The organism is Spongiibacter tropicus DSM 19543 (assembly GCF_000420325.1).
Taxonomy (GTDB): domain Bacteria; phylum Pseudomonadota; class Gammaproteobacteria; order Pseudomonadales; family Spongiibacteraceae; genus Spongiibacter; species Spongiibacter tropicus.
On sequence record NZ_ATUS01000002.1, the window covers coordinates 173,015 to 342,572 of the forward strand.

General features: G+C 56.8%; 162 protein-coding genes, 2 tRNA genes and 1 other RNA gene (1 of these 165 only partly in view). 69 read left to right on the top strand and 96 right to left on the bottom strand.

The genetic code is table 11. The annotated features are described in order from the left end of the window. The 3 genes in view from G411_RS0112435 to G411_RS0112445 are tightly spaced (each overlapping or abutting the next) and all read left to right on the top strand, a layout consistent with a single transcriptional unit that may run on beyond the window. Positions 1-762, top strand: the 3' portion of a protein-coding gene (locus G411_RS0112435; RefSeq protein WP_022959543.1) for an ABC transporter ATP-binding protein. Its footprint begins 39 nt before the window's first position; only the last 762 of its 801 coding nucleotides appear in the window; its start codon lies off the left edge, out of view; the stop codon is at positions 760-762. After that, positions 759-1,400, top strand: a complete 642-nt coding sequence (gene bluB, locus G411_RS0112440; protein WP_022959544.1) for a 5,6-dimethylbenzimidazole synthase — start codon at positions 759-761, stop codon at positions 1,398-1,400. Before G411_RS0112435 ends, bluB begins: the two co-directional genes overlap by 4 nt. Continuing rightward, entirely contained in the window at positions 1,393-2,853 is a 1,461-nt protein-coding gene (locus tag G411_RS0112445; protein ID WP_022959545.1) for a cobyric acid synthase, read from the top strand. The genes bluB and G411_RS0112445 overlap by 8 nt, the downstream gene beginning before the upstream one ends. Here the strand turns inward: G411_RS0112445 and G411_RS0112450 are convergent. Then, positions 2,850-4,913 carry a metallophosphoesterase gene (locus G411_RS0112450; RefSeq protein ID WP_022959546.1) on the bottom strand — a complete coding sequence of 688 codons (2,064 nt, stop codon included), beginning with the start codon at positions 4,911-4,913 and terminating at the stop codon, positions 2,850-2,852. The genes G411_RS0112445 and G411_RS0112450 overlap by 4 nt on opposite strands. A 21-nt stretch (positions 4,914-4,934) precedes the next feature. Next, positions 4,935-6,584 (bottom strand): alkaline phosphatase D family protein, encoded by a 1,650-nt coding sequence (locus G411_RS0112455; protein WP_022959547.1) that lies wholly within the window; start codon positions 6,582-6,584, stop codon positions 4,935-4,937. Between the two features lie 109 nt (positions 6,585-6,693). Here G411_RS0112455 and G411_RS0112460 point away from each other — a divergent pair, with 109 nt between their 5' ends. After that, complete coding sequence (locus G411_RS0112460) at positions 6,694-7,143, top strand: hypothetical protein (RefSeq protein ID WP_157581307.1); 450 nt, start codon at positions 6,694-6,696, stop codon at positions 7,141-7,143. 6 nt (positions 7,144-7,149) lie between these two features. Here the strand turns inward: G411_RS0112460 and cobC are convergent, their stop codons facing one another. The 3 genes from cobC to cobU are packed head-to-tail and all read right to left on the bottom strand — an operon-like array spanning position 7,150 to position 9,344. Continuing rightward, positions 7,150-7,758 (bottom strand): alpha-ribazole phosphatase, encoded by a 609-nt coding sequence (gene cobC / locus G411_RS0112465; RefSeq protein ID WP_022959549.1) that lies wholly within the window; start codon positions 7,756-7,758, stop codon positions 7,150-7,152. Next, the gene (cobT, locus tag G411_RS0112470) at positions 7,758-8,804 is read right to left on the bottom strand and encodes a nicotinate-nucleotide--dimethylbenzimidazole phosphoribosyltransferase (RefSeq protein ID WP_022959550.1); all 1,047 of its coding nucleotides are present in this window, start codon (positions 8,802-8,804) and stop codon (positions 7,758-7,760) included. Before cobT ends, cobC begins: the two co-directional genes overlap by 1 nt. Before the next feature lie 18 nt (positions 8,805-8,822). Beyond that, complete coding sequence (gene cobU / locus G411_RS0112475) at positions 8,823-9,344, bottom strand: bifunctional adenosylcobinamide kinase/adenosylcobinamide-phosphate guanylyltransferase (protein WP_022959551.1); 522 nt, start codon at positions 9,342-9,344, stop codon at positions 8,823-8,825. A gap of 125 nt (positions 9,345-9,469) precedes the next feature. Between cobU and G411_RS0112480 the strand changes: the two genes are divergently transcribed. Beyond that, the gene (locus G411_RS0112480) at positions 9,470-10,027 is read left to right on the top strand and encodes a cob(I)yrinic acid a,c-diamide adenosyltransferase (RefSeq protein WP_022959552.1); all 558 of its coding nucleotides are present in this window, start codon (positions 9,470-9,472) and stop codon (positions 10,025-10,027) included. Between the two features lie 7 nt (positions 10,028-10,034). Here G411_RS0112480 and G411_RS0112485 read toward each other — a convergent pair whose 3' ends face one another. The 4 genes from G411_RS0112485 to G411_RS0112500 form a co-directional block, all read right to left on the bottom strand. After that, complete coding sequence (locus tag G411_RS0112485; protein WP_022959553.1) at positions 10,035-10,916, bottom strand: ROK family protein; 882 nt, start codon at positions 10,914-10,916, stop codon at positions 10,035-10,037. Then, the gene (gene ampE, locus G411_RS0112490; RefSeq protein ID WP_022959554.1) at positions 10,916-11,761 is read right to left on the bottom strand and encodes a regulatory signaling modulator protein AmpE; all 846 of its coding nucleotides are present in this window, start codon (positions 11,759-11,761) and stop codon (positions 10,916-10,918) included. The genes G411_RS0112485 and ampE overlap by 1 nt, the downstream gene beginning before the upstream one ends. 31 nt (positions 11,762-11,792) lie before the next feature. Next, the gene (gene ampD / locus G411_RS0112495) at positions 11,793-12,344 is read right to left on the bottom strand and encodes a 1,6-anhydro-N-acetylmuramyl-L-alanine amidase AmpD (RefSeq protein ID WP_022959555.1); all 552 of its coding nucleotides are present in this window, start codon (positions 12,342-12,344) and stop codon (positions 11,793-11,795) included. 79 nt (positions 12,345-12,423) lie between these two features. Next, positions 12,424-14,673, bottom strand: a complete 2,250-nt coding sequence (locus G411_RS0112500) for a DUF1631 domain-containing protein (RefSeq protein ID WP_022959556.1) — start codon at positions 14,671-14,673, stop codon at positions 12,424-12,426. Between the two features lie 460 nt (positions 14,674-15,133). On the opposite strand from G411_RS0112500, the gene nadC reads away from it, so the two are divergent. Then, complete coding sequence (gene nadC, locus G411_RS0112505; RefSeq protein WP_022959557.1) at positions 15,134-15,976, top strand: carboxylating nicotinate-nucleotide diphosphorylase; 843 nt, start codon at positions 15,134-15,136, stop codon at positions 15,974-15,976. Between the two features lie 18 nt (positions 15,977-15,994). Here nadC and G411_RS0112510 read toward each other — a convergent pair whose 3' ends face one another. Together G411_RS0112510 and G411_RS22525 are read right to left on the bottom strand one after the other, a co-directional pair. Continuing rightward, positions 15,995-17,341 carry an O-antigen ligase family protein gene (locus G411_RS0112510; RefSeq protein WP_022959558.1) on the bottom strand — a complete coding sequence of 449 codons (1,347 nt, stop codon included), beginning with the start codon at positions 17,339-17,341 and terminating at the stop codon, positions 15,995-15,997. Between the two features lie 127 nt (positions 17,342-17,468). Further along, a complete protein-coding gene (locus G411_RS22525; protein WP_037509334.1) occupies positions 17,469-17,921 on the bottom strand; it encodes a pilin in 453 nt (150 codons plus the stop codon). A gap of 275 nt (positions 17,922-18,196) precedes the next feature. On the opposite strand from G411_RS22525, the gene pilB reads away from it, so the two are divergent. Genes pilB through G411_RS0112540 form a run of 5 tightly spaced genes read left to right on the top strand, consistent with a single transcriptional unit; the run spans position 18,197 to position 22,918 of the window. Then, entirely contained in the window at positions 18,197-19,912 is a 1,716-nt protein-coding gene (gene pilB / locus G411_RS0112520) for a type IV-A pilus assembly ATPase PilB (RefSeq protein WP_022959560.1), read from the top strand. Between the two features lie 18 nt (positions 19,913-19,930). Continuing rightward, positions 19,931-21,145, top strand: coding sequence for a type II secretion system F family protein (locus tag G411_RS0112525; RefSeq protein ID WP_022959561.1), 1,215 nt, complete (start codon positions 19,931-19,933; stop codon positions 21,143-21,145). A 48-nt stretch (positions 21,146-21,193) separates the two neighbouring features. Further along, positions 21,194-22,063 (top strand): prepilin peptidase, encoded by an 870-nt coding sequence (locus G411_RS0112530; RefSeq protein WP_028968407.1) that lies wholly within the window; start codon positions 21,194-21,196, stop codon positions 22,061-22,063. Between the two features lie 23 nt (positions 22,064-22,086). Then, positions 22,087-22,704, top strand: a complete 618-nt coding sequence (gene coaE, locus G411_RS0112535; RefSeq protein WP_022959563.1) for a dephospho-CoA kinase — start codon at positions 22,087-22,089, stop codon at positions 22,702-22,704. Beyond that, entirely contained in the window at positions 22,697-22,918 is a 222-nt protein-coding gene (locus G411_RS0112540; protein ID WP_022959564.1) for a DNA gyrase inhibitor YacG, read from the top strand. Before coaE ends, G411_RS0112540 begins: the two co-directional genes overlap by 8 nt. Here G411_RS0112540 and mutT read toward each other — a convergent pair whose 3' ends face one another. From mutT to rsmI, 21 genes are all read right to left on the bottom strand, one after another. Beyond that, positions 22,919-23,332 (bottom strand): 8-oxo-dGTP diphosphatase MutT, encoded by a 414-nt coding sequence (gene mutT / locus G411_RS0112545; protein WP_028968408.1) that lies wholly within the window; start codon positions 23,330-23,332, stop codon positions 22,919-22,921. Further along, positions 23,313-24,530 carry a bifunctional glutamate N-acetyltransferase/amino-acid acetyltransferase ArgJ gene (gene argJ, locus G411_RS0112550; protein WP_022959566.1) on the bottom strand — a complete coding sequence of 406 codons (1,218 nt, stop codon included), beginning with the start codon at positions 24,528-24,530 and terminating at the stop codon, positions 23,313-23,315. The genes mutT and argJ overlap by 20 nt, the downstream gene beginning before the upstream one ends. A gap of 20 nt (positions 24,531-24,550) precedes the next feature. Further along, positions 24,551-27,298, bottom strand: coding sequence for a preprotein translocase subunit SecA (gene secA / locus G411_RS0112555; protein ID WP_022959567.1), 2,748 nt, complete (start codon positions 27,296-27,298; stop codon positions 24,551-24,553). A gap of 256 nt (positions 27,299-27,554) precedes the next feature. Continuing rightward, positions 27,555-28,469: a UDP-3-O-acyl-N-acetylglucosamine deacetylase gene (gene lpxC / locus G411_RS0112560; protein ID WP_022959568.1), complete on the bottom strand. Its 915-nt coding sequence runs from the start codon at positions 28,467-28,469 to the stop codon at positions 27,555-27,557. Between the two features lie 100 nt (positions 28,470-28,569). After that, positions 28,570-29,727 carry a cell division protein FtsZ gene (gene ftsZ / locus G411_RS0112565; RefSeq protein WP_022959569.1) on the bottom strand — a complete coding sequence of 386 codons (1,158 nt, stop codon included), beginning with the start codon at positions 29,725-29,727 and terminating at the stop codon, positions 28,570-28,572. A 79-nt stretch (positions 29,728-29,806) separates the two neighbouring features. Further along, positions 29,807-31,036 carry a cell division protein FtsA gene (ftsA, locus tag G411_RS0112570; RefSeq protein ID WP_022959570.1) on the bottom strand — a complete coding sequence of 410 codons (1,230 nt, stop codon included), beginning with the start codon at positions 31,034-31,036 and terminating at the stop codon, positions 29,807-29,809. A 78-nt stretch (positions 31,037-31,114) separates the two neighbouring features. Beyond that, positions 31,115-31,894, bottom strand: a complete 780-nt coding sequence (locus tag G411_RS20360; RefSeq protein ID WP_022959571.1) for a cell division protein FtsQ/DivIB — start codon at positions 31,892-31,894, stop codon at positions 31,115-31,117. Next, the gene (locus tag G411_RS0112580) at positions 31,884-32,837 is read right to left on the bottom strand and encodes a D-alanine--D-alanine ligase (RefSeq protein ID WP_022959572.1); all 954 of its coding nucleotides are present in this window, start codon (positions 32,835-32,837) and stop codon (positions 31,884-31,886) included. Before G411_RS0112580 ends, G411_RS20360 begins: the two co-directional genes overlap by 11 nt. Continuing rightward, a complete protein-coding gene (gene murC / locus G411_RS0112585; RefSeq protein ID WP_022959573.1) occupies positions 32,838-34,265 on the bottom strand; it encodes a UDP-N-acetylmuramate--L-alanine ligase in 1,428 nt (475 codons plus the stop codon). Continuing rightward, a complete protein-coding gene (gene murG / locus G411_RS0112590) occupies positions 34,255-35,340 on the bottom strand; it encodes an undecaprenyldiphospho-muramoylpentapeptide beta-N-acetylglucosaminyltransferase (RefSeq protein ID WP_022959574.1) in 1,086 nt (361 codons plus the stop codon). Before murG ends, murC begins: the two co-directional genes overlap by 11 nt. After that, a complete protein-coding gene (gene ftsW / locus G411_RS20365) occupies positions 35,330-36,469 on the bottom strand; it encodes a putative lipid II flippase FtsW (RefSeq protein ID WP_022959575.1) in 1,140 nt (379 codons plus the stop codon). The genes murG and ftsW overlap by 11 nt, the downstream gene beginning before the upstream one ends. After that, on the bottom strand, positions 36,462-37,808 hold the full coding sequence (murD, locus tag G411_RS0112600; RefSeq protein WP_022959576.1) for a UDP-N-acetylmuramoyl-L-alanine--D-glutamate ligase: 1,347 nt from the start codon (positions 37,806-37,808) through the stop codon (positions 36,462-36,464). Before murD ends, ftsW begins: the two co-directional genes overlap by 8 nt. 17 nt (positions 37,809-37,825) lie before the next feature. Further along, on the bottom strand, positions 37,826-38,908 hold the full coding sequence (gene mraY, locus G411_RS0112605; protein ID WP_022959577.1) for a phospho-N-acetylmuramoyl-pentapeptide-transferase: 1,083 nt from the start codon (positions 38,906-38,908) through the stop codon (positions 37,826-37,828). Beyond that, positions 38,909-40,270, bottom strand: coding sequence for a UDP-N-acetylmuramoyl-tripeptide--D-alanyl-D-alanine ligase (locus tag G411_RS0112610; RefSeq protein ID WP_022959578.1), 1,362 nt, complete (start codon positions 40,268-40,270; stop codon positions 38,909-38,911). Beyond that, positions 40,267-41,754 (bottom strand): UDP-N-acetylmuramoyl-L-alanyl-D-glutamate--2,6-diaminopimelate ligase, encoded by a 1,488-nt coding sequence (locus G411_RS0112615; protein ID WP_022959579.1) that lies wholly within the window; start codon positions 41,752-41,754, stop codon positions 40,267-40,269. The genes G411_RS0112610 and G411_RS0112615 overlap by 4 nt, the downstream gene beginning before the upstream one ends. Beyond that, positions 41,751-43,472: a peptidoglycan D,D-transpeptidase FtsI family protein gene (locus tag G411_RS0112620; protein ID WP_022959580.1), complete on the bottom strand. Its 1,722-nt coding sequence runs from the start codon at positions 43,470-43,472 to the stop codon at positions 41,751-41,753. The genes G411_RS0112615 and G411_RS0112620 overlap by 4 nt, the downstream gene beginning before the upstream one ends. Then, positions 43,456-43,806, bottom strand: coding sequence for a cell division protein FtsL (gene ftsL, locus G411_RS0112625; protein ID WP_022959581.1), 351 nt, complete (start codon positions 43,804-43,806; stop codon positions 43,456-43,458). Before ftsL ends, G411_RS0112620 begins: the two co-directional genes overlap by 17 nt. Then, positions 43,799-44,737, bottom strand: coding sequence for a 16S rRNA (cytosine(1402)-N(4))-methyltransferase RsmH (gene rsmH, locus G411_RS0112630; RefSeq protein WP_022959582.1), 939 nt, complete (start codon positions 44,735-44,737; stop codon positions 43,799-43,801). The genes ftsL and rsmH overlap by 8 nt, the downstream gene beginning before the upstream one ends. An 8-nt stretch (positions 44,738-44,745) precedes the next feature. Beyond that, positions 44,746-45,189, bottom strand: a complete 444-nt coding sequence (mraZ, locus tag G411_RS0112635) for a division/cell wall cluster transcriptional repressor MraZ (protein ID WP_028968412.1) — start codon at positions 45,187-45,189, stop codon at positions 44,746-44,748. A gap of 292 nt (positions 45,190-45,481) precedes the next feature. Next, positions 45,482-45,829: RNase P RNA component class A (gene rnpB, locus G411_RS21545), an RNA gene on the bottom strand. Positions 45,830-45,874: 45 nt separating this feature from the next. After that, on the bottom strand, positions 45,875-46,720 hold the full coding sequence (rsmI, locus tag G411_RS0112645) for a 16S rRNA (cytidine(1402)-2'-O)-methyltransferase (protein WP_022959584.1): 846 nt from the start codon (positions 46,718-46,720) through the stop codon (positions 45,875-45,877). Positions 46,721-46,770: 50 nt separating this feature from the next. On the opposite strand from rsmI, the gene G411_RS20370 reads away from it, so the two are divergent. From G411_RS20370 to G411_RS0112665, 4 genes are read left to right on the top strand one after another with little or no spacing between them, the layout of a single operon-like run. Next, positions 46,771-48,690, top strand: coding sequence for a penicillin-binding protein activator (locus G411_RS20370; protein ID WP_022959585.1), 1,920 nt, complete (start codon positions 46,771-46,773; stop codon positions 48,688-48,690). Further along, positions 48,691-49,050 carry a YraN family protein gene (locus tag G411_RS0112655; protein ID WP_022959586.1) on the top strand — a complete coding sequence of 120 codons (360 nt, stop codon included), beginning with the start codon at positions 48,691-48,693 and terminating at the stop codon, positions 49,048-49,050. It begins immediately after the preceding gene. A gap of 13 nt (positions 49,051-49,063) precedes the next feature. Next, entirely contained in the window at positions 49,064-49,651 is a 588-nt protein-coding gene (locus tag G411_RS0112660) for a D-sedoheptulose-7-phosphate isomerase (RefSeq protein ID WP_022959587.1), read from the top strand. Positions 49,652-49,653: 2 nt separating this feature from the next. Next, positions 49,654-50,226, top strand: coding sequence for a BON domain-containing protein (locus G411_RS0112665; protein ID WP_022959588.1), 573 nt, complete (start codon positions 49,654-49,656; stop codon positions 50,224-50,226). 15 nt (positions 50,227-50,241) lie between these two features. Here the strand turns inward: G411_RS0112665 and G411_RS0112670 are convergent, their stop codons facing one another. From G411_RS0112670 to zapE, 7 genes are all read right to left on the bottom strand, one after another. Continuing rightward, entirely contained in the window at positions 50,242-50,652 is a 411-nt protein-coding gene (locus G411_RS0112670) for a ClpXP protease specificity-enhancing factor (protein ID WP_028968413.1), read from the bottom strand. Between the two features lie 24 nt (positions 50,653-50,676). After that, positions 50,677-51,321, bottom strand: coding sequence for a stringent starvation protein SspA (sspA, locus tag G411_RS0112675; RefSeq protein WP_022959590.1), 645 nt, complete (start codon positions 51,319-51,321; stop codon positions 50,677-50,679). A gap of 94 nt (positions 51,322-51,415) precedes the next feature. Then, positions 51,416-53,470: a ubiquinol-cytochrome c reductase gene (locus G411_RS0112680; protein ID WP_022959591.1), complete on the bottom strand. Its 2,055-nt coding sequence runs from the start codon at positions 53,468-53,470 to the stop codon at positions 51,416-51,418. After that, positions 53,470-54,066: a ubiquinol-cytochrome c reductase iron-sulfur subunit gene (petA, locus tag G411_RS0112685; protein ID WP_022959592.1), complete on the bottom strand. Its 597-nt coding sequence runs from the start codon at positions 54,064-54,066 to the stop codon at positions 53,470-53,472. The genes G411_RS0112680 and petA overlap by 1 nt, the downstream gene beginning before the upstream one ends. A 235-nt stretch (positions 54,067-54,301) precedes the next feature. Further along, entirely contained in the window at positions 54,302-54,694 is a 393-nt protein-coding gene (gene rpsI, locus G411_RS0112690; RefSeq protein ID WP_022959593.1) for a 30S ribosomal protein S9, read from the bottom strand. Between the two features lie 12 nt (positions 54,695-54,706). Continuing rightward, a complete protein-coding gene (gene rplM, locus G411_RS0112695; protein ID WP_022959594.1) occupies positions 54,707-55,135 on the bottom strand; it encodes a 50S ribosomal protein L13 in 429 nt (142 codons plus the stop codon). 116 nt (positions 55,136-55,251) lie between these two features. Further along, the gene (zapE, locus tag G411_RS0112700; protein WP_022959595.1) at positions 55,252-56,361 is read right to left on the bottom strand and encodes a cell division protein ZapE; all 1,110 of its coding nucleotides are present in this window, start codon (positions 56,359-56,361) and stop codon (positions 55,252-55,254) included. Positions 56,362-56,516: 155 nt separating this feature from the next. Here zapE and G411_RS20375 point away from each other — a divergent pair, with 155 nt between their 5' ends. Next, positions 56,517-56,981 (top strand): Z-ring associated ZapG family protein, encoded by a 465-nt coding sequence (locus G411_RS20375; protein WP_157581309.1) that lies wholly within the window; start codon positions 56,517-56,519, stop codon positions 56,979-56,981. A 12-nt stretch (positions 56,982-56,993) separates the two neighbouring features. Here G411_RS20375 and G411_RS0112710 read toward each other — a convergent pair whose 3' ends face one another. Further along, on the bottom strand, positions 56,994-57,752 hold the full coding sequence (locus tag G411_RS0112710; RefSeq protein ID WP_022959597.1) for a Nif3-like dinuclear metal center hexameric protein: 759 nt from the start codon (positions 57,750-57,752) through the stop codon (positions 56,994-56,996). Positions 57,753-57,878: 126 nt separating this feature from the next. Between G411_RS0112710 and G411_RS0112715 the strand changes: the two genes are divergently transcribed. Then, on the top strand, positions 57,879-58,934 hold the full coding sequence (locus G411_RS0112715; protein WP_028968414.1) for a trypsin-like peptidase domain-containing protein: 1,056 nt from the start codon (positions 57,879-57,881) through the stop codon (positions 58,932-58,934). A gap of 13 nt (positions 58,935-58,947) precedes the next feature. Here the strand turns inward: G411_RS0112715 and hisC are convergent, their stop codons facing one another. From hisC to G411_RS0112745, 6 genes are all read right to left on the bottom strand, one after another. Next, complete coding sequence (hisC, locus tag G411_RS0112720) at positions 58,948-60,012, bottom strand: histidinol-phosphate transaminase (protein ID WP_022959599.1); 1,065 nt, start codon at positions 60,010-60,012, stop codon at positions 58,948-58,950. Next, complete coding sequence (hisD, locus tag G411_RS0112725; RefSeq protein WP_022959600.1) at positions 60,005-61,327, bottom strand: histidinol dehydrogenase; 1,323 nt, start codon at positions 61,325-61,327, stop codon at positions 60,005-60,007. Before hisD ends, hisC begins: the two co-directional genes overlap by 8 nt. A gap of 1 nt (position 61,328) precedes the next feature. Continuing rightward, positions 61,329-61,976, bottom strand: coding sequence for an ATP phosphoribosyltransferase (gene hisG / locus G411_RS0112730; protein ID WP_022959601.1), 648 nt, complete (start codon positions 61,974-61,976; stop codon positions 61,329-61,331). Positions 61,977-62,032: 56 nt separating this feature from the next. Beyond that, on the bottom strand, positions 62,033-63,301 hold the full coding sequence (gene murA, locus G411_RS0112735; RefSeq protein WP_022959602.1) for a UDP-N-acetylglucosamine 1-carboxyvinyltransferase: 1,269 nt from the start codon (positions 63,299-63,301) through the stop codon (positions 62,033-62,035). Positions 63,302-63,331: 30 nt separating this feature from the next. Then, positions 63,332-63,562 carry a BolA family protein gene (locus tag G411_RS0112740; protein WP_022959603.1) on the bottom strand — a complete coding sequence of 77 codons (231 nt, stop codon included), beginning with the start codon at positions 63,560-63,562 and terminating at the stop codon, positions 63,332-63,334. 84 nt (positions 63,563-63,646) lie between these two features. Continuing rightward, positions 63,647-64,342, bottom strand: coding sequence for an MlaC/ttg2D family ABC transporter substrate-binding protein (locus G411_RS0112745; RefSeq protein WP_022959604.1), 696 nt, complete (start codon positions 64,340-64,342; stop codon positions 63,647-63,649). 209 nt (positions 64,343-64,551) lie between these two features. Between G411_RS0112745 and G411_RS0112750 the strand changes: the two genes are divergently transcribed. The 12 genes from G411_RS0112750 (at position 64,552) to yjgA (ending at position 73,536) form a co-directional block, all read left to right on the top strand. Further along, entirely contained in the window at positions 64,552-65,520 is a 969-nt protein-coding gene (locus tag G411_RS0112750) for a KpsF/GutQ family sugar-phosphate isomerase (protein WP_022959605.1), read from the top strand. 10 nt (positions 65,521-65,530) lie between these two features. After that, on the top strand, positions 65,531-66,052 hold the full coding sequence (locus tag G411_RS0112755; protein ID WP_022959606.1) for a KdsC family phosphatase: 522 nt from the start codon (positions 65,531-65,533) through the stop codon (positions 66,050-66,052). A 2-nt stretch (positions 66,053-66,054) separates the two neighbouring features. Next, positions 66,055-66,630 (top strand): LPS export ABC transporter periplasmic protein LptC, encoded by a 576-nt coding sequence (gene lptC / locus G411_RS21535; RefSeq protein ID WP_022959607.1) that lies wholly within the window; start codon positions 66,055-66,057, stop codon positions 66,628-66,630. Then, entirely contained in the window at positions 66,614-67,162 is a 549-nt protein-coding gene (gene lptA, locus G411_RS20385) for a lipopolysaccharide transport periplasmic protein LptA (protein WP_022959608.1), read from the top strand. The genes lptC and lptA overlap by 17 nt, the downstream gene beginning before the upstream one ends. Beyond that, positions 67,162-67,887: an LPS export ABC transporter ATP-binding protein gene (lptB, locus tag G411_RS0112770; RefSeq protein ID WP_022959609.1), complete on the top strand. Its 726-nt coding sequence runs from the start codon at positions 67,162-67,164 to the stop codon at positions 67,885-67,887. The genes lptA and lptB overlap by 1 nt, the downstream gene beginning before the upstream one ends. 132 nt (positions 67,888-68,019) lie before the next feature. Next, on the top strand, positions 68,020-69,501 hold the full coding sequence (locus G411_RS0112775; RefSeq protein ID WP_022959610.1) for an RNA polymerase factor sigma-54: 1,482 nt from the start codon (positions 68,020-68,022) through the stop codon (positions 69,499-69,501). Between the two features lie 76 nt (positions 69,502-69,577). Next, the gene (hpf, locus tag G411_RS0112780; RefSeq protein ID WP_022959611.1) at positions 69,578-69,865 is read left to right on the top strand and encodes a ribosome hibernation-promoting factor, HPF/YfiA family; all 288 of its coding nucleotides are present in this window, start codon (positions 69,578-69,580) and stop codon (positions 69,863-69,865) included. Positions 69,866-69,898: 33 nt separating this feature from the next. Next, the gene (ptsN, locus tag G411_RS0112785) at positions 69,899-70,354 is read left to right on the top strand and encodes a PTS IIA-like nitrogen regulatory protein PtsN (protein ID WP_022959612.1); all 456 of its coding nucleotides are present in this window, start codon (positions 69,899-69,901) and stop codon (positions 70,352-70,354) included. 5 nt (positions 70,355-70,359) lie between these two features. After that, the gene (gene rapZ, locus G411_RS0112790; protein ID WP_022959613.1) at positions 70,360-71,217 is read left to right on the top strand and encodes an RNase adapter RapZ; all 858 of its coding nucleotides are present in this window, start codon (positions 70,360-70,362) and stop codon (positions 71,215-71,217) included. 19 nt (positions 71,218-71,236) lie between these two features. Then, a complete protein-coding gene (locus G411_RS0112795) occupies positions 71,237-71,506 on the top strand; it encodes an HPr family phosphocarrier protein (protein ID WP_022959614.1) in 270 nt (89 codons plus the stop codon). A 119-nt stretch (positions 71,507-71,625) separates the two neighbouring features. Continuing rightward, the gene (gene mgtE, locus G411_RS0112800) at positions 71,626-72,984 is read left to right on the top strand and encodes a magnesium transporter (RefSeq protein WP_022959615.1); all 1,359 of its coding nucleotides are present in this window, start codon (positions 71,626-71,628) and stop codon (positions 72,982-72,984) included. A gap of 27 nt (positions 72,985-73,011) precedes the next feature. Continuing rightward, a complete protein-coding gene (gene yjgA / locus G411_RS20390; protein WP_022959616.1) occupies positions 73,012-73,536 on the top strand; it encodes a ribosome biogenesis factor YjgA in 525 nt (174 codons plus the stop codon). 1 nt (position 73,537) lies between these two features. Here the strand turns inward: yjgA and G411_RS0112810 are convergent, their stop codons facing one another. Genes G411_RS0112810 through G411_RS0112840 form a run of 7 tightly spaced genes read right to left on the bottom strand, consistent with a single transcriptional unit; the run spans position 73,538 to position 82,658 of the window. Then, the gene (locus tag G411_RS0112810) at positions 73,538-74,347 is read right to left on the bottom strand and encodes a carbon-nitrogen hydrolase family protein (RefSeq protein WP_022959617.1); all 810 of its coding nucleotides are present in this window, start codon (positions 74,345-74,347) and stop codon (positions 73,538-73,540) included. Positions 74,348-74,350: 3 nt separating this feature from the next. Then, the gene (locus G411_RS0112815) at positions 74,351-78,169 is read right to left on the bottom strand and encodes a YhdP family protein (protein WP_022959618.1); all 3,819 of its coding nucleotides are present in this window, start codon (positions 78,167-78,169) and stop codon (positions 74,351-74,353) included. A 50-nt stretch (positions 78,170-78,219) separates the two neighbouring features. After that, complete coding sequence (gene rng, locus G411_RS0112820; RefSeq protein WP_022959619.1) at positions 78,220-79,692, bottom strand: ribonuclease G; 1,473 nt, start codon at positions 79,690-79,692, stop codon at positions 78,220-78,222. A gap of 4 nt (positions 79,693-79,696) precedes the next feature. Continuing rightward, on the bottom strand, positions 79,697-80,260 hold the full coding sequence (locus G411_RS0112825) for a Maf family protein (RefSeq protein ID WP_022959620.1): 564 nt from the start codon (positions 80,258-80,260) through the stop codon (positions 79,697-79,699). A 4-nt stretch (positions 80,261-80,264) separates the two neighbouring features. Beyond that, positions 80,265-80,750 carry a rod shape-determining protein MreD gene (mreD, locus tag G411_RS0112830; protein WP_022959621.1) on the bottom strand — a complete coding sequence of 162 codons (486 nt, stop codon included), beginning with the start codon at positions 80,748-80,750 and terminating at the stop codon, positions 80,265-80,267. A gap of 3 nt (positions 80,751-80,753) precedes the next feature. Further along, complete coding sequence (gene mreC / locus G411_RS0112835; protein WP_084495511.1) at positions 80,754-81,587, bottom strand: rod shape-determining protein MreC; 834 nt, start codon at positions 81,585-81,587, stop codon at positions 80,754-80,756. Positions 81,588-81,620: 33 nt separating this feature from the next. Beyond that, complete coding sequence (locus G411_RS0112840) at positions 81,621-82,658, bottom strand: rod shape-determining protein (RefSeq protein WP_022959623.1); 1,038 nt, start codon at positions 82,656-82,658, stop codon at positions 81,621-81,623. 236 nt (positions 82,659-82,894) lie between these two features. On the opposite strand from G411_RS0112840, the gene gatC reads away from it, so the two are divergent. The 4 genes from gatC to G411_RS0112860 are packed head-to-tail and all read left to right on the top strand — an operon-like array spanning position 82,895 to position 86,469. After that, the gene (gene gatC / locus G411_RS0112845; protein WP_022959624.1) at positions 82,895-83,182 is read left to right on the top strand and encodes an Asp-tRNA(Asn)/Glu-tRNA(Gln) amidotransferase subunit GatC; all 288 of its coding nucleotides are present in this window, start codon (positions 82,895-82,897) and stop codon (positions 83,180-83,182) included. 44 nt (positions 83,183-83,226) lie between these two features. Next, the gene (gatA, locus tag G411_RS0112850) at positions 83,227-84,681 is read left to right on the top strand and encodes an Asp-tRNA(Asn)/Glu-tRNA(Gln) amidotransferase subunit GatA (protein ID WP_022959625.1); all 1,455 of its coding nucleotides are present in this window, start codon (positions 83,227-83,229) and stop codon (positions 84,679-84,681) included. Positions 84,682-84,692: 11 nt separating this feature from the next. Then, positions 84,693-86,156, top strand: coding sequence for an Asp-tRNA(Asn)/Glu-tRNA(Gln) amidotransferase subunit GatB (gatB, locus tag G411_RS0112855; RefSeq protein WP_022959626.1), 1,464 nt, complete (start codon positions 84,693-84,695; stop codon positions 86,154-86,156). 22 nt (positions 86,157-86,178) lie between these two features. Beyond that, complete coding sequence (locus G411_RS0112860; RefSeq protein WP_022959627.1) at positions 86,179-86,469, top strand: PA4642 family protein; 291 nt, start codon at positions 86,179-86,181, stop codon at positions 86,467-86,469. A 19-nt stretch (positions 86,470-86,488) separates the two neighbouring features. Here G411_RS0112860 and smrA read toward each other — a convergent pair whose 3' ends face one another. Next, entirely contained in the window at positions 86,489-87,076 is a 588-nt protein-coding gene (smrA, locus tag G411_RS0112865) for a DNA endonuclease SmrA (RefSeq protein WP_022959628.1), read from the bottom strand. 58 nt (positions 87,077-87,134) lie between these two features. Here smrA and G411_RS22570 point away from each other — a divergent pair, with 58 nt between their 5' ends. Then, on the top strand, positions 87,135-87,350 hold the full coding sequence (locus tag G411_RS22570; protein ID WP_084495514.1) for a cysteine-rich CWC family protein: 216 nt from the start codon (positions 87,135-87,137) through the stop codon (positions 87,348-87,350). Here the strand turns inward: G411_RS22570 and G411_RS0112870 are convergent. The 3 genes from G411_RS0112870 to G411_RS0112880 all read right to left on the bottom strand — a co-directional run bounded on the left by G411_RS0112870 (position 87,338) and on the right by G411_RS0112880 (position 88,844). Beyond that, positions 87,338-87,700 (bottom strand): hypothetical protein, encoded by a 363-nt coding sequence (locus G411_RS0112870; protein ID WP_022959629.1) that lies wholly within the window; start codon positions 87,698-87,700, stop codon positions 87,338-87,340. The two genes, G411_RS22570 and G411_RS0112870, sit on opposite strands and share 13 nt — an antisense overlap. Continuing rightward, positions 87,697-87,954 carry a hypothetical protein gene (locus G411_RS0112875; RefSeq protein ID WP_022959630.1) on the bottom strand — a complete coding sequence of 86 codons (258 nt, stop codon included), beginning with the start codon at positions 87,952-87,954 and terminating at the stop codon, positions 87,697-87,699. The genes G411_RS0112870 and G411_RS0112875 overlap by 4 nt, the downstream gene beginning before the upstream one ends. Before the next feature lie 131 nt (positions 87,955-88,085). Then, positions 88,086-88,844, bottom strand: a complete 759-nt coding sequence (locus G411_RS0112880; RefSeq protein WP_022959631.1) for a siderophore-interacting protein — start codon at positions 88,842-88,844, stop codon at positions 88,086-88,088. A 115-nt stretch (positions 88,845-88,959) separates the two neighbouring features. On the opposite strand from G411_RS0112880, the gene G411_RS0112885 reads away from it, so the two are divergent. Together G411_RS0112885 and cysZ are read left to right on the top strand one after the other, a co-directional pair. After that, positions 88,960-89,385: a MarR family winged helix-turn-helix transcriptional regulator gene (locus G411_RS0112885; RefSeq protein WP_022959632.1), complete on the top strand. Its 426-nt coding sequence runs from the start codon at positions 88,960-88,962 to the stop codon at positions 89,383-89,385. Between the two features lie 94 nt (positions 89,386-89,479). Continuing rightward, on the top strand, positions 89,480-90,214 hold the full coding sequence (cysZ, locus tag G411_RS0112890; protein WP_022959633.1) for a sulfate transporter CysZ: 735 nt from the start codon (positions 89,480-89,482) through the stop codon (positions 90,212-90,214). Positions 90,215-90,221: 7 nt separating this feature from the next. Here the strand turns inward: cysZ and rhlB are convergent, their stop codons facing one another. The 6 genes from rhlB to hemA all read right to left on the bottom strand — a co-directional run bounded on the left by rhlB (position 90,222) and on the right by hemA (position 96,497). Continuing rightward, positions 90,222-91,604, bottom strand: coding sequence for an ATP-dependent RNA helicase RhlB (gene rhlB, locus G411_RS0112895; RefSeq protein WP_028968418.1), 1,383 nt, complete (start codon positions 91,602-91,604; stop codon positions 90,222-90,224). Positions 91,605-91,649: 45 nt separating this feature from the next. Then, positions 91,650-92,384: an HvfX family Cu-binding RiPP maturation protein gene (locus G411_RS20395; RefSeq protein ID WP_022959635.1), complete on the bottom strand. Its 735-nt coding sequence runs from the start codon at positions 92,382-92,384 to the stop codon at positions 91,650-91,652. Positions 92,385-92,469: 85 nt separating this feature from the next. Next, positions 92,470-93,213, bottom strand: a complete 744-nt coding sequence (gene moeB, locus G411_RS0112905) for a molybdopterin-synthase adenylyltransferase MoeB (RefSeq protein WP_028968419.1) — start codon at positions 93,211-93,213, stop codon at positions 92,470-92,472. Positions 93,214-93,224: 11 nt separating this feature from the next. Next, positions 93,225-94,049 carry a peptide chain release factor N(5)-glutamine methyltransferase gene (gene prmC / locus G411_RS0112910; RefSeq protein WP_051151335.1) on the bottom strand — a complete coding sequence of 275 codons (825 nt, stop codon included), beginning with the start codon at positions 94,047-94,049 and terminating at the stop codon, positions 93,225-93,227. Between the two features lie 39 nt (positions 94,050-94,088). Next, the gene (prfA, locus tag G411_RS0112915) at positions 94,089-95,171 is read right to left on the bottom strand and encodes a peptide chain release factor 1 (protein ID WP_022959638.1); all 1,083 of its coding nucleotides are present in this window, start codon (positions 95,169-95,171) and stop codon (positions 94,089-94,091) included. 51 nt (positions 95,172-95,222) lie between these two features. Then, positions 95,223-96,497 carry a glutamyl-tRNA reductase gene (hemA, locus tag G411_RS0112920; protein WP_022959639.1) on the bottom strand — a complete coding sequence of 425 codons (1,275 nt, stop codon included), beginning with the start codon at positions 96,495-96,497 and terminating at the stop codon, positions 95,223-95,225. A gap of 218 nt (positions 96,498-96,715) precedes the next feature. Between hemA and G411_RS0112925 the strand changes: the two genes are divergently transcribed. The 15 genes from G411_RS0112925 to G411_RS0112995 all read left to right on the top strand — a co-directional run bounded on the left by G411_RS0112925 (position 96,716) and on the right by G411_RS0112995 (position 111,288). Next, positions 96,716-98,431, top strand: a complete 1,716-nt coding sequence (locus tag G411_RS0112925) for a tetratricopeptide repeat protein (protein ID WP_084495518.1) — start codon at positions 96,716-96,718, stop codon at positions 98,429-98,431. Beyond that, on the top strand, positions 98,424-98,996 hold the full coding sequence (gene lolB / locus G411_RS21540; RefSeq protein ID WP_022959641.1) for a lipoprotein insertase outer membrane protein LolB: 573 nt from the start codon (positions 98,424-98,426) through the stop codon (positions 98,994-98,996). Before G411_RS0112925 ends, lolB begins: the two co-directional genes overlap by 8 nt. Continuing rightward, positions 98,993-99,835 carry a 4-(cytidine 5'-diphospho)-2-C-methyl-D-erythritol kinase gene (gene ispE, locus G411_RS0112935; protein WP_022959642.1) on the top strand — a complete coding sequence of 281 codons (843 nt, stop codon included), beginning with the start codon at positions 98,993-98,995 and terminating at the stop codon, positions 99,833-99,835. The genes lolB and ispE overlap by 4 nt, the downstream gene beginning before the upstream one ends. An 8-nt stretch (positions 99,836-99,843) precedes the next feature. Continuing rightward, a tRNA-Gln gene (locus G411_RS0112940) sits at positions 99,844-99,918 on the top strand. 318 nt (positions 99,919-100,236) lie between these two features. Next, on the top strand, positions 100,237-101,172 hold the full coding sequence (locus G411_RS0112945; RefSeq protein ID WP_272994294.1) for a ribose-phosphate diphosphokinase: 936 nt from the start codon (positions 100,237-100,239) through the stop codon (positions 101,170-101,172). Positions 101,173-101,258: 86 nt separating this feature from the next. After that, positions 101,259-101,903, top strand: a complete 645-nt coding sequence (locus tag G411_RS0112950; protein WP_022959644.1) for a 50S ribosomal protein L25/general stress protein Ctc — start codon at positions 101,259-101,261, stop codon at positions 101,901-101,903. A gap of 23 nt (positions 101,904-101,926) precedes the next feature. Next, positions 101,927-102,514 carry an aminoacyl-tRNA hydrolase gene (gene pth / locus G411_RS0112955; protein WP_022959645.1) on the top strand — a complete coding sequence of 196 codons (588 nt, stop codon included), beginning with the start codon at positions 101,927-101,929 and terminating at the stop codon, positions 102,512-102,514. 4 nt (positions 102,515-102,518) lie between these two features. Beyond that, entirely contained in the window at positions 102,519-103,610 is a 1,092-nt protein-coding gene (ychF, locus tag G411_RS0112960; protein WP_022959646.1) for a redox-regulated ATPase YchF, read from the top strand. A 72-nt stretch (positions 103,611-103,682) separates the two neighbouring features. Then, positions 103,683-103,759: transfer RNA gene (locus G411_RS0112965), tRNA-Met, on the top strand. Between the two features lie 399 nt (positions 103,760-104,158). Next, positions 104,159-105,841: an Ig-like domain-containing protein gene (locus tag G411_RS20405; RefSeq protein ID WP_022959647.1), complete on the top strand. Its 1,683-nt coding sequence runs from the start codon at positions 104,159-104,161 to the stop codon at positions 105,839-105,841. Between the two features lie 78 nt (positions 105,842-105,919). Next, positions 105,920-106,501 (top strand): hypothetical protein, encoded by a 582-nt coding sequence (locus G411_RS0112975; RefSeq protein WP_022959648.1) that lies wholly within the window; start codon positions 105,920-105,922, stop codon positions 106,499-106,501. A gap of 63 nt (positions 106,502-106,564) precedes the next feature. Further along, the gene (gene cmoA, locus G411_RS0112980) at positions 106,565-107,287 is read left to right on the top strand and encodes a carboxy-S-adenosyl-L-methionine synthase CmoA (protein WP_022959649.1); all 723 of its coding nucleotides are present in this window, start codon (positions 106,565-106,567) and stop codon (positions 107,285-107,287) included. Beyond that, entirely contained in the window at positions 107,284-108,267 is a 984-nt protein-coding gene (gene cmoB, locus G411_RS0112985) for a tRNA 5-methoxyuridine(34)/uridine 5-oxyacetic acid(34) synthase CmoB (protein ID WP_022959650.1), read from the top strand. Before cmoA ends, cmoB begins: the two co-directional genes overlap by 4 nt. Before the next feature lie 185 nt (positions 108,268-108,452). Next, a complete protein-coding gene (locus G411_RS0112990; protein ID WP_169530690.1) occupies positions 108,453-109,904 on the top strand; it encodes a DUF1631 family protein in 1,452 nt (483 codons plus the stop codon). A gap of 106 nt (positions 109,905-110,010) precedes the next feature. After that, positions 110,011-111,288, top strand: coding sequence for an aspartate aminotransferase type Ic (locus G411_RS0112995; RefSeq protein WP_022959652.1), 1,278 nt, complete (start codon positions 110,011-110,013; stop codon positions 111,286-111,288). A gap of 96 nt (positions 111,289-111,384) precedes the next feature. On the opposite strand, the gene G411_RS0113000 is transcribed toward G411_RS0112995, so the two are convergent. Further along, positions 111,385-111,720, bottom strand: a complete 336-nt coding sequence (locus G411_RS0113000) for a DUF1820 family protein (protein WP_211218349.1) — start codon at positions 111,718-111,720, stop codon at positions 111,385-111,387. 163 nt (positions 111,721-111,883) lie between these two features. Between G411_RS0113000 and miaB the strand changes: the two genes are divergently transcribed. From miaB to holA, 9 genes are all read left to right on the top strand, one after another. Beyond that, positions 111,884-113,221, top strand: coding sequence for a tRNA (N6-isopentenyl adenosine(37)-C2)-methylthiotransferase MiaB (miaB, locus tag G411_RS0113005; protein ID WP_022959654.1), 1,338 nt, complete (start codon positions 111,884-111,886; stop codon positions 113,219-113,221). A 97-nt stretch (positions 113,222-113,318) separates the two neighbouring features. After that, positions 113,319-114,287 (top strand): PhoH family protein, encoded by a 969-nt coding sequence (locus G411_RS20410; protein WP_022959655.1) that lies wholly within the window; start codon positions 113,319-113,321, stop codon positions 114,285-114,287. Beyond that, complete coding sequence (gene ybeY / locus G411_RS0113015; protein ID WP_022959656.1) at positions 114,271-114,738, top strand: rRNA maturation RNase YbeY; 468 nt, start codon at positions 114,271-114,273, stop codon at positions 114,736-114,738. The genes G411_RS20410 and ybeY overlap by 17 nt, the downstream gene beginning before the upstream one ends. 40 nt (positions 114,739-114,778) lie before the next feature. Further along, entirely contained in the window at positions 114,779-115,630 is an 852-nt protein-coding gene (locus tag G411_RS0113020; protein WP_022959657.1) for a CorC family transporter, read from the top strand. 65 nt (positions 115,631-115,695) lie between these two features. Beyond that, entirely contained in the window at positions 115,696-117,297 is a 1,602-nt protein-coding gene (locus tag G411_RS20415) for an FMN-binding glutamate synthase family protein (protein ID WP_022959658.1), read from the top strand. Positions 117,298-117,394: 97 nt separating this feature from the next. Next, the gene (gene lnt / locus G411_RS0113030) at positions 117,395-118,861 is read left to right on the top strand and encodes an apolipoprotein N-acyltransferase (protein WP_022959659.1); all 1,467 of its coding nucleotides are present in this window, start codon (positions 117,395-117,397) and stop codon (positions 118,859-118,861) included. An 85-nt stretch (positions 118,862-118,946) separates the two neighbouring features. Further along, positions 118,947-121,397, top strand: a complete 2,451-nt coding sequence (gene leuS / locus G411_RS0113035) for a leucine--tRNA ligase (protein ID WP_028968425.1) — start codon at positions 118,947-118,949, stop codon at positions 121,395-121,397. Then, positions 121,387-121,923: an LPS-assembly lipoprotein LptE gene (locus tag G411_RS0113040; protein WP_022959661.1), complete on the top strand. Its 537-nt coding sequence runs from the start codon at positions 121,387-121,389 to the stop codon at positions 121,921-121,923. Before leuS ends, G411_RS0113040 begins: the two co-directional genes overlap by 11 nt. Further along, a complete protein-coding gene (gene holA, locus G411_RS0113045; RefSeq protein ID WP_022959662.1) occupies positions 121,907-122,923 on the top strand; it encodes a DNA polymerase III subunit delta in 1,017 nt (338 codons plus the stop codon). The genes G411_RS0113040 and holA overlap by 17 nt, the downstream gene beginning before the upstream one ends. A 97-nt stretch (positions 122,924-123,020) precedes the next feature. Here the strand turns inward: holA and G411_RS0113050 are convergent, their stop codons facing one another. Then, entirely contained in the window at positions 123,021-123,287 is a 267-nt protein-coding gene (locus G411_RS0113050) for a PepSY domain-containing protein (protein ID WP_022959663.1), read from the bottom strand. Positions 123,288-123,533: 246 nt separating this feature from the next. Then, positions 123,534-125,120, bottom strand: a complete 1,587-nt coding sequence (locus G411_RS0113055) for a hypothetical protein (protein WP_022959664.1) — start codon at positions 125,118-125,120, stop codon at positions 123,534-123,536. Positions 125,121-125,289: 169 nt separating this feature from the next. On the opposite strand from G411_RS0113055, the gene G411_RS0113060 reads away from it, so the two are divergent. Next, positions 125,290-127,008, top strand: coding sequence for an ATP-binding response regulator (locus G411_RS0113060; RefSeq protein WP_022959665.1), 1,719 nt, complete (start codon positions 125,290-125,292; stop codon positions 127,006-127,008). Between the two features lie 15 nt (positions 127,009-127,023). Here G411_RS0113060 and G411_RS0113065 read toward each other — a convergent pair whose 3' ends face one another. Further along, positions 127,024-127,635: a response regulator transcription factor gene (locus tag G411_RS0113065; RefSeq protein ID WP_022959666.1), complete on the bottom strand. Its 612-nt coding sequence runs from the start codon at positions 127,633-127,635 to the stop codon at positions 127,024-127,026. Positions 127,636-127,864: 229 nt separating this feature from the next. On the opposite strand from G411_RS0113065, the gene gdhA reads away from it, so the two are divergent. Beyond that, positions 127,865-129,214, top strand: coding sequence for an NADP-specific glutamate dehydrogenase (gene gdhA, locus G411_RS0113070; RefSeq protein WP_022959667.1), 1,350 nt, complete (start codon positions 127,865-127,867; stop codon positions 129,212-129,214). 60 nt (positions 129,215-129,274) lie between these two features. Here the strand turns inward: gdhA and G411_RS0113075 are convergent, their stop codons facing one another. Beyond that, positions 129,275-129,721 (bottom strand): hypothetical protein, encoded by a 447-nt coding sequence (locus tag G411_RS0113075; RefSeq protein ID WP_022959668.1) that lies wholly within the window; start codon positions 129,719-129,721, stop codon positions 129,275-129,277. Between the two features lie 232 nt (positions 129,722-129,953). Next, positions 129,954-130,865, bottom strand: coding sequence for a fatty acid desaturase family protein (locus G411_RS0113080; protein ID WP_022959669.1), 912 nt, complete (start codon positions 130,863-130,865; stop codon positions 129,954-129,956). Between the two features lie 361 nt (positions 130,866-131,226). On the opposite strand from G411_RS0113080, the gene G411_RS0113085 reads away from it, so the two are divergent. Together G411_RS0113085 and G411_RS0113090 are read left to right on the top strand one after the other, a co-directional pair. Continuing rightward, on the top strand, positions 131,227-132,273 hold the full coding sequence (locus G411_RS0113085; protein WP_022959670.1) for a helix-turn-helix transcriptional regulator: 1,047 nt from the start codon (positions 131,227-131,229) through the stop codon (positions 132,271-132,273). 137 nt (positions 132,274-132,410) lie between these two features. After that, entirely contained in the window at positions 132,411-134,063 is a 1,653-nt protein-coding gene (locus tag G411_RS0113090) for a GMC family oxidoreductase (protein WP_022959671.1), read from the top strand. On the opposite strand, the gene G411_RS0113095 is transcribed toward G411_RS0113090, so the two are convergent. The 3 genes from G411_RS0113095 to G411_RS0113105 form a co-directional block, all read right to left on the bottom strand. Further along, complete coding sequence (locus G411_RS0113095; RefSeq protein ID WP_022959672.1) at positions 134,022-134,348, bottom strand: DMT family transporter; 327 nt, start codon at positions 134,346-134,348, stop codon at positions 134,022-134,024. The genes G411_RS0113090 and G411_RS0113095 overlap by 42 nt on opposite strands. Positions 134,349-134,374: 26 nt before the next feature. Continuing rightward, a complete protein-coding gene (gene rnk, locus G411_RS0113100) occupies positions 134,375-134,788 on the bottom strand; it encodes a nucleoside diphosphate kinase regulator (RefSeq protein ID WP_022959673.1) in 414 nt (137 codons plus the stop codon). 130 nt (positions 134,789-134,918) lie between these two features. Further along, positions 134,919-136,076, bottom strand: coding sequence for a GGDEF domain-containing protein (locus tag G411_RS0113105; protein ID WP_022959674.1), 1,158 nt, complete (start codon positions 136,074-136,076; stop codon positions 134,919-134,921). 327 nt (positions 136,077-136,403) lie between these two features. Here G411_RS0113105 and katG point away from each other — a divergent pair, with 327 nt between their 5' ends. Then, positions 136,404-138,626, top strand: coding sequence for a catalase/peroxidase HPI (katG, locus tag G411_RS0113110; protein WP_022959675.1), 2,223 nt, complete (start codon positions 136,404-136,406; stop codon positions 138,624-138,626). A gap of 62 nt (positions 138,627-138,688) precedes the next feature. Here the strand turns inward: katG and G411_RS0113115 are convergent, their stop codons facing one another. The 5 genes from G411_RS0113115 to G411_RS20420 all read right to left on the bottom strand — a co-directional run bounded on the left by G411_RS0113115 (position 138,689) and on the right by G411_RS20420 (position 146,509). Next, on the bottom strand, positions 138,689-139,072 hold the full coding sequence (locus tag G411_RS0113115) for a VOC family protein (protein WP_022959676.1): 384 nt from the start codon (positions 139,070-139,072) through the stop codon (positions 138,689-138,691). A 125-nt stretch (positions 139,073-139,197) separates the two neighbouring features. Continuing rightward, on the bottom strand, positions 139,198-141,546 hold the full coding sequence (locus G411_RS0113120) for a DUF6351 family protein (protein ID WP_022959677.1): 2,349 nt from the start codon (positions 141,544-141,546) through the stop codon (positions 139,198-139,200). A 276-nt stretch (positions 141,547-141,822) separates the two neighbouring features. After that, positions 141,823-142,677 carry an alpha/beta fold hydrolase gene (locus tag G411_RS0113125; protein WP_022959678.1) on the bottom strand — a complete coding sequence of 285 codons (855 nt, stop codon included), beginning with the start codon at positions 142,675-142,677 and terminating at the stop codon, positions 141,823-141,825. A gap of 107 nt (positions 142,678-142,784) precedes the next feature. Next, positions 142,785-145,298 carry a TonB-dependent receptor gene (locus G411_RS0113130; RefSeq protein WP_022959679.1) on the bottom strand — a complete coding sequence of 838 codons (2,514 nt, stop codon included), beginning with the start codon at positions 145,296-145,298 and terminating at the stop codon, positions 142,785-142,787. Positions 145,299-145,447: 149 nt separating this feature from the next. Further along, positions 145,448-146,509, bottom strand: coding sequence for an AraC family transcriptional regulator (locus tag G411_RS20420; RefSeq protein WP_022959680.1), 1,062 nt, complete (start codon positions 146,507-146,509; stop codon positions 145,448-145,450). 95 nt (positions 146,510-146,604) lie between these two features. Between G411_RS20420 and G411_RS0113140 the strand changes: the two genes are divergently transcribed. Continuing rightward, on the top strand, positions 146,605-146,925 hold the full coding sequence (locus tag G411_RS0113140) for a 2Fe-2S iron-sulfur cluster-binding protein (RefSeq protein ID WP_022959681.1): 321 nt from the start codon (positions 146,605-146,607) through the stop codon (positions 146,923-146,925). 47 nt (positions 146,926-146,972) lie between these two features. Continuing rightward, positions 146,973-148,250: a cytochrome P450 gene (locus G411_RS20425; RefSeq protein ID WP_022959682.1), complete on the top strand. Its 1,278-nt coding sequence runs from the start codon at positions 146,973-146,975 to the stop codon at positions 148,248-148,250. A 129-nt stretch (positions 148,251-148,379) separates the two neighbouring features. Here G411_RS20425 and G411_RS0113150 read toward each other — a convergent pair whose 3' ends face one another. From G411_RS0113150 to G411_RS0113175, 6 genes are all read right to left on the bottom strand, one after another. Beyond that, entirely contained in the window at positions 148,380-149,219 is an 840-nt protein-coding gene (locus G411_RS0113150) for a DMT family transporter (RefSeq protein ID WP_245542386.1), read from the bottom strand. Positions 149,220-149,271: 52 nt separating this feature from the next. Beyond that, positions 149,272-149,589: a DMT family transporter gene (locus tag G411_RS0113155; RefSeq protein ID WP_022959684.1), complete on the bottom strand. Its 318-nt coding sequence runs from the start codon at positions 149,587-149,589 to the stop codon at positions 149,272-149,274. Positions 149,590-149,720: 131 nt separating this feature from the next. Next, positions 149,721-150,284 carry a GNAT family N-acetyltransferase gene (locus tag G411_RS0113160; RefSeq protein ID WP_028968429.1) on the bottom strand — a complete coding sequence of 188 codons (564 nt, stop codon included), beginning with the start codon at positions 150,282-150,284 and terminating at the stop codon, positions 149,721-149,723. Between the two features lie 12 nt (positions 150,285-150,296). Then, positions 150,297-150,665: a DUF3703 domain-containing protein gene (locus tag G411_RS0113165; protein ID WP_022959686.1), complete on the bottom strand. Its 369-nt coding sequence runs from the start codon at positions 150,663-150,665 to the stop codon at positions 150,297-150,299. Further along, positions 150,662-151,543, bottom strand: coding sequence for an alpha/beta hydrolase (locus tag G411_RS0113170; RefSeq protein WP_022959687.1), 882 nt, complete (start codon positions 151,541-151,543; stop codon positions 150,662-150,664). Before G411_RS0113170 ends, G411_RS0113165 begins: the two co-directional genes overlap by 4 nt. A gap of 82 nt (positions 151,544-151,625) precedes the next feature. Then, a complete protein-coding gene (locus G411_RS0113175) occupies positions 151,626-152,303 on the bottom strand; it encodes a DUF4336 domain-containing protein (RefSeq protein ID WP_022959688.1) in 678 nt (225 codons plus the stop codon). Positions 152,304-152,737: 434 nt separating this feature from the next. Here G411_RS0113175 and ggpS point away from each other — a divergent pair, with 434 nt between their 5' ends. Next, positions 152,738-155,014: a glucosylglycerol-phosphate synthase gene (gene ggpS, locus G411_RS0113185; RefSeq protein ID WP_022959690.1), complete on the top strand. Its 2,277-nt coding sequence runs from the start codon at positions 152,738-152,740 to the stop codon at positions 155,012-155,014. A gap of 90 nt (positions 155,015-155,104) precedes the next feature. Then, the gene (gene gtfA, locus G411_RS0113190) at positions 155,105-156,547 is read left to right on the top strand and encodes a sucrose phosphorylase (RefSeq protein WP_022959691.1); all 1,443 of its coding nucleotides are present in this window, start codon (positions 155,105-155,107) and stop codon (positions 156,545-156,547) included. A 25-nt stretch (positions 156,548-156,572) separates the two neighbouring features. On the opposite strand, the gene G411_RS0113195 is transcribed toward gtfA, so the two are convergent. The 13 genes from G411_RS0113195 to G411_RS0113260 form a co-directional block, all read right to left on the bottom strand. Next, on the bottom strand, positions 156,573-157,007 hold the full coding sequence (locus G411_RS0113195; RefSeq protein WP_022959692.1) for a DUF2214 family protein: 435 nt from the start codon (positions 157,005-157,007) through the stop codon (positions 156,573-156,575). 19 nt (positions 157,008-157,026) lie between these two features. Continuing rightward, positions 157,027-158,358: an APC family permease gene (locus tag G411_RS0113200; RefSeq protein ID WP_022959693.1), complete on the bottom strand. Its 1,332-nt coding sequence runs from the start codon at positions 158,356-158,358 to the stop codon at positions 157,027-157,029. 158 nt (positions 158,359-158,516) lie between these two features. Then, entirely contained in the window at positions 158,517-159,374 is an 858-nt protein-coding gene (locus G411_RS20430; protein ID WP_022959694.1) for an oxygenase MpaB family protein, read from the bottom strand. A gap of 261 nt (positions 159,375-159,635) precedes the next feature. Beyond that, a complete protein-coding gene (locus G411_RS20435) occupies positions 159,636-159,941 on the bottom strand; it encodes a carboxymuconolactone decarboxylase family protein (protein WP_211218343.1) in 306 nt (101 codons plus the stop codon). Between the two features lie 264 nt (positions 159,942-160,205). Further along, positions 160,206-161,477: a PepSY-associated TM helix domain-containing protein gene (locus G411_RS0113215; RefSeq protein WP_022959695.1), complete on the bottom strand. Its 1,272-nt coding sequence runs from the start codon at positions 161,475-161,477 to the stop codon at positions 160,206-160,208. 106 nt (positions 161,478-161,583) lie between these two features. Further along, complete coding sequence (locus G411_RS0113220; RefSeq protein ID WP_022959696.1) at positions 161,584-163,695, bottom strand: TonB-dependent siderophore receptor; 2,112 nt, start codon at positions 163,693-163,695, stop codon at positions 161,584-161,586. 329 nt (positions 163,696-164,024) lie between these two features. Continuing rightward, a complete protein-coding gene (locus G411_RS0113225; protein ID WP_022959697.1) occupies positions 164,025-164,651 on the bottom strand; it encodes an FMN-binding negative transcriptional regulator in 627 nt (208 codons plus the stop codon). Positions 164,652-165,097: 446 nt separating this feature from the next. Next, on the bottom strand, positions 165,098-165,448 hold the full coding sequence (locus G411_RS0113235) for a hypothetical protein (protein ID WP_022959699.1): 351 nt from the start codon (positions 165,446-165,448) through the stop codon (positions 165,098-165,100). 109 nt (positions 165,449-165,557) lie between these two features. Beyond that, on the bottom strand, positions 165,558-165,869 hold the full coding sequence (locus G411_RS0113240; protein ID WP_022959700.1) for a hypothetical protein: 312 nt from the start codon (positions 165,867-165,869) through the stop codon (positions 165,558-165,560). Between the two features lie 105 nt (positions 165,870-165,974). Then, on the bottom strand, positions 165,975-166,253 hold the full coding sequence (locus G411_RS20440) for a heavy metal-binding domain-containing protein (protein ID WP_037509349.1): 279 nt from the start codon (positions 166,251-166,253) through the stop codon (positions 165,975-165,977). Positions 166,254-166,451: 198 nt separating this feature from the next. Beyond that, positions 166,452-167,264, bottom strand: coding sequence for a hypothetical protein (locus G411_RS22150; protein WP_157581315.1), 813 nt, complete (start codon positions 167,262-167,264; stop codon positions 166,452-166,454). 126 nt (positions 167,265-167,390) lie between these two features. Beyond that, the gene (locus tag G411_RS0113255; protein WP_022959702.1) at positions 167,391-168,296 is read right to left on the bottom strand and encodes a hypothetical protein; all 906 of its coding nucleotides are present in this window, start codon (positions 168,294-168,296) and stop codon (positions 167,391-167,393) included. A 240-nt stretch (positions 168,297-168,536) separates the two neighbouring features. Then, positions 168,537-169,514, bottom strand: coding sequence for an IS1595 family transposase (locus G411_RS0113260; RefSeq protein WP_022959703.1), 978 nt, complete (start codon positions 169,512-169,514; stop codon positions 168,537-168,539). Positions 169,515-169,558: the final 44 nt, after the last annotated feature.

A 169,558-nucleotide genomic window follows, 5' to 3' on the forward strand; every position in this document is an offset into this window, starting at 1 on the left:
GTCATCGATGTTCCCGGACGCGACGATGCTTATCCTCTGGACCTGACGATACAGCAGGGCCAAATCTGGGGAATACTCGGCCCCAATGGCGCGGGTAAAACGACGCTGCTGCATACCTTGGCCGGACTGCGAAAGCCGCGAAGCGGCAACATTCTGCTGGCTGGAAAGTCCCTGGATCGCTGGCGACGCCGCCAGATCGCCCAGCAGTTGGCGGTGATTTTTCAGGAGCGCAGTGACAGCTTTCCCTCCACCGTGCTGGAATCGGCCATGATCGGTAGACACCCTTTTCTGAGCACCTGGGAGCTGGAATCCAGCGACGATCTGAGTATTGCCCGCGAGGCATTGAACAGAATGGAGCTGGGCAATATGGAGCAGCGTCTGGTCAGTACGCTGTCGGGCGGAGAAAAACAGCGGCTGGCTGTCGCAACTGCGCTCTGCCAACAGGCGCAGTTGTGGTTGGCAGACGAACCCGGCAACCACCTCGACTTGCATCATCAAGTCGCCGTGATGCAGCTGCTTCGCGAGCAGGCTGATAATGGCTGTGCCGTGGTACTTTGCCTGCACGACATCAACCTGGCCGCTCGCTATTGCAGTCACCTGCTGCTCCTTTATCCCGACGGCAGTGCCTGTTGGGGAGAGGCGTCTACCATGTTGAAAACCGAAGCGCTGGAGAGACTCTATCGCCAGCCTCTGCGAGTCATCGAAGACGGCGGCGAGCGGATTTTTCTGCCGCGTACCGAGCGACCAAATAAGCCATTATGAACAGCGAATTCAGCCCCGCCGATATCGACGCCATCTACCGCGTGATCGCCGCGCGTCGAGACATGCGTCATTTCGCGGGTGGCGACGTGGCGCCCGAGACGCTGCGGCGCCTGCTCGCCTCCGCTCACCAGGCCCCCAGCGTCGGCTTTATGCAGCCCTGGCGCTTTATCCGCATTCGCAGACCCGCGCTTCGCGATGCCTTGTACGAGGCCGTTCAACGGGAAATTACCGCTTCGGCCGAGGCGCTGGGAGACCGCAAACAAGAATTTCTGCGCCTGAAAGTCGAGGGCATTCGCGATTGCGCTGAACTGCTGGTGGTCGCACTTTGCGATCATCGAGAGCGGTATATTTTTGGTCGCCGCACGCTGCCGGAAATGGATTTGGCCTCCGCCGCCTGTGCCATCCAGAACCTGTGGCTGACCGCCCGGGCCGAAGGGCTGGGCATGGGCTGGGTTTCACTTTTCCAGCCCGAGGAAATCAAGCCGCTATTAAAAATGCCCGAGGACAGCCACCCAATTGCGCTGTTGTGCCTCGGACCCGTCCATGAATTCTACGACAAGCCCATGCTTGAGCAGGAAAACTGGGACAGCCGCCGTCCACTCGATAGCCTGATTATGGAGGACGGCTGGCATGACTGAGCGCAGCAAAACGCTGATGATACAGGGCACCACCTCCGACGCAGGCAAGAGTGTACTGGTGGCCGCCCTTTGTCGGGCAATGGCCCGGCGCGGCTTGGCCGTGGCACCGTTCAAGCCGCAAAATATGGCCCTGAACAGCGCAGTAACCCCTGATGGCAGGGAGATTGGCCGTGCTCAGGCGGTACAGGCCCGCGCCTGCGGGCTGCCTCCTCACAGCGATATGAACCCGGTTTTACTCAAGCCCAATAGCGATACCGGCGCGCAGGTCATCATTCATGGCAGGGCCCTTAGCAACATGGAGGCGGCGGATTACCACGCCTACAAACGCACAGCGCGGCAGGCGGTACTCGACTCCCACACGCGCCTCCAACAGCAGTACACACACATTGTGGTTGAGGGCGCGGGCAGCCCGGCGGAGATCAATCTTCGCGACAACGATATTGCCAATATGGGCTTTGCCGAAGCCGTCGACTGCCCGGTCATTCTGATTGCCGACATCGATCGCGGCGGTGTGTTTGCCCACCTCGTCGGCACCCTTGCTCTGTTGTCGGAAACGGAAAAAGCGCGGGTAAAGGGTTTCGTCATTAACCGCTTTCGGGGCGATATTGCCCTGCTGCAATCGGGTCTGGACTGGCTTGAAGATTACACCGGCAAGCCGGTGATTGGCGTTTTACCCTACCTGCACGATCTTCATCTGGAAGCCGAAGACGCCATCAATGCCGACCAGCAATTGAGCAAAGTCGCTCTGCGAATTGCGGTACCCGTGCTGCCTCGCACCAGCAATCACACCGATTTTGATGCGCTGCGGCTGCAACCGGATGTAGACCTGCAATTTGTGCGCAAGGGTCAGCCACTTCCCCCCTGCGACCTGATCATTCTTCCCGGCAGCAAGAGCGTGCGCGCTGACCTCCAGGCGCTGCACGACAATGGCTGGGCAGAACAACTCACCAGACACCTGCGCTACGGCGGTAAAGTACTGGGCATCTGCGGCGGCTTTCAAATGCTGGGTAAGCTCATCCACGACCCCTTGGGCATTGAGGGACCGTCCGGCAGCAGCGAGGGACTAGCTTGGCTGGATATGGAAACCACCCTCGCCGCCGAGAAAACCCTGCGTCAAGTCAGTGGTCATTGCCGACTAAACGGGCGCCAGGCCTCGCTGCGCGGCTACGAAATTCATGCGGGGATCAGTCAGGGCCGCGCACTGGAAACCCCGTTTGCAGAAGTAAATGAGCACTGCGACGGCGCAATTTCAGCAGATGGACACGTTCTGGGCAGCTATGTACACGGCTTGTTTGATGACGATGAGGCCCGCGCCTTGATTCTGCAATGGGCTGGCGCCTCAAGCCTGGAGGCCGTCGATTACAACGGCATTATCGAGGCCAACCTGGAGCGACTGGCAGATTGTGTTGAGCAGCATCTCGACATGGAGACGCTGCTCTCCCTGGGCAGTTAAAATTCAAAATCTGCCAGACTGGCCAGGCCGTCAAACAACGGGGTCAACAACAGCTCATCCAGCGCGCCGATCAGCGGTGCCAACAAGGCAAGCAAGGTGTTGTCGAGGACGAAGGTCACTTCGCGCACTACCACCAGCAGGACGCTGCTCAGGAACTTGGGACCCAGGCCAATAGCATTGGTCACCTCTGCCGGAGCGAACTGTTCAATGGGGATAATGCCGACGAGGATATTGTTCAGCAAATCTTCAACCAGTGAGACCAAAACCTGTCCCAGTTCGGCCGTGCTCGCATTGCCCACGGCATCCAGCGTTCGTCCCACGTCGAACAGCAGCTCAGACAACAGTGCAAAGCTACCGCCAACCACGGGCACAACACCTGTTTCTTCCTCTATTGCATCGACCAGCCCTTGAATATTCATGGCAAGCGCTTTAACAGGATCGGTCAAGCTGCGCAGATCGGCCGAGCCCTCCCCGGAGCCCTGATCATCGGCACTGGGAACACTGGCACGAAATTCGTCAAGAATACCGCCCAACTGATCAAACGGTGCCGGCAGGGATTCATTGCTGTCGACCACAGCCTGCAGTTGCTGCAATGAGTACAGCAACGCCTGCGAGGCCCGGGCCGAACCCGCCATCAGCAGATCGGGATTCTGCTCCTCAGCCGCCTTCTGCACGCCGGTAGACAGCGCATCCAGAACTTCGATCAGGCCGACACTGGATTGCGCCATGGCATTGATCAACGCCGCCATTGTGGGGTCATTAACGGCACCGGCCAGCTGCGTGAAGCCCTCGGCAAAGGTGCTTTGTACCTCGTCGAGATTACCCTCTTCGCCATACACATCGAATTCCGGGTTAGCCTGCAACGGGCTGGTGAAGGCATCGCTGCTGGCAATCCCTTCGGCAGGCTGCTGCAAGGTGCTGCGAATAAACGCGGGCTGCGGATCAGTCAACGAGCCGATACCCAACGCACCGTCGTCGGGGTCGACTTCATAGACCTCGCCATAAAACTGATCGCCCTTCACTTCCACCCACACAAAACCGTAGGAGTCGCCCTTTTCGTAAAAGACAGGATTACTGTTGCGCCCCTCCAGACTGCGAGTCTTACTCGCGGCACCGGATAGAATAAACTCGGTTTTACCGCAGTCCGGCTGACTCATCAGCCACTGGAGATCGTGATCATGCCCGGCGAACATGAAGTCGGCGCGATCACACATCGTTTCTTCCAAAAATGCCTTGTAGCGCTCACCGGCCAGCACCGGCAACAGGAAGCCCGGCACACCGTCGTAATTGCCGGCATTTCCGTGGCTGCCATTGGATACGTAGGGGTGGTGTGCAAAAACAAACTTCCATTTGGCCTGACTGGTCTCGATAGACGATTTCAGCCATTCAGCCTGCGCCAGGCCGAAGTTGTTGTAGGAATAGTTTTCGTCGCTGTCCGGGAAACCACCCGCCACCTGGCTGGAGTCGATGCCAAAGAATTCCACCAGCGGCTTGCCGTTATCCTGCTCACCCTCAGAGAAACGGTAGTAGCGATCAGGCATTTTCCAGCGCTGCGAAGCGCGAGGGGCGTCGGGGTGTTCTGCGTCCCGATAGTGATAATCCACCTGATACTCACCAGTGGCATTCCCGGCACCATCACCACCGAAAAACCCGGTGTTGTCGTGGTTGCCGAGGACAAAATAGAACGGCAGATCAACGGGCTCGAATGGCAGTTCAAATTTCTCTTCGAACTGGGGGTCCATTACGGACGTCACACCAGACTCATAGATATTGTCGCCAAGCCCCAATACCAGATCACAACCACGAGCCTCGCAAACCGCCGCCATGGCTTTACCCACTGCATAGGCGCCATTACTGGCGCTGCCGCTGTCGCCCATCAAAATAAAGCGAACGACATTGTTATCCGGCGGTGTTGAGCCACCATTATCCCCGCCGTTGTCACCGCCATTATCGACACTATCGCTGCCACTGCTGCCTGATGAAGAAGAACCTCCACAAGCTGACAGGCCTAGCAAGCTAGCGGCCAGTAACAGAGAGGTAAGAATCGGTTTTGCTGTCATTTGTCTCTCCCGGGGCAAAACTTAAACACGCGGCCGAGACACAGGCGTGTCTTCTACCAGACGACTGCTGCCGACCTGAACCGCAACGGTTTTGACCTTGTCCATTTCCACACCGGATTGCTCCGGATCATCAATACTCGCCGCGTAGTAATACTCCGCCTGGGCACGCTGCCGCGTGACATCGACGAGAATAAATCCCTTGTTGACCAGATCCGTATATTTCATATGCGGGTTAAGCAGGGGCAACACCGACGACACCAGTTGCGCGGCACCGTCGGGAAAACCCGGCGACGTAACACTGGGGGCCACGAATTCAACCGCTAGCGGATCATCCAGCACACCGCCGGTCAAAATGGCGCTGCTCTTGTATACCTCATTCGCCCAGCTGGTATGAATGTCACCGGTCAGGATCACGGTGTTTTGAATGCCCTGCTCTTCAATGAAATCGAGCAGCTCTTCACGCTCGCTGGGATAGCCATCCCACTGATCCATATTAATAGCAATCAGCGGACTGAATTCATTGGTGGGTACGCCAGGCAGCAGCCGCTGCAATTCGAGAATCTGCAACTGAGCGAACATGACCTGCTGCCCGATAAATTTCCAGATACCGGTGCCGGTGGCCAGTTCATTCTTTAACCAGGTTTTCTGGGGCTCACCCAGCAGATCACGCTGCTCAGCGCGCGCCGGGTCGACGGGGTTACTCAACTGCTGCTCACGTCCCTCAAGGCGGGTATCGAGCATGGTGAAATCGGCAAGGTCTCCAAAGTGGAACGCCCGGTAAATACTGTCCTGCGTGGCTGTGGGCGGCCGGATCGGCAACCATTCAAAGTAGGCTTTAATCGCCGCCGCCTTGCGTTCAAACCAATCGCCTTCACCTTCATTGTGGTTTTCCGCGCCATCGCGGTAGGAGTCGTTGGTCGATTCGTGGTCATCCCAAATCGTGACAAAGGAATGCATGGCGTGAACGGCCTGCAAATCTGTATCGCGGCGGTAGAGGGCGTAGCGACGACGGTAGTCATCCAGCGCGACAATTTCATGCGGCGGATCAAGCAGACGGTTCGGGTTATCGCCATAGCCATCCTGGGCGTACTCGTAAATGTAGTCACCGAGATGCAGCACGAAATCGAGGTCGCTGCGGTTGGCGATGATTCGATAGACAGAGAAATAGCCGTGGGGGTAGCTGCTGCAGGAACACACGGCAAAACGCAGACGGTCGGCATATTGGCCGCGCATCGGCAGTGTGCGGGCACGGCCCACTGGTGATTTGCTGTCGGCACCGCGGAAACGGTACCAGTAACGACGATCAGCCAATAAACTGGCGGCGTCGAACTTGATGGTGTAGTCACTCTCGGCTGTGGTTGTGAGGGTTTCTGAGAGCACCAGCGTCTCAAAATCCTCATCCTCCGCAATCTCACAAAGTACGGTCAACGCCGAACTGCCCGCTGGCGGCGTGGCCCGCGTCCACAAAATCACCCGGTCATCCAGCGGATCACCACTGGCGACCCCGTGCTCAAAGGAAATACCGCTACTCAGGGGCTGCCCCTGCCCACCGCCGTTGTCGGGATCAGGCGAACCGCCGCTGCTGCTATTGCTCCCACTTCCGCAGGCTGTCAGTATTGGGATGCTCAGGCTGGCGGTCGTAATGGCTTTCAGGAAAAGTCGGCGATCCATGGGTGTACTCGTGGTGATTGATCTTCGGTGCGGGACGTCGTGCAGCTCACACAACGCCAATAATTTACTACACAAAGATTACAATTCTATTTCTAACGAGTAATTAAAGATGCGATATATCACCAAGCCTTTCGCTTGCCGTGCAGCAATTATGCTTTGCCTCAGTGTATTCCTGACTGCCTGCAGCAAGCCGGTCGCCTTTACCGACTACACGGTTGAGAACCTGCTGAAGAAAAATCTCAGCGAGCTCACCGAGCCAAGACTTTTTGAGACAGAGAAGCTGGAGATTATCCAGAAAAGTGAAGAAGGCGACGCTGCCGAAGCGGAAGTCTACGTCACACTGGTGTTTCCCGAAGACTTCGACACCGTGATTTCCATGCGCAAGCTTCAGCCCTTCAACATGGAGTACAAACAGTACAAAAGCAGCTTCGGCAAATTTGCCGCCGGCGAGCGCCAGCGTCACCACGCCAAGTACCAGTTTGTGAGACGGGATGGAAAATGGCTGATCAGCGGCAGCCAGGCAATGTCACCACCGGAGATCATGCCGCCACAGCCATGATCGCCATCAGCCGTGAAAGTGCAGCTGCACCCAGGGCTCGCGCCCTTGCTGTCGGTAAACATGAAAGCGGCTAAAACCCGCATAGGGGACCGACAGGCGAGTCATCGCCCCCATCGGCATGCCCAGCCAGTGGCAGATCATCACGCGAATAACCGCGCCATGCACCACCAGTAATATCGACTCACCGGCATGGCGCTCGGCAATCTCGTCCAGCGCTCGACAAACCCGCTGACTGAAGTCCGCCATATTCTCGCCATTGGGGGGACTCGCCTCATCGGGCGACTCCCAGAAACGCCGCCACACTTCGGGGTCTCGCTGCTGCGCCTCACTGTGAGGCAGCCCCTCCCAATCACCGAAATGAATTTCTCTGAGCGCGTCTTCAATGGCCAGAGGAACACCCTTCTCCCCCGCCAGCGATTCTGCAAACCTCGCGCAGCGCTGCAGCGGGGAGGAAATAATCCGGTCCCAATGGGCATCCTCGACGGTGGCAACCTTGCCACTCATCTGCGCCCAACCTTCCTCGCTGAGCGCCACATCGGTACTGCCACGGAAAATTTCTCCGCCCTCACAGGCGCCATGACGAAGTAAATCTATACGACTGCGCTGTACGCTCATCAATCATTGCCGCGGCTGACGCCAGCCTGCTCAAAGCTGGCCATTTCATTCTGTAACAGACAGGCAGTCTGCATGACTGGCAGGGCCACCGCAGCCCCGCTGCCCTCACCCAGTCGAAGATCGAGCTCGAGCAGAGGCTCTGCATCCATTTTATTGAGCAGACGTTTATGACCAGGCTCAGCGGAACAGTGAGAGAAAAACAGCCAGGGGCGAATACTCGGGTTCACTTTCACGGCAGAGATGGCTGCGGCGGTACAGATATAACCATCGACCAGAACAGCAACGCCATTCTGTGCAGCGCGAATGTAAGCACCCACTAACGCGCAAATTTCAAAGCCGCCGATACGGCGCAGAGTTTCCACACCATCTTTCATATGCGGCAAATGGCGTGACATGGCGCGGGTGACGACGGCCGCTTTTTTCGCCATGCCCTGCTCGTTTATCCCGGTACCACGCCCTACCATGGCCGTAGCCGACAAGCGCGTATGAGCCACCGCGAGCGCCGCCGCAGACGTACTGTTGGCGATCCCCATCTCGCCCCCGAGGAAGATATTGATGTCGTCGGCGCCATCCAATGTATCGCGCCCGACATCAAACGCTTCCAGGCACTGCTCCCGAGTCATTGCTTCCGTCACACACATATTCTGCGTGCCGGCACCCACTCGACGATCGACCACATTGGGCAAGTCTTCGATTGCATAGACGGTGCCGACATTGACCACCGAAAACTGCGCCTTCAGTTGCTTGGCCAATACACTGATGGCGGCGCCACCGTTGGCAAAGTTGCGCACCATCTCCGCCGTTACCAGCTGAGGGTAGGCAGATACGCCTTCGGCTGCGACGCCGTGGTCACCGGCAAACACCGCAATGAGTGGCTTGTCGACGCGGGGCGTCAATGTTCCCTGCAACGCCGAGAGCTGCACCGCCACATCTTCAAGGCGGCCCAGCGATCCTTTTGGCTTGGTAAGATTGTCCTGACGCGCCTGCGCCTGCTCACGCAGCGCCTCATCCGGCTCGCGCGCCGGCTCCAGATACCACTCTGTCACAATTCATCCTTTTATTGATTAATGAGGCGCTTTCAGCACCTGCTCCAACCCGGCCGTTACTAGCACCACTCTCTCGGACACTGCCGCCAGCTCCTGATGAAGCCGCCCGGCCTCATCCACAAAACGGCGCGATAATGCCCCCATTGGCACGACACCTTGTCCCACTTCATTGCTGACCAGAATAAGCTGCCCCGGCGCCCGCTGTATGCCATATAAAAACTCGGCCCTGACCCGCTGCCACAGCGCATCGTCATCTTTCATCAGCCAGTTGCTCAACCACAGCGTGAGACAGTCCACCAGCACACAGGACTCGTCGCTGGCATGGGCCGCTATCGCATCGGCAAGTTGCTCGGGAGCCTCTATCGTTTTCCAGCCACCACCTTCGCGCTGCTGGCGATGATGGGCGATTCGCTCAGCCATTTCCGAATCACCGGCTGTTGCCGTCGCGATGTACACCAGCGTTTTACCACTGGCGACAGCCCTGGCCTCGGCAAGACGACTCTTACCGGAGCGCGCACCACCCAAATACAGTTCCAGCACCCTGACTCCTTATGATTTTATGCCGCCGGCTGCCCGCGCTGTGTAAGTCACGTATACTCCGCGAGAATCGTGGGGCGTCGCGTTTGACGCACTATTCTACAAGACAGCAGTAAGCAGAGGGAAATATGGGCCACCGCTTATCCAAGATTTACACCCGCACAGGCGACGACGGCACCACAGGGCTCGGCGACGGGTCGCGGATCGACAAAGATCATGCGTGCATGGAAGCCATTGGCACTGTCGACGAGCTGAACTCTCAAATCGGGGTGTTAATTACCGAGCTGGAATCTGGCGACAACAGCATCGGACTGTTGTCGCGCATCCAGCACGACCTGTTTGATCTCGGTGGAGAACTTTCCATACCCGGTTACACCTTGGTGAGTGCCGAGCGCATCGGCGAGCTGGAAGCCTCGCTAGACACCATGAACGACGACCTGCCGCCACTGAAGAATTTCATTCTGCCCGGCGGCAGCAAGGCCGCCGCGCATTGTCACCTCGCCCGCGCCATCTGTCGTCGAGCAGAGCGCGCTGTGGTAACCCTGAGCCGCGACAATGAGGTGAACGATACCACCCGCCAATATCTGAATCGGCTGTCAGACTTGCTGTTTGTGATGGCTCGGCTACTGGCAAGGCGCGGAGATGGAGAAGAGGTGCTTTGGCTGCCTGCGGATCAGCGCAAATAAGCCCGGATTACGGCCACAATCTCGCAGCGCCTCTCACGCCGCTGCTATCTCCAAAACGATTGGCTCGAAGCTGGGTGCGGCAGTGATCACTGAACACCCAGTGCATCCATAGCTCTGGCACCCGCTGATACAGGCAGGGGATATTCGATAGACCGCCACCGAGCACAATGACCTCGGGGTCGAAGATATTGATAACCTGCGCCAGCGCTCTGGCCAAGTCGTGACAGTAGTGCTCCAGCGAGCGACAAGAAACCCCGTCACCCCGCTCAGCGGCCGCTACCAGCTCAGGCACGGAAGTCAGCGTGCCGCCGAATTGCCGATAGGTTTGCAGCAGGCCCGCACCGCAAAGATGAGTTTCAATACAGTCGCGACGGCCGCAATAACACAAGCGCTGCTCGTCGGTTTCACTGAGGCGATTGTGCCCCCACTCCCCGGCAATCCCGTTGCCCCCTGAAAGCAATTGGCTGCGAAATACCAAACCGCCGCCAACGCCTGTCCCCAGGATGGCACCAAACACCGACTCAGCCCCTTCGGCCGCACCATCTGTTGCTTCTGACAATGCAAAGCAGTTGGCATCATTGGCAAGGCGCAGCTCACGCCCCAACACCTTTTCAAGATCCCGCTGCAGCGGCCGGCCGTTTAGGCAAAGGGTGTTACTGTTTCGCATCAGCCCCGTTTCCGCAGAGAGGCTGCCCGGCGTACCAATCCCTATATTCGCAGAAACAGCGAACGCCCGTTCCAGCTTACGTACCAGCTGCCCGATGGTCTCGAGAATGGCCTCGTAGGAATGACTTGGGGTCGGGACGCGCTCACGATGCAGTAAGTCACCTTGCGCATCCATCAGCACGGCTTCTATTTTGGTGCCGCCCAAGTCAATGCCAAGACGCATCAGAACAACTGCATCAGCGCCATGACAGCAATCCAGCAAAGCAGACTGCGCGAGAGCATTTGCTGAACGCATTGCAATTCTTTCGCCGCGTTCTGCGTAAACTGTCCGTCGTCAGTGTGAGCTGTGCATGGCAGCGACAGACAACCCAACGCATCCAGATAGTCCTCAGCGGGCAAGTCTGACATCAGGCTCTCCCGCCACTTTCTGAAACTGCCATCAAAATCCCCCACCAGCGCAAATGCGAAACCCAGCAGGCGCACTGGAATCCATTCGGCATAATAAAGCCACAGTTTCGCTTGATCCCTCTCTTCCTGATCGAAGCTGTCGTGACGACTGGCGATAAAAAGTAAACGGTACAACAAGGCGACCGCGGGACCGAGAGCGAAGAACCAGAATACCGCAGCAAACCAGCGCTCGAAGCCCTGATAGAAGACCGCCTTACGCACAGCGCTATGCAATTCTTCCGCATTTTCAGCGCCGCTGTCACAAAGCTCCGGGCTGAACTGCTGGGCATGAAGGTACGCGCCCTCCAGGTCCCCTCGCTGCCAACTGTTCAAATATAGACGCAGCCGGGTTTGGAAATCGCCACGCCCCAAGCTGTACAACAATATGAGCACCGACAGCAAAAAGAATGGCAGACCGAATAACAGGGGACCCAGCAGCCAGAGAATAACGGCGACAAGCAGCGCCGGCGCCGCCAGAAAAATCACCAAACGCAGGCGCACAGTTTGCACATAGCGAAGCACCCGCCTGAACTGCGCGATCCAGTCATCTTTCTGTACTACCACCCCACTGCCCCAGAACTGAACGGCAGCCCAGGCAATAAGAATCGCAAAAAACTCCATAGTGTTATCCGTGATCAAGGCGATTGTCTGCCTAAATTGATATCAGGCTCTTGTAATAAACCCAGTCAAACGCCGGACCGGGGTCCGTTTTTCGTCCTGGCGCGATGTCACTGTGCCCGGTGATGCGTTCCGGCACAAGCCCCGGAAACCGCCTCAACATCGCCTGGGTGACAGCGGCCAGCTCTCGATACTGTGCGTCAGTATACGGTCGAAAATCTTCTCCCTCCAACTCGATGCCGATGCTGAAATCATTACAGTTTTCTCGCCCATCAAAGCACGAAACGCCCGCATGCCACGCACGATCCAAAAGAGAAACAAACTGAAAACAGTCGCCATTACGATCAATAAACAGGTGGGCAGACACCTGAACTCCAGTCAATTCCTCCAGCTGCGGATGCGAGTAACAGTCAAGTTCGTTGCAGAAGAAAGCCTGGACACAACCGGTACCAAACTGGCCTGGTGGCAGACTGATATTGTGGATCACCAGCAAGCTGATATCGTTGCTGTCAGGGCGTGGGTTAAAGTTGTCGCTGGGACAGCGGCGTGCGTGAGAAAACCAGCCGAGATTATCGATAAGATACATGGGGAGTCCTGAATCGCTGGCTAGAGTGTATCAGGCCGACGAGAAACAGGGGAGCCTTGGCACAGGCGCGATATCCAGCTTAGCTTAGCGGCTTGTCGTCCATATCCCGAAGGTTACTGATCACCGACTCCAGGGCACGATCAAACATGCGGTCATCATCAATCATCAGCAAGTGGCCATCGCTCACCGCCTCCAGCAGGCTGTCGCGATTATACTCGGCGACCTTGATACCCGCGCGATTAACGAAGATGTACCGCCCAATACCATTGATGACCGCCGCCAGACGACAGCGGAGCATTTTGCCATCATCCTGACGCAAGTCGACCCAATTACCCACACGCAAGGAATCAAGCAAAGATGGGTCAACCGAGGCCGCAGCAGCCTGAGATTTTCCAGTAACGGCCTCGCCCGACACCGGCAGGGAATGCGGCATGGGCTCGTCCAGCTCCCGGGCCAGTGCCGCATCAAGGTCTTCTAAATCTACGTCATCTGCAGTCGACGGCGCGTTTTGCTGGGGCGCATCATCAGGTATCTTGGGTTTGCGATTTAGCTTCGCCATATGCAGGCGCTCAAGCTGCTCAAACCACTGGCCTGTTTCAAAGGCATTCAGCGAGACGCGGTTGAAGCCCAGTCGCAGTGTTTCTACCAGCACGGGTAGCGCGGTAATCAGCTCGTTGCGATGCCCGACATCGTCATTGGCGGCGACGCTCCACAACAGGCGATCAACGAACTCCACTTCGTCCTTGAAACGAGGACTTTCCGGTCCGGCCTGGACATAGCTGAGAAACAGAACCTTGGACCAGCCCTCTTTGAGAATACGCTCGACAGCGACGGGATAATTACCGCCAGCCAGTTTCTCGTCCAGCAGGCCGGCGATGTAGCCCCGGGCCGCCTGGGCCGTCGCACGACCGCCTTCCGCACTAACGGTGCGCTGCGCAACCAGCTCGGCCCGACGCTGCGCTTTTTCCTGGAACTTGCTGAACTCGCTCAGAACATCCACAAACACCTGAGTGTCTACACCGAAATCACCCAGCACCCGGAGGACGACGTCCTCAACCTTGCGGTACAGAGGGTCTTTTTCCGGAGCAGCGACCGGCGCCCAGCCGATGCTGGCACTCATGATCGCACTGAGCAACTTACGCGCAGGATGCTCCTCGCGGCTGAAAAAGCTCTTGTCCAGCATCGCCATCTTCAAAATGGGAATCTGAAGCTGTGCCATCAAGCCTTTAAGAGGGTCTGCCAGTCCATCACCTTCCAGCATGTACTGAAATAAGGTGCCCACGAGATGGATAGTGTCTCGATCACGCTCTACCGAAAGCGCCGAAGCGTCGCCCGGCGCGACACGACCGACCTGCTTGAGTCGGGACACCAGTTTCTGAGTCACCAGCTGATAGGCATCCCCGTCATCATTCGCCGCATCGCGGTTCTTCAAATGACTGAACTGCTCATTCTGAATGTCCTGCAAAGCCACCATTAGCGACGGCTTGGAAAGCGTCGCCGCCTCCTGAGTACTACCATTGCTGGTCAGCAAGGCTTCCAGCTCATCGATCAACTGGGTAACGCGTTCGTCAGTAGACGCTTTTTGGGCATTCTCAGATTTGACGCCGTCTACACGCTTATCGGCCGGTTTCGGCTTTTGGGTGAGCGCATCAAGAGACAGCCCCTGTGATTCCAGCACCGGAACCAATACTGCAAACAGTTCGTCAAAACGGGAAATGATCTGGGCATCAAACAGCTTGAAGAGAACCAGACGCGCCTTGAGATCAATATTCAGCTCACTGCATGCCTGCCCCAGTGCCTTGGCAATTTGCGCGGGCCCCAACGGCAGCTCTGTTGCCGTTACTGCGTCTCCGCCCAAGCTTTGCTGCCAGGCTGCCGAAAGTTGCCAAAGCTCCTTCAGATAGCGCCGCTCGGCCTTTTTGGCCATACCTTCGATGGCAACCAACTCTTCCAGCGCATCGGATTCGAGCAACTTGAGCTTGGCCACTCCCTGAGATTCGGCAGCAAACTGGCCGCCGGGAATCTGCGATTGGAAATTCTTTTTGAAAAGCTGGGAAAAATTCTGCTCGACTTGCTGCCGGTGAATGCGAATTTCCCGCATGGAGTCGAAATAGAGGTGCTGTTCTTTTGCACTGGAGGCCTCGTCGGCCAGCTCAAACAGGGTGTCGTCGACGTCATCCAGCAAACTGGTAAGACGCTCGGTGAGGAACAGGCTGCTTTTTTCCTGTAAAGCTGCGATCACCGGAGGCAACGGCCTTGCCGCCTCCTGCTGCCTCGCGCCTGCAAGTTTCGCGCGAATATCGACAATTTTCTCTGACTTATCAGCCATACTGACCCGCCACCGATTACCCTTCTATGCTGCATACGTGGCCCAAACTCACCGGGCGTGACTATTCTTTCCCTTTCTGAACGCTTCGTCATCACCCGCTCAGCGAGCCTGACAAAGGCTTCGGCCTCCCGCCTATACATCACACATTTATACCAGAGTGCAATTGCGCTTGTAAGTAGCGATTTTCCCATACATTCCCCTGAACGCTACACGCCTAGCACCGAACTTGCTAAACTCGCGCGCCTCAGTGCTTTCCCTGTGTGAGCGATTAGTGTCCATTTTACTCACTACGCGCATATGACAATCCAAAGGCCGACGCTGACGTTATAGCAGCCGGTCAGCGCGAACAGCCAGCGGGGGAAACTACTTAGGGCATATACGGGTTCTGTGCCGTTGTGCAATCGACATTAAAATAGTAGCGCTATACAAACAAGTATTATCGGAAAGGTGCCGCACCGCGATGGAATTTTCTGAACATTTGAGCAACGACCGCAAAGCCACAGTGCGCGCGGCACTGAACGAAGATATTGGCTCCGGAGATATCACCGCTATGCTCATCTCCGAAAAAGAGTACGCCAGCGCTAAAATCATCAGCAGGGAAAGCGCCATTGTCTGCGGACGTGACTGGGTTGACGAAGTTTTCCGCCAAGTTGATAACTCCGTCACAGTTCACTGGTTCGTCGCCGATGGACAGAAAGTCGCTCCGGATACCGTCCTCTTCGAACTGAGAGGCCCGGCACGCGCACTGCTCACTGGCGAGCGCAGCGCTCTCAACTTCCTGCAACTACTCTCCGGCACAGCAACGACCTGCCGCGAGTACGCCGATATTGTGGCGCACACCAAGGTCAAACTGCTGGACACACGAAAAACCATCCCGGGCCTGAGAACAGCCCAAAAATACGCGGTCACCTGCGGCGGCTGCCACAACCACCGAATCGGTCTCTACGACGCCTTCCTTATTAAGGAAAACCACATTGCGGCCTGCGGCGGGATCGACAAAGCGGTGCAGCGCGCCCGTGACATCGCTCCGGACAAACCGGTAGAAGTGGAAGTGGAAACGCTGGCGGAACTGGACACCGCACTGGCAGCCAACGCCGACATCATCATGCTGGATAACTTCTCGCTGTCGGATATGCGAAAAGGCGTGGAAGTGACGGACGGACAGGCAAAACTGGAAGCCTCGGGCAATGTCAGCAAAGAAACCTTGGCTGCGATTGCGGAAACCGGCGTGGACTACATCTCGATTGGCGCGCTGACAAAGCATGCGCGAGCGATTGACCTGTCAATGCGACTGGCGCGGTAGCTCTATTAAAAACGGGCATTAAGAAGCGTTTTCCCATGTACGCGGGAGATATCGGCTTTTCTCATGCCAAAAATTCAGTTCAAACTCCTCTCCCATAAGCCCTCTGTAATAGTCGTCAACTGTTGCAAGCCAATATGCGCAGGATAGTGCCACCAAAAAAGACATGCTTGAAATTAGTAATGATACGCGCCGATCACGACTAATCCCCGAATATCCAAGCAGCGGAACTTGGCTATATCTACCCAACAAAAGCCCTGTTAGGATAACACCTACTACCTGTCCCACAGGCATAGTAAAGACAGCGCTGTATTGAGCGTTCACAACAATAGCTACAAATGATGCTAGCAATACAGCACTGTAAACATCTCGACTCTTTTTTATTTTCTTCCCCAAGCTGACGACAAACGCAACCAACAAGGCGTAAAGGGAAACTGCCAATGGGAGCCCATACTCATAGGCAACTTGAAGGAAATGCTGATGCGGGTGAGCGGGAAGAGAAGGAGGAAGCCCTTCGCCTTTAGCGAAAGAATAAGCGCCATAACCAAGAAACGGCCTCTCGAAAATAGCATTTACTGTTGCAGACCAAATAGCTGTTCGGTTATCTACAAGCACATTCGCCCGCGCCGAAAGCCCTACCATATCCTTCTGTTCAAAAAACAGCCTATCGAACGCTTCGAAAAGAAGAAACCCCAAGAGGCCACCACCCAAAAGACAAATGAGGATTCGCCGAAACGCAGCAAACTCGATTAGAACATATAAAGCTGCCACACCCGCTAACATCGACAGCCAAATACCGCGCCCAGCGGTCACGATCACAACAAACACCAACGCACACAAAGCAAAGAAATATAAAGCTCGCCGCCAGCCACTCCCCTCTGCGACGGAAAATGCTAGCAATAAAACAATACCAACTTGAAAATGATTAACAAAACGAGCATGAGAGGCATAAGAGAACACTTCCTTCCAGCTAAAATCTACCCCCGAATTTTTAAATGCTACTGCACATACAAACACCAAAATCATCGAAAAAATACAACACAAAGAGATCCCCACCTCCCAAAATCTGCCTCCAACTGTAGCCCCCAACACATAAAAAACGGTCAGCAAAGGAAGCAACATTAGTAGGTAAGATATGTGTTTAATATATCCGTTCATCATAAAAAACCCTTTGAATAAAAGGGTAAAAAACAGAACGGCAAAAAAAAGAAATACCAGGCGATAACTTAGTTTGAGCAATAGAAAAAAAGCTGACAGACATGAAAATGCCATAACTGCCACTCTCTGCGCATCAATGCCCCCTAGCAAGGTAAAACCAAGAAAATAATGTGCAAAGAACGTGGCGAAAATGGCAGCGGCAAACAACACTGCCAAAGGCCTTCCATTTATTGCGTATACAAACCTCACCACACCACCCCTTTGACCGAGAATTCACACCAAAAAAAAACCAGCCCGTATTGGGCTGGTTTTTCAGCTTACAGCGTAGAAGCTGCTATCAGGTAGCCCGGCAGTTTTGCGGAACATATTTGTTAAGGGTGTTACTACTGATAACGCAATCCCACTGAACACCGGCATCCTCGTTGTACGTTGGAGTAAACGTCAGGGAGCCCGCATCCAAATCAGTAACATTGGTGTCTTTGATAGCAATAGTAATCACACCATTATTACCGACTGTAACAGACTCGACATAAGTGGAACTGATATCGGTGGCCGTAGCGCTGAGCCCAACTTTGACGTTGGTATTGCAATCAGCCGCATCGCCTGCAGCCGATATCAAGCACTCTGAAACCGAACTTTTAGCAGCCGCACCGAAGCCAATCGCTTCTGACATTTTAGCCCTAACGGTATAGTCCTGATACGCAGGCAGCGCCACCGCAGCCAAAATACCGATGATCGCTACCACGATCATCAGTTCGATAAGGGTAAAACCCTGTTGTGCTTTTTTCATGATCTTCTCCAATGAGTCATTTCAAAAGGCCTATGCCTATCGGGTTGCTTTCAAAGACTATGCCAACTCTACCCGCCAAGCTATTTCACTTGATAGTGAGCACCAAAGCACAAAACATCCGCCAACACTGACAAAATTGGTCAACCCCAAACTCTGCAACCGACAAATATCGTCACTCACGCTCCCATTCGCCGCTACGAGAATTACGGTGTTGCTTAGTCTGTGCCTCTGCCATAATGGTCAGCAAACAGACAACGGAATATGGCGAACCTTTGATGAACAGCTCCCCTCCCCTCACCGGCCTCGCTCGTCGCTTAGTTTTTGATGGCTTGCTTGAGGAAGAAGCTGTGCGCAAAGCTCAAGATTCTGCCAAGAAGGATAAAAGGAGCCTCGTCGCTCAGCTTGTCACAAGTAAATTGGCAGATGGTTTAACACTCGCGCAAATAGCTTCTGACGAATTTGGCATTCCTTTTCTTGATCTTCGTGCCTACAACTTGGACTTGGCTCCACGCAAAATTGTGGACAACAAGTTGATTCAAAGTCACAGAGCACTTCCACTATGGCAACGCGGTAAGCGCCTATTTGTGGGCATGTCGGACCCCACAAACCTCCATGCTCTAGACCAGATCAAGTTCCACACGAATCTGAGTACCGAACCGGTTATTGTCGAAGAAAGTGCGCTCAACCAGGCCATTGAGAAATATATGGCGTCTCAGGAGGAGTCGCTGACCGACAGTTTGGGCGATATGGATGACCTCGATCTGGACAACCTGGATGTTGAGGCCGTCGATGAGGATGCCGCTGCTAATGGGGATGCCAGCGGCGCCGATGAAGCCCCCGTTGTAAAGTTTGTAAACAAGGTACTGCTAGACGCGATTCGCGGTGGCGCGTCGGACATTCACTTTGAGCCCTATGAAAAAATGTACCGGGTTCGCTTTCGTACCGACGGGATTTTGCAGGAAATCGCCCGCCCGCCGGCATCACTCGGCTTCCGACTCGCGGCGCGCCTCAAAGTGATGTCGCAGATGGATATCTCAGAGAGACGCGTGCCACAGGATGGGCGGATCAAGATGAAGCTGTCCAAAACCCGTGCTATCGACTTTCGGGTTAACACGCTCCCCACCCTTTGGGGTGAAAAGGTCGTACTGCGGATACTGGATCCATCGTCTGCACAGATGGGCATCGATGCCTTGGGCTATGAACCCGAACAGAAAGAGATGTACCTCTCAGCGCTGAATCAACCACAAGGCATGATTCTGGTTACCGGCCCCACTGGCTCAGGTAAAACCGTGTCGCTGTATACCGGCCTGAATATCCTGAATACGCCCGAGCTGAACATTTCTACGGCGGAAGATCCGGTTGAAATTAACCTTGAGGGTATCAACCAGGTTCACGTGAACACCAAAGTGGGACTGGGTTTTGCCGAGGCCCTGCGTTCCTTTCTTCGCCAAGACCCCGACATCATCATGGTGGGGGAGATTCGAGACTTGGAAACGGCGGAAATCGGTATTAAAGCAGCGCAAACCGGTCATTTGGTACTGTCCACCCTGCACACCAACAGCGCCCCAGAAACGCTGACACGACTGCTGAACATGGGGGTTCCCGCATTCAACGTTGCGACCTCGGTCAGTCTGATCATCGCTCAGCGATTAGCCCGACGATTGTGTAAGGAATGCGCCGTACCCGCCGACATCCCCCACGAGACACTGCGTGAGGAAGGCTTTAGTGAGGAATTGCTGGAGTCAGCCTCTATTATGGAGGCCGTGGGTTGTGAACGTTGCAATAACGGTTACAAAGGCCGGGTGGGGATTTACGAAGTCGTTCGCATCACCCCGGATATTTCCCGTATTATCATGGAAAATGGCAACTCATTGCAGATCGCCGAACAGGCGCAAAAGGAAGGCTTTAACAACCTCCGCCAATCAGCATTGAAAAAGTGCGCCCAGGGCATCACCAGCTTGAGTGAAGTCAACCGCGTTACCAAAGACTAAGCGACAATAGAGATTACGATGGCCGCAAAAAATAAAGATGCCGTTTTTGTCTGGCAAGGCACCGACAAGCAAGGCCGCAAAACCCGTGGGGAGATGACCTCATCGACACCAGCACTGGTAAAGGCACAGCTTCGCAAGCAGGGTATTGCCGCCAAGTCCGTCAAGCGCAAACCCAAACCCCTGTTTTCGTCAAAGAAGGCAATCAAACCCGCCGACATCGCCATTTTCACTCGCCAGATGGCGACGATGCTGAAAGCTGGTGTACCGCTTGTCCAAAGTTTTGACATTGTCGCCGAAGGTGCGGGCAACCCGACGATGACCGAGCTGATCAATGACATTCGCAATGATGTCGCCGCGGGCGGCGGCTTCGCTGCAGCCTGCGCCAAGCATCCCAAGTACTTCGATAATCTGTTTTGCAGCTTGGTCGATTCCGGCGAGCAATCCGGTACGCTCGAGCTGATGCTGGACCGCGTGGCAACCTACAAGGAAAAAACAGAGGCCTTGAAAGCCAAGATAAAAAAGGCGCTGACTTACCCGATTGCCGTTATTGTAGTGGCCGTCGTAGTCACCGCGATCCTGCTGATAAAGGTCGTTCCCCAGTTTGCGGAAACCTTCCAAAGCTTTGGTTCAGACCTGCCTGCCTTTACTAAATTGGTCGTCAGTATGTCGGAGTGGATGCAGGCCAACTGGTTTATTTTATTCGGCGCCATCGGCTTGGCGGTAGCCGCTTTTGGTCAAGCGAGGCGACGCTCACAGGCCTTCTCTGACTGGGTCGACAAAATCTCACTGAAAATTCCGGCGATTGGCGACATTGTATACAACGCAGTAATAGCGCGTTTTTCACGCACACTCGCCACCACTTTCGGCGCCGGTGTGCCGCTGGTGGACGCGCTCAATTCCGTGGCAGGCGCGGCAGGCAATGCCGTTTACAACAAAGCCATCATCCAGATTCGCGATGACGTCACCACCGGCCAGACACTGTACTCCGCCATTCGCTTCACCAACCTTTTCCCCACCATGCTGTTGCAAATGGTGTCGATCGGCGAAGAATCGGGGTCTCTGGATGAGATGCTCGACAAGGTGGCTACGCACTATGAAGAAGCCGTCGACAATGCGGTGGATTCACTGACGTCGCTACTGGAGCCCTTCATCATGTCGATACTGGGTGTACTGGTAGGCGGCCTGATGATTGCAATGTACCTGCCCATCTTCATGCTGGGCTCCGCCATCTAACACTTCTGTGGCGGCATGACATTGCCGCCCGAGTTCGGAATCGAATCCATGTCAGCTCTTATGTATCTGGACAGTAATCCATGGCTCGCGTTATGCCTGCTCGGCATTTTCAGCCTGCTGTTGGGTAGTTTTTTCAATGTGGTAATTTATCGCCTGCCCAAGATGATGGAGGCACACTGGAAGCACGAGTGCCAGCTGATTCTCGAACAGGAACCAACATCTCCACCTGAAAGCTTTAATCTGGCCCTGCCGAACTCTCATTGCCCGCAATGCGGCGCAGCCGTCAAAGCCTGGCAAAATATCCCTGTTCTCAGCTATATCTTGCTGCGCGGCCGCTGCGCCTCCTGCCAAAACAAGATTGGACTCCGCTACCCCGCGGTTGAGCTGGCAACCGCCGCTCTTGCCGTGTTCACGGCACTTCAGTTCGGATTCACCTGGCAAGCATTGGCGGTCATCCTGTTTAGCTGGCTGCTACTGATTATGAGCATCATTGATATCGACCATCAGTTGTTGCCCGACAGCCTCACATTGCCGCTGTTATGGCTCGGTCTGGCCTACAACAGCCTCAGTGGCAGCGTTTTATTAATGGATGCCGTGTGGGGCGCCATTGCCGGCTACCTCTCACTGTGGTCTGTGTACTGGCTGTTTAAACTAATCACCGGCAAGGAAGGCATGGGATTCGGAGACTTCAAGCTACTCGCTGCCCTAGGCGCCTGGCTGGGTTGGCAGATGTTGCCGGTGATTATTCTACTGTCATCCGTCGTGGGCGCGGTATTGGGAATAACCTTGCTCAGCCTTCAGGGCAAAGGCCGTAACACCAGCATCCCCTTTGGCCCCTATCTGGCAGCAGCCGGCTGGATCGCCATGTTTTGGGGCCAGGATATCCTCGGCGCGTATATGGGCTTTGCAGGCCTGTAATCTCAAAGGAAACAGCAGTATTTATGAGCAAGGTCATTATCGGTCTGAGTGGTGGTATCGGCAGTGGTAAAACCGCGGTATCTGACCGTTTCGCGGAAAAGGGTATTGACGTCATTGACGCCGATGTCATCGCACGCGTTGTGGTCGAACCCGGCACCGAAGCACTGACAAAAATTCGAGAGCATTTTGGCGACGGCATCCTCGACAGTGATGGGCAGCTTCGCCGTGCCGAGCTACGCAAACGCATTTTCAGTAACCCCGACGAGAAACAATGGCTGGAAGCGCTGCTGCATCCGCTTATTGCCGAGGAAACGTTGCGACAGCTCGGCAATATTCAAAGTGCCTACGGCCTGTACGTCTCTCCCCTTCTCGTAGAGGGAGGTCAGAAGGCCCTGTGCGACCGATTACTCGTGGTCGATGTGCCGGAAGCGGTGCAGCTTGAACGAACCATGGCGCGTGATGACAATGAACGCGCACAGGTGGAGCGCATAATGGCCAGTCAGGCCAGCCGGGAACAGCGGCTGGCGGCCGCTGATGATATTCTGGACAACAGCCAAGCCATCGACACACTCGATGCTCGCGTTGAAGAACTTCACCGGAAATACTTACAGCTGGCGCAGGAGAAAGCCAATCGTGGCTAAGCTTACCCAATCAAACCGTCCGGCCGTAGCCTGCCCGAATTGCGGGACAGCTCAACAGTGGGACAGCCGTAACCCCTTTCGTCCTTTTTGCTCGGAACAATGCAAGAACCGCGACTTCATTGCCTGGTCGAATGAAGAACACAGCATTCCGGGACAAGCGGACTATGAAGATATTCTTAGCGGGGATCTAGAAATGGCCCCGGAACGGGAGTAATCAAGCGCCCTGAATGGCCTCTACAATAGCGTCGTTGGCTTTCGGGAATGCATAGTCATTCAGGTCCGCCACATCGATCCAACGCAGTGGCTGTCCTTCTTTGCCCGTGGGCACTCCCTGAAACTGACGCACCCAGCAGACTTCCAGCCGCACCGCCTTGTCGCCGTAATCATGTTCAATCGTCATCAGCGGCTCACAGCGTTCCGGGGCGACATCAATCCCCAGCTCCTCATGTAACTCACGAACTAAAGCCTGAGCGAGAGTTTCTCCCTCTTCAATCTTTCCACCGGGAAATTCCCACAGCCCGCCCTGATGGCGTTGCTCTGCGCGTCGGGCAATGAGTATGCGATGCTCGTCATCACACACCACGCCAACAGCGACTCTCACTAAGGCTTTAGCTTCGGTACTCGGCATTAATTTTGACGTAATCGTAGGAAAAATCGGTGGTCCACACGGTTTCAGCCACATCGCCCCGACCGAGATCAATGGCGATGACAATCTCTTCCTGCTTCATCACCGCCGCGCCCGCTTCCTCAGTATAGGACGCAGCCCGACCGCCTTTGTCGGCAATCAATACATCGCCCAGATGAACCTGTACGCCGCTGACATCCAGACCCTCAATGCCTGCGCGACCAATCGCGGCCAGAATGCGCCCCCAATTCGGGTCGCTGGCAAATAGCGCCGTCTTAACCAGCGGCGATTCAGCAACCGTATAGGCCACCTTCAATGCTTCTTCACTGGACTTGGCGCCGCAGACAGCCACTTCCACAAACTTGGTTGCCCCCTCGCCATCACGCACAATCGCCTGCGCCAAATCGAGAAAGACTTCGTTGATCAAATCCGTCATGGCAGCCAGCAATTCAGGCTCACGTTCTGATATCTCGACACCCGATGCACCGCTTGCCACCAGCATGCAGGCATCGTTGGTGGAGGTATCGCCATCAACGGTAATGCGATTAAAAGACTGCTCCGCCGCGTCGCTAACAAGGCGTTGCAGCAGAGTTTGCGCGATAACCGCATCGCAAGCCACATAGCCCAACATGGTCGCCATATTGGGTTTAATCATGCCCGCGCCTTTGGAGATACCGGTGACGGTAATGGTCTTACCCTGCCATTCGAACTGACGGGAGCATGCCTTGGGGCGGGTGTCGGTCGTCATGATACCGCTGGCTGCATCAGACCAATGCTCGGCAGACAAATCAGCCAGCGCTGCGGGCAGGGCCGCGATAATTTTATCGACGGGCAAGGGCTCGCCAATCACACCGGTAGAAAACGGCAACACCTGCTCAGTCGGACAGCCGGCCAAATCAGCTAGCGCCGAGCAGCACTGCTTGGCAGCCTCAAGCCCTGAAGGCCCGGTACCGGCATTGGCATTGCCGGTATTTACCAGCCAGTAGCGTGCACCGGACTGCTGAAGATGGGACTTGGCTATCGTCACCGGCGCAGCGCAGAACGCGTTCTTGGTAAACACGCCAGCAACCGTGCTGCCCTCGGCAAGCTCAAACACCACCACATCTTTGCGACCGGCTTTCTTGATTCCCGCACTGGCGATACCAATGCGCACGCCATCAACCGGGTGCAACACGCCAAAGTCACCAGACCCTACCGCCATGCTTTGCTACTCCTTGTGCCTTAACCCAGCTTACCGTGGCATTGCTTGTATTTTTTACCCGACCCACAAGGGCAAGGCTCATTGCGCCCCACTTTACGCCCTTCGCGCACAAAGGTTTCGGGGACAGCTTGTTCAGGTGCTTCGCCAACGTCCTCCTCAGGCTCTGCATTCATCGCAGACGCCTCAGCGTGCTGGAATTCCATCGCACGGCGCGCCTGCTCTTCGCGACGCTTACGCTCCAGTGCTTCCGCACTTTCATCCTGCTGCAACTGCAGGTGAGCCAGGAAACGGACAACCTCGTGCTTGAGGCTGTCGAGCATTTGTTGAAACAGCTCAAACGCCTCGCGCTTGTATTCTTGCTTAGGATTTTTCTGGGCAAATGCGCGCAAGTGAATGCCGTGGCGCAGGTGATCCATGGTAGCCAGATGCTCCTTCCACAACGTATCCAGCACCTGCAACATGATATGTCGCTCAATTTTGCGCATATCCGGGCCGACCTTCTCACACTTCGCCTCGTAACCCGCCGTTACCGCATCGAGAATGCGCTCACGAACGCCTTCCTCTTGCAGCTTTTTGTCTTCTTCCAGCCACTGGGCAATCGGCAGTTTGACTTCGAAGTCATTCTCCAGCCGACGCTCCAGTCCGTCGACATCCCACTGCTCAACCATGCTCTGCATGGGAATATATTCACTGACGACGTCATTAACCACATCGCTGCGAATCGCTGCCAACATCTCGCTGATGTCTTCCGACTCCAGCAGTTCATTACGCTGCTGATAAATAATCTGGCGCTGGTCATTTGCCACATCGTCGTATTCCAGCAACTGTTTGCGGATATCGAAGTTGCGGCCTTCGACTTTGCGCTGGGCTTTCTCGATGGCATTGGACACCATACGGTGCTCGATCGCTTCCCCTTTCTCCAGACCCAGCGCCTGCATAATGCTGCGCACGCGATCAGAGGCAAAGATCCGCATCAAATTATCTTCGAGTGACAGATAAAAACGCGACACACCCGGGTCGCCCTGACGGCCGGCACGACCGCGCAGCTGGTTGTCGATACGGCGGGATTCATGGCGCTCGGTGCCGATAATATGCAGGCCACCGGCCTGAATCACCTGTTCATGACGCTCTTTCCAGGCTTCGCGCAGCTCGTTAATCATCGCCTCTGACGGGTTGTCGAGCTTTTCCAGCTCGGCATCGACGCTGCCACCCAAGACAATATCGGTACCTCGACCGGCCATATTAGTGGCGATAGTCACTACGCCGGGGCGCCCCGCCTGGGCAATAATTTCGGCTTCTTGCTCGTGGTATTTGGCGTTTAGCACCTTGTGAGACATGCCCGCTTGCTTGAAGCGCTTGGACATTTCTTCAGAGGTTTCTATCGACGCCGTCCCCACCAGCACCGGCGCACCGGTTTCGACAATGGCTTTCACATCGTTGACGATGGCGTCGTATTTTTCTTCTTTGCTCAAATAGACCAGATCATTGTGGTCCCGACGAGCATTGGGTTTGTTGGTGGGAATCACCACTACGTCCAAACCGTAAATCTGGCGGAATTCAAAGGCTTCCGTATCAGCGGTACCCGTCATCCCGGCCAGTTTGTCAAACAGACGGAAGTAATTCTGGAAGGTGGTGGATGCCAGCGTCTGGCTTTCCGCCTGAATAGTTACTCCCTCCTTGGCTTCAATCGCCTGATGAAGACCTTCCGACAATCGACGGCCCGGCATCGTCCGGCCAGTATGCTCATCAATCAGCACAACCTGGTCGTTCTGAATAATGTATTCGATATTATTGTGGAACAGTACGTGAGCGCGCAGGGCCGAGTTCACGTGGTGCAGCAGGTTCAGATTGCTGGCGGAGTAAAGGCTGTCCCCTTCATCCAGCAAGCCCTCTTTAATCAGCAGCTCTTCCACTACTTGGTGACCGGCCTCCGTCAGCTCCACCTGCCGCATTTTTTCATCGACGCTGTAGTGGCCTTCTTCCGGCTCCGAACCGGCCACTTTCGGCTCATCCGTTTCAGGCACCGGTTCCAGCTTGGGAATAAACTTGTTGATTTGCCGGTACAGCGCCGAGCTGTCTTGGGCTGGACCGGAAATAATCAGTGGTGTGCGCGCTTCGTCGATCAGAATAGAGTCGACTTCGTCGATAATGGCGAAGTTCAGGCTACGCTGATAGCGATCTTCAATCGCAAAAGCCATATTGTCGCGCAGATAGTCGAAACCAAACTCATTGTTGGTGCCGTAGGTGATGTCGGATTGATAAGCAGCGCGCTTTTCATCACTGCCCTGCCCGGCACGAACAACACCGACGCTCAACCCCAGGAATTCATACAGCGGACGCATCCAGTTCGCATCACGCTGGGCCAGGTAGTCGTTAACCGTAACGACAAACACGCCTTTACCTTCAATGGCATTAAGGTAAACCGGCAATGTCGCAACCAGCGTTTTACCCTCACCGGTACGCATTTCGGCGATTTTGCCCTCATGCATACTGATACCACCGATCATCTGCACATCGAAGTGCCGCATACCCAGCACACGGCGTCCCGCTTCACGGGCGACAGCAAAGGCCTCCGGCAGTATCTGATCCAGCGTCTCACCAGCGGCCACCCGCTGACGGAACTCTTCAGTCTTACTTCGCAGCGCCGCATCATCCAGCGCGGTCAGGGATTCTTCTAAAGCGTTGATACGGGCCACGACCTTGCGCATGCGCTTGAGTTCTCGGTCGTTTTTGCTTCCAAATATCTTCTTGACTACTGCTGTGATCATGTTGAGCCGTTGGTTCTCAGAGGAATTTCAGGTCCTGCCTGACAGAGCGACAGCGCCGCGCGTCACGCTAAACTACGTCAATGAAGTTCAGATGACAAAATTTCAAGGGCATCTGGGTGGCACTGTCAGAACGATGTCGCAATGACATGGCCGGCAGGAGTCGCGCACGCTGCGCTACCGTGGGGCAATATCGCATACATGGAAAAAGATTGCTATTCCCACCCGGCGAGGTGCCGGATGGGAAAGAGGAGTGCCATCAAGCACTGGCAGCAGCGGCTGCCGCGTAGGTAATCGGCGCGTCGGCGGGATCTTCGAAGGTCACCCATTCCCAAGCGTCGGTTTCTTTGATGAGCTGTCTCAGCGACGCATTATTCAAGCCGTGGCCAGACTTGTGCGCCTTGAATTCACCAATCAGGCTGGTACCCAACAGATACAAATCGCCGATGGCGTCGAGCACCTTGTGCTTCACAAACTCATCTTCGTAGCGCAGACCGTCTTCGTTCAGAATCCGGTATTCGTCTACCACGATGGCATTGTCCACACTGCCGCCCTGAGCAAGGCCCTTGGAACGCAGGTACTCGATCTCATGCATAAAACCGAAGGTGCGGGCCCGGCTCACTTCCTTCACGAAGGAGGTGCTGGAAAAATCCAGCTCGGCGTGGCCGGTACGGTCGCGAAAAACCGGGTGATCAAAGTCGATGGTAAAAGAGACTTTAAAGCCGTCAAAAGGGAGGAAACTGGCAACTTTATCGCCATCTTTTACCGTAACCGGCCGCTTGATACGGATGAACTTCTTGGGTGCATCCTGCTCCTCTATGCCCGCTGATTGAATCAGGAACACGAAGGGGCCCGCACTGCCATCCATAATCGGCACTTCCGATGAGCTCAGCTCGACGTAGGCATTGTCAATGCCCAGCCCCGCCATCGCTGACAGCAAATGCTCAACCGTTGATACCCGGACATCGCCGTTCACCAGCGTGGTAGACAGGGTCGTATCACCGACATTTTCCGCGTGAGCGTGGATCTCAACGACCGGGTTCAAGTCCGTTCGTCTGAAGATCACCCCGGTATCCACCGGTGCGGGCTTCAGGGTAAGAAAGACTTTTTCTCCGGTGTGCAAACCAATACCGGTCGCCCGGATGGTATTGCGCAATGTTCGTTGTCTGATCATGGTTCACACTCTTACTAAAGACGCAAAACGCCGCCTAGCGCAGCACCCTGGCCGTAACCGACCGGGTGGCGCCAACTGCTACCGCTGCCGTACTTGCGTATCAGTCAGCTTGGCGGCGCAAAAACGCAGGAATATCCAGATATTCCATGTCTTTGTCTTCCACCACCGGCGAAGCGGGAACGGCTTCACGAGCGGCAGCTGCCTGCTGGTTACGCATAATTGTCGGCCGGTCCAGCTTGCGGTAGTCACTAGCGCGCTCAACGGGCTTGCTCTCGACCACTTTCAGCGGGGCTTCCTGCGCGATGCCGTCCAGACCAGTTGCCACGACAGTGACTCGCAGCTCGTCGCTCATATCCGGATCGATCACCGTACCAACCACCACGGTAGCGTCCTCAGACGCAAATTCCTTGATAGTATCCCCGACATCGCTGAACTCGCCTAGGGAGAGGTCCAATCCCGCGGTAATATTTACCAAAATGCCACGGGCACCCTCGAGGTTAACGTCTTCCAGCAGCGGGCTGCGAATCGCGGCCTCAGCGGCTTCACAGGCACGGTTCTCACCGCTGGCAATACCACTGCCCATCATCGCCATACCCATTTCAGACATCACGGTGCGCACATCGGCAAAGTCGACGTTGATCATACCCGGACGGATGATAAGGTCAGCAATGCCTTGCACCGCCCCCAACAATACGTCGTTGGCCGCCTTGAAAGCATCCAGCAGACTGGTGTTTTTACCCAGCACCGGCAGCAGCTTCTCGTTGGGAATCGTGATCAGCGAGTCAACGTGCTGACGCAGTTCCCGCATGCCCGCTTCAGCAACGGTCATCCGCTTCTTGCCTTCGAAGGGGAAGGGCTTGGTGACCACTGCCACGGTCAGAATACCCAGCTCACGCGCCACTTCTGCAACCACTGGCGCGCCGCCAGTACCAGTACCACCACCCATACCCGCGGTGATGAACACCATATCGGCACCTTCCAGTGCTTCCGCGATGCGATCGCGATCTTCAATAGCCGCCTGACGCCCCACCTCGGGGTTGGCACCTGCGCCCAGCCCTTTGGTGATGGCGGTGCCAAGCTGCAGAACAGTTTTTGACATCACATCCGTCAACGCCTGCGCGTCGGTGTTGGCGCAGATGAAATCCACACCATCAACATCGTTGGCAATCATGTGCTTAACGGCATTGCCGCCGCCACCACCGACACCCACCACTTTAATTACTGCGTTCTGAGGAACGTTATCTACGAGTTCAAACATGGTTTTTCTCCCTTTTGCATGATCAGCCGTGCTGCCAAACACGACCGGTTACTACTTCGTTAAAAACAGTGTTGTTGTGTTAAAAATTGTTCTGCACCCAGTTTTTCAACCGGGATACAAAACCGTCCTGACGAACGCGCCCGCGCCCGCCGGATTGTTCCTGATGCTTCAGTCCGTACTGCAGCAAACCCACGCTAGTGGCATAAATTGGATTGCGCACAATGTCGGTGAGGCCGCGAATACCCTGCGGAGACCCAATGCGCACAGGCATGTGGAATATCTCTTCCGCCAGCTCAACGACGCCCTCCATCTTTGAAGTACCGCCAGTCAGCACAATGCCCGCCGCACAGAGGTCTTCGTAGCCGCTGCGGCGCAATTCGGCCTGAACCAGCGTGAACAGCTCGTCATAGCGGGGCTCAACTACCTCTGCCAAGGCCTGACGGGACAGCTCACGCGGCGCGCGCTCACCCACGCTGGGCACTTTGATGGTTTCACCTTCACCCGCGAGCTGAGTCAGCGCACAGGCATATTTGATTTTAATTTCCTCGGCGTACTGGGTGGGCGTACGCAGCGCCATGGCGATGTCATTGGTCACCTGATCACCCGCGATGGGGATTACGCCAGTGTGGCGTATCGCCCCGTCGGTAAAGATGGCGATATCGCTGGTACCACCACCGATGTCCACCAAGCACACCCCCAGCTCCTTCTCATCGTCTGTCAGCACCGAGTAACTGGACGCCAACTGCTCGAGAATCACGTCCTCGACCTCGAGGCCGCAGCGACGGATACATTTCTCGATGTTTTGCACGGCATTCACCGCACAGGTCACCAGGTGCACTTTGGCTTCCAGGCGCACACCTGACATGCCCAATGGTTCCTTGATGCCTTCCTGTTCATCGATCACAAATTCCTGAGGCAGGATATGCAGCACTTTCTGATCGGCAGGAATCGCCACGGCCTGAGCCGCATCAATCACCCTGTCGAGATCCAACTGAAAGACTTCGCGGTCACGGATCGCCACGATACCGTGAGAGTTGAGGCTGCGAATGTGGTTACCGGCGATCCCCACATACACGCTGTGGATTTCGCAGCCAGCCATCAACTCCGCCTCTTCCACGGCCCGCTGAATGGACTGGACGGTGGACTCAATATTGACGACCACGCCTTTCTTCAGGCCACGAGAGGGATGCGAGCCAATACCCACAACCTCCAGCTTGCCCTCATCGTTGATCGCACCCACAATCGCCACCACTTTCGAGGTACCGATATCCAGTCCGACCACCATTCTTCCGGCATTTGCATTAGACATTGCTGCACTTCCCCCAAGCGATGCACGATGTGAGCACGAGGTGACGTCGACCTTCTTTTAGCAACTCAATGTGCATGGTTATCCCTTGTTCTGTTGTTCGGCCCAGGCAACGGCCAGACCATTTACATAGCGCATATCCACACGCGCGACTTTGGCGAAATCTGCCGCCAGAGACTGGCGGTATACCCACAGAAAACGCCGCAACTTCTCCAGCGGCTCCTGCCGCCCCAACACCAGCTCCACATCATTTTCGATGCGAGCGGTCCAACTACCCCGCGCACTCATTTCCAGCGTATTGAGCTGCAGATTTTCATCACCCAGCAGCTGGCTCATCAATCGGTACTGGCGCATCATCTCCAGCGCACTGCCCTCTGGACCGTCCAGCACCGGCAGATCACCGCGGTAAGCACGCCCTTCTTCCGGTTCGAAAATACGGCCGCGATGGTTTAACAAGCCACCACGCCCCCACACAGCAATTGGCGTTTCTTCAACGATGGTGATTTTCAGTTCACGCGGCCACAGCCGCTCCACCACCGCTCGGTATACCCACGGTTCCTGCTCCAACTCGGCCTGAATCGCAGGCAAATCCAAGCCCAGATACCCGACAGCCAAATGGCTGGTCACCCGTTCAACGAGTACCTCTCGATTCACGTGGTGCAGATCACCCGCAAAAACCACTCGCTCAACGGGAATACCGTCGAGACGCTCTCCCAGTTTTTCCACGCCGTAGACAAAACCCAACGCAGCCGACAGCAGCAACAGGCGATTAAAAATTCGCCCCCACTCCCGGCGACTTCCCATGCGGCGCTTTTCTTCGCCGCCACGGGAGCGCTTGAATCGGTTCTGCTTAGCCGCCATGGGCCGCCTCAGTGTCGTTCAGGCTGCTCTGTAAAATGCGCAGCACCAATTGATCAAAATTCAACCCCGACTGCTTGGCGGCCATCGGGACCAGGCTGTGATCGGTCATCCCCGGCACGGTATTGATCTCCAGTAAATAGAAACGGCCGCGCTCATCGCGCATCACGTCTACCCGTCCCCAGCCTCTGCAGCCGACCGCATCAAAGGCCTGCACCGCCAGCTTTCGCAAACCCTGCTCGTCGTCTTCGCTCAACCCCGCCGGGCAGTGATAGCGCGTAGTGTCAGACAGGTACTTGGCATTGAAATCGTAAAAAGCTGCATCGGTCTCCAGCCGGATCGCCGGTAAAGCCTGACCATCCAGTACCGCCACGGTGTACTCGCCACCCGTTATCCACTGTTCCGCAAACACCCGACCGTAGGGCTTCGCGGTATGCCACGCCGCTTCGAGCTCCGCCGCGCTATCGGCACGGGACATGCCAATGCTTGAGCCCTCGCAGGCCGGCTTCACAATCGCCTGCCCCAGCGTTTTACTGATGACCTTCCAGTCACTGTGCTCATCCAGCTCAACAAACTTTGGCGTACTCAGGCCGTGTCCTAACCAGAGCAGCTTGCAGCGCAACTTATCCATAGCCAGCGCAGAAGCCATCACGCCGCTGCCGGTGTACGACTTACCCAGACATTCCAGCGCGCCCTGAACTGTGCCGTCTTCACCACCGGGCCCATGCAAGGCCAGAAAGCAGTGACTGAACGGCGCAAGCTGCTGCATCCAGTCAGCATCGCGGGTATCGATTGCGGTGGCAGGGATACCCAAGCGAGCAAAGGCCTCCATCACCGCCGCTCCACTGCGCAACGAGACTTCACGCTCTGCCGAGCTGCCACCCAGCAGCACGGCGATTTGACCGCCAATGGCTTGCATCACTGTGTTAATGGCCGTGTCCGTCATCTAACTCGCCTGCGTCCAATCCTGCGTTGAAAATTGTTGCGCCAGTGCGCCGATATTCCCCGCCCCCTGAGTCAGCAGAACATCACCGGGGCGCAAATGGGGGCGCAGCTGCGCCAACGCCTGTTCAGGCCCATCGACGAACAGCGGCTCCAGCTTGCCCTGCAAGCGAATACTGCGGCAGAGGTTGCGACTGTCCGCTCCGGGGATCGGCGATTCGCCCGCTGAATACACATCCAGCAGAGCCAGTGCGTCCACACTGCCCAGCACTTTGACGAAATCCTCATAGAGATCGCGCGTGCGTGTGTAGCGATGCGGCTGATACAACATGAACAAGCGGCGATCCGGCCAGGCCTGACGCGCCGCCGCAATCGTCGCCGCCACTTCAGTGGGGTGGTGGCCGTAATCGTCTACCAGCATGAAACTGCCCTCTGCCAGCAACTGTTCGCCATAGCGCTGAAAGCGGCGACCGACGCCCTGAAAATTGGCGATACCGCGACAGATCGCCGTATCATCCAGGCCTTCATCACTGGCAACCGCCACTGCCGCCGTCGCATTAAGCACATTGTGAATACCGGGCTGACCGATAGTCAGCGCCAGCTCGCCGCCCTTGCGGCGGCTCACGCGGAAGTGGCTTTGCAGCCCGTCCTGCTCAACGCTGTGGATACGGAAATCCGCGTCTTCCGCGAAACCATAGGTCAGTGTTTGGCGGCCAATTTCCGGCAACAACTCCCGCACCACCGGGTCATCCACACACACCACGGCCACCCCGTAGAACGGCAGATTGTGGAGAAAATCGATAAAGGTCTGCTTTAAACGACTGAAGTCGCCACCATAGGTGTCCATGTGGTCAGCTTCGATATTCGTCACCACCGACACCATTGGCTGCAGATGCAGGAATGACGCGTCGCTCTCGTCCGCCTCTGCCACCAGATAACGGCTTTCGCCGAGCGCCGCATTGGTGCCCGCACTGTTTACCAGCCCACCAATAACAAATGTCGGATCCAGCCCCGCCTCGGCAAAAATCGAGGTAATCAGGCTGGTAGTGGTGGTTTTTCCATGCGTGCCCGCCACTGCAATGCCATGGCGATAGCGCATGAGTTCTGCCAGCATTTCGGCGCGCGGCACAATAGGAATGCGCTGCTCTCTTGCGCTCAGCACTTCCGGGTTGTCAGCCTTCACCGCACTGGATACCACCACCACATCGCACTGCTGGATGTTTTCGCCGCGATGGCCAAAACTCACGTTCGCCCCCAGGCGCTGAAGCCTGGCGGTGCTCAGTGAAGCCTTCAAGTCAGAACCCGACACCACATAACCCAGGTTCAACAGCACCTCGGCAATACCGCACATACCGGCACCACCGATGCCCACAAAATGGATGCGCTTCACTCTGCGCATTTCGGGAACAATGAACGGATGCTTAGTGACCATGGGCATACTCCATACAACAGTCGGCAGCCACATCAGCAGCATCGATTTTTGCCAGCGCCCGCGCCGCTTCCGCGCGCTCGCGCAATAGCTCCGGCTGCGTCGCGAGTTCGCGCAGGCGGTCTGCAAGGCGCTCCGGCGTGAGTTCACGCTGGTCAAGAATTTCGCCCGCACCGCCATCGACAAACCACTGCGCATTCGCGCGCTGGTGATCGTCAATCGCGTTCGGCAGTGGAATTAGAATTGCTGACAGTCCGGCCGCCGCAAGCTCGGCCACAGTCAGTGCACCGGCCCGGCATACCACCACATCGGCCCAGGCATAGGCCTCGGCCATGTCGTCGATAAACGCATCAGCGCGCACACTCAGCCCAGATTCGGCGTAGGCCTTGCGTACCGTGTCTTCGTGAGCACGGCCGGTTTGGTGCCACAATTGCAGCTGCGGCAGATCGGCAAGCAGCGCCCAGGTTTTCACCATGCATTCGTTAATTGCCAGCGCGCCCAGGCTGCCGCCCACCACCAACACCCGCAAACCGGACTCTCGCTCGGCAAAGCGCAACGACGGCGCAGGTAGTTCGGCAATATCCCGACGCACCGGGTTACCGATGTAGCGGCTTTTATCGCCGCCCAGCTCAATGGGATACCCGGTCAGGCAACGTTTAGCCAACTTAGCCAGCAAGCGATTGGTCGTGCCGGCCACCGCGTTCTGCTCATGAATGAGTACCGGAATACCCATCAGTTTTGCGGCCAATCCGCCCGGCCCCGAAGCGTAGCCACCCAGACCTATCACGCAGAAGGGTTTGAGACGACGTAGCAGCAACATACTGCTCAGAACCGCCAGTCCGGCCTTAGCCAGCGCCAGCAGTCGGAACAGGGGGTTTTTGCCGCGCACACCGGCCATTTTCAGACAGTGCAGCGGAATATCGGCGGCAGGCACCAGCCGGGCCTCAATCCCCTGCGCCGTGCCCAACCAATGCAGTTCAACACCGCGCTGACGCAGCGCCTCCGCCACCGACAAAGCGGGGAAGACGTGACCGCCTGTGCCACCCGCCATAATCAACACACAGGGCTTAGTGGCCATATTCCCCCCTGCATTCGCGCTCAATGCGGGCGACCAATGCCACCATCGCCATGCACACCATCAGGCTGCTGCCGCCGTAGCTGAGAAAGGGCAAGGTCAGCCCCTTTGTCGGCAACAATCCCGCATTAACGCCCATATTGATGAACGCCTGTGCACTGATCATCATCGATACGCCGTACGCCACAAAAGCATGAAAACGGCGACCGGTGAGTTCGGCGTGGCGGCCGATCCACATCATCCGCCCGACCAGACCGACGAACAGGCCAATGACTACAACCGTACCCATAAAGCCAAATTCTTCTGCCAGAATGGCAAACACAAAGTCGGTGTGCGCCTCAGGCAGGTAAAACAATTTCTGCACGCTGTTCCCTAAACCGACACCCGCCAATTCGCCGCGCCCGAAGGCAATCAACGATTGAGTAAGCTGGTAACCGGTATTGAATTGGTCGGCCCAAGGGTCGGTGAAAGCCGTTAAACGCTGCATCCGATAGGGCTCAAAAATCACCAGTGCCACGGCACTGGCCAAACAGCTGAGAATGACCAGCAGAAACTGCCCTAGTTTCACGCCGCCGAGAAAAATCATTACAAATGCCGTACCGGCAGTCACCACGGTCGCGCCAAAGTCCGGCTCAAGCATCAGCAATAGCGTGACCGCAAACAGCAGCGCCATGGGTTTGATAAAGCCCGAAAAACGCTCCTGCACCTCTTCACCGCGGCGTACCAGATAGCCCGCGAGATAAAAGATCACGAACAGCTTGACGAACTCGGAGGCCTGCAGGGTCAGCGGCCCCAAGGCCAGCCAGCGACGACTTCCGTTCACTTCGCGCCCCACGCCGGGCACCAACACCAGCGCCAGCAGCAGGAAGCCAATCAACAGCCACAGCCATCCCGTGCGCTCCCAGAACGCGACGGGGGTGAAATACATCACCAGGCTCAAACCGAAGGCCAACGTAAAATGCAGGCCATAGCGCTTGGCAAAGAAGAAGGCATCGTCGTAACGGCTGGCCGCGTGCTCAATCGACGCCGACGTCATCGCCACAAACCCTACTGCCAGCAGTGCCACCAGCAACCACTGAAGCTGGCGATCCATATCCTGCAAGTCCTGCCAGGCAGTGCGAAGGCTAAGCATGGCTCACCTCCCGCACGGCTTCACAGAACTGCTCACCGCGGTCACCATAGCTACGAAACATATCGAAGCTGGCACAGGCCGGAGACAGCAGCACCACATCGCCGGTTTCGGCCAACTTCCGGGCAGCCGCAACCGCAGCCGACATGCTGTCGGCGTTTACGGTCGGCACTTGATTGTTTATTGCCGAGGCGATCTGCGGCGCCGCTTCGCCAATCAGTACCGCAGCTCGCCCATGGCGACGAAGCGCTTCCGCCAGCGGTGCAAAGTCGCCGCCTTTTGCCAGGCCACCGGCGATCAGCACGACGCGACCTTGCTCAGCCAAGCCTTCAATCGCCGACACCGAGGCGCCCACATTTGTGCCCTTGGAGTCGTTGTAAAACCGCACGCCGTTTTGCTCATCGACAAATTCGCAGCGATGGGGCAAGCCGGGAAATTCGCGCAGGGTATCCAGCATCGCCGCCATCGGGAGATCGGCAGCTGCGCCAATTGCCAGCGCCGCGAGCGCATTGCTGAGGTTGTGGCGTCCGGTGATACGCAGCTCATCCGCTGACATCAACGGCTCGCGCGCCAACGCCAAATAGCGCTGACCCGGCTGTTCCAGCAGGCCGAAGCGGCGGAAATCCGAACGCCCCAGACTGAAGACCCACTTTTCGACGTCCTCAGGCACCAGCGGCTGCGTCAGGCTGTCATCAGCGTTGATCACCACTTTTTTACAGCCCTGAAAAATGCGGTGTTTGGCCTGATGGTAGGCCAGCATCGACCCGTGGTGGTCGAGGTGATCGGCGCTGACATTCAACACCGTCGCCACTTTCGCGCCCAACTGCTGACAGCGCTCCAACTGAAAAGATGACAGTTCCAGCACATACAGCTCGCAGTCGTCGCTGAGCAGATCCAGGGCGGGGGTGCCCAAATTGCCGCCCACGGCCACACGCAGACCAGCGCGATCTGCCATATCACCGACCAGGGTGGTCACGGTGCTTTTGCCGTTGGAACCGGTAATCGCCACGATAGGCGCCTTGGCCGCCTCGTGGAAGCAATCGATATCGCCGCTGATGCGCACACCGGCTTTAGCTGCCGCCGCAATGGCCGGCTCACTCAGAGGAATACCGGGGTTCACCAACAGCTCACTGGCGCCGGTAAATTGCTCGTCAGAAAAAGCGCCCAGTTGAAGCTCAACATCCGGATAGGCTTGACGAAAATCATCAAGGCCGGGCGGCTGTTCGCGACTGTCTGCCACAGCAAAGGGCAAACCACGCGACGACAGATAGCGGGCAACAGAAAGCCCGGTGGCTCCCAGTCCCACAATCACGCGCTTATTGTCCGATGCAATGAGGCTCACGTCCGTTCTCGTCTCGCTTAACGCAGTTTCAGTGTTGCCAGGCCAAACAGCACCAGCATCACCGTGATAATCCAGAAACGCACAATGACTCGCGGCTCCGGCCACCCCTTCAGCTCGAAGTGGTGGTGAATCGGCGCCATGCGGAAAATGCGTTTACCGGTTAATTTGAAGGACGCCACCTGCAGGATGACCGACACGGTTTCCAGCACGAAAATGCCGCCCATAATGAAAAATACGATCTCGTGGCGGGTGATCACGGCAATGGTGCCCAAGGTTGCCCCCAGCGCCAGCGCGCCGACATCGCCCATAAACACCTGCGCGGGGTAGGTGTTGAACCACAGAAAGCCGAGCCCAGCACCCGCCAGCGCGCCGCAGATCACAATCAGCTCCCCCGCCCCCGCTACATAGGGAATGTGCAGATACTCGGCAAATTTCACGTGACCGGTCAGGTAGGCAATCAGCCCCAGCGCTGACCCCACCAGTACGGTAGGCAGAATCGCCAGGCCATCGAGGCCATCGGTCAGGTTCACCGCGTTACTGGAGCCGACGATAACGAAGTAGCACAGCACCATAAACAGCGGGCCCATCTGCCAGCTCAGGTTCTTGAAGAACGGGAAGTAGAGCGTGGTATCCACCGGGCTGTCCGCATTGATATAAAGAAAGACCGCCGCACCGATGCCGGCCACGCTCTGCCAGAAGTATTTCCACTTCGCGGGCAAACCGCGGGGATTCCGCTCGATCACCTTTCGGTAATCATCTACCCAGCCCACAGCACCGAATACAAAGGTAACGATCAGCACGGTCCACACGAAGGGGTTACGCAGATCCGCCCACAGCAAGGTGCTGGTAAAAATCGCCACCAGAATCAAGGCACCGCCCATGGTCGGCGTGCCGGACTTGCTCAGGTGCGATTTAGGGCCGTCGTCACGAACGGCCTGGCCGATTTGATAGTAATTGAGGCGGCGAATCATGCCCGGCCCGACCAACAGCGAAATCGCGAGCGCCGTCAGCACACCGAGAATGCCCCGGAAACTGAGGTACTGGAACACAGCAAAACCGCTGATATGCTGGCTGAGATATTCCGATAGCAGTAACAGCATTCAGCCGTTCTCCCCTGATAAGGTTTGTTGCAGGGCCGTCACGACCTCTTCCATCGCGCTACTGCGCGAGCCTTTCACCAACACCGTATTCACGTTATCCAGCAGCGTCGGCAAATGACCGAGCAATGCTTGCTTGTCGGCAAATGCGCGGCCAGCATCGCCAAATTCTTCAGCCATCACGTCGGCAAACTCGCCAACAAAGGCACAGCTCGCCACGCCGGCATCGCGGGCATACGCGGCGACATCGCGATGCAGAGTCTCAGCATCCGGACCCAGCTCAGCCATCGCTCCGAGCACAAGCAAGGACTTGCCCGGTTTGGCTGCCAACACCTCAATCGCCGCCCGCACTGAGCCGGGGTTAGCGTTATAGCTGTCGTCAATCACGGTGATGCCGCCCCATCGCTGACTGAACAATCGACCCGCCGTGCTATTGACCCCACCCAGGCCTTCGGCAATTTGAGGCAGGCTTATACCGACTTCCAGCGCTGCCGCCGCCGCGGCCAAGGCGTTAGCGACCATGTGCCGGCCGCTGAGGGGCAACAGCACCTCAGTCTGCCCGGCCGCGCAATGCAGCGTGAATTGACTGCCCTCTGCGGTCGCGGAAATATCCGATGCATAAACGTCTGCGGACGACGAGATCAGGCTGAAGCTGGACTGACGGCAGTGCGAGGCCTGCGCCTGCCATTGCGAGTAATAACGATCATCGGCATTGATCACAGCGAGGCCAGACGGGGACAACGCTTCGAAAATTTCACCCTTGGTTTTAGCTACGCCGTCCAGCGAGCCAAAACCCTGTAAATGCGCCGCCTGGGCATTGGTCAGAATCGCGACATCGGGCTGTGCAAATTCGCAGAGGTAACGGATATCACCGGCTTTAGCCGCGCCCATCTCGATAACGGCAAACGCATGCTGCGGCGAAATATCCAGGAGCGTGAGCGGCACACCCAATTCGTTGTTGTGATTCCCCGACGTCGCCAGCACGGAGGCGTTGCAAGACAGAATCGCCGCCAGCATTTCCTTGGTACTGGTCTTACCACTGCTTCCAGTAAGCGCGATCAGCGGCCCGCGGAACGCACGGCGGTTATCTCTGGCAAGGTCCGCCAAAGCCCGCTGACTGTCATCCACAATCACACCCGGCAACTCCTTGCATTGCCGGTTAACCAGGGCTGCCGATGCACCGGATTCTGCGGCTTGCCGAAGGTAGTCATGACCGTCCACGCGCTCACCACGCAGCGCGACAAAGAGGCTGCCAGCACGGACCCGGCGACTATCAATGACCACCGAGCTGATCTCGGAGTTCTCACCATAATGTTTGCCGTGGGTCAGCGTCGCCACTGCATCAAGAGAAAGCGCACGCATCATGCTGACGCCCTCCTTGCCAGTGCACGCCGGGCAGTAGCGACATCACTGAAAGGACGCCGCTCGCCAGCGATTTCCTGACTGGACTCATGCCCTTTGCCAGCGATCAATACCACGTCGCCCGGCCGGGCTTCGGCAATGGCCATCAAAATGCTGCGCTCACGATCTACATCGCAATGCCGGGATACCGTTGCAGGCATGCCTTCGCAGATTTGCTCAATAATTGCTTCCGGAGACTCGCTGCGTGGATTATCACTGGTCACGTAGACGCGGTCAGCAGCCGATGCGGCACGCCCCATTTTGGGCCGCTTATCACTGTCGCGGTCACCGCCACAGCCAAATACGCAACTCAGGCGACCGCGCGTCAGCGGCCGCAGCGTCGCAATGGCTTTAGCCAGGGCATCTTCGGTATGGGCATAGTCCACCACAACCAGCACGTCATCATCACTGCGCTGGCATTGCATGCGGCCGGGCACCGGCTGCAAGCCCGGCAACAGGGCTTCAATTTCGCCAGGATCAACATCGCGTGCCAGCAATACCCCACAGGCCGCCGCAAGGTTGGCGAGGTTGAATTCTCCCAGCAACGGCGTCTCAATCTCTACATGGCCCCAGGGACTATGCAGTCGCGCACGGCTGCCGCGAATATCCTGCTCAAACGATTCCATATACAGGGTCGCTGACGGGTCGCGGAGGCTGTAATCAATACACTGCGATGCAGCACTTTTTTGCAGTAGCTGCCGACCGAAGTCATCGTCACGGTTAATCACCGCCAGCTCCAGCTCGGGCCACGTAAACAAACGCGCTTTCTCTGCCGCGTAGGCTTCCATGGTACCGTGGTAATCGAGGTGGTCCTGACTCAGGTTGGTGAATACGGCAGCGTCGAAATGCAGTGCTTCCACACGCTTCTGCGCCAAACCATGGGAAGACACCTCCATGGACGCCCAACGGGCCCCGGCCTGACACCACTCAGCCAACAGCGCCTGAATCGCGACTGCATCCGGCGTAGTATTGACCGCTGGCTCAAGGCTGCCAAAACGGCCGCTGCCCAAGGTACCAATGATGCCGCAAGGCTGGTTCATCGCTTCCAGTAACTGCGCCAACATCCAGCTACAGCTGGTTTTGCCGTTAGTACCCGTGATTCCTACCAGGCGCAGGCTGTGCGAAGGCTCTGCGTAATAACGCCCCGCAATGGCGCTCAATTGCTCACTCAGTCCCGTCACTTCCAACACAGGCAGAGACCAGCTCGAACCGTCACAGGGTGCATCGGCAATCACCGCCACGGCGCCCGATGCCACGGCGGTATTGATGTGCTCACGGCCATCCTGACGGTGCCCTTTAACGGCCAGAAATACATCACCCGGCTTGATTCGACGGCTGTCCAGACACAAGCCACTCAATGGCACCGCCGCGACTTCAGCACTCAAATTCGGCAGCAGGTCGCCGAGCGAACGATGGAGAGGGCTGTCATAGCGCTTGATCGCTGTCATGCCGCCGCATCTCCTTTTTTGTCCGCCTTCGCCACCGGCTCCACATCATCGGGCGCAATATTCATCAACCGGAGCGCATCGGCCACAACCTTGGAAAACACTGGCGCGGCCACGAGGCCACCAAAGTAGTCGCCTTTCGGCTCGTCGATAGCCACTACCGCAACAATGCGCGGGTCGCTGGCCGGCGCAACACCGGCAAACAGCGAGAAATAACGATCCTCGGCATAACCGCCTGCAATGGCCTTATGTGAGGTACCGGTTTTGCCCGCCACACGATAGGCATCCACTCTCGCACGCGTCGCCGTGCCGCCGGGGCCGGTAACGCTTTCAAGCATATCGACGATCTGGCGGGCAATTTTTGGCGAGATTAACTGTTTGCGCTCAGCACTGGTCTCGCGCTTCACGAGCGACACCGGCTGAAACACACCGTGATTGGCAAACACAGAATATGCCTGCGCCAACTGCAAACTGGTGACCGTTAGGCCGTAGCCAAATGCAAATGTGGCGCGCTCAATGGCACGCCAGTTAGGGTGATTCGGGAGCACGCCGGTGCTCTCTCCAGGGAAGCCGGAGCCGGTACTGCGCCCCAGCCCGAAACGCTGAAACACCCTCCACACTTCTTGCTCATCGAGAGAGAGCGCAATTTTTGTTGTGCCAACCTGACTGGACTTTTTAAGGATGTCAGCCACAGTCAACACCCCGTAGTTGCGGTGATCCTCCAGCAGTTTTGGCCCGACTTTGATGTAGCCGGGGTGAGTGTTGATCTCGGTATCCGGCTGGTAGCGACCACTTTCCAATGCCGCCACCATCGTCAGCGGCTTCATGGTCGAACCCGGCTCAAACATATCGGTCAGCGCGCGATTGCGCATGGCGCTGGGGCTGAGCTGGCTGCGATTATTGGGGTTGTAGGAAGGCTGATTCACCAGCGCCAGCACTTCGCCGCTGCGACTATCGAGAATCACCACCGATCCCGCCTTCGCACCGGTGCGCTTCAGCGCCGACTTCAACTCCTTATAGGCGAGGTATTGCAGACGCAGATCAATACTCAGCTGCAAGTCTTTGCCCGGACTGGCCTCACGGCCAGCATCAATCTCGCGAATGATATTGCCGTACAAATCCTTCAAAACACGCTTGCTGCCTGGCGTTCCGTTCAGCCATTCGTCATAGGCCAACTCAAGCCCTTCCTGGCCCCGATCGTCGATATCGGTAAATCCAAGCATGTGAGCAGCCACTTCACCCGCCGGATAAAAACGACGGTACTCCCGCTGCAGATAAACGCCGGGCACCTTCAACGCAAGAATGGTTTTAGCGTCCTGCGGTGACAGGTGGCGACGCAGATACATGAATTGACTGTCGGCATAGCGCTGAAGCCGGCCGGCGAGCTCACCGTGCGACATATTGAGCGCACGCGCCAGCTTCGCCCAACTGTCCTTGTTTTTACCCAGTTCCTGCGGGTTGGCCCAAATGGATGCCACCGGCGTACTCACTGCCAACGGCTCGCCGTTGCGGTCGGAGATCATGCCGCGGTGGGCAGGAATAATTTCGGTACGAATAGTGCGCGCATTCCCCTGCCCTTGCAGGAAACGGTAGCCACGATCGACATCCAGCACCTGCAATGTCAGGGCACGGGCGAGCAGCAGCGCTGCCAGTATTAGCAGCCCAGCAATGACAACACGGAATCGCCAAGGCGATACCGGCGCATTAACCTGCTTTGCCATAACCCCTTACCATATTGACCTCGCGCATATCCGGCGCTTGCATCTTTAGTTTGTCTTCGGCCAGGCTCTGCACCCGGTCGGGTGAGGCCCAGGTGCTCTGCTCTAACAGCAGCCGGCCCCACTCTTCATCCAACTGCATCGCCTCGCGACGCAGGTCTTGCAGCTCACTAAACAGCTTGCGCGACCGGTGCGAACTCTGAACCAGCGCAATGGCACTCACCAACACCATCACCAGCAACAGCGGCACCAATATGCCTCCCAATGGCGCCGGCACCTGCTCTTTACTGCGGCCGGCCACCTTGGCTTTTGAGCGCTTGGCTCGCCCATCAGCCACCTTCTGCTCCCAGCTTTTCAGCAACTCGCATCACCGCACTGCGCGCCCTCGGGTTTTCATCGATTTCCTGCTGACTCGGCTTAACCGCCTTACCGAGCAAACGCATCGAACGCCCCAGCTGTTCATCACTCACCGGCAAGTAGGATGGCACTCGCTCGCCCTGAGCCTGTTTGCGCATAAAGCGCTTTACCATGCGGTCTTCCAAGGAGTGAAAGCTAATCACTACGAGGCGCCCACCCGGGCGCAATACATCAACCACTTTGCCGAGAAAGGTCTCCAGGTCGCCCAGCTCGTTATTGATATAAATGCGAATCGCCTGGAAGGCCCGGGTAGCCGGATGCTTGTGCTTCTCCCAAGCGGGATTGGCCTCAGCCACAATTTTTGCCAACTGCAAGGTTCGGAGAATCGGCTGCTCTTGCCTTGCGTTGACAATCGCCCTGGAAATTCGCTTCGCAAAGCGCTCTTCACCATATTCTTTTAATACGCGGGCAATATCGGCCTCTTCAGCCACCGCCAGCCAGTCCGCCGCACTGAGCCCATTCTCGGTGTCCATGCGCATATCCAGCTCGCCATCGCGCAAGAAACTGAACCCGCGCTCAGCCTGATCCAACTGCGGCGACGACACGCCGAGGTCCAGCAACACACCATCAACCCCGTCACCCCAAGCCGCCTGCTCCACAAAGCGATCAAAATCGGCGAATGAGCCTCGCGCAATGGAAAAGCGGTCATCCTCCGCCGCAAGTGAATTTCCCGCCTCAATCGCCCTCGGGTCTTTGTCCACACCCAGCAACCGCCCCTGCGGCCCGAGCTGCTGAAGAATCAAGCGACTGTGCCCGCCACGACCAAAGGTCCCGTCAACATAGCGCCCTTGCTCATCGCCAATCAGGGCGGCAACGGCTTCATCCCGCAGTACCGTCAGATGCTTATCCAAAGCGCCCCCTACAGTGACAGTGACAGCACTTCATCCGGCATCGACACATCGTCGTCACCGGTTTCAAGCTCGTCGTACCAGCCCGCCTCGCTCCACAGCTCAAGTTTTTTACCCTGGCCGATCAACATCAGCTTCTTCTCAAGCCCTGCGTAGTCACGCAGCGTTTGTGGCAACAGCACCCGGCCATTGCCATCAAGCTCAAGCGGCGTGGCATAACCCAACAACAATCGCTGCATGCGGCGCGCCTTGCGATGGATATTGGGCAATGCCTCAATTTTCGGCTGTAGATCTGCCCATTGAGGCTCTGGATAGACCAGCAGGCAGCGCTCCTCAGTGTGCGCAGTAACAACCAGTCGCCCATCACAAATAGACGCAAGGGTATCCCGCACCTTGGCCGGAATGGCCATGCGCCCCTTTGCATCCATCGTGATTGCGTAGCTGCCTATAAACACGCTATGCCACCTAAAGTCCTGTTAATTCCACTCTTGCACCACTGAGACCCACAAATATCCACTTTTCTCCACTACGCGACACTATATGAACTGCTCAGTCACACTGTCAAGAAAGCGATGCAGGAAATAGCAGGGATTTTTCAGAAACTGGAGGGCATCGTGCAGCGAAATTCGCAGAAAAAGAAAATCACAAAGCATCAATAGCAAGGCAAAACAAAAGAATAGAACGACAACTTAAAGTAAAACCTTAAGTTTAGCGGAATCACTTAAACACGGAGGGAATAAAATGAGAAAAATGAGTCGGCCTATAAGCCGGGTTCTGTCGAGGACGACCATTCATCTGGGACCTGCGTCACCGCAGGCCTCAAGCAGCCTACCCGAATCCACTGCGGGTCACAGCATCGGATTCCTATTTGGCCTTGCTCCAAGCGGGGTTTACCATGCCGCAAGCTGTTACCAGTTGCGCGGTGCGCTCTTACCGCACCATTTCAACCTTACCGGCAGCAGAGCTGCTTAGGCGGTATATTTTCTGTTGCACTTTCCGTAGGCTCTCGCCCCCCAGGCGTTACCTGGCGCTTTACCCTATGGAGCCCGGACTTTCCTCCCTTCCTTGCGGAAAAGCGGTCGCCCAGCCGACTCACCTGTAAGAATAACCAGTGGTTGAACGAACCACAAGCCCCTCTCACTATTTTTTCAGCGGCACATCTAAACCGTACTGGTAAAGGCGATTCTTTTTAACACCCGTTAGCTTGGCCGCCAAACTCGCTGCCTGTTTTAGCGGCAGCTCTTCGCGCAATGTGTCGAAGATATATATGGCCTCCGCCGGTAATTCATCGTCGACCGCGCGGTACCCCGCGACCAGCAACACGCACTCTCCCCGTTGCTGATTGCGATCCGCCGCTATCCAATCTACAAGCTCCCCCGCAGGCAGACGGACCACCGTTTCATAGAGCTTGGTCAGTTCACGCGCCAATACAACCACGCGCTCTCCACCCATACATTCGGCGATATCGGCCACGCTATCGAGCAAACGGTGCGGCGCCTCATAGAAAATCATCGTTCGCGGCTCTCGCGCCAGTGTCAGCAGCTGCTTCTGGCGCGCCTGCACTTTCGACGGCAGGAAACCTTCGAAAACAAAACGATCCGAAGGCAAACCCGCTACCGACAGGGCCGCAATAACGGCGCTCGGCCCCGGAATCGGTGACACCCGAAAGCCTTCACTTAAGGCGGCATCGACCAAACGATAGCCGGGATCAGAAATCAATGGCGTGCCAGCATCGGAAATCAAAGCCACGCTGCCACCATCGCGCAACACCTGTAGCAGGCGCTGCGTATCTCTCTCTCCGCTATGATCATGGTAGGCACGCATGGGCGTCGTGATTTGGAAATGCGCCAATAGCGGGGCGCTGCGGCGAGTATCTTCAGCCGCAATCGTGTCTACTGTTTGTAGGACTTCCAGCCCTCGGGGTACCATATCGGCCAGATTCCCCAACGGCGTCGCTACAATGAACAATGTGGGGACAGGGTCCACCTGAAATCCCTCCGTGTATTCGGCCCGCGAAGACTAACAACGGCATAATGATGAAGACAAGATTTTTCGTACTCGCGCTGATCAGCGCATTGCTGGCCGCCTGCTCCTCCACGCCGGAGACACCCGCGCCTTCTGGTAGCGACACGCTGCACAGCTATGAGATTAATCGGCCCAGCCCGGCGGGCAAACCCGGCGACCGACGCGACTCCGGCTTTAATCCTGCAACAGCTGACTCGGGTGCCGTGGAGCAGTGGTTGATCGACGCGCAAACTGCCTCGCCCGAGGAGGCTGCCGAGCTGCAATTACGCGCGGCAGAGGTGTTGCTGCGTGATGGCGAAATAGGTCGAGCCGACGACATTGTCAGCGAACTGATCGCTCCGGAGCTGACCGCAAATCAAGCACTGCGTCTCGCGATCGTCCGTGCGCGCGTTCACCGCGCTCACGCTGAGTTCGCCGAAGCGCTTCAGCAATTGTCCGACCCACTGGTTGAACAGGCGATGCTGGAAGCACCACTGCGCCGCCAGCTGCAATTCAGTCAATTGCGCGCCTCTCTCTTCGCGATTGAGGGCGACCACCTCGCGGCTGTCAGAGAGTGGATTTTTATCGACCCGCTGTTGACTCGCTCCCAGCAGGAGCACAATCGAAAAGCGATCTGGCAATCGCTGATGCAGATTCCGACATCGACGCTGCTGGAAAATCTGACCAGCGCCAGCAACCGAGACTATCTGGGGTGGCTTGAGTTGGCATCCATTGCCAAGGACAACCAGGGTAATATCGAAGCCCAGATTCGCCAACGAGACGCCTGGCTCGCACGCTGGCCGGAACACCCGGCCAATCAAGGAAAGCTTCCCGGCGGTCTCGATCAACTCGACACGCTGATGGTCGAGCAACCCAAGAAGATTGCGCTGCTCTTACCCGTGACCGGGCGCTACGCGCCTTTTGGCAAAGCCATCCGTGACGGCTTTATTGCGGCCTATGAAGATGCCCGGCGCCGAAATGCCACTGTCCCTGAAATGCTGTTCTACGATAGCGAAACGTCCGACATCAACCAACTGATTCAGCAACTGAGCGGCGACGGCGCCGAAATGGTGATTGGCCCCCTGCGCAAAGAAAAGCTTAGCGAACTGATAAGCCGCCACCAGGCGATGATGCCACTGCCCACACTGGCGCTTAACCGCATAGATGGCGAGCAATTCCCGGGAGGCCTGTACCAGTTTGGCCTCAACCCCGAAGATGAAGCGCAGCAAGTTGCTGAAATTGCGCGCGGCAAGGGCCTGCAACGGGCGCTGATCATTACCCCCGAGGGCAGCTGGGGCAGCAATGTCGCGCATGCGTTTGCCGAGCGCTGGCAAAGTCTGGGCGGAGAAATTATTGCCAGCACCAGCTTTGATGCCAGCGCCAACAACTACTCCAAACAAATCAAGCGCGTTCTCCAAATAGACAAAAGTGAAAGCCGGCACCGGGAATTACAGCGCATAATCGGCATGCACCCGCACTTCGAACCGCACCGTCGCAGCGATGTAGACATGGTATTCCTCGTCGCCAGACCCAATGAGGGACGCGCCGTTAAGCCGCTCCTAGCCTATCACTATGCCGGCGACTTGCCCGTATACGCCACTTCTCATGTTTATCAGGGGAATACAGACCGATCGCGCGACCAAGATATTAACGGCATTCATTTTATCGATATCCCCTGGGTACTCAGCGAAGAGAATTCGATCCGCAAGCAAGTCAATGAAAATCTACCCAACAGCGGCACCTATCAGCGCATGTATGCCCTGGGCGTGGACAGCTTCCGGCTGCATATGCGCATTAATCAGCTGCAGAGCGACGGCCAAGTTTTCGGAGAAACCGGTGCACTCACACTGAATGAGCTGGGGCAGATCGAGCGCACCCTCAGCCTTGCAAAAATCCTCCGGGGCGTTGCCGTGATGGATGCCCCCAGCACACCGGCTCAGGCCGAAGACTGAGTGCTAGACCTTAGCAAAAAGAAGGGGGATGCCGCTGAACAGGCGGCCGCCCGCTTCCTTAAAAAGCAAGGGCTCACACTCATTGAGCACAACTACCGCTGCCGCTTTGGCGAAATAGACCTGATTGCTCGCGATGGCCCCATGCTCGTATTTGTTGAAGTTCGCTGTCGGCAAAGCAAGCGCTTCGGCAGTGCGGCCGAATCGGTAAACTGGCGCAAGCAACAGCGCCTGATTGCCGCCGCCTCTCACTATCTGGCTACCGTTCAGGGCGCCGAACTTCGCTGCCGTTTCGATGTCATTGAAGCATCGGCGTGTAATGGTGGCTTTGACATAAACTGGCTGCAGAACGCCTTTCAGTAACAGGATGCCATTCGTGGACCATACCGAGCAGGTTATTGACCTCTTTCACCGTCATATCGAAAGCTGCATGTACACCATGGAGTCATTGGGAGACGGTATTGCACTGGCTAGCCAGCACATCGTTAACGCCATGCTTCAGGAGCGTAAAATTATGTGCTGCGGTGAAGGCAGTAACGGTCTCATCGCACAGCACCTGGTGACAAACCTGTTAAACCAATATCAGCACGAGCGCCCTGCCCTGCCGGCGATGGCATTGACAGCAGATACCGCAAGCGCAACCGCTATTGCCGCCCAATCGGGATACAATGATATTTTCGCCAACCAAATTCGCGCACTGGGCCAGCAAGGTGACTGCCTGTTTATCTGCTATCAGGCAAGCAGCGCCAACACCCTGCGCTGTATTCAGGCCGCCCATGAGCGCGATATGCGAGTGATCAGCATGTGTGGCGCCCAAGGCGGCGATGCCAGAGCGTTGCTGCACAGCGATGATATTGAGCTGGCGTTCCCGGTAGAGGACCGCGCTCGCCTGACGGAAATGCAGCTTGTCGCCGTACACGCTATTTGCGAACTCATTGACAGCCAACTTTTTGGAACCCATTAACCATGTATGTACTGACCCGGCTTCTGACCTGTGTATCTCTTTGCATCGGCCTGTCTGCCTGCACACAAATCCTCAGCGCAACTCATGAAGGCCCGATAGAGGACGACCCCGGCAGCCGCAGCCTTGGCAGTTACATCGACGACCAAATCATTGAAACCAAGGTATCCGTCAACATCCGCAAAGCCAATGACGCTTTCTCCCAAGCCAGTATCGACGTCAACAGCCACAACGGCATTGTTCTGCTTACAGGCCAGGTACCCAACGAAGAACTCAAACGCGTAGCTGCCGCAGTCGCCGACCAGGTAAAGAAAGTACGCAAGGTTCACAACGAACTGGTGATCGGAGAGCCCATTCATCTGATGGCCCGCACCAGTGACAGCTGGCTGGCCACAAAGGTAAAAAGTCGCCTCTCTCTCAATGACGAGCTCGATGCATCACGCATCAAAGTCATCACCGAGAACGGCGCCGTCTACCTGATGGGATTAGTATCAAAGAATGAGTCCGACATAGCAGCAAAAGTCGCCAGCGAAACCACCGGGGTCCAAAAAGTCATACGCGTCTTTGAGTATTACTGAGGAGCGAACTATCGCTTACTTAACGACTTTCAGTGACGGCCTGCCAGACTTTGGCGTCTTCGAGCTAGGCGACGTGCTATCGTCATCTGGGCTTGATGGCGAAGGAGGAGGAACCGGGTCGTCGGAGTCGAACAGCATGCCCTGCCCGTTTTCCCTGGCATAGATTCCCAGTACTGCCGACGTTGGCACGCGGACATCTTGAGCGACGCCACCGAAACGACCGCGAAATCCCAGCTCATCGTTACCTACATCCAGTCCGACAACTGCCGTGGGGGAGATATTTAGAACAATCTGCCCGTCTTGAACAAATTGCTGGGGCACCTGCACACCCTCCTGCATCGCATTGACGAGGATATACGGCGTGCAGTCATTGTCGACAACCCATTCGTAGATGGCCCGGATCATGTAGGGCCGACTGGATGTCATACTTCCCAGCATCCGAGACGTCCCTCAGGCCGCGCTGCTTTCGCTGCGCATTTCCCGTTCTTTCTGGGTCAGGCTTTCCTGAAAAGAAGGACGCTCGAAGAGGCGTGCCATATAATCCAGTAATGGCTTTGACTGGCGAGTCTGCGGCATATCGATGCCCAGCTGCTCAAGACGCCAGAGAATCGGAGCCAAGCAGCAGTCCACCAGCGTAAACTCATCGTTCATAAAGAACGGCTTTTCAGCGAAAATCGGCGCAATGGTCAGCAGGCTGTCACGCAGATCTTTACGCGCTTTGTCCTGTGATTTCTGGGGGCCGTTCTGAATCTCATCAACGAGGCGGCACCAATCGCGCTCTATGCGGTAGATGAACTGGCGGCTTTCTCCACGGGCAACCGGGTAAACCGGCAGCAGCGGTGGATGAGGGAAGCGCTCATCGAGATATTCCATCATCACCTTTGACTCATAGAGCGCAAGGTCACGATCGACCAGTGTCGGCAGACTGTTGTAGGGGTTGAGCTCAGACACTTCCTCGGGAAGGTTGTCGGGATCCACGTCAATGATATCGACGGTCACGCCTTTTTCAGCCAGCACGATGCGCACGCGGTGGCTGTAGTGACTGGACGCATCCGAAAAGAAAGTCATAGTAGAACGCTTGGCGACAACGGCCATTGAACTCACCTCAAACTGTATACCGTAATGACAACAAACGGGCAGACTTCATCTGAAGCTGCCCGTCAGCAAAGACCCGCTTGTCGAGTCTGTTTTAGTGCACGTCTTTCCAGTACTCGCGGTTAAGCAGGTACGCGAAGACGAAAAACAGCGCAATAAAGGCCAACACATAAATACCAATGCGCTGACGCTTGGCTTGCACCGGCTCACCCATGTATTCCAGGAAGTTTACGAGGTCGTAGATCACCTTATCGTACTCTTCCGGGCTAAGGCGACCTTCGGTCGCGTAAGTGAAGCTACCGCAAGGGTTCAGGGCGTCGCCATTCTCGTCGAACAACACGTCCTCACCGGTCAGCGGATCGCGCAGTATACCACCATTTTCAGCGTGAACCGGACCGGGCGCGCACTCGGGCATACCCTGCAGCTCGGCCAATACATGTGGCATACCGACGTCTTTAAAGACCTTGTTATTCACACCGTAGGGACGAGACGGATCGGCGTAAAAGTGGCGCAGGTAGGTGTACAACCACTCGGGGTTACGCGCACGCGCCACCAACGTCAGGTCCGGCGGCGCAGCGCCGAACCACTTCTTCGCCTCATCCTTGGGCATGGAGTTGGTCATCAACGCCCCAATCTTCGCCGACTTGTCGAACTTAAGGTACTGCTCGAACAGGTCCTCAGGAATATTCAGATCGGTTGCAACACGCTGATACCGACCGTATTCCAGTGTATGGCAGCCCATACAATAGTTCATAAAGGTCTGCGCACCGCCCTGCAGAGAGGCTTGGTCAGTCACATCCGTTTCGATTGAATCGCAAGCCATAGTGCCGCAATCGTAAGCGGACTCAGCGCCGACCGCCTTCAGCGGAAGAATCGTCAGCAATGCCACAATCAGCAGCACACCCATGCTCTTCCAGAAGCCCATACCACCGTCTGTAACACGGGTCGGCTCTTGCTTGGTCGCTTCCCATTTAGTCCAGAAAGGCATCAGCAGGAAGAAGGCAAAGTACAATACGGAGCAGATACGTGCCAGCAGAGTACGACCTTCAGTCGGTGCTTTCACACCCAGCACACCCAAGATCAGGAAGGATGCGACAAAGATCACCAGTGCGATTTTGCTGATACGCCCTTTGTAGCGAATCGACTTCACGGGGCTGCGGTCCAGCCAAGGCAATAGGAACAGAATAGCGACTGACGCGCCGAAGGCGATGAAGCCCCACAGCTTATCCGGCACCGCACGCAATACCGAGTAGAACGGGGTGAAGTACCAAACCGGCGCGATATGATCGGGCGTTTTCAGGCCATTCGCCAGTTCGAAGTTCGCGTATTCCAAGAAGAAACCGCCCATCTCCGGCATGAAGAAGATGATGCTGCAGAATACAAACAGGAAGACCGCAATCGCCGTCAGATCGTGCACGGTGTAGTACGGATGGAACGCCACGCCGTCGAGCGGGATACCATTTTCGTCTTTGTTCTTCTTGATCTCAACGCCATCGGGGTTATTTGAACCCACTTCATGCAGTGCCAGAATGTGCAGCAGAACAAGCGCCAACAGGATGATTGGCAGCGCTACAACGTGCAGAGCAAAGAAGCGGTTCAAGGTAATACCGGAGATCAGGTAGTCACCGCGAATCCACTGAACAATATCTTCACCAACAACCGGGATTGCGCCAAACAACGAAATGATAACCTGCGCGCCCCAATATGACATCTGACCCCAAGGCAATACGTAGCCTACGAATGCTTCGGCCATCAGCGCGAGGAAGATAAACATCCCGAACACCCAAATCAGCTCACGCGGCTTTTTGTATGAGCCGTAAAGCAGGGCGCGGAACATGTGCAGGTACACCACCACAAAGAATGCGGAAGCACCGGTGGAATGCATATAGCGGATGATCCAGCCATATTCCACGTCGCGCATGATGTATTCAACAGAACGGAAAGCTTCTTCTGCGCTGGGGGTGTAGCTCATGGTCAGCCACACACCTGTCAGCAGCTGGTTAACCAGCACCACCAGTGACAGCACACCAAAGAAATACCAGAAATTAAAGTTCTTCGGCGCATAGTATTTACCCATGTGGGTGTCCCATGCGCGCATAATCGGCAGGCGGGCATCAACCCAATCGCGCAGACCAATCAACATCTTCATTACGCAGCCCCCTGATCAACACCAACAACAAGAACATTGTCACCTTCATAAGAGTACGGAGGTACGACAAGATTGGTTGACGCGGGAGAGCCGTTGTAAACGCGACCGGACAGGTCAAAACGCGACCCGTGACATGGGCAGAAGAAACCACCCACCCAAGCGTCACCACCCAAATCAGGCACACCCACTTCAGGGCGGTGCTTGGGCGCACAACCCAAATGGGTACAAAGGCCGACCAACACCAGAATCTCCGGGCGAATCGCTCGCGCAACCCCTTCGATGTACTCAGGCTGATCTGCACTGGCGGAGGTAGGGTCTTTCAGATGTGACTCAACGGTCGGCAGCTCGTCAATCTGCTTTTGCGTACGACGCAACACGTAAACGGGCTTGCCTCGCCACTCAACCACGACCATCTGGCCGGGCTCTAGCTTACTGATATCCGCTTTTACCGGTGCACCAGCCGCCTTGGCCTTCGCACTGGGATTCCAAGAACCGACGAAGGGTGTTGCCACCCCAACCACGCCGGCGGCACCAACCACAGAGGTCGCCGCTGTCAGAAAGCGCCGACGCCCGGTGTTTACGCCGTCATTACTCATGACGTTTCCCCCATAACATATGAATAATCAGACTGGATGGGCCCCGAGGAGGAACCCCAGCTAATCTCAAATGGGCCAAATAGTAATGGAACTTGACCCTTACTGCCAATAAATTCCAGGCAACTCCCTGCCTCTCCAGCAGGGCAAAACGGACAAAAAAAAACGCCCCACAGATTGCTGTTGGGCGTTTTCCGATAGCCGCCAGTAGCGTCCCCGGTCTGAAAGACCGTAACGGTTAACGCTTGGAGAACTGAGGTCTTCTACGCGCCTTGCGCAGACCAACTTTCTTACGCTCAACCTCACGGGCATCACGGGTTACGTAGCCAGCCTTACGCAGATCACCACGCAGTGCCTCGTCGTACTGCATCAGTGCGCGAGTGATACCGTGGCGAATCGCACCAGCCTGACCAAAGCTGCCGCCACCGTTGACGTTCACTTTGATATCAAACTTCTCAGCCATATCCACCAGCTCCAGAGGCTGACGAACAATCATGCGGGCTACTTCACGACCGAAGTATTGATCCAGCTCGCGATCATTAACGAGGATCTTGCCGCTGCCGGGCGTCAGAAAGACGCGGGCTGAAGAAGTTTTACGGCGACCAGTGCCGTAGTATTGAGTGGCTGACATAGTACGCTTCCGTTAGATATTCAGTTCGATGGGCTGCTGAGCGGTGTGCGGGTGCTCTGCGCCAGCATAAACTTTGAGTTTTTTGAACATGGCCCGACCCAGTGGGTTTTTGGGCAGCATGCCTTTTACAGCACTCTGGATAACACGCTCGGGCGCCTTGTCGATCAGCTTTTCAAAGCTCATTGACTTCAGGCCACCGGGGTAACCAGTGTGATGGTGATACATTTTGTCTGTTGTTTTCTTGCCAGTAACGCGAATCTTCTCCGCGTTTACAACAACAATGTAGTCGCCGGTATCGACATGAGGCGTGTACTCAGGCTTGTGCTTGCCGCGCAGGCGGTGCGCAATCTCACTGGCCAGACGACCCAATGTTTTGTCGGCGGCGTCAACCACGAACCAGTCGCGAGTGACATCGTTGGGTTTTGCACTAAAGGTTTTCATGAATCTCGCCTATGGGGACCGTACCGAACAAAGAGCGCGAATACTACATAAGCGCCAAACGATTTTCAAGCGAAAAACGCAGCTTTCTTGAATGGCGTTTTGGCGCCAACGTCACCCTACGGGCGGTGCTCTCGGGCCAGGTATTCCTGCGACTGCATTTCCAGCAGGCGGCTTTGGGTACGTTCAAATTCAAAGTCTAATCTGCCACCGGCATAAAGTGCCTCCAGTGGCGCGGCCGCAGACAATACCAGTTTTACATTGCGGTCGTAAAACTCATCGACCAAATTAATGAAGCGCCGGGCCTGATCATCGCGCCCCGCTCCCAGTACCGGCACATTACTAACCAGCACAGCATGGAAGATTTTGGCCAGCTCAATGTAGTCGTACTGGCTGCGCGGGCCGTCACAGAGCTCGTCGAACTCGAACCAGGCAACATCGTCGGCAATTTGACGCGCCAGGATATTGCGCCCCTCAATTTCCAGCAACTGGTCCGATAACGGAATCTCCGGCGCCAATCGATCAAAGCTTTCCTGAAGGCTGGCCTCAGCTTCCGCGCCGAGCGGCGAATGGTAGAGCTCAGCTTGCTCCAGTGCGCGAAGGCGGTAATCGACCCCTCCATCAACATTGATCACGTCGACATTCTGCTTGATTAACGCAATGGCTGGCAGGAAACGCGCGCGCTGCAGACCGTCCTTATACAGCTGGTCAGGCACAATATTCGACGTCGCCACGAGCACCACCCCGCGTTCAAACAGACGATCAAACAGACCAGCCAGAATCATCGCATCAGTAATATCGGAGACAAAGAACTCATCAAAACAGATGACCCGCGCCTCGTCAGCAATGCGATCGGCGACTGAAATCAGCGGATTTTTTTCTCCCGCCAGGCTTTTCAGCTCGCGATGCACCCGCTGCATGAAGCGATGAAAATGAGCCCGCAGCTTGTCTTCAAATGGCAAGGTGTCAAAGAACGTATCCATCAGGTAGGTTTTGCCGCGCCCGACACCTCCCCAGAAATACAGCCCCTTTGTCGGCGCCACTTCCGGAGATTTCACAAAACGCCCCAGCAACCCACGCAATCCTCCTGCCGACCGTTGCGGCGGGGGCGCAGCCACCAAATCCTCATAGAGCCTTTGCAGGCAATCAACGGCCTGGGCTTGAGCGGCATCATGGGCAAACGCAGGCGACTCCAGATCGCGACGATAGCGCTCAATAGGGGATGACATGGGCGGCTCCTTTGAGAAAACGCGGCAACTTTACCCAGCGATGTAGCAATTGGCAATTTTTCGCGCCCTGCTGCTGCCCCGCGCCGGATGCCCGAGTATACTAGAGAGAAACGCGACGGAAAGTCGCTGACAGGAGGACACGCGTGGAAGAAACAATGAGCACTTTGGTATTCGTAGGCATTGGCTGCCTGCTGGCAGGCGCTGCCATCGGCTATTTCCTGGCCAACAAAAAACCGGAACAACAGAGCCGCGCTGCACTAGAGAAGCAATTCACCGACATGCAGCAACAGCAGCAGGAATATCAGCAGCAGGTGAGCAGCCACTTTGACCGCACTGCAGAACTACTGAACGACTTGGCAGAAAGCTACCGCAGCGTTCACAACCATATTGCCGAAGGTGCCAGCTCTCTGCACAGCACGGGCATCAGTCCGCTACAGGCTATTCCAGAAGGCCGCCCCGTGCTGGAAGGCAACCCCAATTCGGGTAAGCCCTCTCAGCAACCACTGGACTACGCCCCCCGCCAGCCGGGCTCAAAGGGCGCACTTCACGAAGAATTTGGTCTGGAAAAAGGCCGCTCAGAGAAAGAGGAGCCCACTCCTCCGGTTCCTCCGCACGCCTAATAATCCAGACGCTTACGCTGGGTTGTCGATATCGATAAAGCGATGCTCGACGCCCAGCGCCCTAGACAGGGCCTCGCCAAGCGCCTGCACACCATAACGCTCTGTAGCGTGATGACCGGCAGCGAAGTAGTGCACGCCCTGCTCACGGGCACTGTGAATAGTGGGCTCTGACACCTCACCACTCAGATAAGCATCCACCCCCAGCGCGGCAGCTTTATCAATATACGATTGCGCTGCACCGGTGCACCATGCGATCCGCTTGATGGGCTGCTCCCCCACGCACTCCACCAAGGGCTCACGACCGAGCACATCGACCAGTCGCTGAGCAAGCTGCTCCGGTGCCAAAGCCTCCGAAAAATGCCCGACGCTTCCTACTGAACGCGGCCCTGCATCCATACCGCCATCAACGACAATTCCCAGACGCTTGGCAAGCTGCGCGTTATTGCCCAGCGCAGGATGCGCATCCAACGGCAGATGATAGGCAATAAGGCTAATGTCGTTTTCCAGCAACGCCGCGATTCGGCGGCGCTTCATACCGCGCAAGCAGGGGTCTTCGCCCCGCCAGAAAAAGCCGTGATGTACCAAGATCGCATCAGCTCTCTGCTCAATCGCGGCATCAATCAGCGCCTGACTGGCAGTGACCCCGGATACCAGACGCCGCACCTCACCCCGCCCCTCTACCTGCAAGCCATTGGGGCAATAATCCTGAAATGCTTCAGGCTCCATCAGGCGATTCGCCTCCGCCAGCAGTGCCTGTAATGTTACCGCCACAGCAACTCCTCTCTATTGCTCATTCGGATTTTTGGTCAGTCGTGATAGGCTATCACGCCCATCGCGGCACAGAATACCCGACTCACCTGCCGCCGCCCTCAGAGAATAAGAGACGACGACGTGAAACTGCACAACCTGACATCGTTTTTCTGGCCCAGCCTGTGCGGCCTGCTGCTGGGCCTATGCATTCTCGCCTACCAGTCACAACCTACATCCACAGAGCAGGATTTTTCGCTGGCCGTTGAGCAAGCCGCCCCCGCCGTTGTCAACATATACACCACCAAAGTGGTGCAGCAGCGCCACCCACTGGCCAACGACCCTCTCTTCAAGCACTTTTTCAACCGCAACGGTCGCGTTCGCCAGCACCTGGAACGCAGCCTGGGATCTGGCGTCATCGTCGATGAGCGCGGCTATTTGCTGACGAACTTCCACGTTATCAAGGGCGCTGATGAGATACTGGTCATGCTGCAGGATGGCCGCCAGGCGCTGGCCAGCGTTATTGGCAGCGACTCCGATACCGACCTCGCGGTACTTAAAGTGGATCTCGACCACCTGACAGCGATCAAACCCGGCAACCCCGAACAGGCACGCGTTGGCAATATCGTGCTGGCTATCGGCAACCCCTACGGCTTCGGGCAAACCGTTACGCAAGGCATTGTCAGCGCCACCGGTCGCTACGGCCTTGGGCTGAGCCAATTCGAGAACTTTATCCAAACCGATGCCGCTATCAACCCCGGCAACTCCGGCGGCGCACTTATCGACCGCAACGGGCGGTTGCTAGGAATCAATACCGCCATTTACACCCAGAGCGGCGGCTCTACAGGCATCGGACTGGCAATCCCCACTGACCTGGCGATGCGCACAATGGACGACCTGATTCGCTACGGTCACCCGGTACGCGGCTGGCTCGGCATTGAAGTTCAACCGCTGGGCACCGGCACCAACGGCGTCATCATTACCGGATTAGCCAACAATGGGCCGGCCGCCGAGGCAGGACTGCGCCTGGGAGACGTACTGACCGAAATCAACGGCGAGAAAGTGGGAGATGGTCACGCGGGGATGCGCCTGATTACCGATACCCGTCCGGGCGAAACCGTCACGCTGGGACTGCTTCGCGGAGAGCAGGCCTTTACCGTCAGTACGCAGGTCGCAATGCGACCAGAACAGCAAACCAACAGTTAGCCCAGGCCAGCCCTCATTTAGCGCCGAAGTGGCGATCAAAGGATGCCAGCAGGCGCTCATGCTGCTCGGCAGTGCCGACGGTAATCCGCAGATAGTTCTCGATACGCGACTGCCTGAAATGCCGGACAATCACGCCATCTTCCCGCAACGCGGCGGCCAAAGTTTCCGCGGCGAGATCGCGGTGACGACAGAACAGAAAGTTAGCCGCCGAAGGCAGCGACTCGAATCCCCGCTTGTTCAGGGCCACGCGCAGGCGATCTCTTTCGTCAATGACGGCCTGGCGGCACTGCTCAAAGTACGCCTGGTCTTTGAACGCGGCCTCTGCCCCTGCCAGCGCCAAACGGTCCAGCGGATAGGAGTTAAAACTGTTCTTCACCCTCTCCAGCGCCTCAATCAACTCGGGCGACCCCAGCGCCAGGCCAACACGCAAGCCCGCCAGCGAGCGGGACTTTGACAGTGTCTGCGTGACCAGCAGATTGGGGAACTGATCGATCAGCCCCACCGCCGATTCGCCACCAAAGTCGATATAGGCCTCATCAACCACGACCACCGTTTCAGTATTCACCTCCAACAGGCGGCGAATTTCATCCAGCGGCAGCAGGCGCCCTGTCGGCGCATTCGGGTTGGGGAAAATAATACCGCCATTGATACCGCGATAATCACTCACCGCAATGGCAAAGGAATCGTCCAGCGGAATTTGCTCGTAGGGAATGCCGTACAACTGGCAATACACCGGGTAGAAGCTGTAGGTAATATCAGGAAACAACAGCGGGTGGTTGTGCTGAAACAGCGCATGGAACACATGCGCCAGCACTTCGTCGGAACCATTGCCGACAAACACCTGCTGGGCCGTCAACCCGTAATACTCCGCTATGGTCTCTCGCAGGCTATCAGCATTGGGATCAGGATACAGGCGCAGCTCATCGCCCAGCACCTGCTTCATCGCCTCAAGTGCTTTTGGTGATGGCCCAAACGGGTTCTCGTTGGTATTCAGTTTGGTAAGGTTTTGCAGCTTGGGCTGCTCACCCGGCACATACGGCTCCAGCTTTTTAACGATGGGACTCCAGAACCTACTCATCCTCACCTCCAGCTTGCAAGCGGTATTCCGCGCTGACCGCATGCGCCGTCAGGGATTCACCACGGGCGAGCACCGAGGCGGTGCGCGCCAGCTTGGCCGCCCCCGCCGGGGAACAGTTGATGATCGACGAGCGCTTTTGAAAGTCGTATACCCCAAGCGGCGAGGAAAACCGCGCGGTGCCTGATGTTGGCAGTACGTGATTGGGACCGGCGCAGTAATCCCCCAGCGCCTCTGGCGTGTGGCGCCCCAGAAAAATCGCCCCGGCGTGACGGATCTCCGGCAAATACTGCTCCGGGTTATCCACCGACAACTCCAGATGCTCTGGCGCAATGCGGTTAATGAGTGCAATCGCCTCGGCCATATCGGCCACCTTAATCAGCGCACCACGCGCCGCCAGGGACTGCCTGATGATATCTTGCCGTTCCATCTGGGGCAGCAGGCGGGCAACGCTCTCCGCAACCTTGTCGAGGAATTCTGCATCGGGGCTAATAAGCAAAGACTGCGCATCTTCGTCATGCTCGGCCTGTGAGAACAGGTCCATCGCAATCCAGTCGGGATCGGTCTTTCCGTCACAAACCACCAGAATTTCGGACGGGCCGGCAATCATGTCGAGACCGACGCTGCCGAACACCTGGCGCTTGGCAGTAGCCACATAGATATTGCCGGGACCGACAATCTTATCGACACGAGGAATCGTTTCCGTGCCAAAGGCCAGCGCCGCGATAGCCTGAGCACCACCGACCGCAAACAAGCGATCCACCCCGGCAATGGCCGCCGCAGCCAGCACCATGTCGTTCACATAGCCGTTGGGCGTGGGCGACACAGCGATCAACTCGCCCACTCCGGCCACCTTGGCAGGAACAGCATTCATCAACACCGACGACGGATAGGTCGCCTTGCCGCCTGGCACGTACAGCCCCACGCGATCCATACCGCGAATCTGCTGACCCAATACCGTGCCGTCGTCTTCCTGGTATTGCCAGGACGCTTGCTGCTGGCGCTCGTGATAACGGCGGATACGATCAGCCGCCTCTTCTAACGCCTGCCGCTGAGCCGAATCAATACGTGTCAGCGCGACCTGCAGCTGCTCGGCGCTGAACTCCAGCTCACTGACATTACTGGCTTCTACTGCGTCAAAACGGCGCGTGTACTCAAGTACCGCCGCATCACCACGCTGACGAATATCGGCCAGCACGGCTGCGACAGTAGAGGCGACGGCCTCATCGGATACCGAATCCCAAGCCAGCAGCGCATCGAGGGTTTCACCAAAGTCGGCGTCACCGGCATTCAAGCGGCGCAACTGCAAATCACTCATCTCATGCCTCCACGGCGCGGGCCTCTACGGCCGCCGACAAGTCACCGATAATTTTTTGAATCGTCTGGTGTTTACGCTTCATTGCTGCCCGGTTGACCACCAGACGAGAACTGACGGGAGAGATCAGTTCACGGGGCTCCATGCCATTGGCCCGCAGCGTATTGCCGGTATCTACGATATCGACAATCAAATCCGCCAGATCCATCAACGGCGCCAATTCCATTGCGCCGTAGAGTTTGATCAGCTCAACCTGAATCCCCTGCTCGGCAAAATGGCGACGAGCTACATTCACAAACTTGGTGGCAACCCGCACGCGCCCAACAGGCAACGCCTCGCCAACGCGCCCCGCCGTCATCAACTTGCAGCGGGCAATATTCAGATCCAGAGGCTCATACATATCGTCTGCGCCGAGTTCCAGCAACATATCCTTACCGGCAATTCCGAGGTCAGCCGAGCCCAGCTTGACGTAGGTCGGCACATCGGTGCCGCGAATCACAATAAGCTGGATATGGGAATGGTTGGTGGCGAAGATCAACTTGCGGCTGCTGGAAATATCTTCCAGCGGCTCGATACCGGCCTCCGCCAGCAGGGGCAGAGTTTCCTTTAGGATGCGCCCCTTGGTAAGGGCGATGGTAATGGGCTGATCCACGCTACAACTCCTGAGCTAAACGGCCCGACCACAGCAAATCACTGCAGCCCGGCATATCACTTGCCGCTGATTCGACGGATATCAGCGCCCAGTGACAGAAACTTCTCTTCAATACATTCGTAACCACGGTCGATATGATAAATACGATCAATGACCGTTTCACCATCGGCAACCAACCCGGCAATCACCAGACTGGCCGACGCGCGGAGATCGCTGGCCATGACCGGAGCGGCCTTCAGGCGCTCGGCGCCGGTGATCAGCGCTGTGTTGCCATCTACGCGGATCTTGGCCCCCATCCGATTCATCTCATGGGTTTGCAGCAGACGGTTTTCAAAAATCGTCTCACTGACTTGAGCAACACCGTCAGCCACCGCATTCATAGCGGTAAACTGCGCCTGCATGTCGGTGGGAAAGCCGGGGTAAGGCATGGTTTTAAAACTGACTGATTTCGGGCGCTGACCTTTCATATCCAGCGTAATCCAGTCATCACCCTGTTCAATATCCGCGCCCGCCTCTTCCAGCTTGACCAACACCGCTTCAAGCGTATTCGGGTCGATATCGCGCAACTTGATCTTACCGCGCGTGGCCGCGGCAGCGACCAGATAAGTGCCCGCCTCAATGCGATCCGGCATCACCGAGTAATCGCAGCCGCCCAGTGATTCAACGCCTTCAACAACAATTGTCGCCGAACCATGACCACTGATCTTCGCCCCCATAGCAATCAGGCAATTGGCCAGATCCACTATCTCGGGTTCACGGGCAGCGTTTTCCAGTACCGTGCGTCCGTCAGCAAGACAGGCGGCCATCAGCAGATTCTCTGTGCCGCCAACCGTTACCATATCAAACAGGATATGCGCGCCTTTCAGGCGGCCACCGGGGCTTCTTGCCGTGATATAGCCCTCATCGACATCAATTTCCGCACCCATTGCCTCCAGCCCACGCAGATGCTGGTCGACCGGGCGGCTACCTATGGCGCAACCACCGGGGAAGGACACCCGCGCATGACCGAAGTGCGCCAGCAGAGGCCCCAGCACCAGAATCGATGCCCTCATGGTTTTCACCAGCTCATAGGGCGCGGTGGTTTCACGGGTTGTCGCCCCGTTAATTTCAACACACAGACGCTCATCCACCAGCAGCTCGGTGCCCATACTGCGCAGCAGCGCAATCATGGTGGTAATGTCGTGAAGGTGAGGCAGGTTGCTGATGCGAACGGGCTCGCTGGACAGCAATGTCGCCGCGAGAATAGGCAGCGCGGCATTCTTCGACCCCGACACCCGAATTTCTCCGCAGAGCGGACCACCGCCGCGGATTAGCAGTTTATCCATGGATACTCCTGCGCTATCGCGCCAGGCCGATTACTCGGCTTCAGCGGGGGTGAGCGCTTTGATATTGATCGCGTGAAGGGAGCCGTCCCGGATCAGGTCGTTGACGGCAGCATAGACAAGTTGCTGGCGGCGCACCGGGCGCAGCCCTGCAAACGCTTCACTGACAACTTGTACATCGACGTGATTGCCCTCGCCCTGCACATCAAAAGTACCGTCAGCAAAGTGCTCGCTCAATCGTGCCAGAATTTGTTCTGTCTGCATGCCTGCAAGTTTCCGTCATTCAAAAAACAGGCCGCGAATTGTACGCAATTGCGGCGCCCTTGGCGAGAAAAGGGCGCCGATTGATCACTTCTCGCCAGCGTCTCCAGCGGCTTGTTCCATCACTTCCTTGGGCGCTACCGTCCAGTTATCGATCACTTTCTCGATATCGCCATCGTAAGTTGCCACCGCCGTGCGGAACTGGTTCTGGTAAATGCGCCCCAGGTTCAGCCCCTCAATGATCACATTGCGCAGCTTCCAGTCGCCCTGTGCGTCACGGCGCAAGGTATAGATGACCTCGTAAGGCTTGGCGCGCTCACCGTAAATATGCTGACGCACCCCAACACTGCCCGACAGGTCCGCGTCTTCAGCCAGCGGCAGCACTTCAATCTTATTGCCATTGAAGCCCAGCAGGCCCTTCGCATAGGTATTGATCAGACCGTCTTTGAAGTTTTGGGTAAAACGCAGCACATGGTCGCGAAACTGAGCTTTGTCCTCTTCGCTGGTCAGGCTCTGATAGTAGGCGCGACTGCCGTACTTCCCCATCACACCGCGGGCAAAACTCTGAAAGTCGACCACCTGATCCATGATACGACGCACTTCGTTGTTGAAGCGGTCGGGATCCTGATCGACATAACCCCGAGCCTCCTCAATCACTTTCATTAGCTCCTGCGTGGTGTTTGCAACCACCTCATGGGGCCCCACTGCCGAGTCATCGGTTTTGGCAAGAGCCAAACCGGCGAACAGCGTCGCCGTCAGCATTACCAGAATTTTCTTCATCATTGTCTACTCTCCGTTTTCCGCACCCCAGCCACTGCCTGCCATCAGCCCGCAGTGGTGTATTACACAGTTTCTCCGACCGCAGTTTACGTAAATCACTCCCTGCGGGGAGACGCAGTAAACCTGTTAATTTGTCACATTGGAAATTATCATAACCAAAATGAGCGCCAGCTTAATGGCTCGCCCGGAACAATAAGGCCAAAACTCCCGCAATGACATCTTCATATATCGAGACTGCCAAGCGCGTCATCAGCATGGAACGCGACGCCGTAGACGCACTGCTTGCCCGCACCGATGACAGCTTTGATCGCGCTTGCGAGCTGTTACTCAACTGCCAGGGCAGAGTGGTCGTCACTGGCATGGGAAAATCCGGCCATATCGGCAGCAAACTCGCCGCAACGCTGGCCAGCACGGGAACACCAGCATTTTTTGTTCACCCCGGAGAAGCGAGCCACGGCGACATGGGCATGATACGCCCCGGCGATGTGGTCATCGCACTTTCCAACTCGGGCACCACTGCTGAGCTGGTTACCCTCATTCCTCTGTTGAAGCTCCTGGCGGTCCCGGTACTGGCCATGACCGGGCGTCCGCAATCAGAGCTGGCACAAGCCGCCGATGTCCACCTGGATGTCGGGGTGGCACAGGAGGCCTGTCCACTGAACCTGGCGCCGACTTCCAGCACCACCGTCACGCTGGTCATGGGCGACGCACTCGCCATTGCCCTGCTGGAGGCCCGCGGCTTCACTGCTGATGACTTTGCCTTCTCCCACCCCGGCGGCGCGCTGGGCAGAAGACTGCTGCTGAAAATCGACAGCATTATGCATACCGGCGACGAAATTCCCAAAGTGAATAGCGGTGCCGCCCTGAGCGAAGCGTTACTGGAAATGAGCAGCAAAGCGCTGGGCATGACAACCGTCCTGAACAGCGACGGCACGCTTGCTGGCATCTTTACCGACGGCGATCTGCGCCGCGCCATTGACCGCGGCATTGATATCCGCGACGCAAAAATTGACGACGTGATGACCCGCAACTGCCGCAGTATTCAGCCCGGCATGCTGGCCGCCGAAGCGCTGCGCATTATGGAAGACAATAAGATCACGGTGCTGGTCGCGCTGGATGACAAACAGCAGCCCATTGGCGTAATCCACACCCACGACCTGCTCAAGGCAGGCGTCGCGTAAAGGGAAAACCATGCAAAGCGTCATAGAAAAAGCTCGCAATATCCGCCTACTGGCCATGGATGTTGACGGCGTACTGACCGACGGCAGCCTGTTGTTTGGCAACAGTGGCGAGGAAATGAAAGCGTTCAGCATTCTCGACGGCCTCGGCATCAAGCTGCTCCGCGACGCTGGCATTCGCCCGGCGATCATCACCGGCCGCACCTCTGAGCTACTGCTGCGACGTGCCCGCGAGCTGAGCATCGAGCTGATCTATCAGGGGCGTGAAGATAAAGGCACGGCCCTCGAAGAACTGCGCAGCGATCTGGGCCTGCGCTACGAGGAAATCGCCTACGTCGGCGACGACCTGCCCGACCTCGCCGCCATCCGCGCCGCCGGCCTGGGCATCACCGTGGCCAATGGCCACCACTTCGTCGCCCGTCATGCTGACTGGCAAACCCGCGCGACTGGTGGCTCAGGGGCTGTCAGAGAAATCGCCGAACTGATTTTAATGGCTCAAGGCAAGTTAAATGACGCTCTGGAGCAATACTTGTAATCATGGCTTCGCGTAGCTTTCGCATCAATATCGCCTCGGTACTTTCGGTGCTGGCGGCCATCGCCGGTACCGTGATTTACCTGACGCAGTTCAGCGAAAGCGGCAAACTGAGCCTGATCGATAATTTTGACGCCATCCCGGATGTGGACTCCCACCTGCAGGGGATAGAGGGTCTGAAATACAGCGCTGACGGCAATATTGCCTACCGTTGGCAGGCGGAAAGCGCTGATCGAATGATATCCAGCGGCGATATTCGCCTTCAGCAACCCTTTTACGTTGGCGACATCGGCCAGCAACGCCCCTGGACTGCAAACGCCGCATCCGGCACGCTGTCGCAAAATGGCCAATCCCTTGAGTTGCGCCACGACGTGCTGGTAAAAGACCTGATTCGTGAAGCCGAGATCAGTACCCAACAATTGACTATTGACCTGGAACACAGCACCGTCGCGACAGCTCAGCCGCTCGACCTTAAACTGCCCAATGGCACAACGACTTCGGTGGGCATGCGCGCTGACCTCAAACAGGAACGCGTCGAGCTCCTTTCACAGGTAAAGGGACACTATGAACCTCAGCAGTAAACTCCAGCTACTGTGCCTGCTGGCCATGCCACTGACGGTCAGCGCATTACCCAACGACCGCAGCCAGCCGATCAACCTCAGCTCGGACAAGGCCACCTACGAGAACAACCAGGGCATTTATACCGGCAACGTGAACATGTCTCAGGGAAGCCTGAAAATCCGCGCAGACAAGCTGATTATTGTCGAGGACGACCGCAAGGTGCAGAAAGTCATCGCCCATGGCAGCCCGGCGTATTTTGAACAGCAGCCCCGGGCTGAAGAAGGGGTAGTCTCCGCGAGCGCCAGACTGATCGAATACAGCCTGAGCGATGAGGAAATTCTGCTGCAGAAAGACGCCACCATTCGCCATCAGGGTTCAAAAATCAGTGGTGACCGCATTGTGTACAGCGGGCGCAAGCAACTGGTGGTCGCCGATGGCGGCAGCCGAAGCCTCGATGGCCGCGTGCAGATGACACTGCAGCCCCAACAACCCGGCACGGAACCCCCCGAGACTGAACCGGCGCCAGAACCCGACACCGAGAGCACGCCCTGATGCCCGTACTAAAAGCCAGCCATCTCGCCAAAGCCTATAAAGGGCGAGAGGTGATCAAGGATGTGTCACTGAGCATCAACAGCGGCGAAATAGTCGGCCTGCTGGGCCCCAACGGCGCGGGCAAAACCACGTGTTTCTACATGATTGTCGGCATCGTCAACGCCGACAGGGGCCGCATAGAGCTGGATGGCAAAGATCTGACATCGCTGTCAATTCAAGGCCGAGCCCGCCACGGTGTTGGCTACCTGCCCCAGGAAGCGTCGATCTTTCGCAAACTCAGCGTCGCCGACAACATCATGGCGATTCTGGAAACCCGCAGCGACCTCAACCGTCGCCAGCGAAAAGAAAAGCTCGACGCCCTGCTGCAGGAGTTCCACATTACCCACATCCGTAAATCGCCCGGCATGGCGCTGTCCGGCGGCGAGCGCCGACGCGTCGAAATCGCTCGCGCGCTGGCGACAGAGCCGAGTTTTATTTTGCTCGACGAGCCCTTTGCCGGCGTCGACCCCATCTCGGTTAACGACATACAGCACATTATTCGACACCTTCAGGCCCGCGGAATCGGCGTGTTAATCACCGATCACAATGTACGAGAAACCCTCGATATCTGCGAAAAAGCCTACATCGTCGGCGAAGGTCGTATTGTTGCCGAAGGCAACGCCGAATCCGTACTCAACAACCAGGTCGTCAGGGATATTTATCTTGGCGATAAGTTCACGTTGTGATAGGAAAAATCGGCACAGCAATTGCTTTATACGCCTATTGCAGCCGCTCTCCGGCAGGACTACACTGACCTTAAAGTGCCGCCAATCAGGCACAAATGTCTTCAGAATTTGGTGTAGTAGAAACCGCTGCCTATGAAACAATCGCTCCAGCTTAAAGTCGGTCAGCAGCTGACCATGACCCCCCAGCTGCAACAGGCGATTCGTTTATTGCAACTGTCCACCCTCGACCTTCAACAGGAAATCCAGTCTGCTTTGGACTCCAATCCGCTTCTGGAACTGGAGGAAGAAAACGACACCCCCGAGCAAGACAGCAACAGTCAGTCAAAAAGCAGCGATACCAAAAACGACAGCAGCAGCAACGAAAGCGAGCCCACCGCCAGCGACGCAGACAGCGAATGGGCCGAGCGCAGCGAAATACCCGAGGACCTGCCGGTAGACAGCCAATGGGATGACGTTTACCAAAGCTCCGGCCCGGCGAGCAGCGCTCCCAGCGGCGATGACGATTACAGCAATGACTACCGCCACGGCAGCTCAGATTCCCTGCAAGACCACCTGCGCTGGCAGCTCAACCTGAGTCGCCTGTCTGAAATCGATCAGTTCATTGCCGATGCCATCATCGACGCCATCGACGAAAAAGGCCGCCTGACCGTCACGCCTGAAGAGTTGGTGGATGCCTTCGACAATGAAGACGTCGAAATCGAAGAAGTCCACGCCGTCCTTCACTTGATTCAGCAGTTTGACCCCCCTGGCGTCGGTGGCCGGGATTTACAGGAGTGTCTGCTTATTCAGTTGCGGCAGTTGCCCCGCGAGACGCTTTATCTGCAAGAGGCCATGCAGATTGTAGAGCAGCATATGGACCAGCTCGGCAACCGCGACTACAACCAGATTATGCGCCGCTGTCGCCTCAAGGAAGATCAGCTTCGGGATACACTGCTGCTGATCCAGTCCCTGAACCCCACGCCCGGCGATGCAATCAGTAGCGGCGATACCGAATACGTCGTCCCGGATGTCTTCGTCAGTAAAAAAGACGGCCGCTGGCTGGTGGAACTCAACCCGGATATTGCCCCGAAAATCCAAATCAACTCGCACTATGCGGCACTGGCCAAAAGCAGTACCAGCAGCGAAAAAGACTATATTCGCGACAACCTCCAGGAAGCGCGCTGGTTTATCAAAAGTCTGCAGAGCCGCAATGAAACCCTGATGAAAGTCGCCAGCAAAATCGTCGAGTATCAGCGAGGCTTTCTCGAATACGGCGACGAGGCGATGAAACCGTTGGTGTTGCATGACATTGCCGACGCCGTGGGCATGCACGAATCCACGATCTCGCGGGTCACCACCCAGAAGTACATGCATACACCGCGGGGCATTTACGAGCTGAAATACTTTTTCTCCAGCCACGTATCGACCGATACCGGCGGCGAGTGCTCATCGACCGCCATTCGCGCGCTGATCAAAAAGCTGATCGCCGCAGAAAATCCGCGAAAGCCACTCAGCGACAGCAAGATTACCGAACTGTTGGCCGAACAGGGTATCAAGGTCGCGCGGAGAACCATCGCCAAGTACCGAGAATCACTGGTCATTCCCCCCTCTAATGAGCGGAAGCGACTGGTATAGCTGGCTGCGTTAAATCGCGCAGCCCTGACCCTACGCCGGGAGGCGCAGGACGATCTGAGTGTAAAAGGAGCAAGATATGCAGATAACTGTCAGTGGTCACCACGTTGAAGTTACACCGGCACTGCGTGAATACGTCAATAACAAGCTTGCCAAACTGCAACGACATTTCGACAATATCACCAATACGGACGTTACGCTCTCAGTCGAGAAGCTGGTACAAAAAGCGGAAGCGACAGTGCATGTGGCAGGCGCGGACCTGTTTGCCACATGCGAATCGGAAGATATGTATGCTGCGATCGACAGCCTGACCGACAAGCTGGATCGCCAGTTGATCAAACACAAGGAAAAACACCTGGGCCGGTAAGCGCCGGGCCGGTTTTTCCGGATACCTAATAATATGAGCCTTAATGCGATACTGAGCCAAGGACGTACCCACTGGGGTACGTCCGTAGGCAGTAAAAAACGTCTTCTTGAACAGATCTCGATATTTGTCGCCGACGACAATAGCCAGTTCAACGCTGACGATCTGTTCAACGAACTCCTTGCCCGAGAGCGACTGGGTAGCACGGGTATCGGTCACGGGGTTGCGATTCCCCACTGCCGAAGCCAGCAGTGTACGGCGATTACCGGCATTCTGCTGAAGCTCGCCGAGCCCATCGATTTCGAGGCCATCGACGATCAACCCGTCGACCTGGTGTTCGCACTCATTGTTCCTGCGGAAGCCCACGACGAGCACATCAAAGTGCTGGCCAGTCTAGCCAATGTGTTTAACGACGACGGCTTTCGTCAACAGCTGCGCAACGCGGGCAGCGATGAAGCCCTGTACACTACTGCTGTAACCCGCGCGCCCTGATCGCCATGAAACTGATCATTATCAGTGGCCGCTCGGGATCAGGGAAAAGTACGGCACTTCATCAACTGGAGGACGAGGGCTTTTACGCCATCGACAATCTACCAGTTTCCCTGTTACCGGCGCTGGTACATGAGCTCTCGCAAAGCCAGCTCAAGGTCCATCAACAGGTCGCCGTTTGTATCGACGCCCGCAACTCTCCTGACGAACTCTCGCGCTTCAAGTCCCTTTGCGAGCAGGTTCGGGACCTCGCACAGTTGCGAATCATTTTTCTGGATGCCAGCGACGACAAGTTGATAAAACGCTTCAGCGAGACTCGCCGTCGCCACCCGTTGACCACAGCGAATCAACCGCTCAGCGATGCAATACGACAGGAAACCACGCTGCTCGAACCCGTAGTGATGGAAGCGTCATTAACCATCGACAGCAGCGATATGACAGTACATGAGCTGCGCGCCACAATCCGCGACAGGGTGCTGGGTGTCGATGCCAATCGTATGTCGCTGCAGTTGAAATCATTTGGCTTTAAACGCGGCCTGCCAATAGATGCCGATCAGGTCTACGATCTGCGCATGTTACCCAATCCTCACTGGGATGAGTCTCTGCGCGCCCTGAGTGGCCGCGACGAAGGTGTCAGAAACTTTCTCGACGGGCAGCCGATGGTCGAAACCATGTACCGGGACATTCTCAATTATCTGGAACACTGGCTGCCACATATCGAAAAAGGTAACCGCAGCTACTTCACCGTTGCCATTGGCTGCACAGGTGGCCAGCACCGCTCCGTGTATATGGTAGAGCGCCTTGCAGCAGCACTCAGAGCACAATGCCCTGATCTCCAGGTTCGCCATCGCGAACTCCAGCACTGAGCCCCGGCGGAGCGAACCCATGCAAGAAACCCGTATTACCATCATTAATAAACTCGGTCTTCACGCCCGAGCCGCCTCAAAATTTGTGTCGACCAGTGCCGCATTCAGTGCCGATGTCGCGGTGTGCAGTAACGACAAATGGGTCGATGGCAAGAGCATTATGTCCGTCATGATGCTGGCCGCCAGCAGAGGAACCGAAATTCAAATTCGCTGTGAGGGTGATGACGAAGAGCAAGCCCTGTCGGCACTCGTTGAGCTGATTAATGACTATTTCGGCGAAGGCGAGTAAGGCGTTTTAGTACATTTCCTGCAAAACCCGACGGTGACAATTGTTGCCCGCCCCAGATTCAAGGATAATTCGGGACAATTCCAGATCGCCGACGACGGCGGCACTACGCAGGGAGTGTTATGGCTCAACCCGGAGAAAAGCATTTAACCGCCAGCCGCCTCGAACTCCTGAACGAGGCGCTGGGCTCCGGTGCCTTCCTGCAAATCCGCCGCATGCTCAACGGCCTGCCACCGGTCGATGCTGCCCACCTGATCGAATCCACCCCGCAGAAAGTGCGGGGCGTACTCTGGCAACTGGTCGACAGCGAGAACGAGGGGGATATTCTCCAGCACCTCAGCGATGAAGTGCAAAGCCAGTTCCTTCGGCAAATGGACGCCGAGGAAGTCGCGGCCATCACTGAAGGCCTCGAAGCCGATGATATTGCCGATATTCTCCAGCAGCTTCCCGATCGTGTTATTCGCGAAGTGCTGGAATCCATGGACCACCAGGACCGCCTGCGCGTAGAACACATTCTGTCCTACGACGAGGACAGCGCCGGTGGTCTGATGAACACCGACACCATAACGGTGCGGCCCAATATTACTCTGGACGTTGCCCTGCGCTACCTGCGCCGTCACGAAGAGCTGCCGGAGATGACCGACAGCCTGATTGTGGTCAACCGCAACGACCAGTTCATCGGCATTTTGTCACTGCGAAAACTGTTGGTCTCCGATCCCAGCGTGACCGTTCGGGAAATCATGGACACCGAGGTCGAGCCAATTGTCGCCTCCATGCCCGCACGGGAAGTCGCCAATCTGTTCGAACGCCGGGACTGGGTCAGCGCCCCCGTCGTCGACGAAAACCATTACCTGCTGGGCCGAATCACCATCGATGACGTGGTCGATGTTATCCGAGAGGAGTCCGACCACTCGCTGATGAGTATGGCCGGTCTGGACGAGGATGAGGATACCTTCGCCTCGGTAATGAGCACGGCCCCCCGACGGGCCATCTGGCTGGGTATCAACCTGCTCACGGCCTTTATCGCCTCCGGTGTGATCAATCTGTTTGAAGGCACAATTGAAAAAGTCGTTGCCTTGGCCGTACTGATGCCCATTGTCGCCAGCATGGGTGGCGTCGCAGGCACCCAGACACTGACGGTCGTTATCCGCGGTATGGCACTGGGGCATATCAGCCGCAACAACAGTCGCTGGCTGATTAATCGTGAAGTTCTGGTGGGCTTGATCAATGGCCTGATATGGGCGGTAATCGTCGCGGTGGCAGCAAGTCTGTGGTTCAACGACCCCCTGATCGGCGCGATTATCGCCGCGGCCATGGTCATCAATCTGATTACCGCATCACTGGCCGGCGCCGTGTTGCCGCTGCTGATGAAAACCCTGAAAATTGATCCGGCGTTGGCAGGCGGGGTAGTACTAACCACCGTTACCGACGTCGTCGGCTTTATGTCCTTCCTTGGCCTAGCCACCTACTTTTACGCCTGACAGGCCCAAAACCTCAAGAGTATCACCGTGACTGATTTCGACGAGCAGATGATCCCCAGCAAAACCGCACGCAAGCGCGAAATGGATGCCCTGCAAGCGGTGGGAAAGCGTCTGGTTGAACTGGGCGATGCCGATCTGGCCCGTATCCCCATTAATGATGAAGATCTGACGGAGGCAATCGCCACCGCGAAGCGCATCAAGAGCCGCGAGGGCTTGCGGCGCCAGATGCAATATATCGGCAAGCTGATGCGCCAGGTAGACACCACCGCCATTGAGGCCGCTCTGCAGGAACTAGATTTGGGGCAGAAAGCACTGGCCCGCCGTTTCCACGAGCTGGAAGGCCTCCGAGACGATATGCTCAGCAGCGAGCTCCAAGCGGGCGTTGAACTGGCTATGCAGCGTTTTGCCGACGCTGATCGTCAGCGCCTGCGGCAGCTTCTGGTGCAGGCGGCAAAGGAACGCAGTAACAGTAAGCCCCCTGCGGCGGCGCGCAAACTGTTCCGTTATCTTCGCGAACTTCAGGAATTGGCGAACGAAGACGCCGCCAGCTAATTCAAAAGCGCCGGTGCTGCATCACCGGCATACGCTGCCTGAGCGCCTGCTGCTCCGCCAGATCAATATCAGCAAGCGCCACACCCTCGCCAAACCCCATCTCGCTCAGCACGGTTCCCCAACTATCGATAATGCAGGAACCCCCAGACGTCTGCCTGCGTCGACTGTGAATCCCCCCCTGATTGGCCGCTACCACCGCAATCTGGTTTTCGATTGCCCGGGCACGCAGCAGTGGCAGCCAGTGCGCCAGCCCGGTACGACGGGTAAACGCAGCGGGGACCAGCAACACATCCATCCCCGGGTCCATCATCTGCCGAAACAGTTCGGGGAAACGTAAGTCATAGCATACCGCCACGCCGATTCGGCCAAAGGGACTGTCGAAGACACAGGGCTGATCACCCGGCGCATAGCTGTCCGACTCCCGGTATTGCTGCTGCGCGTCACCGACATCGGCGTCAAAGAGATGAATTTTGTGATACTCGGCCCGGCATACACCGTCGGAGTCATACGCCAGCGAAGCGGCATAGCTGCGGCCATCGTCGGCAGGCAGTGGCAGAGTCCCGCCGAGCAACCAAAGTTTGAGGGACGCGGCCTGATCCGCAAGAAAATGACGCAACTGTGATGCTTGCTGCTCGTGCTGCGCCAATGCCTGAATAGACTCGGTAGGCGCCATCAACGCAAAATTTTCCGGCAACACTGCCAGCTCGGCACCCTGCTCGGCCGCCTGCTTCAGCAGCCTTGCAGCCGTTTCAAGATTCTCATCCAGCGACCGACCGGACACCATTTGAATCGCAGCAAAACGGTTCGTCATACGCTATTTACTCGCCTCTTTCACGCTCTTCGGACCAGACTCGGAAGCATCGAAGATTCTCTCAAAGGACAATTCCGGTTTTTGCACCGTCCCGCCAATGTCGTACACCGCGCTGGAAAAACTGTCGACCTGCTCTTCAAACACCTTGGTAACCACAAACGCCCCTGCAGCCGCCGGCAGCCCACCGACCAATGCGGCCACCCAGGGTAAATTGCTGCCGACCGGCAGCGTCGCCACCAGACGCATATCCAGTGCTTCATTCAGTAAATTGATGTTGCCACTCATCTGGAAGCGACTCGAGGGCCCGCTGACATCCATCGGTTCAGTCAGGTACAGACGCTGGTTCGCAAACCCCAGCTCGCCCTTCATCTCGTCGAAATGGATGCCCTTGCTGAACACATCCCTGAAATCGAACTTCAGGCGCCGCACAATATTTGCCATGTTGAATATACTCAGCGCCCGCAGAGTCCCGCTGGCGGCATCAGAGCTTTTAAGAAAACGCCCATTTTTCAGCAGGAACCGCAATCGTCCCTGACTTTCACTCATTTGCCAGGCATCGGGCGCACCCGGCCAGCTCAAATTGAGATCGAAGCTTCCGGAAGTTGTCTCAAGCGCTTTGTCATAATCCAGGCGTTTAAGCACCTCACCCAAATCGCGCACCGCAAATTTGCCACGTAATTGAGAGCGGTGCTCCCCGCTGTCGTCCACCCACCAGTGGAGCTGGCTTTCCCTCTTGGCATCCCCCAGATCCACACCGAGCAACTGGCCGCGCAGCGACATGAAGTGCGCACCGCGTGCGTCTGGGCGCAAATCGAAACCGACTCGCCCGTAATCTTTCCCACCCAGACTGAGCTGCTCGATATCCACATCCAATATCGGCAAGCTGCGCGGATCCACTGACGCCAGACCGCTTTCTCCAGCGACCTGTTCTGTCGACAGTGCGGGCAGCGCCAGACGCTCGAACATCAGCACATAGGGCTCAGCTTCCGTCATCGGCACTTCGATATTACCGGCAAGTTCGCGACTATCTACCCGCAATGTCCACACCGACTCATCGCTGCGTGCACTGATCACGGCATCGTGCAACATCTGTCCAAGGGCATCCAATTCGCCCACCTGCAGACGATCAACGATCACCGGTAAGGATTCCCCGCTACCCGTGTTGTGCTGCTTTTGATTCTGCAACTCCAGAAAGCGCGTTAGCGCAAGTTGCCACTGGTCCATCGCCGCAAAATCGAGGGTACCAGTCACACTGACGGTATTACCGCGCAGCTCCGCGCTTGCCCCCTTACCCAGCGCAATCGCCACCGCACTCTCGTCGCCGCGCTGCTGGTAATGCAGTTGAAACAGTTCACCCAGGGCAACGGTCAGCGGTGGCGCATCGGAACCCAGTCCCGCATTTACGCGAAGGGGCAACGGCTCGTTAGATGCTTTGTAGAGAGGCTGGGGCAAGCGCACCGAAATGCCTTGCATGTCAGAGCGAATTTCCACCCCGGACTGATCCCCTCCCGCCCTTAACACCATGTCAACACGTGTTCGCCCCTGCAGAAAACCCATGGCAGGCTGGTCAAGCCAACGCTGCACATCTGCGGCATCGATCATGCTGCTGGCATCAATGCGTACCTCGCTTTTTTCCTGACGGATACTTGCCTTCAGCGCTTCTCCGAACAGACGGCCGCGTAATGACGGGCTGCGCAGGCCTTTCTCGGTACTGTAATACAACGGCCCCGTTATCTGGCTCAGCGACAATTTGATATCCGGCAACCACAGCAGCGGAAGATTAATATCGGCCTCTACCTCCACCGCGGGCAGGGCACGACCTTCCAGCGGGAGCTGCACCGACACCTTCGCGCGGCTCTCGCCCTCACCCCGCCAGCCATCAATAACGTTTCCACTCAGTGCGCCAATCGGGCTGTCGCGAAACAGCGCCTGCACCTCGGCAAAGCTGGCCCGCGCTGAGGCACCGACATTCAGTTGAGGAATATCCCGTTCATTGGGGGCAATACTCACTGCAACATCACTCAGCGCAATACCGTTGATGGACATGCCATCACCGCTGCCCCACAACTGGCCATCATCGAGATAAACCGCAGCCCGCGCCGCATTCAACGCGGGCCAGTCAGTTTGGAATTGCAGGCCGAGTTCCGATACGTCCAGAGCCAGCTGTACCGTTCGCAAATCGTGCTCGTCCGAACGCAGCGACCCTCGATAGATAAATTCGGCACGGTCCGCAACGCCCGCTTTCAAGCTGCCATCCAGCCAGGCAAGCAGACCGTCGCTCAGTATATCCGGCGCATAGCGACGAGCCGCCGCCAACGAAAGCTGCGTCCCAGAAACCGCCAGGGTCATTGCCGGCCCCACTTCCGCCCCGGCTTCAAATGGTAGATCGAGACGCAGTAAGGCGCGGAGCGGAGACTCACCATCCTTGGCGACGATCGGGCCGCTGTGCAGCGCCAAGCGCTGATCGGCGATCTTCCACTGCAGCTCCGTTGAAAAATCGGTCAGTTGAAACGGAGCGGGATACAAATCCGGAAAAGACAGTTCCAGCGCATCGCTATCGATCAGCAGTCGACCGCGATCACGTGTCACTTCCAAGTAGCCGCTAAGCCCTGTAACCCCCGGTGCACCGTGCCAAGGGGAAAGACGTAATCCGTGCAACTCGCTGCGCAAGGCGAATTCCGGCTGCTCACCACTCTTGAGATCGACACTGACCCGCTCAAGCTTGCCGCCGGGCTGCAAGGTGTTGAGCAGCTCGGTTAACGAATCCGATAAGGCTCCGCTGTCACGCAGCAGCTCAGCACCGCTGTCCAGGGCCAGCGATGGCAGCGAAAACTGCCAGGTGCTGACGTCGGGGTGTGACATCAAGAGCCCGTCCAGCGACAGCTCCTGCTCTCGCCAATCGGCCGCAAAACGTCTAAATCCCGCCCGCCAGAATCCATTCTGGTGACGACCATTGAAAACCATCTGAACATTCTGGAAGCTCTCATCTGAGCCCCAGAGACTGCCTATCGCCAGATTATCCGCCGACAGTTCGCCGGTGATGCCCATCCGTCGCCCGGCCTCCCACTCCAGCCAGAGCTGCCCATCAACCTTGCTGTGGATGAGCGCCTGATCATTGAAAAGTGGCGCCAGAGCGGAAAAGCGACTGCTGTCCAATGCAATGTAGGCGGTGGCGGAAAAACGGCGGTCACGAGGATCACCCAGCGCTTCGGCCAGCAACTGAATCTCGCCACTATCGTCCGCGCGGAGATTGGCATAGCTGCGGCGGAACTCACCGTCGCTCAGCCAGGAAAAATCCTCACTCTGTATGCGGCTCTGCGAGCCATCCGAGAAATGAAGATACAGATCGAGGTGTTGCATACTGGCGCGACGCACCGCGAGGATTAAATCCAGCAGCGAATCAAAACTGCCCCCGCCCCCGGAAGTGCTGATGCCGGGCAAGTACCAGCGGCCGCCGTCATCTTGACGCAAGTGCAGGGTGAGCGACCCCAGTTTTAACTGCTTGAGACGGGGCGCCGCACCCAGCAAGCTGCCGATCGGATCCAATACCACTCGCGCCTGATCAATGATGATGGCGCCGTTGCCAATATCCAGCTGCGAGACGTTCAGTACCGGTGACAGCCCCGACCAACTTCCCTCCAGCTTTTCTGCGGCCAAGGGAATTCCTGTTAAGCCCTCAAGCTGGACAAAAATATCGCTTTGATAACGGCTGACCAGCCCGATGTACTGCCGCCCAAGGCTGGCGTACAGCGCCAGCAATACCAGTAACAGCAGAGCCACACTCCACAGCACGGCATAGGCGCGACGGATCAGCCCCTGCACGGTTCAGTCAGCCCCACCGCAGTCCAGGGCGGATTGCGACGCAGGCCCCGTCAAAGCAAGATGACATCAAACTGCTCCTGGGTGTACATGGCCTCCACCTGAAATTGGATACTGGCGCCGATAAACTCTTCCAGATCGGCAACACTGGCGGACTCTTCATCCAGCAGACGGTCAACCACCTCTTGAGAAGCCAGCACCAGCAGGCTCTTGCTCTCGTAGGCGCGGGCCTCGCGCAGAATTTCGCGGAACACCTCATAGCAAACGGTTTCCGGCGACTTCAGCGAACCGCGACCGTGGCAGAAACGGCAGGGCTCACATAGTACGTGTTCCAGACTCTCCCGGGTGCGCTTGCGCGTCATCTCGACCAAACCCAGCTCCGATACGCCGGTAATGCTGGTCTTGGCGTAATCCTTCTCCATCGCCCGTTCCAGCGCCCGCAGTACCTGACGACGATGCTCGGGGTCTTTCATATCGATGAAGTCGATAATGATGATGCCGCCAAGATTGCGCAGCCGCAGTTGTCGCGCCAGCGCGGCAGCTGCTTCGAGATTGGTTTTGAAGATGGTTTCTTCGAGGTTGCGGTGCCCGACAAAAGCGCCGGTATTAATATCGATGGTGGTCATCGCCTCGGTCTGATCAATGATCAGGTAGCCACCCGACTTAAGCTCCACCTTGCGACCCAAGGCCCGCTGAATCTCGTCCTCTACACTGTAAAGATCGAAAATGGGCCGCTCGCCAGGATAGTACTCCAGCTTGGCGCGCAGCTCCGGCAGGAAATCCTTGGCAAATTCATCGACGCGCTGAAAACTTTCGCGAGAGTCGATGCGCACTTTTTCCAGCCCCGGCCGCACCAGGTCTCGCATGGTACGCATAAACAGCGGCAGATCTTCGTAGATGATCGATGGCGCGGGGTCACGCTTCATCCGGCGCTGGACCGCCTGCCACAGCCGCTGCAGGAAATCGACGTCGGCGCGCAGCTCATCCTCACCGGCCCCTTCCGCCGCCGTGCGGAGAATATAGCCGTCGGGAGGCAGACTGCCGTCTTCCGTGCCTTCCCGAAGAATGGTTTCCATCAGTTCGCGCAGCCGCTGCCTCTCATCCTCGTCATCAATGCGGTGAGAAACCCCGAGGTGCCCTGCACCCGGCATGTACACCAAATACCGCGAAGATACCGAAAGATGCGTGGTCAGCCGCGCCCCCTTGGTGCCCATGGGATCCTTGGTGACTTGCACCGTCAGTTGCTGTCCTTCGCGGATTTTGCTGCGAATATCAGCATGATCACTGCCATCCTGCGCAAGCGAAGCGATATCGGAGGCGTGAATGAAGCTGGTGCGCTCCAACCCCACATCCACAAACGCCGCTTGCATGCCCGGCAATACACGCACAACTTTGCCCTGGTAGATATTCCCGACAATGCCCTTGGAACGACTGCGTTCGATATACACTTCCTGCAGCACGCCGTTTTCCACAACGGCAACACGGGTTTCCACTGGCGTGACGTTTATCAGAATTTCTTCGCTCATCGCTCTACTCTACCATCATCCCCAGTGTGCGCAGCAGTCCCGCTGTTTCATACAACGGCAGACCCACTACGCCGCTGTAGCTTCCGTCGATGCGCGCCACAAACTGCGCGCCGCGCCCCTGTATGCCATAGCTGCCCGCCTTGTCGTCGGCTTCGCCAGTATCCAGATAAGCCGAAATCCGCCGCTCGCTCAATTCGCCAAACCATACCGCCGTCACCACCTGTTCTGCGAGCAGTTGCCCTGCGCCGCGCAAGGCAACAGAGGTGATAACCTCGTGACGGCGACCGCTTAAACGCCACAGCATCGCACGTGCGTCATCACGATTTTCAGGTTTGCCAAGAATGTCACCGTCCAGCGCAATGGCGGTATCTGCCGCCAGCACAATGGCGCCGTCAGATATCGTGCTTGCGGCAGCTTTTTCCCTTGCCATTCGGGCAACATAGCGACCGGGGGGTTCACCCGACCGCGGTGTTTCATCAATATCAGCCGGACAGACCCGGTAGCTTACCCCGAGCTGATCCAGCAGCTCAGCCCGGCGGGGCGAGGCCGAAGCCAGTATTAAATTCATAGAATCAGTACGCGACGAAGAGCCGTTGCAAAACGCTCATTGTGGGGCGCAAAATCAGCCAGAGCAATGCTGTACTCAATACGGGAAGAAAGACCTGCCAATAGGTGTAGGGCAGGCCGTTAAGGCTCTGCGCCCACTGTTCTACCAGTATGCGGAACAATTCCAGCAGGCCAATTAATGCCGCCTGCTTACGGAGGCTGAACATGCGCAATTGCTGGTAGGAAATTTGGATAATGTAGGCGACGACCGCCAAGGAGAAGGCATTCTGCCCCAGCACCGAGCCCAGCAAGATGTCCTGTACCAGGCCACATAGCCAGCACAGGGCAATACCAATACGCTCGGGCAACACCAGCAACCAGAAGATCAAGACCAGCAACAACCAATCCGGCCGCAGCCAGATAAGGGTTCCGGAGAGAGGGGTCAGACTCAGCAGCATCGCCATCAGCAGGCTCAGTCCGATAAAAATCAGGCGCTGCGGATGCACATCCATGAGCTACTCCGCGGCCGGACGGTCGCTGAAGACCAACAGCACATTGCGACTGCGATCCAACTCCGCCAGCGGTTTGGCACGCACCTCAGCAAACGGTTTGCCGGGGTCAATCGCCACCTTCGTCACCTCACCCACCGGATAACCGGCGGGAAAACGCCCACCCAACCCGGAACTGACCAGCAGATCGCCGACCTGGATATCGGTGGTCGCGGCAACATGGGAAACACTGAGTTCATCAATCAGCCCGCTGCCCTCAGCAATGGCACGCAGTCCGTTGCGACTGATACGAACAGGGATGGCGTGAGCGCTGTCGGTAATAAGCAGCACTCGACTGTGGTGAAGACCGACTTCAACAATCTGCCCGAGCAGGCCCTTGGCATCAATGACCGGCTGGCCGACAAAGGCTTTGTCCTCGCTGCCCTTATCGACCATGAGCATATGGCGACTGGGGTCGGAAGCGACCGCCACCACCTCAGCGACCACGACGGTATCGGTCACCCGCTCCGCCGAATTCATCAACTCACGCAGCCGCACATTCTCGGCTCGCAACTCGATATGTTTTTGCAGTTTGGCATTCAGAATCAGCGACTCCGCCCGGAGCGCCTTGTTTTCTTCGATCAGCTTGCTGCGACTGGTGACCAGCTCACTGAACTCGCCGCTGAGCCGGGAGGGGATATCTGCCAGCCAGTAGAACGGCGTAGCGATCGCCGACAGTTGGGTTCGCAGTGGACCCATAAACTCCAACCGGCTGCCCAGCAGAATCAATACCAGAGCGAGACCGCCCAGCACCAGTAAACGGCCACCCGATGAGGGTGGTTTGGAGAATACCGGTTTAATCGCCGCGTCCTCCCGCTGCCACCCAGCGCATGCTTATTCCGCTGACAAGATATCGAGGTGATGGCGATCCATCATTTCCAACGCTTTACCGCCGCCACGCGCCACACAGGACAGGGGATCTTCGGCGATCACCACCGGCAACGCACTTTCGTCCGCAATCAGCTGATCGATGCCGCTCAACAGCGCACCCCCCCCCGTCAGGACAATACCGGTCTCTGCGATATCCGCAGCCAGCTCTGGAGGAGACTGTTCCAGCGCGCGTTTAACGCCCTGAATAATCACCTGCAAGGGCTCCTGCAGAGCCTCGAGAATCTCATCGCTGTTCAGGGTAAAGCGACGGGGAATCCCCTCTGCCAGATTGCGGCCGCGAACATCGATTTCACGCAGCTCGCTGCCGGGGTAGGCACAGCCGATTTCCTGTTTGATGCGCTCGGCGGTAGCATCGCCGATCAAGCTGCCGTAGGTGCGGCGCACGTGAGTCACAATCGCCTCGTCAAAACGGTCACCACCTACCCGCACAGAATCGGAGTACACCACACCATTCAGCGAGATAATGGCAATCTCCGTGGTGCCGCCACCGATATCCACAACCATCGAGCCCGAGGCTTCTTCAACCCGGAGGCCCGCACCAATGGCCGCCGCCATAGGTTCTTCAATCAGACGCACTTCACGGGCACCGGCACTGAGCACCGACTCACGAATCGCCCTGCGCTCTACCTGAGTACTTTTACAGGGAACACTCACCAGCACACGGGGGCTGGGGCGGATGAAACTGTTCTGATGGACCAGCTTGATGAAATGCTGCAGCATTTTCTCGGTGACCTGAAAGTCGGCAATGACCCCGTCTTTCATCGGCCGGATGGCAGTAATATTGCCCGGCGTCCGGCCCAGCATACGCTTGGCCTCCATGCCCACCGCTTCGATCGTCTTCTGACCGTTGTGAACCCGAATTGCCACCACCGATGGCTCATCCAGAACAATTCCCTGTCCACGAACATATATAAGGGTGTTTGCCGTTCCCAAATCGATCGACAGATCGTTGGAGAACATGCCGCGAATTCGTTTCAACATGTGCGATTATCACCTTGTACGGTTCAACTAAGAAAAGAACCGGGCTGGCAGGGTCGAAAGCGCGCCACATTGGGCAGTACGAACCCCTAGATTAAAAACTTTGCCACTCTATCAATGGCAGGGATTTAGGGCAAGGCGCAAGTATGATAAGTTTACGGGCTTTTCCTAAGCCGGGTCGGGCATGCCCCCGACGATCGCAGGTGCCGCCACAGGCGCCACTCCAACAGGAATGAACCATGAGTTTAGAACAGAGCGACATCGCCAAATTGGCAAGACTCGCGCGCATCCGTATTACGGAAGAAAGCAGCGAAGAATTGCGCCAGCGAATCGGCGATATTCTCGGCATGATCGACACTATGCAGGCCGTTGACACTCAGGCGATCGAACCGATGGCCAACCCCCACGATGCCAGCCAGCGGCTGCGCGCCGACGTGGTTACAGAGACCGACCAGCGTGAGCATTTCCAGCGCATTGCACCCAGCACGGAAGACGGGCTGTATCTGGTGCCCAAGGTCATAGACTGAGCCCCACTCGCCCACGCCACAGAATTGAGAGAGCAGACGCCACCATGCCAAGCCACACCGTTGCCGACCTGTTGCGCGGCCTCGCCGCCGGCGACTTTTCCAGTGAAGAGATCACCCGTCAGTACCTGAACGATATCGAACAGCGCGACGGTCACTACAACAGCTTTATTAGCGTGACTGCCGAGCAAGCCCTGAACCAGGCCCGCGCCGCGGATGCCGCCCGTGCCAACGGCGAAACAGGCAGCCTGAATGGTCTGCCGATTGCCCACAAAGATATCTTCTGCACCGAAGGCGTCCGCACCAGTTGCGCCTCCAAAATGCTGGACAACTTCATTGCCCCCTACAGCGCCACGGTGGTGGAAAAAATGGCCGCCGCCGGGGCCGTCATGCTGGGGAAAACCAATCTGGACGAGTTCGCGATGGGCTCCTCCAATGAAACCAGCTTTTATGGCGCTGTGCGCAACCCCTGGAACCGGGACAAAGTGCCCGGCGGCTCTTCGGGCGGCAGCGCCGCGGCCGTAGCCGCGGGGTTGGCACCTGCCGCCACCGGCACCGATACCGGCGGCTCGATCCGCCAGCCGGCGGCGCTCTGCGGCTTAACCGGTCTGAAGCCCACTTACGGACGGGTATCGCGTTACGGCATGATCGCCTTTGCCTCCAGCCTCGATCAGGCCGGACCGATGGCCAGAACCGCCGAAGATTGCGCCCTGCTACTGCAAAGCATGGCGGGCTTTGACGCCAAAGACAGTACCTGCATGGATGTGCCGGTGCCGGATTACCACGCCGCGCTGGATCAGGATCTTCGCGGCCTGAAAATCGGCGTTCCCAAGGAATACTTCAGCGCCGGACTGGACAGTGCCATTGGCGATGCCGTTCACGCCGCACTGGACGAGTATCGCAAACTCGGCGCCGAAATCGTCGACATCACCCTGCCCCACACCGAACTGGCAGTGCCCTGCTACTACGTTATTGCCCCGGCAGAAGCCTCCACCAATCTGTCGCGCTTCGACGGTGTGCGCTACGGCTACCGCTGCGAAAACCCGCAGGATCTCGATGACCTGTACACCCGCACTCGCGACGAGGGCTTTGGCGAAGAAGTTAAACGCCGGATTCTGGTCGGCACCTATGCGCTGTCGGCGGGCTTCTACGACGCTTATTACCGGAAGGCGCAACAGATTCGCCGCCTGATCAAGAACGACTTCACCGAAGCGTTCAAGCAGGTCGACCTGATCGCCGGCCCCACCGCGCCGAACCCGGCGTTTGGCCTGGGTGAGAAAGTCAGCGATCCCGTCACCATGTACCTGGAAGATATCTACACCATCGCCGTCAACCTTGCAGGCCTGCCCGCACTGTCAATGCCGGTTGGCCTTACCAACGGCCTGCCCGCCGGCATGCAGCTGATCGGCCGCGACTTCGACGAGGGCCGCCTGCTGGCCGCCGCCCACCAATATCAGCAAGTCAGCGACTGGCACCTGCGCCGCGCTCCCGACTGCGAATAAGGAGAACGCCAATGCAATGGGAAGTGGTCATTGGCCTGGAAGTACACGTCCAGCTCACCACCCAATCCAAGATTTTCTCCGGCGCCAGCACCGCCTTTGGCGCGGCGCCCAACACCCAGGCCTGCGCGGTCGATCTGGCGCTGCCCGGCACTCTGCCAGTGCTCAATGAGCAGGCCGTGAAAGATGCCATCCTGTTCGGTCTGGCCATCGATGCCGAGATCTGCCGCGATTCAGTATTCGAGCGTAAAAATTATTTTTACCCCGACCTGCCCAAAGGCTATCAGACCAGCCAGATGGACAAGCCCATCGTCGGTCCCGGCGTGGTAGAAATTCGCCTGGAAGACGGCAGCACCCGCAATATTCGCATTCATCACGCCCACCTTGAAGAAGACGCAGGCAAATCCCTGCACGAAGCGTTTTTTCAAAACCACGGCCAGGGAATGAGCGGCATCGACCTTAACCGTGCAGGCACACCGCTGATCGAGATTGTATCCGAACCGGACATGCGCAGCGCCGAAGAGGCGGTTGCCTATCTGCGCAAGATTCACTCCATCGTCACCTATCTCGGCGTTTCCGATGGCGATATGTCACAAGGCTCCATGCGCTGCGACGCCAACGTTTCAGTGCGCCTTAAAGGCGAAGAGGAATACGGTACCCGCGCCGAAATCAAGAACATCAACTCCTTCCGATTTGTCGAGCGTGCCATCAAGGTTGAAGCCCAACGCCAGATTGATCTGCTGGAAGACGGCGGCACCGTGGTGCAAGAAACCCGCCTGTACGACAGCGACAAAAATGAAACCCGTTCGATGCGCAGCAAAGAAGAAGCTAACGACTATCGCTACTTCCCCTGCCCGGATCTGCTGCCGGTGCGCATCGAGCAGTCGCTGATCGACAAGCTCCAATCCGGCATGCCCGAACTTCCGGATGCCAAACGCGCCCGTTTTGAGAGTGAGTACGAACTCTCCGCTTACGACGCCAGCCTGCTCACCGCCGAGCGCAGCACTGCCGATTATTTTGAAGCTACCGCAACGGCAGCGGGCGACGCCAAGCTGGCGGCCAACTGGATCAATGGCGAACTGTCTGCGGCTCTTAATCGCGACGGCAAGTCGCTACGCGATTGCCCGGTCAGCGCCGAACAACTTGGCGGACTGATACTACGCATCCGCGACAACACGATTTCAGGCAAAATCGCCAAACAGGTGTTTGAAGCCCTGTGGAATGGCGAGGGCGACAGTGCCGATACCATTATTGACGCCAAAGGCCTGAAGCAAGTGTCAGACAGCGGGGCCCTCGAAGCGATGATCGATGAGGTTATTGCCGCGAATACCGCCCAGGTGGAACAGTACCGGGAGGCCGATGACGGCAAGCGCAAGAAACTGATCGGCTTCTTTGTCGGCCAGATCATGAAAGCCTCCAAAGGCCAGGCCAACCCCGGCATGGTCAACCAGTTACTCAGTAAAAAGCTCAACGGCTAAACCGCCGTTTATAGGATCAGCAATGAAAAAAGATAAAGAAAAGGTATTGGACGAAGTCTGGACCGAAGACCGCGTTCGTGAGTTTCTGAACGTCGAAGCCAAAGCGGGCGTCGACGCCGATTTTCACCGCTTACTGAAAGCTTACCAGAGCATGCGCGCCGACGATTTTGAGCTGTTCATCGGCATGTTTCTGCAAGCCGACGGCAATATCAACGCGGTGGACGGCAGCGGCCGCAGCGTACTGAGCTACGCGAAAGAGCACCGCAACTCCGCCGACTATGTAGCCGCCCTGGAAGCCAACGGCGCACAGTAAGCCCCGCACTCGGCCGCTTCTAATTTTGGGAGCGGCCTCGCGTCAGCCGGTCGCGATTTTCCTGTTTTTTCCGCTCGCTCTTTTTCAATAGTACATACACGGCCCCCGCACCGCCGTGCTGCGGCTGCGCGCTGCAGAATGCCTGCACCTCGTCAATTTGTGGCAGCCAATGGGCCACATGAGACTTCAGCACCGCCGCACCGGACTGGCTGTGGTGCCCCCGGCCGTGAACAATAATCAGCGTTCGCAAATCCATCGCCATGGCGTCGCGAATAAAGCGGAAGACCTGCTCCCTCGCCTGCTCAACGGTCATCTTGTGCAGATCAAGTCGCGCCTCGATGTCGTACTTCGCCTGCTTCAGCTTACGGTAGACACCGTACTGAACGCCCTCGCGACGAAATTCAACGATATAGTGGGGGTCCAACATGGGGATTTCGCTGCTGGATAGAAAGTTGCGGGGAGCCTGACTCGCCGTTGCTGCCAGGCGACGCGCGCGCTGCGCCAACGCATCACTTTCCTGCTTTTTCTTCAGGGCAACGCGGGCATCATTGCGCAAAGGTTGGACGCCGAGCATTTCCTCGGCAAACAGCTTGTCGTCATCTCTCATTGCAGCCTCACTTCCATCGCCATCACCGCTCTTACGCGATTTACAGTATTATCGATGGATGACAAGGGAAACTGCAAACAACCAGCTTTGCCCACTGTGCGAAGGTGAGAATCACTGCGCTATCGCCGCAGGGCAGGCCGCTGCCAGTTGCTGGTGTATGACGACGGAGATCAGCGACGAAGCAAAAAAAGCGGCGGCCGAAGCGGGGCCACCGCAGCGCTGCATCTGCCCCGGCTGCGCACAGCGCAGCGCGGTCAGGGTTTATTCGCCGTAGCTGTCCAGCTTCTTCTGGTAGGCATCACAGGCTGGCGTACTGGTGTCGGCTTCCAATTCCTCACAACTGAGCACCGCCATCGACTTCATACAAGCCACTGCGGGCTTGTACAGCGCGTGGCTCTCCATGCCGCTCGCCTGAAAGCTCGCCAGCATAGGGCCACACATACCATCAAGCTGCTGATTGATCATTGCCATCATCTCCGGCGGAATCTCTTCTCCCACCATGCTCGCTTTCGCGCACATTTTGGTCTTTTCGCACAAAGCGTTGGCAGCCTGCTCAAATGGCTCCGCAACGGCGGGCAGTACCAGCCCCATCAATACAGCAGCAATCCATGGCTTGATCGTCATTTTTGTTCCTCAATAATCAACACTTTCAGTGTCGCCCCCGAAGAGGCACCCAATACCCGGCCGTGAACGACTTCGGCCCGGCCGTTTGCATCCACAATCCCAACAAGTGTTCCTTTCGGGTACTCACTGAGATCACCGGATACATGCACCGTCTGCCCCGGAGAAAGCACCGTGATGTCGTCGACCTTGAGCGGCGGCGCCGCCCACGCCAAATTCCCGGCCAGCAACAACGCAGGCAATACCTTTCCTTTCATACACACTCTCCATTACAGGCAGGATGACACGGACATTTAACGGTGAATGATGGCGGTCGACAAGCCCAAATCACTGCGTCGCGAGCCGCTTCACATCAACGCGCCCCTACTCGGGTATGATGGCAAGCTCGCTACTGGGAGTCTTTTCGCTTTTCGATTTGGTGACGGTCCTCTGTCATACCGATTTGCCAGTAACCGCTGGCATACAGCCGGTCACGTGGCACGGCCCTATCACCGACCATGTAGCGGCGAATAGCGCGAACCGCCCCGCTTTCCCCCGCCACCCAGACTGCCGGGGAACCGGGAAGCCAGGTCTTGGCCTTAACCGCATCCACCAAGCCATTACTATCCAGTTCCGGGTGAGGGTTGACTCGCCACTGTACCGCCATCCCCTCGGGGAATGGCAGCGCCTGTCTGTCAGCGGGATCGAGGATGTCGAGAACCGCATAGCCTTTCGCCTCGGAGGGTAATCGCTCGATATTTGCCGCAATCGCTGGAAGGGCTGACATATCACCGGCAAAAAAGAACCAGTCGGCCTGCCAGTCGACAAACTTTGGCGCACCTGGACCGGCAAACCCCACACGGTCTCCAGGCGCGGCCGCTGCTGCCCACGCGGATGCCGGCCCGTGGTCTGCATGCATCATAAAATCCACATAGATTTCACCGCGTTCGGCATCGAAGTGACGCAGGGTATACGTGCGCACAATCGGCCGCTCTGCCTCCGGCATCTCCGCAAACGGCGGCAGGGCAATACTGCTTTGCCCTGGACGCGGCAGCAAAAGCTTGAAATTCGCGCTATCACAACCCGGTGGAAAATCACTCAGCTCACCACCGAGCACCAGTCGCCGCATATGGGGCGTCAGCAATTCATTACGTAGAACAGTTAACATTCTGGGAGACGGTCTGGACATAGCATTCCTCATAGCGAGGCGGAACAGGCTTGTGCCCGACCGCCACTTAGTAGACAATATCAACCATATTTAAACTAATTGACTTTGTCAACAAATGAGCACTGATATCCGCAACACCATCTGGCATCTGGCCTTCCAATTCAAAGTCAGCGCCAAGCACGCGATTCGCGACAGAGGCCTGCCTCTAAACGGCATGCATGCGCGAATGCTCAGCCTTATCCAGCACCAGGAGCGCTGCACGGCCAATCAACTCGCGACCACAACCGGTCGAGACAAGGCCCAAATTACCCGGCTATTGAAAGAGCTGGAGGACATGGGACTCCTTACCCGCCGCCCCCATCCCAGCGACAAACGCAGCCAACTTCTCACTCTCAGCACTGACGGCCAGGCGCTGATGGCAACCGTCGAAAAAGCCGAACACGCTGTCGAAGCACAAATGCTGAAAGGCCTCAGCCAAGACGAGGTCGCCTCGTTTCTAAAGCTGGCCGAGAAAATGCTCAATAACTTGCAGGGCAACTGAAGCCAGACTTGCGGGCAAACGTCTGTTAGCACTGCATCTTTCACGCGCTGACGCTACACTGCAAAATTCGTTAACCGGACTGGATGTCATCACTATGAGCCCTCTCAGCGGCCCCCAATACCTGTTTCGCGGCTTTGAGCTGCTGCGCCTGCCTGGCATCCGTCTGTTTGTGGCCCTGCCCCTGCTGATCAATACCGTAATCTTCGGCACACTGAGCTACCTCGCCTTCGACTATTTCTCTCACTGGATAAACCAACTGGTGGCCTGGCTCCCCGACTGGCTGGATTTCCTCCAGTGGCTGCTCTGGCCACTGGCGGTCATTCTGGTTCTGGCGGTGGTGATGTATTTATTCAGCACGATCGCCAACATCATCGCCGCGCCCTTCAATGGCCTCCTCGCAGAAAAACTGGAGGAGCATCTCTGTGGGGTTGAGGTCGAGGCAAGAGAGACGCTGGTACAGGCGCTGGCGAGCTTTCCTCGCAGCATCGGCAGGGAGTGCCGAAAACTGCTGTATTACGCGGGATTTGCGATTATTACGCTGATTGCCAGTTTTATTATTTCGCCCATGGCACCGCTGCTGTGGTTCGCCCTGAACGCATGGATGATGGCGATTGAGTACTGCGATTACCCGATGGACAACCACAAGCTGAGCTTCGCAGAAGCACGGCGGCGTATCGGCAGCCAGCGTGCAACCAGCTTCAGCTTTGGTGCACTGGTGATGTTGGGCACCATGGTGCCGATATTGAACCTGTTTATCATGCCCGCCGCCGTGTGCGGTGGCACGCTGATGTGGGTAGAGCGAATGAAGGGAATGGAAAAGCGCGCTTGAGGCGCGCTTATTTCAGCAATACTTCCGGGGGTTGCTCGCAATTGAGCTTCATACCAAGTTCGGCTTCGATATCCGGCAGCAGGAAGGCATCATCTTCACAGGCAAAGCTGATTGACGTTCCCGTTGCTCCTGCCCGGCCAGTACGGCCAATACGGTGTACGTAATCGTCAGGTTCTTCCGGCAGGGTATAGTTGACCACGTGACTGATGCCCTTCACGTGAATCCCCCGCCCCGCCACATCCGTGGCGACCAGACAGTTGATCTCGCCGTCTTTGAACTGCTGCAAGGTACGTGAACGCTTATTCTGAGGGATTTCTCCAGACAGAATACCGCAGCGAACGCCGGCTTTGCACAGACGCTCATGCAGGCGGCGCGTCTCATCCCGGCGATTGGCAAAGATAATAATGCTGTTCACATCCGGCTGCTTAACAATGTTCAACAGCACCCGGAATTTATCCTGAGACTCCACCAGGTACACCCGTTGATCGACGGTATCCGTCGCCACCGACTCGGGTTCGATCTCGATTTTTACCGGGTCCAGCGTCCACTGCTCCGTGAGGCGGACAATATCTTCGGTAAAGGTCGCACTGAACAGCAACGTCTGGCGGTGGGTTTTGCGAGGAGTGAGGCGAACAATGCGCTTCACCTGGGGAATAAAGCCCATATCCAGCATACGGTCGGCTTCATCGATCACCAGCAACTCCACCTGATCCAGATACAGATCACGGCGCCCGGAAAAGTCCAGCAACCGGCCCGGCGTGGCGACCACAATATCGACCAGGTCGTTATTCAAACGATCAAGCTGCTTCTGATAATCCATGCCGCCAATCAGTGTGACAACATTCAGACCACAGTATTTGCCAAGCTGACGCGCATCCTCACCAATCTGCACCACCAACTCTCGAGTCGGTGCAATCACCAATGCCCTCGGCTCACCGGCAAAACGCTCGTCTTCTACCGGGTTATTCAGCAGGTCATTAAAGATCGTGATCAGGAATGCCGCTGTTTTACCGGTACCCGTCTGGGCTTTGCCGATCACGTCATTACCGCGGAGAGTATGCGGCAGGGACGCCGCCTGGATCGGAGAGCAATACTGAAATCCGGCGTCAGCAATGCCATGCATCAGGCTCTCGTCAAGGCCGAGATCATGAAAGCGCGTTTTGCCCTCTTCTTCCGGCACCTGAAACTGATCAAGGCTCCAAGCTTGCTGTGGCGGTTTTTTCTTGGCGCGGGAGCGCTTGCGGCCACCGGCGCGACTATCGCTTTGCCGCTCGGCGTTTTTTGATTGATCAGAGGAGTCAGCGGGCGTGGGCGCAGCGGAGCGCTTGGCCTCGGCTGCGGTGTTATCGTCCGCCTTTGCGGATGAGGATGAAAACAGCTTCCTTAGCAAAATGATCTCTTCTTCAGAATTGAACAATAATCGAACATTCTACCATCATTCGTCGCCCGTTAGACCAGCAGCATCGGAATCCGCCGACTCAGAGGAGCGAACAGCCGGGGCACTGGCGGGGCCCGACGACACCAGCGCGGCTCGCGCCTGCCGGTCGAGATAATCATCCAAGCTCAACCATCGCCCGGCACCGGTGAACAACAGTGCCAGCAGCATGATGAAATAGGTCGCCGCCTGCTCAATACCATTATTGATCACGGCGAAGCTCCCCTTCTCAGTCAACCAGTCCCCGTTGCCGTGTTCGCTCATCAATGCTTCGGCACGCTGGAGACGGCGCGCGACATCCAGGCTGTTTTCCAGGCTGTCTCTTGCCGCAGGAATTCCGATGTCGGCCAGAGGTTTGGCCACGCTTCTCATGGGCTCACTGGGGGCGACGGTAAACCAGCCGTGTTGCCAGTGAACCGTAACAGCCGCTACCAGCATGGTGATCATCAGCGGCAGACTCACCCACCGTACAGCCAGCCCAAACAGCAGACAGAACCCACCTACCAGCTCGGTGTACGCCGCGAGATAGGCCATCAACACCGGCTCGGGAAACCCCAAGCCCTGCCCAAACCAGCTGATAATCTCATCGATGTGATACGCCTTGTATAAACCGGCAGCCAGCATGACCGGCGCCAGATACAGACGCATTAACAGCGGCGCCAGAAAGGCTAAGTGACGCAAGCGGCCAAACAGGCCGTCGTGAAGCCAGTAGTAACTGCGCAAAATGGCGTTCATGAAATGCTCCTTCTTTTATTATTATTCGCGCGTTTTTTATAGTGACGCACTATAGCACTGAAGGAAACGGCCGCGTGTGTGTCAATTATCGCCGCGCACACACCGGGCAATCAGGGTCCCGAGGCAAACGAAACTGGCGAAGCTCCATCGTCAGGGCGTCAATCAGCAACAAGCGGCCGATTAGCGGCTCACCGAATTGTGCGAGGCATTTGATGGCCTCGATGGCCTGAATACTACCCACCATTCCCACGACCGGCGACAGCACACCGGCATTGGCGCAGTTCAGCTCGTCGCTGCCTTCCTGGTACAGGCAGCGATAGCAGGGACTGTCATCCCGGCGCATATCGTAAACACTGACCTGTCCTTCACCGCGAATCGCGGCGCCGGAAACCAGCGGCACTTTCGCTGCCGCGCAGGCCGCATTCAGCGCAAACCGGGTCTCGGCGTTATCCGTGCAATCCAGCACCACATCCACCGCAGCTACCGCCTTCGCCAAGCCGTCACCGGCCAGGCGCTGCTCGTAGCCATGTATCCGCACCTCGGGATTCAAGGCCGTCAAGATATCGGTAGCGGACGCCACCTTACTGCGCCCGATATCAGGGGTGCTATGAACAATCTGGCGCTGCAAATTACTCAACTCCACGCCGTCGTCGTCGGCCAGATCCAACTGCCCTACGCCCGCCGCGGCCAGATACATGGCAACGGGAGAGCCCAAGCCGCCAACACCGACGATCAGCACTCGACTGTTCAGCAGCCGCTGTTGGCCGGCCACATCCAGCTCGGGCAGAAGAATATGACGACTGTAGCGCAACAGTTGCTCGTCGCTCAGCTCAATACCGCTCATACCGACTCTCCCGCCCATTGCCCCAGGGTGTAGCGCTCATTGTCACCGTAGTCACGACCACTGCGCACCCCGGCAAAACCGACGGCCTTCAGCACATCGCGAACCGCTGCGGCCTGCTGGTACCCGTGTTCCATCATCAGATACGCGCCGGGCTTAAGATATTGCGGCGCCTGCTGAGCAATGCGCCTCAGGTCGCCGAGCCCATCGTCGTCGGCCACCAGCGCTGAAGCGGGTTCAAAGCGCACATCTCCCTGCCGCAAATGGGGGTCATCTGCGTCGATATAGGGTGGATTGCTGACAATCAAATCAAACTGTGACCCGGGCGTGAAAGCCGCAAACCAGTCAGATACCTCCAGCGTCACATTTTCCAGCCCCAGTGACGCTTTATTGCGCTGTGCAAGCGCTACGGCGGCGGGAGACTTGTCTACCGCCCGACACTGCCAACTCGGCCATTCGCTGGCCAACGCCAGCGCCAGCGCACCGGTACCCGTGCCCAAATCCAGTAACGCCCCGGCGTCGCTGTCAGTGAACAGCATCAATGCAGCCTCCACCAAGCTTTCGGTATCCGGGCGGGGAATCAGGGTATCTGCCGTTACCGCCAGTGGCAGCGACCAGAACTCCCGAACACCGAGGATATGCGCAATGGGCTCGCCGTTCAGGCGGCGCGCCAGCAGTTGCTCAAACTGTTTCTGCTGCAGCTCATCCAGCTCGCGTTCCGGCCAGGTGTAGAGATAACTTCTCGGGCAATCAAGCACATGGCAAAGCAGCAGCGACACATCCAACGCCGGACTATCGCTGAGCGACTGCAACGCTTGCTGCATCGCCTGCGCCTGCCCGATGGTCAGTGCCGCCACTTGCGCTTACTCCGCCATCGCCGCCAGCAGGTCAGCTTGATGCTCCTGCCGCAACGGCCCCACTACTTGATCAACGTCGCCCTGAATAAACTCATCGAGCTTGTACAGCGTGAGATTAATACGGTGATCGGTCACCCGCCCCTGAGGGAAGTTGTAAGTGCGAATCCGCTCCGAGCGATCACCACTGCCTACCAGATTGCGCCGCTCATCAGCCTGCGCCTGCTGCTGCTCGCTCTGGCGAACATCGTTGATGCGCGCCGCCAGCAGCGACATGGCCCGTGCGCGGTTTTTGTGTTGTGAGCGCTCATCCTGACACTCCACGACAATGCCGCTGGGAATATGGGTGATGCGCACCGCCGAGTCGGTCTTGTTCACGTGCTGACCGCCTGCGCCACTGGCGCGGAAGGTGTCGATACGCAAATCGGCCTTATTGATCTCCACCTCTTCAGAGGCTTCCGGCTCCGGCATGACCGCCACCGTGCAGGCCGAGGTATGAATCCGCCCCTGGGACTCCGTCTCCGGCACACGCTGCACCCGGTGCGCGCCAGACTCAAATTTAAGGTGTCCGTATACATCCTGCCCAGCGACGCGACTGATGATTTCCTTATACCCCCCGTGCTCGCCAGGCCGCTCATTCAGCACTTCGATTTTCCAGCCTTTACGCTCGGCAAACCGCGAATACATACGAAACAGATCGCCGGCAAAAATGGCAGCTTCATCACCGCCGGTTCCTGCCCGAATTTCCAGAAAAACGTTGTGGGAATCGTTGGGGTCGCGTGGTAACAGCAAGGTTTGCAGCTCGGCCTCCAGCGCGTCGAGACGTTCTTCACCCCCGGCGATTTCTTCTTCAGCCATTGCCCGCATTTCAGCGTCATCTTCGCCCAGCATCAGCCTCGCCTCGTCCAGGTCGTCATTAACCTGACGATACTGGCCATAAGCCGCCACCACGGGCTCAATTTCGGCATATTCCTGCGATAGTTTACGGAATCGATCCTGATCCCCAATGACCTCGGGGTCGCTCAACAGCGCCCCGATTTCTTCATAACGGTCGAGCAAATTTTCCAGTTTGCTGCGAATAGAAGCCTTCATAGAATCTCGCTTGGATAGAAAGAATCCACTCTCACAGAGAATGGCCGGGCGCTAATCGTCGCGCTCTTTGAGTTGTAGCAGCTCGCGAGCCCAGTTGACCAGGTCATTGCGGCCTTGGGCACCCGCGGCCTTAATCTCTGCAGTGGGGCTGTGAATCAGCTTATTGGTCAGGCCACGCGCCAACTGCTCAAGCACGGCGGCGGCGTCTTCACCTTTTTCCAGCTGACGGCGTGCACGCTCTAATTCAGCATCGCGCAGGCGCTCGGCCTTGGCGCGGTAATCCTTGATGGTATCCACCGCATCGCGCGAGCGCAGTCGCGCCTGCCAGTGCGCCACTGCGTCAATAATCAGCTGATCAGCCTTGCGCGCCTCGCTTTCACGGGCACGTTTATTTTCATCGACAATCTCGCGAAGGTCGTCAACGGTGTACAGGTACACGTCGTCCAGCTCGGCCACCTGTGGCTCAATATCGCGCGGAACCGCAATATCCACCATCACCATAGGGCGGTGCTTGCGCTTTTTCAGCGCCGTTTCAACCGCACCTTTGCCGAGAATCGGCAACTGACTGGCCGTAGAGGCCACCAGAATATCGGCCTCGCGCAAATAGCTGGGAATATCCGACAGCATGACCGCCTCCGCCTGAAAAGACTCAGCTAACTGATGCGCCCTTTCCAGCGTGCGGTTGGCAATCACGATGCGTTTCACACCTTTCTCTCGCAAGTGGCGCGCTACCAGCTCGATGGTTTCGCCGGCACCAATCAGCAGCGCCGTACACTTGCTCAGGTTGCTGAACACATGCTGCGTCAGAGACACCGCTGCGTAGGCCACGGATACCGGATTCTCGCCAATGGCCGTGTCGGTACGCACCTGCTTGGCCACGGCAAACACATGGGAGAACAGTTGATTCATCGCGGCACCCGCAGTGCCAGCTTCAGCGGCCAGCGCGTAGGCGGACTTCATCTGCCCGAGGATTTGCGGCTCGCCCAGCACCATGGAGTCCAGCCCGGCGGCGACCTCCATCATATGCTGAAGGGCATCGCTGTCGCGGCTGACATAGCAGCATTCACTGAGCTGCGCGTGATCAACATGGTGGAAACGCGACAGCCAGTCGAGAATGGCCTGCTCGCCACCCTCCTCGTCATCGTCCGCGGCCAACGCATAGATCTCGGTGCGGTTGCAGGTCGACAGGATCGCCATTTCTTCACCCAGGCCGGCAGCGACCCCGTCGCGCAAGGCAACGTGGATCTGTTCTGGCACAAACGCTACCCGCTCTCGCAAGGCGAGAGGCGCAGAATTGTGATTGATGCCAAGCAGGAGAAGTCTCATTACATCGAGAAGCCGAATCGGGAGCGCAAAAACTGAGGCGGATTCTACCAAGTTGGCACTCAAATGTGGATTTTATTACAGTGCCCACGGTCGAACAGAGCGAATACAGTAGGCTCAACGTCATCGCCTGCCCTGCAAAAGAGCGCCAAATCACCAGCGCTTGGGGTAGGATTGGCAAATACCGATAACGGGCAACACAGCAATTCAACAGGACCCGCATGTCATCATTGCGAACACTCAGCACTCTCGCCGCAGCAGTATTGCTGACAGCCTGTGCGCTCCCCGCCAGTCAACCGGCACCCACCCCACCGGAGCCTCAAGCTGCCGACACCCTCCAGCCAACTCGGCCACTGCCTGAGGACAGCGTGTATGACTTGCTGATCGCAGAATTCGCCCTGCGAAATCAGGACCTGAACACAGCCCTTGCCCAATACCGCAAACAGGCCGACGCCACCGGCGATGTTGAACTGATCGCCACCACCGCCCGGCTGGCCGACTATATGGACCGCTACACTTTGGCGGAAACCTATGCGATGCACTGGCTGGAAGCCGACAATGACGCCAGCGAAGCCCACTTTATTCTTGCCAATGCCCTGGCTCGACAGGGCCAGGCCTTGGACGCACTGCCACATATGGAGCGCGTACTCGAACTCGGTGGCGACAGCAATTTTGCCACCCTATCGGCCGCCGCGCTGACCCGCCCGGACAATGAAAAAGCCGCGTTTTACCAGGCGATAAATGATGCACTGCAACGCCACCCCGGTGACAACAGCCTGCGCACCGGCACGGCATTGATGCTGCAGTACCATCATGAGGAAGAGGCGGCGCTCAGCCTGATTCGCCAGGTTTTGGACGAAGAACCCGATAATGTCCATGCACTGCTGATAGAAACCCGCACCCTCAGTCAGATGGGGCGCGACGACGAGGCCATGACCCGCCTGAAATATGCCGTCGACAACAATCCTCACCACAAGCGCCTGCGCCACGACCTGGCCCGCAGGCTGGTTAAAACTGACTTGTATCAGGCCAAAGCGCACTACGAAGTCCTGGCCCGTCAATATCCGCAGGATCACGACATCCTGCTGGAGCTGATGCTGATCAACCGAGAACTGGACCATGACGGCGAAGCCGACCAGCAGCTCAAAGTGCTCAGCGACGACCCGGAACACCGCAGCCGAGCCCACTATGTTCTCGGCCGACTTGCCGAAGAAGAACGCGACTGGGCCGACGCGCTCAGTCACTATGAAAATGCCACACAATCCCCTGAATTCAGTGAGGCCAGTCGCCGTCTGGCCAGCATCAGCCTGTCGACGGAAGGTCAGGAAAAAGCACTGGCGCGACTGAAAGCACTGCGCGAAGCCCAGCCCCAACAGGCAGAAATACTGTATCTACTCGAAGCGGAAATTCTGCGCAAAGAAAGGCTGAATCAGCGGGGCATGACCCTGATGACGCAGGCATTAGCAGAACTGCCCAACAGCGACCAGCTACGCTACGCCCGCTCACTGTTCGCCGAAGGAATCGGCGATCTGAAAACGGTCGAAACTGATCTGCGCCACATCCTTGCGCGCAAACCCGACGACGTAGCGGCATTGAACGCTCTGGGTTACACGCTGGCGAATCTGAGTAGCCGGTTAGACGAAGCACAACAACTGGTCTCTCGCGCCCTGACCCTCGAACCGGACGATCCGGCCATCCTCGACAGCTATGGCTGGATACTGCTGTTGAAAGGCAACACCCAGGAAGCACTGAACTATCTCGAACGCGCCTTCGCACAAGACAGCGACCACGAGATTGCAGCCCATCTTGGCGAAGCCTACTGGCTGCTGGGGCGCGAAGACGAAGCCCGCAAGGTCTGGCAGGAAGGACTCAAAAACACCCCAGACAGCCCAATTATTTATGACACGCTCAAACGCCTGAAACTGATTGATGACTGACTATACCCGCACACTACCTCTGATCGCCGCACTGCTGCTCGTCAGCGCCTGCAGCAGCCTGCCGCCTGCAACATCAACCGACAGCGACTGGCTTATGCAAGGACGTATCGGCCTCTGGATGGGCGATCAGCAAGAAAGCAGCCAGATCCGCTGGCTGCAGTGTGGCCGTGACAATAGCCGCATTCGCCTCAGCGGCCCCATGGGAGTCGGTGGTGCCGAGATCATCAGTGACCGCTACGGAGCGGAACTCAACTACAAAGGGGAGACTCGCCGCGCCCAGAATGCCGAACAACTTGCTGCAGAAATCGGCTGGCCCGTTCCTGTTTATGCTCTACGCTACTGGCTGCGGGGCCAGGCCGCACCTGACTCACCACTGACGGCAGAGGTCAGCCCCGACGGACGGCTTGCCCATCTGGAACAACTCGGCTGGACACTCGACTTCGCACACGATGCAAACGCCCGTGAAGAGACGCTGCCCAAGCGGGTTGAAGCCCGCCGACAGGACGTACGCCTTAAGCTGCTGATCAGCAGCTGGTCACAAGCCAGCGAAGAATGTACAAAATGAGCCAGCTCAGCCTACCCTGTCCCGCCAAAATCAACCTGTTCCTGCACATCACCGGGCGCCGCCCCGATGGTTACCACGAACTGCAGACGGTTTTTCAGTTGCTCGACTATGGCGACACGCTTCATCTGACTGACAGAAGCGACGGCCAACTGCACTTCCTGAGTAAACTGCCCGGCGTGAACGACGGCAACAATCTGATCCTGCGCGCCGCAAGGCTGCTACAGGACGCCAGTGGCAGCCCTCTAGGCGCCGATATTCGCCTGGACAAGCGCCTGCCGATGGGTGGCGGCATCGGCGGCGGCAGCTCCGATGCCGCCTCCACCTTGCTGGGCCTGAACAGCTTATGGCAACTCGGCCTGAGTCTGGATGCCCTCGCCGAGCTGGGCTTAGAGCTGGGCGCCGATGTGCCCGTCTTTGTTCGCGGACGGACCGCCTGGGCAGAAGGTGTCGGCGAGATCATTCGCCCCATCGACACCGCATCGCGCTGGTATCTGATCCTCCGCCCCGACTGCGAAGTCAGCACCGCAGAAATTTTTTCGCATGAACAATTGACACGTCATGACTCACCCATCAAAATAGCGGCCTTTCTTGAGGGGGCCACTGGGAACAGCTGCCAAAAACTGGTCAGAACGCTGTATCCAGAAGTTGATAAGGCCTTGATTTGGCTGGATCAATTTTCCCCCGCGAGACTCACCGGCACCGGTTCCTGTGTGTTCGCGAGTTTCGACAGCAAGAGTGCAGCAGCCAGTGTTTTGGCGCAGTGCCCGACAAACATGAGCGGGTTTATCGCGAAGGGTGTAAACCACTCGCCACTGCACACCACACTCGCTGAGGCGTAACGGTTTACTGGGGTGTCGCCAAGCGGCAAGGCACTGGGTTTTGATCTCAGCATTCGTAGGTTCGAATCCTACCACCCCAGCCATTTTGACAGAGTGATACGAGGTATTCGGCGCTCTGACGGGGAAAGGCAATAGACAGCCTGATCCGGTAGGATCGAACCGAGGTTCGATAAGTGCTTTGCACTTAGGCATCGCAAAGCGATGGCTGAAAGCCAAAGGCCCGGCAGGGCCGCAGCCCATCCTACCACCCCAGCCATTTTCAGATTCCCGCCCTATGGCGGGAATCTTGTTTATGGTTTACGGTTCCAGACAAGCTGCCCGCATGTACTTAATCAGCTTGCCATGAAACCTGCTCTTCACGACTTTAACCTCAGCCTTACAGGACTTCGACCGTGCACAATATGATGGTCTTCAGCGGCAACGCCAACCCCGAGCTGGCTCGCAAGGTTGCCGAGCACCTCCGCCTTCCACTCGGTGACGCCACGGTCAGCAAGTTCAGCGATGGCGAAGTCTTTGTCGAAATCAATGACAACGTACGTGGCGCCGATGTCTTCCTGATTCAACCAACCTGCGCACCGACCAATGACAATCTGATGGAGCTGGTGGTAATGGCTGATGCCATGCGCCGCGCCTCAGCCGGGCGCATTACTGCCGTCGTCCCCTACTTCGGTTATGCCCGCCAGGATCGCCGTGTACGCTCTCAGCGCGTACCTATCTCTGCCAAGGTTGTGGCTGACATCCTCAGTGGTGTGGGCATCAATCGCGTTCTGACCGTCGACCTGCACGCCGAACAGATTCAGGGTTTCTTTGACGTTCCCGTCGACAATGTCTACGGCTCACCCATTCTGCTGGACGACATTACTCGACAAAACTACCCGGACCAGATGGTCGTTTCTCCCGATATCGGCGGCGTTGTTCGCGCCCGCGCTGTCGCCAAGCGACTGAACGATGCCGACCTCGCAATTATCGACAAGCGCCGCCCGAAAGCCGGTGTCGCTCAAGTCATGCATATCATCGGTGAAGTTGAAGGCAAGACCTGCCTACTGGTCGACGATATGGTCGATACTGCCGGAACACTTTGCAAAGCCGCCGCCGCACTGAAAGCGCAAGGCGCTGCAAAAGTTGTCGCTTACTGTACACATCCTGTATTATCCGGGCCCGCTGTGGACAACATCAGCAATTCCGATCTGGATGAGCTGGTGGTGACTGACACGATCCCCCTGTCAGAAGCTGCAGCCAACTGCACAAAAATTCGCCAGCTTACCCTGGCAAACCTGCTGGCCGAGTCGATTCGACGGGTCAGCAATGAAGAGTCGATCAGCGCCCTGTTCCGCTAATTCCAGCGCAACACCACACTGCTTCGACATACGCCGCCGGACTGGTCGCAAGTTCGGCGGTTTTTCGCTTTATATGAGGAGACATTATGTCCAGCGAATACACGGTAAACGCCAAAGCGCGTACTGACGTAGGGAAAGGTGCGAGCCGCCGCCTGCGTCGCTTGGCTAGCGAAGTTCCTGCGATTATCTACGGTGGCGACAAAGCCCCTCAGATGATCAGCATTCCCCACAAAGATCTGGTCTGGTTCCTGGAAGACGAAGCGTTCTTCAGCTCCGTTTTGACCATTGACGTCGACGGCAACAAAGAGTCTGTGGTTATTAAAGACTTGCACCGTCACCCAGCCAAAGCGCAGCTTCTGCACGCAGATTTCCTGCGCGTCAGCGCCGACACCAAGATCACACTGCAAGTACCGCTGCACTTCATCAACGAAGAAGGCTGCCACGGTGTGAAAATGCAGGGTGGCTCTATCACCCACGCAATGACCGAACTGGAAGTCCAGTGTCTGCCTAAAGATCTGCCCGAGTTCATCGAAGTGGACATGCTGGACCTGAAAACCGGCGATATCGTCCACATTTCAGACCTGAAACTGCCTGCTGGCGTTGAAAGCACCGCACTGATTCTGGGCGAAGACCACGACTCAGCCGTTGCCAGCGTTCAAGCACCTCGCGGTGGCGGCAGCAGTGATGACGACGCTGAAGAAGACAGCGAAGGCGAGAGCGAAGAATCTTAATTTCGCTTTGAGCAGGCGCCCCAGTGACCCGAATCAAACTGATTGTTGGGCTGGCCAACCCCGGCCAGCAATATCAGGATACTCGTCACAACGCGGGTGCCTGGCTCGTCTCTGAGTTGGCCCGGCAACAGGGCTGCTCGCTACAGGCCGAATCGCGTTTTCATGGCGATACCGGCCGTTTTTTTATGGACGGGCAGGACATTCGCCTACTCATCCCCTCCACCTATATGAATCGCAGTGGTCAAGCCATTGCAGCAATGGCCAATTTCTTCAAAATTGCGCCGGAAGAAATCCTGATTGCCCACGACGAACTCGACCTGCCTCCGGGCAGCGCCCGCTTTAAAAGCGGCGGCGGGCACGGCGGACACAATGGCCTTCGCGACAGCATCGAGAAGCTGGGTAACAACCGGAACTTCCATCGCCTGCGCATTGGCATTGGTCATCCGGGCAGCGCAGACCAGGTCACCGGCTATGTACTGGGCAAACCCAGCAATGATGACCGTATTGCGATTGACCACTGCATTGATGAAGCACTTCGCTGCCTGCCGGACGCCGTCAACGGTGACTGGGCCAAGGCCATGAATCGACTACACAGCTACAAACAGGGATAACACCATGGGTTTCAATTGCGGCATCGTCGGACTTCCCAACGTCGGCAAATCGACACTGTTTAACGCCCTCACCAAGGCGGGCATCGACGCCGAGAACTTCCCCTTCTGCACCATTGAACCCAACTCTGGCATCGTGGCCGTACCCGATCCTCGTCTGCAGGTTCTGGCAGGCATCGTGTCCCCCGAACGCGTGCTTCCCGCAACCATGGAGTTCGTCGATATCGCCGGACTGGTTGCCGGCGCTTCCAAGGGCGAAGGCCTGGGCAACAAGTTCCTGGCTAATATCCGCGAAACCGATGCCATTGCTCACGTCGTACGCTGCTTTGATAACGACAACGTCATTCACGTCGCCAACAAAGTCGATCCTGCCGCCGATATTGATGTGATCAACACCGAACTGGCTCTGGCAGACCTCGATGCCGTAGAGAAGCAGCTGCAGAAAGTCAGCCGCACCGCCAAAAGCGGCGACAAAGAAGCTGTGGCAATGAAAGCGCTACTTGAGAAGCTTCAATCACACCTGGACCAAGGCAAGCCGCTGCGCTCATTAACGCTGGATGACAACGAACAGGCACGGGCCGCCACGCTGCACCTGCTGACGACCAAGCCAACCATGTACATCGCTAACGTCAACGAAGATGGCTTTGAAGACAATCCCCACCTGGATGTGGTGCGCCGTATTGCGGAAGAAGAAGGGGCTATCGTCGTGCCCATCTGCAACAAACTGGAATCGGAAATCGCCGAACTCGACGACGAGGAAAAAGGCGAGTTCCTGGCCGATCTCGGCATGGAAGAGCCCGGTCTGGATCGCGTTATTCGCGCGGGCTACCAGTTGCTGGGCCTGCAGACCTACTTTACGGCAGGTGTTAAAGAAGTCCGCGCCTGGACCATCCCAGTTGGCGCCACAGCGCCCCAATCGGCTGGTAAAATCCATACCGATTTTGAGAAAGGCTTCATTCGTGCCGAAGTCATCGGCTACGACGACTACGTAAGCAACAAGGGTGAACAAGGCGCCAAAGACGCCGGCAAATGGCGACTGGAAGGCAAGGACTACATCGTCAAAGACGGCGACGTCGTCCACTTCCGCTTTAACGTCTAATGCACTGCGCGCAGGCTTGACAAGCTACTGAGAAGTCAGGAAAATGCGCGCCTTCTCTCGACAGAGATCTGTGGCAAGGTAGCTCAGTTGGTTAGAGCACAACACTCATAATGTTGGGGTCGGCGGTTCGAATCCGCCCCTTGCTACCACTATTCAAGAAGACCACCCAAGCGGTGGTTTTTTTATGCCCGAGAAAAAGCCCTCTGCCCTCCACGGATAGATAAGAACCGCCGTTGCTCAATGGGCACAGCGCTTGCCATCTCCCGAAATCAGTAGCTGCGGCCAACCACACTGCATGCCATTGAGCATCGTCGCCCATAGCGCCAAAACAGCGCTTGTCAGTCGCAATGTGTCTCAGTAAGAAGCAAATTCCACCCGGTTCACAAGTTTCCCCCATCCCCCACACATTTACGCTAATATGCTTTCATGATGAGGAGCTTACTGAGATAAGCTAAAGTACAAGCTTGCTCACCAAGCACCGATATAACAACTCACGGCTGTCTCATTGACGCCGCCTAGAATAGATTGGAACTAAGTAGGGGACTCGTATGAAGCTCTTGTTGCGCGCCGGCATTCTTACCGTAGCAACTGTGATTGCCGCCTGTGGCGGCGGTGGCGGCAGCGATGGCCCCAGCATATCGCCGGGAGAAGGTGGCTCTAACACCGACGGCGGCGACAACGATACCGGGCAAGATAGCGTTGTCACTGTTTTTCGCTTCGGCTCCCTGTCGGGAACAAACTTCAATGCCGGCGAAATTGCCAGCAATCGAACTACATTAGAAGCCGGGCAAAGCGCCACATTAACCGTCTCGATCATTGATCAAGATGGCAGCCTCGTTACCGATGATGCGAGCGTTCTTTTCAGCTCGCTCTGCGCAGGGCAAGGTCTTGCGGAATTCAGCAGTGAAATTGTTGATAACACCAGCGGGACAATCAGCACGACTTATACTGCAAGAGGCTGCGACGGCGATGACGAGATCACCGCAAGAACAAGTCTCGGCGGGAGTTCGTATAGCGCGACAGTCACGTTAAGCACACAGCCCGCTCCATTGGGTGCAATCAGTTTCGTATCAGCATCTGAGACTCAAATTGGCATCAAAGGGTCGGGAGCTCTGCCTGAACAAGCAACCCTGTCATTCAAAGTGACTAACGCCGCCGGCGCCCCCATTCCCAATCAAGACGTCACCTTTTCACTGAACAACTCTGTAGGTGGCATCACAATCAGTAATACCAACGACGTAACCGATGCTTCCGGCATTGCATCCACGACCGTTGCCGCCGGCACCATTGCCACGACCGTGAGCGTGAAAGCGAAAGCGGTGCAGAATGGCATAGAGACCACGGCACAGTCCTTCGCTCTCGCCGTCACAACCGGCGTACCCGACCAGGACAGCTTCTCCTTGAGTGCAAGCCAGCTCAACATTGAAGGCCTGGATTATGATGGCACCACAACGAGCCTCACGATCAGAGCCGCCGATCGCTTCAATAACCCCGCCCCTGACGGCACCACGGTCACCTTTCGCGCAGAAGGCGGTTCCGTTACGCCAAGCTGCGCTACGGTAAGCGGCGCATGTAGCGTCACCCTCACGTCCCAAGAACCGCGCCCCAGCGATGGCAGGATTACCGTTTTGGCGACAACATCAGGAGAAGAAAGCTTCGCGGATACCTCGCCGTCGAATGGCCAGTACGACGACGGAGAGCTTCTGTTTGACCTCCCGGAAGCCTTTTCCGACGACAATGAGAATGGCATTTACGACGTCAATACCGAGTTTTTTGTCGACATCGACAACGAAGGTGATTACGACGCGGCGGATGGCCTGTATTCCGGCATCCTCTGCAAAGGGCCCAATAATTGCAGCACGCAGGAGCAACTCACCTTGCGTGAAAGCATTGTTATTGTGTTTTCCGGTTCAAGCCAGAGCGTACAGGTAACACCGAGTAGCATTGACCTCGACGGAGGCCCCGTATTTATCAATGTGACCATTAACGATGTAAATGGCCAGCTTCCTCCCGCCGGCACGACCGTCAGCGCGACCAGTGACTTTGGCGCCGTGACAAACCTGTCTGGCAACACGGTTCTGTCTAGCAACCTGCCCGGACCGGCGGTATTCAGCTACCGGATAAATCAGGCGGCGCAGCCAGGGCAAGGTACCTTCACGGTAACTGTGACCACTCCAATCGGCATTGTGTCGAAAGGCTTTGCCACAGTGGAGCAAACAATTATCCCATAACTGCTGTGGCCTTGGTGATTACCACCAAGGCCACATGAAACACCGCACCGAATTCAAATCACCTCAGGAATACAGGAAATGCTCTCCTCGACCGCACGCGGCGTCGCCGTATCGTTTCTATTGACCGCTTCAATTACCGCTCAGGCAGAAAGCAAACACTACTCCTACATTGAAGCGGCTTACGCCTACCAAAGCACCGATTGGGGGCCTTTCGAGGAAGAAAAGAACGCTACCTTTCTGGCCAGTGCCGAAGCCTTTGAATATGTCCATGCGCACGTACGCTATAACGATGGCGATACCTATATGCCGAGAGGCGTCATTCAGGACGGCTGGTGGACCTACGGTATTGGCGCTCACTACTATCTGAGCCCCACTACCTCGGTGCTAATTGGAGCCGATCGCCACGAGATGGAATCGCAGAGCAATCGCCGAAATCAGCGCGGCTGGGAATACAAGATTGGGATACGCCACGACTTTAATGAAAAGTGGCGCGCCACGCTGGAGATCGGTGAACACAATCTTATCGTCGGTGACGATTCCACATTTATTGTCGAAGCAATTTATCACCCCATAAAAGCACTCGGCTTGACCTTCCGCGTACGGGATTATGACAAGCTCGACCTGAGCTCCTACGAGCTGGGCGCACGCTGGAGCTACTAATCTCCCCTCTCCATCGGGGGCGTCTATGCTAAAATCGCCGCAAATTTTTTAGCGTCGTCCCCGATGAACAAAACCGACACCATTTACGCCTCCCCTCAGGCAGACCTGCAACGCTTTGCCTTCGATGAAAAGGTTGTGGAAGTGTTTCCGGATATGATCCAACGATCCGTTCCCGGCTACGCGACCATTATCGCCATGACGGGTGTCATGGCCGGGCGCTATGCTAAAGCGGGCAGCAACTGCTATGACCTCGGTTGCTCACTGGGCGCAAGCTCGCTGGCGATCAGTCGCGAAACCCGAGGCCGAGATTTACAGCTGATTGGCGTCGATAACTCCGCAGCGATGATCGAACGCTGTCGCGAATACTGCACGCAATCCAACACTGATATAGAACTGCGCTGCGAGAGTATTCAAGACACGGCGCTGAGTAACGCCTCCGTAGTCGTGCTGAATTTTACCCTGCAGTTTGTTCCCGAGGATCAACGCCAGACACTGTGTCAGCGTATCAGTGATGCCATGCTACCCGGCGGCATTCTCATCCTGTCGGAGAAAATTCAATTCGCCGACGCCCACCTTCAGGAACTGAATACCGACCTGCACCACGCCTTCAAACGCGCGAACGGCTACAGCGACCTGGAAGTGGCCCAAAAGCGCAGCGCCCTTGAAAACGTCTTGATGCCCGAAACCTTAAGCGCACACCAGCAACGCCTTAAAGCCTGCGGGTTCAGCAGCGTAGATGTGTGGTTTCAATGCTTTAATTTCGCATCGATGGTGGCGATCAAATGAACAGCCCGCGTATGGACTATCGCCCTTTCCTCGAAACGCTTGCCCAAAGTGAAGCGCTGGCTGACTGGGCAGCACAACTGCCCGCACAGATCGCCAAGGGCCTAAATCCAAAACGCTATGGCGACCTGCCAAGATGGCAGACAGCACTCGACAGCCTGCCCACGCTCACTCCCGACACCCGCCACCTGAACCGTTCACGCGTTGGCGCCGAGGGCGCTGCCGACGAGGCCAGCCGCCAAATTCTGACGGACGCCCTGAAGGGCCTGCACCCCTGGCGCAAAGGCCCTTTTGAACTGTTCGGCGTACATATCGATACCGAGTGGCGCAGCGACTGGAAGTGGGACCGCCTCGAGCAGGCACTGTCACCCTTGGCCGGACGCCGGGTGCTGGATGTGGGCTGCGGCAGTGGCTATCACTGCTGGCGCATGCGCGGCGCCGGCGCCGAACTCGTGGCGGGCATCGACCCCACCCCCCTGTTCATCGTGCAGTATTTCGCCCTGCAATATTACCTTCAGGATTTCGCCGTAGCGGTACTGCCCATGGGCATTGAGCATCTGCCAGAGAAGCTTGCCGCTTTCGACACCGTCTTCTCCATGGGCATTCTCTACCATCGCCGCTCCCCGTTCGACCACCTGCTGCAACTGCGCGATGCCCTGCGCCCAGGCGGGGAACTGGTACTGGAAACGCTAGTGGTTGACGGTGAGTTGGGGCATACACTGGTTCCGGAGGGGCGCTACAGTAAGATGGGTAACGTCTGGTTTATCCCCTCCACCGCCACACTCGAAAGCTGGCTTCGCAAAGCGGGCTTCAGGGACATTCAACTCGTCGACGTTTCGACCACCACCACTGATGAGCAGCGCAGCACCGACTGGATGCAATTCCACTCTCTCGCCGACTTTCTCCACCCCGATGACCCCAGCCTGACCATCGAGGGCTACCCCGCCCCCAAACGCGCCGTGCTGATCGCCCAAAAACCCTGAACGCCCGCCACAACAGGCACTTAGTGGACATTGTTCATACTTTGAGAAAAAATAAGGCCAAAACCGGCGCAGCTTGCGGGCACTGTGGTAACGTTTCTGCGGATGTGCGACGGTGATAATAACGGCAACATGCCAATACAAACGGGGTAGCCTCGGCATTGATGGATGCGGCAGCGGCAGATAAGTTGACAGCGACGTTGGTCTCACTGACCAATGCGTGGTTTGACGACCATCTGTATCGTTTCCTCGAACGCCTGCAAGACAACTTTCATCGCCGCGCTCTGGACAGTCGAGACGATAGCGAGCAGCAAGCGCTACTCAACCAGCAACAGCGCATCCGCAGCGGTCAGGACGAGGCCTACCGGCAGTTTACCCGGCAACTGCAGCAAAAAATCAATGGTGCCACACCCTATATCCCCGGCTACCACCCCAAGCTTGACCTGTTGATGCAGCGCTGTGATCAACAGCAAAATCCTCAGCTCAGTGAGCGTGCCAGTCGTCTGTGCCGAGCGATCTCACCCATGTCGATTCTCGCGGGCTTCCAACAACTGACTGACCCGTTGAAAATCGACAGTCAGCACCTCAGCCAAAGCCTGACCTTGTTCAACGTTTTGGTAATGCGGGAAATTCAGCAACTCTACGACAGCCTGCTCAATCAACTGCCCGATAGTGGCGATGAACAAAGTGGCGGATTGGACGGCTGGATCGCCCATATCGAGCGCCAACTCAATCAACAGAATTTAACTGCCCAGCAACGCGCCCTGAATGAGGCACGTCTTGCACGCCTGCGCTCCCGGCACAGTGGCGCGCCCGCCAGCCGCAGCCAGGAAACGCTTAGCGATCAGCAGCTGCTACGCGAGGCAGCAGCAATCTTCACCCGCTGCCGACTGAACCGTCAGCAACAATTCCCACCGCGTATGCTGGCGTCACTGAATACCCTGCAAACATTGGTCAGCGGTGTTGCATTACAAGAGCGGCGCCTGTTCCTCAATCCGCTGCACCCCGCGCGCCAACTCAGCCAACAACTGGTATCGGGCAGCCTTCGCTGGCAACAGGCCGACCCCTTGCTACAAGAGGAGTTCGAGAGCGCCCTGCACCGTATTGTTCGCAAGCTGCGAAACAGCGAACTGAACAGTGAGGCGTTTACCGCGCAGCAGGCCGATGTCGATCACTGCTGTCAGCAGCTGGTGCAGAGTGCCAAGCTCAATGACCGTCGGCGGCTGCATCTTGAAGCCGGCAAGCGGCGGGTGACCCGTCTGCGCCGAAAAGTGCATACGCTGATCGACCAGAAGACCCATGGCGTCAATCTGCCAGCCAGTGTCGACAACCTGCTTTATGGTCCCATGACCAGTATTTTGCTCTATCACTGGCTGCGCAATGGCAGTAACAGTGACGCGCTGCGCCGCAACCTCGGGCTTGTCGACGATATTCTCTGGTATATCAAACCTCACCGGGAATGGGCCTTGATGCGCCGCGCCAAAGCCATGGGCAGCGATATCGAACAGCGCCTGCTCGATGGCTTGAAGCGCGTCAATGTCGACGACAGCAGCGCCCGCACACTGATCGATGAACTGCACCAGCTCCGCCTGATCGCCTCAGGCCTGTCCGGCATCAGCGGCCAGGGCGATCGCCACTGACCCCATCTTACTGCCGCTTCACAAAGCAGTTATACTTAGCGACTGCGGTATTCACAGCACCGCGCGACGACACAGCCAACGCACAAGCGCATTTAAGGTGACGATCTTGCAACTCGACCAAGCCTCTACGGAACAACTCCGCGAATGGGAAAGCGCCCTCAGCGCGCAGTATGAAGAATTTAAAGCCGCCGGGCTCAATCTCGACCTGACACGCGGCAAGCCCAGCAGCGAACAGCTCAGCCTGTCCGACGCGATTCTCGACGTGCTCGGGCACGACCTGAGCAACGAAACCAATACCGACCTGCGCAACTATGGCGGCCTGGACGGCATTGCCGAGTGCAAGCGCCTGTTTGCCCCGGTACTGGGCGTCTCTACCGACGAAATTCTGATTGGCGGCAACAGCAGTCTGACCCTGATGTACTTCGCTGCAATGTTCGCCAACCATATGGGCTTTGGCGATCTGGGCAAAGCGTGGAGCGATGGCGGACAAACGGTGAAATTCCTTTGCCCGGTGCCCGGCTACGACCGCCACTTTGCTGTTTGCGAACACCTCGGCATTGAAATGATCCCGGTCAGCATGAACGACAATGGCCCGGATATGGACGAAGTCGAAGCGCTGGTAAAAGCCGACGCCAGTATCAAAGGTATCTGGTGCGTACCCCGCTTCAGCAACCCGACCGGGATTGTGTACAGCGATGATGTCGTCAAGCGCATTGCAGAGCTTGGCAAGGTCGCAGGCGACAACTTCCGCGTATTCTGGGATAACGCCTACGCCGTGCACAGCCTCAGCGACAGTGCTCCGGAGCTGGCTAATCTGATGGACGCCTGCCGCAAGGCGGGCACCGAAAACAGCGTCTATCTGTTCGGCTCCACCTCTAAAATCACCTACGCGGGTGCTGGCGTTGCCTTTGTCGGTATGTCTGCCGCCAATCTGAAAGCATTCAAACACCACTTGGGGATGACGCAGATTGGTCCCGACAAAATCAACCAGCTCCGCCATGTACGTCTGCTGCAAGACAGCAACGGCCTGGCCGCACATATGCGCGAACACGCGGCTGTCCTCAAACCGCGCTTTGATATTGTGCTGAAGCATCTCAACGAGGGTATTGGCGACAGTGGCCTGCTGAGCTGGACGGCGCCCGAGGGCGGCTATTTCATCGCCGTCGACACCCTGCCCGGCCTCGCCAAGCAAGTGGTGGCCATGGCGGCCGATGCCGGCGTAAAACTGACCCCTGCAGGGGCGACCTTCCCCTACGGCAAAGACCCGCAGGACCGCAACATCCGCCTTGCGCCCAGCGTTCCTACGCTGGAGGAAATCGATCGCGCCATGCAAGTCTTCGTGACGTGTGTAAAGCTCGCCTCCGTGCGCCAGCGACTGGGCTGAACCCAAGCAAAGCGCATAAAAAAAAGGGGCCCAGTGGCCCCTTTTTATTTTGTCGACGTTACTCACCGACCAGCATCGCCTCTCATGACGCGAGCCTTAATCGGTACTCGGCGATGGACGGCTACCGGGCATAGGGAAGTGACGTACATTACTGCCGCCCTCAGACTCCAGAATTTTCCCGGCCCCTTCTTTTTCCACTTCATCGATGCGAATCACCGAATGCATAGGAAGGTAACTGCGAATCACTCCGCTGAATTCATTTTTCAGCTTTTCTTCGCCGGGGTTGACCACAATCTGCCCAGGCTCGCCGAATACAAACTCCTCCACCTCGATAAAACCGTACATATCGCTCTGATAAATCGCGCGGGCATACAGCTCGTAGACCTGGTTGTTGTTGTGAAAGATCACCTTGTAAATCGGGGTCTTGGGCATCACTTGGGCAGTTCTCAATTGGGCGGTAAATGTCCCGCGCCGGGCCATCGCCCGCGGGGCGGCGGATAATACCATAATTCGCCCACAGGCACCGAACTGATTGGGATTTAGGCAGCAAGACCGCTATAATGTCGGCCCATTTTCCAGCGCCCGTCGCCGAACCATGACTGAAAAGACCAAGAAGCTGTACATCAAAACCCACGGTTGCCAGATGAATGAGTACGACTCCGCGCGTATTCAGGACCTGCTGGGGGTCAGTCACGGCCTGGAACCCACTGACAACCCCGAAGAAGCCGACGTTCTGCTGCTCAATACCTGCTCTATTCGGGAAAAAGCGCAAGAGAAGGTCTTTCACCAACTCGGCCGCTGGAAACAGCTCAAGGAAAGCAACCCGGAGCTGATTATTGGTGTCGGCGGCTGTGTCGCCAGTCAGGAAGGCTCAGACATCGGCAAGCGTGCGCCCTACGTCGACGTGATTTTCGGGCCTCAGACGCTGCACCGCGTACCGGACATGCTGAACCAGCGCAAGCCGGACGGCCCGGTAGTCGTGGATGTCACCTTCCCGGAAATCGAAAAATTCGACAGCCTGCCCGAACCCAGTGTGGATGGCCCCAGCGCTTTTGTGTCGATTATGGAAGGCTGCTCCAAATACTGTACGTTCTGCGTGGTGCCCTACACACGCGGCGAAGAAGTCAGCCGCCCCTTTGACGATGTCATTGCCGAAGTCGCCCAACTCGCTGCCAAGGGCGTGCGCGAAGTCAATCTGCTCGGACAGAACGTAAACGCCTATCGCGGCGAAAATCACGAGGGCGAAATAGTCGACTTCGCCGAACTGCTGAGTTTTGTCGCTCAGGTACCCGGTATCGAGCGCATTCGCTACACCACCTCACACCCGGTTGAATTCAGCGATGCCCTGATTGAGGCCTATCGCGACATTCCCGAACTGGTCGATCACCTGCACCTGCCAGTGCAGAGCGGCAGCGACCGTATTCTGGCCGCGATGAAGCGGGGCCACGTTGCCGAGGAATACCGGGCAAAAATCGCCAAACTGCGAGCCATCCGCCCGAACATCAGCCTGTCGTCCGATTTCATCATCGGCTTTCCCGGTGAAACCGAAGACGATTTCAACGACACCATGAAACTGATCGCCGATATCGGCTTCGATCACAGCTTCAGCTTTATATACAGCGCCCGCCCCGGTACGCCCGCTGCCCAGTTGGACGACGACACCCCGGACGCCGTGAAGAAAGAGCGCCTGCAACGCCTGCAGCATCGCATTCTGCAACAGGCCAACCAGATCAGCCGACAAATGGTCGGCAGCACCCAACGTATTCTGGTAGGCGGTGTGTCCAAGAAAGATCCGGGGCAACTGCAAGGTCGTACTGAGAATAACCGAGTGGTGAATTTTTCGTCGACGAATCAATCTCTTATCGGAAACTTTGTCGACGTTCTCATTACTGAAGCACTGCCGAACTCACTGCGCGGCGAGCTGGTTCACTGAGCCCGGTGTAAAGCGCGGATTTCCGAGCAGCTAAAATCGGCGTATTCTTCCCGTTATATCCCCTGATCAGGCCGCTGCGGCGGCAAGCGGAGTCACATTGACAGCACAGGCAACACAACGCGTACTTACTCTCGAGCCCAGCGACAGCCAGCACCTGGCCGCCCTCTGCGGCCATCTCGACGAGCACCTGAAACTGATAGAACAGCGGCTGCATGTGCATATTGCCGCGCGCGCCAACACCTTTCAGGTCAGCGGCGACGACAGTGCCGTGGAAGAAGCAGTGCAGCTGCTGAAACATCTTTACCGAGAGAGCACCTCAGGCACCACTCTCAACCCCGAGGCAATTCATCTGCGCATGCAGAAGTCACACCTTGAAGAGCTGTCTTCGCCCAGCGAGCCAGTGGTGATCCGCACCAAGAAGGGCAGCATCAAACCCCGTGGCGGCAATCAACAGAACTATGTGCGCGCGATTCGTCAGCACGACGTGAACTTCGGTATTGGCCCAGCGGGGACCGGCAAGACCTATCTGGCGGTGGCCTGTGCCGTTGAGGCACTGCTGGCACACGATATCCAGCGTATTCTGCTGGTTCGCCCGGCAGTGGAAGCGGGCGAGAAGTTGGGCTTCCTGCCCGGCGATCTCGCGCAGAAAATCGACCCTTACCTGCGCCCACTCTACGACGCCCTGTACGAAATGCTCGGCAACGATACGGTGACCAAGCTGATTGAACGCAATGTCATCGAAATTGCGCCACTGGCGTATATGCGGGGCCGCACTCTGAATGACTCTTTCATTATTCTCGACGAGGCGCAAAACACGACTCGGGAGCAGATGAAAATGTTCCTCACCCGTATCGGCTTTGGCTCCACCGCCGTTATTACCGGCGATGCAACGCAGATCGACCTGCCACGCGGCACCCCCAGCGGACTCACGCATGTGATGACGGTACTGGGCGATGTCGAAGGCATCAGCATGACTAACTTCCAGGCCAAAGACGTAGTGCGCCACCCGTTGGTACAGAAAATTGTCGAAGCCTACGCGGCCTTTGAAGATGCCCCCCAGCGCTGACCTGACTCTGGAACTCGACCTGCAAATTGCCTGCGACCCGGCACCGGGCTTACCTTCGCAGGCGCAGCTACAAAGCTGGGCAGAAGCCGCGTTACGGGGACGTCGCAACGACGCGGAACTCAGCATCCGCCTGGTGGATGAGGCCGAGAGTCAGACCCTGAACCGCAACTACCGCGGCAAGGACAAGCCCACCAACGTATTGTCATTTCCCGCCGACCTGCCTCCCGAACTGGAATTGCCCCTGCTGGGCGACTTGGTCGTATGTCGGCAAGTCGTTGAGCGCGAGGCCGAGGAACAGCACAAGGCGCCTCACGACCACTGGGCGCATATGATAATTCACGGTACACTCCACCTGCTCGGTTTTGACCATATTGATGATGGCGAGGCCGAGGTCATGGAAGCGCTGGAGATTGCCCTGCTCGGGCAGCTCGGCATAGACAATCCCTATTGATCCGGCACGACCGCCACATGCGAGGACAGCACACAAAATCATGAGCGAAGACCGATCTAGCAGCGATCCGGGTGATAAATCCTGGATCGAAAAAATTGCCCATGCTTTTTCCTCAGAACCGAAAACCCGTGAAGACCTGCTTGAACTTCTCGCAGTAGCCCGTCAGAACGAAGTGATCGACGACGATGCCACCAGCATCGTAGAAGGTGCCATGCATATCAGCGAAATGCAGGCCCGTGAGATCATGATCCCTCGTCCCCAAATGGTGGTACTCAAGGCCGATCAGCCATTGAGCGAACTGCTGCCGGTCATTATTGAAACGGGCCACTCCCGCTACCCGGTTATTGGCGACAGCCTCGACGAGGTATTGGGGATTCTGCTGTCCAAGGACTTGCTGCCACTGCTGTGGAAAACCGGCAACACCGACGACATCGACCTGCGCGCCATTCTGCGCCCGGCCACTCTGGTTCCGGAAAGCAAACGCCTGAATGTGCTGCTGCGGGACTTCCGCGAAAAACGCAACCATATGGCCGTCGTGATTGACGAATACGGCGGCGCCGCCGGGCTGATCACCATTGAAGATATCCTCGAGCAAATCGTCGGCGACATCGAAGATGAGTACGATGAAGAAGACGATCTGCCCATTCGCAAGATCGCCGACAACGACTATGTCGTCAAAGCGCTCACCCCCATCGAAGACTTTAACGAGCACTTCGGGGCGGCGCTGAATCACGACGAGTTCGATACTATCGGCGGCCTGCTGCTACAGTCTTTCGGACACCTGCCCAGCCGCAACGAAGTGGCACAACTGGACCGCTTTGAGTTCAAGGTCGTCAATGCCGACCACCGGCAGATTCACCTGCTGCGCATGCGACAACTGCCGGAAAGCTAAAAACTTGAACTCCCCTCACCGCCAAGGTCTACAATGGGCGGATAGGCAACGTCGAGGGGAGTTTTATGTCTGCCAGCAGCACGCTCGAAGCACTGAATAATCTGGCCCACAGCATCATCAGTTACAGCGCTCTGCTACTGGTCTTTGTGGTGGGTGTAGGCCTGCTCTACCTCGTGTGGCTGTACTATCGCGATGTCACGCAAACCCAGCACGCCATTCGCCGTAACTACCCACTGATCGGCCGCTTTCGCTACCTGTTCGAGCATCTCGGCGAATTCTTCCGCCAGTATTTTTTCGCCATGGACCGCGAGGAACTGCCGTTTAACCGCGCCCAGCGTTCCTGGGTGTATCGAGCGGCCAAAAATCTCGACAACACCATTGCCTTCGGCTCGACACGATCCTTGAACCACCCCAACGAAGTCCTGTTTATGAACTGCCTGTTCCCGACCTTGAGTCAGGACGCGGCCCCCACCCACAGCGTGTGTATCGGCGAGGGCTTCTGCGATAAGCCGTTTGCCAGCTCCGCCATTTTCAATATCTCTGGCATGAGCTTTGGCGCCATATCCAAACCGGCCATTCGTGCGTTGGCGGCAGGCGCCAAAGAAGCGGGCATTTGGATGAATACCGGTGAAGGTGGGTTGTCCCCTTACCACCTGGAAGCGGGCTGCGACATCGTTTTTCAGATAGGTACCGCCAAGTACGGCGTGCGCGATGACCACGGTCACATCAGCGAGGAGCGACTGCGCGATATCGCCGCCCACCCGCAGGTGCGCATGTTCGAGCTTAAACTCAGCCAGGGCGCCAAACCCGGTAAAGGCGGCATTTTGCCCGGCGGCAAAGTCACCGAAGAAGTATCGAAAATTCGCGGCATTCCGGTTGGACAGGATTCGATCAGCCCCAATGGGCACCCCGATATTCGCAGCGTTGACGAGCTGCTCGATAACCTGATGCGGATACGGCGAATTACGGGAAAACCGGTCGGTTTTAAAATGGTGCTGGGCTTCAGCGAATGGCTGGATGAGCTGGGCGAGGCGGTCCACCGCCGCGGTTTGGAGTACGCGCCGGACTTCATCACCATCGACAGCGCTGACGGCGGCACCGGCGCCGCGCCGCAAAGCCTGATGGATTACGTCGGCCTGCCACTGCGCCGCAGCCTGCCACTGGTGGTCGACAAACTGAATGAATACCACCTGCGAGAGCGCGTTAAGGTGATCGCCTCCGGCAAAATGATCAACCCCGCCGAAGCCGCCTGGGCGCTGTGTGTCGGGGCCGATTTTATTGTCAGCGCGCGCGGCTTTATGTTCGCGCTCGGCTGCATTCAAGCGCTGCAGTGCAACAAAAACACCTGCCCCACCGGCATCACCACGCACAATCCGGAGCTTCAGCGCGGCCTGGTCCCCGAAGACAAAGCCAAGCGAGTGGCCAACTACGCGAAGAACCTGATGCATGAAGTCGGCGTGATTGCCCACTCCTGCGGCGTACGAGAAGCTCGCTCTCTGCAACGCAAACATGTCTACTTGATCGATGAGCGCGGCGTACCGGAGCCGCTCAGCGACCGCTACCCAGATAAAACACCGCGACCGGAGTACCTGATCGCCACCGACAGTGTCCCAGTGCCACGGACAGCCCCCAAGGAAGCCCGCCTGAACGAACCCGCCGAGGAATAGTCTGCTAATGCGCGCTGGCAGCCGTCACAGCGCGCCGTTACACTAGCGCGCAGTCGCAGCACAGCGATCCTTGCTGACCACTCGGAGCCACAACAGGATGAAGCGGATAATTGCCGCGCTGGGCGGGGCACTCGTGCCACTGTCTCTCGCCCCTTTTAATATTTGGCCAATAGGCATCCTGTGCATGGCCATCCTGGCCTGGGCACTGGATGACAGCTCACCCAAGGAAGGATTCTTTCGAGGCTGGTTATTTGGCAGCGGCAGCTTTCTGACGGGTGTCTCCTGGATTTTTGTCGCTATGTACGTGTACGGCGACACCTCCGCGCCCCTGTCAGCGCTGATGACCGCAGCCTTTTGCATCGGCATCGGCCTGATCGCGGGCCTCTTCGGCTACAGCTATTCATGCTGGCTGCGCGACGGTCGCAGCGGCCGTCTGCTCGGTTTTGCCGCCGGCTGGGTGCTGTTTGAGTGGCTGCGCGGCTGGTTTATGACCGGCTTCCCCTGGCTCTATCTGGGCTACGGCCACCTGCACAGCCCGTTGGCCGGCTGGGCCCCGGTGCTGGGCATATACGGTTTGACCTTCTGGGTAGCACTGAGCGGTGCGGCTCTGGCAGCCATTGTCCTGGCACCGCGCGGCCAGCGCGGTCGCTCGGCACTACCGCTACTGGGCTGCGTCGCCCTGCTTGGGCTGGGCGCCTCATTGCAGCGAGTAGAGTGGACACAGCCCGAAGATAAGCCCGCCCTGCGTATTGGGGCCATACAGTCCAACATCACCCAAGACAAAAAGTGGGCCTACAGCCAGTACTGGGCCACGCTGGAACTCTACGACCTCAGCTCCGAAGCGCTGTGGGATGACGTCGATATCGTGGTCTGGCCTGAAGCTGCCATCCCCGCTCTCTATCGCAACGCGGAACCGTTTTTTGACTATGTTCGCGAACGCGCGACGGAAAACAACACCGCACTCATTACCGGCGTGCCCACCAAGTTTGACGACGACATGTACAACTCGCTGATGGTGATTGCCGGTGGCGAGGGTATTTATCACAAGCAGCGACTGGTGCCCTTTGGTGAGTACGTGCCGCTGGCAAGCTATATTCGCGGCCTGATCGGCTTCTTCGATTTGCCCATGTCCAGCTTCAGTCGCGGCGGCCCGAATCAGGCTCCACTGACCGCAGCAGGCTGGAATTTCGCACCGTCCATCTGCTACGAAATTGTCTACCCCGATCTGATCGCTCGCAGTACCGCCGACGCCGATGTCCTGCTCACCGTGAGTAATGACGCCTGGTTTGGCAATTCCATCGGCCCTGCCCAGCACATGCAGATGGCACAGATGCGCGCGCTGGAAAACGGCCGTGAACTGCTGCGCGTAACCAGCACCGGCATTACCGCCATCGTCGACCACCGTGGCAATATGGTGAAACGTATTCCCTCTTTTACCAAGGACAACCTGATCGGCGAACTGCATGGTCGCGCAGGTCACACGCCTTTCAGCCGCTGGGGATCCACCCCGGTAATTATCGCCTGTGCTCTTCTCGCCGCCATTGCGATCCGTCGCCGCCGCTGATTCCCCGCAAATCGCATGGGCGGCGCGGCGACAAGCTGTTAAAATGCCCGGCTTTCTCAATGAACGTGCAGAGACCGCATCGCCAATGGATCACCACTATACACCCCGCGATATTGAAGCCCGCGTCCAGCAGTACTGGCAGGAGCAGGGCAGCTTCACCGCTGTCGAGGACGAGAGCCGCGAGAAATACTACTGCCTGGCCATGTTCCCCTACCCCAGTGGCAAGCTGCACATGGGGCACGTTCGCAACTACAGCATTGCCGATGTGATCTCCCGTTATCAGCGCATGCTGGGCAAAAATGTTCTGCAGCCCATGGGCTGGGATGCCTTCGGCCTGCCCGCCGAGAACGCGGCGGTGAAAAACAACACCGCGCCCGCCAAGTGGACCGTGGAAAACATCGACTACATGCGCGGCCAACTCCAGCAACTGGGCTTTGCCTACGACTGGAACCGCGAACTGGCCACCTGCAAGCCCGACTACTACCGTTGGGAACAGTGGTTCTTCACCCGCCTCTACGAAAAAGGCCTGGTCTATAAAAAGACCTCGGCGGTGAACTGGTGCCCCCACGACGAAACCGTGCTGGCCAACGAGCAAGTCATCGACGGCTGCTGCTGGCGCTGCGACACCCAGGTGGAACGGCGGGAAATCCCCCAGTGGTTTATCAAAATCACCGACTACGCCGACCAACTGCTGGCCGACCTCGATCAGCTCGACGGCTGGCCCGAGCAGGTGCGTACCATGCAGCGCAACTGGATCGGTCGCTCACAGGGCGTGCAAATGCGCTTCGACCTGGCCGACGGCGTGGCAGGCATCGACCACTTTGAGGTCTACACCACCCGCCCCGACACCCTGATGGGCGTCAGCTACGTCAGTCTGGCTGCGGAGCACCCGATCAGCCTGGCGCTGGCCGAGAACAACCCCGAGCTGGCGGCGTTTATCGACGACTGCCGCCACAGCTCTGTGGCCGAGGCCGATATGGCCACCATGGAGAAAAAGGGCATGGCCACCGGCATCACTGCCCTGCACCCGATTACCGGCGAGCCCGTGCCGGTGTGGATTGCCAACTATGTGCTGATGGATTACGGCACCGGCGCGGTGATGGCCGTGCCTGCCCACGACCAGCGCGACTTTGAATTTGCCCAGAAATACCAGTTGCCAATTCAGCAGGTGATCGAATCTGGCGACGTGGATGTGAACGCGGAAGCCTTTACCGAGAAAGGCCCGCTGATCAATTCCGGCGAGTTCGACGGCCTCGATTTTGACGCGGCTTTCGACGCCATCGCCGCCAAGCTGGAAGGCCTCAACAAGGGCCGCGTCACCACCAATTACCGCCTGCGCGACTGGGGGGTTTCCCGCCAGCGCTACTGGGGCGCGCCGATTCCGGTGTTCAACCTGCCCGACGGTGGCGAGATTGCCGTGCCCGCCGACAAGCTGCCGATTCTGTTACCCGAAGATGTGGAAATGGACGGCGTGCAGTCGCCGATCAAGGCCGATCCCGAGTGGCGCAAAGACAGCCTCAACGGCGAGGCGGTAGAGCGCGAGACCGACACCTTCGATACCTTTATGGAGTCGAGCTGGTACTACGCCCGCTTCACCTGCCCAGACTACGAAGACGGCATGCTGGACCCCGCGCGAGCCAACTACTGGCTGCCGGTGGATCAATATGTCGGCGGCATTGAGCACGCCATTCTTCACCTGCTGTACGCGCGTTTCTTCCACAAGCTGATGCGCGACGAAGGGCTGGTGAACAGTGACGAACCCTTTGAGCGCCTGCTCTGTCAGGGCATGGTGCTGAAAGACGGCGCGAAAATGTCAAAGTCCAAAGGCAACACCGTGGACCCGCAGGCCCTGATCGAGCAGTACGGCGCCGATACCGTGCGCCTGTTTATCATGTTTGCGGCGCCGCCGGAACAGAGCCTGGAGTGGTCGGACAGTGCCGTGGAAGGCGCCAACCGCTTCCTGCGCCGCCTGTGGAAACTGACCGCCAGCCATCTGGAAGCGGGCGCCGCTCCGGCACTGAACAGCAGCGCCCTGACCGGAGAGCAAAAGGCCCTGCGTCGCAAGACCCACGAAACCATCGCCAAGGTCAGCGATGACTACGGTCGCCGCCAGACCTTCAATACCGCCATTGCCGCGGTGATGGAACTGGTCAACGAGCTGTCGCGCTTCGAACGCCAGAGCGAACAATGTCTGGCTGTAGAGCGCGAAGCCCTGGAGGCCGCCGTCGCCCTGCTGGCGCCGATTGTGCCGCATATCAGCCACGAGCTGTGGCAGCAGCTCGGCTACAGCGATGCCATCATCGATGCGCCGTGGCCACAGGTGGATGACAGCGCGCTGGTGCGCGACAGTATCGAGATGGTGGTGCAGGTCAACGGCAAGGTGCGCGCCAAAATGGACGTGCCCGCCGACGCCGATGCTGACGCCATCAAAGCGCTGGCCAAATCACAGGAAAATGTGCAACGCTTCCTCGATGGTCTGACCATTCGCAAGGAAATTGTCGTGCCCAAAAAACTGGTGAATATCGTTGCCAACTAAACGCCGTTACATCGCTGCCCTCGCCGCGCTGAGCCTGCTGCTCAGCGCCTGTGGCTTTGCACTGCGTGGCAGCACGGGCATTGCCGACTCGCTGCAGCCGGTAATGATCGAGGGCAACCGCAGCAGCCAGGAATTGCAGCAGGCCCTGCGTCGCCAACTGCAAATCAATCAGGTGAGCGTGACCCGTGAACGCGGCGACGCCAAGCTCATCGCGCAGGTTGAACTGCTTCGCAACGACAAGCGCAGCATTGCCCTGGATCGCGAAGCCCGCGATGCCGAGTACGCCCTGTACGAGCGCGCGCAACTCACGCTGTATAACGCCAAAGGTCAACTGCTGCGCGGCCCCACTATGCTGGAACAACGCCGACTGGTAGTGAACGACCCAGACAACCCCGTGGGCGAAGAAACCGAGTCCAGTATTGTGCGCGCCGAAATGCGCGAGCAACTGAGCATCCGGCTCGCCCAGCAACTGGAATACTGGTCGCGACTGCTGGATCAGGATAGCGTCAATGCGCCTGCGCCCTGAGCAACTTGAGGGGCAACTCGCCAAGGGCTTGCTGCCCGTCTACCTGCTCTCGGGTGACGAACTGCTGATTCAACAGGAATGCGCCGACACCATTCGCCAGCACTGCCGTGACCAGAACATCCTTGAACGCGATGTGCTGGAAGCCGAACGCGGTTTTGACTGGAACGCCCTGCTTGAGGCGGGACAGTCGATGTCGCTGTTCGCCGATCGCAAACTCATCGAATTACGACTTGGCGGCGCCCGCATGGATCAGAAAAGCTCCGCGGCACTGCAACAGTATCTGGAGCAGGCAGACGGCAGCAATATTCTGCTGATTAGTTGCGGCCGTCTCGACAGCCGCAGTATGAGTGCCAAATGGGTCAAAGCCATCGACAAACTCGGCGCAGTGATGCAAATCTGGCCGATAGAGCGTCGTCAGCTTGGCCCGTGGATCGCCCAGCGCCTGCGCGACCGCGGCATGCAGGCCGACCGCGAGGTGGCCGAATTGCTTGCCGACCGCGTTGAAGGCAACCTGCTGGCTGCCGCTCAGGAAATTGAAAAGCTGCATGTGCTGATCGGCGACAAACCGCTGAGTACCGAGGTGGTCGCCGCCGCTGTCGCCAGCAGCGCCCGCTACGACATTTTCAAACTGATCGACGCCGCACTGGCGGGCAATGCCGGTCACGCCCTGCAAATGTACAACGGCCTGGTCGCCGAGGGCAGCGAGGAAATTCCCATGCTGGGCGCGATCAGCCGCGAGCTGCGCAACCTCTACCAGTGTGCGGTAGCAATCGAACAGGGAAACGGCATTGAACGGGTGCTCGACAACGCCCGGGTATGGGACAAGCGCAAAGGCCTGTACAAACGCTGCTTAAGCCAGCACAGCGCCGACTCGCTGGGACAGCTGCTGCAACTGGCCGGGCGGCTGGATGCCGCACAGAAAGGTCAGAGTGATGAATCGCCGCGCCTGTTGTTCACCGAAATCATTGCCGGCCTGGCGGCCACGCCCATTATCGCCTGAAGCGGCCCGCTTTCACGGGCGATACAGAAAATCGAAATGCGTCCTCACGCCCGCCATTGGATGGCGGGCGGTCAGTGATTCGCTAAGAAGAAGCAACTTAGTGATCGGGCCGGTCAGAGAGTACTTCGAGGGTTTCCGCGTGCACCTTCAGCTCGCGCTCCTCGCTGCCTTTGTAGGCCTCAACTTCCCAAACACCATTGTCCATCGACACTTCCGAAAGCGTGTAGCCCTTCGCTTCTATCGCTTTGGCGACCTCGGAAAGCGGTTTGGCATTCTTCGGAGGCAGATCCGCACTGGCCCAAGACGCTGCCAACACGGTCACCACGGCGGCAATACTCACCTTCATTGCTTTCACTGTATGCATAGTTCCTCCTCGCCACCCTATGAGTGCGTCACTATGGGCGGCAACTGTGAATGGTAAGGCTATGACGATTTCCTTGTGGCGAAGTTTCCCTGACCTCGACCAAAGTCTAAAACGAAAAAAGCGAGCCTGAAGGCTCGCTTTCCCTGGCAACGATCAAACAGTTGCATCCTTGCTGGCATCCCTGCCATTTGCAGTCCTTGCTGGCGGCGCCTCCCTACCTGGCCACCACATCATCATTCAGGCGGCTCAGGGGCTGCGATAGACTTGATTGGGAAGCTCCATAAGCTTCACGGTGCCCTCGGCCGTGCCATCGCTGATATAGGCATGGAGCTTGGGAGTGGGCGAATTGTCGTAGGCGGAGAACAGCAGCTTGCCCGCTACCTCGCCGCTTACCAGTGCCACGTCTGCATAGCGTGTCAGCAAGGAGCGCGGCGATGAGGAGATAGTATCGCCACTGGTCAGGTCGTTGGTTTCCAGCGCAAACACAGTACCCTCTGGCGTACCGTCAGTTTTCCACAGCTCATCACCCGCAGGCTGGCCGGCGATAATCGTCTCGGCTACAAAGTAAATGGTGCCGTCCACTTCGGTGAACAACTCGCCAAACTGCGTCCGGGATTTCACGCCAACATAGGTCGTCATGGTGTCGCCCGGGTGCATATTCTTGAAGCTGAACTCACCGTCCTCCAGCGTGGTGCGATACACATTGTTGCTGGTCACTATGAACAAACCCAGCGAAGTGGAGTAAAAATTCGAGGTAAACAGCTCCTCGGGGAAGTCACCACTCTCATGCAGTGTGGTGCCGTCATAGGCATAGACATGGCGGGTGAAGTTAGCGGCATTGATCCTGCGGTCAGCATAGAAGTACAGCGTATCGCCCACCACCGTTAAATTCTGAACGAAGGTCACATCCTCACCCAGCTCGCGGCGCACATCACTGCCGTCTTCCGCCACGCTGTACAGTAGCAACGAGCTTTGGTTGTTGGGGTCATTGTTGGCCAAAAAGAACAGCCGCCCGGCAAAGCTGGTCAGGCTATGCGGCTGAATATTCGTGGGGTAGTAATCGCCGTCTGCCAGCACATAGGGCGTATTTGCTGGCGCTTCAGCGCGCTGCACCGCCAGCGATTCGGTCGGTTGCTTTACGGCCACACCACCAACCGGCTCACCTTCAACAAACACCAGCTGCGTACCTTCCTGGCTGCCATCGCTCACATACAGCGCAGGAACATTACGGCTATCTGATGTTACCCCTCGGCCAAGGATAAAGATTGAGTTGCCGACCGTTTGCATGCCTTGAATGTTTATTGAGGCCACGCCACCCACATCAATCTCTGTCAGCGTTTCCGCGTCGAGATCGTAAACAAAAAACTCCCGAGCGGAGCCCGTTGTACCCGCGCTGAACGCCAGCTTGCCATCCATCCACTGCAAATCCAGCGGACCGCTACTGCCTTCGATATCCACCAGCACTGATGTGCCGGCCTCGGTGCCGTCACTGACCCGCAGCTCACGCCCCTCGTTGGGGGATTGGGCACTAAAATAGAACTTTCCATCATCAAAAAGTATCGGGTTTCGGCCGTTAAATTGTTGTATAGCCGGCTGCCCTTCATTGAAGTCCTTCAGCAAGCCCGTGCCCTCAGCGCTGCCATCGGTGGTGTACATATCAAATAAGCTGCGATTAGAGGCGCTAACCACTGGAAAGATCAGGCGCTCCACGCTGCCCGGCGTGCCCTCCGGCACACTGGTCGTGCCGCCACCACCGCCGCTCCCGCCGCCACAGGCGGCCAAAGTCAGTATCGCGGCTGACAATGCCGCCCGTGAAAAACCTTTGTAAGTCATCGCTCGTCCCTACCTCTATACAGTCATTTGCCTGCGCATATTTGTGGGACTAAATTTAATCAGGACAGCAAATTTAAAACTTCACTCTGATGGGCGAAGTCAGGAGAATAGCGAACGCGGTACAACGTGTTATCGAGTTTCTTCGCCACCGAGACCAAGCTCCTACCTCATGACTGCTAACGGCAACAGCGTGCTGCAAAGCCGCATTACTCAGGAACGCCACAATCTTTTTATGGCCGAGGTGGGGTCGCGCATGGTCGTATCCGCGGCGATTGCGCTCGCGGTACTACTGCCGTTCTATCCCGCATTGAGCAAGACCCAAATAGCCCTCTGGTCAGGCTATATCCTGAGTATTTCCACCGTCAGCCTGCTGACAGTGGCGTATTACAACCGGCACCGCCAGCGCGAGAGCCAGCTCACCGTAAAATGGCATGCCATCAATATCGCCATGGCGCTGTTGTGGAGCAGTCTGTGGTGTATGGCACCGTTCCTGTTTTTCACCCAGGCGAATACCGAGCAGATTCTCGTTTTCCTGCTCATCGTCACGCTTGTCAGTTCGACGCCCTCGGTTTCGATGGGGGTGTACCCGGATATTTTTCTCAGTTTTATCGGGCCGGTATTTCTGTCGTTAACGGTGTACCTGAACCACTACCATGGCGAGCAAGCCTGGCTGATCCGATTTATCCCGCTGATAACCCTGGCCTCGCTGAGCCTGTTCAGTCTCTACATCCATAAAGCACAGCTGAACAATATTCGCCTGCGTATTGAGGCCGAGCTGGCCCACCGCGACGCCGAACGGGCCAACCGCAGCAAAAATCGCTTCCTCGCCGCAATCAGTCACGACCTCCGCCAACCCCTGCAGGCTGCGACGCTCTATGCCTCGCTGATTCGCGATCAACACGACGAGGCCAGTCATCAGATCAGCCGCAAACTGCTGTCGGCTCTCCATTCCGGTAGCGAACTGCTTGACCAGTTGCTAATGCTGTCGCACCTGCAAAGCGGCAGCTTTACCGCGCACCCACGCGACTTCTGTCTCGACGACTGCGTGGATAAGTTGATAAACGAGAGCCTGCCCCAGGCCAGAGAGAAAGGACTTCGCTTACACAGTGATATCGAGCCTGGACTCCGGCTCTACGCGGACCCACTGCTGGTTACCCAGATTCTGCGTAACCTCCTGAGCAATGCGATCAAATATACCGAGCGCGGTGAAGTCCGCTTGAATGCCCGGCAACTGAATGGCCAGGTACAACTCTCGGTCACCGATACCGGCATTGGCATTGACCCGCAGCGCCATGACGATGTTTTCGATGAATTTATACAAGTGGATAATGCGCATCGCGCGCTGGAGAATGGCTTGGGGCTGGGCTTATCGATTGTTAAACGTCTTTGCTCGCTGAGCGGAGCATCGCTGGAGCTTTCCTCACAGCTCGGCAGAGGTAGCTGTTTTCGCCTCAGCCTGCCGGCAGGTCGTCCCCTCTCAGCCGACCAGCAGGCTCCCGAACCCGAACTACCCGCGCATTGCACGCTGCGCATCGTGGTGGTGGATGACGATGTCCGTATTACCGAATCGCTCTCAGAAGTACTGGTGGAATGGGGCGCCGATGTCTACGCCTACAACAGACTCAGCGACGCCTTCACGGACCTGTCACGGCGGGACACCATGATTCCCGACGTGATTCTCTGCGACGGGCAACTGGGTGAAGGACATACCGCCCTGCATGTCTTCCAGGCACTTGCCAAACTTTACAGCAAAGATATTCCACGGGTATTGCTGAGCGGCATGAGCGACGCCCGGCAAGCCAGCCTTATCGACGCCAATGCCACGCTGTTGAAGCCTATTGATGCCGACACCCTGAAGCGCACCCTTCTTGAGCTATCGGGTCGATAAGCGATCTGTCTGGCCTCAAATCAGGCCGAGGCCGCGCGCCTTTTCCAAACACGCCGTGCGGTTGGGTACGTCCAGCTTGTCGAACAGCAGTCGCATATGCGTTTTAACGGTATTCAGGCTGATATCCAGTGAGCGCGCAATTTCCTTGTTGCTCTGCCCCTGCTGGAGCAGCGCCAGGATGGCCGCCTGCTGACGGCTCAGCTTAAGCGGCAAAGGCGCAGCCTGCTCGGCCAGCAGGCGATAAGAATCGGAAAAAAATGGCTGGCCGGCCATCACCCCCGACACCGCTGCCACAAAGGTTTCCACTGCCTCCCCCTTGTCGACAAAGCCGTCGATATCCAGATACTGCGCCTTCTCTACGGTAGCGGCATCCAAGGCACCGGAGCAGAGAATTACACGCAGCCGTTTCAGCGCGCTGCCGAGAATACGCAGCAGTGACAGCCCATCCAGTTCCGGCATCGCCACATCCACTATCAGCAGTTCTGCGGAGGCCAGCGCATCGCCAGCGGCCAGCAGCTGCTGAGGGGCACCGTACTGCGTCACCTTGCAGCCCGGAATCCGCGCCGCCAGTGTCAGCGCCAGCGCGTCGGCAAACAGCAGATGGTCATCGACGATTACAATGTTCAAGCTTGAAGGTATTCAGTATTTAAAGTCATGCCATATTTTATCCTAAAACGCCGCAAACACCTCAGCGTTGCCGTCATAAAGCGTCGATAACATTCCCGCACCACTCAGCGAAGGCGTCATGAAAAAGCACAATATTGGTGCAGCACTTGCCGTTCTATGCTGAAATACGCGCTTATTTCTGCGGATCGTCCTCTCCGCAGACCGACCTTATGTAAGCAAAGGATACGCAATGACTACCCGGCTGGACGACAAGCTCAACCTTATCTATCAAGACGTATTGCACCGCAACCCCGGCGAAACCGAATTCCACCAGGCGGTATTGGAAGTCCTGGAAACCCTCGGGCCAGTGGTGGGTAAATACCCCGAGTTTGCCGACAAGAAAATTATCCAGCGTATTTGCGAGCCGGAGCGTCAGATCATCTTTCGCGTTCCCTGGCAGGACGACAATGGCGAGATTCATATCAACCGCGCATTCCGGGTTGAGTTCAACAGCGCTTTGGGCCCCTACAAAGGCGGTATGCGTTTCCACCCCTCAGTGTACCTGGGTATCGTCAAATTTCTCGGCTTTGAGCAGATTTTCAAGAACGCCTTGACCGGCCTGCCCATCGGCGGCGGCAAAGGCGGCAGCGACTTTAATCCCAAAGGCCGCTCCGACGACGAAATCATGCGTTTCTGTCAAAGCCTGATGACCGAGCTGTATCGCCACATTGGCGAGAACACCGATGTGCCCGCCGGAGACATCGGCGTGGGCAGTCGGGAAATCGGTTACCTGTTCGGCCAATACAAACGCATTACCAACCGTTACGAGTCGGGCGTACTCACCGGCAAAGGCCTGGGTTGGGGAGGCAGTCGCGCCCGGACCGAAGCCACGGGCTACGGTGTCGTCTTCTTCACCGAAGAGGTCCTGAAGACCCGCAACGACAGTCTGGATGGTAAAACCCTGGTGGTATCCGGCTCTGGCAATGTGGCGACATACGCGATTGAAAAAGCCCATGAAAAAGGGGCCAAGGTCATCGCCTGCTCAGACTCTGGCGGTATCATTATCCACGAGCGCGGCATTGATCTTGAAATATTGAAGCAGATTAAACAGAAAGAGCGCCGCCGTATCAGCGCTTATACCGAATACCACAAAGACGCCCGTTACGTGGAAAACGGCGATATCTGGAGCATCCCCTGCGACATCGCCATGCCTTGTGCGACACAGAATGAGCTGAACGGCAAAGACGCCAAGACACTGATCGAAAACGGCTGTATGGCGGTGATTGAAGGCGCCAATATGCCCTCAACACCGGAAGCGATTCAGCTACTGCAGGAGGCCAATCTGATTTATGCGCCCGGCAAAGCAGCGAATGCCGGTGGCGTGGCGACCTCCGGGCTGGAAATGCAGCAGAATGCCATTCGCGACTCATGGAGCTTCGACTACACCGAGCGACGCCTTGAAGAGATTATGGTTGATATCCATCGCAACTGTTATGAAACCGCCGCCGAGTTCGGCTGCGAACATAACTATATGCTGGGCGCCAATATCGCCGGTTTCCTGCGCGTTGCCGATGCGATGACCGCATTGGGCGTGATCTAAGCCACGGCAAGAAGGGGCTCGCTGGCGCAGGGGAAGTCGCGCGCAACGAGCCCCAAGACACTAGAACGGCAGTACCGCCTGTAAGGCAGGATCACTGTTCAATAGCACATCTGTCAGCGACAGACTGCCCGCCCCCGCCAGAGGGATTCCAGCCCCCAGTTTGTGGTTGGACAGTACAATTTCTAACAGGCCATCGGCGATCAGCAACGCGCCCTCAACATCTCTTACCACCGGCAAACCACGGCCATCCAGCACCGGCAAACTCTCCAGTACAGGCACGCCGTCAAGCAGCGAACGGCCACCGTTGGCGAACAACAGCGACCCGCTGAGCTGATTGACGGTGCCCACGGGGTCACCCAGCACACCGCCAATCAAGGGGAGTGACGACAGCAGCCCATCTCCACCGATGCCCAGCGCGCCGAGCACGGGCAGTTCGGCCGAAGCGATACTGGCGTTCAGTATAAACACACTGGCAATGGCGGTTTTCGTCAGGCGCGTTATTGTCATTATTGTCTCCTTCTTCATGAATCGCTGCCCGCCTTTACCGGCGGACATCATTGGGATAAAAAATCCGGGAAAGCTGTCAGCGCAGATTCCCGGCAATTGGCCCCGGAGTGGAACGGGCAACGTTGTTAACGCTGAGACCAAACGCTCGACGTCAAAATCACTTTTCGTAGAGAACAAACTACGCCGATAATTTGTCGATAATCCGCCACAAAGCATTCAAATACGGTCATCGTTACACTCTGTTCGGCTTGGCAGCCACCGGGTGATGCGGCCTCAGCGGACGTCGACTGAAGATATCAATGACGACATTTCCGTTTGCTCTCATCACCGCTTCGATGCGTCTAAACAAGGCGTGGTAGCGATAAAACGGCACCCGAGGAAAAGCATGATGAATGGAGTGCAAGTTCTGCCCCAGCCAAAACCATTCCACCGGCTTGGCCCAAAGAGGAAACACCATGCTATTGGTATTGCGATAACGAGCCGAGTCTTCGTATGGCAGATGAGGACGATAGGCAAACCAGTAAGTCGTAAACGCCAGCCCCAGAAAGTACCCCACCTGTATGATCGCCATAATCTTGGGAGCGAGTACAAAAAGTGCCACACGCCAGGCAAGTGCCACGCTGAGCTCCGCGAGAAAAATGAGTCGGGTATTCCGCGACGACGCAGAGACTCCTCCTTTGACGGCATACGTCATTTGCATCCACCAAAAGCGCAGCACCGCCTGCGCCGACGCGAACAGACTGCGCCCCATGTCTTTCAGCATAAAATCCGGATCTTTACCGGGCACATTGGTATGACGGTGATGCGCCAGATGTTCTTCCCGGTGCGATGCGTAAGGAATAAGGACGATCTGAGCCGCAAGATAGCCGCAAGCATCATTCAAGTAACTCAGTGATCGGTGTCGACCATTGATATTCCCGTGCACGGCTTCGTGCAGCGGGGTATAGGACATGTAGGTAATGGCCGCGACAGCAAATACCGCGATTGATAGCGGCATCTCGCCGTTAAAAGCGAGGTAATACGTCATCGCGTAACTGGCAAACAGTCCCGCGGTCATCAATAGTGTGGGCAGCGCAAAGTGCCCCATATACCGCAGCGCCTGTTGAGTGGCCTGCCGGTTCATGTTCTCCAAATCGTGCGTCATATTGCCTCCCGTGACACTCGAAGGCGACGTGCTCATCAGCGCTCAGCACCGCCCCTTATTCAACAACAATAACGGGCGGACAACATCATTGACCGACAAAAAATATTCATATCAAGACAGCAGACAAGCCACTCCTACCCGCAAGGCAGAGCTAAGCAGAGCAGTGAGAACCGCGTCGCAGCACGGCAATTTCTTACCCTGCCAGCCCGGGAAAAAACACCGAAAATTACATAAGCCACTGTTTATTAGAAATATTTCAAAAAGTAGACAAATTTATAAAGCCGACGTACTATTCATTTTAAGCCAACGCCCGGTCGTTTCAGACTGGCGGCCATATAACAATTACTCTTGGCCATGCAACATGAATAGTGACTCCAGCAAGCTTATTGCTCTCAATACTCGCGCGTATCCTATTGCCCTGCTGGACCTGGCAGAGAAATTCTACGAGCGCCGAAAATTCAATGTTGAAAGCCTCTACACCCGCTGCCAGATCGACCCGTCGCAAATAGCTCGACAACAGAACAGCATTACCGACTGGCAATTCCGCGAACTCGTCGCGGCCTGCACGGATATAGCCCTTCCGGGAACGCCCTTGTCCGTTCAGCTGGCAGACTGTATTCCGATTACCATCCCGGGAGGGATGTTCGGGCTGGCATCCTTCACGGCAAAAGACGTCCGGCAGGCTCTCGGCTTGATGATCGATTTTTCTCACACTGTGATGCCCGCCTACAAATTTGAGCGCATCAGCGTCGGGAAACAGTGGCATATTCTGCTGCACCCCGCCGTGGATATGGGCGCAGTGCAGGCCCATATTGACGAGTCCGTCTGTGGATATTTTCTCAACTTCCGTCACTTCGCCAGATTGAGCGAGCCCGCCATACAGGTCCATCTGCGCCACGAACCGCTTGGCGATATCGGCGCCTACGAGGAGCACTTCAAGGCGAAGTTCTTCTTCTCACAAAAGAGCTGCAAGCTCATCTTCGACCATCACCACCTTCAAGAACCACTGCTCACCCACAACAAGGCCACGTTTGACGAGGTCTATCTGAAACTGCAGGACAGCGATCCCAGCATCGCGCATTCGTCGGTGGTCGCAAAAGTGAAGAAGATGCTGCAGTCGCGACTTTCTCAAGGCCAGAGTACGAGCATCTGTCAGGCCGCCGACATGCTCAATATTTCCGAACGCACATTGGCTCGCCGACTGCAGCGCGAAGGCGCCTCCTTCGTGGAGCTGAAACAGCAGGCATCGATGGACTACGCCAAATTGCTGCTCGAAAGTACCGAGCAGCCCGTCAGTAAAATCGCCCGCACCTGCGGCTACAACAGCGACTCCAATTTTTCGCGGGCATTTAAGAGCTCTACCGGTCAAACCCCAAAACAGTTTCGGGGACGCTCCATCGCCAGCTGAGCAACACGCGACGAACGTCCTGTAATGAACAGTTTTCGTCCGCAAATAACAGCCCCACCTTGTCTACACTGCACGCTCAGAATTTTTTATAAAAAGGCGGCGCGTAGCAGCTGCCCACCCCATTCAGAACGGCAGTTATGACAACATTTGATTACGACTACATTGTGATTGGCTCAGGTTTTGGCGGCAGCGTCAGCGCCTGTCGACTCAGCGAAAAAGGCTATCGGGTGCTGGTCGTTGAGCAGGGACGGCGCTGGACACCGGAGAACCTGCCGCCGAGCAACTGGCGCATTGCTCGCTACCTGTGGAAACCCCTGCTCGGCCTGCGCGGCTTTCTCAGCATGCGCCTGTTCCGTCACGCCTTGATTCTACATGGCAATGCGGTAGGCGGCGGCTCCATCACCTACGCGCAGACCTTGCTGGTTCCCCCCGACTCGGTCTGGCGGGATGGTAACTGGGCGGGGCTGGAAGACTGGCAGCGCGTCATGCCACAGCACTACACCACTGCCAAAAAAATGCTGGGCGTCACTCAAAACCAACGGCCTGCGGCTGCCGACAGCACGTTACGCGATATGGCTGTCGCCACGGGCGTGGGGGACAGTTTCTACTACACCGACGTCGGCGTCTTCTTTGGCAACGACGCCGACACCCCCGGCAGTGACTACCCCGACCCCTACTTCGACGGCAAAGGCCCCCGCCGAAACTCCTGCATTGCCTGTGGCGGCTGCATGGTCGGTTGCCGCTATAACGCCAAAAACACGCTGGACAAAAACTATCTGTATTTCGCCGAGCAACAGGGCGCCAAGGTGCTGGCAGAGACTCGCGTGGTCGATGTCCGCCCCGCGGGCAACAGCACTGATGGCAGCGATGGCTACACGGTCAGCACCGTCGACGCCTTTGCTCGTCTGGGCGGTACAAGGCGAAATTTCACGGCGAAATCTGTCGTGTTCGCCGCATCGTCACTGGGCACCCAAGGCCTGCTGTTTCAGCTAAAAGACCAGGGCTCACTGCCAAACATTTCCGACGACCTGGGTAATCGCGTGCGCACCAACTCCGAGTCTATCCTCGGCGTACGCTACCCCGGCGCCGAGCAGGATCTGTCCAAGGGCATTGCCATCGGCTCAGGCATTCATATCGACGCTCACACCCACATTGAAGCCGTACGCTACCCCGATGGCTCGAACCTGCTGAGCAGCCTGTTCACCGTCCTGACCGGCGGCCAGCCGGGAGTGACCCGCATCGCCTACTGGCTGCTGGCAATTTTGCGACTGCTGATTACCCGACCCGTTTCGGGCCTGAGGAGCCTGCTGCCCTGGCGGTTTTCCCGCGAGACGGTGATTCTGCTGGTCATGCAGACCCTGGACGGCCACATCAATATGCGCTGGAAGCGCCGCTGGTACTGGCCGTTCTCCAAGCAGTTGTGCAGTGAAGGCGACCCCATTCCCACGTTTATCCCAGAGGCCAATCGCTTTGCGCAGAAAGCCGCCGAGGCCACGGGTGGCATCGCGCTGAGTTCGCTGTCGGAAATCGCCTTCAATGTCCCCACCACAGCTCACTGCATGGGCGGCTGCGCCATGGCAGACAACCCTGAGCACGGCGTTATCGACGCTCAAAACCGGGTCTTCAATTATCAGAATCTGTATGTGGTCGATGGCTCAATGCTGTCGGCCAATCTGGGGGTCAATCCCAGTCTGACGATTACTGCGCTGGCCGAGCGGGCAATGAGTTATATTCCGCCGAAGACCGTCTCAGCTGACGCTGGAGAAACGGTGGATGATCACCACGCCTGACAGAATCAGCGCGATACCAAGTAAAGCGGGCAGATCGAGTCGCTGCCCGTACATCAGATAAGCGACCAGTGCGATCAGCACGATGCCCAGCCCCGACCAAACGGCGTAAACCACACCAAGGGGAATGGACTTCAGGGTGAGTGAGAGCAGATAAAACGACAGGCCGTAGCCAAGTACCACCAACGCCGACGGCCAGAACCGTGAAAAACCCTCACTGGCCTTCAGCGCGGAAGTGGCCACCACCTCCGCCGCAATCGCCAGACCCAAGTAAGCCCAAGGACCCATGGCCGCGCTCCCCTATGTGTCAACGGTTACCGGTGATACTCACCGGCCCGCTCTGGCTGGTAGGTAACTTCTTTAATCCGCACCCGCAGCTCACCACTGCCAGGCTTCGGCCAAGCGATGCTGTCACCCTGAGACAGCCCCAGCAAGGCACTGCCTACCGGCGCAAGAATAGAGATGGTCTTGCCGCTGTCATCCACATCCTTGGGGTACACCAGGGTCAGGCAGAAAGACTCGGATGACGATTCCACTTCAAAGTGCACGGTGGAGTTCATCGTGACCACCGTCGGCGGCACGTCTTTCGGTTCGACAATCTCCGCCCTCGCCAACTCCGCCTCCAGGGCATCGCGGCCGGGAAATGCCCCGTCGGGCAATGAGTCAATCAAGGTCTCCAGACGATCGGCGTCCAGAGAAGAAATAGTAATACTCGGGTTTTCGTTCATGCCTTTCTCTCGCAAAAAAGCCGGACCACAGGGGCCCGGCTAACAAACTACATCTTACTCTTCTTGCGGAGGGATTGAAGCCCGCTCGCACAATTTCAGTGCAAGCGGCAAAGAGGCGCCCAAAGGTCGTTTATATCGACCGCGCATCGCGCTCAGCCGAAGCGGAAACAACGCAATTGCGCCCGCGATATTTGGCTTCGTAGAGCAGGCGATCAACCGTTTTATAGGCGTCATTGACGGTGTGCCCAGGAGGAAACTCCGCAACGCCGAAGCTGGCGGTGCACTGCCAGCCCGGTGCAACGGCGTCGAGATCGACCAGCTCAATGTCCCGGCGCAGCCGCTCAGCAACGCCGACCGCCGCCGCCTCATCGGTATTTGGCAAAAACAGCATGAACTCCTCGCCACCGTATCGGGCCGACACATCGCCCAGTCGCGTGCTGTGTTGAATGCGCTCGGCCAGCAGGACCAGCAACTGATCGCCAACGGAGTGGCCATAGCGGTCGTTGACCTGCTTGAAGTGATCGAGATCGATAAGAATCAGACTAAAACCCGGCTGGCGGCGCATGTGCCGCCCGACCTTCTCGCGGAACCCGGTGCGATTACTGAGGCCGGTCAAACCATCGTGCCAGCCAAGCAGACGCATTTTTTCCAGAGCGCGGCTGCCCGCCACCAGAATCAGCAACAACGCGAAAACCACCAGAAACACATTCAAACTGACCTGCGTCAGCAGCCAGTAAAACGTGCCGTCGTAGCCAAAACTGTCTTCGTGGGTCGTCGGCGCCCAGATTGACCGCAACAGGCCGGCAACAATGAAGGTGCCGGTCAAAACAAACATCAACGTGTCGAGCGCGGAGCGACGAAAATGTTGGCGAATCTGCCACAGACCGAGGGCAAAGATGATGGCAATAAAGCCGTTCAACACATAGATCCGGACAATTCGGTCCGACAGAACATCGGTGAAATAGATTCTGAGCACCAGTGCCAGCACCGTCAGCGCCGCGACAGGTAACCACTTTGGCTTCGCGCCGCCGTAACGCACCAGACCGTTATAAAACAGCAACACCGCGCCGAAGTACAGCAGCGTGGCCAGCAGGACATTCAGCACTTCGTCACTGGGCCAAAGCAGTGTCTGCAATGTCATCCCCAGGCCGTAACTGATGTAGGCAAGCCCGAAATAGACAAAGCTCGAAAACTGCTTAAACCCCGCCCACACCGCCACGAACACAATGCCCATCACAAAGGCAAGCGCGGGGTGAGTCATAGCCAGCAGTGTTTCAGAATTCATCATGAAAAGGTGGACAGCTTCCTAGCAGAGAACCATATGGCAGCGAGAGTTAGCGATTATACCCATCACACCTGTTTTTCTCTCCCTTAATAGCGAACAAACTTAACACTTCCTTGATACGCATTCGTATTTTTCAAACGGACTGGAAATCCGGTTTTTAAGTATAAAAACAAACCGTAAAAACCATATATTTCAATGCCTTAAAAACAAAAAATGGCTTCGATAGTATTCGCCAATGTTGTCTATAGAACTTTCCAATGCGTATTTTCCCGAAGCCTTGACTAGACTTCTTCTCGCGAACACAAAAAACAACTTTTGAGGAGACTGACGATGGCGATATCTGCACGTCCAATGCTGTCCGCGATGGCATTGGCGATATCACTGACCCTGCCTTTCCAGGCCGCCCAAGCGAGCATGGACGGAAACAAAAACCACAATTGGTGGCCGGAAAAACTCAATCTCCAGCCGCTGCGCCAACACGCTGAAGAATCCAATCCTCTGGCCCCGGACTTCGACTACGCCGACGCCTTTCAGGCACTGGACCTGAACGCCGTTAAAAAAGATATCGAAGCACTGATGACCAGCTCTCAGGACTGGTGGCCCGCCGACTACGGCCACTACGGCCCCTTCTTTATCCGCATGGCCTGGCACAGTGCCGGCACCTACCGGGTTCAGGATGGCCGTGGCGGTGCGGGCGGCGGTCAGCAACGCTTTGAGCCGCTAAACAGTTGGCCGGATAACGTCAGCCTCGACAAAGCCCGGCGCCTGCTGTGGCCCGTCAAACAGAAATACGGCAAGAGCCTGTCCTGGGCAGATTTGATGGTGCTGACCGGCAATGTGGCACTGGAATCCATGGGCTTCAAAACCTTCGGTTTCGCGGGCGGTCGCGAGGACGAATGGGAGCCCGATATGACCTACTGGGGCCCCGAGAAAGAGTGGCTGGGCGACGAGCGCTACCACGGCGACCGCAAGCTGGAAAACCCGCTGGCCGCCGTGCAGATGGGTCTGATCTACGTCAACCCGGAAGGCCCGAACGGCAACCCCGACCCGCTGCTTGCCGCCAAGGACATTCGCGATACCTTTGGCCGCATGGCGATGAATGACGAGGAAACCGTCGCGCTGATCGCCGGTGGCCACACTTTCGGTAAGGCCCACGGTGCGCACAAGCCGGAAGAATGTCTGGAGGCCGAGCCCGCTGCCGCCCCCGTTGAACAGCAAGGCCTGGGCTGGAAGAACAACTGTGGCAAGGGCAATGCCGAAGACACCATTACCAGTGGTCTGGAAGGCGCTTGGTCTGCCAACCCCACCGCCTGGACCAGCCAGTACCTCGACAATCTGTTTGCCTTTGAATGGGTGAAAACCAAGAGCCCCGCAGGCGCGGTGCAGTGGGTACCGAAAAACGCCGATCAGGTGAAAATCGTGCCCGATGCCCATGTGGAAGGTAAGCGTCACGCGCCGATCATGTTCACCACCGACCTGTCGCTGAAAGAAGACCCGGCCTACCGCAAGATTGCCAAGCGCTTCCATGAAAATCCGGAAGAGTATCAACTGGCCTTTGCCAAAGCCTGGTTCAAACTCACCCACCGTGATATGGGCCCGCGCACACGTTACCTTGGTGACTTGGTGCCAGAGGAAACCCTGATCTGGCAAGATCCGGTTCCCGCTGTTGAGCACAAACTCATTGGTAACCGGGATATTAAAAAGCTGAAAGCGGCCATTCTTGACACCGGCCTGACCGTCCCCGAGCTGGTTCGCACAGCCTGGGCATCGGGGTCGACGTTCCGTGGCACGGATATGCGCGGTGGCGCCAATGGTGCGCGTCTGCAACTGGCACCACAGAAAGACTGGGCCGCCAACAACCCGGCTGAAGTCGCCAAAGTCATTGCCGAGTTGAAGAACGTCCAGAAGGACTTCAACGATGGCAAGTGGGGAGACACCCGCGTATCACTGGCCGACATGATTGTTCTCGGCGGTGCTGCCGCTATTGAGAAGGCGGCCAGCGATGCAGGCGTAGAGGTCACGGTGCCATTCAAACCGGGCCGCGCCGACGCCACGCAAGCGCAGACGGATGTGAGCTCCTTCGCGGTACTTGAGCCCAAGGCCGATGGTTTCCGGAACTACTTTACCGGCAGCGCCCGCCTGTCACCGGCTGAAGCGCTGGTCGATCGCGCGGACATGCTGACACTGACCGTGCCGGAGATGACGGTTCTGGTCGGCGGCTTGCGCGCGCTGGATGCCAATACCGGAGGCGTGAAGCACGGTGTCTTCACCGACCGCCCGGGGACGCTGAGCAACGACTTCTTCGTCAACCTGCTGGACATGTCCACTCAGTGGTCCAAGTCCTCATCGCAGGGCTTGTATGAGGGTCGCGATCGCAGCAGCGGCAAGCTGAAATGGACAGCCACTCCCGTCGATCTGGTCTTTGGTTCTAACTCTGAACTGCGTGCGGTGGCGGAGGTTTACGCCGCTAACGACGCCAAGCAGAAGTTTGCCAACGACTTCGTCAGCGCCTGGAGCAAAGTCATGACGCTGGATCGCTTCGATTTGAAATAGTCTGACAACGGCATGATCAGCCCCGCCGCAGTTCGCGCGCGGGGCTTTTTTATGCGCGGAAATTACCCTTCAATGCGGTGCAGTGCACACACCTTGTTACCCGAGGGATCGCGCAGATACGCCAGATACATTTGCCCCAAACCGCCTTCACGCACACCCGGTGCATCTTCGCAGGACGTGCCACCGTTGGCGACGCCTGCGGCGTGCCAAGCATCAGCCTGTTCCGGGCTGCTGGCGGCGAAGCCAACCGTGCTGCCATTACCGTGGCAGGCCGCTTCGCCATTGATCGGTGAGGTAATCGCGAACACACCGGTGGCAGTAAAGTAGAAACAGCGGCCACGGTCGTCCATCACGCCGGGCTCGTAACCCAGTGCCCCAAGAATCGCATCGTAAAACCGCTTCGACTCGGCAACATCGTTCGCGCCGACCATAACGTGACTAAACATATCCGTTCCTTATTGTTGAGCAAAACAGCCCGCACTATAACGCGTTATTTCCGGCAGGGGGATAAGAAAACGGGCGAGTCAGTCATGACCCGCCCGCTGCGTTTACCGCTTGCCCGGAGACGCAATCAGGGCTGCTGCCAGCCCGGCGTCCAGGTATCGGAAAATGCCGGGCTTGCCCAGCCGGCAGGGAAAGCCGCCGGTGTCATCTGCTCGCCACCGGTAATCACATCGCCCTTATCGTCCTGATACGTCAGCCAGGGGATCGTTGGCTGCCATTCCAGCGGACGTTTGCTCCAGTCGCACACCCCCGTGGCAAAGGTCTGCTCCAACGCCTGCCAGTCGGCCTCCTGCCACAGCAAATTGCCCAAGCCGTAGTCGTCATTGCGATTGAAGGGGCGAAGCTGGCACTGCACCTGATCGCCATGCTTATCGGCACCCGCCACGGTCCGCGGCGTACCGAATACCGTCATCAGCGTTTCCGGACACATGGTACCGGGCACAGCGACACCCTCTACCAAGGCGCACTGGTCTTGGACGCTGTCCGGTTTATTGATCACAATCTTCTGCGCCAGCGGCGTATCGCTGGTATCCTGTTCAATGGCGTCCAGCCAGGACGCCATGGCCAGCAGCGACTGATTCATATAGCTCAGATCGCCCACCAGCGGCGTTATCCCACCCCAGTGCACAAAGTTATCGCGATGACCAAACTCGCGCTCCAGCCGCCAGCGAACCCAGTAGCCATGAACAGCGTCGTGCGCCAGACCGGGGTCCGGGCCGGTCATATTGATAATCGGCACCGTGTCCATATTCACGATGGTGTTCAAAATGCCGGTTCGGTAAGCGTTGGGCAGCGCCGGATAGTCCGGCTTCAGGCGTTCAGCCGTCACGTTCAAACTGGGGTCCAGGCCACCGATATTGGTGTTCAGTGCCAGGAACTTCGCGGGCGAAATAAGGCCTTGCTGCAGGGCAGTCAGGCCATACTGAACACCCTCGTTACCCAGCGGAAATCCCGAAAACGCGTAGCCGAGATCTTTTTCAATCTGGCTCCAGCGGTCGCGGGGGTCCTCTGCGGGAAACTGCTCACGCGGCCCGATCATATTCTGCATAAACGTCAGCACATCGCAGCGCACACCGCTGGGGTTCGTATCCTGATCAAAGCGCTCCTCTTCGCTGACCCCGCCGCAACTTGAGGCAGGGTCCACCGCTTCCGCAAACAGCGCGGTGTCAGCCACGGAGGCATTGACCACGCCGGCAAGGTGGCCGTAGATCGCATTCTGCTCCAGCAGCGTGTAAATCGTGCCGTCTCTCGCCACGATCAACTCCGGCAGATTGCTGGGGTCCTGCAGGTTCTCGACATTCAAACCGAAATAGCGCAACAGCATGTGATAGTCAGCAAACTGCGTGGCGGTACTCATCACATCGGGATAGGTACAGGTAGTCAGCAGACCCTGGTACAGGCCGGGATAGGCATTGGCGATCATATTCTGCGTAATGGCGCCGCCGGAACAGCCGGTGCCCACGGTATACCGCAGCTCGCCGTACTGCTCGATAAACCGCTCCTTGGCCATCATCAGCGATTCCGCCTGATAGCTCAGATTACAGTTGTGGCCGAGATTCAGCTGCGCCGTCGACAACACTGACCAACCCAAGCCCAACGCGGTAATGTAGGACTGTTCAATCAACGGGTTACCGGGAATGGTGCCCGCATAGTCATCGGTGCGCGGCGAGCTGGTGTCGCGATCACCGCGGCAGTTGCCACCGTGCGTCACCAGCAGGCGTCGGTTCCACTGCGACTGCGGCTGCACCGGCGTCCAGTCCTCGCCGGGCTTATGCAATGTAAAAATCGTGTACTGGTCGCGCGCCTGGTAGCCGATCTCCTGCCGCACGATAAAGGGCACAGTCTCACCGCCGTCGGTGGTGGTCATCGCCACATCATCTGCCGGGTTTTCGGGATCGTAGGGCTGTAAACCGCTCTGCCCGAAACCGCTCGACTTGTATAGCCAGCGGTACTCCACCGGCTGATTACAGTCTTCATCCAAGGCACTGTCTTGACACTTCCAGGGCTGAAGATGCGGCCCGGTAAACACCGGACCACCAGAGGGGTGATTCACCACCGTCAGGCTGTTGCCAATATTGGTGCTCAGCGTGTTCTCACCCAGGGCCAGGCCGTCAACACGTCCGACAAATCTCAGCGGATTCTGGGGATCGACAGTCAGCACATCACTGACATCATTATTATTGCGCAGCAGCACCAGCTCTTCAGCGGCCTCGGCGTCCTCGACCAGCACCTCAACCAGCACATCGCCTGCTGACACCATATCAGGACGGTTAGACAGCACTGACAGTGCTGCACGGTCATCTGATCCACCCGGGTCAGGATCCGGGTTGCCACCCGAGCCACTGCCGCCAGAGCTACCGCCACCACAGGCGGCCAACAACAATCCAATAGTCAGAATGAGTATCTTATTATTCATGAAGGCTCCCCTCTTAACACCTCACGTTGCCTAGCCTATCGGCTAAACGCGCCACTATGTCACTATATTAGACATCTGTGCAATGTTAAAAACTTGCGCCTTGTTCAGCATAGTTGCTTTACCACAAAACGCAGGGCAGCCAAAAGCGAAGCGTTACAGGAGCAATCCATTCACTGCAAACCATTCACTGCAAAAGGGAGGGATGGGGTAGTAAGGGCTTGTGCAAAAAAAGAGGCGGGGCTGGCACGGCGAGCGGTCGTCGCCAGCCCCTTGGGACTACGCGATGGTCAGGCACTGCTTCCGCAGAAATTCAAGCACGTCGTCGGCATAGCGCTGCGGCTCATCAATCATGGGCCAGTGACCGCTGTCGGGGTAGCTGATCACCTCGGCATCAAAATACCGTTTCTGTCGCTCCGCATACTCGTGGGGAATATACAAATCTCCCTGCCCCCAGATCACCCGGCAGGGAATATTCCTTCCGCTCAACGCCGAGGCTACCAACTCGAACAGTGCGCCAGTGCTGCGGCTGTTTCGATACAGCGTCAGCACCGCGCGCTTGTGTCCCCAGTCGCTGTGTGACGCCATGCGCCGGGTGAACTCCAGCGGCATGGGTTTGGGATTATCGAGATTCAGCGATAGCCGCAGCACCGGATGAATCGTCAATAACTGGAACAGCTCTCCCAGTATGGGGATCTGCCAGATACGGGCATATTTGTGCCAGTGATACGCCTCCAGCACACCGGTATTGGTCAGCACCACACTCTTCACCCGCTCGACATTATCTGCCGCCCAGCGAAGGCCCCAGGGGCCGCCGAAATCGTGCAGCACCAAATGAACGTTCTCGATAGCCAACTCGCTGAGCATCGCGTCGAGATAGCGGGCGTAGCCCTCGACGGTGTAGTCAAACTCGGCGGGATGGTCGGCCTCACCGTAGCCCGGCATGCAGGGTGCTACCGCGCGGGAAAACGCCCCCACCTGCGGCAGCACGCCGTACCAGTCAAAGCGTGAACCGGGGTTGCCGTGTACAAACACCACCGCTTCATCGCTCGTCGTATCGCCGACCTGCGCCACGCGGCAGCGCACACCTTGAATTAACAGGTCATTCAGCTGAATCGTGTTTTCGCCCCGCATAGGGATTTCCTTATGTCATCGGCACCGACGACGCGGACATACGATCCGTCGATAGCTATCAATCAATACCTGACCAATTAAGACTCATCCAATCAAAACACGGCTCATTAATAACGGTAGGTCACTTCCAAACCGTAGGTTCGTGGCATGCCCTGCTGAAAATAATCAAAGCCAAAGCCCGCCTGCAAATTGATCGCGTAACTGTCGTATTGTTCGTCAGTCAGGTTCTTGCCCCACAGCGCAATAGTATAGTCCTCGCTCGCGCCGAACCAGGTTAGCCGACCGTTGTACAAGGCATACGCTTCCTGCCGAATATTGTCATAGCCGGTTTTGTCGTTATAGGCGCTGTACCACTGATCGTCCTGATAGTTGGCATTCACATTCAGGCTCAGATATCCGGCATCGATGTTGAAGACTTCGTAATCGATCGAGATATTGCCGCTGATCTTGGGTGCGGAGATAAGCTCATTACCCGCCAGATCCACCATGTCATCGTCGTTATTCATGGTTTGAGAATTCGCCAGGCTCAACTCGGTGTACTCGGTTTCCAGAATACCCAGTCCCATCTGAACCATCAGCTTGTCGGTAACGGCAAACTGCATTTCCGACTCAAAGCCCACCACCTTGGAGCCGCCGGCGTTTTCCAGAAAATTCGACACGCCGACAACGTTAATAAACTGCTGGTCGGTATAGTCGTAGTAGAAGAAGGCGGCATTAATCCGCGCGCGACGATCGAAGAAGTCGGATTTTATGCCGATCTCATAGGCATCGAGATATTCAGGTGCCGCGTAGGCGTTTTCAAACTCACGGGGCTCGTAATATACCCCGGCATTAAAATTACCCGCGCGGAAACCTCGGCTGTAGCTCGCATAGGCCATCAACTGCTCATTAAAGCGATAGTCGACCCCGATTTTGCCCGTCCACTCCCTCTCCACAGCAGTCATACGCGGCGCCGAATCGGTGGTGTAAGGGCCATGGGTGTAGCCCGTTTGCGCCGTCTCTAACAAATCACTCAAGCCAATGCGGCCTTCCAACAACGCGACGATAATCTCTGTCGGCTCAAACGGACTCTGACCACCGACATTGAGGGGAATGAAGATATTATCCACACCGGTGGTATTTCCCGGCACCCATGTGCCTCGCGGCTCGCCGTCGTAACCCAGGCGGGATACGTTCAGATAGGTCAGTTCTATTTCATCTTCGGTGTAGCGCAGGCCCACGTCGACGCCCAGATTTGCCGTGACGTTCCAGCGCAATTGCGAGTACATGGCATAGCTGGTTTTCTCGGTGTCCATACGCTGATCGATAGCGCCAAAATCCAGCAGATAGGGATAGTAGCCACCGACCCCCGGAAAGGTTGCCGCCACTCGCGTATCCGGCGGTGTGCCGTATATCGCGTAGTTGTTGTGCAGTTTCATATCTTCGGTGGCGTAGTACGCGCCGACAATCAGATCAAAATCGTCCATCAGTGTTGTGGATAAACGCAGGTCCTGGCTGAAGGCTTCGGTCTCCATACCCCAGATAATTTCCAGTAACTCTTCCGGGTTTCCATCGACGTTCTGACGCTGGCCGTAATCAGAAATACTGGCCGAGGTGATGGCGGTTAAGGTAAACGCATCGGTTTGATATTCCAGCTTGTTAACAATCTGGTCCAGGCCCACCGTCAACGGCCCGGTGAAGTTATCCTCCACTTCGTTGTAGCCCAAGCCTTCAGCCGGGCGAGAATAGCCAGTGTTGTCAATAAAGCCATTGTTAGGATGGTCGTACGTGCCAACGCCGGTGCCATCAAACAGCGAACCCAGTCCGGGAATCCCCGAATTATTCGACAGGTCACCACGCGGTTCATTGCGACTGGCATTCGCCAAGGCGTCGTTTTCACCGCGGGTGTATTTGAACACCATGCTCAGCTCGTCAGTAAACTGCATATTCAGCACCAGTCGCGCGGCCTGAAAATCCATCTGCGATAAATCCGGTCCACCCAGACGATTTTCCACGTAGCCATCGCGCCGCGAATAGGAATACGCCAGCCGCGCGGCCAGACGATCCTCGATCAGCGTGCCCTCAATACCATATTCACCCGAGTGCCCGTTGTAATTGCGCAGCCCCTGCTTCAGGTTGATCGCCAGCGGGTCGTTGACCATCGGCGTTTTGGTAACGATGTTAATCGCGCCACCCGTAGTGTTCTTGCCATACAGAGTGCCCTGCGGTCCGCGCAGCACTTCCAGACGCTCTACATCAAAGAAACTCATGCCGTGGGTATATACCGCGCCCATATACGCTTCGTCGCTGTACACCCCAATCGGACTGGCCTGGCTGGAGCTGTAATCCGACATACTTACGCCGCGAATGGAGAAGATCGGCTGCACATCGCCATAGGGGCTGCTGACCTGCATATTGGGGACCTGCGCCGAAATATCATTGGCGCTGGTCAAGCCGAGCTTCTCGAGTTGGGTGCCGGTCATACCGGTGATTGCGATCGGGGTATCCTGGGTGCTTTCAGAGCGTTTCTGCGCCGTTACAATCACTTCTTCCAGCATGGGCGCCGATAGCGCGCTCGCCGAAAAGCCCAACAATAACGTCAGCTTCGCACTGACTGCGATCTTATGAATCGGTTTCGCCATGGTGTTATCAACCTCTAAGGACTGCTTGTTTTTATCGTTTTTAACAATGTATACCCTAGCTAAGGCTGATGGCGATTTTCCGCCAGAAACATTCAGAAAGAGACAATGTGACCTGGCAGAAAAGGATGAGCGTCCGGCATCAATGCGGCTCAGTTTTGCGTCGATAGACTGTCGGCCACACCGTATTCAGCCCGATAATCACTGGGGCTGCAGCCGACGGCAGCGCGGAATGCGCGGGTGAAATTCGAGGCATCGCTGTATCCGAGTTCCTGGGCGATACGGGTGATCGACAGGCGACTTCCCGCCAGCAGTTGTCTGGCGCGATTGCTGCGCTCTTCCACACAAAGTTGCCGATACACCAGTCCCTCCCGCTTTAAGTGGCGGTGCAGTGTCCGACTATTGATATTCAGCGTGGCCGCCAACTCTTCAATACTGGGCAAGCCGTCGTTGGATTCGCGCAGCATCATTCGCGTCCAGGCACCGATATTGCCGCTGCTGACAATGTGATCCACCAGTTGTCGGCAGCGCTGCTCGGCCACAGCCAGCGAGGCCGCGTTTGCCATCGCCGGCTCCTCCCCGAGAATGCTGGTGGGCAAGCGCAGGCACAACCCCGGATGAGGCAAGGCCGCAAAGTGCAGACGCGCCTGAGGCATCAACTGATGATAGCGATCCCGATGCAATGGTGCGGGAATCGATAATTCCAAATCGTAATGGGGCAGCGCGCCCTGAATCAGCTCCTGCACATCCGTCAGTGCCGCGACGGCCAGCATCTCGATATGAAAGGCCAGGCAATCGGAGGACATCGCCAGGGTTGGCAAAAACCGCATCTCCGCCCCTTGCGGGGTCACGCGGTACTGCATTCGGAAGGCGGGAAACACCAGACGAAAAAAGCGCGATGTGAGACGCATGGCATAGTCCACCGTCGGGCTGGAAAGCATGGCGTAACCCACCAGGGCGTGGTTGCGCAGGCGGATGGAACGCCCCAGTTCCAGCGGCAGATCGCGACCGCCAATGCCCATAAGCGCCGAGACCAGCCGCTCGAGTTCTTCAAGACTCAGTTGGGCTTCCGGGTCATTCAGCAGTGTCGGCGAAATCCCCGCAGCATCCCATACCTCGGCCGCATTGATGCCATGCCGCCCCAGCAGACGCGGTAGCTCGATGTAGTAACGGGCGGGCACAGCGGCCCGCAGGGCATTTGCTGAGACTGTCATGAAATGACCATATCAAGTCCGAAAATGACAGGCAACACGCGCCCCATCCCCCAATAATCAGCTCGCACACAGCATTCTAATAAGGAGAGATTGTCATGATTCGCCTGACTCTGATTGAGCACGGTGGCACCCCACATGAAGTCAGCGCCTCGGCGGGCAGCAGCCTGATGCAGGCCGCGGTCGATAATGCCGTCCCCGGCATCGACGCCGATTGCGGCGGCGGCTGCGCCTGCGGCACCTGCCACATCAAGGTTCCCGCGGAATGGCGAGAACGGGTGGGCGCGCCCAACGATATCGAGTCGATGATTCTCGACCAGACACCTGAGCGCGACGACCATTCCCGGCTCGCCTGCCAGATCACCCTGGAACCCCAACTCGATGGTCTGGTGGTTCATATCCCCGAATTCCAAATGTAAATCCGGCAGCGCCAACGACAAGCCAATAACAACAAGGAGCCCACAGCATGAGCACACTGACCACGCTGCATGACAGCGAATTGCGCGACCCCTACAGCGTCCCGCTGGACAGTATCGACCTGAGCGACCCTCGCCTGTTTTCCCAGAACCGCTGGCAAGAGTACTTCAAGCGCGTACGCGATGAAGACCCGGTTCACTACATTGCCGACAGCCCCTTTGGGCCGTTCTGGTCGGTTACCCGCTTTGACGACATTGTCGCGGTAGATACCAATCATCAGGTGTTTTCCTCTGAACCCTTTATCATGATCGGCGACCTCGACCCCGATCTGCCCATTGAGAACTTCATCTCCATGGACCCGCCCAAGCACGACGAACAGCGCGCCGCCGTGCAGTCCGTCGTCGCACCGCGCAACCTGCAAGCGATGGAAGCCCTGATCCGGCAGCGCATCGGCGCCATCCTCGACGAGCTGCCCGTAGGCGAAGCCTTCGACTGGGTTTCGACGGTCTCCATCGAACTGACCAGCCAGATGCTGGCCACCATCTTTGACTTCCCCTACGAAGAACGGCACAAGCTGCCCTACTGGTCCGACATCTCCACCGCCGCCCCCGAACTGTCCGGCGGCAAGGCCAGCAAGGAAGAGCGCTTCGCCGCCCTCGCCGAGATGGTCAATGCCTTTTCGGCGATCTGGGCGCGCAAGGCCGCCGAGCGCGAGGCGGGACAGCCAGCGGGCTTCGACCTGATCAGCCTGCTACAGGCCAGCGAGGATACCCGCGACATGATCAACCGCCCGGCGGAGTTCATGGGTAACCTCGGTCTGCTGATCGTCGGCGGCAATGACACCACCCGCAATTCCATCACCGGCAGCGTGCTCGCCATGAACCGGTTTCCCGAGGAGTTCGACAAGCTGCGCCGCGACCCCTCGCTGATCCCGAATATGGTCTCGGAAATCATCCGCTGGCAAACGCCACTCGCTCATATGCGCCGGATCGCCACCTGCGACACCGTGCTGGGCGGCAAAAAAATCCGCAAGGGCGACAAAGTGGTCATGTGGTATATCTCCGGCAACCGCGACGAGCGGGTGATCGCCAATCCCGATCGGGTCTTGGTGGATCGCGCCAAAGCCCGTCACCACCTGTCCTTCGGCTTCGGCATTCACCGCTGCATGGGCAACCGTCTGGGCGAGATGCAACTGCGCATCACCTGGGAGGAAATCCTGAAGCGCTTCGAGCGAGTGGAAGTGCTGGCTGAGCCAGAGCGCGTGCACTCCAATTTTGTGCACGGCTACGCGGCGATGCCGGTGAAACTTCATCCCAAGGCAAGCTGACGGTCAGCCGCCCGTCGTGATGCAACGGCATGACGATGGGCGGCAATACGGCCCGGCGCGAATCCCTAAGCGAAGTGTAAAAGCGGCCAGCCATTCTTTATCGGCCAGCCCTGATCATAAGCAGACAACCTAGCGGCGGCGCGAAGCGGCGATATTGAGCATATTCCCGGTCATCATCAGCGCACCGCCCAGCAGAATAGCGACCTCGAAGGGTTCGGCGTAGAACACAACCCCAATCAAGGCAATGAGGGGTAAGCGGAGAAAGTCCAGCGTGACCACGGTGGAGACTTCGGCATGCGCCATGGCCTTCGCCATACAGAAATGTGCCGACAAGGCCATCAGACCAATCACCAGCAGCCATCCCCATTGCGAGCCTACCGGCCATTGCCATTGCGGCAGCGCCAGTATGCCGCCAATGGGCAGTTGGATCAGGCACATGTAAAACAGAATGGTGAGTGCCGGCTCGCTGCGGCTAAGTGCTTTCGTCGCGGTGTGCGATGCTGAATAGCAAATGGCGGAAGCAATGACGATGAGTGACGCGGTATTCACCACGGCCAGCCCTGGCTGAACAATGATCAGCACACCCACCAAGCCCAAGCCTATCGACAACAGCTTTCGACCATTGATGCGCTCTCCCAGCGTCACCGCGGCAATCAGCATCGTCCACATTGGCACCGTAAATTCCAGCGCAAACACCTCGGCCAGTGGCAACAGGCCAATGCCGACAAACCAACCGTACTGGCCGCCGAAATGAAAGACATTACGCAGGGTGTGCAGACCCGGTCGCTGAGTGCTCAGGCCTTGGCGTCGGCCGGACAGCAACACCACCAGACTGATAGCAATCAGGCCAATGACGCTGCGGAAAAACAGGCTCTGAAATACCGGCAGCTCGCCGCTAAGCTCGCGGGCGCCAACTGCCATCAGGCTAAAAGACGCCAGCGCGCCCAACATCCACACTACCGCAAGCATAGCGACACAAATCTCGTTCGTTATTCAGGCCCGATGAGCCCGGCACCACACACTAACCGGCGGACAGTTTCAAACCCAATACACCGAGCATGATCAGTACAAGACTGGCGCCCTTCATCAGATCGACGGGCTCCGCGAACAGCACCGCGCTGAACAACACGGTACCCGCAGCACCAATGCCGACCCACACCGCATAGGCGGTACCCACCGGCAGGGTACGCATGGTCAGTCCAAGCAAGGCAATACTGATAATCATGGCGGACACCGTTAACAGTGTTGGCCAGGGACGGGTAAATCCTTCGGTATATTTCAGGCCGATGGCCCACGCGATTTCAAAGCAGCCCGCTACCAATAACAGTAACCAGTTCACGGCCCATTCTCCTGTAATGGGGCCGTCCCCGACTGAGTTGGAGCGGTGAGGTCGTCCTCACTTCACAAATGACAAGGCGGTTTCCCGCTGACAGGAACTGTAGCACAGCCCGCAGGCTTATTGGTTTTTGCTTAGTGCTGGCTGGCGAACCACTCGTCGGCGCCAAGGGTAAACAGCACATGCTCCTCAAGCGGATGTGAGGCGGGGACGGCGGGGTGAAGAAAATTGCGACCGGTGTTGCGCATACCCAGTCGCTGCATCACCGCCTGAGAGGGCGTATTGCTGGTCGCGGTAAACGAAACCACCTCGTCCAGCGCCAGGTCAGTAAACGCAAAAGCCAGCGCTCGCCGGGCGGCTTCCGTTGCATAGCCCTTTCCCCAATACGCGCTGTGCAGTCGCCAGCCGATCTCCACGCAGGGCGAAAATGGCAGCTCGACAATGGGGCGATTCAGACCGACAAAACCGATAAAGGCGCCGCTGTCGCGCAAGCGCACAGCCCAAAACCCCCAGCCATTGTCGGCGATCAAGGCTTTGCAGCGTGCGGCCATGGCATCGCTGTCCTCTCGGCTTAAACAGCTAGGGAAATAACGCATGATCTCCGGATCGGCGTTGAGCTCAGCGAAGACCGGCAAGTCCTCGTCGCGCCACTGACCGAGTGTCAGGCGCGGTGTTTCCAGTTCAATACTCTCGGTCACGATCACGCCCCATCAGTCCTCTGATGATGTCGCCGTGCGAATACTTGCCGCCAGGTCCGCCGGCAACGGCATCGGTTTAACGGGGCTGACATTGGCCCCGCCGGTATTTCCCTGTGGTATCCAGCCGGGCGCCGTCAGCGCTGCCGCGCCGATAATCCTGAGGCACTGTCCCCACCCCTCTCTCGCGGCGCGATTGCGCCACGCCCAGCGCAGCATGAGCACATGCACCTTCACATGCCAGTACGTGGAAGCCTGCCCGAGCACATGGGCCCGCTCCAGATAGGCAAACTCCTCACGCACACGCCCTTGGCCGCGTGCCTGTTCGGCAGCGGCCAGCTCCACCTCCACAAAGGGCGCAATGCGCTTCGCGAAGCGGCTCACAAGGGCACAGCGGTGCTTAGAAAGGCCAACTGATCTCCTACGATGCGGCTGAACATCGGCTCGACATAGGGTTGAAAATGCCCGGTCTGATACTCCCGCAGCTCAACATTGGCGTACTTCGGCGCCGCCTTGATGCCGGGCTTGGCCGGGGTCGTCACGTCTTCGGTAGCGACCTGCATCAGCACCGGCATCGAGAGCTTGGACAGTGCCTTTATCGGCGAATACAGGCCCACCGACGTGGCAAAGCGCGCGGCAATACGGCGGTCCAACTGGCGATCCTCGGGCACCAGCTCGAGGTAGCCCTGAGACTCGCCGGGCGAGGTCATAATGGCCAGTTCCCCCGGCTCACCGCTGGACAGAATATAGTGCGGTGACAAGCCGAGCATTCCGCGCAGCGTATCGTAACTGCCGTGCAGGGTGAGTGACAGAATCTTTGGCAGGCTGATCATCCCCAGCGATGCAACACCACTGAGATGGGGCACCTGCGCCATCACGGCGGCGATACCGGGCACTTCCGATGCCACTTGCAGCACGTGACCGCCACTCAGAGAGGTGCCCCACAGCACCACGCGCTTGGGATCAACACCGGGCAATTGACGTGCAAACTCAATCGCCGCTTTCCAATCCTGATGCTGTTTTTTTACGTCCAGCAACTGCCGGGGCTCACCGTCACTCTCGCCGAAATGACGGTAGTCAAACACCAGACTGGCATAGCCCGCCTCGGCAAATTTTTCGGCATACGCAGCCAAACGCATCTCTTTGATGGCCGCCAGCCCGTGGGCCATGACCACAATCGGATACGGCCCCTCGGTATCAGGCTGAAAAAACCACGCGGCACAGGAGCTGCCCTGAGAATCAAACCGAATATCCTGCTTCATACACCGTTCCTTTATCTCAATTTATTATGGTGTTGCCTGTTATACACCGCTCCACGCGGCCTTCAATGTGGATGCCGGACAGCTAGCGCAGGCCCGACCAGCGAAACGCGCGCCGCAAAAACTGCGTCGCGTTGTCACGGACAATCTCCCCGTGAGCCATGACCAGCACCTCGGGCTGCCAGGCCAGTATCTGCTGAAGGTGCTGACGTACAAGCCGCCGCGAAAACAGAAAGCTCAAACGCCAGTCCAGCGGCATCTTGCCATGGGGGGCAACGATGCCAGTAAGACGCGCCAGCACGCGCTGCCAGGGGCGGAAGGCCTCCGGTGAGAAGTTCTCAACCAAGTGCACGGTCGACGTTCGATGAAAAAACACCGCCTCCTCCATCGCCCGGGAGCCGGTAAACATGAGCGTATTGATCTCCGCCTGCCAGGGCATCGCCTCATTGCCAAGCTCGCCGGTGAAGTGAATATCCGGCCGCTTTGCCATGACTTTTGCCGTGCCGTACACCTCCGCAGCCGGGCAGTGCTGCTGCCAGTCTTTCAAAAACAGATGGTGCAGCGCATTGGGCGCTATCAGATAGCGAACCGGGCCCAGCTCCGCCAGCGCGTCTGCCAGTTCAGCGCTGTGGCGAACCGGGCTGTGCACCCAGAGGCCGCCATCACTCAGCCGGATAACCGTCATCCGTGTGCGATAAGGCAGGCCCAGAAACGACACAGTTTCCCCGTCGACCAGCCAGAGATTTTCTGCCAGTTTTTCCATTACAACGCGCGATCCCGTCATTGTTTTCCGGTCAGCCATACGCCGCCAGTATGGCCGCCAATTTTCGCAACATTTTGTTGCATAAGCGTTTTTTCGCACAGTGATTGTGCGCAGCCCCACTGATAGCGGCGGCGAAAACACGGCCTGGCGACTCGCTCCATCGCCACGGCTCATCGGCGATCGCGCGTTTTTTAAGCACGCCACCCGCGCCGTTTTCCACCGCCCGGCATGATTTCTGCAGCCTGTTTGAGACACAAGGGACTCTCAACCCCCTCGGATCGGCCCCGGACGAAAGCCTCAGGGCCACCGAAAAATCGGCGAATAATCGCCCCGGGGTTTAGCAAAGCCTTGCTGTGCAGCCACTCTAACTGTGCCGCTAAGCGGCAGCGCTTCGCTAAGCTCCTGGACACTGTTTCACAACACAGGAGTGATCAATGCTACTTGCAACGGACCTCGACGGCACCTTTCTGGCAGGTGATCCGGAGAGCCGACTGAAACTGTACCAGCTCATTTCCGCTCACCCCGATATTCAACTGGCCTTTGTCACCGGACGCGGTCTGGAATCGGTGATCCCCCTGCTGTCCGACCCGACGATTCCCGAGCCGGACTACATTATTTGCGACGTGGGCTGCACCGTGGTCCACGGTGAATCCCGACAGGCCGTGCAGCCTATTCAAGGCAGTATCGATGCCCTCTGGCCCGGCGCCCAAACCATCGAAGCTGCATTGGAAAGTATAGAGGGGCTACAACGTCAAGAGGTGCCACAGGAACGTCGTGTCTCCTATTTCTGCGAGCGCAGTGCCGTCACCGACGAGCTGGTTGCCATCGGTGAATCGCTGAACTGTGACGTGCTGTTTTCGGCAGGCAAATACCTCGACTTTCTGCCCCGCGGCGTCAACAAGGGTCGCACGCTGATACAGCTCGTGGAGCATCTTGGTATCGACCCGGAACTGGTGATGGTGGCCGGCGACACCCTCAATGACCTGTCGATGTACCAGCAGGGATTCAAGGGCGTTTGCGTGGGCGAGTCCGAGCGCGAACTGCTGGAGCAAACCGAGCATCAGGCGCGGATTTATCACGCCGAACGCCCCGGCTGTGGCGGCATTCTCGAGGCCTTCGAACACTTCGGCTTTCTCGGTCATGCCGGTATCGAAGCCGAAGTGCCGGACAATGTGAAATCCGGCAAATCAGATCTGGTCATGGTTTACCACCGCCTTCCCTATGAGGAAGTGGTGGAAAACGGTGAGCTGATCCGCCGCCGCCCCAAATCCCCCAACGGCATCATTCCCACTCTGCTGAGTTTCTTTGCCGGTGGCACCTCCGGTGCCTGGGTCGCCTGGTCGATTGACGACCCGGAACAGGGCCCCTTCCAGACCCACACGGATGTCGATACCAGTCGCTATGAAAAACTGGTGGCCGCACGCGTGCCACTGAGCAAAAGCGACGTGGATATCTTCTACAAGAAATTTTCCAAGGAGGCCTTCTGGCCCACGCTTCACACCTTCTGGGAGCGCGCCAGCTTTCGCGACGAACACTGGCAGGTCTTTCTCAAGGTGAACCGCCTGTTTGCCGAGAGGGCGGCGCAGGAAGCAGCGGAAAATGCCGTGGTTTGGATTCACGACTACAACCTGTGGATGGTGCCCGCCTACCTGCGTGAGCTGCGCCCGGATGTCACCATTGCGTTCTTCCACCACACCTACTTCCCGTCGGCGGATGTGTTCAATGTGCTGCCCTGGCGCCGCGATATTATCGGCAGCCTGCTGCACTGTGATTACATCGGCTTTCACATTCCGCGTCAGGCCGAGAACTTTGTCGATGTCGCGCGCGGCGTGACGCCACTGGAAGTCACCGAGAAACAGAGCTGCGCACCGCGCTATCTCACCTACGGCTGCGCGGTTGGCCTCGACGAGATGAGCACCGAGATCAAAGTGAACGACCGTCGCATCGGGCTCGGCGCCCACCCGGTCGGGCTGGATTTGAACCGGGTGAAAAGCGCCTTGGCCAACACGGACATTCAGGCTCGCATGGAATCCCTGCGCGAAGAACTGAGTGGCACGCGCATGGTGCTGTCGGTAGAGCGACTGGATTTCACCAAAGGCATTATCGAAAAACTCGATGCCTATGAACGCATGCTCAACGAGCATCCGGAATTGCTCGGCAAGGTCACGCTGCTCATGGTCTGCGTGCCCGCCGCCGAGGGCATGACGATTTACGAAGAGCTGCAATCGCAGATTGAACAAACCGTGGGCCGGATCAACGGACGCTTCTCGCGGGTGGGCTGGACACCCCTGCAGTTCTTCTTCCGCTCGCTGCCCTTTGAAGAACTGGTGGCCTACTACGCCATGGCCGATGTGATGTGGATTACCCCGCTGCGCGACGGCTTGAATCTGGTGGCCAAGGAATACGTCGCGACTCAGGGCCTGACCGATGGCAGCGGCGTGCTGGTGCTGTCAGAGTTTGCCGGGGCCGCCGCCGAACTGCGCGGCGCCATCCTCGCCAATCCCCATCATCCACAGGAGCTTGCAGACACCTGTTACTACGCGCTGGCAATGAGCCGCAGCGAAGCCCGCGACCGACTCAGTGAAGCCTATGAAATTGTCTGTCGCTACGACATTGCGCTGTGGGGTCAGGAGTTTGTCGATGCCGTCACTCACCGGCGCGACCAGCGTCTGCAGCCGGTCACCGCACTGCCCGGCTGTGCCGTGGCCTAGCGTCAACGGCTGAACTCTACCAGGCACCGGAAACACCGGGCGGTCGTCATACCGCCCGGCACAACAAGCAATAACACGCGGGAGAACATCATGTCGCTGAGAAACGGCATTCAACTCATCTGCTACCCCAACCGCATTGGGCAAGATCTGAAAGACCTCAAAACCGTGGTGGATACGCACCTGTCCGACGCCATTTGCGGCCTGCATATTCTGCCGTTCTTTCCGTCAAATGCAGACAACGGCTTCTCGCCACTGACGCACAAGGAAGTCGATCCGGCCTTTGGCAGCTGGGATGATATCGAAGCGCTGTCAGCGGAATACGATCTCTGCGTGGACTTGACGGTCAACCACATCTCCGACGAATCGCCGGAGTTCACCGACTTCATTGCCAAGGGCTTCGATTCCGAATACGCGGAGCTGTTTGTCCACGTCGACAAGTTTGGCGACATCAGCCCGGACGATATGGCGAAGATTCATATCCGCAAAGAGAAGGAACCGTTTCGCGAAGTGACGCTCGCCAACGGCGACACCACCCGCGTGTGGTGTACCTTCACCGAGCAGCAGATAGACCTGAATTACGAATCGGAACTGGCCTACCGACTGATGGAAGGCTATATTGCCTTTCTTACCGGCAAGGGTGTCAAACTGCTGCGGCTGGATGCCTTTGGCTATACCACCAAGCGCATCGGCACCAGTTGCTTTCTGGTCGAGCCCGAGGTCTACCGTATCCTCGACTGGATTAACGAGGTGGCCTATAAACACGGCGCCGAATGCCTGCCCGAAGTGCACGACCACACCAGCTATCAGTACGCTATCGCGCGCCGCAATATGCACCCCTACGGCTTTGCGCTGCCACCCCTGCTGCTCTATTCACTGCTCGACGCCAACAGCGTCTATCTGAAAAACTGGCTGCGCATGTGTCCGCGCAATATGGTCACTGTGCTCGATACCCACGACGGTATTTGCATTCCCGATGTCGAGGGCGTACTGCCCGACGAAAAAATCCGCGTGCTGATCGACAACATCGATGCCCGCAGCGCCGACCCGATCATGCGTCGCTCGGCAGCGAACATTCACAGTGTCGGCGCCATCTACCAGCTCACCTGTACGTTTTACGATGCACTGATGCAGAACGACGATGCCTACATCGCCGCCCGCGCTATCCAGTTCTTCACGCCCGGTATTCCTCAGGTGTATTACGTCGGCCTGTTTGCCGGTTGCAACGACCCCGAGCTGATGGAAGAAACCGGCGAGCTGCGCGATATCAACCGGCATTTCTACAGTCTGGAAGAGGTGGAAGACGAGGTCGAGAAACCCGTCGTCAAACGCCTGCTGGCGCTCATGCGCTTCAGAAACAATTACCCGGCATTCGACGGCCACTTCGAACTGAACTACTCCAACGATTCCAGTGTGGCGATGGCCTGGCGCCACGGCGAGTACTACTGCCATCTCTTTGTGGATTTGAATTTCAACACCAGCAAAATTGAGTATGTCGACGTGGAAAGCGGGGAGAGTCTCAGCCTGAGTTTCTGAGCAGCGACGGCGTCGGCAAGGCCATTCAGCCGTTGCCGACGCCTTTGGCAATGAGCACCGCCAGCAATGGGAAGATCATCAGCAACAGCAGTTCCAGGCGTTTAATCAGCACGATTGACGGGGAAACCGCCAATACGTCGCTGGCCTGTCGCTGCAAATTGAGCAGCGCAACCGTCGGAAACAAGGACATCACGGCCACCAGCACAAACAAGCCTAGCTTGGCGTGGAACAGCGGATTAGCGCTGTAAAAGGCCGACGCCTTGCCCACCATCAACCAAAGCAGCAAACCTGCTGCCAGAATGATCATCGCCGCCAGACCGTAGACCCGGTCCAGCAACAACAGACGTCGGAGTTCGCGGCGTGGCAAGCGGTGCGACAGCAAGAGATTCTGCGCCACCAGCATCGCAGCCAGCAGCATGATGCCGACAAAGTGCGCGTAACGAACCAGCGTATCGTCCATAGCCTTCTGTTCCCTGCATTCAGGATGGGTGGCGGCGGTGCTGCTTTCGCGAGAAAAACCACGAGCCGACGCTGAGTATCGCATAGAGCGTGACAATGAAAACCAGCTGCTCGGGCTGGTTCCGGTATTCGTAGCTGAAAATCAGCACCGTCCCCACCAGCAAGCCCAGAAACGCGATCACGGTCACCAGCAGTGACGACTGGGTCTGCGCTCGAATACGAAAGTTGGCATAGGCCATCAACAGCGACACCAGCAAGAAGGTCACGCTGGCAAACTCCAGAATCATCTGCAGGCTGCCTGCAAGAATCAAGGCGAACGCCAACGCCGCCATGCTGAGGATCGCATACACGGGAATACGGTTCTTGCGCGTCGCCAACGCCGCCGGGAAAAAGCCATCCGCCGCAATCACCGCCATCTGTCGCGACGCGCCAAACACCGTTCCACTGATAGCACTGCTGGTGGCTAACATCGCGCCCAGCACCACCAGATCAGTGCCCCAATGGCCCAGCACATTATTGGTTCCCGCCGCCAGTGCATACTCTTCATTGGCGATGATTTCATCAAAGGGAATCGCCAGGATGGCCCCCAGCGAAATAACAAAGTAAATCAGAATGGCGATGAAAATGGCCGAGTAAATCGCGCGCGGAATATTCCGTTCCGGCTCGTCCATTTCGTTCACCGCGTTAATCACCAGCTGAAAACCCTCGTAGGCCACAAAGGTCAGCGAGGCGACGATCAGCACCGAGATCATACTGACCTCGCCCTGCTGCTCCAGCAATACCGGCAGCGTGGTCTGGCTGTTATTAATCAGTACAAAGGAAATAATCGCGAGAATCACCAGCTTGGTATACACCATCAGATCCTCGATCTTGCCCATGCCCTTCACGCTCCAGACATTAATCAGCGTAAAGACCGCAATCACTGCACCGGCCACCAGCTTGCGCACCATCTCGCTGTCGGAGAAGGCAAAACGGCTGATCGCATACGAGGAAAACGTATAGGCATACAATGCCAGCGTGCTGATATAGCCGAAGATAATCCACCAGCCGATCAGCGAGGCCGCAAACGGCGAGCCCGGAAATGTGCGTTTGAAGAACGAGTAGGTGGCGCCCTCATCCTTGTAGTACACACCCAGCTTGATATAGGAGTAGGCCGCGAGCGACGCAATCAGGCCACCCACCAGAATAACCACCGGCGTGAACACACCGACCATCGCGACAGATATCCCCAGAATGGTGAAGATACCGCCGCCCACCATGCCACCCAGCGCAATCGCGACCAGTTCGGGGACGCCCAGCGTTTTACCGCGACTGCGGTGTGAGGACCGGGAGGGACGCTTGTGAAATATCATTCGGAACCTGCTGACAAGGGTCAGGCCGCGTCATAAATCGAACACAGCCACAGGAACCATACTGCCCGGCGTCGACAGAATCCACGAAAAAGTAACGCGGCCTGCCGAATAAACTGCCGACATGTTCCGGCAGGGCTAATCTAGCGATAGAGATACGCCTAACGATAGAGATACTTGGGATCGAGACCCAGACGCTGGCAGCTTTGCACAGCAGGTGATTGCTTGATAACAATGCGATCGCCCAAGTAGCCCAGATAGCGAATCATAAGGCGCTCCCAACCTCGCAGACGGGCTGCTTTCTCGAGTTGAAGCTGCTGCTGCAAGGTCTCGGGTATCAGCGACACCGCGGCGCGGATCATCATGCCTTGAAAGGGGCGCAGCAGACCGGGCAATGCCGGCGTCTCTTTCATGATAGCGAGAAACTCCGCAATAACCGGCGTCGGGCCGAGCTGCGGCTGCATTGCCTTGAAGTGCTCGTCACATTCCTGCTCGCTGTGCGGACAACCCGGCGCGCCGTACATGGCCGCACTCGCCAGCGCTTCCGAGTAAAAGGCATCTCGGTCCGCTTGCGGCAGGGAATACACAAACTGGCAGTAGGCCTGCAAAAACCCGAAAGACGCCGTGGTATGCACCCAGTTCATCAACGGCGCTTGCAGGGCTTTATATTCGCGACCATGCTCATCGACACCCTTTACCTGAGCATGCTGGCGGTTGACGCCGCGAATCAATCTGCGGGCGACTGACTCGGCGCCGTAGACCGTGACCATTGCCGCCAAACCGGTGCGTTTAAGGCGCGGCAATGGCTGATCGCGAAAACTGGTGTGATCCCATACCCCGGCACGAATGCGCGGTTCAGCCAGCTCCAGAACCGTTGCTGTGATACCGCCGATAAACATGGCGACGGGATTCTTGAACACGTGCCAGGATACAGACTCGGGAGGCAGCGCCGCCGCCTCGCCAAAGGGCTCCAGAAAGCTGATATTGCGCATATCCACCGGGCTTTGCTCGCCTGTCATAAGGTCTCCGAGACTGCTTTCAAATGCTGGCCCATAGACTAACCAAGTCCACCGCGCCTTTTAGTTCCCAGAGAACAGATTTTGTCGGGAGGTGCCAACGCACTAACGCGCCCCCTTGTCGCTCATCGAGATTGCCAACTACAGTGCCGGGCAGAGATTGGAATTCGCCATTGTCCCGCCTACCGCCTGCAAGGGGAGACGCCCCTCGCAGGCAAGGATTACTACCCCCGCTCCTGATACTGGCTGAGCGCCTGCATGGCCTCAATGCCATAGACCACAGACGGACCGCCCCCCCATCAGAATTGCCACCGATACCGTCTCGGCAATCTCCCCCTGACTCGCTCCGGCCTCCATGGCATCGTGCACGTGAAAACTGATGCAGCCATCGCAGCGGACAGTAATGGCGATACCCAGAGCAATCAGCTCCTTGGTTTTGGTATCGAGCGCGCCGGGCTTCAGGCTGGCTTCGTGCAACGCCCCAAAGCCCTGCATCACCTCGGGAATCTCCACCCCCAGCTTGCCCATCCACTCGTTCAACTCTTGAAAATGTGCAGGAAAATCTTTCATACCACGCTCCTTATGCTTCGCAGAAAACCGGTGCCGTACATCACCGCCAAGATCTTGGGATCTCAACGTGTAAGTAGTGAAGCACAAAAGCGGGGCGTGCTCTGCCTCGGATTCGTGACAGACGGCATTGCGCGGCATTGTCGTCGACAGCGGTTCAGCGACCGACAAACGGATAGCCATCGTCAAGCGGTGATAGAAATGCTACTGCGCGCAGAGCAAAGAGCGCCTGCGGCAGTTGCTAGAGAAACAAACACGGATCAGCGATTACGTCGACGAACGCAGAACCATTGCGAGGCGCCGCCGACTGCGGCGAGCACTGTACCGTTTGTACCAGATCACCACCCCGGTAACACTCAGCATGGCAACCACAACACCCATCACCGAGATCAGGATGCGTCCCGGCAAGCCCAGAATCCGACCGGAGTGCAGGGGAAATTGGGCCTGAACAAAGAGGTCGGCTGCCGTTCCCTGCCATGGCAGCCAATCGCCAAGTAGCTCTCCGCTTTTCGCGTCTAAAAAGACAGCCCGGTGACCGACGCCGCCGGCACCGTGCCCGGATTCCGCATCGAAAAACTCAATCCGGTAAATACCAAATTCTCTGGCATACCAGATGCTGCCAACCGGCATTGACCAACCCTTTTCGTCAGCAGCCTGCTGGCCTAGAGAAATCGCATGTGCAAAACCGTAGCTGGCCTCGATGGGAGCATCGTGCGGGGCTGGTGCCCGCTCATCGATCGGCGTTGGCGTTACATCAGAAACCAGTGACATTGCCGGGAAGAAGACTTCTCGATAAAGGTTCAGGGAGAAACCGGTGAACGCGATAACAAACAGCAGCACCCAGGTCCATAAACCGAAAGCACGGTGAAGATCAAAGTTGAGCTTTGTAGGCCCATTCCGCCAGCGCACTTTCCAGGCCGGTTTCCAGCGCTGCCAGTAGTTGCGCCCACGGCTTCCATTGGCTCGCAGACCTTCTCCGCTGCTACGCCTGCGTCTTGGCAAGGTCAGAATAAATGCCACGAAGCAGTCCAGCGTCCAGATAAGCGCGATCACCCCAAGCAGCCAGAGCCCCCAGTGGTCCGTTCCCATAAACTCGGGAATGTGCAGGCTAAAGTGCAGCTTATAGAGAAACGAAACAAAATTTTCGGTGGTAATCGGCCACACCGCGCCCCATTCACGCGTTCCTAACACCTCTCCGGATACCGGGTCCACATACACCTGGTTAAATCCGGGCTTGAACAGTTTTCCTGTTTCTGGATTCACTCTGGGCTCCACCCAGTAGTAATACGAGTGACCCGGCTCGGCAGCTAATTCATAGTAGGTAACCTGCACCGCAGGATATTGCTGCTCTATCAACGTGGCCAGCTGCGTAGCGCTTTGCGGAGTCCCCGGCGTACGGGCCTCGAGAAGATGAGGGTTCAACCACTCATCCAACTCATGATCCCAGGAAATTACGGCGCCAGTCAGCCCTGTAATAATCAGGAAGACAGCAATAGTCAGTCCGAAATATCGATGAAGCAGAGTAAGAAATGCGCGCATAATTTATCCAAACGATGACGAGAAAACGGGGCTCAGACATATTTTCCTATGTCTGAGCCCCGTCGCGACTGACAGTCAGGCCCTATCTGTATGGCGATGTATTGAATTAATACCGCCAGGTAATTGATCCCATCACATTCCGCGGGGCACCGAAGTTCGCCTGCCCCCATTGCGGGCTCAGCCGGTATTTTTTATCACCGACGTTATTCACATTGAGAGACAGCGTAAGTGTCTCGGTCAGGTTATAGCTCGCAAAGGCATCAATCAGTGCATAACCTGACTGAACTTCGGTATCGCCATAGTAAATTTTGCTCTGCCAGTTGACGCCGCCACCGACGCGCAAGCCCGGAACGGCCTGCACATTATAGGCAGTAGCCAGCTTGAGCTGCTGGGAAGGAATGAAACGACGGGTATCGTTCCCGTTCTCATCCTCGACCTCGACCTCCGTGTAGCCAGCACTGATGTTAAGCCCTGGCAACACCTCACCAGCAAGCTCCAGTTCAAAGCCGTCGCTCTCAAACTCAACACCGCGATAAAGATTCAAGCCAGACGTGTTATCCCGGCCTACCCATTCGCCAAAATTCTCCTGCCGAGACTCGAACAGCGCAAAGGTCAGTACCGCACGTCCGTCAAAAAACTCCTGCTTAACGCCCACCTCAGAACTCTCGCCTCGCACGGCCCCCAGCGGCGCCAAGTTGGCATCGACCCAGGTTTGCGCCTTGAAGACCTCGCTGTAGCTGGCGTACAGCATGGTGCCGTCGAGCACTTCATAGGTCACACCGACATAAGGAACGGTTTCATTGTCGGAGACATCCTGAGGCGCCCCGTAGCTTACCCCGTCCTGTTCGATATCCACTGTGCGCCCACCCAGCAGAACCGAGAGCGCATCACTCAGCGACAGGCGTGTCGAGATATAGAAGGAGTTTTGCTCCTGATCAATATCGGTGGACTGAGACGCCGCATCGTAAACATCGAATGTCGGGCGCGGTGTCGCGCCATCTGCCCAATCACCGCCGACAGGATCGTAGTTCCAGTTTTGCGTGTAAACAGAGCGTCCGGTGAGCTTGATTTCAGCCATATTCGCGCCGACAACCAACTGGTGGTCGCGCCCCAGAAATGAAAAGCTGCCGCTGACAAACAGGTCAAATATGTCTTCTTTATCATTGGCCTGATACAGGCTGGCATGAGCGGTAAGCCCCACTTCGGTATCCGGGTCTGGCGCACCAGCCAAATAGAACGACTGCCATTCCTTGTCTTGATCATGGCGCGTGTAGATACCCTTCAATACCCAACGCTCACCTAAATCCTGCTCCAGCTCCAGGAAGCTACGTGTTTGCTGTACGTCCTGATAGGCCCACTTCGGAGCGGTATTGGTTGAAACATCGTAATCCGTCAACGAACCATCACTGTAAAAAAGCGGCAATGCCCCTGACGAATTCCCTTCCGTATAACTATCGTTAACGGTATGCCCAAGGGTGAAGCGACTGGATTCGGTAATCGCACCGCTAATCACCCCATAAAATATCTGCATCTCTTTGCTGTAGCGATCCAGATAGGAATCACCATCTTCGCGGGCAACCACAAGACGCCCGGTCAGCCTGTCTTCGATGAGCGTGCCCGACACGTCTCCATCGACGCGATACTGGCTCCAGCTCCCGGCAGAGGCACGTGCCATTGCCTGAAACTCTTCAGTAGGCCGTTTCCGCAAATAGTTAATTGTCGCAGAGGGATTGGCGAGCCCCGTTGTTAAACCGGTCGCCCCTTTGACCACCTCAACCTGTTCATAAATCGCTGAATCATCATGGCCTTGCGTCAGGCCATAGGAGAACGGAACACCAACGCCGTCATATTGGAAATTGACGATATCGAAGCCCCGCGCGGTGTAATACGTTCGGCCCGTCTCCACCTCTTCCACCGTGACACCTGGCACGTATCGCAACAGGCTGTTCACTTCACGCAGAGTGAAATCCTCAATCTGGTCACGCGAAATCACCGATACCACCTGAGGCGTTTCGAGTATCGTCAAATTAAGCTTTGTTGCGGTACGCGTCTTCTCAGGCTCTCCGTAAACATGAACCGTCTCAATATCCCCACGGTCCGCTCGCCCTGATACCTGAACGGGGCTTTCTTCCGCTTCAGCGGCGATGGCATGCGCGCCGTTTATCGAAATCGCTCCCGCTACAGAGACAGCGAGAATGCCGCGATTGAAGATTTTCATAAATCATTCCTGTCGTGTCAGCCTGCGGAGCGAACACTCCGGCCACGTCAAATTGAGGTCAATGGATCTGGCGCAGATACTAAACCAAAATGATAATCAGTATCAACTTCAGTATCAAAAAGGATGCCGCGAGCCATTATCACGAAGGGGAAGACGATGAATAAACGTAGAAATAAAGGGCGAATAGATGCCAGCACTCTACACTGACTTGCCGATGGCTTGTGCTGGGTCTGAGGGAGAACAAACTGCCAAGCCAGCGTACTTGACGAGGGGCCGACGAGACCGATAAAAAAAGATACCGAAAACCGAAAATCAGCCAATAAATCTTCTCAGCGTATGAGCATCGCCATGGCTCGCTGGGACTCCCCGCCAGCGGCCTCAAGACCCGCTTTCACCGACTCACGATTGTTCTCTGGCTGGTTCTGGCTAGCCTTGACCTTACAGGTCAAGCTCTCAATCGTGATCTCCACACCGACGATGGCGGCAATCAGCCGATCGGTGAAATCCTCTGACGCGTCATCGACAGACCACGGCGCGCTCATCACGCGCTCCTGCTGATCAGTTAAGCGATGGAGATGCGCCGTCAGCCACCCTGCGTCATCAACCACACGCGCCCTGCCCTCGACATGAACAGCAAGATAATTCCAGGTAGGCACCACCCGGCCGGTTTCCGCCTTGGTGGCATACAGTGACGGCGAAATGTAAGCATCTGGCCCCTGGAACACCACCAGCACCCGAGCGCCGCCCTGCAAACGCCTCCACACCGGATTCCCGCGAGCCAGATGGCACTGAAGCGTTCCCTGACCGCCATCCTCATCTGAGGTCAGATAAAAAGGCACATGATTCGCCTCAATACCCTCATCATCAGCAACAATCAGCAGGCCAAATCCATAGTCGCGGATATACTGCTGCAGCGCGTTTAGGTCATCTTCTTGAAACTGGCTTGGTACGTACATCTTGCGACCGCCTCACTCACATCCTTAAGCAACAAAACTCAGGCGGCAACTTCCTGCCATTGTTATGTTTCTTCACCTTCTCGAAATATTACTCCTGCTTCTCATGATTTTGTAATGACTCGACTTTATCTTTAACAGCCATGCAGGCCCTCAGGACAGTCGCAATAAAACACACCACCGCTGCAATTGCGCAGGGGAAAAGCAGGAGGGGAATCTTAGCCGTGCACCCCATAAATGCAAATACGCCGAGCAGAAACGCTATGAACAATTCTGTAATAATCGACTCCCACTCAAGAGCGAAGCCGATTTTTATACTCTTCGATGCGAAGTGCCTTACTCTCATTTCGCAGAGGCTCTAAGAAACATAACGCCGCAGTAACCCGTTCGCGGGAGCGAAGCGGAGGGAACCCAAAGCGCAGCTTTGGGCGGTCGGGTTCACTGCTTTGTTAAATTTCTTCTTTAAGAATTTTCTCATCAACGGTATCTATGACGATGCTGTGGTATTCAACAATGAACCATTTTTCAAATAGATTGGGGCCATATTTCTCTGGCCATAAGGTTTCATCTTGGTACCAGCCATGCATAAACTCCTCAAGGAGTATTTCCGCGTTATTTAATGCCCAGATGCTGGCGTGAGTATCCGTTTCGACTTCCTCCGGAACAAGATAAACCAAGCAGTCCTCTCTTACTTGTCCCAGTGTTAGTGGCTCGCTATCTGGATACGGATCTACATCATTTACCCAATCTACAGCTTCCTGAGTTGCCTTTAAAATTATCGCCGCTCTATTAATTAACATTAGAACTCTCTGGAAATGTGACGCCTTGCTTTGGGGCGCCGGAGCGCCAGCGAAGGCGTCCCAGCAGCGCGTCTTTTGCGCTGCGACAACAGCAACTTGTTAAATGGCATTACCTGCCAACCTTCTTGTATAGCTTTTCAAAATGCTCGTTGGCTTCATTGGCATTTAGTACTTGGCGTTCTTCAACTTTCATGGTGTTGTACTCCAGCAACTTCTGAATGAATACATCGAAGAATCCGAGCGGGAGGATTAGCGACAAAACAACGGAGAATACAATGACATCAGTTAGCCACGTTGCATCCGTAAAGTACGCAAATACAACCAAGCAGGCCAATCCCATCTTTATCCACTTAGACGCGGATACAAAACCCATCGAGGATTTGATATCGCCGGTCAGCATTTCTTCCTGAATGTTACGCACGATATCTCCTTTGACATTTAACGACCAAGCTCACCGGCGGCAAGGGAGCGCAGTCCAGCGGAATGCCGTAGGCATGTAGCGATGTTTGACATTTTTGTTATGCATTTACTTCACCACTACTGCATTACCAGATGCGACCACCATAGACACACCCCAGCTACTTCCCTGAGCCTGATAGGGGGCAAAGGAAACACGGAAACCTAATATAGCATTTGCCCCTTTTTCTAAGGCTTTTTCCATTGCAAGGTACTGAACTTCTTCGCGTATTTTGGTGAAATGCTCCTCTGTTTTTCGCATTGTAGGCATAAACACCTTTTCAGCGAAAACCGGGCCAATGAATTCCGAAACACCTTTATTCGGAATGCTTTCAGTAACACTTACCAATATTTTTCATCCAAAATATTTTTGGGTGTCACAACACAACTCTCATCTTTTGATGAAAAGATTCCCATACTTTAACTCCATGTGTGCATAACGCCTGCCACAACGGCTTGGGTAAAGTGGCGGCGTTTTTGCGTCTTTTTTTGCAAAAACGGTGGCAGTTTACCCAAGTCCGATTGGTGGCACTTGTTAGCTTAATTTTTAAGAATTAACAATTTCTTTAACTCTCTGTTCTAGCAGCTTAATAGCTTCTACATAATTAAGCTCGTTGCCTGATACAACAGGAGAAAGTTTTGCATTTACAATTACTTTTGAACCGTTTCGATAAGGATAAGTTTCAATCGTTACAGGAATATCAGAGGTTCCAACTTTTAGCCAAAACCGTTCCTTAAAAATTTTACCAGTAACGTCATCTGTATAGCCTTGACCTGAGGACTTTTCTGCTCTAGATAATCTTTGAAAATTGGCATAAACAGCATCACCTGGAAATTCAGAATTAACTTCAAATTTCCAAGGATAACCAGCGCTACTCAATGTTTCTTTTAAGTCTTTACTGCTTAGGTCTAACCATGAAAAGTGCGGTTGACCTGTTAGGAAGTTACTGGTTGTATCTTGGTTATATTTTTGTGGATATAAAACAATCTTTGAGCTTGCATCTGTATTTTCCAGAACGAGTGAACCATCTATTGTTACAGTTGAATTTCTTAAGAAATTACAATTCCCAGAAACCCACCCACAAGCCGAGCGAGTTACTTTAAAACTGTTCTCTGATGATTCCCAGTTATTGATAAATCTGACGCTCCCATTCTCAAGGTATTTGGAATAAGAAAGGCCACCTATTTTAGAAAACACTTCTTTTGCGGAACTACTTTCAACTTTTGGTAAAACAATAGAAATTTTATCCTGATCAGTAAAAGTAACTACTTTTTTGGCAACTGGCTCCTGTTTTAAATTAGCACAGCCACTAATCCCAATAGCGAGAGTAAGTCCAATCGCCAATCCTTTTTTCATCATTTTCATTTTCCTTTTTAAGGTTGTTGTTGACACATATGTGCCGGTTAAAAAAGCTAACGCTCCACTCACCGGAATTTTAGGAGCGCAGCGAGTAAAATTTCCGTGTGCAGTGGCTTGTTAGCAGTATCACTCCTTGATGCTTGTCAACTCTTGCTCACTGAATTCAATTTCACTAATACGAAGTAGGCCACTTGCAATGGCAGGCTCGAAGTATTCCAAAAGCCTATCGGAACCACCATTCCTTGAAGGCTCCTCTTCTGGAGTGTTCATCAGGACCAATTCAAGATAAGCATTAACCTTTTTCGTCGTCTTGTAGTGGGATATTTTGCTAAGCATTACATAGAGGCGATCTCGATACATGAATGGAATGCTTCTATTTGGCCTAAACTCTACAAAAACTTCGTGGTCGTCATCTCTATAATAAGCATCATAAATTGGCTGGATATTACTCACGGGGTCAATGCCATGAAATTGCGTTGTCAGTTTAGCTTCAGTTATGACATTGGACTGATGAATCTTTTTTGACGCCAAATACTTAGACAAGGAAAGCTTTTCGGCTTCCCGCCAGTTATAGCTAACTCGGGTGGGCGTTGAAGATTCTACTCTCGCAGGTGGCTGCTCAGAGCTTTTGCTCTCTTCTACCTCTTCGTCCGATGCTTTGGTTACAGTCGGTGGCGCGTGATAGTCGCCATACACATTGGTATGGCTTTGATTCTGTGTGTTATTGCTCGTGACAGAAATTAGCTGGGATAAAAGGTCGTTATTCTTTTTCTCAAGTGTTTGTACTTCTTTTTCTTTCTTTCTTACTTCCCGGGATATGGTTAGCAATTTACCAAGAGAGAAGTTATCGAATGACTCAGCCAGAACAAGTACGAGCAGCAGAAAAAGAAGAAATACAATTCCATTATTCAACTCGCCTTGCGGCTCGACCCAGACATAGTTGAATATCACCATCGCCGCCAACAGCAGACAGAATATTGAAATCAATACCCTAACGAATGTCGATGTTTCTTTCATTTCAGATTGACTCATACGTTTCCTTGGACTGCTAACAGCCTGTTTATGAGGCCTGCGGCCTCATAATAAATATTATCGGGCGGCCGTCTATCACGCCCACCCATTTTAGCCCACTCTCTAACCTATTGTTTTTAAAACAATATTTCGAAATCAGGTTTCTTCGCGACGAATAACAGGGCCATTTCACTGGCAGGAAGGAGATATCGGGATATACTGTATATACATAAGGGGTATCCATTTAGCTCCACCTCTCATTTATTCCTCCTTAGCCTTCCTCACAACGACGTTCTCGTAAGTCACCGGTTCAGTTGCAACAGCCTGCTGCAACAATCGGTAAAACAACATCCCTCGCGATCTTGAAGAACGGCGATTAAATCGGAACACGAACTCATCAAGGTAAGCGTCAAGTTGTTCGGGCCGAACAGCCCCATGATGGGTGCCAAGTAGCCAGCGTTTAATCAGTGAAGCGACACGGTGTACGCCCGGCATTGAGGTATGTGCAGGCGTTTCCGAACCCAGCATGACTTTTCGATCATGCTGGTAACCGAGCTCATGTAGCTTCACATACATACCCGCGCCATCGGTGCGGACATGGCTGCCGGTTTCTATTGAGTTCTGGATAAAGGGCAGGACATTACCCTTCGTGTCATCATCAATGCGACGCAAGCGAATCCGACCGAAGCCTTGGGGCTCCTTTATCTCCACCGCAAGAATGATAAGTACGCGCTGTGTATGGCTTTTCCGCTTGCTTCTATCCCCCGGCCGGCCATCAGTCATATCCAGATAGGTCTCATCGACCTCGACCAAACCGTGCAGTTTTTCTCTACCCGGCCTGATCATCGCCCGGCGATACCGATGCAGAATCATCCAGGCTGTCTGGTAGCTTCCCAAGCCTAATACCCGCTGCAAGCCAAGCGCGCTTACACCTTGCTTCTGATTGGTCAGATACCATGCTGCCGCCAGCCACACTCGGAGTGGTGTTCTCGTCTTGCTAAAAATCGTACCGGCAGTAACAGAGCTTTGATAACGACAGTGGCGACAAATCAATCGACCGCGATTCGCTCTATGCGGCTTCCCCGCCAGGGCACAGGATGGACACACGAAGCCTTCTGGCCAACGGAGTTTTTCGAGATAAGCAAGACAGGCATCCTCAGTGGAAAACCAGTCCAGGAATGCATTCCAATTTTGGGGGTAGTCTTTGCCGGCAATCGGGGATAAAGTATGGATATCCATCCAGTAGTTATACGCTATGTGGAGCTAAATGGATACCCCTTATA

Bases quoted from the DNA above. Each gene is read 5' to 3' on its own strand.
- bluB (WP_022959544.1), top strand. From the start codon at position 759: ATGAACAGCGAATTCAGCCCCGCCGATATCGACGCCATCTACCGCGTG.
- G411_RS0112445 (WP_022959545.1), top strand. From the start codon at position 1,393: ATGACTGAGCGCAGCAAAACGCTGATGATACAGGGCACCACCTCCGAC.
- G411_RS0112450 (WP_022959546.1), bottom strand. From the start codon at position 4,913: ATGACAGCAAAACCGATTCTTACCTCTCTGTTACTGGCCGCTAGCTTG.
- G411_RS0112455 (WP_022959547.1), bottom strand. From the start codon at position 6,584: ATGGATCGCCGACTTTTCCTGAAAGCCATTACGACCGCCAGCCTGAGC.
- G411_RS0112460 (WP_157581307.1), top strand. From the start codon at position 6,694: ATGCGATATATCACCAAGCCTTTCGCTTGCCGTGCAGCAATTATGCTT.
- cobC (WP_022959549.1), bottom strand. From the start codon at position 7,758: ATGAGCGTACAGCGCAGTCGTATAGATTTACTTCGTCATGGCGCCTGT.
- G411_RS0112480 (WP_022959552.1), top strand. From the start codon at position 9,470: ATGGGCCACCGCTTATCCAAGATTTACACCCGCACAGGCGACGACGGC.
- G411_RS0112485 (WP_022959553.1), bottom strand. From the start codon at position 10,916: ATGCGTCTTGGCATTGACTTGGGCGGCACCAAAATAGAAGCCGTGCTG.
- ampE (WP_022959554.1), bottom strand. From the start codon at position 11,761: ATGGAGTTTTTTGCGATTCTTATTGCCTGGGCTGCCGTTCAGTTCTGG.
- ampD (WP_022959555.1), bottom strand. From the start codon at position 12,344: ATGTATCTTATCGATAATCTCGGCTGGTTTTCTCACGCACGCCGCTGT.
- G411_RS0112500 (WP_022959556.1), bottom strand. From the start codon at position 14,673: ATGGCTGATAAGTCAGAGAAAATTGTCGATATTCGCGCGAAACTTGCA.
- nadC (WP_022959557.1), top strand. From the start codon at position 15,134: ATGGAATTTTCTGAACATTTGAGCAACGACCGCAAAGCCACAGTGCGC.
- G411_RS22525 (WP_037509334.1), bottom strand. From the start codon at position 17,921: ATGAAAAAAGCACAACAGGGTTTTACCCTTATCGAACTGATGATCGTG.
- pilB (WP_022959560.1), top strand. From the start codon at position 18,197: ATGAACAGCTCCCCTCCCCTCACCGGCCTCGCTCGTCGCTTAGTTTTT.
- G411_RS0112525 (WP_022959561.1), top strand. From the start codon at position 19,931: ATGGCCGCAAAAAATAAAGATGCCGTTTTTGTCTGGCAAGGCACCGAC.
- G411_RS0112530 (WP_028968407.1), top strand. From the start codon at position 21,194: ATGTCAGCTCTTATGTATCTGGACAGTAATCCATGGCTCGCGTTATGC.
- coaE (WP_022959563.1), top strand. From the start codon at position 22,087: ATGAGCAAGGTCATTATCGGTCTGAGTGGTGGTATCGGCAGTGGTAAA.
- mutT (WP_028968408.1), bottom strand. From the start codon at position 23,332: ATGCCGAGTACCGAAGCTAAAGCCTTAGTGAGAGTCGCTGTTGGCGTG.
- argJ (WP_022959566.1), bottom strand. From the start codon at position 24,530: ATGGCGGTAGGGTCTGGTGACTTTGGCGTGTTGCACCCGGTTGATGGC.
- secA (WP_022959567.1), bottom strand. From the start codon at position 27,298: ATGATCACAGCAGTAGTCAAGAAGATATTTGGAAGCAAAAACGACCGA.
- lpxC (WP_022959568.1), bottom strand. From the start codon at position 28,469: ATGATCAGACAACGAACATTGCGCAATACCATCCGGGCGACCGGTATT.
- ftsZ (WP_022959569.1), bottom strand. From the start codon at position 29,727: ATGTTTGAACTCGTAGATAACGTTCCTCAGAACGCAGTAATTAAAGTG.
- ftsA (WP_022959570.1), bottom strand. From the start codon at position 31,036: ATGTCTAATGCAAATGCCGGAAGAATGGTGGTCGGACTGGATATCGGT.
- G411_RS20360 (WP_022959571.1), bottom strand. From the start codon at position 31,894: ATGGCGGCTAAGCAGAACCGATTCAAGCGCTCCCGTGGCGGCGAAGAA.
- G411_RS0112580 (WP_022959572.1), bottom strand. From the start codon at position 32,837: ATGACGGACACGGCCATTAACACAGTGATGCAAGCCATTGGCGGTCAA.
- murC (WP_022959573.1), bottom strand. From the start codon at position 34,265: ATGGTCACTAAGCATCCGTTCATTGTTCCCGAAATGCGCAGAGTGAAG.
- murG (WP_022959574.1), bottom strand. From the start codon at position 35,340: ATGGCCACTAAGCCCTGTGTGTTGATTATGGCGGGTGGCACAGGCGGT.
- ftsW (WP_022959575.1), bottom strand. From the start codon at position 36,469: ATGCTTAGCCTTCGCACTGCCTGGCAGGACTTGCAGGATATGGATCGC.
- mraY (WP_022959577.1), bottom strand. From the start codon at position 38,908: ATGCTGTTACTGCTATCGGAATATCTCAGCCAGCATATCAGCGGTTTT.
- G411_RS0112610 (WP_022959578.1), bottom strand. From the start codon at position 40,270: ATGATGCGTGCGCTTTCTCTTGATGCAGTGGCGACGCTGACCCACGGC.
- G411_RS0112615 (WP_022959579.1), bottom strand. From the start codon at position 41,754: ATGACAGCGATCAAGCGCTATGACAGCCCTCTCCATCGTTCGCTCGGC.
- G411_RS0112620 (WP_022959580.1), bottom strand. From the start codon at position 43,472: ATGGCAAAGCAGGTTAATGCGCCGGTATCGCCTTGGCGATTCCGTGTT.
- G411_RS20370 (WP_022959585.1), top strand. From the start codon at position 46,771: ATGAAGACAAGATTTTTCGTACTCGCGCTGATCAGCGCATTGCTGGCC.
- G411_RS0112665 (WP_022959588.1), top strand. From the start codon at position 49,654: ATGTATGTACTGACCCGGCTTCTGACCTGTGTATCTCTTTGCATCGGC.
- G411_RS0112670 (WP_028968413.1), bottom strand. From the start codon at position 50,652: ATGACATCCAGTCGGCCCTACATGATCCGGGCCATCTACGAATGGGTT.
- sspA (WP_022959590.1), bottom strand. From the start codon at position 51,321: ATGGCCGTTGTCGCCAAGCGTTCTACTATGACTTTCTTTTCGGATGCG.
- G411_RS0112680 (WP_022959591.1), bottom strand. From the start codon at position 53,470: ATGAAGATGTTGATTGGTCTGCGCGATTGGGTTGATGCCCGCCTGCCG.
- petA (WP_022959592.1), bottom strand. From the start codon at position 54,066: ATGAGTAATGACGGCGTAAACACCGGGCGTCGGCGCTTTCTGACAGCG.
- rpsI (WP_022959593.1), bottom strand. From the start codon at position 54,694: ATGTCAGCCACTCAATACTACGGCACTGGTCGCCGTAAAACTTCTTCA.
- rplM (WP_022959594.1), bottom strand. From the start codon at position 55,135: ATGAAAACCTTTAGTGCAAAACCCAACGATGTCACTCGCGACTGGTTC.
- zapE (WP_022959595.1), bottom strand. From the start codon at position 56,361: ATGTCATCCCCTATTGAGCGCTATCGTCGCGATCTGGAGTCGCCTGCG.
- G411_RS20375 (WP_157581309.1), top strand. From the start codon at position 56,517: ATGAGCACTTTGGTATTCGTAGGCATTGGCTGCCTGCTGGCAGGCGCT.
- hisC (WP_022959599.1), bottom strand. From the start codon at position 60,012: ATGAGTAGGTTCTGGAGTCCCATCGTTAAAAAGCTGGAGCCGTATGTG.
- hisD (WP_022959600.1), bottom strand. From the start codon at position 61,327: ATGAGTGATTTGCAGTTGCGCCGCTTGAATGCCGGTGACGCCGACTTT.
- murA (WP_022959602.1), bottom strand. From the start codon at position 63,301: ATGGATAAACTGCTAATCCGCGGCGGTGGTCCGCTCTGCGGAGAAATT.
- G411_RS0112740 (WP_022959603.1), bottom strand. From the start codon at position 63,562: ATGCAGACAGAACAAATTCTGGCACGATTGAGCGAGCACTTTGCTGAC.
- G411_RS0112745 (WP_022959604.1), bottom strand. From the start codon at position 64,342: ATGATGAAGAAAATTCTGGTAATGCTGACGGCGACGCTGTTCGCCGGT.
- G411_RS0112750 (WP_022959605.1), top strand. From the start codon at position 64,552: ATGACATCTTCATATATCGAGACTGCCAAGCGCGTCATCAGCATGGAA.
- G411_RS0112755 (WP_022959606.1), top strand. From the start codon at position 65,531: ATGCAAAGCGTCATAGAAAAAGCTCGCAATATCCGCCTACTGGCCATG.
- lptC (WP_022959607.1), top strand. From the start codon at position 66,055: ATGGCTTCGCGTAGCTTTCGCATCAATATCGCCTCGGTACTTTCGGTG.
- lptA (WP_022959608.1), top strand. From the start codon at position 66,614: ATGAACCTCAGCAGTAAACTCCAGCTACTGTGCCTGCTGGCCATGCCA.
- lptB (WP_022959609.1), top strand. From the start codon at position 67,162: ATGCCCGTACTAAAAGCCAGCCATCTCGCCAAAGCCTATAAAGGGCGA.
- G411_RS0112775 (WP_022959610.1), top strand. From the start codon at position 68,020: ATGAAACAATCGCTCCAGCTTAAAGTCGGTCAGCAGCTGACCATGACC.
- hpf (WP_022959611.1), top strand. From the start codon at position 69,578: ATGCAGATAACTGTCAGTGGTCACCACGTTGAAGTTACACCGGCACTG.
- ptsN (WP_022959612.1), top strand. From the start codon at position 69,899: ATGAGCCTTAATGCGATACTGAGCCAAGGACGTACCCACTGGGGTACG.
- rapZ (WP_022959613.1), top strand. From the start codon at position 70,360: ATGAAACTGATCATTATCAGTGGCCGCTCGGGATCAGGGAAAAGTACG.
- G411_RS0112795 (WP_022959614.1), top strand. From the start codon at position 71,237: ATGCAAGAAACCCGTATTACCATCATTAATAAACTCGGTCTTCACGCC.
- mgtE (WP_022959615.1), top strand. From the start codon at position 71,626: ATGGCTCAACCCGGAGAAAAGCATTTAACCGCCAGCCGCCTCGAACTC.
- G411_RS0112810 (WP_022959617.1), bottom strand. From the start codon at position 74,347: ATGACGAACCGTTTTGCTGCGATTCAAATGGTGTCCGGTCGGTCGCTG.
- rng (WP_022959619.1), bottom strand. From the start codon at position 79,692: ATGAGCGAAGAAATTCTGATAAACGTCACGCCAGTGGAAACCCGTGTT.
- G411_RS0112825 (WP_022959620.1), bottom strand. From the start codon at position 80,260: ATGAATTTAATACTGGCTTCGGCCTCGCCCCGCCGGGCTGAGCTGCTG.
- mreD (WP_022959621.1), bottom strand. From the start codon at position 80,750: ATGGATGTGCATCCGCAGCGCCTGATTTTTATCGGACTGAGCCTGCTG.
- G411_RS0112840 (WP_022959623.1), bottom strand. From the start codon at position 82,658: ATGTTGAAACGAATTCGCGGCATGTTCTCCAACGATCTGTCGATCGAT.
- gatC (WP_022959624.1), top strand. From the start codon at position 82,895: ATGAGTTTAGAACAGAGCGACATCGCCAAATTGGCAAGACTCGCGCGC.
- gatA (WP_022959625.1), top strand. From the start codon at position 83,227: ATGCCAAGCCACACCGTTGCCGACCTGTTGCGCGGCCTCGCCGCCGGC.
- gatB (WP_022959626.1), top strand. From the start codon at position 84,693: ATGCAATGGGAAGTGGTCATTGGCCTGGAAGTACACGTCCAGCTCACC.
- G411_RS0112860 (WP_022959627.1), top strand. From the start codon at position 86,179: ATGAAAAAAGATAAAGAAAAGGTATTGGACGAAGTCTGGACCGAAGAC.
- smrA (WP_022959628.1), bottom strand. From the start codon at position 87,076: ATGAGAGATGACGACAAGCTGTTTGCCGAGGAAATGCTCGGCGTCCAA.
- G411_RS22570 (WP_084495514.1), top strand. From the start codon at position 87,135: ATGACAAGGGAAACTGCAAACAACCAGCTTTGCCCACTGTGCGAAGGT.
- G411_RS0112870 (WP_022959629.1), bottom strand. From the start codon at position 87,700: ATGACGATCAAGCCATGGATTGCTGCTGTATTGATGGGGCTGGTACTG.
- G411_RS0112875 (WP_022959630.1), bottom strand. From the start codon at position 87,954: ATGAAAGGAAAGGTATTGCCTGCGTTGTTGCTGGCCGGGAATTTGGCG.
- G411_RS0112880 (WP_022959631.1), bottom strand. From the start codon at position 88,844: ATGTTAACTGTTCTACGTAATGAATTGCTGACGCCCCATATGCGGCGA.
- G411_RS0112885 (WP_022959632.1), top strand. From the start codon at position 88,960: ATGAGCACTGATATCCGCAACACCATCTGGCATCTGGCCTTCCAATTC.
- cysZ (WP_022959633.1), top strand. From the start codon at position 89,480: ATGAGCCCTCTCAGCGGCCCCCAATACCTGTTTCGCGGCTTTGAGCTG.
- G411_RS20395 (WP_022959635.1), bottom strand. From the start codon at position 92,384: ATGAACGCCATTTTGCGCAGTTACTACTGGCTTCACGACGGCCTGTTT.
- prmC (WP_051151335.1), bottom strand. From the start codon at position 94,049: ATGCAGCAAGCGTTGCAGTCGCTCAGCGATAGTCCGGCGTTGGATGTG.
- prfA (WP_022959638.1), bottom strand. From the start codon at position 95,171: ATGAAGGCTTCTATTCGCAGCAAACTGGAAAATTTGCTCGACCGTTAT.
- hemA (WP_022959639.1), bottom strand. From the start codon at position 96,497: ATGAGACTTCTCCTGCTTGGCATCAATCACAATTCTGCGCCTCTCGCC.
- G411_RS0112925 (WP_084495518.1), top strand. From the start codon at position 96,716: ATGTCATCATTGCGAACACTCAGCACTCTCGCCGCAGCAGTATTGCTG.
- lolB (WP_022959641.1), top strand. From the start codon at position 98,424: ATGACTGACTATACCCGCACACTACCTCTGATCGCCGCACTGCTGCTC.
- ispE (WP_022959642.1), top strand. From the start codon at position 98,993: ATGAGCCAGCTCAGCCTACCCTGTCCCGCCAAAATCAACCTGTTCCTG.
- G411_RS0112945 (WP_272994294.1), top strand. From the start codon at position 100,237: ATGATGGTCTTCAGCGGCAACGCCAACCCCGAGCTGGCTCGCAAGGTT.
- G411_RS0112950 (WP_022959644.1), top strand. From the start codon at position 101,259: ATGTCCAGCGAATACACGGTAAACGCCAAAGCGCGTACTGACGTAGGG.
- ychF (WP_022959646.1), top strand. From the start codon at position 102,519: ATGGGTTTCAATTGCGGCATCGTCGGACTTCCCAACGTCGGCAAATCG.
- G411_RS20405 (WP_022959647.1), top strand. From the start codon at position 104,159: ATGAAGCTCTTGTTGCGCGCCGGCATTCTTACCGTAGCAACTGTGATT.
- G411_RS0112975 (WP_022959648.1), top strand. From the start codon at position 105,920: ATGCTCTCCTCGACCGCACGCGGCGTCGCCGTATCGTTTCTATTGACC.
- cmoA (WP_022959649.1), top strand. From the start codon at position 106,565: ATGAACAAAACCGACACCATTTACGCCTCCCCTCAGGCAGACCTGCAA.
- cmoB (WP_022959650.1), top strand. From the start codon at position 107,284: ATGAACAGCCCGCGTATGGACTATCGCCCTTTCCTCGAAACGCTTGCC.
- G411_RS0113000 (WP_211218349.1), bottom strand. From the start codon at position 111,720: ATGCCCAAGACCCCGATTTACAAGGTGATCTTTCACAACAACAACCAG.
- miaB (WP_022959654.1), top strand. From the start codon at position 111,884: ATGACTGAAAAGACCAAGAAGCTGTACATCAAAACCCACGGTTGCCAG.
- ybeY (WP_022959656.1), top strand. From the start codon at position 114,271: ATGCCCCCCAGCGCTGACCTGACTCTGGAACTCGACCTGCAAATTGCC.
- G411_RS0113020 (WP_022959657.1), top strand. From the start codon at position 114,779: ATGAGCGAAGACCGATCTAGCAGCGATCCGGGTGATAAATCCTGGATC.
- G411_RS20415 (WP_022959658.1), top strand. From the start codon at position 115,696: ATGTCTGCCAGCAGCACGCTCGAAGCACTGAATAATCTGGCCCACAGC.
- lnt (WP_022959659.1), top strand. From the start codon at position 117,395: ATGAAGCGGATAATTGCCGCGCTGGGCGGGGCACTCGTGCCACTGTCT.
- leuS (WP_028968425.1), top strand. From the start codon at position 118,947: ATGGATCACCACTATACACCCCGCGATATTGAAGCCCGCGTCCAGCAG.
- holA (WP_022959662.1), top strand. From the start codon at position 121,907: ATGCGCCTGCGCCCTGAGCAACTTGAGGGGCAACTCGCCAAGGGCTTG.
- G411_RS0113050 (WP_022959663.1), bottom strand. From the start codon at position 123,287: ATGCATACAGTGAAAGCAATGAAGGTGAGTATTGCCGCCGTGGTGACC.
- G411_RS0113055 (WP_022959664.1), bottom strand. From the start codon at position 125,120: ATGACTTACAAAGGTTTTTCACGGGCGGCATTGTCAGCCGCGATACTG.
- G411_RS0113060 (WP_022959665.1), top strand. From the start codon at position 125,290: ATGACTGCTAACGGCAACAGCGTGCTGCAAAGCCGCATTACTCAGGAA.
- gdhA (WP_022959667.1), top strand. From the start codon at position 127,865: ATGACTACCCGGCTGGACGACAAGCTCAACCTTATCTATCAAGACGTA.
- G411_RS0113075 (WP_022959668.1), bottom strand. From the start codon at position 129,721: ATGACAATAACGCGCCTGACGAAAACCGCCATTGCCAGTGTGTTTATA.
- G411_RS0113080 (WP_022959669.1), bottom strand. From the start codon at position 130,865: ATGACGCACGATTTGGAGAACATGAACCGGCAGGCCACTCAACAGGCG.
- G411_RS0113085 (WP_022959670.1), top strand. From the start codon at position 131,227: ATGAATAGTGACTCCAGCAAGCTTATTGCTCTCAATACTCGCGCGTAT.
- G411_RS0113090 (WP_022959671.1), top strand. From the start codon at position 132,411: ATGACAACATTTGATTACGACTACATTGTGATTGGCTCAGGTTTTGGC.
- G411_RS0113095 (WP_022959672.1), bottom strand. From the start codon at position 134,348: ATGGGTCCTTGGGCTTACTTGGGTCTGGCGATTGCGGCGGAGGTGGTG.
- rnk (WP_022959673.1), bottom strand. From the start codon at position 134,788: ATGAACGAAAACCCGAGTATTACTATTTCTTCTCTGGACGCCGATCGT.
- G411_RS0113105 (WP_022959674.1), bottom strand. From the start codon at position 136,076: ATGATGAATTCTGAAACACTGCTGGCTATGACTCACCCCGCGCTTGCC.
- katG (WP_022959675.1), top strand. From the start codon at position 136,404: ATGGCGATATCTGCACGTCCAATGCTGTCCGCGATGGCATTGGCGATA.
- G411_RS0113115 (WP_022959676.1), bottom strand. From the start codon at position 139,072: ATGTTTAGTCACGTTATGGTCGGCGCGAACGATGTTGCCGAGTCGAAG.
- G411_RS0113120 (WP_022959677.1), bottom strand. From the start codon at position 141,546: ATGAATAATAAGATACTCATTCTGACTATTGGATTGTTGTTGGCCGCC.
- G411_RS0113125 (WP_022959678.1), bottom strand. From the start codon at position 142,677: ATGCGGGGCGAAAACACGATTCAGCTGAATGACCTGTTAATTCAAGGT.
- G411_RS0113130 (WP_022959679.1), bottom strand. From the start codon at position 145,298: ATGGCGAAACCGATTCATAAGATCGCAGTCAGTGCGAAGCTGACGTTA.
- G411_RS20420 (WP_022959680.1), bottom strand. From the start codon at position 146,509: ATGACAGTCTCAGCAAATGCCCTGCGGGCCGCTGTGCCCGCCCGTTAC.
- G411_RS0113140 (WP_022959681.1), top strand. From the start codon at position 146,605: ATGATTCGCCTGACTCTGATTGAGCACGGTGGCACCCCACATGAAGTC.
- G411_RS20425 (WP_022959682.1), top strand. From the start codon at position 146,973: ATGAGCACACTGACCACGCTGCATGACAGCGAATTGCGCGACCCCTAC.
- G411_RS0113150 (WP_245542386.1), bottom strand. From the start codon at position 149,219: ATGCTTGCGGTAGTGTGGATGTTGGGCGCGCTGGCGTCTTTTAGCCTG.
- G411_RS0113170 (WP_022959687.1), bottom strand. From the start codon at position 151,543: ATGAAGCAGGATATTCGGTTTGATTCTCAGGGCAGCTCCTGTGCCGCG.
- G411_RS0113175 (WP_022959688.1), bottom strand. From the start codon at position 152,303: ATGGAAAAACTGGCAGAAAATCTCTGGCTGGTCGACGGGGAAACTGTG.
- ggpS (WP_022959690.1), top strand. From the start codon at position 152,738: ATGCTACTTGCAACGGACCTCGACGGCACCTTTCTGGCAGGTGATCCG.
- gtfA (WP_022959691.1), top strand. From the start codon at position 155,105: ATGTCGCTGAGAAACGGCATTCAACTCATCTGCTACCCCAACCGCATT.
- G411_RS0113195 (WP_022959692.1), bottom strand. From the start codon at position 157,007: ATGGACGATACGCTGGTTCGTTACGCGCACTTTGTCGGCATCATGCTG.
- G411_RS0113200 (WP_022959693.1), bottom strand. From the start codon at position 158,358: ATGATATTTCACAAGCGTCCCTCCCGGTCCTCACACCGCAGTCGCGGT.
- G411_RS20430 (WP_022959694.1), bottom strand. From the start codon at position 159,374: ATGACAGGCGAGCAAAGCCCGGTGGATATGCGCAATATCAGCTTTCTG.
- G411_RS20435 (WP_211218343.1), bottom strand. From the start codon at position 159,941: ATGAAAGATTTTCCTGCACATTTTCAAGAGTTGAACGAGTGGATGGGC.
- G411_RS0113215 (WP_022959695.1), bottom strand. From the start codon at position 161,477: ATGCGCGCATTTCTTACTCTGCTTCATCGATATTTCGGACTGACTATT.
- G411_RS0113220 (WP_022959696.1), bottom strand. From the start codon at position 163,695: ATGAAAATCTTCAATCGCGGCATTCTCGCTGTCTCTGTAGCGGGAGCG.
- G411_RS0113225 (WP_022959697.1), bottom strand. From the start codon at position 164,651: ATGTACGTACCAAGCCAGTTTCAAGAAGATGACCTAAACGCGCTGCAG.
- G411_RS0113235 (WP_022959699.1), bottom strand. From the start codon at position 165,448: ATGTTAATTAATAGAGCGGCGATAATTTTAAAGGCAACTCAGGAAGCT.
- G411_RS22150 (WP_157581315.1), bottom strand. From the start codon at position 167,264: ATGATGAAAAAAGGATTGGCGATTGGACTTACTCTCGCTATTGGGATT.
- G411_RS0113255 (WP_022959702.1), bottom strand. From the start codon at position 168,296: ATGAGTCAATCTGAAATGAAAGAAACATCGACATTCGTTAGGGTATTG.
- G411_RS0113260 (WP_022959703.1), bottom strand. From the start codon at position 169,514: ATGGATATCCATACTTTATCCCCGATTGCCGGCAAAGACTACCCCCAA.